The organism is Halomonas halophila, assembly GCF_030406665.1.
GTDB classification, from domain to species: domain Bacteria; phylum Pseudomonadota; class Gammaproteobacteria; order Pseudomonadales; family Halomonadaceae; genus Halomonas; species Halomonas halophila.
Map to the genome: position 1 here is coordinate 451335 of NZ_CP129121.1, position 222313 is coordinate 673647.

217 protein-coding genes, 1 tRNA gene and 1 riboswitch (2 of these 219 only partly in view) are annotated in these 222313 nt (G+C 68.2%); of the genes, 99 read left to right on the top strand and 119 right to left on the bottom strand.

Going from position 1 to position 222313, the window contains the following annotated elements; all coding sequences use genetic code 11:
- The 3 genes from QWG60_RS02025 to QWG60_RS02035 form a co-directional block, all read right to left on the bottom strand.
- Positions 1 to 17, bottom strand: partial view of a DNA polymerase III subunit chi gene (locus tag QWG60_RS02025; RefSeq protein WP_016855202.1) — the beginning only. It extends 427 nt beyond the left edge of the window; 17 of the gene's 444 nt are visible here — the first part of the coding sequence; its start codon is at positions 15 to 17; its stop codon lies off the left edge, out of view.
- Positions 18 to 93: 76 nt separating this feature from the next.
- Positions 94 to 1173, bottom strand: a complete 1080-nt coding sequence (locus QWG60_RS02030; protein WP_146908711.1) for a branched-chain amino acid aminotransferase — start codon at positions 1171 to 1173, stop codon at positions 94 to 96.
- A gap of 171 nt (positions 1174 to 1344) precedes the next feature.
- A complete protein-coding gene (locus tag QWG60_RS02035; protein WP_046079557.1) occupies positions 1345 to 2868 on the bottom strand; it encodes a leucyl aminopeptidase in 1524 nt (507 codons plus the stop codon).
- A 184-nt stretch (positions 2869 to 3052) separates the two neighbouring features.
- On the opposite strand from QWG60_RS02035, the gene lptF reads away from it, so the two are divergent.
- The 5 genes from lptF (at position 3053) to bfr (QWG60_RS02060) (ending at position 6623) form a co-directional block, all read left to right on the top strand.
- On the top strand, positions 3053 to 4135 hold the full coding sequence (gene lptF / locus QWG60_RS02040; protein WP_081945783.1) for an LPS export ABC transporter permease LptF: 1083 nt from the start codon (positions 3053 to 3055) through the stop codon (positions 4133 to 4135).
- Positions 4132 to 5196, top strand: coding sequence for an LPS export ABC transporter permease LptG (gene lptG / locus QWG60_RS02045; RefSeq protein WP_046079556.1), 1065 nt, complete (start codon positions 4132 to 4134; stop codon positions 5194 to 5196). Before lptF ends, lptG begins: the two co-directional genes overlap by 4 nt.
- 12 nt (positions 5197 to 5208) lie before the next feature.
- The gene (locus QWG60_RS02050) at positions 5209 to 5685 is read left to right on the top strand and encodes an RDD family protein (protein ID WP_146908704.1); all 477 of its coding nucleotides are present in this window, start codon (positions 5209 to 5211) and stop codon (positions 5683 to 5685) included.
- A gap of 102 nt (positions 5686 to 5787) precedes the next feature.
- The gene (locus QWG60_RS02055; RefSeq protein WP_035593980.1) at positions 5788 to 5994 is read left to right on the top strand and encodes a (2Fe-2S)-binding protein; all 207 of its coding nucleotides are present in this window, start codon (positions 5788 to 5790) and stop codon (positions 5992 to 5994) included.
- A 152-nt stretch (positions 5995 to 6146) separates the two neighbouring features.
- Entirely contained in the window at positions 6147 to 6623 is a 477-nt protein-coding gene (gene bfr, locus QWG60_RS02060; protein WP_046079555.1) for a bacterioferritin, read from the top strand.
- Positions 6624 to 6807: 184 nt separating this feature from the next.
- Here bfr (QWG60_RS02060) and QWG60_RS02065 read toward each other — a convergent pair whose 3' ends face one another.
- From QWG60_RS02065 to QWG60_RS02075, 3 genes are read right to left on the bottom strand one after another with little or no spacing between them, the layout of a single operon-like run.
- Positions 6808 to 7035, bottom strand: a complete 228-nt coding sequence (locus QWG60_RS02065; RefSeq protein WP_146908702.1) for a DUF1653 domain-containing protein — start codon at positions 7033 to 7035, stop codon at positions 6808 to 6810.
- A gap of 17 nt (positions 7036 to 7052) precedes the next feature.
- Complete coding sequence (gene tcdA, locus QWG60_RS02070; RefSeq protein ID WP_046079553.1) at positions 7053 to 7877, bottom strand: tRNA cyclic N6-threonylcarbamoyladenosine(37) synthase TcdA; 825 nt, start codon at positions 7875 to 7877, stop codon at positions 7053 to 7055.
- Positions 7874 to 8638 (bottom strand): pseudouridine synthase, encoded by a 765-nt coding sequence (locus tag QWG60_RS02075; protein WP_046079552.1) that lies wholly within the window; start codon positions 8636 to 8638, stop codon positions 7874 to 7876. Before QWG60_RS02075 ends, tcdA begins: the two co-directional genes overlap by 4 nt.
- 131 nt (positions 8639 to 8769) lie before the next feature.
- On the opposite strand from QWG60_RS02075, the gene QWG60_RS02080 reads away from it, so the two are divergent.
- On the top strand, positions 8770 to 9504 hold the full coding sequence (locus QWG60_RS02080; RefSeq protein WP_146908699.1) for an SIR2 family NAD-dependent protein deacylase: 735 nt from the start codon (positions 8770 to 8772) through the stop codon (positions 9502 to 9504).
- Positions 9505 to 9586: 82 nt separating this feature from the next.
- Positions 9587 to 10345, top strand: a complete 759-nt coding sequence (locus tag QWG60_RS02085; RefSeq protein WP_107181385.1) for a tRNA-uridine aminocarboxypropyltransferase — start codon at positions 9587 to 9589, stop codon at positions 10343 to 10345.
- 3 nt (positions 10346 to 10348) lie between these two features.
- Here the strand turns inward: QWG60_RS02085 and QWG60_RS02090 are convergent, their stop codons facing one another.
- Positions 10349 to 10819 (bottom strand): MarR family winged helix-turn-helix transcriptional regulator, encoded by a 471-nt coding sequence (locus QWG60_RS02090; protein WP_035593967.1) that lies wholly within the window; start codon positions 10817 to 10819, stop codon positions 10349 to 10351.
- Between the two features lie 185 nt (positions 10820 to 11004).
- On the opposite strand from QWG60_RS02090, the gene QWG60_RS02095 reads away from it, so the two are divergent.
- Positions 11005 to 11952: a bile acid:sodium symporter family protein gene (locus tag QWG60_RS02095; protein WP_146908697.1), complete on the top strand. Its 948-nt coding sequence runs from the start codon at positions 11005 to 11007 to the stop codon at positions 11950 to 11952.
- Between the two features lie 105 nt (positions 11953 to 12057).
- Here QWG60_RS02095 and QWG60_RS02100 read toward each other — a convergent pair whose 3' ends face one another.
- From QWG60_RS02100 to def, 7 genes are all read right to left on the bottom strand, one after another.
- A complete protein-coding gene (locus tag QWG60_RS02100; protein ID WP_046079548.1) occupies positions 12058 to 13296 on the bottom strand; it encodes a TraB/GumN family protein in 1239 nt (412 codons plus the stop codon).
- Positions 13297 to 13467: 171 nt separating this feature from the next.
- A complete protein-coding gene (locus QWG60_RS02105; protein WP_186810066.1) occupies positions 13468 to 14946 on the bottom strand; it encodes a TrkH family potassium uptake protein in 1479 nt (492 codons plus the stop codon).
- 111 nt (positions 14947 to 15057) lie between these two features.
- Positions 15058 to 16431 carry a Trk system potassium transporter TrkA gene (gene trkA / locus QWG60_RS02110; protein WP_035593961.1) on the bottom strand — a complete coding sequence of 458 codons (1374 nt, stop codon included), beginning with the start codon at positions 16429 to 16431 and terminating at the stop codon, positions 15058 to 15060.
- Positions 16432 to 16538: 107 nt separating this feature from the next.
- Entirely contained in the window at positions 16539 to 16742 is a 204-nt protein-coding gene (locus QWG60_RS02115) for a dodecin (RefSeq protein ID WP_035593959.1), read from the bottom strand.
- Positions 16743 to 16816: 74 nt separating this feature from the next.
- The gene (rsmB, locus tag QWG60_RS02120; RefSeq protein WP_146908695.1) at positions 16817 to 18157 is read right to left on the bottom strand and encodes a 16S rRNA (cytosine(967)-C(5))-methyltransferase RsmB; all 1341 of its coding nucleotides are present in this window, start codon (positions 18155 to 18157) and stop codon (positions 16817 to 16819) included.
- Complete coding sequence (fmt, locus tag QWG60_RS02125; protein WP_107181382.1) at positions 18154 to 19146, bottom strand: methionyl-tRNA formyltransferase; 993 nt, start codon at positions 19144 to 19146, stop codon at positions 18154 to 18156. Before fmt ends, rsmB begins: the two co-directional genes overlap by 4 nt.
- A gap of 117 nt (positions 19147 to 19263) precedes the next feature.
- Entirely contained in the window at positions 19264 to 19776 is a 513-nt protein-coding gene (gene def / locus QWG60_RS02130) for a peptide deformylase (protein ID WP_046079543.1), read from the bottom strand.
- 164 nt (positions 19777 to 19940) lie between these two features.
- Between def and QWG60_RS02135 the strand changes: the two genes are divergently transcribed.
- The 5 genes from QWG60_RS02135 to aroE are packed head-to-tail and all read left to right on the top strand — an operon-like array spanning position 19941 to position 24541.
- Positions 19941 to 21029, top strand: coding sequence for a LysM peptidoglycan-binding domain-containing protein (locus QWG60_RS02135; protein ID WP_146908693.1), 1089 nt, complete (start codon positions 19941 to 19943; stop codon positions 21027 to 21029).
- 9 nt (positions 21030 to 21038) lie between these two features.
- Positions 21039 to 22157: a DNA-processing protein DprA gene (gene dprA, locus QWG60_RS02140; RefSeq protein ID WP_146908690.1), complete on the top strand. Its 1119-nt coding sequence runs from the start codon at positions 21039 to 21041 to the stop codon at positions 22155 to 22157.
- A gap of 37 nt (positions 22158 to 22194) precedes the next feature.
- Entirely contained in the window at positions 22195 to 22764 is a 570-nt protein-coding gene (locus tag QWG60_RS02145; protein ID WP_046079541.1) for an L-threonylcarbamoyladenylate synthase, read from the top strand.
- 32 nt (positions 22765 to 22796) lie between these two features.
- Entirely contained in the window at positions 22797 to 23732 is a 936-nt protein-coding gene (hemF, locus tag QWG60_RS02150; protein ID WP_046079540.1) for an oxygen-dependent coproporphyrinogen oxidase, read from the top strand.
- Positions 23729 to 24541, top strand: coding sequence for a shikimate dehydrogenase (gene aroE / locus QWG60_RS02155; RefSeq protein WP_146908687.1), 813 nt, complete (start codon positions 23729 to 23731; stop codon positions 24539 to 24541). The genes hemF and aroE overlap by 4 nt, the downstream gene beginning before the upstream one ends.
- Before the next feature lie 142 nt (positions 24542 to 24683).
- Here the strand turns inward: aroE and QWG60_RS02160 are convergent, their stop codons facing one another.
- Positions 24684 to 25475 carry a M48 family metallopeptidase gene (locus QWG60_RS02160; RefSeq protein ID WP_046079538.1) on the bottom strand — a complete coding sequence of 264 codons (792 nt, stop codon included), beginning with the start codon at positions 25473 to 25475 and terminating at the stop codon, positions 24684 to 24686.
- A 118-nt stretch (positions 25476 to 25593) separates the two neighbouring features.
- Between QWG60_RS02160 and QWG60_RS02165 the strand changes: the two genes are divergently transcribed.
- On the top strand, positions 25594 to 26478 hold the full coding sequence (locus tag QWG60_RS02165) for an ATP-binding protein (RefSeq protein ID WP_107181378.1): 885 nt from the start codon (positions 25594 to 25596) through the stop codon (positions 26476 to 26478).
- Here the strand turns inward: QWG60_RS02165 and QWG60_RS02170 are convergent.
- From QWG60_RS02170 to trmJ, 15 genes are all read right to left on the bottom strand, one after another.
- A complete protein-coding gene (locus tag QWG60_RS02170; RefSeq protein WP_146908685.1) occupies positions 26466 to 27098 on the bottom strand; it encodes a hypothetical protein in 633 nt (210 codons plus the stop codon). The two genes, QWG60_RS02165 and QWG60_RS02170, sit on opposite strands and share 13 nt — an antisense overlap.
- 152 nt (positions 27099 to 27250) lie before the next feature.
- Positions 27251 to 28654, bottom strand: coding sequence for a ribosome biogenesis GTPase Der (gene der, locus QWG60_RS02175; RefSeq protein ID WP_146908683.1), 1404 nt, complete (start codon positions 28652 to 28654; stop codon positions 27251 to 27253).
- Positions 28651 to 29799, bottom strand: a complete 1149-nt coding sequence (bamB, locus tag QWG60_RS02180) for an outer membrane protein assembly factor BamB (protein ID WP_046079534.1) — start codon at positions 29797 to 29799, stop codon at positions 28651 to 28653. The genes der and bamB overlap by 4 nt, the downstream gene beginning before the upstream one ends.
- Positions 29796 to 30452: a YfgM family protein gene (locus QWG60_RS02185; RefSeq protein ID WP_035593932.1), complete on the bottom strand. Its 657-nt coding sequence runs from the start codon at positions 30450 to 30452 to the stop codon at positions 29796 to 29798. Before QWG60_RS02185 ends, bamB begins: the two co-directional genes overlap by 4 nt.
- Positions 30453 to 30480: 28 nt before the next feature.
- Positions 30481 to 31770, bottom strand: a complete 1290-nt coding sequence (gene hisS, locus QWG60_RS02190) for a histidine--tRNA ligase (protein ID WP_082090913.1) — start codon at positions 31768 to 31770, stop codon at positions 30481 to 30483.
- A 23-nt stretch (positions 31771 to 31793) separates the two neighbouring features.
- Positions 31794 to 32909 carry a flavodoxin-dependent (E)-4-hydroxy-3-methylbut-2-enyl-diphosphate synthase gene (gene ispG / locus QWG60_RS02195; RefSeq protein WP_046079533.1) on the bottom strand — a complete coding sequence of 372 codons (1116 nt, stop codon included), beginning with the start codon at positions 32907 to 32909 and terminating at the stop codon, positions 31794 to 31796.
- 8 nt (positions 32910 to 32917) lie between these two features.
- On the bottom strand, positions 32918 to 33922 hold the full coding sequence (locus QWG60_RS02200; protein WP_146908680.1) for a RodZ domain-containing protein: 1005 nt from the start codon (positions 33920 to 33922) through the stop codon (positions 32918 to 32920).
- A gap of 27 nt (positions 33923 to 33949) precedes the next feature.
- Positions 33950 to 34669 (bottom strand): type IV pilus biogenesis/stability protein PilW, encoded by a 720-nt coding sequence (gene pilW, locus QWG60_RS02205; RefSeq protein ID WP_035593924.1) that lies wholly within the window; start codon positions 34667 to 34669, stop codon positions 33950 to 33952.
- Positions 34670 to 34771: 102 nt separating this feature from the next.
- Complete coding sequence (rlmN, locus tag QWG60_RS02210) at positions 34772 to 35899, bottom strand: 23S rRNA (adenine(2503)-C(2))-methyltransferase RlmN (protein WP_035593922.1); 1128 nt, start codon at positions 35897 to 35899, stop codon at positions 34772 to 34774.
- Between the two features lie 125 nt (positions 35900 to 36024).
- Complete coding sequence (gene ndk, locus QWG60_RS02215) at positions 36025 to 36450, bottom strand: nucleoside-diphosphate kinase (RefSeq protein WP_107181374.1); 426 nt, start codon at positions 36448 to 36450, stop codon at positions 36025 to 36027.
- A 167-nt stretch (positions 36451 to 36617) separates the two neighbouring features.
- Positions 36618 to 36944: a HesB/IscA family protein gene (locus tag QWG60_RS02220; protein WP_035593918.1), complete on the bottom strand. Its 327-nt coding sequence runs from the start codon at positions 36942 to 36944 to the stop codon at positions 36618 to 36620.
- 25 nt (positions 36945 to 36969) lie between these two features.
- Positions 36970 to 38118 (bottom strand): aminotransferase class V-fold PLP-dependent enzyme, encoded by a 1149-nt coding sequence (locus tag QWG60_RS02225; RefSeq protein WP_046079529.1) that lies wholly within the window; start codon positions 38116 to 38118, stop codon positions 36970 to 36972.
- A 21-nt stretch (positions 38119 to 38139) separates the two neighbouring features.
- Positions 38140 to 38610 (bottom strand): Rrf2 family transcriptional regulator, encoded by a 471-nt coding sequence (locus tag QWG60_RS02230; RefSeq protein WP_035593913.1) that lies wholly within the window; start codon positions 38608 to 38610, stop codon positions 38140 to 38142.
- A 106-nt stretch (positions 38611 to 38716) separates the two neighbouring features.
- Positions 38717 to 39610 carry a serine O-acetyltransferase gene (gene cysE, locus QWG60_RS02235; RefSeq protein ID WP_146908678.1) on the bottom strand — a complete coding sequence of 298 codons (894 nt, stop codon included), beginning with the start codon at positions 39608 to 39610 and terminating at the stop codon, positions 38717 to 38719.
- Positions 39611 to 39739: 129 nt separating this feature from the next.
- The gene (trmJ, locus tag QWG60_RS02240; protein WP_046079527.1) at positions 39740 to 40531 is read right to left on the bottom strand and encodes a tRNA (cytosine(32)/uridine(32)-2'-O)-methyltransferase TrmJ; all 792 of its coding nucleotides are present in this window, start codon (positions 40529 to 40531) and stop codon (positions 39740 to 39742) included.
- Between the two features lie 145 nt (positions 40532 to 40676).
- On the opposite strand from trmJ, the gene QWG60_RS02245 reads away from it, so the two are divergent.
- Entirely contained in the window at positions 40677 to 41471 is a 795-nt protein-coding gene (locus QWG60_RS02245; RefSeq protein ID WP_035593909.1) for an inositol monophosphatase family protein, read from the top strand.
- 235 nt (positions 41472 to 41706) lie between these two features.
- Positions 41707 to 42060 (top strand): hypothetical protein, encoded by a 354-nt coding sequence (locus QWG60_RS02250; protein ID WP_035593907.1) that lies wholly within the window; start codon positions 41707 to 41709, stop codon positions 42058 to 42060.
- Between the two features lie 112 nt (positions 42061 to 42172).
- Here QWG60_RS02250 and QWG60_RS02255 read toward each other — a convergent pair whose 3' ends face one another.
- Positions 42173 to 43066, bottom strand: a complete 894-nt coding sequence (locus tag QWG60_RS02255; RefSeq protein WP_107181372.1) for a LysR family transcriptional regulator — start codon at positions 43064 to 43066, stop codon at positions 42173 to 42175.
- Positions 43067 to 43184: 118 nt separating this feature from the next.
- Here QWG60_RS02255 and trpB point away from each other — a divergent pair, with 118 nt between their 5' ends.
- Both trpB and trpA read left to right on the top strand, forming a co-directional pair.
- Positions 43185 to 44420 carry a tryptophan synthase subunit beta gene (trpB, locus tag QWG60_RS02260; protein ID WP_046079523.1) on the top strand — a complete coding sequence of 412 codons (1236 nt, stop codon included), beginning with the start codon at positions 43185 to 43187 and terminating at the stop codon, positions 44418 to 44420.
- Between the two features lie 11 nt (positions 44421 to 44431).
- Positions 44432 to 45268 carry a tryptophan synthase subunit alpha gene (gene trpA / locus QWG60_RS02265; protein WP_046079522.1) on the top strand — a complete coding sequence of 279 codons (837 nt, stop codon included), beginning with the start codon at positions 44432 to 44434 and terminating at the stop codon, positions 45266 to 45268.
- 100 nt (positions 45269 to 45368) lie between these two features.
- Here the strand turns inward: trpA and QWG60_RS02270 are convergent, their stop codons facing one another.
- The 6 genes from QWG60_RS02270 to queA all read right to left on the bottom strand — a co-directional run bounded on the left by QWG60_RS02270 (position 45369) and on the right by queA (position 52618).
- Entirely contained in the window at positions 45369 to 46775 is a 1407-nt protein-coding gene (locus tag QWG60_RS02270; RefSeq protein ID WP_146908676.1) for an MFS transporter, read from the bottom strand.
- Between the two features lie 266 nt (positions 46776 to 47041).
- The gene (gene secF, locus QWG60_RS02275; protein ID WP_046079520.1) at positions 47042 to 47965 is read right to left on the bottom strand and encodes a protein translocase subunit SecF; all 924 of its coding nucleotides are present in this window, start codon (positions 47963 to 47965) and stop codon (positions 47042 to 47044) included.
- Between the two features lie 9 nt (positions 47966 to 47974).
- On the bottom strand, positions 47975 to 49822 hold the full coding sequence (secD, locus tag QWG60_RS02280) for a protein translocase subunit SecD (protein WP_046079519.1): 1848 nt from the start codon (positions 49820 to 49822) through the stop codon (positions 47975 to 47977).
- A 145-nt stretch (positions 49823 to 49967) separates the two neighbouring features.
- A complete protein-coding gene (gene yajC, locus QWG60_RS02285) occupies positions 49968 to 50306 on the bottom strand; it encodes a preprotein translocase subunit YajC (protein ID WP_035593895.1) in 339 nt (112 codons plus the stop codon).
- Between the two features lie 81 nt (positions 50307 to 50387).
- On the bottom strand, positions 50388 to 51506 hold the full coding sequence (gene tgt / locus QWG60_RS02290) for a tRNA guanosine(34) transglycosylase Tgt (RefSeq protein WP_220084863.1): 1119 nt from the start codon (positions 51504 to 51506) through the stop codon (positions 50388 to 50390).
- Positions 51507 to 51580: 74 nt separating this feature from the next.
- Positions 51581 to 52618, bottom strand: coding sequence for a tRNA preQ1(34) S-adenosylmethionine ribosyltransferase-isomerase QueA (gene queA / locus QWG60_RS02295; RefSeq protein WP_046079517.1), 1038 nt, complete (start codon positions 52616 to 52618; stop codon positions 51581 to 51583).
- Positions 52619 to 52759: 141 nt separating this feature from the next.
- On the opposite strand from queA, the gene QWG60_RS02300 reads away from it, so the two are divergent.
- Positions 52760 to 52846, top strand: a tRNA-Leu gene (locus tag QWG60_RS02300).
- An 881-nt stretch (positions 52847 to 53727) separates the two neighbouring features.
- Here QWG60_RS02300 and QWG60_RS02305 read toward each other — a convergent pair.
- Both QWG60_RS02305 and QWG60_RS02310 read right to left on the bottom strand, forming a co-directional pair.
- Positions 53728 to 54540: a DUF1206 domain-containing protein gene (locus QWG60_RS02305; RefSeq protein ID WP_046079516.1), complete on the bottom strand. Its 813-nt coding sequence runs from the start codon at positions 54538 to 54540 to the stop codon at positions 53728 to 53730.
- A gap of 22 nt (positions 54541 to 54562) precedes the next feature.
- Positions 54563 to 55177, bottom strand: a complete 615-nt coding sequence (locus tag QWG60_RS02310; protein WP_046079515.1) for an exopolysaccharide biosynthesis protein — start codon at positions 55175 to 55177, stop codon at positions 54563 to 54565.
- Between the two features lie 173 nt (positions 55178 to 55350).
- Here QWG60_RS02310 and QWG60_RS02315 point away from each other — a divergent pair, with 173 nt between their 5' ends.
- Positions 55351 to 55968, top strand: a complete 618-nt coding sequence (locus QWG60_RS02315) for a LysE family translocator (protein ID WP_146908674.1) — start codon at positions 55351 to 55353, stop codon at positions 55966 to 55968.
- A 24-nt stretch (positions 55969 to 55992) separates the two neighbouring features.
- Here the strand turns inward: QWG60_RS02315 and QWG60_RS02320 are convergent, their stop codons facing one another.
- Positions 55993 to 57645, bottom strand: coding sequence for an acyl-CoA dehydrogenase family protein (locus tag QWG60_RS02320; protein WP_146908672.1), 1653 nt, complete (start codon positions 57643 to 57645; stop codon positions 55993 to 55995).
- 132 nt (positions 57646 to 57777) lie between these two features.
- Between QWG60_RS02320 and QWG60_RS02325 the strand changes: the two genes are divergently transcribed.
- A complete protein-coding gene (locus QWG60_RS02325; RefSeq protein ID WP_046079513.1) occupies positions 57778 to 58326 on the top strand; it encodes an NUDIX hydrolase in 549 nt (182 codons plus the stop codon).
- A 118-nt stretch (positions 58327 to 58444) separates the two neighbouring features.
- A complete protein-coding gene (locus QWG60_RS02330) occupies positions 58445 to 58930 on the top strand; it encodes a glutathione peroxidase (protein ID WP_035593856.1) in 486 nt (161 codons plus the stop codon).
- 4 nt (positions 58931 to 58934) lie between these two features.
- Here the strand turns inward: QWG60_RS02330 and QWG60_RS02335 are convergent, their stop codons facing one another.
- A complete protein-coding gene (locus QWG60_RS02335) occupies positions 58935 to 59327 on the bottom strand; it encodes a DUF7079 family protein (RefSeq protein WP_146908670.1) in 393 nt (130 codons plus the stop codon).
- A 168-nt stretch (positions 59328 to 59495) separates the two neighbouring features.
- Here QWG60_RS02335 and fabV point away from each other — a divergent pair, with 168 nt between their 5' ends.
- The 3 genes from fabV to QWG60_RS02350 all read left to right on the top strand — a co-directional run bounded on the left by fabV (position 59496) and on the right by QWG60_RS02350 (position 62064).
- Positions 59496 to 60707: an enoyl-ACP reductase FabV gene (gene fabV / locus QWG60_RS02340; RefSeq protein ID WP_107181344.1), complete on the top strand. Its 1212-nt coding sequence runs from the start codon at positions 59496 to 59498 to the stop codon at positions 60705 to 60707.
- A gap of 54 nt (positions 60708 to 60761) precedes the next feature.
- Positions 60762 to 60971 (top strand): hypothetical protein, encoded by a 210-nt coding sequence (locus QWG60_RS02345; RefSeq protein ID WP_146908668.1) that lies wholly within the window; start codon positions 60762 to 60764, stop codon positions 60969 to 60971.
- Between the two features lie 115 nt (positions 60972 to 61086).
- Entirely contained in the window at positions 61087 to 62064 is a 978-nt protein-coding gene (locus QWG60_RS02350) for a GlxA family transcriptional regulator (RefSeq protein ID WP_186810065.1), read from the top strand.
- A 14-nt stretch (positions 62065 to 62078) separates the two neighbouring features.
- Here the strand turns inward: QWG60_RS02350 and QWG60_RS02355 are convergent, their stop codons facing one another.
- Positions 62079 to 62699: a class I SAM-dependent methyltransferase gene (locus QWG60_RS02355; RefSeq protein ID WP_146908666.1), complete on the bottom strand. Its 621-nt coding sequence runs from the start codon at positions 62697 to 62699 to the stop codon at positions 62079 to 62081.
- Between the two features lie 182 nt (positions 62700 to 62881).
- Here QWG60_RS02355 and QWG60_RS02360 point away from each other — a divergent pair, with 182 nt between their 5' ends.
- Genes QWG60_RS02360 through astB form a run of 7 tightly spaced genes read left to right on the top strand, consistent with a single transcriptional unit; the run spans position 62882 to position 69376 of the window.
- Positions 62882 to 64096 (top strand): aspartate aminotransferase family protein, encoded by a 1215-nt coding sequence (locus QWG60_RS02360; RefSeq protein ID WP_107181341.1) that lies wholly within the window; start codon positions 62882 to 62884, stop codon positions 64094 to 64096.
- Positions 64097 to 64146: 50 nt separating this feature from the next.
- Complete coding sequence (locus QWG60_RS02365) at positions 64147 to 65217, top strand: arginine N-succinyltransferase (RefSeq protein WP_046079507.1); 1071 nt, start codon at positions 64147 to 64149, stop codon at positions 65215 to 65217.
- Positions 65217 to 66263 carry an arginine N-succinyltransferase gene (astA, locus tag QWG60_RS02370; protein WP_035593841.1) on the top strand — a complete coding sequence of 349 codons (1047 nt, stop codon included), beginning with the start codon at positions 65217 to 65219 and terminating at the stop codon, positions 66261 to 66263. The genes QWG60_RS02365 and astA overlap by 1 nt, the downstream gene beginning before the upstream one ends.
- Positions 66263 to 67732 (top strand): succinylglutamate-semialdehyde dehydrogenase, encoded by a 1470-nt coding sequence (gene astD / locus QWG60_RS02375; protein WP_290130916.1) that lies wholly within the window; start codon positions 66263 to 66265, stop codon positions 67730 to 67732. The genes astA and astD overlap by 1 nt, the downstream gene beginning before the upstream one ends.
- 8 nt (positions 67733 to 67740) lie before the next feature.
- Positions 67741 to 67878: a hypothetical protein gene (locus QWG60_RS02380; protein ID WP_161796811.1), complete on the top strand. Its 138-nt coding sequence runs from the start codon at positions 67741 to 67743 to the stop codon at positions 67876 to 67878.
- An 8-nt stretch (positions 67879 to 67886) separates the two neighbouring features.
- On the top strand, positions 67887 to 68024 hold the full coding sequence (locus QWG60_RS02385) for a hypothetical protein (protein ID WP_161796811.1): 138 nt from the start codon (positions 67887 to 67889) through the stop codon (positions 68022 to 68024).
- Between the two features lie 14 nt (positions 68025 to 68038).
- The gene (gene astB, locus QWG60_RS02390; RefSeq protein WP_146907760.1) at positions 68039 to 69376 is read left to right on the top strand and encodes an N-succinylarginine dihydrolase; all 1338 of its coding nucleotides are present in this window, start codon (positions 68039 to 68041) and stop codon (positions 69374 to 69376) included.
- A gap of 87 nt (positions 69377 to 69463) precedes the next feature.
- On the opposite strand, the gene acuI is transcribed toward astB, so the two are convergent.
- Complete coding sequence (gene acuI / locus QWG60_RS02395) at positions 69464 to 70450, bottom strand: acrylyl-CoA reductase (NADPH) (protein ID WP_146907758.1); 987 nt, start codon at positions 70448 to 70450, stop codon at positions 69464 to 69466.
- A gap of 112 nt (positions 70451 to 70562) precedes the next feature.
- Entirely contained in the window at positions 70563 to 71192 is a 630-nt protein-coding gene (gene acuR / locus QWG60_RS02400; protein WP_146907756.1) for an acrylate utilization transcriptional regulator AcuR, read from the bottom strand.
- A 127-nt stretch (positions 71193 to 71319) separates the two neighbouring features.
- Here acuR and QWG60_RS02405 point away from each other — a divergent pair, with 127 nt between their 5' ends.
- The 4 genes from QWG60_RS02405 (at position 71320) to QWG60_RS02420 (ending at position 75345) form a co-directional block, all read left to right on the top strand.
- Positions 71320 to 72240, top strand: coding sequence for a DUF808 domain-containing protein (locus QWG60_RS02405; RefSeq protein ID WP_046079502.1), 921 nt, complete (start codon positions 71320 to 71322; stop codon positions 72238 to 72240).
- Position 72241: 1 nt separating this feature from the next.
- A complete protein-coding gene (gene zapE / locus QWG60_RS02410) occupies positions 72242 to 73378 on the top strand; it encodes a cell division protein ZapE (protein ID WP_146907754.1) in 1137 nt (378 codons plus the stop codon).
- Positions 73379 to 73474: 96 nt separating this feature from the next.
- Positions 73475 to 74218, top strand: coding sequence for a trimeric intracellular cation channel family protein (locus tag QWG60_RS02415; RefSeq protein WP_081945779.1), 744 nt, complete (start codon positions 73475 to 73477; stop codon positions 74216 to 74218).
- Complete coding sequence (locus QWG60_RS02420) at positions 74215 to 75345, top strand: DUF3541 domain-containing protein (RefSeq protein ID WP_146907752.1); 1131 nt, start codon at positions 74215 to 74217, stop codon at positions 75343 to 75345. The genes QWG60_RS02415 and QWG60_RS02420 overlap by 4 nt, the downstream gene beginning before the upstream one ends.
- Here QWG60_RS02420 and QWG60_RS02425 read toward each other — a convergent pair.
- From QWG60_RS02425 to nhaD, 5 genes are all read right to left on the bottom strand, one after another.
- On the bottom strand, positions 75267 to 76085 hold the full coding sequence (locus QWG60_RS02425; protein ID WP_107181334.1) for a PEP-CTERM/exosortase system-associated acyltransferase: 819 nt from the start codon (positions 76083 to 76085) through the stop codon (positions 75267 to 75269). The genes QWG60_RS02420 and QWG60_RS02425 overlap by 79 nt on opposite strands.
- Before the next feature lie 41 nt (positions 76086 to 76126).
- Positions 76127 to 78952 carry a bifunctional diguanylate cyclase/phosphodiesterase gene (locus QWG60_RS02430; protein WP_146907750.1) on the bottom strand — a complete coding sequence of 942 codons (2826 nt, stop codon included), beginning with the start codon at positions 78950 to 78952 and terminating at the stop codon, positions 76127 to 76129.
- A 44-nt stretch (positions 78953 to 78996) separates the two neighbouring features.
- The gene (locus QWG60_RS02435; protein WP_146907748.1) at positions 78997 to 80157 is read right to left on the bottom strand and encodes a TonB-dependent receptor; all 1161 of its coding nucleotides are present in this window, start codon (positions 80155 to 80157) and stop codon (positions 78997 to 78999) included.
- A 28-nt stretch (positions 80158 to 80185) separates the two neighbouring features.
- On the bottom strand, positions 80186 to 80617 hold the full coding sequence (locus QWG60_RS02440) for a hypothetical protein (RefSeq protein WP_046079496.1): 432 nt from the start codon (positions 80615 to 80617) through the stop codon (positions 80186 to 80188).
- A gap of 350 nt (positions 80618 to 80967) precedes the next feature.
- Entirely contained in the window at positions 80968 to 82443 is a 1476-nt protein-coding gene (gene nhaD, locus QWG60_RS02445) for a sodium:proton antiporter NhaD (protein WP_046080425.1), read from the bottom strand.
- A gap of 247 nt (positions 82444 to 82690) precedes the next feature.
- Between nhaD and QWG60_RS02450 the strand changes: the two genes are divergently transcribed.
- Positions 82691 to 83404 carry a DUF3581 domain-containing protein gene (locus QWG60_RS02450; RefSeq protein ID WP_146907746.1) on the top strand — a complete coding sequence of 238 codons (714 nt, stop codon included), beginning with the start codon at positions 82691 to 82693 and terminating at the stop codon, positions 83402 to 83404.
- Between the two features lie 96 nt (positions 83405 to 83500).
- Here the strand turns inward: QWG60_RS02450 and chrA are convergent, their stop codons facing one another.
- Positions 83501 to 84688: a chromate efflux transporter gene (chrA, locus tag QWG60_RS02455; protein ID WP_146907744.1), complete on the bottom strand. Its 1188-nt coding sequence runs from the start codon at positions 84686 to 84688 to the stop codon at positions 83501 to 83503.
- A 116-nt stretch (positions 84689 to 84804) separates the two neighbouring features.
- Here chrA and QWG60_RS02460 point away from each other — a divergent pair, with 116 nt between their 5' ends.
- Together QWG60_RS02460 and QWG60_RS02465 are read left to right on the top strand one after the other, a co-directional pair.
- The gene (locus QWG60_RS02460; RefSeq protein ID WP_146907742.1) at positions 84805 to 85773 is read left to right on the top strand and encodes a magnesium transporter CorA family protein; all 969 of its coding nucleotides are present in this window, start codon (positions 84805 to 84807) and stop codon (positions 85771 to 85773) included.
- Positions 85774 to 85873: 100 nt separating this feature from the next.
- Positions 85874 to 87109 carry a DUF3422 domain-containing protein gene (locus QWG60_RS02465; RefSeq protein WP_107181327.1) on the top strand — a complete coding sequence of 412 codons (1236 nt, stop codon included), beginning with the start codon at positions 85874 to 85876 and terminating at the stop codon, positions 87107 to 87109.
- A 51-nt stretch (positions 87110 to 87160) separates the two neighbouring features.
- Here QWG60_RS02465 and QWG60_RS02470 read toward each other — a convergent pair whose 3' ends face one another.
- The 5 genes from QWG60_RS02470 to QWG60_RS02490 all read right to left on the bottom strand — a co-directional run bounded on the left by QWG60_RS02470 (position 87161) and on the right by QWG60_RS02490 (position 91134).
- Positions 87161 to 87850 (bottom strand): hypothetical protein, encoded by a 690-nt coding sequence (locus QWG60_RS02470; protein WP_181454272.1) that lies wholly within the window; start codon positions 87848 to 87850, stop codon positions 87161 to 87163.
- Positions 87851 to 87925: 75 nt separating this feature from the next.
- Positions 87926 to 88783, bottom strand: coding sequence for a DUF6999 family protein (locus QWG60_RS02475; protein WP_146907739.1), 858 nt, complete (start codon positions 88781 to 88783; stop codon positions 87926 to 87928).
- Positions 88770 to 89459: a hypothetical protein gene (locus tag QWG60_RS02480; protein ID WP_035593817.1), complete on the bottom strand. Its 690-nt coding sequence runs from the start codon at positions 89457 to 89459 to the stop codon at positions 88770 to 88772. The genes QWG60_RS02475 and QWG60_RS02480 overlap by 14 nt, the downstream gene beginning before the upstream one ends.
- On the bottom strand, positions 89456 to 90571 hold the full coding sequence (locus QWG60_RS02485; protein WP_146907737.1) for a beta-ketoacyl-ACP synthase III: 1116 nt from the start codon (positions 90569 to 90571) through the stop codon (positions 89456 to 89458). Before QWG60_RS02485 ends, QWG60_RS02480 begins: the two co-directional genes overlap by 4 nt.
- Positions 90568 to 91134 carry a diguanylate cyclase gene (locus tag QWG60_RS02490; protein WP_146907735.1) on the bottom strand — a complete coding sequence of 189 codons (567 nt, stop codon included), beginning with the start codon at positions 91132 to 91134 and terminating at the stop codon, positions 90568 to 90570. The genes QWG60_RS02485 and QWG60_RS02490 overlap by 4 nt, the downstream gene beginning before the upstream one ends.
- A 341-nt stretch (positions 91135 to 91475) precedes the next feature.
- Here QWG60_RS02490 and QWG60_RS02495 point away from each other — a divergent pair, with 341 nt between their 5' ends.
- Positions 91476 to 91925, top strand: coding sequence for a hypothetical protein (locus QWG60_RS02495; RefSeq protein ID WP_035593811.1), 450 nt, complete (start codon positions 91476 to 91478; stop codon positions 91923 to 91925).
- Between the two features lie 11 nt (positions 91926 to 91936).
- Here QWG60_RS02495 and arfB read toward each other — a convergent pair whose 3' ends face one another.
- Complete coding sequence (gene arfB / locus QWG60_RS02500; RefSeq protein ID WP_046079486.1) at positions 91937 to 92350, bottom strand: alternative ribosome rescue aminoacyl-tRNA hydrolase ArfB; 414 nt, start codon at positions 92348 to 92350, stop codon at positions 91937 to 91939.
- A gap of 91 nt (positions 92351 to 92441) precedes the next feature.
- Positions 92442 to 92657, bottom strand: a complete 216-nt coding sequence (locus tag QWG60_RS02505; protein ID WP_035593808.1) for a DUF3820 family protein — start codon at positions 92655 to 92657, stop codon at positions 92442 to 92444.
- Positions 92658 to 92813: 156 nt separating this feature from the next.
- On the opposite strand from QWG60_RS02505, the gene QWG60_RS02510 reads away from it, so the two are divergent.
- Positions 92814 to 93446 (top strand): SDR family oxidoreductase, encoded by a 633-nt coding sequence (locus QWG60_RS02510; RefSeq protein WP_106488268.1) that lies wholly within the window; start codon positions 92814 to 92816, stop codon positions 93444 to 93446.
- Between the two features lie 6 nt (positions 93447 to 93452).
- On the opposite strand, the gene QWG60_RS02515 is transcribed toward QWG60_RS02510, so the two are convergent.
- Positions 93453 to 94334, bottom strand: coding sequence for a GGDEF domain-containing protein (locus QWG60_RS02515; protein ID WP_246124626.1), 882 nt, complete (start codon positions 94332 to 94334; stop codon positions 93453 to 93455).
- A 4-nt stretch (positions 94335 to 94338) separates the two neighbouring features.
- Positions 94339 to 95127, bottom strand: coding sequence for an EAL domain-containing protein (locus tag QWG60_RS02520; protein ID WP_107181318.1), 789 nt, complete (start codon positions 95125 to 95127; stop codon positions 94339 to 94341).
- A gap of 181 nt (positions 95128 to 95308) precedes the next feature.
- Here QWG60_RS02520 and QWG60_RS02525 point away from each other — a divergent pair, with 181 nt between their 5' ends.
- Complete coding sequence (locus QWG60_RS02525; protein WP_146907731.1) at positions 95309 to 95671, top strand: hypothetical protein; 363 nt, start codon at positions 95309 to 95311, stop codon at positions 95669 to 95671.
- A gap of 89 nt (positions 95672 to 95760) precedes the next feature.
- Here the strand turns inward: QWG60_RS02525 and QWG60_RS02530 are convergent, their stop codons facing one another.
- Positions 95761 to 97209 (bottom strand): DHA2 family efflux MFS transporter permease subunit, encoded by a 1449-nt coding sequence (locus QWG60_RS02530; protein WP_046079480.1) that lies wholly within the window; start codon positions 97207 to 97209, stop codon positions 95761 to 95763.
- A 430-nt stretch (positions 97210 to 97639) separates the two neighbouring features.
- Between QWG60_RS02530 and QWG60_RS02535 the strand changes: the two genes are divergently transcribed.
- Positions 97640 to 98182 carry a YgjV family protein gene (locus QWG60_RS02535; RefSeq protein WP_046079479.1) on the top strand — a complete coding sequence of 181 codons (543 nt, stop codon included), beginning with the start codon at positions 97640 to 97642 and terminating at the stop codon, positions 98180 to 98182.
- Positions 98183 to 98237: 55 nt separating this feature from the next.
- Here the strand turns inward: QWG60_RS02535 and bfr (QWG60_RS02540) are convergent, their stop codons facing one another.
- The 3 genes from bfr (QWG60_RS02540) to QWG60_RS02550 form a co-directional block, all read right to left on the bottom strand.
- Positions 98238 to 98705 carry a bacterioferritin gene (bfr, locus tag QWG60_RS02540; protein ID WP_035593797.1) on the bottom strand — a complete coding sequence of 156 codons (468 nt, stop codon included), beginning with the start codon at positions 98703 to 98705 and terminating at the stop codon, positions 98238 to 98240.
- A 280-nt stretch (positions 98706 to 98985) separates the two neighbouring features.
- Positions 98986 to 100188 (bottom strand): nicotinate phosphoribosyltransferase, encoded by a 1203-nt coding sequence (gene pncB / locus QWG60_RS02545; protein ID WP_146907729.1) that lies wholly within the window; start codon positions 100186 to 100188, stop codon positions 98986 to 98988.
- A gap of 137 nt (positions 100189 to 100325) precedes the next feature.
- Positions 100326 to 101090: a DUF1499 domain-containing protein gene (locus tag QWG60_RS02550; protein ID WP_146907727.1), complete on the bottom strand. Its 765-nt coding sequence runs from the start codon at positions 101088 to 101090 to the stop codon at positions 100326 to 100328.
- 230 nt (positions 101091 to 101320) lie between these two features.
- On the opposite strand from QWG60_RS02550, the gene nfsA reads away from it, so the two are divergent.
- Together nfsA and QWG60_RS02560 are read left to right on the top strand one after the other, a co-directional pair.
- Positions 101321 to 102052, top strand: a complete 732-nt coding sequence (gene nfsA / locus QWG60_RS02555) for an oxygen-insensitive NADPH nitroreductase (protein ID WP_146907725.1) — start codon at positions 101321 to 101323, stop codon at positions 102050 to 102052.
- A 199-nt stretch (positions 102053 to 102251) separates the two neighbouring features.
- A complete protein-coding gene (locus QWG60_RS02560; protein ID WP_146907723.1) occupies positions 102252 to 102878 on the top strand; it encodes a hypothetical protein in 627 nt (208 codons plus the stop codon).
- Between the two features lie 8 nt (positions 102879 to 102886).
- On the opposite strand, the gene mapR is transcribed toward QWG60_RS02560, so the two are convergent.
- Positions 102887 to 104296, bottom strand: a complete 1410-nt coding sequence (mapR, locus tag QWG60_RS02565; RefSeq protein ID WP_146907772.1) for a GntR family transcriptional regulator MpaR — start codon at positions 104294 to 104296, stop codon at positions 102887 to 102889.
- 535 nt (positions 104297 to 104831) lie between these two features.
- On the opposite strand from mapR, the gene QWG60_RS02570 reads away from it, so the two are divergent.
- The 7 genes from QWG60_RS02570 (at position 104832) to QWG60_RS02600 (ending at position 110293) form a co-directional block, all read left to right on the top strand.
- On the top strand, positions 104832 to 105272 hold the full coding sequence (locus QWG60_RS02570; protein ID WP_246124625.1) for a DUF2170 family protein: 441 nt from the start codon (positions 104832 to 104834) through the stop codon (positions 105270 to 105272).
- A gap of 18 nt (positions 105273 to 105290) precedes the next feature.
- Positions 105291 to 105992, top strand: a complete 702-nt coding sequence (locus tag QWG60_RS02575; protein WP_146907721.1) for a PspA/IM30 family protein — start codon at positions 105291 to 105293, stop codon at positions 105990 to 105992.
- 76 nt (positions 105993 to 106068) lie between these two features.
- On the top strand, positions 106069 to 107136 hold the full coding sequence (locus QWG60_RS02580) for an ion channel (protein WP_146907720.1): 1068 nt from the start codon (positions 106069 to 106071) through the stop codon (positions 107134 to 107136).
- A gap of 21 nt (positions 107137 to 107157) precedes the next feature.
- Complete coding sequence (locus QWG60_RS02585) at positions 107158 to 107898, top strand: DUF2491 family protein (RefSeq protein WP_146907718.1); 741 nt, start codon at positions 107158 to 107160, stop codon at positions 107896 to 107898.
- Between the two features lie 56 nt (positions 107899 to 107954).
- Positions 107955 to 108365, top strand: a complete 411-nt coding sequence (locus QWG60_RS02590; protein ID WP_106488279.1) for a DUF350 domain-containing protein — start codon at positions 107955 to 107957, stop codon at positions 108363 to 108365.
- 33 nt (positions 108366 to 108398) lie between these two features.
- On the top strand, positions 108399 to 109019 hold the full coding sequence (locus QWG60_RS02595; protein WP_146907716.1) for a DUF1190 domain-containing protein: 621 nt from the start codon (positions 108399 to 108401) through the stop codon (positions 109017 to 109019).
- A 107-nt stretch (positions 109020 to 109126) separates the two neighbouring features.
- Positions 109127 to 110293: a glutathionylspermidine synthase family protein gene (locus QWG60_RS02600; RefSeq protein ID WP_146907714.1), complete on the top strand. Its 1167-nt coding sequence runs from the start codon at positions 109127 to 109129 to the stop codon at positions 110291 to 110293.
- A gap of 99 nt (positions 110294 to 110392) precedes the next feature.
- Here QWG60_RS02600 and QWG60_RS02605 read toward each other — a convergent pair whose 3' ends face one another.
- Positions 110393 to 110680, bottom strand: a complete 288-nt coding sequence (locus QWG60_RS02605) for a sll1863 family stress response protein (RefSeq protein ID WP_107181313.1) — start codon at positions 110678 to 110680, stop codon at positions 110393 to 110395.
- 188 nt (positions 110681 to 110868) lie between these two features.
- Between QWG60_RS02605 and QWG60_RS02610 the strand changes: the two genes are divergently transcribed.
- Both QWG60_RS02610 and QWG60_RS02615 read left to right on the top strand, forming a co-directional pair.
- A complete protein-coding gene (locus QWG60_RS02610) occupies positions 110869 to 112227 on the top strand; it encodes an MFS transporter (protein ID WP_146907712.1) in 1359 nt (452 codons plus the stop codon).
- Positions 112228 to 112382: 155 nt separating this feature from the next.
- Positions 112383 to 112922 carry a GNAT family N-acetyltransferase gene (locus QWG60_RS02615; RefSeq protein ID WP_246124624.1) on the top strand — a complete coding sequence of 180 codons (540 nt, stop codon included), beginning with the start codon at positions 112383 to 112385 and terminating at the stop codon, positions 112920 to 112922.
- 49 nt (positions 112923 to 112971) lie between these two features.
- Here the strand turns inward: QWG60_RS02615 and QWG60_RS02620 are convergent, their stop codons facing one another.
- Entirely contained in the window at positions 112972 to 113508 is a 537-nt protein-coding gene (locus QWG60_RS02620) for a MarR family winged helix-turn-helix transcriptional regulator (protein WP_246124623.1), read from the bottom strand.
- A 38-nt stretch (positions 113509 to 113546) separates the two neighbouring features.
- Between QWG60_RS02620 and QWG60_RS02625 the strand changes: the two genes are divergently transcribed.
- Positions 113547 to 114734 carry an MFS transporter gene (locus tag QWG60_RS02625; RefSeq protein WP_246124622.1) on the top strand — a complete coding sequence of 396 codons (1188 nt, stop codon included), beginning with the start codon at positions 113547 to 113549 and terminating at the stop codon, positions 114732 to 114734.
- A 126-nt stretch (positions 114735 to 114860) separates the two neighbouring features.
- On the opposite strand, the gene QWG60_RS02630 is transcribed toward QWG60_RS02625, so the two are convergent.
- Positions 114861 to 115856 carry an ion transporter gene (locus QWG60_RS02630; RefSeq protein WP_146907710.1) on the bottom strand — a complete coding sequence of 332 codons (996 nt, stop codon included), beginning with the start codon at positions 115854 to 115856 and terminating at the stop codon, positions 114861 to 114863.
- Positions 115857 to 115982: 126 nt separating this feature from the next.
- Entirely contained in the window at positions 115983 to 117071 is a 1089-nt protein-coding gene (locus QWG60_RS02635; protein WP_146907708.1) for an NAD(P)H-dependent flavin oxidoreductase, read from the bottom strand.
- 92 nt (positions 117072 to 117163) lie between these two features.
- Here QWG60_RS02635 and QWG60_RS02640 point away from each other — a divergent pair, with 92 nt between their 5' ends.
- The 4 genes from QWG60_RS02640 (at position 117164) to QWG60_RS02655 (ending at position 120373) form a co-directional block, all read left to right on the top strand.
- Positions 117164 to 118051: a LysR family transcriptional regulator gene (locus QWG60_RS02640; RefSeq protein WP_146907706.1), complete on the top strand. Its 888-nt coding sequence runs from the start codon at positions 117164 to 117166 to the stop codon at positions 118049 to 118051.
- Positions 118052 to 118148: 97 nt separating this feature from the next.
- Positions 118149 to 119369 carry an AAA family ATPase gene (locus QWG60_RS02645; RefSeq protein WP_146907704.1) on the top strand — a complete coding sequence of 407 codons (1221 nt, stop codon included), beginning with the start codon at positions 118149 to 118151 and terminating at the stop codon, positions 119367 to 119369.
- Positions 119366 to 119863, top strand: coding sequence for a hypothetical protein (locus tag QWG60_RS02650; protein ID WP_186810040.1), 498 nt, complete (start codon positions 119366 to 119368; stop codon positions 119861 to 119863). Before QWG60_RS02645 ends, QWG60_RS02650 begins: the two co-directional genes overlap by 4 nt.
- 66 nt (positions 119864 to 119929) lie before the next feature.
- Complete coding sequence (locus tag QWG60_RS02655; RefSeq protein WP_146907702.1) at positions 119930 to 120373, top strand: GNAT family N-acetyltransferase; 444 nt, start codon at positions 119930 to 119932, stop codon at positions 120371 to 120373.
- 32 nt (positions 120374 to 120405) lie between these two features.
- On the opposite strand, the gene QWG60_RS02660 is transcribed toward QWG60_RS02655, so the two are convergent.
- Positions 120406 to 121062, bottom strand: a complete 657-nt coding sequence (locus QWG60_RS02660) for a 5'-methylthioadenosine/S-adenosylhomocysteine nucleosidase (RefSeq protein ID WP_146907700.1) — start codon at positions 121060 to 121062, stop codon at positions 120406 to 120408.
- 205 nt (positions 121063 to 121267) lie between these two features.
- Here QWG60_RS02660 and QWG60_RS02665 point away from each other — a divergent pair, with 205 nt between their 5' ends.
- The 5 genes from QWG60_RS02665 (at position 121268) to QWG60_RS02685 (ending at position 125063) form a co-directional block, all read left to right on the top strand.
- A complete protein-coding gene (locus QWG60_RS02665) occupies positions 121268 to 121612 on the top strand; it encodes a DUF427 domain-containing protein (RefSeq protein WP_146907698.1) in 345 nt (114 codons plus the stop codon).
- Positions 121613 to 121886: 274 nt separating this feature from the next.
- Entirely contained in the window at positions 121887 to 122186 is a 300-nt protein-coding gene (locus QWG60_RS02670; protein WP_146907696.1) for a hypothetical protein, read from the top strand.
- Positions 122187 to 122290: 104 nt separating this feature from the next.
- A complete protein-coding gene (locus tag QWG60_RS02675) occupies positions 122291 to 122755 on the top strand; it encodes a hypothetical protein (protein WP_146907694.1) in 465 nt (154 codons plus the stop codon).
- 82 nt (positions 122756 to 122837) lie between these two features.
- Entirely contained in the window at positions 122838 to 124664 is a 1827-nt protein-coding gene (locus tag QWG60_RS02680) for an AAA family ATPase (RefSeq protein ID WP_146907692.1), read from the top strand.
- 60 nt (positions 124665 to 124724) lie between these two features.
- Positions 124725 to 125063, top strand: coding sequence for a hypothetical protein (locus QWG60_RS02685; RefSeq protein ID WP_146907690.1), 339 nt, complete (start codon positions 124725 to 124727; stop codon positions 125061 to 125063).
- A gap of 162 nt (positions 125064 to 125225) precedes the next feature.
- Here QWG60_RS02685 and recD read toward each other — a convergent pair whose 3' ends face one another.
- The 3 genes from recD to recC are packed head-to-tail and all read right to left on the bottom strand — an operon-like array spanning position 125226 to position 134898.
- Complete coding sequence (gene recD, locus QWG60_RS02690; RefSeq protein WP_146907687.1) at positions 125226 to 127451, bottom strand: exodeoxyribonuclease V subunit alpha; 2226 nt, start codon at positions 127449 to 127451, stop codon at positions 125226 to 125228.
- Positions 127448 to 131269, bottom strand: coding sequence for an exodeoxyribonuclease V subunit beta (recB, locus tag QWG60_RS02695; protein WP_146907685.1), 3822 nt, complete (start codon positions 131267 to 131269; stop codon positions 127448 to 127450). The genes recD and recB overlap by 4 nt, the downstream gene beginning before the upstream one ends.
- The gene (gene recC, locus QWG60_RS02700; RefSeq protein WP_146907683.1) at positions 131266 to 134898 is read right to left on the bottom strand and encodes an exodeoxyribonuclease V subunit gamma; all 3633 of its coding nucleotides are present in this window, start codon (positions 134896 to 134898) and stop codon (positions 131266 to 131268) included. Before recC ends, recB begins: the two co-directional genes overlap by 4 nt.
- Before the next feature lie 168 nt (positions 134899 to 135066).
- Here recC and QWG60_RS02705 point away from each other — a divergent pair, with 168 nt between their 5' ends.
- Positions 135067 to 135390, top strand: coding sequence for a hypothetical protein (locus QWG60_RS02705; protein WP_146907681.1), 324 nt, complete (start codon positions 135067 to 135069; stop codon positions 135388 to 135390).
- 25 nt (positions 135391 to 135415) lie between these two features.
- Here the strand turns inward: QWG60_RS02705 and QWG60_RS02710 are convergent, their stop codons facing one another.
- Positions 135416 to 136150: a FadR/GntR family transcriptional regulator gene (locus tag QWG60_RS02710; protein ID WP_146907680.1), complete on the bottom strand. Its 735-nt coding sequence runs from the start codon at positions 136148 to 136150 to the stop codon at positions 135416 to 135418.
- A 280-nt stretch (positions 136151 to 136430) separates the two neighbouring features.
- Here QWG60_RS02710 and QWG60_RS02715 point away from each other — a divergent pair, with 280 nt between their 5' ends.
- A complete protein-coding gene (locus QWG60_RS02715; protein WP_146907678.1) occupies positions 136431 to 137777 on the top strand; it encodes an APC family permease in 1347 nt (448 codons plus the stop codon).
- Position 137778: 1 nt separating this feature from the next.
- The gene (locus tag QWG60_RS02720; protein WP_146907676.1) at positions 137779 to 138717 is read left to right on the top strand and encodes an acetamidase/formamidase family protein; all 939 of its coding nucleotides are present in this window, start codon (positions 137779 to 137781) and stop codon (positions 138715 to 138717) included.
- A gap of 153 nt (positions 138718 to 138870) precedes the next feature.
- On the opposite strand, the gene QWG60_RS02725 is transcribed toward QWG60_RS02720, so the two are convergent.
- Together QWG60_RS02725 and QWG60_RS02730 are read right to left on the bottom strand one after the other, a co-directional pair.
- Complete coding sequence (locus QWG60_RS02725; RefSeq protein ID WP_146907673.1) at positions 138871 to 139260, bottom strand: carboxymuconolactone decarboxylase family protein; 390 nt, start codon at positions 139258 to 139260, stop codon at positions 138871 to 138873.
- Positions 139257 to 140240, bottom strand: coding sequence for an aldo/keto reductase (locus tag QWG60_RS02730; protein WP_146907672.1), 984 nt, complete (start codon positions 140238 to 140240; stop codon positions 139257 to 139259). The genes QWG60_RS02725 and QWG60_RS02730 overlap by 4 nt, the downstream gene beginning before the upstream one ends.
- A 68-nt stretch (positions 140241 to 140308) precedes the next feature.
- On the opposite strand from QWG60_RS02730, the gene QWG60_RS02735 reads away from it, so the two are divergent.
- A complete protein-coding gene (locus tag QWG60_RS02735; RefSeq protein WP_146907670.1) occupies positions 140309 to 141229 on the top strand; it encodes a LysR family transcriptional regulator in 921 nt (306 codons plus the stop codon).
- A gap of 28 nt (positions 141230 to 141257) precedes the next feature.
- Here QWG60_RS02735 and QWG60_RS02740 read toward each other — a convergent pair whose 3' ends face one another.
- The 10 genes from QWG60_RS02740 to QWG60_RS02785 all read right to left on the bottom strand — a co-directional run bounded on the left by QWG60_RS02740 (position 141258) and on the right by QWG60_RS02785 (position 151625).
- Complete coding sequence (locus QWG60_RS02740) at positions 141258 to 141908, bottom strand: LysE family translocator (RefSeq protein WP_146907668.1); 651 nt, start codon at positions 141906 to 141908, stop codon at positions 141258 to 141260.
- Positions 141909 to 142006: 98 nt separating this feature from the next.
- Positions 142007 to 142807 (bottom strand): AraC family transcriptional regulator, encoded by an 801-nt coding sequence (locus QWG60_RS02745; protein WP_146907666.1) that lies wholly within the window; start codon positions 142805 to 142807, stop codon positions 142007 to 142009.
- A 150-nt stretch (positions 142808 to 142957) separates the two neighbouring features.
- Entirely contained in the window at positions 142958 to 144481 is a 1524-nt protein-coding gene (locus QWG60_RS02750) for a malonate--CoA ligase (RefSeq protein ID WP_146907664.1), read from the bottom strand.
- Positions 144478 to 145845, bottom strand: a complete 1368-nt coding sequence (locus QWG60_RS02755) for a malonyl-CoA decarboxylase (protein WP_146907662.1) — start codon at positions 145843 to 145845, stop codon at positions 144478 to 144480. The genes QWG60_RS02750 and QWG60_RS02755 overlap by 4 nt, the downstream gene beginning before the upstream one ends.
- Before the next feature lie 13 nt (positions 145846 to 145858).
- A complete protein-coding gene (locus tag QWG60_RS02760) occupies positions 145859 to 147193 on the bottom strand; it encodes a TRAP transporter large permease (RefSeq protein WP_146907660.1) in 1335 nt (444 codons plus the stop codon).
- A 1-nt stretch (position 147194) separates the two neighbouring features.
- On the bottom strand, positions 147195 to 147719 hold the full coding sequence (locus tag QWG60_RS02765; protein WP_146907658.1) for a TRAP transporter small permease subunit: 525 nt from the start codon (positions 147717 to 147719) through the stop codon (positions 147195 to 147197).
- 61 nt (positions 147720 to 147780) lie between these two features.
- Positions 147781 to 148782 (bottom strand): TRAP transporter substrate-binding protein, encoded by a 1002-nt coding sequence (locus QWG60_RS02770; RefSeq protein WP_146907656.1) that lies wholly within the window; start codon positions 148780 to 148782, stop codon positions 147781 to 147783.
- 389 nt (positions 148783 to 149171) lie between these two features.
- Positions 149172 to 149663, bottom strand: coding sequence for a methylated-DNA--[protein]-cysteine S-methyltransferase (locus tag QWG60_RS02775; protein WP_146907653.1), 492 nt, complete (start codon positions 149661 to 149663; stop codon positions 149172 to 149174).
- A gap of 34 nt (positions 149664 to 149697) precedes the next feature.
- A complete protein-coding gene (locus tag QWG60_RS02780) occupies positions 149698 to 151077 on the bottom strand; it encodes an AlkA N-terminal domain-containing protein (protein ID WP_146907652.1) in 1380 nt (459 codons plus the stop codon).
- Between the two features lie 83 nt (positions 151078 to 151160).
- Positions 151161 to 151625, bottom strand: a complete 465-nt coding sequence (locus QWG60_RS02785; protein ID WP_106488304.1) for an Lrp/AsnC family transcriptional regulator — start codon at positions 151623 to 151625, stop codon at positions 151161 to 151163.
- A gap of 134 nt (positions 151626 to 151759) precedes the next feature.
- Between QWG60_RS02785 and kynU the strand changes: the two genes are divergently transcribed.
- From kynU to QWG60_RS02810, 5 genes are all read left to right on the top strand, one after another.
- The gene (kynU, locus tag QWG60_RS02790; RefSeq protein ID WP_046079446.1) at positions 151760 to 152992 is read left to right on the top strand and encodes a kynureninase; all 1233 of its coding nucleotides are present in this window, start codon (positions 151760 to 151762) and stop codon (positions 152990 to 152992) included.
- On the top strand, positions 152992 to 153822 hold the full coding sequence (locus QWG60_RS02795; RefSeq protein WP_146907650.1) for an alpha/beta hydrolase: 831 nt from the start codon (positions 152992 to 152994) through the stop codon (positions 153820 to 153822). Before kynU ends, QWG60_RS02795 begins: the two co-directional genes overlap by 1 nt.
- A 20-nt stretch (positions 153823 to 153842) precedes the next feature.
- Entirely contained in the window at positions 153843 to 154703 is an 861-nt protein-coding gene (kynA, locus tag QWG60_RS02800; protein ID WP_046080418.1) for a tryptophan 2,3-dioxygenase, read from the top strand.
- Positions 154704 to 154856: 153 nt separating this feature from the next.
- On the top strand, positions 154857 to 156164 hold the full coding sequence (locus QWG60_RS02805; protein WP_146907647.1) for a DUF2252 domain-containing protein: 1308 nt from the start codon (positions 154857 to 154859) through the stop codon (positions 156162 to 156164).
- A gap of 213 nt (positions 156165 to 156377) precedes the next feature.
- On the top strand, positions 156378 to 157853 hold the full coding sequence (locus tag QWG60_RS02810; RefSeq protein WP_146907645.1) for a protein adenylyltransferase SelO: 1476 nt from the start codon (positions 156378 to 156380) through the stop codon (positions 157851 to 157853).
- 62 nt (positions 157854 to 157915) lie between these two features.
- Here the strand turns inward: QWG60_RS02810 and QWG60_RS02815 are convergent, their stop codons facing one another.
- The 4 genes from QWG60_RS02815 to katG all read right to left on the bottom strand — a co-directional run bounded on the left by QWG60_RS02815 (position 157916) and on the right by katG (position 163171).
- On the bottom strand, positions 157916 to 158455 hold the full coding sequence (locus QWG60_RS02815; protein WP_146907643.1) for a GNAT family N-acetyltransferase: 540 nt from the start codon (positions 158453 to 158455) through the stop codon (positions 157916 to 157918).
- A gap of 45 nt (positions 158456 to 158500) precedes the next feature.
- Positions 158501 to 159550: a homocysteine S-methyltransferase family protein gene (locus QWG60_RS02820; protein WP_046079441.1), complete on the bottom strand. Its 1050-nt coding sequence runs from the start codon at positions 159548 to 159550 to the stop codon at positions 158501 to 158503.
- 311 nt (positions 159551 to 159861) lie between these two features.
- Positions 159862 to 160785, bottom strand: a complete 924-nt coding sequence (locus QWG60_RS02825; RefSeq protein ID WP_146907641.1) for an AEC family transporter — start codon at positions 160783 to 160785, stop codon at positions 159862 to 159864.
- A 202-nt stretch (positions 160786 to 160987) separates the two neighbouring features.
- Entirely contained in the window at positions 160988 to 163171 is a 2184-nt protein-coding gene (katG, locus tag QWG60_RS02830; protein ID WP_107181276.1) for a catalase/peroxidase HPI, read from the bottom strand.
- Positions 163172 to 163612: 441 nt separating this feature from the next.
- Here katG and QWG60_RS02835 point away from each other — a divergent pair, with 441 nt between their 5' ends.
- From QWG60_RS02835 to QWG60_RS02845, 3 genes are all read left to right on the top strand, one after another.
- A complete protein-coding gene (locus tag QWG60_RS02835; RefSeq protein WP_046079439.1) occupies positions 163613 to 165112 on the top strand; it encodes a CoA-acylating methylmalonate-semialdehyde dehydrogenase in 1500 nt (499 codons plus the stop codon).
- A gap of 391 nt (positions 165113 to 165503) precedes the next feature.
- Positions 165504 to 165854, top strand: coding sequence for a YbaY family lipoprotein (locus QWG60_RS02840; protein WP_181454271.1), 351 nt, complete (start codon positions 165504 to 165506; stop codon positions 165852 to 165854).
- A gap of 208 nt (positions 165855 to 166062) precedes the next feature.
- The gene (locus QWG60_RS02845; protein ID WP_246124620.1) at positions 166063 to 166812 is read left to right on the top strand and encodes a hypothetical protein; all 750 of its coding nucleotides are present in this window, start codon (positions 166063 to 166065) and stop codon (positions 166810 to 166812) included.
- A 125-nt stretch (positions 166813 to 166937) separates the two neighbouring features.
- Here the strand turns inward: QWG60_RS02845 and QWG60_RS02850 are convergent, their stop codons facing one another.
- Complete coding sequence (locus QWG60_RS02850; RefSeq protein WP_146907637.1) at positions 166938 to 167615, bottom strand: hypothetical protein; 678 nt, start codon at positions 167613 to 167615, stop codon at positions 166938 to 166940.
- Between the two features lie 112 nt (positions 167616 to 167727).
- Positions 167728 to 167840, top strand: a riboswitch (TPP riboswitch).
- Between QWG60_RS02850 and QWG60_RS02855 the strand changes: the two genes are divergently transcribed.
- Both QWG60_RS02855 and ilvD read left to right on the top strand, forming a co-directional pair.
- Entirely contained in the window at positions 167830 to 169218 is a 1389-nt protein-coding gene (locus QWG60_RS02855; RefSeq protein ID WP_107181274.1) for an SLC5/6 family protein, read from the top strand. Its footprint overlaps the riboswitch before it by 11 nt.
- Before the next feature lie 69 nt (positions 169219 to 169287).
- Positions 169288 to 170976 carry a dihydroxy-acid dehydratase gene (gene ilvD, locus QWG60_RS02860; protein ID WP_046079435.1) on the top strand — a complete coding sequence of 563 codons (1689 nt, stop codon included), beginning with the start codon at positions 169288 to 169290 and terminating at the stop codon, positions 170974 to 170976.
- 75 nt (positions 170977 to 171051) lie between these two features.
- On the opposite strand, the gene QWG60_RS02865 is transcribed toward ilvD, so the two are convergent.
- Both QWG60_RS02865 and QWG60_RS02870 read right to left on the bottom strand, forming a co-directional pair.
- Positions 171052 to 171723: a hypothetical protein gene (locus tag QWG60_RS02865; protein WP_046079434.1), complete on the bottom strand. Its 672-nt coding sequence runs from the start codon at positions 171721 to 171723 to the stop codon at positions 171052 to 171054.
- Between the two features lie 92 nt (positions 171724 to 171815).
- Positions 171816 to 172181 (bottom strand): XRE family transcriptional regulator, encoded by a 366-nt coding sequence (locus tag QWG60_RS02870; protein WP_311241434.1) that lies wholly within the window; start codon positions 172179 to 172181, stop codon positions 171816 to 171818.
- Between the two features lie 212 nt (positions 172182 to 172393).
- On the opposite strand from QWG60_RS02870, the gene glaH reads away from it, so the two are divergent.
- From glaH to QWG60_RS02895, 5 genes are all read left to right on the top strand, one after another.
- On the top strand, positions 172394 to 173365 hold the full coding sequence (gene glaH, locus QWG60_RS02875; protein ID WP_107181273.1) for a glutarate dioxygenase GlaH: 972 nt from the start codon (positions 172394 to 172396) through the stop codon (positions 173363 to 173365).
- Between the two features lie 101 nt (positions 173366 to 173466).
- Positions 173467 to 174663 (top strand): L-2-hydroxyglutarate oxidase, encoded by a 1197-nt coding sequence (gene lhgO / locus QWG60_RS02880; RefSeq protein WP_146907635.1) that lies wholly within the window; start codon positions 173467 to 173469, stop codon positions 174661 to 174663.
- A gap of 192 nt (positions 174664 to 174855) precedes the next feature.
- Positions 174856 to 175818: a TAXI family TRAP transporter solute-binding subunit gene (locus tag QWG60_RS02885; protein ID WP_046079431.1), complete on the top strand. Its 963-nt coding sequence runs from the start codon at positions 174856 to 174858 to the stop codon at positions 175816 to 175818.
- Between the two features lie 23 nt (positions 175819 to 175841).
- On the top strand, positions 175842 to 176462 hold the full coding sequence (locus tag QWG60_RS02890) for a DUF1850 domain-containing protein (protein WP_181454270.1): 621 nt from the start codon (positions 175842 to 175844) through the stop codon (positions 176460 to 176462).
- Positions 176463 to 176529: 67 nt separating this feature from the next.
- Positions 176530 to 178536 (top strand): TRAP transporter permease, encoded by a 2007-nt coding sequence (locus QWG60_RS02895; protein ID WP_107181272.1) that lies wholly within the window; start codon positions 176530 to 176532, stop codon positions 178534 to 178536.
- A gap of 89 nt (positions 178537 to 178625) precedes the next feature.
- On the opposite strand, the gene QWG60_RS02900 is transcribed toward QWG60_RS02895, so the two are convergent.
- A complete protein-coding gene (locus tag QWG60_RS02900; RefSeq protein WP_107181271.1) occupies positions 178626 to 179420 on the bottom strand; it encodes a YbaY family lipoprotein in 795 nt (264 codons plus the stop codon).
- Positions 179421 to 179723: 303 nt separating this feature from the next.
- Between QWG60_RS02900 and purE the strand changes: the two genes are divergently transcribed.
- Both purE and QWG60_RS02910 read left to right on the top strand, forming a co-directional pair.
- The gene (purE, locus tag QWG60_RS02905; protein ID WP_035593715.1) at positions 179724 to 180233 is read left to right on the top strand and encodes a 5-(carboxyamino)imidazole ribonucleotide mutase; all 510 of its coding nucleotides are present in this window, start codon (positions 179724 to 179726) and stop codon (positions 180231 to 180233) included.
- A 27-nt stretch (positions 180234 to 180260) separates the two neighbouring features.
- The gene (locus QWG60_RS02910) at positions 180261 to 181373 is read left to right on the top strand and encodes a 5-(carboxyamino)imidazole ribonucleotide synthase (RefSeq protein WP_146907633.1); all 1113 of its coding nucleotides are present in this window, start codon (positions 180261 to 180263) and stop codon (positions 181371 to 181373) included.
- Positions 181374 to 181441: 68 nt separating this feature from the next.
- Here QWG60_RS02910 and QWG60_RS02915 read toward each other — a convergent pair whose 3' ends face one another.
- On the bottom strand, positions 181442 to 182479 hold the full coding sequence (locus QWG60_RS02915) for a YeiH family protein (RefSeq protein WP_246124619.1): 1038 nt from the start codon (positions 182477 to 182479) through the stop codon (positions 181442 to 181444).
- Between the two features lie 73 nt (positions 182480 to 182552).
- On the opposite strand from QWG60_RS02915, the gene QWG60_RS02920 reads away from it, so the two are divergent.
- Together QWG60_RS02920 and QWG60_RS02925 are read left to right on the top strand one after the other, a co-directional pair.
- On the top strand, positions 182553 to 183452 hold the full coding sequence (locus QWG60_RS02920; RefSeq protein WP_046079428.1) for a LysR substrate-binding domain-containing protein: 900 nt from the start codon (positions 182553 to 182555) through the stop codon (positions 183450 to 183452).
- 165 nt (positions 183453 to 183617) lie between these two features.
- Positions 183618 to 184817, top strand: a complete 1200-nt coding sequence (locus tag QWG60_RS02925; RefSeq protein WP_046079427.1) for a cation:proton antiporter — start codon at positions 183618 to 183620, stop codon at positions 184815 to 184817.
- Positions 184818 to 184840: 23 nt separating this feature from the next.
- On the opposite strand, the gene QWG60_RS02930 is transcribed toward QWG60_RS02925, so the two are convergent.
- Positions 184841 to 185626, bottom strand: a complete 786-nt coding sequence (locus QWG60_RS02930) for a TraX family protein (protein WP_046079426.1) — start codon at positions 185624 to 185626, stop codon at positions 184841 to 184843.
- A 207-nt stretch (positions 185627 to 185833) separates the two neighbouring features.
- On the opposite strand from QWG60_RS02930, the gene cadR reads away from it, so the two are divergent.
- A complete protein-coding gene (gene cadR / locus QWG60_RS02935; RefSeq protein ID WP_146907631.1) occupies positions 185834 to 186292 on the top strand; it encodes a Cd(II)/Pb(II)-responsive transcriptional regulator in 459 nt (152 codons plus the stop codon).
- Positions 186293 to 186441: 149 nt separating this feature from the next.
- Here cadR and QWG60_RS02940 read toward each other — a convergent pair whose 3' ends face one another.
- The 8 genes from QWG60_RS02940 to QWG60_RS02975 form a co-directional block, all read right to left on the bottom strand.
- Positions 186442 to 187209, bottom strand: a complete 768-nt coding sequence (locus QWG60_RS02940; protein WP_046079420.1) for a transporter substrate-binding domain-containing protein — start codon at positions 187207 to 187209, stop codon at positions 186442 to 186444.
- A gap of 141 nt (positions 187210 to 187350) precedes the next feature.
- A complete protein-coding gene (locus QWG60_RS02945) occupies positions 187351 to 188082 on the bottom strand; it encodes an ABC transporter permease (RefSeq protein ID WP_107181269.1) in 732 nt (243 codons plus the stop codon).
- On the bottom strand, positions 188082 to 188786 hold the full coding sequence (locus tag QWG60_RS02950; protein WP_146907629.1) for an ABC transporter permease: 705 nt from the start codon (positions 188784 to 188786) through the stop codon (positions 188082 to 188084). The genes QWG60_RS02945 and QWG60_RS02950 overlap by 1 nt, the downstream gene beginning before the upstream one ends.
- Positions 188787 to 188810: 24 nt before the next feature.
- On the bottom strand, positions 188811 to 189581 hold the full coding sequence (locus tag QWG60_RS02955; RefSeq protein ID WP_107181267.1) for an ABC transporter ATP-binding protein: 771 nt from the start codon (positions 189579 to 189581) through the stop codon (positions 188811 to 188813).
- A gap of 219 nt (positions 189582 to 189800) precedes the next feature.
- Positions 189801 to 190793, bottom strand: coding sequence for a succinylglutamate desuccinylase (locus QWG60_RS02960; RefSeq protein ID WP_046079418.1), 993 nt, complete (start codon positions 190791 to 190793; stop codon positions 189801 to 189803).
- A gap of 267 nt (positions 190794 to 191060) precedes the next feature.
- Complete coding sequence (locus tag QWG60_RS02965; protein ID WP_046079417.1) at positions 191061 to 192080, bottom strand: SMP-30/gluconolactonase/LRE family protein; 1020 nt, start codon at positions 192078 to 192080, stop codon at positions 191061 to 191063.
- A 116-nt stretch (positions 192081 to 192196) separates the two neighbouring features.
- The gene (locus QWG60_RS02970; protein ID WP_046079416.1) at positions 192197 to 192793 is read right to left on the bottom strand and encodes a lipocalin family protein; all 597 of its coding nucleotides are present in this window, start codon (positions 192791 to 192793) and stop codon (positions 192197 to 192199) included.
- A gap of 112 nt (positions 192794 to 192905) precedes the next feature.
- Positions 192906 to 193985 (bottom strand): tartrate dehydrogenase, encoded by a 1080-nt coding sequence (locus QWG60_RS02975; RefSeq protein WP_107181265.1) that lies wholly within the window; start codon positions 193983 to 193985, stop codon positions 192906 to 192908.
- A gap of 105 nt (positions 193986 to 194090) precedes the next feature.
- Between QWG60_RS02975 and QWG60_RS02980 the strand changes: the two genes are divergently transcribed.
- Positions 194091 to 195041 (top strand): LysR family transcriptional regulator, encoded by a 951-nt coding sequence (locus tag QWG60_RS02980; RefSeq protein WP_146907627.1) that lies wholly within the window; start codon positions 194091 to 194093, stop codon positions 195039 to 195041.
- Entirely contained in the window at positions 195038 to 196363 is a 1326-nt protein-coding gene (locus tag QWG60_RS02985) for a glycosyltransferase (protein ID WP_107181264.1), read from the top strand. Before QWG60_RS02980 ends, QWG60_RS02985 begins: the two co-directional genes overlap by 4 nt.
- Before the next feature lie 64 nt (positions 196364 to 196427).
- Here the strand turns inward: QWG60_RS02985 and QWG60_RS02990 are convergent, their stop codons facing one another.
- Together QWG60_RS02990 and QWG60_RS02995 are read right to left on the bottom strand one after the other, a co-directional pair.
- Positions 196428 to 197105 (bottom strand): TVP38/TMEM64 family protein, encoded by a 678-nt coding sequence (locus QWG60_RS02990; RefSeq protein ID WP_035593688.1) that lies wholly within the window; start codon positions 197103 to 197105, stop codon positions 196428 to 196430.
- Between the two features lie 116 nt (positions 197106 to 197221).
- The gene (locus QWG60_RS02995) at positions 197222 to 198391 is read right to left on the bottom strand and encodes a TauD/TfdA family dioxygenase (RefSeq protein WP_146907625.1); all 1170 of its coding nucleotides are present in this window, start codon (positions 198389 to 198391) and stop codon (positions 197222 to 197224) included.
- A 107-nt stretch (positions 198392 to 198498) separates the two neighbouring features.
- Here QWG60_RS02995 and QWG60_RS03000 point away from each other — a divergent pair, with 107 nt between their 5' ends.
- From QWG60_RS03000 to QWG60_RS03010, 3 genes are all read left to right on the top strand, one after another.
- A complete protein-coding gene (locus tag QWG60_RS03000; RefSeq protein WP_146907623.1) occupies positions 198499 to 199368 on the top strand; it encodes a LysR substrate-binding domain-containing protein in 870 nt (289 codons plus the stop codon).
- Positions 199369 to 199500: 132 nt separating this feature from the next.
- A complete protein-coding gene (locus tag QWG60_RS03005; protein WP_146907621.1) occupies positions 199501 to 200163 on the top strand; it encodes a response regulator in 663 nt (220 codons plus the stop codon).
- The gene (locus QWG60_RS03010; protein WP_146907619.1) at positions 200160 to 201656 is read left to right on the top strand and encodes an ATP-binding protein; all 1497 of its coding nucleotides are present in this window, start codon (positions 200160 to 200162) and stop codon (positions 201654 to 201656) included. The genes QWG60_RS03005 and QWG60_RS03010 overlap by 4 nt, the downstream gene beginning before the upstream one ends.
- Here the strand turns inward: QWG60_RS03010 and QWG60_RS03015 are convergent.
- The 6 genes from QWG60_RS03015 to betC all read right to left on the bottom strand — a co-directional run bounded on the left by QWG60_RS03015 (position 201608) and on the right by betC (position 208969).
- Complete coding sequence (locus QWG60_RS03015; RefSeq protein WP_146907617.1) at positions 201608 to 202414, bottom strand: M90 family metallopeptidase; 807 nt, start codon at positions 202412 to 202414, stop codon at positions 201608 to 201610. The genes QWG60_RS03010 and QWG60_RS03015 overlap by 49 nt on opposite strands.
- A gap of 4 nt (positions 202415 to 202418) precedes the next feature.
- Positions 202419 to 204008: a bifunctional GNAT family N-acetyltransferase/carbon-nitrogen hydrolase family protein gene (locus QWG60_RS03020; RefSeq protein ID WP_035593681.1), complete on the bottom strand. Its 1590-nt coding sequence runs from the start codon at positions 204006 to 204008 to the stop codon at positions 202419 to 202421.
- Between the two features lie 170 nt (positions 204009 to 204178).
- Positions 204179 to 204445, bottom strand: coding sequence for a DksA/TraR family C4-type zinc finger protein (locus QWG60_RS03025; RefSeq protein ID WP_146907615.1), 267 nt, complete (start codon positions 204443 to 204445; stop codon positions 204179 to 204181).
- Between the two features lie 95 nt (positions 204446 to 204540).
- Positions 204541 to 205446, bottom strand: coding sequence for a DMT family transporter (locus tag QWG60_RS03030; RefSeq protein ID WP_146907613.1), 906 nt, complete (start codon positions 205444 to 205446; stop codon positions 204541 to 204543).
- Positions 205447 to 205605: 159 nt separating this feature from the next.
- Positions 205606 to 207243, bottom strand: coding sequence for a BCCT family transporter (locus QWG60_RS03035; RefSeq protein WP_146907611.1), 1638 nt, complete (start codon positions 207241 to 207243; stop codon positions 205606 to 205608).
- Between the two features lie 193 nt (positions 207244 to 207436).
- Positions 207437 to 208969: a choline-sulfatase gene (gene betC / locus QWG60_RS03040; protein ID WP_046079407.1), complete on the bottom strand. Its 1533-nt coding sequence runs from the start codon at positions 208967 to 208969 to the stop codon at positions 207437 to 207439.
- A gap of 145 nt (positions 208970 to 209114) precedes the next feature.
- Here betC and QWG60_RS03045 point away from each other — a divergent pair, with 145 nt between their 5' ends.
- Entirely contained in the window at positions 209115 to 209999 is an 885-nt protein-coding gene (locus tag QWG60_RS03045; protein WP_246124618.1) for a choline sulfate utilization transcriptional regulator, read from the top strand.
- A 79-nt stretch (positions 210000 to 210078) separates the two neighbouring features.
- On the opposite strand, the gene QWG60_RS03050 is transcribed toward QWG60_RS03045, so the two are convergent.
- The 6 genes from QWG60_RS03050 to QWG60_RS03075 all read right to left on the bottom strand — a co-directional run bounded on the left by QWG60_RS03050 (position 210079) and on the right by QWG60_RS03075 (position 217036).
- Positions 210079 to 210387, bottom strand: a complete 309-nt coding sequence (locus QWG60_RS03050) for a hypothetical protein (RefSeq protein ID WP_146907607.1) — start codon at positions 210385 to 210387, stop codon at positions 210079 to 210081.
- A gap of 166 nt (positions 210388 to 210553) precedes the next feature.
- Entirely contained in the window at positions 210554 to 210955 is a 402-nt protein-coding gene (locus QWG60_RS03055; protein WP_046079404.1) for a heme-binding protein, read from the bottom strand.
- 168 nt (positions 210956 to 211123) lie between these two features.
- Positions 211124 to 212353 carry a glycolate oxidase subunit GlcF gene (gene glcF, locus QWG60_RS03060; RefSeq protein WP_146907605.1) on the bottom strand — a complete coding sequence of 410 codons (1230 nt, stop codon included), beginning with the start codon at positions 212351 to 212353 and terminating at the stop codon, positions 211124 to 211126.
- A gap of 1 nt (position 212354) precedes the next feature.
- On the bottom strand, positions 212355 to 213455 hold the full coding sequence (gene glcE, locus QWG60_RS03065; protein ID WP_146907603.1) for a glycolate oxidase subunit GlcE: 1101 nt from the start codon (positions 213453 to 213455) through the stop codon (positions 212355 to 212357).
- Between the two features lie 9 nt (positions 213456 to 213464).
- Positions 213465 to 214964, bottom strand: a complete 1500-nt coding sequence (gene glcD / locus QWG60_RS03070; RefSeq protein ID WP_046079401.1) for a glycolate oxidase subunit GlcD — start codon at positions 214962 to 214964, stop codon at positions 213465 to 213467.
- A 371-nt stretch (positions 214965 to 215335) separates the two neighbouring features.
- Positions 215336 to 217036 carry an L-lactate permease gene (locus QWG60_RS03075; RefSeq protein WP_046079400.1) on the bottom strand — a complete coding sequence of 567 codons (1701 nt, stop codon included), beginning with the start codon at positions 217034 to 217036 and terminating at the stop codon, positions 215336 to 215338.
- Between the two features lie 318 nt (positions 217037 to 217354).
- On the opposite strand from QWG60_RS03075, the gene QWG60_RS03080 reads away from it, so the two are divergent.
- Together QWG60_RS03080 and QWG60_RS03085 are read left to right on the top strand one after the other, a co-directional pair.
- Positions 217355 to 218062, top strand: a complete 708-nt coding sequence (locus tag QWG60_RS03080; protein WP_146907601.1) for a glutathione S-transferase N-terminal domain-containing protein — start codon at positions 217355 to 217357, stop codon at positions 218060 to 218062.
- Positions 218063 to 218211: 149 nt separating this feature from the next.
- Positions 218212 to 218562: a phasin family protein gene (locus QWG60_RS03085; RefSeq protein ID WP_046079398.1), complete on the top strand. Its 351-nt coding sequence runs from the start codon at positions 218212 to 218214 to the stop codon at positions 218560 to 218562.
- Between the two features lie 118 nt (positions 218563 to 218680).
- On the opposite strand, the gene QWG60_RS03090 is transcribed toward QWG60_RS03085, so the two are convergent.
- The gene (locus QWG60_RS03090) at positions 218681 to 219304 is read right to left on the bottom strand and encodes a phosphoribosyltransferase (protein ID WP_146907597.1); all 624 of its coding nucleotides are present in this window, start codon (positions 219302 to 219304) and stop codon (positions 218681 to 218683) included.
- Between the two features lie 203 nt (positions 219305 to 219507).
- Here QWG60_RS03090 and QWG60_RS03095 point away from each other — a divergent pair, with 203 nt between their 5' ends.
- Positions 219508 to 220935, top strand: coding sequence for a uracil-xanthine permease family protein (locus tag QWG60_RS03095; protein ID WP_107181252.1), 1428 nt, complete (start codon positions 219508 to 219510; stop codon positions 220933 to 220935).
- Positions 220936 to 221023: 88 nt separating this feature from the next.
- Here QWG60_RS03095 and uraD read toward each other — a convergent pair whose 3' ends face one another.
- Complete coding sequence (gene uraD, locus QWG60_RS03100) at positions 221024 to 221548, bottom strand: 2-oxo-4-hydroxy-4-carboxy-5-ureidoimidazoline decarboxylase (protein WP_146907595.1); 525 nt, start codon at positions 221546 to 221548, stop codon at positions 221024 to 221026.
- A 224-nt stretch (positions 221549 to 221772) separates the two neighbouring features.
- Here uraD and uraH point away from each other — a divergent pair, with 224 nt between their 5' ends.
- Together uraH and QWG60_RS03110 are read left to right on the top strand one after the other, a co-directional pair.
- Positions 221773 to 222126, top strand: a complete 354-nt coding sequence (gene uraH / locus QWG60_RS03105; protein ID WP_046079394.1) for a hydroxyisourate hydrolase — start codon at positions 221773 to 221775, stop codon at positions 222124 to 222126.
- Between the two features lie 64 nt (positions 222127 to 222190).
- Positions 222191 to 222313: the beginning of a urate hydroxylase PuuD gene (locus tag QWG60_RS03110; RefSeq protein WP_146907593.1), read on the top strand. The gene runs 1140 nt beyond the window's last position; the window shows 123 of its 1263 coding nt (coding positions 1–123); the start codon lies at positions 222191 to 222193; its stop codon lies off the right edge, out of view.

Below are 222313 nucleotides of genomic sequence, written 5' to 3' on the forward strand. Positions count from 1 at the left end.
AAATCGATGCGGGTCATGAGACTCCGTCTAAAACGGACTGCGCTCGGCCTTGCCCCCGGGAAAACCCGTCTCTCCGGGGGCAGGAAAAGCCGTTTACACCAGGCGGGTCAGCCAGCCGTACTTGTCCTCGCTGCGGCCGTACTGCAGGTCCAGCAGGCGGGTGCGCAGGCGCTTGGCGATCTCGTTGTCGCCCTCGGCGGCCAGGCGGATGGTGTCGTCCTCGGTCACCAGCTCGCCCACCGGGGTGATCACCGCGGCGGTGCCGCAGGCGAAGACCTCGACGATCTCGCCGCTGGCCGCGCCCTCGCGCCACTCGTCGATGCTGATCGGGCGCTCTTCCGGGGTCAGGCCCTCGTCGCGCGCCAGGGTCAGCACCGAGTCGCGGGTCACGCCCTCGAGGATGGTGTCGGTCAGGCGCGGGGTGACGATGCGGCCGTCGCGGTAGACGAAGAACAGGTTCATGCCGCCCAGTTCCTCGATCCACTTGTTCTCGGCGGCGTCGAGGAAGGCGACCTGGCTGCACTCGTGGTCGGCGGCTTCCTTCTGGGCGGCCAGGGAGGCGGCGTAGTTGCCGCCGCACTTGGCGAAGCCGGTGCCGCCGGGGGCGGCGCGCTTGTAGTGCGAGGACAGCCAGATCGAGACCGGCTTGATACCGCCCTTGAAGTAGGCCGCGGCCGGCGAGGCGATGACGTAGTAGTCGACCTCGTGGGACGGGCGCACGCCGAGGAAGCTCTCGCTGGCGATCATGAACGGGCGCAGGTAGAGGCTCGACTCGTCGGCCTCGCTGGCCGGGGTCGGCACCCAGGCGCTGTCCTGGGCCAGCAGGGCCTTGAGCGAGTCGATGAAGTTCTCGTCGGAGAGCTCCGGCAGGGCCAGGCGACGCGCGCTGCGACGGAAGCGCTCGGCGTTCTTCTCGGGGCGGAAGGTCCACACCGAGCCGTCGGCGTGGCGGTAGGCCTTCACGCCCTCGAAGATTTCCTGGCCGTAGTGCAGCACCGCGGCGGCCGGGTCCAGGGTCAGCGGACCGTAGGGGCGTACCTCATGGCCGTGCCAGCCGGCGTCGACGGTCCAGCGGACGTGGGCCATGTGATCGGTGAAGTAGCGCCCGAAGCCGGGGTCGCTCAGGATCTCCTCACGGATCGGGGTCGCCGTGGCATCGGCGGTGGGCAGCATGGAAAAACGTTCGGTGGACACGGCTTGGTCTCCGCTTCTATCGGGGCGCGGCCGGCGCCCCGGCAGGCTGAACAGGGTGATCGGGCGAGAGGCCGCCCGGTCAACGAATGTCGACATTCACATGAAAAAGTCGCCACGCCCAAAAGGCAAGCCCGGGCGTGGCGGCGGCGCTCAGGCCTCGCCGTCGGCCTCGACCTGGCCTTCGGCCTCGCGGTCCAGCAGGTACTGGGTCAGCAGGCTGACCGGGCGGCCGGTGGCGCCCTTCTGCGCGCCGGAGTTCCAGGCGGTGCCGGCGATGTCCAGGTGCGCCCAGGGGAACTTGTCGGCGAAGCGCGAGAGGAAGCAGCCGGCGGTGATGGTGCCTGCCGGGCGGCCGCCGATGTTGGCCAGGTCGGCGAAGTTGGAGTCCAGCTGCTCCTGGTACTCGTCCCACAGCGGCAGGTGCCAGGCGCGGTCCCAGGCGGTCTCGCCGGCATCGAGCAGGTCCAGCGCCAGGTCGTCGTCGTTGGCCATCAGTCCGGTGGCGTGGTGGCCCAGGGCGATGATGGCGGCGCCGGTGAGGGTGGCGATGTCGACCACGCTGGCCGGCTCGAAGCGCTCGGCGTAGGTCAGGGCGTCGCACAGCACCAGGCGACCCTCGGCGTCGGTGTTGAGCACTTCCACCGACAGGCCCCGAAGGGTCTTGATGATGTCGCCGGGCTTGGTGGCGCGGCCGCTGGGCATGTTCTCGGCGCTGGCGACGATCGCCACCAGATTGATCTTCGGCCGCACGGCGAGCACCGAGGTGACGGCGCCGAACACGCTGGCGGCGCCGCACATGTCGAACTTCATCTCGTCCATGCCCGCGCCGGGCTTCAGCGAGATGCCGCCGGAGTCGAAGGTGATGCCCTTGCCGACCAGCACGTGGGGGGCCTCGTCGGGGTCCTCGGCGCCTTGGTACTTCATCACGATCAGGCGCGAAGGCTCGTCGCTGCCGTGGCCGACGGAGAGCAGCGAGTGGGCGCCCAGCGTCTCGAGGGCCTCCTCGTCGAGGATCTCGGCGCTCAGCGCGCCGTCGGAGCCGGCGGCCAGCTGCTCGGCGCGGTCGGCCAGATAGCGCGGCGTGCAGACGTTGCCGGGCAGGTTGCCCAGGGTGCGGGCGGCGTTGATGCCCTGGCCGATGCCGTCGCCGACCCGGGCGCCTTCGCGGGCCGCCTCGGCGTCGTCGCCTTCGCTGACCAGCAGGGTCACGCGCTCGAGCTTCGGCGCCGGGCCGGGCTCGGACTTGAATTCGGTGAAGCGATAGACCGCGCGATGGGCGGCCTCGGCGACCGTGCGCGCCTTCCAGTCGCTGTCGCGGTCGGGGACCGGCACGTCGGTGAAGGCCACTGCGGCGTCGTCGGCGGGCAGCGTCGCCAGGGCGGTGAAGGCCGCGTCCACGGCCTTGCGGAAGGCGCCTTCCTGGCACTTGTCACGGGGCCCCAGGCCGACCAGCAGCAGGCGGTCGGCGTTCAGACCGGGGGCGAAGGGGACCATCTGCACGTTGCCCAGCCTGGCGTCGAAGTCTTCGCGCTCGATCAGCTGGCCGATCAGCCGCTCGCTGGCATCGTCGAGCTTGGCGGCGGCGGGCAACAGGTCGCCATCCTTGAACACCGGTACCACGAGGCAGGCCGTCTCGACCTTGGCGGGATTGGCCGTCTGAACTGGGAATTCCATGGTGTCTCCACAAGACAAGCGGTGGGGGATTCTGGATAATGCCGGCACATGGCCGAGTCGTCCCAGTGTACCCCAGGAGCCTGCCGGACTTCACACCGATCTGTGGCGCCCGACACTCCCCCGGGCCTGCGTCTCATTGCATGGAAGAGGGCCGGGCCGGACGGACCCGGACCGGGAGACAACCTTGATCATATTCCGCTATCTGACCCGCGAGATCCTGCAGACCATGGCCGCCGTGGCCGGGGTGCTGTTGCTGGTGATCATGGGCAGCCGCTTCATCCGCTACTTCGCCGACGCCGCGGACGGCGAGATTCCCCTGCATATCCTCGGTTCCCTGATGCTGTTTCACATGCCGGGGTTCCTCGAGCTGATCCTGCCGCTGGCCTTCTTCCTGGGCATCCTGCTCGCCTACGGACAGCTCTATCTGAACAGCGAGATCACCGTGCTGGTGGCCTGCGGGACCAGTCCCAACAAGCTGCTGCAGGTGAGCCTGCTGCCCGCCACCGTGGTGGCGGTGATGGTGGGCCTGTGCAGCCTGTGGCTGAGCCCCGCCGGGGCCCTGAAGAAGGAAGTGGTGATCGAACAGCAGCGCAGCCAGCTGGATTTCTCGGTGCTGAACCCGGGACGCTTCCAGGACTTCGGCGATGGCCGCACTGCCTATACCGAGGCGCTGACCGACGACCAGCAGGAGATGCGCGAGGTCTTCATCAGCGAGCGCCAGCGCCGCTCCGACGGCACGCCCGGCACCGTGGTGACCCGGGCGTCTTCCGGCTATCAGACCGTCGACGAGGAGACTGGCAGTCGCTTTCTGGTGCTGACCGACGGCGAGCGCTACAGCGTCGAGCCGGGCCGGGCCCAGGCCGAGCGGCTCGAGTTCGGTACCTACGCGGTGCGGCTGTCGCAAGATGAGAAAAGCCTCGACCTCGACAATCCCGAGCTTGCCACCACGCCGGCGCTGTTCGCCGCCGAGTCGCCCCCCGCCGCGGCGCAGCTGCAGTGGCGCCTGGGACTGCCGCTGATGGTCTTCGTCCTGACCCTGATGGCGATGCCGCTGTCGCGGGTCAATCCTCGCCAGGGCCGCTTCGCCAAGCTGCTGCCGGCGATCTTCCTGTACGTGGCCTACCTCAGCCTGCTGCTGGCGTCGCTGGACGCCATCGGCCGCGGCAGCTGGCCGGCGGGCATCGGCATGTGGCCGATCCATGGTGGCTTCCTGGCCATCGGCCTGGCGATGACGCTGCAGGCACAACGCAAGGGGATGAGTGGATGATCGCCGACCGTCTCGACCGTTACATCGCCCGTCAGATCCTCGGCGCGATCCTGGTGGTGCAGGTGGTGCTGCTGGGGCTCGACCTGGTGATCACCTACATCAACGACCTGGGCGACGTGGAGGGCGACTACGGCGCCCTGCAGGTGCTCTTCTACCTGATGTTCCGGCTGCCCTGGCGCTTCTATCAGTACGCCCCGGTGGGGGTGCTGATCGGCGCCCTGATCGGGCTCGGCAGCATGGCTTCGAGCAACGAGCTGACCGTGATGCGCGCCGCCGGCCGCTCGCTGGTGCGCATCCTGTGGGGCGTGATGAAGCCGATCATCCTGGTGATCGCGGTGGTGCTGTTCGTCGCCGAGTTCGTCAGCCCCAGGACCGAGCAGTTCGCCAGCGCCTGGCGTCTCGAGCAGATGCAGGGCGAGGGCGCCGTGCTGACCGAGAGCGGTGGCTGGCAGCGCGAGGGCGACGACTTCTATCGCTTCGGGGCGATCCGCGCCGACGACGTGGTGCTGGACCTGACCCGCTATCGCTTCGAGGGCCAGGAACTGCGCGAGGCGCTCAGTGCCCGCCGCGCGGTATGGCAGGGCGACGCCTGGGTGCTGGAGGACGTCACCGAGACCCGCTTCGTCGACGGCCGTACCGAGACCTCCCGCCAGTCGACGCGGGCCTGGGAGACCGAGCTGACGCCGCAGCGCCTCGACCGGCTGCTGCGCGAGGTGGACAGTCAGGCGCCCAGCGAGCTGTGGGCCTATGCGCGCTTCCTCGAGTCCCAGGGGCAGAGTGCCACCCAGCCGCTGATCTATTTTTGGCAGAAGATGCTGATGCCGCTGACCATGGCCTCGCTGGTGCTGGTGGCGGCGTCGTTCGTGTTCGGCCCGCTGCGCACCGTGGCCGCCGGCACCCGGGTGTTCTACGGCGTGGTCACCGGGCTGGTGTTCAAGTACCTGCAGGACCTGCTGGGTCCGGCTTCCACGCTGTTCGGCTTCTCGCCGGCCTGGGCCGTGCTGGTGCCGACGCTGCTCTGTGCCGGCCTCGGCCTCTACCTGCTGCGCCGCACCGGCTGACCGGGAGCTCTCATGTCGCGCCGCTTCGACCGTCTCGACGACGTCTGGCCCGCCGGCCTCGGCCGGCGGCTGGGCGCCATGCTCTACGATGCCCTGCTGGTGCTGGCGCTGTGGATCGTCATCGGCGCCGTCCATGTTGCGGTCAGCCGCCTGCTGCTGGGTATTCCTCCCGAGCGGGTCGGCCTCGGCGCCGGCCAGGTGTGGTCGCTGCGTGTCCTGCTGGCGATCGCCGCCTGTCTCTTCTTTACCTACTTCTGGACCCGCGGCGGCATGACGCTGGGCATGCAGGCCTGGCGGCTGCGGGTGCAGACCCTCGACGGCCATGCCATCGATCGCCGTCAGAGCCTGGTGCGCTGCCTGGTCGGCGCGCTCGGCTGGCTGCCGCTGGGCCTCGGCCACCTCTGGGTGCTGTTCGACGGCGAACGGCGCAGCTGGGCGGATCTGGCGTCCGGCACTCGTCTGGTGGTGCTCCCGGGAAAGCGTCGCTGACGTCATCGGGGGCGACCCGGACGAGAATCATCGCCGTCTATGCTTGCGATAGTCCATGCGAATCATTTACATTCGATCTCATGGTCGAGATGAGGTGATGTCATGTACGTGTGTCTGTGCAAGGGTGTGAGCGACAAGGCGATCCGCCGCAGCGTGGAAGAGGGCGCGCGCAGCTGGCGCGAGGTCCAGCGCGAGACGGGTTGCGGCACCCAGTGCGGCAAGTGCGCCTGCATGGGCAAGGCCATCACCCGCGAGACGATCCAGGAAGAGATGGCCCTGGCCAGCGAAGGGCTCGCCTACGCCGTTTGATGGCAATCGCTATCGTTTCCTTTGGCGTTTTCAACGCTTTGATTTGTTTGAGTTTTTTAGGATATCGCCTAGACTGTCCGGCATGGATGGCGGCGCGATGACGCGCGTGCCAAGCTGAAGGACGACCCCGACGACAGCAATGAGGTGGTGTCATGAAAGGCGACAAGAAGGTCCTCGAATACCTCAATACCGCGCTCGGCAATGAGCTGGTGGCGATCAACCAGTACTACCTGCATGCCAAGATGTATCAGGATTGGGGACTGGCCGCACTCGGCAAGTTCGAGTACGAAGAGTCGATCGACGAGATGAAGCACGCCGACAAGCTGATCGAGCGGATCCTGTTCCTCGAGGGCGTGCCCAACCTGCAGGACTACGGCAAGCTGCTGATCGGCGAGGACACCAGGGAGATGCTCGAGTGCGACCTCAAGCTCGAGCACCAGGGCCGCGACGACTACATCGAGGCGATCGCCTACTGCGAGTCGGTGCAGGACTATGTCACCCGCGACCTGCTGCGCGACATCCTCGCCGACGAGGAAGAGCACATCGACAAGCTCGAGACCGAGCTCTCGCTGATCGACAAGGTCGGCATCGAGAACTACCTGCAGAAGCAGATGCACGAAGCGGAATAACAAGCCGCTTGATGGGGCGGGGGCGAATATGAGCGAGGGTTATCCGCCAGGGATGGCGGATGAAGCGCCCAGGGATGGGTTCATAGCGCCTCGCGAAGATTTGCCGCCGGCCATGACATATCAAGCGATGAAAGAAGGCGCCCTATGGGGCGCCTTCTTGCGTTCGGCGTTAGCCTGTCCAGGCTCAGGAAAAGGCCTTTTCCAGCGCGAAGCGGGACGTCACTTCCCCGTCCACCTCGACCGTCTCCATGAACATGCCCAGCGGGCGCACCCACAGGCCGTATTCGCCGTAGAGCGCGCGGTAGGTCACCAGCGCCTCCTCGGTCTCACTGTGATGGGCGACGCCGATCACCTCGTAGCGCGGGCCCTTGTAGTGGCGGTAGATGCCGGGCACGGGATGCGAAACGTCCATGAGTCTCTCCAGGGAATTCAGCGGGAAGAGGCGGCGTCGCGGGCCAGTCGCGCCAGGGTGCGCGAGGCGGCCACGAAGCCGAAGCTGCCGGTGACGAAGGTCGCCGCGCCGAAGCCCGAGGCGCAGTCGAGGCGGGTGGCCTCGCCGGCGGCGGGCTTGGCGTGGCAGACCTCGCCGTCGGCGCCGGGGTAGACGAGCTGCTCGTCGGAGTAGACGCACTCCACCGAGAAGCGTCGCTTGGGGTTGCGCGAGAAGCCGTGGTCGCGCCGCAGCCGCGAGCGCACCTTGGCCAGCAGTGGGTCGTGCTCGGTGCGGGTCAGGTCGGCCACCCGGATGCGCGTCGGGTCGGTCTGGCCGCCCGCCGCGCCGGTCACGGTGATCGGCAGCTTGCGGCGCTTGCACCAGGCGATCAGCGCCGCCTTGGCCACCACGCTGTCGATAGCGTCGATCACGTGGTCCAGGTCCTCGGGCAGCCGCTCGGCGAGGTTGGTCGGGGTCACGAAGGCGGTGTCCGCCACCACCTCGATGCCGGGCTGGATGGCCCGGCAGCGCTCGGCCAGCACCTCGACCTTGGGCCGGCCGACGGTGCCGTCCAAGGCGTGCAGCTGGCGGTTGACGTTGGACACGCAGACGTCGTCGAGGTCGATCAGCGTCAGCTTGCCGATGCCGGAGCGGGCCAGGGCCTCCACGGCCCAGCTGCCCACGCCGCCGACGCCGATCACCGCCACGTGGGCGTGGCGGAAGCGCTCCAGGGCGCGGGCGCCGTAGAGGCGGCGGATGCCGCCGAAGCGCAGCGCGTGGTCGTCGGTCTCGAGGGCGGCGGGGCTCGGAAAATCGTTCATGGCAGTTCACATGGCTCGGCGGAAGGGGCGCGGCGGTTGGCGGGCAGGTGGCCCGCCCAGCCGAAGCGCCGGAACAGCGCGGTCATGGGCGCATCCAGGGCGCAGCCCAGGTCCAGGCGCCGGCCCTCCACCGGGTGGTCGAAGCTCAGGCCCACGGCGGCCAGCAGCAGCCGCGGGCAGTCGAGTCGGTCGGCGAAGAAGCGGTTGTGCACGCCCTTGCCGTGCTTGGCGTCGCCGATGATCGGATAGCCGCGCTGGGACAGATGGCGACGGATCTGGTGGCGCCGCCCGGTCAGCGGGCGCGCCTCCATCAGCGAGTAGCGGCTGGTGGGGTAGCGGTCGACCCGCACCGGAAGTTCCACGCTGTCCAGGCGCCGCACCTCGGTGACGGCCTCCATGGCCGGCATCTCGGCCTTGGGGCGGCGGCCGTCCTCCTCGCGCAGGGCATACGCCAGGCGCTCGGCGTCCGGCCCGGTGCCGCGCACCACGGCCAGGTAGCGCTTGGCCACGCGGTGCTGCTCGAAGGCCTCGCCCAGGCGGCGGGCGACCTCGGACGACAGCGCGAACACCATCAGCCCCGAGGTGGGGCGGTCCAGGCGGTGTACCGGATAGACCCGCTGGCCCAGCTGGTCGCGCAGGGTCTGCAGCAGGAAATGGCGCTCGCCCCGGGCCAGGGCGCTGCGATGCACCAGCAGCCCGGAGGGCTTGTGCACGGCGACCAGATGCTCGTCGTGATGGAGGATGGGCAGCGGTTCGTTCATCGGGCGACTCGGGGGATGCGGCGAGGGCGCCCATTGTCGCCGCGCGACGGGCGGATGTCATCCGTCGCCCTCTGCTCCGGCGAGGCGGAATATGGCAAGCTGGGGTGAGTTCCCCGATCCGCGAGACGACCATGAGCGACGACGCCCGCCCCCACCTGGTAGTACTGACCGGCGCCGGCATCAGTGCCGAGAGCGGCATCCAGACCTTCCGCGCCGCCGACGGCCTGTGGGCCGACGAGCCCGTCGAGGCGGTCGCCACGCCGCAGGGCTGGGCCCGCGACCCCGAGCGGGTGCTGCGCTTCTACGACGCGCGCCGCGACCAGGTGCGCGGGGCCAGGCCCAACGCTGCTCACCGGGCCCTGGCCGAACTCGAGGCGGACGGCTTCCGGGTCAGCGTGGTGACCCAGAACATCGACGACCTGCACGAGCGGGCCGGCTCGCGCAGCGTGCTGCACCTGCACGGCGAGATCCTGATGGCGCGCTCCAGCGTCGACGCGAAGCTGCGCTATCCGCTGTCCCGGGGCGGCATTCGCCTCGGCGACCTCTGCGACAAGGGCGCCCAGCTGCGCCCCGACGTGGTGTGGTTCGGCGAGGCCGTGCCGGCCTATCCCGAGGCCTGCGACATCGTTGCCGAGGCCGACCTGCTGCTGGTGGTAGGCACCTCGCTGGCCGTGATGCCGGCCGCCATGCTGCTCGACCAGGCACCGTTCGGCGCGCCCTGCGCGCTGGTCGACCCCGAGGCCCAGGCCCTGGCGCCGGCCGGGGTGGCGAAGATCGCCCGGCCCGCCGGCGAGGGCGTGCCGGCGCTGGTGCGCCACTGGCGCGAGACGAGAGCGCTTTCGATGCCGGAGGGGCGGCTCGACTGAGGCGTCGCGCGGCCGGAGGCGGCGGCGGGGCGTGCTAGAATGTGGCTCCCTTATCGCCCTCTCACCTCCGGCTAGACGACTCATGCAGGACGACACCCCGACCCCCGACCACGGCGACGTGGACCCCGCCACCGGACACCCGCGGCCGCCGCGGCGCGAGTTCAAGGCCCGCGGCAGCTTCGTACGCCGCTGCGAGACCTGCAACCTGCCGGCGTTGAACTGCCTGTGCCCCTACAAGGTGACGGCGGACAGCCGCGCCCGGGTGTGGCTGATCACCCATCCGCTGGAGCACTACAAGCCCACCAACACCGGACGGCTGATCCGCGACGTCCTGCCCACCACCGAGGTCTTCACCTGGTATCGCACCGAGCCGGACGAACGGCTGCTGGCGATGCTCGAGGACGAGCGCTATGCGCCCTTCGTGATCTTCCCCGACGACCAGGCGGATTACGCCCACCGGGTGGTCGGCATGGAAACGGTGGCGGCGCGCCAGGACGATGGGCGGATTCCGGTGTTCGTCATCCTCGATGGCACCTGGCGCCAGGCGCGGCGTATCTTCCGCAAGAGCCCCTATCTGGCCGAGCTGCCGGTGCTGCCGCTCGCCACCGAGCGGCTGACCCGTTACCGACTGCGCAAGCCGGCCTCGGCTGCCCACCTGTGCACCGCCGAGGTGGCCGCGGAGCTGATGCGCCAGGCCGGCGACACCGAGGCCGCGGAGCGGCTCGACGACTACTTCGACGTGTTCAATGACAGCTATGCCGCCAGCCGGCGCCACGGCAAGATCGAGACGCCGACGCCGGCCATGCAGCGGCTACGGGCGGCCCGGGAAGGCGAGACGTAGCGATCAGGCGGGAGCGGGGGGCTCTTCCAGGGCGCCGGGTTCCTTCTGCAGGCGCCGGTCGATCAGATCGAGCGCCTCGAGCAGCGCCTCGAGCTGGGCATCACTCAGGTCGCTGAGCAGGTCGCGCTCGACGCCGAGCAGTTCCTCCTGGAGGGCGTCCACGGCGTCGCGCCCCGCCGGGGTCAGGAAGACGCGCTTGGTGCGGCGATCCTGCTCGTCGTTGACGCGCTGGACCTGGCCCTTGGCCTCCAGGCGGTCCAGGTGGCGTACCAGGCTGGAGCCTTCCATGCCGACGCGCTTGGCCAGTGCCTTCTGGCTGAGGCCGTCGCCGCCAGCACCGAGATGGACCAGTGGCGCCCAGCTGGTATCGGTGTGGCCGACCAGCGCCATGTGATGATCGAGGGCACGCCGCCAGCGGCGCGAGACGGTGGAGAGCCGGATACCGAAGCGCTCTCGGGCATTGGATGAAGTCATGGCATCAATGTTTTGTTGCTAATTATTGATCTCGAACGTATCACGGCGGCCCGGTGATCGGCCACGTTTTTCCGCCTCGAGGGGCATTGCCCGGCTTACGCCGACCGACGACCATAGGGGCGCGGGCGGCCGCGCCCGAGATCATTCATAAAAAAGCTCCCACCTTTCCATCGCAAGGACACGTCATGCATTTCTTCGAGCGCTTCAATCGTCTCTTCCCCGTCTGGGCGGTGCTGCTGGCCGTGGTGGCCGCCTTCCAGCCGCAGCTCTTCACCGGCCTGGCCGGCAGCATCAAGACGCTGCTGGTGGTCATCATGTTCGCCATGGGCCTGACGCTGTCCAAGGCCGACTTCGCCCGTGTGGTGAAGTCGCCGGCGCCGATCGCCGTGGGCGTGGCGCTGCAGTTTCTGATCATGCCGCTGGCGGCGCTGGCGATCTCGCGCCTGCTGGGACTCTCCGACGCCCTGACCATCGGCATGGTGCTGGTCGGCGCCACCGCCGGTGGCACCTCCTCCAACGTCATGACCTGGCTGGCCGGCGGCCGGGTGGCGCTGTCGGTGTCGATGACCATGGTTTCGACCCTGCTCTCGGTGGTGGCCACGCCGCTGTTGACCCTGCTGCTGGTCGGCGAGAGCGTCGACGTGCCGGTGGCGGGCATGCTGACCAGCATCGCCCAGCTGGTGGTGGCACCGATCCTGATCGGGGTGATCGTCAATCACTGGCTGGGCGAGCGCATCGCCCAGGTCGAGCCGGCGCTGGCGAGCCTGGCGATGCTGGCCATCGTGGTGATCATCGCCATCGTGGTGGCGCTCAACGCCGGGCGGCTGGCGACCCTGGGGCCGGTCGTGGCGCTGGCGGTGATCGCCCATAACGCCATCGGCCTGGCCGGCGGCTACGGCCTGGCCCGGGCGCTGCGCTTCGACGAGCGCACCGCGCGCACCATCGCCTTCGAGGTGGGGCTGCAGAACTCCGGGCTTGCCGTGGCCCTGGCCAACCAGTTCTTCAGCGCCACCGCGGCGCTGCCGGGTGCGTTGTTCTCGGTGTGGCACAACGTTTCCGGCTCGCTGCTGGCCGGCGCCTGGAAGCGTCGCCCGGCCGAGAGCGAGGCGGCGTCGGCGCTTCAGTCTCGCTGAGCCGCGCCTCGCCGACCGCACCTCGCCGGCCGCGGCGATCGGGCAGGAAAAGGGCCCCGGACAGCGATGTCCGGGGCCCTTGTCGTTGCCGGCGTGGCAGCGGCGTCAGCCGCCGAACAGGGCGCCGGCGATGCGGAAGCCGGCGATCCAGGTCCCGGCGGCGGAACCCAGGGTCGCGGTCAGGAACACCAGCAGGGTGCGCGAGACCCGGTTGCGCCACCAGCCCTTCACCTCGGTGACGTCGTGGCGCAGGGTGGCGAAGTCGCGCACCTTGGGCTTGCGCATGGCCAGCTCGACCCCGGCGGCCACGAAGCCGGCACCGATGGTGGGATTGAGCGAGGTCAGCGGGGCGGCGAACACGGTGGCGATCACCGTCAGCGGGTGGGCCAGCGCCACCAGGGTGGCGGCGCCCGAGAGCACGCCGTTGATCAGGAACCACTCGGCCACCAGCTGCCAGCCGAGCTCGGTGTTGCGCGAGAAGCCGATGGCGAAGCCGGTCAGCACCAGGGCGGTGATCAGCCAGGGCAGCGCCTTCCACACCTTAGTGGGCGGCGGCGTGGCCTCCAGTGTCTCGCGCTCCGGCGTCGGCGCCTCGGGCAGCGGCTGCTCCAGGTGCTCGGCCATGCCCTTGAGGTGGCCGGCACCGATCACCACCAGCACGTGGCGGTAGCGCCCCGGCGGACACTGTTCGGCCAGGCGCAGCACCATGTAGCGGTCGCGCTCGCTGATCAGCGGCGTGTAGAGGGTCTCGGACTCGCTGGCGAACTCGCTGAAAGTGGACTCCAGCACGTCGCCTTCCTTGAGCCGTTCGATGTCGGCCGCGGAGACGTCCTGACGCGACAGCACGCCGCCGAGCAGCCCCGAGAACAGCGAGAAACGCTGCCACCAGGGCACGTTGTGATAGATGCGCTTCAGGGTCACGCCGACGTCGCGGTCGATCAGCAGCAGCGGGAGGTTACGGGCCTGGCTGGCCTCCAGGGCGGCGCGCATCTCGGCGCCGGGCTCGATGCCGGATTGCTCGGCGACGCGCTGCTGGAAGGCGCCCAGCGCCAGACTGGCGGCCACCATCCCGGCCTTGCCCTGGCGGAAGATCTGGAACAGGTCCTGCTCGCCCAGGGCATCGGGATTGGCCAGGTTCTGGTGACGCGAGTCGCACAGCTCGATGGCCACCGCGTCGAACTCGCCGGAGTCGATCAGCTCGCGCACCTCGGTGGCGCTCTCGGCGGAGACGTGGGCGGTGCCCAGCAGGGTGTAGCGGGTCTCGCCCACCTTGAGGGTGCGGCGCGGGCCGCCGCCGGCGGCCTGCTCGCGATCGACGGTCGCGGTGTCCTGGGAGTCGGTCATGGACGCTCGGGTCTGAAGGATGAAGGCTCGATTATCCACGAAGCCCGCCGGCGGGCCAAACCCGCCGCGGGCGCTTGCACCGGCTTTGCGACTTGTCGCTGTACCGCGTCCGATGGAAGGTCGGGGGGAAGCGCTGATGGATGTCGAGCGCCGCCATGAATCCGCGTTTCCCTACTTGCGCCAGAACATCGGCGTGAACAGCACCAGCACCGTGAGGATCTCCAGCCGGCCCATCAGCATGCCGACGCACAACAGCCACTTGGCGGCGTCGGGCAGGGGGCCGAAGTTGCCCGCCGGGCCGATGATCTCGCCGAGGCCGGGGCCGACGTTGGCGACCGCGGTGACCGCGCCGGACAGGGCGGTGACCAGGTCCAGGCCCAGCAGCGACAGCCCCAGCGCCAGCCCGGCGATGGTCAGGAAGAAGAAGAACGAGAAGGCGATGACGCCGCGGGTCACGTCGTCGGTCAGCGGGTGGCCGTTGTAGCGGGCCGAGAAGACGCCGTTGGCGTGCACCAGGAAGCGAAGCTGGTTGCGCAGCAGGATGGACGCGACCTGGAAGCGGAACACCTTCATGCCGCCGCTGGTGGAACCGCTGCAGCCGCCGATGAAGCTCAGGTAGAAGAAGGCCACCGCCGCCAGGCTGCCCCAGGCGGTGTAGTCGTCGCCGGCATAGCCGGTGGTGGTGACCACCGAGACGACGTTGAAGGTCACCTGGGTGAGGGCCTCGAAGGCGTCACGGCCCTGCCAGATGCGCCAGGCGGTGAGCAGCAGGATGACCAGCGCCAGCAGGCCCAGCAGGCCGCGTACCTGCTGGTCCTGCCACAGTGCCATGCGGGCGCCGCGCAGCACCCGGATGTAGATCACGAAGGGCAGGGCGCCACCGAGCATGAACAGGCTGCCCATCCACATCAGGTGGGGCCGGTCGGCGTAGGCGCCGAAGGAGGCATCCGAGTTGGCGAAGCCCCCGGTGGCCACGGAGGTCATGGCGTGGACGATGGCGTCCAGTGGCAGCATGCCGCCGAGCCAGTAGCTTGCCACCGCGGCCAGGGTCATGCCGCAGTAGATCACCAGGGTGGCCTTGGCGATGCCACCGGTGCGGGGCATCACCTTGTCGGACCAGTCCGACGACTCGGTATGGAACAGCCGCATGCCGCCGACCTTGAGGAACGGCAGGATGGCGATGCCCATCACGATGATGCCGACCCCGCCCAGCCACTGCATCAGGCCTCGCCACAGTTTGAGGCCGTCGGAGAGGTCGTCGATGTCGCTCAGCACGGTGGAGCCGGTGGTGGTGATCCCCGAGACCGACTCGAACACCGCGTTGGAGAACGACAGCTGGGTGGCGCCCAGCACCAGCGGCAGGCTGGCGAAGCCGCTGATCGACACCCAGCTCAGCGAGGTCAGCACGAACATCTGCCAGGGCTTGAAGCTGACCTCCACGCGCAGGGTCGAGAGCAGCACCGTGGCCGAGGCGCCGAGCATGATCAGGATCGACAGGCCGAACGCCGTGGCGTCCACGTCGCCCTCCAGCAGCAGCACCAGCCAGGGCACCAGCATGAAGGCCGCCAGCACCAGCCACAGCAGGGCCAGCACCTTGAACACCGGTGCCCAGTGGCGGGTGCGCTGGATGGCCGCCCGCTTCACCAGCAGGCTCACGGGCGCGTCTCCGCGGCGTGGACCCGCGGGCGGCGAACGGCGTCATCGAACGGTGGCAGGTGTGTCATGCGGATTCCCTCGCGTGAAGGCCGGCGGCGCTCGGCATCAGAAGAAGGTCAGGCCGACCTGGAACAGCCGCTCCACGTCGCGGATGCGGCGCTTGTCGATGACGAACAGAATGATGTGATCCCCGGACTGGATGACCACGTCGTCGTGGGCGATCAGCACGTCCTTGCCGCGCACCACGGCACCGATGGTGGTGCCCCGGGGGAGGTCGATCTCGCCAATGGCACGGCCGACCACCTTGGACGACTGCTGGTCGCCGTGGGCGATGGCCTCGATGGCCTCGGCGGCGCCGCGGCGCAGCGAGTGCACGTTGACGATGTCGCCGCGACGCACGTGGGTCAGCAGGCTGCCGATGGTGGCCTGCTGCGGCGAGATGGCAATGTCGATCTCGCCGCCCTGGACCAGGTCGACGTAGGCGGCGTTGTTGATCAGGGTGAGGACCTTCTTGGCGCCCATGCGCTTGGCCAGCATCGACGACATGATGTTGACCTCGTCGTCGTTGGTCAGCGCGCAGAAGATATCGCAGTCCTCGATGTTCTCTTCCTCCAGCAGGCGCTTGCTGGTGGCGCTGCCGTGGAGCACCACGGTGCGGTCGAGGCGCTCGGAGAGCTGGGTGCAGCGCTCGAGGCTGTGCTCGACGATCTTCACCTGGTGGCTGTGCTCGAGGTGCTCGGCGAGGCGCTCGCCGATGTTGCCGCCGCCGGCGATGATCACCCGGCGGAAGTCGCGCTCGAGGCGACGCAGCTCGCTCATCACCGCGCGGATGTCGCGGCGGTCGGCGATGAAGAACACCTCGTCGTCGGCCTCGATGACGGTGTCGCCGCGGGGGATGATCGGCCGGTTGCGGCGATAGATGGCCGCCACCCGGGTGTCCACGCTGGGCATGTGGCGGCGCAGGAAGCCGAGCTCCTGGCCGACCAGCGGGCCGCCGTAGAAGGCCTTCACCGCCACCAGCTGGACCTGGCCCCCGGCGAATTCCAGCACCTGCAGGGCGCCAGGGTGCTCGATCAACCGGCGGATATGGTCGGTGACCACCTGCTCGGGGCTGATCAGCACGTCGATGGGCACCGCCTCGTGGGCGAACAGGCCCTTGCGGGTCAGGTAGGCGGTGGCGCGGACGCGGGCGATCTTGGTCGGCGTGCGGAACAGCGTGTAGGCGACCTGACAGGCGATCATGTTCACCTCGTCGGAGTTGGTCACCGCGATCAGCATGTCGGCGTCTTCGCAGCCCGCCTGGCGCAGCACCATCGGATAGGAGCCGGCGCCGGTCACGGTGCGGATATCGAGCCGGGTATGAAGCTCGCGGAGCTTCTTGGCATCGGTGTCCACCACCGTGATCTCGTTCTCTTCGTGCGCCAGGTGTTCGGCCAGGGTTCCGCCGACCTGGCCGGCGCCGAGGATGATGATCTTCATCGCGTGTCACAGTCCGCAGCAAGACGGACGGCGCCGCGCGAGCGCCGTCTCTGGATGGGCGGCAAGCCTAAACCAGCCGTGGGTGGATGAACAGGGCGGAATCGCGCTCAGTCCAGGGTGAAGCCGACCTTGATCGTGACCTGCCAGTGGGCCACCCGGCCGTGCTCGATGTGGCCGCGGGTGTCGATGACCTCGAACCAGCGCATGCCGTGCAGGCTCTCCGAGGCCTTGGTCAGCGCGCCCTGGATGGCGTCCTCGATGCTGGTCTCGGAGCTGCCGGTCAGCTCGATGTGCTTGTAGGTGTGGTTCATGGTGTCGTCCTCTGGCAGCGGGGAAATGGCACGGATGCCGGCGCGGGAGGCCCGTGCCGGCATCCTCGGGCCGCTCAGTCGGCCCGCTTCCTCAGTCTGGCATAGAAGAAGCCGTCATGGCTGTCGGCGCTTGGCAGCAGCTGGCGGCCGGCCCCGGCGGGACGGCCCCAGGCCACGCCTTCCGGCGTGGTGACCTCGGCGTCCGGGGTGCGCGCCAGGAAGGCGGCGACCTGGTCGGCGTTCTCCTCCGGCAGCACCGAGCAGGTGGCGTAGAGCAGGGTGCCGCCCGGGGCCAGCAGCGGCCACAGGTTGTCGAGCAGCCGGGCCTGCAGTTCGGCCAGCTTGGCGATGTCCGAGGGGCGGCGCAGGCGCTTGATGTCCGGGTGGCGGCGGATCACGCCGCTGCCGGAACAGGGCGCGTCGAGCAGGATGGCGTCGAAGGGCGTGCCGTCCCACCAGTCGCGCCGGGTGGCGTCGCCGTGGGCCAGGTCGGCCTCCAGGCCGAGCCGCGACAGGGTGTCTTCCACCCGTGCCAGGCGGGTGTCGTCGCTGTCGATGGCCTGCAGGTCGACGTCGAACAGCTCGAGCAGATGGGCGGTCTTGCCGCCCGGCGCGCAGCAGGCGTCCAGCACCCGGGCGCCGGGGCGCGGGGCGAGCGTCGGGCCGAGCAGCTCGGCGGCCAGCTGGGCCGCCTCGTCCTGCACGCTGACCAGCCCTTCCTGGAAGCCGGGCAGCTGGCCGACGTCGCAGGGCTCGTCGAGGGTCAGGCCCTCGGGGGAGTGCAGGCACAGGCGGGCGCCGATGTCCGGGGTATCGAGCCGCGCGAGGTAGCTCTCGCGGTCGCCGTGGCGGCGATTGACGCGCAGCGTCATCGGGCCCGGCAGGTTGTTGGCCTCGCAGATCGCCCGCCAGTCGTCCGGCCAGGCCTGGCGGAAGGCCTTGAGCCACCACTTGGGATGCAGCAGCGCCACCGCCGGATCGCGATCGACCTCGGCCTGGAGCGGGCCGGCCTCGCGCTGCAGGCGGCGCAGGCAGCCGTTGAGCACCCGGGTGGCCCAGGGCTTGTTGATCAGCCGCGCGGCGCCGGCGGTCTCGCCCACCGCGGCGTGAGGCGGGATGCGCATGTAGAGCAGCTGGTAGATGCCCACCAGCAGCAGCGCCTGAACGTCGGCGTCGCGGGGCTTGAACGGCTTGTCCAGCAGCTTGCCGGCGAGTGCCTCGAGGCGGCACAGGGTGCGGCAGCTGCCGAAGCACAGCTCCTTGAACAGGCTGCGGTCCCGGGAGACGACCTGATGGTCGTCGAGATTGCTGAGCGAGCCGCGGCCGGAGATCACCGGCACCAGGGCACGGGCGGCGGCGGCGCGCACCGCCTGGCCGGTGTCGGGCGAGCGGGAGGAATGGCGCGGCTGGTTCATGCGGTGGTCTCCTGGTTCGGCCGGCCCAGGCGACTGCCGGGCGCGAATCGATCCGCGCGAGCCTTGAGCAGCTCGCGCACGTCGAGGGGCTTGCCGCCGGGCAGCTGGGCCCGGGTGACGCGAAGGACCTGATCGCCGCGCTCGCCGCAGGCGATGCGCAGGGCGTCGTCCGCTTGGGGCAGCAGGGTGCCGGGCGCGGCGCTTTCGCCGCCGGGTGTGGCTTGAGCGTCGGCCTCGGCCATCAGCAGGCGCAGGCGATCGTCGCCCATCGCGCACCAGGCCACCGGCCAGGGATTGAAGGCGTGGATGCGCGCGGCCAGGGCCTCGGCGTTCTCGCGGAAGTCCAGCTCGGCCTCGGCCTTGGACAGCTTGGCGGCATAGGTGACGCCGTCCTCGGGCTGGGGCGTGGCCGCGAGGCCGTCGCCGGCCAGCGCGTCCAGCGTCTCGACCATGGCCCGGCCGCCCTGGGCGGCCAGGGCATCGTGCAGGGCGCCGCCGGTGGTGGCGGCGGTGATCGGGGTGCGGGCGATACGCAGCATGGCGCCGGTGTCGAGCCCTTCGTCCATCTGCATGATGGTCACGCCGCTCTCGGCGTCGCCGGCCTCGATGGCGCGCTGGATGGGCGCTGCCCCGCGCCAGCGCGGCAGCAGCGAGGCGTGGACGTTGATGCAGCCGAGGCGCGGCGTGTCGAGCACCGCCTTGGGCAGGATCAGGCCGTAGGCCACCACCACCATGATGTCGGCTTCGAGGGCGGCCAGTTCCGCCTGGGCCTCGGGCGTCTTCAGCGACGCCGGCTGGTAGACTGGCAGCTCATGTGCCAGGGCCAGCGCCTTGACCGGGCTCGGGGTGAGCTTGCGGCCGCGGCCGGCGGGGCGGTCGGGCTGGGTGTAGACGGCGACGACGCGATGGGAGCTCGCCAGCAACGCCGCCAGGCTCTCGGCGGCGAAGTCGGGCGTGCCGGCGAAGATGACGCGCAGGGGTCGGGACATGGGTTCGGGGCCTTGCCGGAATGAATGCCGCCCATGATAACGGAGCCGGGCCCAAACGACGAAGGCCGGCGCCCATCCGGGCACCGGCCTTCATGTCGCGAAGGGCGTCGAGGCGGCTCAGGCCGGCTGGGTCAGCCGGTGGCGCTTCTGCATCTTCTTCATCACCCGGTCGCGCTTGAGCGGCGAGAGATAGTCGACGAACAGCACGCCCTCGAGGTGGTCGTACTCGTGCTGGATGCAGTGGGCCAGCAGGCCGTCGGCCTCGAGCTCGTAGGGCTGGCCGTCGCGATCCAGCGCCTCGAGCCGGACCTTCAGCGCCCGCGGCACCTCGGCGTAGTACTCGGGCACCGACAGGCAGCCCTCCTGCATCGGCTCGCGCTCCTCGCCGATCGGGGTGTACTCGGGGTTGATCAGCACCAGCGGCGTGCTCTGGTCCTCGCTGACGTCGATCACGATGACCCGGCGATGCACGTCCACCTGGGTGGCCGCCAGGCCGATGCCGGGTGCGGCGTACATGGTCTCGAGCATGTCGTCGACCAGCTGGCGCACCTCGTCGTCGACCGTCTCGACCGGGGCCGCCTTGGTGCGGAGCCGCTCGTCGGGGAATTCGAGAATGGGGAGTTTGGCCATGGCGTTGGTGTCACCGTTGTGCTGTCATTCGGGAAATACGACTATTCTAGAAGCCTGCGGCGAGCCGGGAAACCGCGCCTCGCGCATCGTATCGATAGCATCAGACTATACCACGATGGCGAGGTTCCCGGTGCCGCCGCGATCATCGGCCGGGGAGCAAGGGAATGAAGCAGATCGGACGCAGCGGGCTCGTGAGGCGCTGGCTGGGGACGCTGGCGCTGGGGGCGATGGCGGCCGGTGTCGTCCAGGCGCAGGGGCTGTCCTGGAATGACGGGCTGCGGGGCGACGCGCCGGATCGCTATACCGTGGTGCGGGGCGATACCCTGTGGGACATCTCCGGGCGCTTCCTGCAGCACCCCTGGCAGTGGCCCGAGGTGTGGCAGGTCAATCCCCAGATCGAGAACCCGCACCTGATCTACCCCGGCGACATCGTCACCCTCTATGACTGCGGCGGCCGGGCCTGCCTGGGGCTGGAGCGCGGCCGGGGCGTGGTGCGCCTGTCGCCCGAGGTGCGCACCGTGCCGCGGCGCGAGGCCATCGACCCGATTCCGCTGGAATCCGTGCGCCTGTTCACCCGTGATCACCGGGTCATCACCGACCCCGAGACGCTCGCCGAGCTGGCCTACGTGGTGGGCGGCGACGATCGGCGGCTGATCAGCGGTGCCGGCGATCGCTTCTATGCCCGCGGCGAGGTGCCGGCCGGCGGTCGCGTCGGCATCTATCGCCCCGGAAAGCGCTATCTCGACGAGGCTACCGGCGAGGTACTGGGCCTCAAGCTCGAGAGTGTGGGCGAGGCCCGCCAGCTGCGCCAGGAAGACGACATCGCGGTGCTCGAGGCCACCAGGACCCGCCAGGAGATCCGCAACGACGACATCATCCTGCCGCTGGAAGACCGTGGTCTGGTCACCGAGTTCCAGCCGCGGGCGCCGGAGCGCCGGGTCGACGGCCGCATCCTGTCGGTGCCCGGCGGCGTGCGCTTCATCGGGCGGCTGCAGATGGTCGCCCTGGACCGCGGTACCCGCGACGGCCTGGCGCCCGGCCATGTGCTGACGGTGGAGCAGCGCGGTGAGCTGGTCAACGACCCGCGCACCGGCGAGATGCTGCGCCTGCCCGGCGAAGACGCCGGCCTGGTGATGGTCGTGCGGCCCTACGAGAAGATGAGCTACGGCCTGGTGATGCAGGCCTCGCGCACCCTGGCGGTGGGCGATCGCCTGCATACCCCGGGCGCAGGCCTGGACACCGCGCAGCGCTAGGCCGCGATCATGCCGACGGCCAGGGAGTGGTGGCTGCTGTCGCGCCTGCCCGGGCTCGGACCCGCGGGGCTGGCCGAACTCGCCGCCCGGGCCCCGGCCTGGCCCGAGGGCTGGCTGGCGGTGATGCCGCGCGAGGCGGCGACCGCCCTGCGGCTGTGGCTCGACCATCCCGCCAGGAGCCCGCTGACGGCCTCGCTCGATGCCGACGAGGCCTGGCTCGCCGAGGCGCCCGATCGCGTGCTGCTGCATCCCGATCATCCCGCCTGGCCGGCGCCGCTGGCCCAGATCGCCGATCCGCCGCCGGTGCTGTGGGCCTGGGGCGATCTCGGCGCGCTGGCGCCGCCGCGGCTGGCCATGGTCGGCACTCGCAAGCCGACTCGTGAGGGACTCGCCAACGCCGGCGGCTTCGCCCGGGCGTTGGCCGAGCGCGGCTGGGGCGTGGTCAGCGGCATGGCGCTGGGCATCGACGCCGCCGCCCAGCAGGCGGCGCTGGATGCCGGTGGACGCAGCGTGGCGGTGCTGGGCGGTGGGGCGGACGTCATCTACCCGGCCCGCCATCGCGCCCTGCACGAGCGGCTGCGCGAGCCGGGCGGCCTGCTGCTGTCCGAACATCCGCCCGGCACCAAGCCTCATCCCGCCTTCTTCCCGCGCCGCAATCGCATCGTCACCGGGCTGTCTCGCGGCGTGCTGGTGGTGGAAGCCGCCGAGCGCAGCGGCTCGCTGGTCAGCGCCCGGCTGGCCGGCGAGCAGGGCCGCGAGCTGTTCGCCGTGCCGGGCTCGATCCACAATCCCCAGGCGCGCGGCTGCCTGGGGCTGCTGCGCGACGGCGCGGTGCTGGTGCGCGACGTCGACGACATCCTCGCCGAGCTGCCCGCCTGGGCCGCGCCGGTGGAGGCAACGCCCGCGTGTCCCGAGGCGGACGCTGCGCCGGCGGCCTCCACGGGCAACGACGACCCGCTGCTGGCCTGGCTCAGCGACACCCCGACCCCGGTCGATGCCCTGGTGAACCTCACCGGGCTGTCGGTGGCCGACTGCCAGCGCCGGTTGCTGGCCCTCGAGCTGGAGGGGCGCGCCGGCCCCGCCGCCGGCGGCTGGGTGCGCCTGCCGGCCCCCGGGGGAGCGTGGTAGAATCCCGGCCCATGTCGGACATCGCCGGAATCCCCACATGACCCTGGATCCTTCCCTCGCCGACGCCGTGGCCGCCCTGCGCGCCGGCGGCGTGATCGCCTATCCCACCGAGGCCGTCTGGGGCCTTGGCTGCGACCCTGACGACGCCACCGCCCTGACCCGGCTGCTCGCGCTCAAGCGCCGAGACCCGGCCAAGGGCGTGATCCTGGTGGCCGCCGACCTCGAGCAGCTGGCGCCCTGGCTGGAAGGGCTCGACGACGCCCGCCGGCAGGCCCTGGCCGAGCCCCGCGACACGCCGACCACCTGGCTGGTGCCGGACAACGGCCGGTCGCTGCCGCTGGTGCGTGGCGAGCACGACCGGGTGGCGCTGCGGGTCAGCGACCACCCGCTGGTCGCCGCCCTGTGCCGCGCCTTCGGCGGCCCCATCGTCTCGACCTCGGCCAACCGCGCCGGCGAGCCCTCGGCGATGAGCGCCGACGAGATCCGTGCGATCTTCGGTGACGGGCAAGATGACGAGCTCGATGCCGTGCTCGACGGCCCACTGGGCGGCCACGACCGCCCCAGCACCATCCGCGACCTGGTCACCGGCCGCGTGCTGCGCGACTGACTCCCCGCTTCACTGCCGATCAAGGAGGCCCCGTGGCCTACGCCCATCTCGACCCCGTGAAGACCTATCTGCTCGACCTCCAGGACCGGCTGTGCGAGGCGCTGGCCGCCGAGGACGGCCAGGCGACCTTCCGCGAGGACGCCTGGGAGCGCGCCGAGGGCGGCGGCGGCCGCTCGCGGGTGATCGAAGACGGCGCCGTGTTCGAGAAGGGCGGCGTCAACTTTTCCCACGTGCATGGCGCGACCCTGCCGCCCTCGGCCACCGCCGCCCGGCCCGAGCTCGCCGGCCGCGGCTTTCACGCGGTGGGCGTGTCCTGGGTGCTGCATCCGACCAATCCCCACGTGCCCACCAGCCACGGCAACGTGCGCTTCCTGATCGCCGAGAAGGAGGGCGAGGACCCGGTATGGTGGTTCGGCGGCGGCTACGACCTGACGCCCTTCTACCCGGTGCTCGAGGACGTGCGCCACTGGCACCGGGTGGCCCGCGACGCCTGCGCGCCCTTCGGCGACGACGTCTACCCGCGCTTCAAGGCCTGGTGCGACGACTACTTCTACTTGAAGCATCGCGACGAGACCCGCGGCGTCGGCGGGCTGTTCTTCGACGACCTCAACGAGGGCGGCTTCGACGACTGCTTCGCCTTCCAGCGCGCGGTCGGCGACAGTTTCCTCGACGCCTACCTGCCGATCGTGCGGCGCCGCCGCGAGACCGCCTATGGCGAGCGCGAGCGCGACTTCCAGCTCTATCGCCGCGGCCGCTACGTGGAGTTCAACCTGGTGTGGGACCGTGGGACCCTGTTCGGCCTGCAGAGCGGCGGGCGCACTGAATCGATCCTGATGTCGATGCCGCCGCTGGCGCGCTGGGAATATGCCTGGACGCCGGAAGCCGGCAGCCCCGAAGCGGACCTCTACGACAACTACCTGGCGCCCCGGGACTGGCTGGGCGAGCAGGACAAGGAGAACCCGGCATGACGGATCGCTACTGTGTCTTTGGCCACCCGATCGGCCACTCGAAGTCTCCGGCCATCCACGCCGCCTTCGCCGAGCAGACCGGCGAGACGCTCGAATACACCGCCATCGAGGCGCCGCTGGACGACTTCGCCGGCGCCTGGCGGGCCTTCGTCGAGGCGGGCGGGCGCGGCGCCAACGTCACCGTGCCGTTCAAGGAAACGGCCTACCGGCTGTGTGATGCGCTCACTCCCCGGGCCGAGCGCGCCGGGTCGGTGAACACCCTGATCCTCGAGGCCGACGGCCACACCCGGGGCGACACCACCGACGGCGCCGGCCTGGTCGGCGACCTCAAGCGCCGCGGTGTGACGCTTTCCGGGGCGCGGATTCTGGTGCTCGGCGCCGGCGGCGCGGTGCGCGGCGTGCTGGAACCGCTGCTGGCGGAAGCCCCGGCGAGCCTGCATATCGCCAACCGCACCGGCGGCAAGGCCGACGGCCTGGCCGCGGACTTCGCGGACCTGGGCCGGGTGAGCGGCGGTGGCTTCGAATCGGTGGAAGGCCCCTTCGATCTGGTGGTCAACGGCACCAGCGCCAGCCTCGGCGGCGATCTGCCGCCGCTGCCGAACGATCTGTTCGCCCCCAGCGCCACCGCCTATGACATGATGTACGGCGCCGAGCCCACGGTCTTCCTGCGCTGGGCCGCCGAGCGAGACGCGGCCACCATTGACGGCCTGGGCATGCTGGTGGGCCAGGCGGCCGAGTCCTTCTATCTATGGCGCGGCGTACGCCCGGACGTGGAACCGGTGCTGGAGGCGCTGCGCCGGGCGCTGTAACGCCACCAGGCCGCGAACAAGAACGCCCCGAGCCATCGTCCGGCTCGGGGCGTTTTTATATGTGGCTCGATAAGGGCGTTTTACACGCTCGGGGCTGTCTATCCGCTCAGGGCTTTCTACCGGCTCAGGGCTGTCTATCCGCTCAAGGCTGTCCGCAGTTCGGCGCCCGCCCGGCCTGCCGATAGCGCTGCAGCGCCTCGTTCATGTCGGACTCGAGGCCCGAGATGCGGCTGCCGTGGCTGGGGTGGGTGGACATCCACTCCGGGGGCTGGCCACCGCCGGCGTTGGCCATGTTCTGCCACAGCGCGACGCTGGCCCGCGGGTCGAAGCCGGCGTCGGCCATCAGCCGCAGGCCGATGGTGTCGGCCTCGCTCTCGTGGCGGCGCGAGAAGGGCAGCAGGATGCCGTACTGGGCGCCCATGCCCAGCGCCGCCATCACCTGTTGGCCGCCGGCGCCTTCCAGGCCGGCGGCCGAGGACAGCACCGAGAGGCCGAGGTTGGTGGCGCTCTGGGTCGAGGCGCGCTCGTTGGCGTGCTGGGCCAGCACGTGGCCGATCTCGTGGCCGATGACCGCGGCGAGCTGGTCCTGGTTCTCGGTGATCTCGAGCAACCCGGTGTTCACTCCCACGTAGCCGCCGGGCAGCGCGAAGGCGTTGGCCGAGTCGTCCTCGAAGACCCGCACCTGCCAGTTCTCCTGCTGCAGTTCGGCGGGCAGGGTGGCGACGATCTCGCGGGTCACGCACTGGGCGAGCCGATCCGGCGCGCCGCCGACGATGGGGCGTTCCTGCTGATACTGGGAGAACGCCTGGGCCCCCATCTGGTCGAGCTGGTCGTCGGACATCAGGGTCAGCTGCGAGCGTCCGGTGGGCGAGGTGGTGCAGGCGGCCAGGGCGACGCTGAGCGCGCCCACGGCGAGACAGTGAATCCAGCGCATCGGAGTCCTCCTGAGGCCGGCCGTGGCAGAGCCACTGGACGGCGAATAAGCGTTCGCCACAAGATACCCCCCACACCTGCAAGATCAACCACGAAACCTGCAAGCATGGAGGAAGTTCATGGACGAGGAATTGTCGCAGCGCCTGCTGTCGCTGCTGGCCCGGGTCGAGCCCTGGCTGCCGCCGGCCGCCGAGGCGGTCGACTGGACGCGTGACGTGGCCGCGCTGTGGGAGCGCCATGCCCTGGGCGGGCGGCTGGTGCCGGTGCCGCCGCGCGACGCCCTGGCCCTCGACGACCTGCTCGGCATCGAGCGCCAGAAGCGCCAGCTGGTCGACAATACCCGCGCCTTCCTGCGCGGTCATCCCGCCAACCACGCGCTGCTGTGGGGCGCTCGGGGCAGCGGCAAGTCGTCGCTGGTACGGGCGCTGCTCAACGGGCTGGGAGGCGAAGGGCTGCGCCTGGTGCAGGTCGACCGCCACGACCTGGGCGCGCTGCCGGCGCTGGTGGCCCAGCTGCGTCACCTGCCGCACCGCTTCGTGGTCTACTGCGACGATCTCTCCTTCGAGCAGAACGACGATGCCTACAAGGCGCTGAAGAGCGTGCTCGACGGCACCCTGACCGGCCCGCCCGAGAACGTGCTGCTCTACGCCACCTCCAACCGCCGCCACCTGCTGCCGGAGTCGATGGCCGACAACGATGCCACCCGCCTGGTCGGCGAGGAGCTCCACCACGGCGATGCGGTCGAGGAGAAGATCTCGCTGTCCGACCGCTTCGGGCTGTGGCTGGCCTTCCACCCGTTCTCCCAGAGCGCCTACCTCGAGGCCTGCGAGCACTGGACCCGGCGCCTCGGCGACGCGGACGACTGGGGCGACGAGGCGCGGGCCGAGGCGGTGCGCTACGCCACCCTGCGCGGCGGACGCAGCGGCCGGGTGGCCTGGCAGTTCGCCTGCCAGTGGATCGGTCGCCAGCGTCTCTACGACCAGGGTTCCGATCACCAAGGCTGATCGCCGATCGGGCTCAGCGTGCCGTCCTCGCCCACGGCCAGGCGAATGGTCGGCGTCAGCAGCCCCGACGGCAGCGTCATGCCCAGGCCGCTGAGATCGCCCGGGGTGATCGCCAGCTCGCTGCCCTGGGGCAGGTCGCCGGTGCGGGCCATCTGCCGGGCCAGGTCGACCAGCGGCGAGAGCTGGCTGCGATCGGCCTGGCGCAGGTCGAAGGCCAGCGGCAGGCGCAGGTCTGCGTCGTCGCCCGGGGTCAGCGTCACGTCCTGCTCATAGCGGCCGTTGACCGCCTCGAGCCCGGGCACGTCCAGGTGCCAGTCGAAGCCGTCCATCTGCACCGCGGGCAGCCCGGCGGGCAGGCCGAGGCCCAGCGCCATGGTGGCCTGCACCGGCAGGCTGCCGGCGCCGAGGCCGGAGGCGATCAGCGAGCTGAGATCGGTGGTGTCGAGGCCGGCATCCAGGGCGTAGGGCCCGATGCGGATGTTCTCGACGCCGAGGGACGTCACGGCCAGGCGGAAGGCGAACAGGCCGGTCTGGGGCAGTGCCAGGCAGCCGCCGAGCAGCAGGGCCAGGCAGCCGGGAATCAGGACGCGCGCGCGGCGGCGCAGGGAACGAAGGAACATGGCGACTCTCGCTGACGGGAGGGGTGCCGGCGGCGACCGCCTCGGGGTGACAGACGCAGACCGCCGGCCCGAGGGCCGGCGGTCTGCGCTATCGGCGCGAGTACTATCGGCGAGATTCGCCCGCGCGTCGAGAGTCGACGGATGGCGACACGTCAGCGACGACCGCGGCGCGATTCCTTGGTGCGGTCGAGCTCGCGCTTCTTGGCCTTCTCGCGGTCGCTGGCGCCGGCCATGTGATCGTAGGGGTTCTTGCTCGAGCGGAACTCGAAGCGCATCGGCGTGCCGCGCACCTTGAGCACCTTGCGGAAGGTGTTGGTCAGGTAGCGCTTGTAGGCCTCGGACAGCGACTCGGTCTGGTTGCCGTGCACGACGATGATCGGCGGGTTGCTGCCGCCCTGGTGGGCCATGCGCAGCTTGATGCGGCGGCCGTGGATCATCGGCGCCGGATGCTGCTCCACGGCGTCGTGCAGGATGTTGGTCAGGCGGTTGGTCGACCAGTGGCTGTTGGCCGAGGCGAAGGCGCGTTCGATGGACGGGTAGAGATCGCCCACCGCGGTGCCGTGCAGCGCCGAGATGAAGTGCAGGTCGGCGTAGTCGGCGAAGCCCAGGCGGCGCTTGATCTGGGCACGCATCTTGTCCTTGGCCTCGCTCTCCAGGCCGTCCCACTTGTTGACCGCCAGCACCAGGGCGCGGCCGCTGGTCAGCACGTAGTCGAGCAGGTGCAGGTCCTGTTCCACCAGCCCCGAGCGGGCGTCGAGCACCATGATGGCGACATGGCATTCCTTGATCGCCTCGAGGGTCTTGATGATCGAGAACTTCTCGGCGGTCTGGCTGACGTTCTTGCGTCGGCGCACGCCGGCGGTGTCGACCAGCACGTAGGGCTCGCCGCGCCGCTCGAAGGGGATCTCGATGGCGTCGCGGGTGGTCCCCGCCTCGTCGAAGACCACCACCCGCTCCTCGCCGAGCAGGCGGTTGACCAGCGTCGACTTGCCCACGTTGGGGCGGCCGATGAAGCCGATGCGGATGCCCTTGGTGCCGGTGTCGAGCGGGATGTCGGCGTCGCGCTCGGGGAAGGGCGTGAGCACCTCGTCGATCAGCGCGGTGACGTTGCGGCCGTGGGCGGCGGCGATCGGATGCGGATCGCCGAGGCCGAGCTGCCAGAAGTCCGCCATGGCGGAGTGCTCTTCCAGGCCGTCGGTCTTGTTGACTACCAGCCAGGTCTTCTTCTGGTTGATGCGCAGGTGGTTGGCGATGGCTTCATCGGCCACGTTCAGGCCGCTGCGGCCGTCGACCAGGAACAGCACGATGTCGGCCTCGTCGATGGCCTGCAGCGACTGCTCGGCCATGGCCGCGTCGATGCCTTCCTCGTCGCCGCTGATGCCGCCGGTGTCGATCACCGTGTAGGCCTTGCCGCCGAGCGCGCCGTTGCCGTACTTGCGATCCCGGGTCAGGCCCGGGAAGTCGGCCACCAGGGCGTCGCGGGTGCGCGTCAGGCGGTTGAAGAGGGTCGACTTGCCCACGTTGGGGCGGCCGACCAGTGCGATCACGGGAGTCATGGTTGCAGTTCCAGGGCCTCGAGGCTGCCGTCGTCGGCCAGGGCGTAGATGCGCTTGCCGTCGGTGAGCGGGGCCACGCTGATGGCGTCGTCGATCTCGGTGCGGCCGACCAGGTCACCCTCGCGGGCGTCGATCAGGTGAAGGTAGCCCTCGAAGTCGCCCACCACCAGGCGGCCGTCGGCGAAGGCGGGGTCGGTCAGCTCGCGGCCCTCGAGGTCATCGAGTTCCCACAGGGTCTCGCCGTTGCCGGCGTTGAAGGCCATCACGTGACTGGCCTCGTCGACCACGAACAGGAAGTCGCCGACCATGACCGGGCTGCGATAGCTGGAGATGTCGCGGGCCCAGAGGATCTCGCCGGTAGTGGCCTGCAGGGCCGCCAGGCGGCCGTTGTAGCTGGTCACGAACAGCCGGCCGTCCTGGGTCAGCAGCGGTTGGCCAGCCAGGTCGACCAGGCGCTCGATCTCGCTGCGGCCCTGGGGCACGGCGATGCGGCGCTGCCACAGCGGCTGGCCGGCGCGGTTGTCGAGGGTGACCAGCCGGCCGTTGGCCTGGCCGGCGAAGGTCACCTGGTCGATGACCCGCGGCGTGCCGGTGCTGCGCAGGGTCAGGGCGGGGCGGTTGCCGCTGTAGACCCAGCGCTCGGCACCGCTGGCGCGGTCCAGGGCGGTCACGCTGCCGTCCACGGCCTGCACCACCAGCAGCTGGCGGTTGGCCTGGGGCGCGGCCAGCACCTCGCTGTTGACGCGGGTGCGCCACAACACCTCGCCGTCGGCCTGGTCCAGGGCCAGCACTTCGCCGTTGCGAGTGCCGAGATAGACCCGGTCGGCCACGGCGGTGAGGCCGCTGGAGGCGGCGGCATCGAGCTCGACGCGCCAGCGCGGCTCGCCGCTGTCGGCGTCGATGGCCTGGACCAGGCCGCTGTGGTCGGCGGCGAACAGCAGGTCGCCGTCCCGGGCCGGGGCCAGCGGATAGCCGCCTTGTCCCAGGCCGTCGCCGACCTGTTCTTCCCACAGGGTCTCGATGCTGGTGGTGCCCGCGGTGTCACGCAGTTCCTTGGGCGGATACTCGGGCTCCACCTGGCCGGCGCAGCCGGTCAGCAGGCCCAGCGCGGCGGTGGCGGCGATGGCGAGTGCAGTCTTGCTCATGAGGTCTCCTCGACGCCCAGATCGTCCAGTTTGAGTTGCACGCCGTAGAGCGGCTGGTCGCCGGCCTCGGAGAGGCTCAGGGCCTCCTGCCAGGCCTGGCGGGCGGCGTCGCGGTCGCCCAGTGCGAGGTGGGCGTCGCCGCGGATGTCGGCGCGCTGGGCGGCCAGCGGCGACGGCAGGTCGCCGTCGAGGGTCGCCAGGGCCGCCTCGGCGTCGTCGCCGGCCAGCTGCAGGCGCGCCAGGCGCAGCCGCGCCACGCCCTGCAGGTAGGGGCGGTCACCGTCGTCGATCAGCGCCGCCAGGGTGCCTTCGGCGGCGTCCAGGTCGCCGGCGTCTACCGCCACGCGGGCGTCCATCAGGCGCGCCAGGTCGGCGTAGAGGCTGTCGCCGTGGTCCTCGACCAGTCGCGTCGTCAGCTCGTCGATGCGCTGGCGGGCGCCGTCATCCAGGCTGTCCTGGCCGCTCAGGGTCAGCACCTGCTGGTAGGTGGCCGAGGCCGCTTCGGCCTGCCCGGTCTGGTAGTCCTGCCAGGCGTTCCAGCCGAAGACCCCGGCGGCGGCGATCGCCGCGCCGGCGATCAGCGAGGTGCCGTTTTCCTTCCACCAGCGCTTGATCGCTTCGACCTGCTCTTCTTCCGTTCTCATCTCCGCCACGGGCGGTCTCCTTGTCTGTCCTAGAGCGTCAGGCGTCGCCTGCCAGCAGGGAGGCGAGGGTATCGGCGAGGGCGTCCTGGTCGAGACGTTGCTGTTCGCGGTCCTCGCGCAGGAACTTGAGCGTCACGGCGTTCTCGGCCAGCTCGTCCTCGCCCAGCAGCAGGGCCAGGCGGGCACCGCTCTTGTCGGCCTTCTTGATGCGGCTCTTGAAGCTGCCGCCGCCGCAGTGCAGCTGCACGCCGAGCTCGGGCCGCGCCTCGCGCAGGCGCTCGCCGAGCAGCAGGGCGGCCGACTCGGTGGCCTCGCTCATCGGCAGCAGGTAGACGTCCAGGTCGCCGCGGGCCTCGTCGGGAACGAGATCCAGGGTGTCGAGCAGCAGGATCAGGCGCTCGATGCCCATGGCGAAGCCGACCGCCGGCACGGCCTTGCCGCCGAGCTGCTCGACGAGGCCGTCGTAGCGGCCGCCGGCACACACCGTGCCCTGGCTGCCCAGCGCGGTGGTGGTCCACTCGAAGACGGTGCGCGAGTAGTAGTCCAGGCCGCGTACCAGCCGCGGGTTGACCACGTAGGCGATGCCGGCGGCGTCGAGCATGGCGGTCAGGCGCTCGAAGTGTTCCTTCGACTCGGCGTCCAGGTGGTCCATGAGCCGCGGCGCGTCGGCCAGCATCGGGGCCATGTCCGGGTTCTTGGAGTCGAGGATGCGCAGCGGGTTGGTCTCGAGCCGGCGGCGGGAGTCCTCGTCGAGCACGTCCAGGTGCTGCTGGAAGTAGCTCACCAGGGTGTCGCGGTAGGCGGCGCGCGCCTCCGGCGAGCCCAGGGAGTTGAGCTCCAGGGTGACGTGCTCGAACAGGCCGAGCTGCTTCCACAGCCGCGCCGAGAGCAGGATCAGCTCGGCGTCGATGTCCGGGCCCTCGAGGCCGAAGGTCTCCACGCCGACCTGGTGGAACTGCCGGTAGCGACCCTTCTGCGGGCGCTCGTGGCGGAACATCGGGCCCTGGTACCACAGCCGCTGGGTCTGGTTGTGCAGCAGGCCGTGTTCCATGGCGGCGCGCACGCAGCTCGCGGTGCCCTCGGGACGCAGCGTCAGGCTGTCGCCGTTGCGGTCCTCGAAGGTGTACATCTCCTTCTCGACGATGTCGGTGACCTCGCCGATGGAGCGCTTGAACAGCGCGGTCTGCTCGACGATGGGGGTGCGGATCTCGTCATAGCCGTAGCGGCTCATGAGGGTGCGCACCTGGCCCTCGAAGTACTGCCACAGCGGGGACTGCTCCGGCAGCAGGTCGTTCATGCCACGAATGGCCTGGATCTTCTTGCTCAATGCTGGCTCCTTGTCGGCACGCCTCAGGCGTCCCGGGCGATGACATCCTGCTCGGCTTGCTCTTTCTCGCGGACCTTGTCGCGGATCATCCGCTCGAGGTCGTCGACCAGGTGGTCGTTGCGCAGCTTGCTGGCGGGCTTGCCGTCGATGTAGACGAGGTTGGCGGGGCTGCCGCCGGTCAGGCCGATGTCGCTTTCCTTGGCCTCGCCCGGGCCGTTGACGACGCAGCCGATGACCGAGACGTCGAGCGGCGTGAGCACGTCGTCGAGGCGCTCCTCGAGTTCGTTCATGGTGCCGATGACGTCGAAGTTCTGGCGCGAGCAGCTCGGGCAGGCGACGAAGTTGATGCCCTTGGCCCGCAGGCGCAGGCTCTTGAGCATGTCGAAACCGACCTTGATCTCCTCGACCGGATCGGCCGCCAGCGACACGCGGATGGTGTCGCCGATGCCGTCCATCAACAGCATGCCGAGCCCGATGGAGGACTTGACGGTGCCCGAACGCAGCCCGCCGGCCTCGGTGATGCCGAGGTGCAGCGGCTGCTCGATGCGGCCGGCGAGGTCGCGATAGGCGGCCACGGCCATGAACACGTCGGAGGCCTTGACGCTGACCTTGAAGTCGGGGAAGTCGAGGCGCTCGAGGTGGTCGATGTGACGCATCGCGGACTCGACCAGCGCGGCCGGGGTCGGCTCGCCGTACTTCTTCTGCAGGTCCTTCTCCAGCGAACCGGCGTTGACGCCGATGCGGATCGGGATGCCGTTGTCGCGGGCGGCGCTGACCACGGCCTGGACGCGGTCCTCGCGGCCGATGTTGCCGGGGTTGATGCGCAGGCAGTCGACGCCGAGCTCGGCGACGCGCAGGGCGATGCGGTAGTCGAAGTGGATGTCCGCGACCAGCGGCACCTCGACCTCGCGCTTGATGCGGCCGAAGGCCTCGGCGGCGTCCATGGTCGGCACCGAGACGCGCACGATGTCGGCGCCTGCCGCCTCCAGCTGGCGGATCTGCGCCACGGTGGCCGCCACGTCGAGCGTGTCGGTGTTGGTCATGCTCTGGACGGAGATGGGGGCGCCGCCGCCGACCGGCACCTTGCCGACATGGATGCGGCGTGACTGGCGACGGGTGATGGGCGATGTAGCGTGCATGGTCGGACTCATTCTCCCAGAGTGAAACGGGCGACGTTGTTGGCGCCGGTGCGCGTGGTCAGGTCCACGGGCTCGCCGCGCCAGCTCAGCTCGACGCCGGTGGCGTTGCCCACGGTCAGGCGGAAGGGTGGCTCGCCCTCGACGGTGGCCGTGGTGCCGGGCTGCTGGAGGCCGACGAAGACGCGTGCGTCGGTGGCGTCGAAGATCTCGGTCCAGGACTGCTCGTTGAAGGTCAGCTCCAGTACCCGGGGATCGGCAGCCGGCTCGGCGGCGGTCTCTGTGTCGGTGTCGCTGCCGTCGTCGGCCTCGTCGGCGGCGACGCTGTCGTCGCCCGCGGCGTCGGTATCCGCATCGGCGATGGTCGTCTCGTCGCCGTCGGCGGTCGCGTCCTCGGTCGGCTCGCCCGTGCTGTCGGCGGCGTCGGTGTCGGCGTCAGGCTCGGCCGCGGCTTCCTCAGCGCGGGTGGCGGCGACTTCCTGGGTCCAGTCGCCGGTGCGCTCGTCGCTCGGGGCCTCGCCGCCCTCGGTGATGGTGGTGCCGTCAAGGCTGTCCACCGCCACCGGGGCGTTGTCGCCGGGAGTGGGCGGCTCGCTGCCGCCGCGGCTCTGCCACCACATCAGGGTCAGGCCGACCATGCCGGCGATGACCAGCAGGGTAGCCAGGCGGAACAGCCAGGCGCCGAGCTTCGAGGGCGGCTTGTTGACCACGTGGACCGGGGTCACCTTGCTTTCCTGCTCCTCGCCGCCGCTGTGGGCCCGGTAGGCGGCCAGCACCGGCGCCGGGTCGATGCCCAGCAGATTGGCGTAGCTGCGCAGGTAGCCGCGACGGTAGGTGGCGATCGGCACCTCTTCGTAGTCGTCGCGTTCCAGGCCGTCGATCACCGCCGGCCGCAGATTCAGGGCCTCGGCGACCTCGTCGCGGGACAGCGCCTGGGCTTCGCGCTGGCGGCGCAGCAGCTCGCCGGGCGAGGCCTGGGGGGCGGCGTCGGGCTCCGAATAAGGGTTGTCGCTCATGCGTGCATCCTTCATGAAAAAACGGCGTCAGGGCGCCTCGACGGCGGCCGTGGAGCGTTCGCCCCGGGCGCGTGACAGCTCCTCGGACAGCTGCCGCGCCGCGGGCGTGGGGCCGGCCAGGCGCCGGTAGCGCTGCAGCTGCTGCTCGGCGACCGCGTAGCGCCCCTGGTCGACTTCGAGCTGGGCCAGGCGCAGGTAGCTGTCCGCGCGACGCGGGTCGATGCTCTGGGCACGCTGCAGGCTGTGGCGCGCGGCCTCGATGTCGCCGAGGCGCCGCTGACACTGGCCCAGGTTGGTGAACAGCTGGGCGCGATTGGCATATTGGGTATCGGCGGCGGCCTGCTCGAGCTGATGACAGGCCTCGCGGATGCGCCCCTGATCATACAGGAAGGCGGCATAGTTGTTGCGTGCCCGGGTCAGGTCGGGGGCGGCGTCGATGGCCTGCTGGAAGGTCTCGTCGGCGAGCGCGTCCTCGCCCTGGCGTTGATAGACGATGGCCATGGCCTGCAGCGCCTCGGGGGCGTCGTCGTCGATCTCCAGGGCGCGGTCCAGGGCCGAGAGAGCGCGAGGCAGGTTGTTGCGCTCCAGGTAGGCGGTGCCGAGCCGGGTATAGGCGGCCACGGGGTCGCCGGTGTCCGCTGCGGGCGGCGCCACGTCGGACCGGGTGGCGCAGCCGGTCAGCCAGAGAACGCTCGCCAGGACGACGGTGACGGATAACAGTCGGGAACCGTGCGGGCGGCGTGTCATGGCATCCTCGCTGGGCGGCGGCATGGGGCCGCGCGACCGTGGGTAAAAAAGGCCCGACCATCAAAGCGTCGTGCCCGGTTGAAGTCAAGGCGCCCCCGGGGCTCAGTCGGCGTCGATCTGGATCGACTGGATGTAGCGCGCGTGGCGCTTGGTGCGATCCTTGACCCGGCCCACCAGCTGGCCACAGGCGGCATCGATGTCATCGCCGCGGGTGGAGCGGACCGGCGCGGTGTAGCCCAGGTCGGCCAGCCACTGCTGGAAGCGCATGGTCTGGTTGCGCGACGGCTTCTCGTAGCCCGAGTGCGGGAAGGGATTGAACGGGATCAGGTTGATCTTGCACGGCAGCTCCTTGAGCAGCTCGGCGAGCTCGCGCGCGTGTTCCTGCTGATCGTTGACGTCCTTGATCAGGGTGTACTCGATGGTGACCACGCGGGTGTCGTCGCACTTGCCCAGGTAGCGCTGGCAGGCGTCGAGCAGGGTGCGGATGTCGTACTTGCGGTTGAGCGGTACCAGCTCGTTGCGCAGCTCGTCGTTGGCGGCGTGCAGCGAGATGGCCAGGCTCACGTCGAGCTCGTCGCCGAGGCGGTCGAGCATCGGCACCACGCCCGAGGTGGAGAGCGTGACGCGGCGCTTGGAAAGGCTGTAGCCGTTGTCGTCGAGCATCAGCTTCATGGCCGGCACGACGTTGTCGTAATTCAGTAGCGGTTCGCCCATGCCCATCATCACCACGTTGGTGACCGGGCGATTGGCGGTGTCCTTGCGCGGGCCGAAGCTGTTGCTGGCGACCCACACCTGGCCGATGATCTCGGCGGCGGTGAGGTTGCGCTGGAAGCCCTGCTTGCCGGTGGAGCAGAAGCTGCAGTCCAGCGAGCAGCCGACCTGGGACGAGACGCAGAGGGTGCGGCGCTTGCCGTTCTCGGCGGGGATCAGCACCGTTTCCACGTAGCTGCCGTCCTCCACTTCCAGTACCCACTTGCGGGTGCCGTCGCTGGAGGTGCCCTCGTAGACCACGCTGGGGCCGCGGATCTCGGCGACTTCCTCGAGACGCGTGCGCAGCGCCTTGGACAGGTTGGTCATGGACGCGAAGTCGTCGCAGCCCTCGTGGTGAATCCACTTCATCACCTGGGCGGCGCGGAACTTCTTCTCGCCGATGGACAGGAAGAAGGCTTCCATCTCCTCGCGCGTCATGCCGAGCAGATTGGAGCGTTGGGGTGCGGTGGTGTCGGTCATGGGCGGTCAGCGGCGTCGGTGGGGCTGGGTGCGGGGGCGAGATCGCCCCCGCGCGGCAGTGAGGCTGCCGGTCCGAGAGGAAACCGCGGACTCGGGGTGCGGGCGCGCCCCGAATCGGCGTTTCCTTAGCGGGCGCAGATCTCGCTGTCCTCGAAGAAGTAGGCGATTTCGCGGGCCGCGGATTCCGGAGAGTCGGAACCGTGGACGGCGTTGGCGTCGATGGACTCGGCGAAGTCGGCGCGGATGGTGCCGGCTTCGGCTTCCTTCGGGTTGGTGGCGCCCATCAGGTCGCGGTTGGCGGCGATGGCGTTCTCGCCTTCCAGCACCTGCACGACGACCGGACCGGAGGTCATGAAGCCGACCAGAGCGCCGAAGAACGGACGCTCGCTGTGCTCGGCGTAGAAGCCTTCGGCCTGCTCCTGGGACAGCTGCAGCATCTTGGCGGCAACGATCTTCAGACCGGCTTTCTCGAAGCGGCTCTCGATCTCGCCGATGGCGTTCTTGGCGACGGCGTCGGGCTTGATGATGGACAGGGTGCGTTCGGTAGCCATGGGTGCGTTCTCCAGTCTGGGAAGTCACGAGCGTTGACGGCCTCGCGCCACCCCGGGAGGGCCGGGGTGGCGCGAGGCCGGAGTAAAGAGGCGTCTCGGCGCCGGGCGCCGAATTGGGCGCAGAGTATACCGTCCCCGAGCGGCGATGGACAATCGGCGCGGCGGGCTCAGACGCTGAAGCTTTCGCCGCAGCCGCACTCGTCCTTGACGTTGGGGTTGTTGAAGCGGAAGTAGCGGTTGAGCCCTTCCGAGACGTAGTCCACTTCGCTGCCGTCGAGCACTTCCAGCGCGTCCGGGGCCACGTAGACCTTCACGCCGTGCTCCTCGACGATGACGTCGTCGTTGGCTGCCTCGTCGGCGAAGTCGAGCACGTAGCTGTAGCCGGAGCAGCCGCTGGGCTTGACCGAGACCCGCAGGCCCAGGCCGTGGCCGCGTTCGTCGAGCACCCGACGGATCTGGTCGGCGGCGGCGGTGGTGATCGAAAGTGTCGCCATGGTGGTTCTCCTGCGGCGTCGGAGGCTAGCGGCGAAGCCCGGTGAGGGCGTGGCGCAGGGCCTCCAGGGTGCGGTCGATGTCGGCCTCGGTGGTGAAGCGGCCGAAGCTGAAGCGTAGCGAGGCGAGCGCCAGGCGGCGTGGCACGCCGATGTCTTTCAATACATAGGATGGCTCGACGCTGGCGGAGTTGCAGGCCGAGCCGGTGGACAGCGCAATATCGCGCAGCGCCATCAGCAGCGATTCGCCGTCGACGCCCTCGAAGGCCAGGTTGAGGATGTTGGGCACCGAGTGCGCGGTCGCGGTGTTGCGATGCACGCCCTCGAGGCCCTCGAGCCCGGCCAGGAAGCGGTCGCGCAGGGCGGTGATGCGGGCCTGGTCGTCCTCGTGTTCGCGGCCGACGATGACGAAGGCCTCGCCCATGCCGGCGATCTGATGGGTCGGCAGGGTGCCCGAGCGCATGCCGCGCTCGTGGCCGCCGCCGTGGATCAGCGCCTCGAGGCGCAGGTCCGGGTCGCGTTTCACGTAGAGTGCACCGACGCCCTTGGGGCCGTAGGCCTTGTGCCCGGACAGCGACATCAGGTCGATGCCCTGAGCGGCCACATCGAGGGCGATGCGGCCGGTGGCCTGGGCGGCATCGGTGTGGAAGACGGCGCCGCCCGCGTGGGCGACCTCGGCCAGCGCGGCGATGTCGTTGATGGTGCCGAGCTCGTTGTTCACCGCCATCAGCGACACCAGCACGGTGTCCTCGCGCATGGCGGCGCGTAGCGCCTCGGGGGTGACGCGTCCGTCGGACTCGGGCGCGAGCCAGGTCACCTCGACGCCTTCCCGCTCGAGGGCGCGAGCGGTGTCCACCACGGCCTTGTGCTCGATGGTCGAGGTCACCAGGTGGTTGCCGCGCGCGCGGTTGGCGCGCATGTAGCCGGTCAGCGCCAGGTTGTCGGCCTCGGTGGCGCCGCTGGTCCAGACGATCTCGCGCGGGTCGGCGCCGATCAGGTCGGCGACCTGGCGGCGCGCGCTCTCCACTGCCTGCTCGGCCTGCCAGCCGGGCATGTGGCTGCGCGAGGCCGGGTTGGCGAAGGTGCCTTCCAGGGTCAGATAGCGGCTCATCACCTCGGCGACGCGTGGGTCGACGGGCGTGGTGGCGGCGTAATCGAGGTAGACGGATGCGCTCATGGAATCGGACCGGTAAGGGGTTCAGGGCGAGACGGTGGGGATCTGGTCGTCGTCGAGGCGGCGCCGCTGGCGTTCGGCGATGCGCTGGAATTCCTCGCGACCGGCCAGCTGGCCCAGGGTCACGCCCTCGAGGTAGCCGTGAATCTGGTCGGACAGCTCGTTCCACAGATGGTGGGTCAGGCAGGTGTCTCCCTGCTGACAGTCCGACAGGCCGCCGCAGCGGGTGGCGTCGACCGACTCGTTGACCGCGTCGATCACCCGGGCCACCGAGATGGCGTCCGGCGCCAGCGCCAGCAGGTAGCCGCCACCCGGACCGCGCACGCTGTCCACCAGCCTGGCGCGCCGCAGGCGGGCGAACAGCTGCTCGAGGTAGGACAGCGAGATTTCCTGGCGACGCGAGATGTCGGCGAGGCTGGTGGGGCCTTCGTCGGCATGCATGGCCAGGTCGAGCATGGCGGTGACGGCGTAGCGTCCCTTGGTGGTCAGGCGCATGGGGGCATTACCTCGGTGCCGGCGCGGGCGTCGGCCAGCGGCGAGGCGGGCCGATTCCGGCGGCGTCGGATCGGGCCAATATTATGAGGAAGCCCGAGTATCACGGTCAACCATTCTGGCGGCGGCGCGCGGCGGTGTCGCCGCCTTCGGACTCGGTGTGGTCCTGGGCATCCGCGGTCTTGTCGCCCTGGGGCTCGTCCTGAGGGCCGCAGCAGCTGTCCACGTCGGCGAGGACGTTGGCGAAGTCCTCGTCGCGCAGCTCGGGCAGATTGCTGTCGCGAAAGCCGGCGTCGATGCTGCGCAGGGTGGTGCACATGCGCTCGAGGCGCTCGTCGACGGCGTGCATGTGGTCGAGCATGGCCTGCATCGAGCGAGCCACCGGGTCGGGCATGTCCTGGCTGACGCCATAGGCGTCGAAGCCGAACTTGCGGCGCATGGCCTCGCGGCGTTCCGGGTCGACCTCCAGCGGGGTGACGGTGTCGGGCTCGTCGCGCTTGACCACCTTGCCGGGGATGCCGACCACGGTGGCGCCGGCCGGCACCTCCTTGGTGATCACGGCGTTGGAGCCGACCTTGGCCCCGGCGCCGACGGTGAACGGGCCGAGGATCTTGGCCCCGGCGCCGACGATGACGCCGTCCTCCAGGGTCGGATGGCGCTTGCCCTTGTTCCAGCTGGTGCCGCCCAGGGTCACGCCCTGGTAGAGGGTGACGTCGTCGCCGACCTCGGCGGTCTCGCCGATCACCACGCCCATGCCGTGGTCGATGAAGAAGCGCCGGCCGATGGTCGCCCCGGGGTGGATCTCGATGCCGGTGAACCAGCGCGCCAGGCTCGACAGGGTGCGGGCCAGCCACTTGAGGTTCTTCTGCCACAGCCAGTGGCTGAGCCGATGGACGAGCAGGGCGTGCAGTCCGGGATAGTTGGTGAGCACTTCCAGGAAGTTGCGCGCCGCCGGGTCACGGTCGAATACGCTGTTGATGTCTTCGCGCAGACGTTGAAACATGCGGCGGGTCCTTGGTTGAAGAGCCAGGCGTTGCGGGGCAAGCGGCCGAACGGGAGCGGGGAATGTCTTCATAGTGGGGGTGCGGCGGGCCGGCTTCAAGCCGTGGCCCGCCGCACCCCCGGCATCGGCTCAGTCGCTGCCGGGCTCGCCGGAGGCCCGCTCGCCGGTGGACGGCTGCTCCGGCCGGGCCAGCTTCTCTGTGTTCGAGAGGATGCCGCGCAGGATGTTGAGTTCCATGCGCTCCGGGCGCGCGCGCAGCGTGAAACGACGTAGCCGCGCCATCAGCTGGCGGGGCTGGGCCGGATCGTGGAAGCCGATCGCGATCAGGGTGCGCTCGAGGTGCGTGAAGTAGTGCTCCAGCTCCTCGTGGCTGGCCAGCGGCTGGGCATCGTCTTTCTCCGCGGACGCCGCCGGCGTCTCGCCGTGTTCCATCCACGCCAGCCGGCACTCGTAGGCCAGTACCTGCACCGCGGCGGCCAGGTTCAGCGAGCTGAAGTCCGGGTTGGTGGGGATGTGCACGTGGGCATGGCAGCGCTGCAGCTCGGCGTTGGTCAGGCCGCTGTCCTCGCGGCCGAAGACCAGCGCCACACGGCCGCCCGGGGCGGCCAGTTCCTCGGGCAGTCGCTCGCCGAGCGCGCGGGGCGTGATCATCGGCCAGGGCAGGGTACGCGAGCGGGCGCTGGCGCCGACCACCAGGGTGCAGTCGGCGACCGCTTCCTCCAGGGTCTCCACGGTGCGGGCGGCGTGGACCAGCGCGTCGGCGCCGGAGGCCCGCGAGACGGTATCGGCGGTGAGCGGTTCGCAGCGCGGCGCCACCAGGGCCAGGTCCGCCAGGCCCATGTTGTGCATGGCGCGGGCGGTGCCGCCGATGTTGCCGGGATGGCTGGTGCCGATCAGGACGATGCGGATGCGCTCGAGCATGGGGAGGGCCTGTCTGGTGTCGCGTCGATGGTGAAGGGGCGAGAGTCTAGCATGCCGCGGCTTTGCGTGGCGCGGCTCCCGTGCTTCTGCTAGGATGCGCGCCGATCTCCGTTCTTTAACACCACCGACTCCCCAAGGCCCGATCATGCATCCGATGGTCCAGTACGCCCTGCGTGCCGCACGCAGCGCCGGCGAACAGTTTCTGCGTATCCGTGAGCGTATCGAGAACGCCCACGAAGAACACAATCTCGACAAGCTGCTCGAGGACACCGCCCGCAACGCCGAGGCGCTGATCACCCGCCAGCTGTCCCGTGGCTACCCCCAGCACGGCGTCGTCGGCCGCTACACGCCGCACCGCGCCGGCGAAGGCGAGGGCGCCGACGTGCTGTGGCGCATCGAACCCTTCCACGGCTACTCCAACCTGGCCGTCGCCGCGCCGAGCTTCGCACTGTCGCTGGTATGCCTGGTCAAGGGCCGCCCGGAGCATGCGGTGGTGATCTGCCCCTTCAGCGATGACGAGTACCTGGCCAGCCGCGGCCGCGGTGCCCAGCTCAACGGCAAGCGCCTGCGCGTCTCCAAGGCCACCGCGATCCCCGGCTCCCGCATCGCCATGAGCCTGCCGGAAAGCTGGGTGCGTGAGCGCCAGCTGCCGTCCTACCTGACCGTCACCCAGCAGCTGGCGCCCCAGGTGGACCTGATGCGCGCCTCCGGCTGCGGCCTGCTGGACCTCGCCGATCTGGCCGCCGGCCGCGTCGACGCCGCCTTCGTGATGGGCATCGACGAGCAGGACCTGCTGGTCGGCTCGCTGCTGCTCAAGGAAACCGGCGCCCTGCAGGGCACGCCGGACGGCCAGCCCTCGGTGACCACCGATGGCCAGCTGATGGCCGCCGGACCGCGGATGTTCAAGGCCCTGCTGAAGCAGCTCAAGCCGCACTTCTGAGCCTTGGCGCCTGACGACGTCGGCGGATGACGAGACGCCCCCGCGGCCCAGCCGCGGGGGCGTCTGCGTTTCAGGGGAGCAGCGACAGAAGTATGACGTTCTCGAGACTGTTCTGGGCGCGCCACTGGGTGTAGCGTGGGGAGGTCGGCGGCATTTTTTCGCCCCGGCTCCATGCACCCCGGCCACCCTCTCTTCACCGGCCGGGCCATGCCCCTCATTCGCGAGAGGAGTGATGATGGAACCGCTCAGCTATTACTACTACAACGTGCTGGAAAGCCTGGAGAAACCGTGCGACGTGCCGGCCCTGCATCTCCAGGAAGGCTACGACCTGCTGTACCGCTACGGCGGCCGGGTCGAGATGGACCTGATCCGCCGTGCCGAGGCGGCCAGCGCGAATGGCGAGCCCTACCACTGGCACGAGTCGCTGGACGACGAGCAGCGCGACAAGCTGCGTCGCGCCCTGGATGACGAGAACCCGGCCAAGATCCTCAAGGTGATGCAGCGCAACGGCTACGCCGGCGTGCTCTATCATCATGCCCGCGAAGTCTTCGCTCCCGATACGGACGACGAGGCGCAGGGCGTCGCCTAGGCACGACCCGAGGCGAGCCCGCCGCCCACTCGGCGGCACGCGGCACGAGAAGCCCCCGGCGACCCCGGGGGCTTTTTGCTGTGTGGGAGAGGCGAGAGGCTGGCGCGAGGCGTCAGCCGCTGGAGCGGGCCAGCTCCTGCTTGAGCCACTCGACCAGTCGATCGATGTCCCGCCGCGGGGCGCCCGCCGGCAGCCACAGCCCGAGCCGGGCCGGGGTCTCGATGAAGCCCCAGGGCGCGACAAGCCGGCCCGTGCGCAGGTCTTCCTCCACCAGGTAGGACGGCGCGATGGCCACGCCCAGGCCTACCAGCGCCGCCTCGAGCATGTAGTGCAGGTGCTCGAACGACTGGTCGTGGCGCATCGTCGCGGGGTCCAGCCCTAGGGCCGCGAACCACTGCGACCAGGCCTGGGGGCGCGACTGGGTATGCAGCATCGGCAGCGTGGTCAGCGCGGCAGGGGCGGTAGCCGGGCTGGCGTCCTCGAGCAGTTCCGGTGCCAGCACCGGCCCCATGCGCTCCGGGGCCAGCTCGACGACCCGCACCCCGTCGGGCCAGGGCGGCTCGGCGAAGCGCAGCACGGCGTCGACGTCGGTACCGAGCCGGCCGGCGACTTCGTCGTCGGCGGTCAGGTGCAGGTTCAGCTCCGGGCACTGGGCCTTCAGCCGATCCAGTCGAGGGATGAACCAGCGGGCCAGGAAGCTGCCGGGGCAGCCGAGCACCAGCGGCGCCTCCGAGGCGCGTCGGCGCAGCTGGGTGCAGGCCTGGCCGAGGCGCTCGAAGGCCTGTGAGGTCGAGGCACGCAACAGCTCGCCCTCCTGGGTCAGCGCCAGGCCGCGGCCCTGGCGCCGGAACAGCGTCACCCCGAGCTGTTCCTCGAGCTGCCTGAGCTGGCGGCTGACCGCGCCATGGGTGACGTGAAGCGCCTCGGCGGCGCGCGTGACGCTCAGCGTGCGGGCCGTCTCGTCGAAGGCGCGCAGGGCATTCAGCGAGGGCAGTCGATCACTCAAGACGGGCTCCAGTCATGTCAGCTTTTCTCACAGATTAGCGAGCAATGATCGCTTATCACAGGGTGCGGCGCGATTTATCGTGGTGGCCATTCCCCACTGATCATCAGGAGTCGTCACCATGGGTCTGCCGCACCCCACCGCCGAGATCGCCCCCGATGCCGATGGCTTCTTCGGCCGCTTCGGTGGTCGCTTCGTCGCCGAAACCCTGATGCCGCTGATCCTCGAGCTGCAGGAAGCCTATGAGTCGGCCAAGCAGGACCCGGACTTCCACGCCGAGCTCGACGCGCTGCGCCGCGACTACATCGGCCGCGAGAGCCCGCTGTATCTTGCCGAGCGGCTGACCGAGGCGCTCGGCGGCGCGCGGATCTATCTCAAGCGCGAAGACCTGATGCATACCGGCGCGCACAAGATCAACAACTGCATCGGCCAGGTGCTGCTGGCCCGGCGCATGGGCAAGAAGCGCATCATCGCCGAGACCGGCGCCGGCATGCACGGCGTGGCCACCGCCACCGTGGCGGCCCGCTTCGGCATGGAATGCATCATCTACATGGGCAGCACCGACATCGACCGCCAGCAGCCCAACGTGCAGCGCATGAAGCTGCTGGGCGCCAGGGTGATCCCGGTGACCAGCGGCACCGGCACCCTGAAGGACGCGATGAACGACGCCCTGCGCGACTGGGTGACCAACGTCGCGGACACCTTCTACATCATCGGCACCGTGGCCGGCCCGCACCCGTATCCGGCCATGGTGCGTGACTTCCAGTCGGTGATCGGCCAGGAGGTGCGCGAGCAGCTGGCCGAGAAGGAGGGGCGGCTGCCCGACTCGCTGGTGGCCTGCATCGGCGGCGGCTCCAACGCCATGGGCCTGTTCCACCCCTTCCTTGAGGACGAGAGCGTGCGCCTGATCGGCGTGGAAGCCGCCGGCGAAGGCCTGGACACCGGCAAGCACGCCGCCAGCCTGCAGGGCGGCAGCCCTGGCGTGCTGCACGGCAACCGCACCTTCCTGCTGCAGTCCGCCGAGGGCCAGATCACCGACGCGCACTCCATCTCGGCGGGGCTGGACTATCCGGGCATCGGCCCCGAGCACGCCTGGCTGCACGAGGTCGGCCGCGCCGAGTACGTCGCCGTGACCGACGACGAGGCGCTCGACGCCTTCAAGACCCTGTGCCGCCTGGAAGGCATCATCCCGGCGCTGGAGTCGTCCCACGCCATCGCCCACGCGATCAAGCTGGCGCCGACGCTGCCCGAGGATCACGTCATGGTGCTGAACCTGAGCGGGCGCGGCGACAAGGACATGACCACCGTCACCGAACGCCTGGCCGACGAGCTGGCCGCCGACGCACCGGCACAATGAGGAGAGAGACGATGACCCAACGCCACGACCGCATCGCGCGCCGCTTCGACGAGCTCAAGGCCGCCGACCGCGCCGGCCTCGTCACCTTCATCAGCGCTGGCGATCCCGACTACGACACCAGCCTCGAGACCCTGCTGGCGCTGCCCGAGGCCGGCGCCGACGTGATCGAGCTGGGCATGCCGTTCACCGACCCGATGGCGGACGGCCCCTCTATCCAGGCCTCCACCCTGCGCGCCCTGGAAGGCGGGCAGACCATGGCCAGGACCCTGGACATGGTGCGTGTCCTGCGCGAGCGCGACGACGCCACCCCGGTGGTGCTGATGGGCTACTACAACCCCATCTACTGCATGGGCGTCGAGGCCTTTCTCGCCGAGGCCGCCGAGGCCGGCGTCGACGGGCTGATCGTGGTCGACCTGCCGCCGGAGCACGACGCCGAGCTGTGTCTGCCGGCCCAGGCCCACGGCCTCGACTTCATCCGCCTGGCGACCCCGACCACCGACGCCAGGCGCCTGCCGCTGGTGCTCGAGAACACCTCGGGCTTCCTCTACTACGTCTCCAGCACCGGCGTGACCGGCGCCGCCGCGCCATCCGCCGAGCGCGTGGCGCAGGAGGTCGAGGCCATCCGCGTGCACTCCGACCTGCCGATCGGCGTCGGCTTCGGCATCCGCACTCCCGAGCAGGCCGAGCGCATCGCCCGCTTCGCCGACGCGGTGGTGGTCGGCTCGGCGCTGACCGACACCGTGGCCGCGGCCGAGAGCCCCACCGAGGCCTCGCGCGGCGTGCTCGAGCTGACCCGCTCGCTGGCCGGCGCGGTGCGCCGCGCCCGGGAGCCGGTGACCCAGGACTGAGCCGACGCCTCGCGAGAGGCCCGTCCAGCCACGACGACGCCACCCCTCGGGGTGGCGTCTCGCGTTTCAGGGAGCCGTGTGGCACGGAAGTGCGTCGGCATCAGGTGTAGGCCGAGGCCTCGCCGGAGGCGGGATCGGCGGCCGGGGACGGCGTGCCGTCATCGGGTCGGCGCTGCTGGAGGGCGGCGCGTACCTCGTCCATGTCATCGTCGTTCAGGCCGAACAGGTAGGTGGCCCAGAACATCAGCAGGCAGACGATGGCGGGGATCAGGGTCAGCAGCAGGCTGATGACCAGCAGCGCCGAGTCGCTCTGCTGGTCGACATTGGCCTGATAGCCGCCCCACGACAGCAGGAGCCCGATCATCCCGCCCGAGACCGCCAGCCCCATCTTGAGGAAGAACAGGTTGCCGGCGAAGGAGACCCCGGTGTTGCGCTGTCCGGTCTTCCACTCGCCGTAGTCCTCGGCGTCGGCCATCAGCGCCCAGGAGATGGGGGCGCCGACGCCGTGCATGAAGCTGACCAGCACGAAGATCAGGCTCGCCACGATGGCCCACTGGCCGGGCACCAGGAACAGCAGGCAGGAGGCCGCGATCAGGGCCAGGGTGCTGGCCTGGAACACCTTGCGCTTGCTGATGCGCCGGCTCAGCCGAGGCGATAGCGCGGTCCCGGCGATGCTGGCGAGCGCGCCGCTGGTGATGAACGCCGAAATGCCCAGGGTGCCGAAGCCCAGCACGTAGGTGGCGAAGTAGATCGCCGCCCCCTGCCGCAGGAAGAACTGCAGCGCCTGCAGGAAGGTCACGCCGAGCACGATCCGCCACTTCAGGTTCATGGCCAGGGCCTTGAGCTTGGCGGCCAGCCGGTCGTGTTGCGTTGGCGTCGGGTGCACGCGTTCCCTCACGGTCAGGAAGCAGAACAGGAACATCCCGAGCCCGATCGCCGACATGATGGTCATGCTGTACTGGAAGCCCTTGGCCTCGTCATCGCCGCCGATCCATTCGACCAGCGGCATCAGGCCGCTGTTGAGGATCAGGTAGGCCACGCCGACCAGGATGAAGCGCCAGGACTGGAACGACACGCGCTCGCGGTGATCGTCGGTGATCACGCCCCCCAGCGCGCAGTAGGGGATGTTCACCGCGGTATAGAGCAGCGACATGATGAAGTAGGTGGCGAAGGCGTAGGCGATCTTGGCCGTGCCGGACCACTCGGGAGTGGTGAACATCAGCACGCAGGCCACGGCCAGCGGCACCGGCACGAACAGCAGGTAGGGCCGGAAACGCCCCCAGCGGCTGCGGGTGCGGTCGGCGAGCGCGCCCATCAGGGGATCGGTGATGGCATCCACGAAGCGCATCGAGAGGAAGATCGTGCCGACCACGGCGGGGGAGATGCCGTAGACGTCGGTATAGAAGTACGAGAGATACATGACCACGGCGGCGAAGGTCATGTTGTTGCCGGCATCGCCCATGCCGAAGCCGATTTTCTCGACGATGCCGAGTCTGCGTTGTGTCATCGCGCGCTCCTCGCTCGTTATTATTTAGCAGGCAAAGCCTAGGGAGCGTCCTGGGATAGCGTCTAATATATGGATTCCGGCTATTTGATATTCAAACAGTTATCGGAAGCGTTAAGAAGATGATTCGGCACGCCTTTGCGGGAAAGTCCTCCGCCTCGGGGACGCCTAAAGTCGACGTCGCCAGGCGGACGAGGGAAGTGTTGCCGCTCTGAACGACGACACCCCGCCGAAGCGGGGTGTCGTGAACGGATGGTGAGGCAATGCCGTCAGGGCAGCTCCTCGGCCTCCGGATCTTCCTTCCTGGCCGGGATCAGATCCTCGCGACTGAGCTTCAGCGGCAGCAGCAGGGCCGCGGCCACGTAGATCGACGAGAAGGTACCCACGGCGATGCCGATGATCAGCGCGACGGCGAAGTAGTGAATCATGTCGCCGCCCAGGATCAGCAGCGCCAGCAGCACCAGCAGGGTGGTGCCGGAGGTGGCCAGGGTTCGCGACAGGGTCTGGTTGATCGCCTCGTTGAAGATCGCCGGCATGTCGTCGATGCGCGACTTGCGGATGTTCTCGCGGATGCGGTCGTAGACCACGATGGTGTCGTTGAGCGAGTAGCCGATCACCGCCAGCACCGCGGCCAGCACCGTGAGGTCGAACTCGAAGCCGAACAGGGCGAAGGCGCCGATCACGATCACCACGTCGTGGACGAGGGCCAGCAGGGCGCCGAGGGCGAACTTGTACTGGAAGCGGAAGGCGACGTAGAGCATCACGATGCCGAGCGCCACCAGCATGCCCATGCCGCTCTGGTCGCGGAGCTGGTCGCCGACCTGGGCGCCGACGAATTCGGCGCGCACCAGGTCGACGCTGGCGCCGCCCTGGTTCAGCAGGTCGACCACCTGGTCGCCGACGCCGGCATCGAAGGCCTGCTGCAGGCGGATCAGCACCTCGGTGGAGGCGCCGAAGGTCTGCACCGCCACGTCCTGGAAGCCGGCGGCTTCCAGGGCCTCACGCACGCTGGCCAGCGCCGGCGCGGTGGCGTAGCGGACCTCGACCAGGGTGCCGCCGGTGAAGTCCAGGCCCAGGTTGAGCCCGTTGACCAGCAGGGCGACGATCGACACCAGCAGCATCATCCCGGAGGCGATGAAGGCCAGCCGGCGTTTGCCCATGAAGTCGAGCTGTCGATTGATGAACGATTGCATGGCCTTCTCCTAAATCCAGAGCTTCTTCACGGGCTTGCGGCCGTAGCACAGGTTGACCATGGCGCGGGTCACCATCAGCGAGGTGAACAGCGAGGTCAGGATGCCCAGCGACAGCGTCACGGCGAAGCCCTTGACCGGGCCGGTGCCGATCGAGAACAGGATCAACGCCACCAGCAGGGTGGTGATGTTGGCATCGACGATCGAGGTGAAGGCGCGCTCGTAGCCGGCGTGGATGGCCTGCTGGGCCGAGAGCCCGCCGCGCATCTCCTCGCGTATGCGCTCGAAGATCAGCACGTTGGCATCCACCGCCATGCCCAGCGTCAGCACGATACCGGCGATGCCGGGCAGCGTGAGCGTGGCCCCGAGCAGCGACATGGCCGCCACCAGCATCACCAGGTTGAAGGCCAGCGCGACGTTGGCGATCACCCCGAACACCTTGTAGCGGATCAGCATGAAGGCCACGACCAGCAGCAGGCCGATCTGCACCGAGAGGATGCCGCGTTCGATGTTCTTCTGGCCGAGGCTCGGCCCGATGGTGCGCTCCTGGGCGAAGTAGATCGGCGCGGCCAGCGAGCCGGAACGCAGCAGCAGCGCCAGGTCGGCCGCCTCGGTGGGCGAGTCCAGCCCGGTGATGCGGAAGCTGTTGCCCAGCGCGCTCTGGATGGTGGCCAGGCTGATGATGCTGCGCTCGGTGTAGGGCGAACGTACGACGGTTTCCTCGCCGTCCTCCATCACCGTGCGCTCGCGGGTCTTGTGCTCGATGAACAGCACCGCCATGTTGCGTCCGATGTTGGTGCGGGTGGCGCGGTTCATCAGGGTGCCGCCGGTGCCGTCCAGGTTGATGTTGACCTGGGGCCGACCGTTCTCGTCGAAGCTGCGGTTGGCGTTCGAGACGCTGTCGCCGGTGATGATGACGTCGCGCATCAGGGTGGCGGTGCGTTCCGCGTTGCGGAAGGCATAGGTCTCGGTCTCGGCCTCCGGGGTGTCCGGCCGCGCCTCGAGGCGGAACTCCAGGTTGGCGGTGGCGCCGACGATGCGCTTGGCCGCGGCGGTGTCCTGCACGCCGGGCAGCTCGACGACGATGCGCGCCGGCCCCTGGCGCTGGACCAGCGGTTCGGCCACGCCGAGCTCGTTGACGCGGTTGCGCAGCGTGGTCAGGTTCTGGTTGACCGCGTAGTCCTGGATCTCCTGCACGGCGGTGTCGGTCAGTGTCATCGCCAGGCCGGCGCCGCGGTCGCGCTCGAGGTCACTGTACTCGAACTCGGGGAAGTCGCGGCTGATCAGGCGGCGGGCCTCGTCGCGATCTTCCTCGTTCATGAAGTCCATGTGGATCGAGCGTTCCTCGACCTCGGTATTGCGATAGCGGATCCGCTCGTCGCGCAGGGTCTCGCGCATGGCGCTGGCGTTGACCTCTAGGCGCTGGGTCAGGGCCGCCTTCATGTCGACCTCGAGCAGGAAGTGCACGCCGCCGCGCAGGTCCAGGCCCAGGGTCATGGGGGAGGCAGCCAGCGATTCCAGCCAGCCCGGAGTGGATTCGGCCAGGTTCAGCGCCACCACGTAGTCGTCGCCCAGGCGCTCGCTGAGCATGTCGCGGGCCTGGATCTGGTCGTCGGCGTTGTCGAGACGGATCAGCACGCTGCCGGCGTCGCGTTCGACGGACTGGATGCCGAGGCCGGCGTCGGTGAGGGAGCTCTCGAGCTGCTCGAGGCGGCGTTGGTCGAGGTTGAAGTCGCCCCCGTCGCTGCTGATCTGTACCGCCGGGTCCTCGGGGAAGAGGTTGGGGAGAGAGTAGATCAGGCCGACGGAGAGCACGAGGAGTATCAGCAGATACTTCCACAGGGGATAACGATTAAGCATGGGGGCCCTGCCCTCAGGTTGCTGATGATGGGACGGACGCTGCGCCATCACGAGCACCGGGCGGAGCCGGTCGGCCGGGCCCCGCCTCGGTGGTCGCAGGGCAGCCCGCACGGCCGGGTAGGCGTGCGGGCGCGGGGGCATCCGATCAGATGGACTTGAGCGTGCCCTTGGGCAGAACGGAAGCCACGGCGTTCTTCTGGACGCTGACCTCGGTGCCTTCGGCGATTTCCATGGACAGGAACTCGCTGTCTTCGCTGACCTTGGTGATGCGGCCCATCATGCCGCCGCCGATGACGATCTCGTCACCCTTGGACAGGCCGGCGATCAGCTGCTTGTGCTGCTTGGCCCGCTTGGCCTGCGGACGCCACAGCAGGAAGTAGAAGATCAGCACGAAGCCGACCAGCATCACGATCTGGGCGATGCCACCGCCCGGAGCGGCGCCAGCGTCCTGGGCCATGGCCGGGGAAATGAGGAAGTCCAGCATGTACGACGATCTCCTGAGTCGCGGGGAAACAAGACGCCTTCCAGCGGCGCTCGACGGCCGGCCACGGGGGCCGGCCGTCGATCAATTCGGAGCGGGGGGAACCGGCAGACCGCGCTGCGCGTAGAACCCTTCCACGAAGTTCGCCAATGTACCCGCTTCGATAGCACCGCGCAAACCAGCCATCAGGCGCTGGTAATGGCGCAGATTGTGGATGGTATTGAGCATCGAGCCGAGCATCTCGCCGCAGCGGTCGAGGTGATGCAGGTAGGCGCGGGAGAAGTTGCGGCAGGTGTAGCAGTCGCATTCCTCGTCCAGCGGACGGGTGTCGTGGCGGTGCTTGGCATTGCGGATCTTGACCGTGCCTTCCCCGGTGAACAGGTGGCCGTTGCGCGCGTTGCGGGTCGGCATCACGCAGTCGAACATGTCGACGCCGCGGCGCACGCCTTCCACCAGGTCCTCCGGCTTGCCCACGCCCATCAGGTAGCGCGGCTTGTCGGCCGGCATCCATTCGGGCAGGTAGTCGAGCACCTTGATCATCTCTTCCTTGGGCTCGCCGACCGACAGGCCGCCGATGGCGTAGCCGTCGAAGCCGATCTTCTCGAGGCCCTCGAGCGAGGCCTCGCGCAGCTCGGGATACATGCCGCCCTGGATGATGCCGAACAGCGCCGAGGGCGAGTCGCCGTGGGCGTCGCGGGAGCGCTGGGCCCAGCGCAGCGACATCTCCATCGACTTCCTGGCCTCGTCCTCGGTGGCCGGGTAGGGCGTGCACTCGTCGAAGATCATCACGATGTCCGAGCCCAGTGAGCGCTGCACGGCCATCGATTCCTCGGGGCCCATGAACACCTTGGAACCGTCCACCGGCGAGCGGAAGTGCACCCCCTGCTCGGTGATCTTGCGCATCTCGCCGAGCGAGAACACCTGGAAGCCGCCGGAGTCGGTGAGGATCGGCTTGTCCCACTGGGCGAAGTCGTGCAGGTCGCCGTGCTCCTCGATGACCTCGGTGCCCGGGCGCAGCCACAGGTGGAAGGTGTTGCCGAGGATGATCTCGGCGCCGATCTCCTTGACCGACTCGGGCGTCATGCCCTTGACGGTGCCGTAGGTGCCCACCGGCATGAAGGCCGGCGTTTCCACGGTGCCTCGCGGGAAGCTGAGGCGGCCGCGGCGCGCCCGGCCATCACTGGCCAGGTGCTCGAAGTTCATGAAGCATTCGTCTCGCATGGGGTCTCTCGAAATTCGTCGAAGCGGTCGGCCGGTGCATGGCCGAGCGGCTCGGATCAGCGGGCGCGCGTCAGCAGCATCGCATCGCCGTAGCTGAAGAAGGCGTACTCTTCGCGCACCGCCTCGCGGTAGGCGGCCATCACCGTCTCATAGCCGGCGAAGGAGGACACCAGCATCAGCAGGGTCGACTCCGGCAGGTGGAAGTTGGTGATCAGGGCGTCGACCACCCGCCAGTCGTAGCCGGGATAGATGAAGATGTCGGTCTCGCCGCTGTAGGGCGCGATCTCGCCGTCGTCGCTCTTCAGGCAGGCCGATTCCAGGCAGCGCACGCTGGTGGTGCCCACCGCGATGACGCGGTTGCCCCGGGCGCGGGCGGCGCGCACCTGCTCGCAGACCGCCTCGGAGACCTCGATCCACTCGCTGTGCATCTCGTGGTCGCGGATGTCGTCGGCGCGCACCGGCTGGAAGGTGCCGGCGCCCACGTGCAGGGTGACGAAGGCGCTTTCCACGCCCTTCTCGGCCAGGGCCTCGAGCAGCGGCTCGTCGAAGTGCAGCCCCGCGGTGGGGGCGGCCACCGCGCCCTCGCGGCGGGCGTAGACGGTCTGGTAGCGCTCGCGGTCGGAGAGCTCGTCCTCGCGGGTGATGTAGGGCGGCAGCGGCATGTGGCCGTGCTGCTCCAGCAGCTCCACCAGCGGCGTCTCGCCGAGGAATCGCAGCTCGAACAGCGCATCGCGGCGGCCCTCGACCACGGCGCGGATGCCGCCCTCGAACGCGATCTCGGTGCCGGGCTTGGGCGACTTGCTCGAGCGCAGGTGGGCCAGGCCGCGATGGGCGTCCAGCGGGCGCTCCAGCAGCATCTCGACGCGCCCGCCGCTGGCCTTGTGGCCGTGCAGTCGGGCCGGGATCACCCGGGTGTCGTTGAACACCAGCAAGTCGCCCGGGTCGAGGGTCTCGAGCAGGTCGGGGAAGCGGCGGTGCGCGAGCGAGCCGCTCTCGCCGTCGACGCACAGCAGCCGGCAGTCGCTGCGTTGCTCGGAGGGATAGCGGGCGATCAGCGCCTCGGGGAGCTCATAGTGGAAATCGGCGCGCTGCATGGGGTGAAACGTCCGGATGGTGGGATGAGAAGGGCGGCTCGGCCGAGCCATTGGCAAGCCGCCTAGGATACCCTGTCGCCGCCGCGAAGTCAGGGGTCGCGATTGACCTCCCGTCCGGCCCACGTATAATGCAGCGCCGTTGCCGGTGTGGCGGAATTGGTAGACGCAGCGGATTCAAAATCCGCCGGGTGCAAGCCCTTGTCGGTTCGAGTCCGACCGCCGGTACCATGAAATCAAGCACTTACCTCCCTCCTTGTGCTTGTTCTGAATTAAATCCCCTTCAAGTGTCAACAAGGTGTCCACGCCGGTCATCGTCTCGTCGTGCCCGTTGTCCTGTACGCCCTTACTGCCCCGCGTCCTGGCTCTTGTGTCCGTCGAAAGCTCAAGCAGCGTTCATTTATTAGTTTTCATTGATTCACTACGCCTCCCGTGGCGTATGCATATTGGAAGGGTGTCGGCATCCCTCAGCCCGACACATCCCCGTATCCTTCGCGGCCTTCTCCGGCCGCGTTTTTTATGCCCGGAGGCCTGGCTCGGGAGGATGGCGTTACGCCTAAAGATAAAAAATATTCGCATTTGCATTGACGGACGAGCGAGGAACGCTTACGTTGAGGACGTGGCGTTGATGAACCGCCACGGCTGACGGCCGCTAGGGTCAGCGGTTGTCGGCTTCTCCTCATTGCTAGTCACGGTCTCTCGCCGCCTCCTCAGGGCGGCTTTTTTTGGTCCTGCATTTCTTCCCGTTTAGCAGGTATTTCATCGAGCGAAAACGCCGCGATTGTCATTGAATCGATTCATCGGAAAAGACACTTCATTGACCTGAATCAGTTGTTTTCTTGTCGTTGAAACGATGCGGGTGGTCCTTGTCTACGTTATTGTTTTTCCGAAAGATTGCTCTCGTATACGAGAGCTTTTTAAGCGCTGATAAGGCCTGTTTTATCAGGGCTTACTGAAGCAATGTGCGGAGGTCGGCGAGGGATAATCGAGGCGTGTCTTGCTTGCTGCATGACACATTCCCTGTTTTGGCAGCGGCCTCTTGTTGGGCCGCTGTTTTTTTATCGGTCGACAACGGCTCGTGGCGGTGGGTGATTGCCGCGCCGGTTGGAGCATCAGTCGAGGCTGGTATCGCGAATGGCGGCGTTGATCAGGCAGTAGAGGCCGTAGCTCGCCAGTCCCAGGGCGACCGCACCGAGCAGCCAGGGGCCGAAGGGCTGGGCGGCCAGCACGTTGAGTGCGCCGCCGAGGCCTTGAGCCTCGCTCGGGTCGGTGCGCCAGGCCGCGAGGCACAGGAACAGGCCGATCATCTGGAACACCAGGCCGCGGGCGCAGAGCCCCCAGCGGGTGACGATGTCGGCCAGCCGCCGCTGCAGCGGCCCCAGGTCCTGGCGGTACCAGTTCTTGAGATAGGTCTGCCGCATGGCTCGCCACAGCTGCCGCAGGCCGATGGCGATGAATACCAGGCCGACGGCGAAGATCACGTAGAGCCCGCCCTGATGGCTCATCACCTGGGCGGTGTGGTCGCTGGCCGTGCCGTTGTTCGTAGCCTCGGCGGCGTCGCGCAGCAGGTCGAGGCAGTAGACGCTGAGGCTGGCGTGGATGAGCCCGCTGATCAGAAAGCCCAGTCGGGTGACCAGCCCCTTGAGGCCGTGCCCGACGTCCTCGGTGTCCAGCAGGGCCTGGAACAGACGCCAGGCGGCATAGGCGGCGAGTCCGCCTCCGAGCCCGGTGATCATCAGGTCGCCGAACGGTTGGCGGGCCAGGCCGAACAGGGCCTCCTTGGTGCCGACATTGTCGCCACCCAGGTCGATCGCCGCCAGGAAGGCAAGGCCGCCCACCAGCAGATAGACGATGCCCTTGGCGGTGTAGCCGGCACCAGCGGCCAGGGCGACGGCCCGCGTCAGTCGTGAATCGGGTCTTGGCATCGCGGGCTCCAGGGTCGCGGTGTCAGGCGAGGCCGATGATCACCAGGGCCAGGGTCGTGCCGGTCAGCAGATAGGCCGCCAGTACCATCAGGCCGTCTTCGGCGAGCAGCGCCAGTCCGAAGAGCGTCAACGCCAGGCCGCCGCCGTTGGCGGAGAAGGGCACCAGCTCCATCGGCGGCATGGCCAGCCCGATCAGCAGGCAGGTCAGGGCTACCGGCAGATGGGCCGGAGCGCGAGTGAGCCAGACCAGCCGCGCCTGCAGGATGCGATCGACCCAGCGGGCGGGGCGTAACAGTCCGTCGGTGACGCGCACGAAGCGTGCCCGGGAGACCCGCCGCTCGAGCAGGAAGCGTGGCAGCCAGAAGTGCTTGCGGCCCATCAGCAGCTGGGCCGCCACCAGCACCACCAGGCTGGCCATCAGGGTGGGCACCCCGGGGATGTCGCCGATCAGCGGGGCCAGGGTGATGAGCCCCGCGATCAGCAGGAAGGGCGCGAAGCTGCGCCGGCCCGCCGTGTCGAGGATCGCCTCCAGGCTCACGTCGTCTCGTTGCCGCCCGGCCTGCTGTACCTGGGTGATCAGCGTGGTCAGGCTGTTGGGCCTGTTCTGGGGCGGAGCTTGCTGGGCGTCGTCGCTCATGCGGTCCTTGGCGTCCGGGTCGAGGAGGGGCCGCCCGGCCGGGCAACCCACGACACGATATCGTATGATGTCCGGCCCGTCCTTACCCGCCTCGCCGGGGGAGCAGGGCGAGGCCAGGGAGGCCCTGCTGGGCGGAGGCGTCGCCGCCCCATCATCGACTCAAGGAGACCGTCATGCCGTTTTCGTTATGGATATCGCTGGCCGCGATCTGTGCCATGGGCGCGATGTCGCCGGGGCCGAGCCTGGCCATGGTGCTGCGTCATACCCTGGGCGGTGGGCGCGTGCCGGGCATCGCGGCGGCGATCTCGCACGCGCTGGGGGTGGGGCTCTACGCGCTGCTCACCGTGTGGGGGCTTGGCGAGCTGATCGTGCGCTTCCCGACGCTGTTCCAGGCGGTCACCTGGGGCGGGGCGGCCTACCTCGCCTGGCTGGGCATCAAGGCGCTGCGCGCCGGCCGCGGTGGGGCGGTCAACGCCCAGGCGGTCGCCACCACCCGAGGCCAGGCCGCCCGCGACGGCATGCTGGTGGCGCTGGCCAATCCCAAGCTGATCCTCTTCTTCGTGGCCCTGCTCAGCCAGTACGTGACCCCGGACATGAGCCTGGCGGCCCGGGCGATCATCGTGCTCACGGCGGTGATCATCGACGGCGGCTGGTACGTGCTGGTGGCCGTCGGTCTCTCCCATTCGCGGGTGCTGCCCTGGCTGCAGGCCCGGGCGCACTGGATCAATCGCATCACCGGGCTGCTGCTGCTGGCCCTGGCGCTGCGGGTGGTGTCCGGGCCGATCCTCTAGCCCGCTCGATTTCGCTCGCCGGCCTCAGTTCGGCAGGCGGGCGAGAATCTCGTCCAGCGGCGCATCGGGGGGCAGCACCCCGTAGGCGCCGCCTGCATGCTCGCCCAGCCGGCTACGGCAGAAGCCGTGGCTCACTGCCGGCGGGGCATGGCGCAGCAGCAGTGCGGCCTGAAGGCACTGGGCGAGGCGCTGGGTCAGCCAGCGGGCGCGTGGCTCGAGCGTCTCGGACGGCTCGTTCATTAGACCCTCCAGTCCGGCCTGGGCGCGGTCGAGCTCGGCGGACTCGCCCTTCACCGCATCCCACTCATCGCGCAGCGCGGCCAGCGCCTCGGGATGACGGCCGAGCACGCGCAGCACGTCCAGGCAGATCACGTTGCCGGAGCCCTCCCAGATCGAGTTGACCGGCGCCTCGCGGTAGAGCCGCGCCAGCGGCGTTTCCTCCACGTAGCCGATGCCGCCGAGGCACTCCATGGCCTCGGCCAGAAAGCCCGGCGCGCGCTTGTTGTGCCAGTACTTGGCCAGCGCCGGCAGCAGCCGGGCCAGGGCGCGCTCGTGGTCGTCGCCTCGCGCGGCGCCGTCGAAGGCTCGGGCGGTGCGCAGCGTCAGCGCCACGCCGGCTTCCACCTCCAGGCTCATGTCGGCGATCAGCGTTCGCATCAGGGGCTGTTCCGCCAGCCGCCGCCCGAAGGCCTGGCGATGGCGCACGAAGCGCCAGGCCTCGACGAGCCCCTGGCGCATCATCGCCACCGGCGCGGTGGCGGCATCCAGCCGGGTCTGCTGCACCATCGACAGGATGGTCGCCACGCCGCGATCGGGCTCGCCCAGAGGCCGGGCCCAGGCGTCGCGGTACTCGATCTCCGCCGAGGCGTTGGCACGGTTGCCGCACTTGTCCTTGAGGCGCTGCAGCTCGATGGGATTGCGCGTACCGTCCGGGGCGAAACGTGGCACCAGGAAGCAGCCCAGGCCGTCGCCGGTCTGGGCCAGGGTCAGGAAGGCGTCGGACATGGGCGCGCTGCAGAACCACTTGTGGCCGGTCAGCCGCCAGCCGTCGCCGGTGGATTGTGCCCGGGTGGTATTGGCGCGCACGTCGCTGCCGCCCTGTTTCTCGGTCATCGCCATGCCGAAGGTCAGTGCGCTTTTCTGCTCGGCGGGCAGCGGGCGGGGATCGTAGTCCCAGGCCAGCAGCTTCGGCGACCACTCTGTCATGGCCTCGGACGAGGCGCGCAGCGCCGGCAGGGCGGCGTGGGTCATGGTCACCGGGCAGCAGAAGCCCGGCTCGGCCTGGGTCAGCTGATAGAGGGCGGCGACGTGGGCCTGGTGCCCGCCGCGGCCCTCCTCCTGCCAGGCCACGGCGTGCCAGCCGTGGTCCAGCGCCAGGTGCATCAGTTCGTGATAGGCGGGATGATAGATGACCTCGTCCAGGCGCCGGCCGTGTCGGTCGAACAGCCTGAGTTCGGGCGGGTGGTGATTCGCCGCCTCGGCCAGTGTCTGCACTCTCCGGCTGCCGACCTCGCGGCCCAGCGAGGCCAGTCGTCGGGCGACCCAGTCCGGTGCCTCCCGCGCAAGCGCCTCCTGGAGCGGAATGTCGTCGACGAGGGCGTCGCGGTCCTCGGGCGGGGGCGGCCGGTTGGCCACCGTGTGGGTGGCCAGCCGGTCGCGGGGCGCGTGATCGTGCATGGCGGACCTCCGGCCAGCGGTCTCTCCTGAGCATGGCGGCTGCCGGCGGGCCGGTCAAAGCCGGCGAGGCGATGACGCGTGACGCTCGGGGCCTGACTGAGTAGGCTGAAGGCATTTCATCGGAGAGCCACGATGACCGACGACGCCCTGGCGCCCGCGCCGCTGCCTGCCCCCCGTATCGCCGATGAGAGCATCCAGCTGGTGGACGCCCACAACCGGCCCTGCGGCAGTGCTTCCCGGGCCACCATGCGCCGCTATCGCTACTGGCATCGCGCCACCTACATCGTGGTGCGCAACGCCGCCGGCGAGCTGTGCGTGCAGCGTCGCACCCTGACCAAGGAGGTGTTCCCGGGCGGTCTCGACCTGGCCGCCGGCGGCGTGGTCGGGGCCGGGGAATCGGTACACCAGGCCGCGCGGCGCGAGCTGGCCGAGGAGCTGGGCATCATCGGCGAGCCGCTGCGTCACGTGCTGGAGTTCGTGTATGACGCCGATGGCCACCACATCTTCGGCAGCGCCTATCTGGTCGACTACGACGGGCCGCTCACGCTGCAGGCCGAGGAGGTCGCCGATGCCTTCTGGTGTTCGCCCGAAGAGGCGATGGCGCTGGATGGCGTGACGCCGGATACCCGCCAGGCGGTGGAGACCCTGTGGCAGCGCGGGCGGCTGGAGGGGCGCGCGTGAATCGGCCGCTCGCACGCTATCCGGCATCGCTCTGACGTCGTGCTGGCACGGTCGCGCCGGGACTGGCGTCCCGCCATGCGGCGTGGCATCGTGGGGGATCAGACTGCGAGCACGCGCCATGAGCATCCATGATCACGATTGCCACACTTCCCATGGCGAGCCCTTCAACCTGCGCGCCCTGCGCGGCCAGGTACTGCTGATCGTCAACGTGGCGAGCAAATGCGGCTTCACCCCCCAGCTGCGCGATCTCGAGCGGCTCTATCGCCGCTACCGCGATCGCGGCTTCACCGTGCTGGCCTTTCCCTGCAACCAGTTCGCCCACCAGTCGCCGGAATCGGCCCAGGCCTTCTGCGCCTTCGGCGAACGGGAATACGGCGTGACCTTCCCGCTGATGGAGAAGGTCAAGGTCAACGGTGGTGGCACCCATCCGCTGTTCGTCGAGCTCAAGCGAGCGGCGCCGGGGGTGCTGGGCACGGGAATGATCAAGTGGAACTTCACCAAGTTCCTGGTGGGGCGCGACGGCCGAGTGATCCGGCGCTTCTCGCCGCGCGACGGCGAGGCGACATTAATCGAGGCGCTGGAGCAGGCGCTCGACGAATCCTGAGTCGTCAGGAGGGCACGTCCCGGCCACGGGCGATCATCAGCCGCTCCATCAGCTCGTTGAAGCGATGGCGAGCCATCATGGTGGTCAGCCCCGAGAACAGCGCCCAGGTCCGGCGTCGCCAGCCGGTCAGCCGCAGGTTGTGGGCCACCAGGCGCTTCATCAGCCGGTAGTCGTCGAACTCGCGCCATTCGCCGGCCACCGACATCTGCTGGCGGGTCAGCACCGGGGCCAGCTCCAGGCGGAACACCCATTCCAGCTCGCTATCGCTCAGGCCGTGGCGCTCGATCTCCTCGATCATGCGCGTGTAGTCGGTCTCCCGCGGTTCCCGCTCCAGCCACAGTGGCGCCAGCGCCAACCAGAGGTCGCCGCGCGTGTCGACGAGGGTCTGTGCGTCCATGGGATCTCCTGAGGGTGGGGGGGATGGCGAGCATCCTGCCCCAGCCGGCGGCCGCGCTCAAGGGCGGACAGCGCCGGGCGAGGCCGCTAGAATGTCGCCACGTACGAATTTCCTTTCACCGGGGCGGCGCTTGTCCGGCGCCCCGCTGCGAACGCCAAGAGGTCTAACGTGATCATCAAGCCCAAGGTCCGCGGTTTCATCTGCACCACCACTCACCCCGTCGGCTGCGAGCAGAACGTGCTCGAGCAGATCGAGGCGACCCGCGCCCGCAACCTGGACAAGAGCGCCGGGCCGAAGAAGGTGCTGGTGATCGGCGCCTCCAGCGGCTACGGCCTCTCCGCGCGCATCACCGCGGCCTTCGGCTACGGCGCCGATACCCTGGGCGTGTTCTTCGAGAAGCCGGGCACCGAGAAGAAGCCGGGCACCGCCGGCTGGTACAACGCCGCGGCCTTCGACAAGTTCGCCAAGCAGGAAGGGCTGTACAGCAAGTCCATCAACGGCGACGCCTTCTCCCACGAGGCCCGCGAGCAGGCCATCGAGCTGATCAAGCAGGACATGGGCCAGGTCGACCTGGTGGTCTACTCGCTGGCCTCGCCGGTGCGCAAGCTGCCGGACAGCGGTGAGATGAAGCGCTCCAGCCTCAAGCCGATCGGCGAGACCTATCGCGCCACTGCCATCGACACCAACAAGGACGCCATCATCGAGGCCGAGGTGGAGCCGGCGACCCAGCAGGAGATCGACGACACCACCGCGGTGATGGGCGGCGAGGACTGGGAACTGTGGATCGACGCCCTGGACAAGGCCGGCGTGCTGGCCGAAGGCGCCAAGTCGGTGGCCTTCAGCTACATCGGCACCGAGATCACCTGGCCGATCTACTGGCACGGCGCCCTGGGCAAGGCCAAGGAAGACCTCGATCGCGCCGCCGGCGAGATCGACAAGCGCCTGGCCGAGCGGGGCGGCAGCGCCAACGTGGCGGTGCTGAAGTCCGTGGTCACCCAGGCCAGCGCGGCCATCCCGGTGATGCCGCTCTACATCGCCATGGTCTACAAGGTGATGAAGGAGCAGGGCCTGCACGAGGGCACCATCGACCAGCTCAACCGCCTGTTCGGCGAGCGCCTCTATTCATCGCAAGGGCAGGGCGGCAGCGCCGAGACCGACGAGGCTGGCCGCCTGCGCCTCGACGACTGGGAGCTGCGCGACGACGTCCAGCAGGCCTGCAAGGACCTGTGGCCGCAGGTGACCACCGACAACCTGTTCGACATCACCGACTATGCTGGCTACAAGCACGAGTTCCTGAAGCTGTTCGGCTTCGAGCGCGACGACGTCGACTACGACGCCGACGTGGCGACCGAGCGGGACTTCGATGTCGTGAACCTGTAACGGGGCCCGGCGCGCCGGCGTCCCGTTTCCCGACTCACGCGCCAGGAGGTGCCCATGGACACACGGGACAGCAAGACGCCGGACGAGGAGCTGGAACACCTGCACGAGGTCAGCCAGCCCGAGGACTACGACCATCCGGAACCGGACGTGGAGCAGCCCGAGGCCCGCGAGCCTGACAGCGGTATGGCCTGGCTGCTGCCCGCGCTGATCGTGGTGGTGGCGGTGGTCGTCGTCGGCCTGCTGGTGATCGGCCTGACCGACTGAGTTGCGTCATGCGACGACGCCGGGCACGCGCCCGGCGTCGTCGTATTCGCGCGGCTGTTACGCTCGGCGCCTTCGGCCTAGAATGGGGCTCTGTTCCGCCCGCGAGAGAGCCCCCATGCCCGACGCTTCACCCCTTGCATCCGCCGTGCCGCTGTCCCGGCACGTGGGCGTGGTGGTGCTGCCGGGCTTCTCGCTGCTCGCCCAGGCCTGCGCCACCGAGCCGCTGGTGGTGGCCAATCGCCTGGCGGAGCGCAGCCTCTACCGGCTCTCCACCTATGCGATCGACGCGCGTCCGGTGCCCAGCGCCGCCGGCCAGGCGCTGGTGCCCGAGGCCTCGGCCGGCGAGCCGGATCAGGCCCTCGACATGCTGCTGGTCTGTGCCCCCGGACCGCTCTCAGGCAGCGTGCCCGAGGCGCTGCTCGGATGGCTGCGCCGGCTGGCCGCCGCCCGGGTGGTGCTGGGCGGCATCGGCGGCGGCACCGAGGTGCTGGCCCGGGCCGGGGTGCTCGAGGGCTACCGGGCGACCCTGCCCTGGACGCGCTTCGAGGCCTTCGCCCGCGACTACCCGCGGGTGCGCCTCTCCCAGCAGCTGTTCGAGATCGACCGCGACCGCTTGACCTGCGGCGGCGGCACCGCGGCCATGGACATGATGATGACGCTGATCGGCAGTCAGCACGGTGCCGAGCTGGCCGAACGCATCTCCGAGCACTTCGTGCTCGAGCGCATCCGCATGGGCGACGAGCCGCAGCAGGTGCCGCTGCGCACTCGGCTGGGCAACGCCCCGCAGAGTCTGATCGACGCGGTGGCGCTGATGGAGTCCAACATCGAGGAGCCGCTGACCACCCACGAGCTGGCCGAGCACCTGGGCATCTCGCGGCGCCAGCTCGAGCGGCTGTTCAAGAAGCACCTGCAGGCGGTGCCCAGCCGCTACTACCTCAACCTGCGCCTCCAGCAGGCCCGCAGGCAGCTGCGCGAGAGCGACCGCCCGGCCGGCGAGATCGCCCTGCAGACCGGCTTTTCCTCGGCGGCGCACTTCTCCACCGCCTATCGCAACCACTTCGGCATCACGCCCCGGGAAGAGCGTCTGGGCTGAGGGTTTCGGTGTCGTCAGGCGTGCTTTTGCGCCAGCAGGGCGCGGAACAAGGAGCCCATCATCACCGGGCGGTCGGCCTCTATGACGAAGCCGGCGTCTTCCAGCAGCGGCCGCGCCTGGCGGGTGATGTCGGTGGCGATGGCCGAGGTGACGAGGTTCAACGCGCGTCGGCCGAGCCCGGCCGGACGCGCGTCGGCCTGGAACTTGTCCATCACGCACAGCTGGCCGTTGTCGGCCAGCACCCGGTGTGCCTCGGCGAGGCCGCGGGCCGGGTCGGGCATCACCGCCAGGATCAGGTGCATCACCACCACGTCGAAGTGGCCGTCGGGATAGTCGAGGGCCTCGGCGTCCATCACGTCGGCCTGGACGTCGCGATGCAGCGCCCCGGCGCGCCGTTCGAGGCGCCGGATCATGGCCGGGCTGAGATCGGTGGCGTGCAGCTCGATGTCCCGTGGCAGCCAGGGCAGGTCGAGCCCGGTGCCGGCACCCACCAGCAGCACGCGCATGCCGGGGCGCCAGTGCACCTGTCCGAGCGCGGCCTGCCGGGCGCGGCGAAAGGCGCGCTCGGCCACGGCATCGTAGATCGGGGCATAGGCGTCGTAGCGCAGCCGGTTCCAGGCGGTGGTATTGAACATCCAGAAGCCTCCTCGGTCTGGCGTCACCTTAGCCGATCGCACCGTGAGGCGCCTCGACGGGCGCCTGCTTTTTTCACAAGTCGTCGTCCCATTGCTGAAAGACCCTCGGCAGGGGGCTCCCTATACTCGAATGATCCCCGATTCATCCTGAACGAGTTCGGCTCGAGACAACGGAGAACGTCATGACCCACACCCCGACCCGCAGCGATTTCGACCAGTACATGGTGCCCAACTACTCACCGCAGAAGACCATCCCGGTGCGCGGCGAGGGCAGCCGCCTGTGGGATCAGGAAGGCCGTGAGTACATCGACTTCGCCGGCGGCATCGCGGTGAACGCCCTGGGCCACTGCCATCCGGTGCTGGTGAACGCGCTCAAGGCGCAGGCCGACAAGCTGTGGCACCTCTCTAACGTCTATACCAACGAGCCGGCACTTGAGCTGGCGCGTACCCTGGTCGAGCGCACCTTCGCCGACAAGGTCTTCCTGTGCTCCTCCGGGGGCGAGGCCAACGAGGCCGCGCTGAAGCTGGCGCGCCGCTGGGCCTACAACACCCATGGCGAGCACAAGGACAAGATCATCTCCTTCCGCCAGTCGTTCCACGGCCGCACCTTCTTCACTGTCAGCGTCGGCGGCCAGCCCAAGTACGCCCAGGGGTTCGGGCCGGTGCCGGGCGGCATCATTCATGCCGAGTTCAATGACCTCGAGGCGGTGCGCGAGCTGATGGGCGACGACACCTGCGCGGTGATGGTCGAGCCGATGCAGGGCGAGGGCGGCATCCTGCCCGCCGCCCCCGAGTTCCTGCAGGGCCTGCGTGCGCTGTGCGACGAGCACGACGCCCTGCTGATCTTCGACGAGGTGCAGACCGGCGTGGGCCGTTCCGGCACGCTGTTCGCCTACATGCAGTACGGCGTGACCCCGGACATCCTGAGCAGTGCCAAGTCGCTGGGCGGTGGCTTCCCGGTGGGCGCCATGCTGACCACCGACCGTATCGCGCCGGCCATGGCCATCGGTACTCACGGCTCCACCTACGGCGGCAATGCCCTGGCCTCCGCCGTGGCCCTGGCTGCCGTGGAGCACATCGACACCCCCGAGGTGCTGGAGGGCGTCAAGCGTCGCCACGACCTGTTCCGCGAGCATCTCGAGACCATCAACCGCAAGCACGGCGTGTTCAAGGACATTCGCGGCATGGGCCTGCTGATCGGCGCCGAGATGACCGATGCCTACGAGGGCCGCGCCAAGGACATCCTGCCGCTGGCCATCGACGAGGGCCTGATGGCGCTGGTCGCCGGCCCCAACGTGCTGCGCATGGCGCCGTCGCTGGTGATCCCCGAGGCCGACATCGCCGAGGGCATGGCGCGCCTGGAGCGGGCCATCGCCCGGCTGGTGGCATCCGAGTGAGCCGCGGCCACGCCATGGACGCATCGGAATCATCCGCGGGAGGCCAAGCCATGCTGGTCGTACGTCCCACCCGGCCGGCGGACCTGCCGGCCCTGGAGCGGCTGGCGGGCAACGCCTCGCCGCGCCTGACCAACCTGCCGGCCCATCGAGACCGCCTCGAGGAGCGCATCATGCGCTCCCAGCGGGCCTTCGAGGCCGAGGTGGAGTTTCCCGGCGACGAGCACTACACCTTCGTGCTCGAGGACCTGGAGCGCGGCGAGGTGGTGGGCACCGCCACCGTGCGTGCCCAGGCCGGCGCCCGGGAGGCCTACTACACCTATCGCCAGGAAACCCTGATTCACGCCTCGCAGCAGCTCGACGTGCGCCGCGAGGTGCAGACCCTGTCGCTGTCCCACGAGGTCTCCGAGGCGAGCCTGCTGTGTGCCTACTCGCTGGACCCGCGCTACCGCGGCACCAGTGCCGAGAGCCTGCTGCGCCGGGCGCGGCTGATGTTCATCGCCCAGTACCCGGAGCGCTTCGCCGAGATCCTGGCGATGGCCTTTCCCGGCTTCCTGGACGACGACCAGCAGTCGCCGTTCTGGAACAGCGTGGGGCGTCACTTCTTCCAGCGCGACTACCAGGAGATCAACTACGTGGCCGGGGTCCGCTCGAAGAGCTTCATCGCCGAGGTGATGCCCCAGTTCCCGCTCTACCTGGCGCTGCTCACGCCCCAGGCGCGGGCCGCTATCGGCCGTGAGCACCCGGACCACGAGGCGGCACTCGACGAGATGCTGGCCGAGGGCTTCCTGCGTTCGCGCCACGTCGACATCTTCGATGCCGGCCCGGTGATCAAGGCCGAGCGCGAGCGGCTCGAGAGCTTCCGCCGCGCCGCCTGGCACCCGGTCCGTATCCGCCCGGCCCACTCGCTGCCGGACGCCGAGCCGGCGATGGTCGCCAACCAGCGTCTCGACGACTTCCGCTGCGTGGTGGCGCGCTATGCGCTGTCGCCCACCGGCCAGCTGATGCTGTCGCCGGAGCACGCCGAACGGCTCGGCGTGGAGGAGGGCCGCGCCGTGCTGGCCGCGCCGCTCGGCCTGCCGGGCGACGCCGACGACCCGGGCTACGACGAGGGAGAGCTGTGATGCGCATTCGACCGATCGCCCCGTCCGACCTGGACGAGCTGCAGGCGGTGGCCCGGGAGACCGGGGTGGGCTTCACCTCGCTGCCCGACAACCGCGACTTCCTGGCCGCCAAGATCGACACCGCGGTCAGCGCCTTTGCCCAGCAGACGCCGGTGGACCAGCGCCTCTACTTCTTCGTGCTCGAGGACGAGGCCAGTGGCAAGCTGGCCGGCTGCTGCGCCATCGAGGGCCAGGTGGGCCGCGAGGTGCCTTTCTATCACTACCGGCTGGGCACCCTGGCGCACTCCTCGGTGCAGCTCGACCTGCACCGCACCATCGACACCCTGTTCCTGAGCTCGGACCACACCGGCGACGCCGAAGTGGCCTCGCTGTTCCTGCGCCCCGAGTATCGCGGCGGCGACCGCCGGCACGAGCGCAACGGCGCGCTGCTGTCGATGGTGCGCTGGCTGTTCATGGCCCAGTTCCGCGACAGCTTCCCCGACAAGGTGCTGGCCGAGATGCGCGGCAGGTTCGACGCCGAGGGCAGGAGCCCGTTCTGGGAGTGCCTGGGCAGCAACTTCTTCCCCATGGACTTCAACGAGGCCGACCGGCTCACGGGGCTGGGGCAGAAGAGCTTTATCGGCGAGCTGATGCCCAAGTTCCCGATCTACACCCCCTTCCTCTCCGAGGAGGCCCGGGCCTGCATCGGCGAGGTCCACGAGCACACCCGCCCGGCGCTGGCGATGCTCAAGAAGGAGGGCCTGCGCTGGGAAGGGTTTATCGACATCTTCGATGGTGGCCCCACCGTGGAGGCCTACATCGACGACGTGCGCGGCGTGCGCCTGTCGCGGACCTGCCGCGTGGAGATCAAGGCCGACGAACTCGAGCAGGCCGAACGGCCGCGCTGGCTGGCCGCGACCACCTCCATGGCCGGCTTCCGCGCGGCCTGGCTGGGCCGCGGACCCGACGACGACGGCGTGGTGACGCTGAGCGAGGCCGAGGCGGCACGCCTCGAGGTCGCCGCCGGCGACACCCTGCGTATTCTGGATAGCGACGAGGAGGCGTGATGAAGGCGATGCAACGGCTGCTGATCGGCGGCGAGTGGCAGGACGGCGAGGCCGAGGGCTTCGCCAAGCAGGACCCGGTCTCGGGCGAGACGCTGTGGCAGGGCCACGCCGCCTCCGAGGCTCAGGTGGGCGCCGCCGTCGAGGCCGCCCGCGCCGCCTTCCCGGCCTGGGCGCGGCAGACGTTCGAGGCGCGCCAGGCGCTGGTCGAGCGCTTCCGCGAGGTGCTCGAGAGCCACCGCGAGGACCTGGCCACGGCGATCGCCGGCGAGACCGGCAAGCCGCTGTGGGAGGCCCGCACCGAGGTCGGCGCGATGATCGGCAAGGTGGCGATCTCGATCCGCGCCTACCAGGAGCGCACCGGCGAGCGCGAGCGCGACCTGGGCGAGGCCCGGGCGGTGCTGCGCCATCGGCCCCACGGCGTGATGGCGGTGTTCGGCCCCTACAACTTCCCCGGCCACCTGCCCAACGGCCACATGGTGCCGGCGCTGCTGGCCGGCAATACCGTGGTCTTCAAGCCCAGCGAGCAGACCCCGCTGACCGCCGACCTGACGCTGCAGTGCTGGCGCGAGGCCGGCCTGCCCGAGGGCGTGATCAACCTGGTGCAGGGCGCGGCCCCGGTGGGCCAGGCGCTGTCCTCCCACACCGGCATCGACGGCCTGCTGTTCACCGGCAGCGCCAAGGTCGGCGGCCTGCTGCACCAGCAGTTCGCCGGCCAGATGGACAAGATCCTGGCCCTCGAGCTCGGCGGCAACAACCCACTGGTGATCAAGGACGTGCCCGACCAGGACGCCGCCGTGCTGACCATCCTGCAGTCGGCCTTCCTGTCCGGCGGCCAGCGCTGCACCTGCGCGCGCCGGCTGATCGTGCCGGAAGGGCAGGTGGGCGATCACCTGCTGGACGCCCTGAGTGACGCCATCTCGCGGCTCCACGTGGCCGGCCAGTTCAGCGAGCCGGCGCCGTTCTATGGCGGCCTGGTCAGCGTGGCCGCCGCCGACGGCCTGCTGGCGGCCCAGGACGACCTCGAGGCCCGCGGCGGCAGCGTGCTCGCGCGCATGCAGCGCCTGGAGGAGAACACCAGCCTGCTCACGCCGGCGCTGATCGACGTCACCGGCCTGGAGGTGCCCGACGAGGAGCACTTCGGACCGCTGCTCAAGGTCCATCGCTACCGCGACTGGGACGAGGCGATGGCATTGGCCAACGACACCCGCTACGGCCTCTCCGCCGGGCTGATCGGCGGCGAGCGCGAGGACTGGGACGACTTCCTGCTGCGCATCCGCGCCGGCATCGTCAACTGGAACCGCCAGACCACCGGCGCCTCCGGCGACGCGCCCTTCGGCGGCGTGGGCGACAGCGGCAATCATCGCCCCAGTGCCTACTACGCGGCCGACTACTGCGCCTACCCCGTGGCTTCCATGGAAAGCGAGGCGCTGAGTCTGCCCGACAAGCTGCCGCCGGGGGTGACGCTGTGAGCCAGGACATGATGCCCAACCCGACCAAGGCACTCCGAGTGCCTGCTTATATAAGCCCAGCGGACTACTGCGCCTACCCCGTGGCTTCCATGGAAAGCGAGGCGCTGAGTCTGCCCGACAAGCTGCCGCCGGGGGTGACGCTGTGAGCCAGGACATGATGCCCAACCCGACCAAGGCACTCCGAGTGCCTGCTTATATAAGCCCAGCGGACTACTGCGCCTACCCCGTGGCCTCCATGGAGAGCGAGGCGCTGAGCCTGCCCGACAAACTGCCGCCGGGGGTGACGCTGTGAGCCGGGAACCCGACATGAGCGTGCGCGAGGTCAACTTCGACGGCCTGGTGGGCCCGACCCACAACTACTCGGGCCTGGCCCACGGCAACGTGGCCTCGATGAGCCACGAGGGGCTGGTGGCCAATCCCCGCGAGGCCGCGCTGCAGGGCCTCGAGAAGATGAAGTCGCTGATGGACGCCGGCTACGCCCAGGGCGTGCTGCCGCCCCAGCAGCGCCCGGACCTGGGGGCGCTGCGGGATCTCGGCTTCGCCGGCAGCGATGCCCAGGTGCTGGCCCGGGCCGCCGACGAGGCGCCCCAGGTGCTGCGCGCGGTGTGCTCGGCCTCCAGCATGTGGACCGCCAATGCCGCCACGGTGACGCCGAGCGTCGATGCGCCGGACGGCCGGGCGCATTTCACGCCGGCCAACCTGCAATCGAGCTTCCACCGCTACCTGGAGCCGGCCACCACCGGCCGGGTGCTGGCGTCGATCTTCGCCGACGAGGCTCGCTTCGCCCACCATCCGGTGCTGCCGGCCACCCCGGCCTTCTCCGACGAGGGCGCGGCCAACCATACCCGGCTGGCCGGCGACCACGGTGAGCCGGGCGTGCATCTGTACGTCTACGGCCGCCAGGCGTTCGGTGGCGACGGCATCGCGCCGCGGCGCTATCCGGCCCGCCAGACCCTCGAGGCCAGCCAGGCGGTGGCCCGTCAGCACGGCCTAAGTGATGCGCAGACGGTGTTCGCCCAGCAGCATCCCGAGGCCATCGACGCCGGCGTCTTCCACAACGACGTCATCGCCGTGGGCAACGGTCCGGTGCTGCTCTATCACGAGTATGCCTTCCGCGACGAGCAGGGCACCCTGGACACGCTGCGTGAGCGCATGGCCTCGCCGCTGATCCCGGTGCGGGTGCCGGTGGAGGCGGTGAGCCTGGACGACGCCGTGGCCTCGTACCTGTTCAACTCCCAGCTGCTCAGCAACCCGGACGGCACCATGACCCTGGTGGTGCCCGGCGAGTGCCAGGAGCGCGAGGCGGTGTGGCGCTGCCTGCAGGATCACCTGCTGGCGGGCCACAACCCGATCTCCGAGGTGGTGGTGAAGGACGTCAAGCAGTCGATGCGCAACGGCGGCGGCCCCGCCTGCCTGCGGCTGCGGGTGGCGCTCTCCGAGGCCGAGCGCGCCGCGCTCTCCGGCCGGGTGCTGCTCGACGACGCCCTGCACGGCGAGCTCGTCGCCTGGGTCGAGCGTCACTACCGCGATCGCCTGGCCCCGGCCGATCTGGCCGACCCGGCGCTCGCCAGCGAGACCCTCGCCGCCCTGGATGAGCTCACCGGCATCCTCAGACTCGGCAGCGTCTATCCCTTCCAGCGCTGATTCCCTCGACGCTGACGCGTTCCCGTCAACGAGTCGCCCCCGGCTCCGCCGTTCGGCGGAGCCGGGGGCGTCGTGCGCGTTCCCGCGTTAGCGGTTGACGTCGACCACCAGCCGGCCGTGCACCTTGCCGGCCAGCAGCTCGCTCGCCGCGTCGATCGCTTCCAAGAGAGCGATCTCCCGCGTCATCCCCTTGAGCATGTTGCGGTCGATCTCCTCGGCCAGTCGACGCCAGGCCTCGTCGCGCTCCGCCTGGGGGCGGGTGACGCTGTTGATGCCGAGCAGGGTCACGCCGCGCAGGATGAAGGGCGCCACGGTGGCCGGGAAGTCCATGCCCTGGGCCAAGCCGCAGGCCGCCACCCAGCCGTCTTCTTGGGTCTGGGCGCAGGCATTGGCCAGAGTGTGGCTGCCCACGGAGTCGATGACCGCGGCCCAGCGCGCCTTGCCGAGCGGCTTGCCGGGGCCCGACAGCTCGTCGCGGTGCAGGATCTCCGCGGCGCCGAGGGCCTTCAGATAGTCTGCCTCCTCGGTGCGGCCGGTGGCGGCGATCACGCGATAGCCGCGCTTGGCCAGTAGCATCACGGCGACGCTGCCCACGCCGCCGCTGGCACCGGTGACGAGCACGTCGCCGTGGGCCGGCGTGAGGCCCTGACGCTCGAGGGCGATCAGGCTCAGCATGGCCGTGTAGCCTGCGGTGCCGATCGACATCGCCTGGCGGGGGCTCAGGTCGTCGGGCAGGCGCGTCAGCCACTCGGACCGCACCCGGGCCTGCTGTGCCAGGCCGCCCCAATGGCCCTCGCCGATCCCCCAGCCGTTGACCAGCACCCGGTCGCCCGGTTGCCAGTCGCCATGGTCGCTTTCTTCCACCACGCCGGCCAGGTCGATGCCCGGTACCAGCGGAAAGCGTCGGATCACCGGCCCCTGGCCGGTGATGCCGAGGGCATCCTTGTAGTTGAGCGTGCTCCACTCGACCCGCACCCGGACATCGCCCTCGGGGAGGTCGCTTGGCTCGAGCCGGGTGAGGGCCGCGGTGCTCCGCTGATCTTCGGTCTGGTTCACCAGGATGGCTTGGAACATGGGATTCTCCTTTTTAGACCGGTTGTCTATTAATGGGCCTGATAAAGCCAGATGCGAACCAAGCGTCGCCTGTGCGACGGCTCAGGCCCGCCGTGCCGGCGGGGATGGAACCTTATCTCGGCAGTCGGGCCAGGTACTCCTCGCCGAAGAGCGTCAGCGGGGTGTCGTCCTGGACGATGCGCGCGCGCTGGACGGCGCCTTCCCAGCCGATCCAGAACAGCCCAGCCAGGCGCTCGCAGTCGGCTTCCGGCGCGAGGTCGCCGCGCTCGACGGCGAGCCTCAGGCAGCGTGCCAGGCGTCGCTCCCAGTCTTCCAGGATCGCCGTCAGGCGCTGGCGGTAACGGGCGGGAAGAATGGTGACTTCCTGGCACAGGTTGCCCACCAGGCAGCCGCGCCGAAAGCCGTGACGCGCCATGCCTTGCCTGGCGTCGTCCATGAAGTGGCCGATCCGATCGAGCGGCGGCACCTCGGGATCGAGCAGCCAGCGGTCGAGCTTGGCGGCGAAGTAGGCGGCGTAGCGATCCATCACCGCCTCGCCGAAGGCGTCCTTGCTGTCGAAGTAGTGATAGAAGGAGCCCTTGGGCACGCCGACTCGTTCCAGCACGCCCTGGATGCCGGTGGAGACGAAGCCCTGTTCGGTCAGGATCTCCACGCCGCAACGGATCAGGGCGTCTCGGGTGTCGGGGTTGTCGCGCGGGGTCCTGGGCGGACGGCCGCGGCGTTTGGTCGTCGTGGTGTTCATGCACACAATTTAGACCGGTTGTCTATAAAAAGGCAAGTCGAAAAAATCCGCCAGGTCGCCGGTCGTCCCGCGTTCACACGGCGTATGCTAATGCAACGTCTCCATTCCCTGTGCCAGGAGGGCCGTCGTGGCCGCAAGCAGCCTGCTGACCCTGATCGATGATATCGCCACTCTGCTCGATGACGTTTCGCTGATGACCAAGGTGGCGGCCAAGAAGACCGCCGGGATGCTCAGCGACGACCTGGCCCTGAACGCCCAGCAGGTCACCGGCGTGCGCGCCGACCGGGAGCTGCCGGTGGTGTGGGCGGTGGCCAAGGGCTCGCTGCGCAACAAGGCGATCCTGATTCCCGCGGCGCTGGCGATCAGCGCCTTCGTGCCGGTGCTGGTCACGGTGCTGCTGATGCTGGGCGGCACCTACCTGTGCTTCGAGGGCGCCGAGAAGCTGGCGCACAAGTTCCTGCACGGGAAGGACGACGAGACCGAGCACGCCGAGCGCGTGAAGGCCCTGGCCGACGAGGGCGTCGACATGCGCGAGTTCGAGCGCAAGCGCATCAAGGGCGCGATCCGCACCGACTTCATCCTCTCCGCCGAGATCATCGTCATCACCCTGGGCACGGTAACCGGCGTCGCCCTCGGCCAGCAGGTGCTGGTGCTGATCGGCATCGGGCTTTTGATGACCGTGGGCGTCTACGGCCTGGTGGCCGGCATCGTCAAGCTGGACGACCTGGGGCTCTACCTCAGCCGTCGCGAGGGTGCCCTGGCGGGGTTGGGGCGTGGCCTGGTCGCCGCCGCACCGAAGCTGATGAAGCTGCTATCGGTGGTCGGCACCGCGGCCATGTTCCTGGTCGGTGGCGGGATCCTCGCCCACGGCGTGCCCGTGCTGCATCACCTGGCCCGGGACGTGGCCGAGGTCGAACTGGCCGTGCCGGGGCTCGAGGCCGTGATCCACGGCCTGGGACCGATGCTGCTCAATCTCGGTATCGGGCTCGCCGTCGGCGCCGCGGTATTGGGCGCGGTGACGCTGTTCCAGAAGCTGCGGAGAGGCTGAGATGGCCGCGACGAACCGGTCCGGCCCGAGTGGCCCAGAGGCGGCCTATCGCGAGGCCCAGGAACGGCATGGCTTCGTCGATGATGTCGCCCAGCGGCGGGCCGTCGAGGCGCTGGAGAAGACTCACCGGGCCCTGGCGCGCGGCGATAAGGCGGTGGAGGGCGTCTATCTATGGGGCGCCGTGGGGCGCGGCAAGACCTGGCTGATGGACCGCTTCCATGCCGGGCTCGGGGTGGCGTCCCGGCGATGGCATTTTCACCACTTCATGCGCTGGGTGCATCGACGCCAGTTCCAGCTCTCCGGTACGCCCGATCCGCTGCGCCGCCTGGCCGCGGAGCTGGCCGACGAGGTGCGGGTGCTGTGCCTCGACGAGTTGTTCGTCAACGACATCGCCGATGCCATGCTGCTGGGGCGCCTGTTCGACGCCCTGTTCGAACGGGGGCTGGTGCTGGTGGTGACCTCCAACCAGGCGCCGGAGTCGCTCTATGCCGACGGCTTCAATCGCGAGCGCTTCCTGCCGGCGATCGCGGCGATCACCCGGCACCTGGAGGTGGTGCACCTGGACGGTGACCAGGATCATCGTCTCCATCCCGGGGCGGAGCAGCGCCGCTACTGGGTGCGCGAGCGAGAGCGGCCAGCACCCCTGGCGACGGTATTTGACACCCTGAATGCGGGGCAGAGCCATGACGCCAGCCCCGTCGAGCTGGGCCACCGGGCTATCCCGGTGGAGGCGAAAAGCGAGACGGTACTGTGGTGCCGCTTCGAGGCCCTGTGCGAGTCGCCGCTGTCGGCGCTGGATTTCATCGATCTGTGTGATCGCTTCCATCATGTGCTGATCGGCGAGGTGCCGCGCCTCGATGGGGGGCCGGCGATGAGCGGCATCGCCCGGGGCACCGAGGATGCCAGCCAGCGTGTGGAGGCCGGCGATCGCGAGCTGCCGGCGTTGACCCATCAGGACGATGGCGTGCGGCGTTTCATCGCTCTGGTCGACGAGTGCTATGACCGTGGCGTGCCGCTCTATATCGAGGCAGAGGTCCCCCTGGAGGCGCTCTATCGGCAGGGGCACCTGGCCTTTCCCTTTCGCCGGACTCTGAGCCGGCTGAGCGAGATGCAGCTGGCGCGCTTCGGCCATGGTTGACGCTCCTGGCCAGGAGGGGCACCGCCTGGCCCATTGCCCACGGCCACGCCGTGCCGGCTGCTATGCTGGTGACGAGCACGAACAGGGAGGCGTGACGTGACGGGATGGGTCTACTGGCTGGACATGGCGGGGGTGATCGTCTTCGCGCTTTCCGGGGTGATCCTTGCCTGCCGCTCGCGCATGGACCCCTTCGGCATGCTGGTGCTGGCCGCGATGACGGGTATCGGCGGTGGAACCCTGCGTGATCTGGTGCTCGGCGTGCGGCCGGTGTTCTGGGTCGGCGACCCCGCCTACCTGTGGGTGATCCTGGCCACGGTGGGACTCTCGATTCTCGGCTTCCACTATATCCATCGCCTGTCGCGGGTCTTCCTGCCGGTGGCCGATGCCTTCGGCCTGGCGCTGTTCACCGTGATCGGCACTCACAAGGCCCTCACCCTGGACGCGCCCGGCGTGGTGGCGGTGCTGATGGGGCTGCTGACCGGCGTGGCCGGCGGGATGATGCGCGACGTGCTAGCGCGCCGCGTGCCCATGGTGCTGCGCCAGGAGATCTACGCCACCGCTGCCATTGCCGGTGGGGTGGTGCTGGTGGGCCTGGACGCGCTGGGAACGCCCTTCGTGTTCAACGTGGCGGCGTCGCTGGCCACCACCCTGGGATTGCGGCTGTCGGCCATCCACTGGCGCCTGGCTCTGCCGGTCTTCGCCTGGGTGACGGTGGCTCCGCCCCCGGCGCCGAGCGAGGCGGATGGCGAGACATCGCCGCCAGCACCGCCGCGCCGGCCCAAGGCGCGGGTCAAGCTGATTCCCCCGAAGCGCTCGCGTCGGCGCAGGAGGTCCTCATGAAGCGGCACGCCCCATGGCGCTGGCTGGTCGGCGGGGCGCTGGCGCTCCTGCTGGCCGGCTGTGCCCTCGAGCCCGCCCCGCGGCCGAGCGACGAGGCGGTGGCCGCCGAGATTCGCGCTACCTACCAACGGGCCCTGCCGGCGCTATCGGTCGGCAGTCAGCGTCACTATGCCCAGCGGATGTATCGCATCACCGGCGAGGCGCGCTGGCTGCCCCTCAATCGCGACTACGGAGAGCGGCTGGTGGCGTCGCTGCGGGAGGAGATCGCCCGGCTGGACGAGCCCGGCTACGCGGCCCGGCGCGGCCGCGAGGGCGTCGAGGGTTACCCCGAGCGCACCGCCAAGCAGCGCCGTCGCAAGCGCATGCTCGCCGACTGGGGCGAGATCCATTACGCCAAGGGGCTGGCCTTCGACCTGACCCAGGCGCTCTACCACGGGCTGCTCAACGACCGAGACCTGCCCGGCCATCGGCGCGCGCTGGACTATCTGGCGGGCGTGGATTTCCGGGCCTTCGTGACTGACCCGGCCGTGCTCGACGTCTACGCCGCCCAGGTCGCCAATCTGGTCCACTACCTGGACGATCTGGGCGTGGCGGACCTGCGCGGCGAGGCGATCGCCGCCTTCCGCGCACGTTTCCCTCCCTCGCGGGACGCGACGCTGAGCCAGGCGCTGTATCGCAACAAGATCTACGGCATGACCCACTTCGTGATCGCCGCCAGCGACTATTACCAGAAGCCGGTATCGGCGGACGATTTCGCCTGGGTGCTCGATGCGTTCTCCGCCGGGCTGGCACGGATACTGACAGACACCAAGGAGGACATCTACACCGAGGTGGGCATCAGCTTCCTGCTGGCCGAGCGCGGGGAGGCGCCGGCCGTGGTGCGCCTGCGCGAGGCGCTGGTGGCGGCATACGATCCGGTGGCCGGGATGGTGCCCTCGGAGTCGGGTGGCACCGACCTCGACCGGGGCGAGCATCGCAACGTGCTGGCGATCATGCTGCTGGACTGGCCCGAGCGGCTGTATCCAGGGCCGTGCCTGTCGGCATCGGTTCAGGAAGGCGCGTCGACCGTCTGCCGGGGCCGGGCGCCCTCCAGCTGCGAGGCCAGCGTGCGCTTGATGTCGCGATAGAGCGGCAGCAGGTCGCGATTCATCTCGTACTCGACCTGCCGCTGGTCGATGTAGAAGGCGCCGCGCTTTCCGTGGAAATCGATGATGCGACCGACTGGAGTGAACAGGAAACCCGACATGGAGAGCAGTCGCGGCAGTCGTGGCTCCATCATGGCAAAGGCATGAGGGCGACCTGAGAGTCCTAGCAGAACATAGGTGGCCAGGAAGAGTCCGATCACGATCAGTGGGAAGGTCTCGCGCTGTTCGGGCGTGAAGGCATGTCGCGCATGCAGCAGGCCCTCTATTTCCTCCGTGGTCGAGCGTCGACGGAACAGTGGCGAGATCGCCAGTCGCGAGACCTCGCACACCGTCTCCTGGGCGAAGCGTTGCGGATGCAGCCTGGGATGCTCGAGGCTTTCGCCGGCGTAGTCCTCCAGGGGCAGACGCTGGACCCCGTCATTCCGACTGTCCTCCGGCAGCACCAGACGCATGCAGCCGGCCGAGAGGCCGGTGTCCCGATGCTCGATCAGGCATAGGATGGCGTGCTCGTCGTGGGCATCGAACTCCAGATGATGCAGCGGGTCCGCCGGCGCCTCGTAGCCCAGCTCCTCGCAGTAGACATCGTGCCGCAGCCGGAAGATGCGACGCCGCGTCTCCTCGTCATCGGCCAGTCGGAAGGTGAAGGCCTCGCGGAAGCGGTCGAAGAGGTGAGCGGGGACCCGTGAGCGGCGTGGTGTCTCCTTCGCGGTAGTCGAGGACATGGCTGTGCATCCCTGTGTCGTCATGTGGGGGTGGGCCTGGATCAGGCATCGTCGTCGAGAAGGGGGGCCAGCGGTCGTGGCCGTCCAAGGTGGAAGCCCTGGCCGTAGGTGATGCCGTAGGCCTTGAGCAGCGGCAGCACCTGTTCGTTGTCGACGAACTCGGCGATGGCCTGCTTGCCGAAGCCGGCGGCCAGGTCGGCGATGGCCCGGACGATCACACGACTGTCGGAACTGTCGGTCAGGTGGCGGATGAAGGAGCCGTCGATCTTGATGTAGTCCACCGGCAGCTGCCCCAGGTAGTGGAAGCTGCTGAATCCCACCCCGAAATCGTCGAGAGCGGTGCGGCAGCCCAGGTCGCGCATCGCCTGCAGCACGCCCCGAGCCGTGGAGAAGTCAGTGACCGCCGCGGTTTCCGTCACTTCGAGGATCAGCTGGTGCGGATCGGCGCCGCTGTCGGCCAGCTCCTCGGCGAGAAACTGCTCGAGCCCCCTGTCGTGCAGCGACTGACCGGAGAGATTCACCGCCAGGCTGATGCCTCGCGCCTGGAGCCGCCTCAATGCCTGGAGGCTGTGGCGTAGTACCCAGCGGTCCAGCTGCACGATCATGCCGTTGCGTTCGGCAACCGGGATGAAGTGGCCTGGCGAGACCAGGCTGCCGTCCTCCTCGCGCATCCGGACCAGCACCTCGTAGTGCTTCACGTCGCGATCCTCGAGGCGCATGATGGGCTGCACCATCAGCACGAAATCGTCTTCCTGCAGGGCCTTGCGCAGCCGCTCGACCCAGTAGACCCGCTCCTTCAGCTCGCTCTTGGCATTCTCCAGCGTGGAGAGCAGGTGCCAGCGCTGGTGGTGGTGTTCCTTGGCCTTGTACATGGCCACGTCGGCGCTGGCCAGCAGGTCGGCGGGCGTGTCGCCGTGAGCGGGGTACTGGACGATGCCGATGCTGGCGATGGCGCGGTGGAGTCGTCCACTGGCCCGGAACTGGATGGCCTCGAGCAGCTGGTTGCACTGCTGCGCCGTGCCGATCGCCCGGTCGGCATCGGCGCCTTCGAGCAGCAGGGCGAATTCGTCGCCGCCCAGCCGAGCCAGGCTGCCGCGTCGTCCCACATGGAACTGCAGCACGTCGGCGACTTCCCGCAGCAGCCGGTCGCCGGCGTGATGGCCGCTCAGCTCGTTGACCTCCTTGAACTGGTCCAGGTCGAGCAGCAGCAGGGCCCCTTGGCCGCCGCGAGCCAGCGCCGCCTGCACGAGCTCCTGGAAGTGACGCCTGTTGTGAAGCTCGGTCAGCGGGTCGCGTTCGGCCAGCCAGGTCAGGCGGCCCTCGGCGGCCTTGCGCTCGGTGATGTCGAGCCCCACCGAGAGGCGTGCCATGCCGGCGTCGCCGCCGCCGGTCAGCGGCGCGTGATACCAGACGATGGTGTGGACCCGGCCATCCACGGTGAGCAGGGGGCGCTCTTCTTCCTCGGCGCCGGCGGCATCGGCGATCGGTGAATGACCGGGCAGCGGGAAGATGTCATCGAAGCGGCGACCGATCAGCGTCGTCTCGTCGACCTCGAGGATCGACAGCGCATAGGCGTTGACCAGGCTGATACGCCCCGCGCTGTCCTGGGCGATGATGAACACCCGGGCGGTGTCGAGCAGGCCGCTGACGAAGTCGCGCTCCCGAGCCAGTTCGTCGACGCGCTCGGCGAGCTGCTCGCCCCGGGCCTGCACCTCGCCTTCGAGCCGTTCGAGCTGCCGGGAGAGCTCGACCGTGGTGCCCTCGAGCACGTCGATCTCGTCGGGCCAGCGTTTCGAGGTGGCGGGGATGGCCTGGCGGGCCTCGTCGAAGCCACCACGGGCCAGGGCCGGCAGTACACCGGCGACGCGCCGCAGACGCGCCATGGGGCCGAGCAGGATGGCCAGCAGCAGCAGCTCGGCGGCGAGCCAGCCGGCCACGCCAGCGCCCAGCAGGACCCGGGTGTCGTGGTTGATGGCGAGCACCTGGTCGGTGATATCCGAGATCAGCAGGAGGTAGCCGGCACCGTCAGTGGATCGAATCCGGGTCACGGGAATGGCCGACAGTTCCTTCAGGCGCTGCGCGTGGGGCAGCTGTAACGGGCCGTCGGCAAGCGTGTCCAGCGAGACCCGCTCGGCGGCCCGTCGCAGCAGTGACAGGCCCGGCTGCTCCTCGGTCAGGGCCAGCAGCTGGCCTTGCCACGCGGACAGCCGACGAGCCGGCACGGCGTCGTTGCTTGAGCGGGAAGAGGCGGCCAGCAGCGCGACCTCGCTGTCCGAGACCGACTTGACCTGGAGAATCACGTCGGCGAGCGTGCGCGACAGGATGACCAGGCCCACGCTGCGCCCGTCGATCAGTACCGGCACGGCGGCATACTGGCGGCAGCCGACGTCGCAGCGCAGGGTCGTCAGCGGTGTCTCCGTACGGATCACCTGTGAGATCCAGTCCTGGATCGGTCCGCTGTGCTCCGGCGCGCTGCCCCAGTGCGCCATCGCCTCGCCCCGGGTGTCGAAGATCCGGATCTCGTCGATGCCCGCGTCCAGCTGCAGGCTCGGCCATTGGGCCGCCAGCGAGGCACGCACGGCGGCGTGATCGTCGGCTTCCAGGGCCTCGCCCAATCCCGAGGAGGCCGCGGCCAGGCCGGCCAGCTGGCGCAGCCCTTCTTCCGAGCGCTGCAGGATCAGGCGCACCTCGCGGTGATGGAGCGCATGCTGCTGCAGGCGGCTTTCCTGGAACTGGCGCGTCAGGGTGGTATGGCTCAGCCAGCTGAACAATGAGACCAGCACCAGCAGCAGCAGGCTGCTGAGTGCGATCACACGCCAGGTCAGGCTCAGGGGGCGGCGCTGGCGAAACAGCGGGGGCAGGGTCATGTCGCCGGTTCCTTGGCTGTCATGAAGGAGCGGTCCGCACAGGGCTAGAAGCGAAACGCGATCTGGAACAGCAGCATGTCCCAGTAGCGGTCCGTGTCCGACGGGTCGGGGTTGTCCTGGGCAGGCAGCCAGCCGGTGCCATCGATGTAGTGATATTCGCCGGCCAGCATGATCCGCGGCGTGGGCGTCCATTGCAGGCCGAAGGTCCAGTCCCGGGCGAACTGCGAGTGGTCCGGGCCGGCGCCGCTGGCGGCGTAATCGTCGCCGGAGGGATCATCCCGGTTGGCCACGAGACGGTCGTAGCGTACCAGCCACTGCCAGTCGTCGAGGAAGCGCCGCTGGTATTGCAGGTACCAGCTCTCGCCGGTGGTATCGAAGTTGAAGCGCGGGTCGTTGAAGCCTTCCAGACCGGAGTTGCGCAGCGCGTACTCGGCGGTGAGGCTCCAGAGCTCGGCGTTGTACTGCAGTGACAGCACCCAGGGCCGGAAGTAGAAGTCGCCATCGCTGAGGCCGCTCTGGTGCGAGTCGAAGCGAGCCCCGACATCGGCATGGCTCAGGGCGGTGATGATGCGACCGCCGTCATGCTCGTAGCGCAGCTGGGCGATAGCGGAGGTGTCCGGGTCAAGATCGCCAGGAATGCGGTCCAGTCGAAGGGTCTCGAGCAGGTCGTCGCCGGCCTGGACGCGGCCGACGCCAGCTTGAAAGCTCAAGGTGCCCTGAGGCAAACGTTCCTCGTAGTAGCTCAGCACGCCGTCCGCGGAAAGTGCCAGCGAGCGGGTGCGATCGAAGTAGATCGACTGCGGCAGCAGGATGCCGGGGCGGGTGAAGGCCACGTCTCTGGTCTGATTGTAGAAACCGAAGGGGTTCTTGAAGCGCCCCAGCTGCACGCCGATATTGCGCTGCTGATTCGACTGAAGCTGATAGTCGATCAGGCCGTAGTCCAGCTTCGGCTCGGCATCGCCGCGCTCGCCGCCGGCTCGACGGCTGAGCACCTGGGCGGCGAGCAGGACATCCTCGTGGGGGCGCAGCGACACGTTGGCGCCGATCTCGGTGAATTCCAGGCTGCCGCCATGATCGCTGCTGGGGCCGAAGAAGTCGTTGTCGTCGGTGATGACCAGGGCCTGGCTCAGGAAGCCGTGCAGCTGCAGGGTGTCCAGCACCTTGCCTGGTTCGGCCTGCGCCGGGACGGCAACGGCCAGCAGCATCGCGCCGACAGCCCCGAAAAGGCGTGTCCTATTCCATGGTGATGACTTGGACGCGGTCATCCAGCTTCTCCCTTTCCAGATAGCCCAGGGCGCCTGGGGTGTCGGCAATTCGTTCGAGCATCTCCGCCTGGGTGCTCACTCGCTCGGGGGCCTGCCCCGTGCCGGAAAACACCGCACGATCCCAGGCCAGCTGTAGCTGGTGGGGATAGACCGAAAGCCGCTGCTTGACGAAGCGGGCATGCACGGGGTGGCGGTTGGGCAGCACGAAGATGCGGGCGGCCTGTCCGTTCGGCCAGGTACGCTGTCGCATGGCGAAGAGCGCTCGGGTGATATCGCGGGTCAGCGATTGCGTGGTGACGTCCGGATGGGCGACCAGCAGCACCGTCTGTGCCTCGTCATCGTCTCCCTGGTCCGCCGCGACCCATGGCGCGACGCTCAGCAGCGCGAGGCCAATGGCCATTACCACACGCCGGAGCATTCGGGCCCTCCCGGCCATGACACGAGCTTGGGGGTAACGCCACTGGGCGGGCGGCATGGCAGTTGGAGGCTTCGGGTGGCGCGGATAGGGCTCCATCCGGGAGCCGGCAATGAAGGCGAACAGGATGGGGACGATGGCGCTATCTCCCTGTCGACTCGTCGGGGGTTATCGTTATGCATCTCTCGGAGCGCCTCTGCCGAGGTGGACGGTGCGGGGCCCGCTGAGCGTTTCGGCACAGCTTACCTTTATCAGTGCATGACGAAAAGATAATGCAAATTGGCCCCTTCTGCTTGTGGTCATGAGGCTCGGCGGCACTGCCGCCGAGCCCGCTCTCAGCCGTAGACGCCGAAGCTGCCGGCATTGATCCACAGATGAGTGACGACGCTGGCGGCATATCCCAGGGCGATCACCGGTGACCAGCGCAGGTGGCCCATGAAGGTATAGTTGCCCCGCGCCTGGCCCATCAGCGCGACGCCGGCCGCCGAGCCCACCGACAGCAGGCTGCCGCCGACCCCGGCGGTGAGCGTGATCAGCAGCCAGTGGCCGTGGGACATCTCCGGCTCCATGGTCAGCACCGCGAACATCACCGGGATGTTGTCGACCACCGCCGAGATGACGCCGAGGACGATGTTGGCGCCGGTGGCGTTCCAGCCGGTGTAGAGAGCGTCGGAGAGCAGCGCCAGGTAGCCCATGAAGCCCAGCCCGCCCACGCACATCACCACGCCGTAGAAGAACAGCAGGGTATCCCACTCGGCCCGGGCCACCCGCTTGTAGACATCGAAGGGCACCACGCTGCCCAGCTGCTCGAGCATCTTCCAGTCGCCGCGCTGGGTGTAGAGGGTGCGCTTGCGCTCCAGCGAGCGAGGCAGCGTCTGGCGCAGGTAGTAGCCGAAGAACTGCAGGTAGCCGAGCCCGGTCATCATGCCCAGCACCGGGGGCAGATGCAGCAGCGTATGACAGGCCACGGCGGTGCTCACGGTGAGCAGGAACAGCACGATGATGCGCCGCGCCCCGCGCTTGAGGACGACATCCTCCTCGAGGCTGGCCGGCACGCGGTTCTTGATGAAGAAGCTCATCACCGCGGCGGGAATCAGGAAGTTCACCAGCGACGGCACCAGCAGGGCGAAGAACTCCTGGAAGTGCACGATGCCGGCCTGCCAGACCATCAGGGTGGTGATGTCGCCGAAGGGACTGAAGGCGCCGCCGGCATTGGCCGCCACCACGATGTTGATGCAGGCCAGGTTGATGAAGGGCTTGTCGCCCTCGGCGACCTTGGTGACCACCGCGCACATCAGCAGCGCCGTGGTCAGGTTGTCCGCCACCGGCGAGATCACGAACGACAGCACGCCGGTCATCCAGAACAGGGTCCGGTAGCTGAAGCCCTTGCGCACCATCCAGGCGCGCAGGGCATCGAAGACGCCGCGCTCGTCCATGGCGTTGATGTAGGTCATCGCCACCAGCAGGAACAGCATCAGCTCGGTGAACTCGAGCAGGGTGATGCGGAAGGCATGTTCCGACTCGCTCGACATCCCGGACTGCACATAGACCCAACCGATCAGCCCCCAGATCAGGCCCGCCGCCACCAGCACCGGCTTGGACTTGCGCATGTGGAGCTTTTCCTCGGCCATGACCAGCGCATAGGCCAGCACGAAGATCATCACCGCCAGGCCGCCGACGAACGACTGCGTCAGGTCCAGCGAGCCGGTCGCGGCGGCGGCGGGCGAGGCGAGCAGCGACAGCATGGCAAGGGCCAGCCAGCGGGCGGCGGGCAAGCGAGAGCGAGGCGGTGAACGATGGAGTGTCTGCATGGCGACGATCATCCCGTGGTGAAGTGTGTGGAGCATCCGGAAAAAGGGGGTTCACCCAACAGCCTACTGAGACGTGGCGCCGACGGGATTGCCCCTTTGGTAGGGGATAGCGGAGCGGATCAACGCTAAGGTCGCAGTCGGATGTCGGGATTCGGCGCCCGAAGCGGGAAAAATTGTGGCATCATCTGCTCCCTCCGGTGATGACCGGAATCGCATCGCCAACGACTTCAGGGCAGGCTCTCGACGCATGTTTCTCGATGATTACCACTCGCGCACGGACTCGCGGCTCTGCATCACCGCCGAGCAGGCGAGCCGTTTCGCCAAGCGCGTCGCCGGTGACTTCAACCCCATTCATAACCCGGATGCGCGGCGCTTCTGCGTGCCCGGCGACCTGCTCTTCGCCCTGGTCCTGGCTCGTTACGGCCTCTCCCAGCACATGACCTTCCGCTTCCTGAGCATGGTCGGCGCCGAGGTGCCGCTGGCCTTCGACGAGGACGACGACGGCCGGATCCGGGTGCGCGACGACAGCGGCAAGTGCTATCTCGAGGTGGAGCGAAGCGGTGACATCACCCGCGACGAAGCCGTGGTCGAGGCCTTCACGCGCTGCTACGTGGCTTTCTCCGGCAAGAACTTCCCGCACTACCTGAAACCGCTGATGGAAGACCGCGGCGTGATGTTCAATCCCAAGCGTCCGCTGGTGATCTACGACAGCATGGGCTTCTCGCTGGAGCGCCTGGACGGCATCGAGCCGGGGCTGGAACTGGCGGATGCGTCGCTGGACGTGGTCGGCAAGCGCGGTGATGCGCTGCTCGAGTTCCGCATCATGGCCGACGGCGAGGAAGTCGGCACCGGCTCCAAGAAGCTGGTGGTCAGCGGGCTTTGCGACTACGACGCCTGCACCATGGACGCCGTGGTCGAGGAGTTCTATCGCCTCAAGGCGGCCCACGACGCCGAGGCCTGAGCCCCTCACCTCACCGGGTTCGCCCCACCGTGCTCGACAGGACCGCCCTCCGGGGCGGTCCTTTGCGTCTGGGTCCACATGTCTGGCCTCGGGCGGTCAGGGCGACGACGGCAGCCCCAGCAGCATGCCGCCCAGGCCGCATAGCAGCACCACCCACCAGGCCGGGCGCTGCCACACCGTCAGCAGCAGAAAGCCCACCAGGGCCAGCGCGAACTCCGCCGGCCCCAGGATCGCGCTGGTCCACACCGGCTGGTACAGCGTCGCCGCCAGCAGGCCGACCACCGCGGCGTTGGCGCCGCGCATCACCGCCTGCAGTCCCGGACGGGTGCGCAGGGCGTTCCAGAACGGTATCGTCCCTGCGAGCAGCAGCATCCCCGGCAGGAAGATCGCCCCCAGCGCCAGCAGCGCGCCGGGCACCCCGTTCGTGGCCATGCCCAGATAGGCCGAGAAGGTGAACAGCGGCCCCGGCACCGCCTGGGCCGCGCCGTAGCCGCTGAGGAAGGCGTCCGGCGATACCCAGCCCGGCTGCACCACCTCGGCCTCAAGCAGCGGCAGCACCACATGGCCGCCGCCGAACACCAGCGCGCCCGAACGGTAGAAGGCGTCCACCAGGGCGATGCCCTGACCGATGCCGGCCTGGGCCAGCAGCGGCAGCCCGATCAACAGGCCGGCGAAGGCCAGCAGGCAGGCGGCGCCCGTGCGCTTGCCAAGGCCGATGTTCAGCACCGCCGGTCGTACCTGGCCGGCCTCGCGGAAGATCAGCCCGCCGGCCAGGGCGCCGAGCACGATGGCCAGCAGCTGGCCCATCGGGCCGTTCACCGCCAGCACCAGCAGCGTCGCGGCCACGGCGATGGTGGCACGGCGCCGGTCGGGGCACAGGCGGCCCGCCATGCCCCAGACGGCATGGGCGACGATGGCTACCGCCACCACCTTCAGGCCGTGCAGCAGGCCGTTGCCGAGCGGGCCGGACAGGCTTCCCGCGCCCAGCGCGAAGGCCATCAGCAGCAGCGCCGAGGGCAGGGTGAAAGCTGCCCAGGCGGTCAGGGCGCCTAGCGGGCCGCCGCGCAGCAGGCCCAGGGCGAAGCCGACCTGGCTGCTGGCCGGGCCCGGCAGGAACTGGCACAGCGCCACCAGGTCGGCGTAGGCGTGCTCGTCGAGCCAGCGGCGGCGCACCACGAACTCCTGGCGGAAATAGCCGAGGTGGGCGACGGGGCCGCCGAAGGCGGTCAGGCCCAGCAGCAGGAAGGTGCGGAAGACGTCGGCGACGCGAGAGGGTGGGGACATGATGGCTCCGGACAGGATGTGGCAAGGCGAGCTGATGGATGGCCGCGTGCGGGGTGGGCAAACGCCGGCCCATGCCGCAAGATGCCGACATTGTCCCGTCAAAGGATGACCGAGCGATGATACGCACACTGCTGGTGGTGCCGGGCGAGGCCGAACTCCGCGGCGGCGAGGAGCTGATCGCACGCTGGCGAGAACGTCCCGACAGCCATCTGTGGATCGACCTGCAGGGCGAGTCCCTGGCGGACGAGCGGGCCTTCCTGGAAGGCTTCGGTTTCCACCCGCTGGCCATCGACGACGTGCACCGCGAGCGCCATCCGCCGAAGATCGAGGAGTTCGAGGACCATACCCTGATCCTCTATCGCGGCATTTCCTCCTTCGACGCCGAGCTTCGCTACGAGCCCCAGCGGATCGCCTTCCTGCTCGGCGAACGCCTGCTGATCAGTTTGCATCCCGGGTTGGCGCTGAGCATCGACCGGCTGATGAGTCAGGATGCCGGCGCCCTGCTGGCGCGGTCGCCGGCGTTCGTGGCGCTGCGCGTCATGTATGCCTCCGCCGGTTACTATCTGGACGGCCTGCTGGCCTTCGAGACCGAGCTGAGCGACCTCGAGGACGCCCTGGTCGAGAACGGCAACGACGAGCTGATGCGACGGCTGATCGGCTATCGCTCGCGGCTGGTGAAGATGCGCCGCCTCTACAACTACCACCTGGGCATCACCCAGGAGATCACCGCCTACGATTACGCCCACCTGCCGCGCGGCAACGAGGAGACCCTGCATGCCATCAACGACGTGCACGAGCGCTTCGAGCGGCTGCACAGCCTGACCCAGATGTACTACGACATCTGCGGTGACCTGATCGACGGCCACCTGTCGCTGTCCTCGCACCGGCTCAACGAGACCATGCGGGTGCTGACGGTGATCACCGCGATCTTCGTGCCGCTGACCTTCATCGCCGGCATCTACGGCATGAACTTCAGCCACATGCCGGAGCTTGACTACCGTTACGGCTACTTCATCGTGATGGGCGCGATGCTGACGATCGGCGTCGGGCTGCTGTGGTGGTTCCGGCGCGTCAAATGGCTATGAGCGCAGCCGGTGGGGCATAGTGCCGCAGCGCGAGCGGCTTCCCCGCGGCCGCCCGGGCCCGTAGTCTCGAGGGTTCCCCCTTTCTGACGCGGTTCCGACCATGCATTCCCAGCGCGAACAACTCCATAACGAGCTGCATGCCCGGCCCTCGATCTACTTCGCCGGGCCGGCACACCTTCACCACTATGCCTTTCTCGACACCGACGGCGTCTGCGACGGTATCGTCCGGCGCCTGTGCGAGCTGAGCGACACCCAGCCCGCCGCCGATGCCGTCCAGGGCATCCTGACCCTCGACGGCGACCGAGTGCTCAAGTGGGAGCGCCATACCGAGTTCTTCACCCTCACCCTGATGGTGCCGATCGGCGACGACGCACCGCTGTGGCCGGCCCCGCCGCCGCGGCTGGCCGAGATCGCCGAGGCCCATCACGAGGCGCTGATCAGCGCCACCCTGATTCGCGTGGAGAACGAGGCTGACTGGGCCGGTGACACCGCTCACTATGGCTTCGTCGATCCCTCCGGCTCGCGGGTTGCCGGGGGCGATGCCACGGTGTGGAGCGACTTCCGCCTCGACGAGGTCGGCGTCAATCGCATGCTGCTCGTCAATCGCGCCCTCAACGATTTCCGCCTCGGCCGCATCGGCCGTCGGCTGCTCGAGATCGAGACCTATCGCATGATGGCGTCGCTGGCGCTGCCTCTGGCCAAGTCCCTCGGCGGTGAACTGGCGGGCTTCGAGGCAGAGCTCGGTGAGCTCTCCGACCGCAACGCCGAGGGGTTGCCCGAGGGGCCGCGTCCGCTGCTGGCGGCGATCGCCTCGCTGTCGGCCCGGCTCGAACGCAGCGGCGCGCGCAGTCGTCATCGCTTCGCCGCCACCGAGGCCTATGCCGGCATCGTCTTCGACCGGGTCGAGCGGCTGCGCGAGAGCCGTGTGGGCGACTGTCAGCGGCTGGGCGTCTTCCTGATGCGCCGCTTCCAGCCCACGGTACGCTACTGTGCCGCGGTGGATCGTCGCCAGGAGCGGCTGGCCGAGAACGTGGCACGCCTCAACGACCTGCTGCGGACCCGTGCCCAGGTGGAGATCGAGGAGCAGAACGTCGAGATCCTCAAGAGCCTCGACGCGCGCTCCAGCAGTCAGCTGAAGATCCAGAAGGCCGTCGAGGGCCTGTCGATCATCGTCATCAGCTACTACCTGTTCAGCCTGATCAAGCTGGCGCTGGGCAGCCTCGAGGCACTGGGCATGCCGATCGCCCCATGGCGGGCGGTGGCGGTGTTCGGGCCGCTGGCGATCCTGCTGCTGGTGGTGCTGGGGTGGCGGATATGGCGGGTCAAGAACCACTGAGGCCGCCAGCGGGACGGTCGGGCGCCGGCGGCTGCTGGCGCCCGGCGGGCATCACTTCAGATAGATCTGGCCCTGCTCGTAGAGCGAGCGGCAGTCATTGGCGTCGTGGTAGCGATCCTCGTCCAGGTTGATCGAGTGCACGCCCGGGCCGCCGAAGCGGGGGTCGTCGCATTCGCCGTCGTTGGCCCACTGGCTGGTGTTGTCGCCCCACTCGATGCCGTGGGACGACCCGCCGGAACCGGTGGAGACGTTGCCGCCGCCCCAGGCGGGAGACGCTTCGGAAATGTAGAGCTCGGCCTCGGGCAGGTTGCCCGACTGGTAGGTGCCGACCCAGATGTTGTAGTTGCCCGAGGGCGGGTTGTTCCACACGATGCCCGGGTTGGTGCCGGCCGCGGTGGAAAAGTCGTCGTTGCAGTGCCAGTTGCCCGCGGCATCGAAGACCACCAGAGTGGTGTCCGCCTGGGATTCGGCGTAGATGCTCAGCTGGTACTGGCCGGCCTGGTAGTTGAGGTCCAGGTCGGGATCGCCGCTGACGTAGCCGCTGCAGTTGGGCCCCGCCTCGCTCGCGGATCGGCTGCCGCCGGCGGTGAGCGAGGTCACGTGGGGGTCGGGCTGGAAGCCCGAGTTGAGATTGACGGTCCCGTAGGTGGGCGTGGCCTGCCAGTCCAGGGCCTGGGCAGCGGCGCTGAAGCACAGCAGCGGAAGAGCCACGAGCGCAGCCTTGCGATGAATCGACGACATGAGTCTGTTCCCTTGCGATGTTTTGAGTCTTGGTGCGTGGCGCACCTCTCAATACTACTTAGCCCCCCGTGAAAGTCACGACGTCTCCTCCTTCTGGCCCAGGCCCTCATCCCCCTGGCGGAGCGCCTCCAGCCGCGCGTAGAGGTGTTCGGTGAAGAAACCGTGCATCAGGAAGCGCTGGCTGAGGTTCCAGGGACCCACCAGGTAGTGCGGGTACTTGTTGTAGGCCAGCTCGGCGAGGCTCGGGTCGTCGATCATGCGGCCGATGCGCAGCGCGATCGACTGGTCGAGGTTGAAGCCGTTGATGGCGTCGCGGTACTCCTCGCGGGTCAGCAGCAGGCAGAACAGGCACATGAACAGCACGTGGGCGCTCTCGAAGTCGAGTACCTGGGTGCGGCGACGTTCGAGCGTGAATTCGGCCATGTCCAGCGGCCGCCAGTGGTCCCAGCGCAGCGCGCCGGGCGGGCGTGGCGCGGTGTCCTGGCCGCGCTCGCCGAGCTCGGCGAAGGCCCGGAACAACTCCTGGTCGTGATCGACGAAGCTCGCCGTGAGCATGTCCTCGATGCGCCGGGGATACAGCGTCAGCGGCTCGACATCGCCGGCGGCGCCGTTGTCGATCAGGAAGTTGATCACGTTCGACTCGGTGGCGTAGTGGCGCAGGATCAGCCGGTTGGCCTCGGGGCTGACCACGTGCCGGCAGAACCAGCAGATCAGCCGCTGCAGCAGGCCGTGGGCGCGGAACTGCGGCAGCGGCAGTCGCTTGAGAAACCAGGTCAGATGCAGCAGCGCGCCCAGCACCAGCTGCAGCAGCGGGCGCAGCGACCAGCGTGTGGGGCGTTCCATGTCGTCGAGCCAGAGCCGCAGCGCCTCGCGCTCGATCGGCAGGGTGTCGTCGGCCTCCAGGGCGCGCAGGAAGGGGCTACGTCGGCTCATGGTCGATCTCCTCGAGCTGCAGGGCATAGAGCCGCGCCACCACCCGGGCGGTGCGCAGGATCGCACGGCGCTCCGCCTCGCCGCGGCAGACCCGGTCGAGCATCGCGTAGAGCTTGTCCAGGTGGGCATCGTCGTTGGCGCCGTGATAGCGCATGAAGCGCGTGGCGCCGCCGTCGCCGCCGAGGGCCGCGTCGATGCGCCGGGCCCAGTCGTCGGCCATCTTGTGGCCGAGCCCCTCGATGATCCACATGGCGCCGATCAGGTCGACCGGGTTGGGCTGGCTGGCGCGGTGCATCATGAAGGCGTGCAGCGCTTCGCTGCCGGCGTTGCGCTCGGCGTGGACGATCGTCTGTCGCTCGCCGCCGGCCGCCACGTAGTCGGCCTCCAGCATCTCGTAGTCGCGGTGTTCCTCCCGGGCGTGCTCGATCACCATCGAGCGCACGTCGGCGAAGTCGCGCTCGAAGCTGGAGGCGCCGCGGGTGATCCAGCGCGCGCCCTCGATCACCTGCTGGCGCAGGTGGCACAGCAGCCGGCGGTAGTCCTCGTCGGTGAAGCGGTCGCGCTCCAGGCGCTGGAGGATCGGCACCCGGCTCAGCTGGCGCTCGAAGTCGAACCAGACGCGCATCAGGCCCTGCAGGCAGGCCTGGCCCTCGGAGGTGGTGACCTTGTCGCTCATGAGGTGGCCTCCCTGACCAAGGTGAGGTGCATGTAGACGTTGTTGAAGCGCCCGCTCTCGGGCACGAAGCACAGCAGGGTCTCGCCCTCGGCGAGCTCGCGGGTGCGGCGGAACTCGTCGAGCATGATGAACAGCGAGGCGCAGCCGGTGTTACCGCGGGTGTAGAGGTTGGTGTACCACTTCTCCTCGGGAATGGCGGCGCCGGCCTGGGTCAGCATGTCGTAGATCTGGCCGCGGAAGTGATGCGACGAGTAGTGGCACAGCAGGTGGTCGACCTCGTCGACCTTCACCCGGCCCTCGTCGATCAGCCGCAGCAGGCCGTCGACGCCGAGCTTCACCAGGTGGTCGAGCAGCCGCACGTCCTGGCGGATCAGCAGCGCGCCGTCGGCCTCGGCCTCGGCGTAGGTGGGGTAGTCCTGCCAGCTCGGGTGGCGCCCCTGGCCGTTCGGTCGGCCCACGCTCATGCACACCGGGAAGGCGTCGGCGTGGGACACGCCGCGAATCCAGTCGATGCGAAAGCTGAGGCCGCGCGGGCGATCCTCCAGCAGCAGGGCGCCGGCGCCGTCGGAGAGCATCCAGCGCAGGAACTCGGCGTTGAAGTCCGGCGTGGCGCCGGCGGCCTCGAAGCGGCTGGCCTTGAACAGCCGCGAGGCCAGCTCGCTGGCAACCACCAGCGCATTGCCGTGCTCGCCGGCGCGGATCGCCGTCCAGGCCGCCTTCAGCGCCATCATGCTGCTCGAGCAGATGCCATGGCTGGTGTGCAGCTCCAGGCTCGGCAGGCCCAGCTCGGCCTGCACCATGCTGCCGAAGCCCGGCAGCACCAGGTCGCCCTGGCTGGTGGCCACGCTGAGCATGTCGAGGCGGGCATCGGGCAGGTAGCCCTGATCCAGGCAGTCGCGGCCGGCCAGGGCGGCCATCTCGCCGTTGCTGACGGTGGTGCGATGCTCGGCGTCGATGGCGTAGTGGCGTGTCTGGATGCCGTTGGATTGCAGGATGCGCCGCTTGAGCCGGCTGGGCCTGCCGTGGACTCGGCCCAGCACCTCCTCGATGCGCGCGTTGTCGACCGGTTCTCCGGGCAGATGGTGGCCGGTGCTGGTGATGTAGACGCTCATGCCGGCCTCCGGCGCTTCAGGGCGAACACCAGGCAGCGCAGGTTCTCCTCCGCATAGGGGAAGATCGCCAGTACCGCCATGAAGGCCAGATAGCCGGGCAGGTAGCCGTCACCGCCGTGGGGCGTTTCCAGCGGCACCAGCGACAGCTGGCCGGCCCAGTTCAGGGTCAGCAGGTCCGCCACCACCGGGCCGTTGATCACCGCGATCAGCGCCAGCATGTAGAGCGGCAGGCTGGCCAGGTAGTTGTGGGCGTGCATCTCCCAGATGCTGATGTGGCGGCGCGGGGCGGCGTAGTGGACGTCCCAGTGGGCGACCAGCTCGTGCAGTATCCAGGCCGCCAGGCAGATCAGCAGCACCAGCACGTTGACCTCAAAGAGCAGGCAAAGAAGGATCGGAATGCCGACCTGGAGGCCCATCAGCGAATGGACCAGCGACTCCTTGAGCCCCGAGGTGGCCTCGATGCGGGTGGCCCGATGGCAGCACCAGTCGACGAAGCCGGCGATGCCCCATAGCGGCAGGAAGACGAAGAGCAGGACCTGGATCAGCAGCGCATCGGTGGTCATGGCGTGACCTCGCGGCGATGGCGGAACACGGTGGGTGACACAATGAGGATCTCCTTTCCATGGAGGGGTATCAGTGTTATGAAACACTGTTCGAAAACAAGTCTAGCCGATCGCCGCTCAAATGCAAACGATCGTTTGAATCGGCCGTGGCGAGGGCCGTCGCCATCACGTCAGTGAGCGTGGCGGAACGGCGGAGCGTTTGGGTTTCGCGGCGCGAAGCGGTGCAGAGAATATAAGTCATGGCGCATGGAAAAGCTCGCCGCCGGCAGGCGTCGGGGTGGGGCACTATGCTGAGGGAGCCATTGTGCTTGCCCCGAATACTGCATAGGGAGGTTCACGCCATGTCCACGACATCCATCGCCGCCCGGCTCGGTCTGAGCCTGTCGCTGACGCTGCCGCTGATCGCCGGCACGGCGCTCGCCAGTGAGGGGCAGGACCTGGTCTTCCAGGGCGACGCCAGCTTCCAGGGGCCCCACGGCGGCCAGGCGATTCAGGCGGCGCTGGTCGACACGGCCCTCGACGAGACCATCGCGGTGGAGACCGGCAAGGTCTCTGCCGAGGATGCCCCGAGCTTCGCCTTCACCTTTCCCGGCGCGCTGGAAGCGGACGGCCGGTACGCCGTGCACTACTGGATCGATGCCAACTTCGGCGGCGGCACCGCCGGCAACTGCGACCCCATGCAGCACGATCACCAGTGGAGCGTGGCCATCGAGCCCGGCGACGGGCCGGTGACGCATACCGAGCGTCACGATCCCTCGACGCAGAGTGCCGTCTGCGACACCTTCCGCTGAGCCCGCCGTGCCTAGAGCTTCACCTTGCCGCGCAGCGCCTTGGTCTGGCCCTTCTTGACCTTCTTGTCGACCCGGCGGCGCTGGGAGCCCTTGGTCGGCTTGGTCGGCTTGCGCGCCTTGCGCTGCTGGATCGCCTGGCGGATCAGCTCGCGCAGCCGGTTCAGCGCGTCTTCCTTGTTGAGCTCCAGGGTACGGTGCTCCTGGGCCTTGATCACGATCACCCCGTCCTTGCTGATGCGCTGGTCGGAGAGCGCCAGCAGGCGTTCCTTGTAGAACTCCGGCAGGCTCGAGGCGGGGATGTCGAAACGCAGATGCACCGCCGAGGCGACCTTGTTGACGTTCTGCCCGCCCGCGCCCTGGGCGCGGATCTGGTGAATCTCGATCTCGTGGTCGGGCACTTCCACGGTATTGGAGATACGCAGCATGCTGTCCTCGCGGTGGGTGAATGAATAGGGTGAATGAGCAGGGTGAATCAAGAGGGGGATGAACAGGGGTATCGGTGGGTGGAGCGGCCGTTCAGCCGCGCCGGCGCAGCGGTTCGAGCAGCTCGCTGAGGCCGTTGTGGTCGATCTCGTGCATCAGCTGCAGCAGCTGGCCGATCTGGCCCGCCGGGAAGCCCTCGCGGGCGAACCAGGCGAGATAGGGGCCGGGAAGATCGGCGATCAGGGTGCCTTCGTACTTGCCGAAGGGCATGCGCTGGGTGACCAGGCGTTGCAGATCCTCGGGTTGCAAGGCGCCGCTCCTCTAGGGTGAATGAAAACGAGGCCGCAGGGTACGCCACCGGGAGCCAGGCGGCCAGTGGGCGGTGGATTTCCCGCTCCGCCCTTGAATCCCGGCGGGCCGGCCCGCATGCCTGTCTGACATCCATGGCACATGAGGGACCTTCCCATGACCACCCTGGTGATCGGCGCCAACGGCCAGATCGGCCGCCTGTTCTGCGAGCTGGCCCAGCAGGCCGGCGAGCCCGTTCGGGCGATGGTTCGCAATGACGACCAGCGCGCCTGGTTCGAGGCGCGGGGCATCGAGACCGTGATCGGCGACCTGGAGGGCGAGCTGCGTCATGCCTTCGAGGGCTGCGACCAGGTGGTGTTCACCGCCGGCTCCGGGCCGCACACCGGCCCCGACAAGACGCTGCTGATCGACCTCAACGGTGCCATGCGCGCGGTGGATATGGCCGCCGAGCGGGGTCTCGAGCGCTTCGTGATGGTCAGCGCCCTGCGCGTCGACGACCCGCTGGCCGGACCGGAGAAGCTGCGCCCCTATCTCGCCGCCAAGCGTGCCGCCGATGCCTATCTCAAGGCCGCCGAGGTGCCCTGGGCGATTCTCAAGCCGGGCCGCCTCACCGACGAGGCGGCCACCCGGCGCGTCGCCGCCTCGCTGGAGGAAAACGGCGGCCACAACGACGTCTCCCGGGCCAACGTGGCCCATGCGCTGCTGCATCTGGTGCAGGGCAAGGCGGAGAACGACCGCGAGTATCCGCTGCTGGACGGCGAGCGTGAGATCGACGCGGTGCTGGCCTGAGGCCTCTCAGCCCACCAGGGTCCGGTTGCGGCCGTCCCGTTTGGCCCGATAGAGGGCGCGATCGGCCCGCTCCAGCAGCAGATGGCTGGCCTCGTTCGCCTCGAGCGAGGCCAGGCCGGCCGAGATCGTCAGGGGGATCCGCTCCTCGCCCAACGGCGTCGCCGCGAGCCGCTCGCGCAGCCGGTCGATGGCGCAGCGGGCTTCGGTCTGGCGGGCACCGGGCAGGATCACCAGGAATTCCTCGCCGCCCAGGCGTGCCAGCACGTCGTAGCCGCGCAGCGCCTCCTCCATGCGCTCGGTGGCGCCTTGCAGCACCCTGTCGCCCACCGCATGGCCGTGGCGGTCGTTGACCAGCTTGAAGTGATCGAGATCGCAGATCGCCACGCACAGCGACGTGCCATGGCGCCGGGCACGCGAGATCTCCTCCTCCAGTCGGGCCAGGCCGGCGCGACGGTTGAGCAGCCCCGTGAGCTCGTCATGACGGGCCAGGAACTCGAGGCGCTGTTCCATGGCCTTGCGCTCGGTGATGTCGGTGATGAAGGTGATGCGCCTGGGGCGGCCGTCGTCGCCTTCCTGGCGCAACGATTCGACGATGATGCTGCGTCGTTCGCCGTCGCGGCGAACCACCTCCCACTCCTGTCGATCGTCGTGTTCGGCCTCGCCCTGCATGAAGTCGCGATGCCGCGCGAGCATCGCCGCCTGGCTGGCTTCCGGCATGATCAGGGTGAAGGGCCGGCCCAGCAGTTCCTCCTCCGCATAGCCGTAGAATGCGCAGTAGGCCGGATTGACCATCTCGTAGGTGCCGTCCTCGCTGGTGATGCAGATGCCGATGGGTGCGTCACGCACCAGTCGCGGCACGCCGTCGGAGCGGGTCAGGGTCAGCGGCATGGGCTCATCCTCGGTCCAGCGGGCGGGGAAACAGCGCATCGATGCGCCGGGCCGGTGACTCGGCCAGGGCGTCGAGGGCCGGCCGGGCGAAGTAGTAGCCCTGCTGCAGCGGAATGCCGGCCTCGAACAGCCAGCGCGCTTCCTCGGCGGTCTCCACGCCCTCGGCGATCAGCGTCACGCCGAGCGGGCCGGCCATGGCGGCCAGCGCCTTGACCATCGCCTGGCGGCGCGGGTCCCGGTGGCAGCCCTGAATCAGCTGGCGATCGATCTTGAGCTTGTCCGGATACAGCTCGGTCAGCACGTCCAGGTTGGCGTGGCCGGTGCCGAAGTCGTCCAGCGCCACCCGGAAGCCCGCCTGGCGGTAGGCCTTGATGATCGCCGCCAGATGGTCGCGGTCCACCACGCGCTCGGTCTCGACGATCTCGAAGATCAGCCGCTCCAGCGGCCAGCCCACGCGACGCGAGACTTCCAGCGTGGCGCTCAGGCAGGCCGCGGGCTCGTAGACCGCGTTGGGCAGGAAGTTGATCGAGAGCGGCACGCTCATGCCGAGCCGGCTGGCCTGCTCGATGGCCTTGACCCGGCAGGCCTGGTCGAAGCGATACATCAGCCGGTCGTCGACCTGGCGCAGTACCGAATGGGCAGACTCTCCGTCAGGGCCTCGCACCAGCGCCTCGTAGGCGTGGATCTCGCGGCGGCCGACGTCGATGATCGGCTGGAAGGCCATGGCGAAGTCGAAGGGTAGCTCGATCTCGCAGCGGTTGCAGTGATTGGCGACCCTGGCGCAGTGTCCCATGGTGGTTCCTTTTTCGATGCGCTCGCGACTGCGGAGCAGTCAAGGGAGAGGCGATGGCGTGCATTTTATTTTACTTATTTTTAATCATGTATCGCTATTGTACAAGTTTAATCCCGTCCTCGACGCGCCACGCCTCGAGCGGCATCATCCACGCGCCCCTGATACATGAGGAACGACCCCCATGAGCGATGCTGAAGCCCCACTGTCGGCCCGCGTGCGCCGGCTGCTGGAGGCGGCCCCCGATGACAGGCTGCCGTTGACCTACCAGCGGCTCGCCGAGGCCCTGGCGCTCACGCCGCCGCGTACCATTCGCCGCGTGGCGCTGGCCCTGGAACAGCTGATGCGGGAAGACGCCGCCGCCGGCCGTCCCTTCATCGCCGCGCTGGTGGTCAGCCGACAGGGCGAGGGCCTGCCGCGCACGGGCTTCTTCGAACTGGCCGTCGAGCTGGGACGCTTGCCGGAGGATCCGGCGCTCCAGGCCGAGGCCTGGCGGGAGGAGTTCCGGCTAGCCGTCGACGACCACAACCACAACGACCAGGCCTGACAACGACGACGCCCGCCGGAGAGGCGGGCGTCGGGGCTCGGGCGAGCGGAAGCGCGTATGGAGGGCGCTGTGGAGAGTGCCGTGGAGCGTCAGTCGTGGCGCCAGTGGCTGACCAGCAGCGTCGGCACGATGATGATCATAAGGCTGATCACCAGCCACCAGAAGCCGTCCTGATAGGCGAGGATCGAGGCCCAGCCGTCGGGTGACACCGCATCGCTCGGCGCGCCGCTCGAGGCGATCTGCCGGCCGTGCACGCCGGTCTGGTGCTCGAGCAGGATCACCAGCCCGGCGGTGCCCAGGGCACCGCCCAGCTGCATCACGAAGTTGAGCATGCCCGAGCCGTAGCCGGTCAGCCGCGCCGGCAGCGCGGCGATGGCGTTGGCCAGCGTCGGCGGCGGGAAGGCCGCCATGCCGATCGCCATGATGCCCATGATGCCGGCCAGCGCGGCGAAGCTGGTGCCGGCGTCCATCTGCGCCATTCGCCACACCGCGTACGCCGTGCTGGCCAGGCCCGGCAGGGTCAGCCACAGCGGCGGGTGGCGGTCGCTGAGCCAGCCGACCAGCGGCACCAGCACGCCGAGCACCGCCGTGGAGGGCAGGTAGATCATGCCGGTGGTGACCGGACTGAAGTGCAGCACCGACTGCACGAACTGCGGCAGCAGGTACATCACGCTGTAGAAGGTGCCACCGAACAGCAGCATCGCCAGGGTGCCGACCACGAACAGCCGGTAGCGGAAGATCGACAGATCCATCAGCGGCTGCGCGCAGCGCCGCTGCCAGGCCACGAAGGCCGCGCCGGCGAGCAGCGAGAACAGTGCCAGCCCGACGATGCGCGGGTCGCTCCAGCCCCAGCGCTGGCCGCTGGAGAGCGCCGTCAGCAGGGCGAACACGGCGGCCAGCAGCAGCCCGGCGCCGGCCCAGTCGAACGGCGGCAGCGGCCCGCGGCCTTCCCTGGGCGGGAGGAAAAACCCGCCCATCACCACCGCCGCCGCGCAGATCGGCAGCGGCACGAAGAACACGTAGTGCCACGACAGGTGCTCCACCAGCCAGCCGCCGATCACCGTCGCCAGAGTCAGCGGCAGTCCCAGGCACATGCCGTACATGGCCACCGCCATGCCACGCCCCTCGGCGGGATAGACGTCGAACAGCACCTGCATCGCCAGCGGCCGGATCAGGCCGGTCATGGCGCCCTGGATCACCCGGGCGGCGACCAGCATCGCCATGCCATTGCCCAGTCCGCCGAGGATCGAGGCGGCGATGAAGGTCAGCAGCAGGCCCGCATAGGTGGCGCGCTGGCCGACGGCGTGCACCAGCCAGGGGGCCACCAGCAGCGACACCGTGGTGGAGGCCAGGAAGCCCGTGGAGAGCCACTGGGCCTCGGCGTCGCTCAGGCCGAGATCGTCGCTGATGAAGGGAATCGCCACGTTGACGATGGTGATCGACATGCCCAGCGCCACCAGGCCCAGCATCACGGTGAGCGTGACCCACAGCCGATAGCGGGGGCCGTAGCGCAAGTGGAGTCGGTCCCTCTGGGTCATGGCAGTCGCCTCGCGTCGGAGGTGGACGGGGAGCACGGGGTCGGGCGATGCAGGGGCGGCCGGCGCTGGGTCGAGCAATGAGAGGTGACATCCGGCACGGGAAGACTCCTTCATGCGGTCGGGGGAGAGGGCGGTGTCGACGGTGCATGGCGGGCGGTGGCCCGGCATGACGCGCGAAAAGAGAGCCGGCCTCCTGGTGGAGGCCGGCCCGAAATCGAAGGAAACAGCCAACCATGCGCCGGTGCTGGCCAGATCATAGTTCGCTACCTAATTATTCTACCGCGTCGGAGCCGGCTTGGCTAGAGAGGGGGAAGCGTCTGGCGCCGGGGTGACCGCATGTCGGCACAGCAACGGAAGTGAGCGCTGACCCATGGCGCGGCATGCTAGCCTGACGCGATGCCTGAGGACAGCGCGATGAAGGGAGGCACGCATGGAAGAGATCGGCCTGAGCGGGCTGGTGACGAGGGAGTGGCTGGGGCAGGGCGTCAGCCTGGTGGCATTGGCGCTGTGCGTGGCCGGCTTCGCCAGCCGGCGCGACGATCGGCTGTTCGTGCTGCTGCTGTTCGCCAACGTGGCCTTCGCCGCCCAGTTCGCGCTGTTCCAGAGCTGGGTGGCGGCGGGCATCTCGGCGCTGATCGTGCTGCGCATCGTCCTGGTGCGCCGCTACCCGGGCAACGCCGCGGTGATGGCCGGGGTCCTCGTCGCCACCCTGGCGGTCGCCCTGCTGACCTGGAGCGGCCCGCGCGACGTGCCGGCACTGCTAGCCGGCCTGCTGGGCACCTGGGGCATGTTCATGCTGCGCGGCATCGCCATGCGCGCGGTGCTGGCCGTGGCGGCCTTCTGCTGGGTGATCAGCAACCTGCTGGCCGGTTCCATCGGCGGCACCCTCGCCGAGACGCTGATCCTCCTGACCAATGTGATCACCATCTGGCGCCTGCGCCGCGCCGCGCGGCGCTATGGTCTGAGCCCCTGAGCCCAGTTGACTGAGCTGAAGAGGCTGAGCGCCGAGCCGGGCCGGCCCGAGCGGTTTACATCTGGGCGACCAGATAGTTCTCGCGGCCGACCAGCTTGATCAGGCGCAGCTGCTGTTCCAGCCAGTGGGCGTGATCTTCCTCGGTGTCGGAAAGCAGCGGCAGCAGGATGGCGCGGGTGTTGAAGTCGCGCTCGCGTTCGCAAAGGGCGATGGCGGCCTTCAGGGCGTCGCCCACCTCGTACTCGAGCTGCAGATCGTAGCCGAGCATCTCTTCCACGTCCTTGCCGATGCGCACCTCGGTGCGGGTGTGGATGTCCGGCTTGCCCTCGAGCATCAGGATGCGCTCGATCAGCTTCTGGGCGTGGCCCTTCTCGTCGTAGAACTCGTGGTCGATGCGCTCATGGAGCTTGGTCAGCCCCATGTCGGCATACATCTCGGCGTGCACGAAGTACTGGTCCATGGCGGCGAGCTCGGCGGCGAGCAGGCCGTTCAGGGCGTCGATGATCTCTTGGTTGCCTTGCATGAGCGTTCTTCCTTGTCGAGGTGACGTATCAGGTGCGCATCCTAGTTCGGAGCGCGAGGTTGGTCAATTTTTCCTGATATATCAATGGTTTGAGATTGTCTTCGCGTGCGATTCGCATTCGGTCCAGGTTTCGCGTCCAGGGGGGGCAGCAATAGTTTGAAAGTCGTCGAGCGAAGGCTAGACAAGGCAAAAATCAGCGAGAAAGCGGAGTTTACGAGCTGTAAATGAGCATTTTGAGCTGATTTTTAACGCCGTATAGCCGAGCGCAGACACTTTCGGATCAGTGCGAAACGCCGAAGACGCTTTTCAGGTAGCGCACATAGGCCTCGTCCCGGGACAGCATCTTGCCCGGGGCATCGGAGATCTTGGCCACCGGCTGGCCGTTGCAGGCCACCAGCTTGATCACCATGTTCATTGGCTTCACGTCCGGCAGGTCGCAGGTAAGGCTGGTGCCGATGCCGAAACTGGTGCGGATGCGCCCGTCCAGCGCGGTCTTGATGCCCATCGCCGAGTCGAAGGTCAGGGCGTCGCTGAAGATCAGCGTCTTGCCGCGCGGGTCGATGCCGAGCGTCTCATAGTGGCGGATGCACTTCTCGGCGAACACCATGGGATCGCCGCTGTCATGCCGCAGGCCGTCGAACAGCTTGGCGAAGTACAGATCGAAGTCGGCCAGGAAGGCGTCGAGGTTGATGGTGTCGGTCAGCGCCACGCCCAGATGGCCGCGATATTCCTGTACCCAGGCCTCCAGCGCGGCGCGCTGGCTGTCCACCAGCCGGCTGCCGAGCTGCTGATGGGCCATCACCCACTCGTGGGCCATGGTGCCCATCGGCGCCAGGCCGTGGCGCCGGGCGATATCGACGTTGCTGGTGCCGACGAACTGGCCGGGAAACTCCTTGGTCAGCACCTCGACGATGGCCTCCTGCACCGGCTGGGAGAGCCGCCGCCGGGTGCCGAAGTCGGCCAGCCGGAAGTCGGCCAGCTGGGCCGGCGTATAGTCACGGCGCAGCCGGTCCATCTTCGCGCGCAGCTGTGACACGGCCTGATCGACGCTGGCCCCGGGGTTCCGGGTGTGATTGCGCACTTCGCTGATGATGGCGAGGATCACGATCTCGAACAGGATGCTGTGCGTCCAGGGCCCGTCGATGACGATGCACAGCTCGCTGCCCTCCATGTGCAGGTCCACATACTGCGGACGGAAGCGGTACAGCTCCAGGAAGCGAACGAAGTCCGGCGACATGTAGGCGAAGCCGCTCAGGTAGTCCGATTCCGCCTCGCTCAGCGACAGCGAGGCCAGGCCGTCGATCTGGGCGCGGATCTCGTCGAGATAGGGGCGCAGGTCCTCGGCGTCGCGGCAGCGGAATTCCCAGGTCACGCTGGCATTGGGGTAGTTGTGGTGAACCCCTTGCATCATGGTGAGCTTGTACCAGTCGGTATCCAGCAGCGAGGTGATGATCTGACCCGGGGCGCGGTACGTGGCCGCCATGAAGGATGCTCCCTGTGAATGATGGTGGACCGCTGCAGCGGCCCGCGAGACCGGCGTCTCGCGGGGGCATGATGGTAGCGTGTTCACGATTCGGTGACGAATCGGCCTCCTTCCCTGTTCCTGCCCCGTCGCCGGCCTCAGGCGGACAGGCGTGCCGTCAGGTCCTCGAGGAAGGTCTGGATGCGCGCGGCATTGGTGCCCAGATCGCTCCGGCCGAGGCGCGAGGCCGAGCGCATGTCCACCGTGGTGCCCGCTGGCGTCGGCGTCAGGCGGATCACGATATCGTCCTCGAAGCCGAACCAGCGGGTGGTCGCCACCGCCTCGAGCCGGCGTTCGGAGACGGCCGCGATCGTCCAGCCGCGTGCCCGGGCCAGAGCCTCGGCGGCATCGCGCACCTCCGGCAGGGGGCGGGCGATCTCCAGCGGCCCCAGGGCCGGGTAGCCGGAACGCTGGGCCTCGGCGAAGGCGCGGGGGTAGTCGAGCGCGTTGGGCGCTTCCCGGCGCGCCTCGGCCAGCGCCTCGAAGGCCGGCGGATCGGCGAGATCGGTGGTGATGTCATGAATCGGCGGCATGCGGCGGGCCAGCTCGCGCAGCTGAAGCGGCTGGGCCACCATCGCCACCACCGCACCGATCACCAGCAGGCTCGCCAGGGCCGGCTTGCCGCGCCGACACAGGCCGGCGATCAGGAAGGCCAGGGCGGCGACGCCCGCCGCGCCCACGGCCAGCAGGGCGCCGCGATGCAGCAGCGAGAACGACTGCCCGAGCGTCAGCCATTCCATCCGGTAGGCCGGCCCTGCGCCGCCCATCAGCGCCGCCGCGAGGACGAGCAGCAGCGTGGCCAGCCAGGCCAGGGCGACCGGCCAGCGGCCGCCACGAGGTCGGGGCTTGAAGGTCAACGACATGGCGTGGCTTCCTCCCTTGGTGGTGTCCGAATGTCGATGGCGGCGATGGTCCCCTAATATAGTGCCCGAAGCCGCTCGTGCCGATGCCCGCCCTCTGTCGCCCCCGATAGCTCGACGATATGGCGCCCATGATGGCATGCCGTAAGCATGTTAAGTATCTTGTTGGGGTCTTGGCAGGGACGGCGATTCGTCCGACCCTGCCTGTTCGAACGTGAATCCCGCGAGGTCCCATGAATCCGACCATCGAACTGCTGAAGTCCCACCGCTCGGTACGCAAGTTCACCGACCAGAAGATCCCGCACGAGCTGCTGCGGGAGCTGGTCAGCGCCGGCCAGGCCGCCGCGTCCTCCAACCATGTGCAGGCCTACAGCGTCATCCACGTGACCACCCCGGCCAAGCGCGAACAGATCGCCGAGCTGGCCGGTGGCCAGGGCTATATCGCCAGCGCCTCCGACTTCCTGGTGTTCTGCGCCGACATGAAGCGGCCCACCGAGGCTTCCGATCGCACCGGTGCCAACGTCGTGCGCGGCATGACCGAGCAGCTGCTGGTGGCCAGCGTCGACACCGCGCTGATGGCGCAGAACGTGGCCGTGGCCGCCGAGTCCGAGGGCCTCGGCATCTGCTACATCGGCGGCATCCGCAACAACCCGCAGGCCGTCAGCGAGCTGCTCGAGCTGCCGGACCACGTCTACCCGGTGTTCGGCATGTGCATCGGCCACCCGGCCCACGATCCGGACGTGAAGCCGCGCCTGCCGGTGGAGGCGATCCTCAAGGAAGACCGCTACACCGACGATCGCGAGCAGGTCGACGCCTACGACGACGAGATGCAGCGCTACTACGGTGAGCGCACCGGCGGTACCAAGGACACCAACTGGTCGAAGAGCCTAGGCCCGCTGTTCGACACCAAGCTGCGTCCTCATATGCGCGACTTCCTGGTCAAGCGCGGCTTCGAGATGAAGTAAGCGCTGCCCGAAGACACAAAAGGCCGCGGCGATTGCCGCGGCCTTTTTCATCTGCCCCTGCCCAGGCGCCAGCGTCTCGAACTGATCCCCTTTTTTCGCGACCTTCTGCCCCTGTTATGGTCCCGGCCGTTCTGTCATCTTGACCGCCCACGACAGGGGCCGCGGGACGCGGGCCGGTTTCCAGGGTTTGAGGGGTGTCATGATGATCTACGTCGCGTTCTTCCTGATCTTCGTCGGTGTGACGTTCGCGCTGCATCAGGTGTACAGCGTGCACTATGCGATCAACTTCGAGGACGAGGAGGAGCGCCCGGAGCGGGTCAACCGGGCGCTGACGACGCTGGCCGACGAGGCCGAGGGCTGCCGCGACGGTGAGCCCTCGAAAGGGTTCAAGCAGGAGGTCGCCCGCATCTTCGGCGGCGACGTCGCCCCGCGCCTGGTGCTGGCGGCGGTGGCGCCGGGCCGGCAGAAGGCCTTCGCCGAGCCGCTGCTGCGCCGCCGCGGGCACATCGATACCCGCGGCGAGCTGACCGTCGCTCACCTGCCGGGCTGGAAGAGCCGCCCGCCGCGGCACTATCGGCGTGGGCCGATGCTGGTATTGGTCATGGCCTGCAGCCTGATGGCGCTGTTCTGGGGCGGTATGAGCATCTTCGCGACGGCTTACCCGGTGGCCGTGCCGGCCCTGGCCTGGATCAACGACCTGGCCGTGCTGACCGGGCTGGTCTATGCCTCGGCGCTGCTGGCCTTCGCCGCGTCCAGGCTCGACCTCTACCTGCACGACCTCCAGCAGATAGGCCGGCTGGAACGGCGCCTGAACGGAGCGGAGTGAACATCGCTTCAGAAAGTGTCGATCAGCTCGCCCAGCGTCGCCATGGCCGCCTCGCTGCGCGGCGTCCAGGGATGGCCGTAGCTCAGGCGCAGGCAGTGGCGAAAGCCCTGGGTGGCGGAGAAGATCGGCCCCGGCGCCAGGCTGATGCCATGCTCCCGGGCCAGATGGAACAGGCGCAGCGAGTCCACTCGCTCGGGCAGTTCGAACCACAGGAAGTAGCCGCCGGCCGGGCGCGTGGCCCGGGTCTCGGCCGGAAAGTGTTGCGCCGCTGCGGTCAGCATCCGGCCCTGCTGGGTCTCCAGTGCATGGCGTAGCCGGCGCAGGTGGCGGTCATAGCCGCCGTACTGGAGATAGTCGGCGATGGCCGCCTGGGCCGGCACCGAGGGCGAGATGGTGGTCATCAGCTTGAGCCGTGAGATCGCCTCCGCGAAGCGCCCGGCCGCCACCCAGCCGACCCGATACCCCGGCGCCAGGCTCTTCGAGAACGAGCCGCAGTGGATGACCAGGCCCTCGTCGTCGAACTGCTTCACCGGCTTCGGCGGCGTGGTGCCGAAGTGCAGCTCCGCGTAGGCGTCGTCCTCGATCAGCGGCACCCGGTGGCGCTTGATCAGCGCGTAGAGGGCGCGCTTCCTGTCGTCGTCGAGGCTCGCACCGAGCGGGTTCTGCAGATGGCTCATGAACCAGCAGGCCTTGATCGGCAGCCGCGCGAGGCTGTCCGCCAGCACGTCCAGGTCGACGCCCTCGCGCGGGTGCACGGGAATCTCCACCGCCCTGAGCTTCAGGCGCTCGAGGATCTGCAGGCTGGCATAGAAGGCCGGCGACTCGATGGCGACCAGGTCCCCGGGCTCGGTCACGCACTGTAGCCCCAGGTTCAGCGCCTCCATGGCGCCGCTGGTGATCACCAGCTCCTCGGGCGGCAGCGGCATCCCCTTCAGCGTGTAGCGCAGCACGATCTGGCGGCGCAGGTCGGCGTCGCCCGCCGTCATGTCCCTGAGCACCTCATTGTCGTTCATCTCGCGCAGGCCCCTGGCCATGCTGCGGGCCAGCCGGGCGAGCGGGAACAGCTCGGGGCTGGGGAAGGCCGAGCCGAACGGCACGGTGTCGGGGTCCTGGAGCGAGTCGAGCACCGAGAACACCAGCTCGCTGACGGCCACGTCGGCGCTTTCCTGCCGGCTCGGTGTCATGCGCGGCTCGTGCAGCACGCGCCGGGCCTGCTCGCGCACGTAATAGCCGGAGCGCGACCTGGCCACGATCAGTCCGCGATCCTCCAGCAGGTAGTAGGCCTGGAAGACGGTGGAGTGGCTGATACCGTACTGGCGGCTGGCCTGGCGCACCGAGGGCACCCGCTCGCCCGGGGCCAGCACGCCCTCGCGGATCAGCTCGGCGATCTGGTCGGCGAATGTCTCGTAGCGTTTCATCGGCGGCTCGCGGTTCCCGGCCCCGTCATCGAAGTGGTGGAAGTAGGGCATTCCATCACGGCCGGCGTGGTGGGGGAAGACTCGACACCTGGGCGATTTGTCCCAGGGCTCTGTGCGTCTGCTGCTTAGGAGGAAAACGCGGTACCAGCGGACGAGAAATGCTGGATGCTTGTTGAGAAGTGTGCCTGTGTAGCGTTATGGCATACCTGATGATTTACCGTGACAGAGACTCTCGATATGCTTCCTTTCCGGTGTTTGCCTGGGAAAAGTAGTGTGCCGATTCGACAGGGCGTTATGATTCGGCATCTTGGCTTTCCGTCATCGAGGCATCGCCAGAAAAAGTTTGAGTCTCGGCGCGTCGAGGCTGACTGACGCCGTGGCAAGGAATGCCGCCAATCGGAATGCGGCGTCCGTTCCTGTTGCGGAACTTGCCAATGAAGGCGTTATCCAAGCGGGCGGCTTAACGGTTGGCCAATCGGTAACGATGAGCTGGGCGTCATGGCACAAGGACGCCGATGATAAAAGGAGATTAGATTTGGTAACCAGCTACTCATCAGCCAATGTTCTGTTCGAGGATATCCTCGCGCAGCAGGCGACAGAAGATAGCGAGGCCGCGTGGCCGAAGGGCGACATCGAGCTGGTGCCCGATTCGCAGACGATCCTGTGGACGCTGGAAGACTACGGCGACCTGGTGGTGACGCTGACGTACAGTGACGATCAATGGGTCGTGCTGGCCGATATCGCCCCCGTCGCCGCGGTGAAGGACACCGCCACCCTGAATCGCCTCCTGCTGGAGCAGGGCGTGGCGATTCCGCTGGTTTCCGCCGGCGTCATGACGCTCAACGGCGAAGCCCACTATGTGGTCTTCGGGCAGCTCTACGGCGGCTCCCGGCCGGAGGCGATCAGCGCCGAGGTGCATGCCTGTGCCTCCGCCGCCATCGATATCGCCGATCTCGTCCAGGACTACATCGCTTAAACGAAGGGAATCATCGTCATGTTGCGTAAAATCTTCACGGCTTTCCGCGGCGCCGCCAGTGAAACCGGCGAGGCCATCATCGATCATCAGGCCATCCGTATCCTGGAGCAGGAAATGCGCGATGCGGAGAAAGAACTGAACGATGCCAAGACCCAGCTGGCCTCGATCATGGCGGATCGCTCACTGGCGCAGAAGAAGGTCGACAGTCTCGTCGACAGCATCAGCGAGTACGAGGCCAGCGCCATCGCGGCACTGGAAAAGGGTGACGAGGCACTCGCCCAGGAAGTGGCCGGGCGCATCGCTTCGCTCGAGGAAGAAAAGGCCTCCGAAGAGGCGGTGGTCGCCCAGTACGACGGCAGCATCGAGACGCTGCAATCGACGATCCGCAAGTCGCAGAACAACCAGCGTCAGATCAAGCAGCAGATCAGCGTGGTGAAGGCCACCGAGTCGGCCCAGAAGGCCCAGGCCGCCGTGGCCGAGAAGCACTCCGGGCAGAACGCTTCCATGAGCAACGCCATGGATTCGCTGGACCGCATCAAGAAGAAGCAGGAGCATCGGGCCGCCCAGATGGAGGCCGCTTCCCAGATGGAGAAGGAGGCCAGCGGCGCGGATCTCGACGAGCGTCTCAAGGACGCGGGGATCGGCTCCAGCAACCGCCAGGCCAGTGATGTGATGTCACGCCTCAAGGCGCGTGCTCAGAGCGCGGATAGCGACAGCTGAACAGCCTGTCATAGCGAAAACCCTCTCGGACAAGATGCGCCTGCTTCAGTGATGGAGCAGGCGCAGAGGCTATGCCATGCCTGTCATTGTACGTCTCTTGAAAACGCTGAAAGCGTCGATGTTCCGGGTGAGCTGGAGCTTCCTGCTCTTCGTCACCCTGATGCATCTCCTGCTCTCATGGATCGCCATGGCCGCCGCAGGGGAAGCGGTCGCGTCCGCCCCGGTGACGTGGCTGTACTTCTATGTCACGACGGCCTCCACCGTCGGCTACGGCGATTTTTCTCCCGTCACGGCGAGCGGCCAACTCGTGGCCGCGCTTTGGTTGATTCCGGGAGGGATCGCTATCTTTGCCGCGCTGATCGGCAAGGCGACCATGACCATCAGTACCTATTGGAGGCACCTCGTGGAAGGACGAAGCGACTACCGTGCGCTGAACGGTCATACCCTGGTGATTGGCTGGCACGGCGAAACGACCCGCAACATCATCAACATCCTGCGCGCCGACAGCGAGCTGCCCGACGATATCGTGCTGTGCGTCTGCCAGGACCTCAGCAACCCGATGCCCGGCGATATCAAGTTCGTCCGCGGCGAGAGCTTCGCCAATGCTGAGCTGCTGCAGCGCGCCGGAGTCGCCGGTGCCAGCCGTATCATCATCTACGACGATAGCGACGAACGGGTCGCCACCATCGCGCTCTCGGTCTATCCCCTCAAGTCGGAGCGCTGCCATATCGTCGCGCACTGCGGGGATCCGGACACCGCGGCCATGCTGCGCCGAACCCTGCCCGGGATCGAGTGCACCGAAGCGCTCGCCATCGAAATGCTGGTGCGTTCCTCGACGGATGCCGGCATCAGCCGGGTGGTCAACGAGCTGCTCTCGGTGACGCACGGTGCCACCCAGTATCAGGCCTGCCTGCCGGCGACCCAGGACATGACCTACGGCGAGCTGTTTGCCCGGGCCAAGCGCCAGCGCGATGTCACCCTGCTCGGCATCAGCGACAGCAACGAAGAAGACGGCAACCTGCTCAACCCGCCGGGAGACGTCGTGCTGCATGAGGGTGACGTGATCTTCTACATGGGCAACAAGCGACTTTCCGAGCATGAGCTGATGACGCTGCTGGCGCCGTCGGCCGCCGTCACTCGGTAACGCCTGCGAGGAATCTTCAGCATGTTCGACAAGATGAAAGCCCTGCTGCGCGGTGCGACTTCCGACCAGAAGGAACAGCAAGCCTTTGATGATCAGCAGGCCAGGCTCGCTCGCGGCCTGCCGACCCACATGTCGCCGGAAGACTTCGCCGGCATGCGTCTCGACGGGCGCGTGACCTTCGATCTGCTGGCACTGGAGCCCTACAGCGACCTGCTTTTCGACAGCAGCATGGGTGGGCAGGACCTGCATATCGCTGCCGTGGGAAGGGTCGACCTGGGGCAGGGCGAAAGCCTGGTGCGCTTCTACCTGGAGAACGACACCTGGGTGCAGGCCTCGGTCGAAGCGGGAAAGGTGATCGAATACAAGCTGTTCGACTTCTACCAGGTGCAGCATCTGGCCGATACCGAGTTCGATCGCCTCATCAACGAACACGGCGTATCCAATGGCGGAGTGTCACTGGGGAAAGCCGTGCTTCCGCTTGAAAGTGAAAGTGGGCAGACGGCAAGCTATGGCCGGGTTTGGGGGCAGGAAGGCGTGCCCTGGTCGCCACCGGTGCTGCTCGAAGAGGAAGTCACCACGCTGGAAAGCGTCATCAACCGTCGGGTCATTCACCACTGCATGCTCTATGAGCGTCAACTCGAAGGCGAGGGACGCTACGAATATGTGCTGCTGAGTGGTGAAGCCGACGAGGAAGATCGCAGCTATCAGCTGGTGACCAACCTCGGTATCGACCTGAACCCGAATAATATTACGGCGGTATAACGCTCAGGCGCTGTATTCGCCAACCGCAATGGACCACTTCATACAAGGAATCGTATATGAACTATCTCGCCGGGCTCCCCGCCTTTCTCTGCTATCTCATCACTGGCGTCGTGATGCTGGTGCTGTTCATGTTCTGCTACAGCAAGGTGACCCCGCACAAGGAATGGAAGCTGATCCAGGCGGGCAATACCGCGGCGTCGGCGGCGTATGGCGGTGCCATTCTCGGTTTCACCATCCCGCTCTATAGCGCCATGTCGCACTCGATCAGCCTGGTCGATTTCATCCTGTGGGGCATCGTGGCCTTCGTCGTCCAGATCGTGACCTTCTTCGTGACCAAGGGCGTGCTGAAGCTTCAGGGGCAGAGCCTGTCCACCCACATCAGCGAGGCGCATGTGGCCTACGGCGTGCTCAGCGGCAGCATCGCCGTCGCGGTCGGCCTGCTCAACGCCGCCTCCATGACCTGGTAAGCGACCGTGAAAAAAGGAGCGAAAGGAAACGTTATGGACAACGCCAACAAGCACCTTCCGCGGCGCAAGCGCAGCATGCGCATCACCCTGGCGCTGATGGGCGCCGGCGCGGCCACGGCCCTGTCGGGCTGTGGTGACAGTACGCCTCCCGAGACGCTGAGCAACGTGGAGTTCGATGATACCGAAACCTATCGCAGCGTCGAGGAGTGCGTGGAGGGGGGGATCTATACCCAGCAGGCCTGTCAGTCGGCCTACGAGGAGGCGCAGTGGGACCTGCCGCGTTATCACTCGGAAGGTATGTGTGAAGTATTTCACGGGGACGATGGCTGCCAGCCCGCCCCGCAGACCCATAGCGGCAGCAGTAGCTCATTCGTACCGGTCATGATGGGGTATATGGTCGGCAACATGACCGCTTCGTCCAGCCGCGGCCATATGGTCAACCGCCCATATCAGGAGCCCATCTACACTCGCGCTGATGGGAATCAGGGAGATTGGTCGGCGGCATCGTCGCGGGCGTCCTCCCGAATGCGGAATACAAAGGTATCGATGCGTAATTCGGTCCAGAGCCAGAATCGAGCCTCCCGGTCCTATCGCTCGACCTCCCGCAGCGGCTTCGGTTCTCGCTCCTCGGCGCGGGGCGGCTTCGGCTCCTGACGCGACAGCGACGGCGTTGCACCCAGCAAGCCCCGGTGATTCCCCGGGGCTTGTTCGTCGATGCCCTGCTTGCTTCCCCCTTCTGACTTCCTCCTAGAGACAAGCCCATGTTGAAAATCCCCGTGCAAGAGCGCAAAGCCTGGAAAGACCTGGCCAAGGACCTGGGGTTTCATTTCCATACCATCGACGGTGAGGCCTACTGGCGAGAGGAGGCCTATTACCAGTTCACCCTGCGACAGATCGAGGAGGATATCGAGGCGCCCACCGAAGAGCTGCACGAGATGTGCATGGAAGCGGTAGAGCGCGTCTGCCGCTCCGATGCGCTACTCGACAAGCTGTGCATTCCCGAATTCATGTGGGAAAGCGTGCGGTCCTCCTGGTGGAGCGGTCAGCCCCAGCTGTATGGGCGCATGGATCTGGCCTACGACGGCCAGGGCAAGGCCAAGCTGCTCGAGCTCAACTACGATACGCCGACCTCGATCTACGAGGCGGGCTTCTTCCAGTGGGTGTGGCTCGAACAGGCGATGGAACAGGGGCTGATCCCCTGGCATGCCGACCAGTTCAACTCGATCCAGGAAAAGCTGATCGGCGCCTTCGCTCATATCGGCCAGCGCCTGGTGACGCCGGAGATGCACTTCTCCAGCATCAAGGATCACGTGGAAGACCGCGCCACCGTCGAGTATCTGCAGGACTGCGCGATCCAGGCCGGCGTGGACGCCCCCTTCGTCTACATCGAGGACATCGGCCTGCGCGAAGGCGAGCGGCATTTCCTCGATCATGAGGACAAGCCGATCCAGGCCATCTTCAAGCTCTATCCCTGGGAGGAAATGGCCGACGACGAGTTCGGCAGCCAGGTGCCGGAGAGAGACACCCACTGGTTCGAGCCGCCCTGGAAGACCATCCTCAGCAACAAGGGCATCCTGCCGCTGCTGTGGGAATGGAACGAGGGGCATCCCAACCTGTTGCCGGCCTACTTCGATGACGATCCCCGCCAGCCGCTGAGCAGCGGCTGGGTGCGCAAGCCGTTCTTCTCGCGGGAGGGCAGCAACATCGAGCTGGTCACGCCCGGCGGCGAGCGCGAGTCGGTGGCCGGCCCCTACACCGATAGCCCGCACATTCTTCAGGCCTACCATCCCATGCCGAGATTCGGCGAGGAGCACGCGCTGATCGGAAGCTGGGTGGTGGGAGATCGCGCCTGCGGCATCGGCATCCGCGAGGACAAGGGGCGCATCACCAAGGACACCAGCTGCTTCGTACCGCACATCATCCTGTGATCGGCTAGGGTAAAAGCCCAGAGGCCTTGGTCGATCGTCATGGGTGGCCCCGGCCAGGAAGGGCCGGGGCGAGGGGCTAGCGCGGGGAAGCGTGGGCGATCACTTGAAGCGTGAGCGGGCCTTCTCGAGGGAATCGCTCAGCGAGCCCCAGGCACGTTCCGCGCCGGCCTTGATGTCGTCCCAGGCGTCGTCGCTGGCGTCGCGCAGCTCGTCGAGCTTCTGACGCATCTCGTCACGCTTGGCCTCGAGCTCGTCGACTTCCTTCTCGTGCTCGATGCGCTGGTCGGCCTCGGCGCCCTTGGCGCGGGCCTTCAGCTTGTCCACCTCGGCCTGCATCTCGTCCAGCTTGGCGCGCAGCTTCTGTTCGTAGGCATTCCGGTCGCTCATGGGAAGACTCCTTTCCGTCGGCGAGTGAATGACACCTTGGTCGTGCCCGTCGCGGGGCAACACGGTGTGGTCGTTATAGGGTGGCATATCGCCCGGGGTAGCTGGCAAGGTCGCGCATATCGGCATATACCAGTCGGTATCGATGACCATCCACGGATTATCAGCCCGGCGAGCCTGGCGGAGGTGTCATGAAGTCTCTTTCGAGTACGGGATTCGCGATTCTCGGGGCGGCGCTGGTCGCGATCAGCTACGGGCTGGCGCGTTTCGCCTTCGGCCTGTTCGTGCCGCAGATCCGCGACGCGCTGGAGCTCACGCCCTACGCCATCGGCATCATCGGCGCGCTGCCGCTGATCAGCTTCCTGCTGTCCACGGTGGTCGCGCCCTTCATCACCGACCATCTCGGCGCCCGCAACACGGCGGTGCTGTCCGGCCTGTTCGGCGTCGGGGGCCTGGGGCTGATCAGCCAGGCCTCCGACGCGCTGATGCTGGGCTCGGGCGTGTTCGCCTGCGGCATCTGCACCGGCCTGATGATGCCGGCGCTCACGGCCGCCATGCAGGCGATGGTGAGGCGCTCGCTGCACGGGCGCGTCAGCTCGGTGATGAACGCCGGCACCAGCATCGGCGTGATCGTCGCCGTACCCACGGTGCTGTTCATGGTCGGCGCCTGGCGGCTGGCCTATCTCTCGTTCGCGATCTGCACCGCCGTCGGCGTGATCGCCGCCTGGTGGTTCCTGCCCTCGGTGTCGCGGATCGTGCCCTCGAACGCCGCGCCGCCGCCGCCGCTGCCCGAACTGCCCTGGTCGCGCCTCGTGCGGCTGTCGCTGTTCGCCTTCGTGATGGGCTTCGTCTCGTCCGCCTACTGGATCTTCGCGCCCGACCTGGTCGTCACCCTCGGCGGCCTGTCGCCGGCCTCCACCGGCTGGCTGTGGCTGGCGGTGGGCATCGCCGGCCTCGGCGGCGCCGTGGTGGCCGACCTGGCCGACCGCAACAACCCGCCGATCACCCACGCGCTGATGCTGATGATGTTGGCCGCCAGCCTGGCGCTGCTCGCGGCCAGCCCCGCCCAGACGCCGCTGGCGGCGTTCTCCGCGCTGGTCTTCGGCCTGGCCTACATGAGCCTGACCGGGCTCTACCTGATGACCGGCATCCGCCTGCTGCCGGGCCGGCTGTCGGTCGGGCCGGTGCTGCCCTTCATGGCGGTGTCGGTGGGGCAGGCCACCGGCTCGCCGGTGGTCGGCGGGCTGGTCGACGCCTTCGGTTATGCGACGGCGTTCTCCATGTTCGCCGCGCTCGGCATCCTGGTGTCCATCCTCTCGCCGTTCTATCCCGGCCATATCGAGCATGGCGACGAAGAGGAAGAACAGGCCGCCGAGGAAGACACCGGCCTGCAGGCGGCCTACGACCACCAGCTCCAGAACGAGGAAGGCGAGCCGCTGGAGGATCCGGAGGAACTGGAAGAGCAGGAGGCGCTGGCCGAGGCGTCCGCCGACGCCTCTTCCGAAGAAGACGAGGCGGATAAGTCCAGAAACAGCTCCCGGTCATCGTGACGGGGAGCGCTGCGGCGACAGGCCATGCCACCTGGCTGCTAGGCTGAGGTCCAGATAACGATAAGACATCGCCAGCTTGCGGGGCGCCATCGGGGTAGTCGAGGTATCGGCCCCTGATGGCGCTTTTCTTCCATCGGAGACGCGAGAGGATTCAGATGAGCCAAGCATCCGTGATGGACATCAGGCTGGCAGCCGAGAGGGACCTGCCGAGGATCGTCGAGATCTACAATGCCGCGGTGCCGAGCCGACGCTCGACAGCGGATACCGAGACGGTGACCCCGGAATCCCGACGTGAGTGGTTCCACCGGCACGAGCCGCAGCGGCGCCCGCTGCTGGTCGGCGAGGACCAGGGCGACATCGTCGCCTGGATGAGCTTCGAGGACTTCTACGGCCGGCCGGCGTATGCCCACACGGCCGAGCTGAGCATCTATATCGCGCCGGAATACCAGGGCAGGCTGCTCGGGAAGCGGCTGCTGCAGCGAGCGGAAGCGCTGGCTCCAAGTCTGGATATCCACACCCTCGTCGGTTACCTGTTCGCCCACAACACGCCGAGCCTGCGCCTGCTGCGTGCCAGTGGCTACCAGGAGTGGGGCCGACTGCTGGATGTCGCCCGCATGGACGGTCGCGACTATAGCCTGTGCATCATGGGCAAGCGGCTCGAAGGCGCCCCGGCTCCGCTGGAGGCGCCAGACTGATTCAGTATTTCTTAATGTTTCACCACCGTCGCTTGTGCCGGTGTGGCACTCACTTTTCCTGCTGTGACATGGACTCGATGAGGCTGGCGAGTAGCCTGTCTAACGCTTCGCGCTGTCCGCTATCCAGCGATTCGAGCAGCTTCTCCTGACCCGCTAGATGTTCCGGCAGAATGGCGTCGATCTGTTCGAGCCCCTTGTCGGTCAGCTCGACGATGACGGCTCTCCGATCCTCGCTGCTGCGTCGGCGACGGACCAGTTCCGCTTTCTCCAGCCTGTCGAGTCGATTGGTCATGCCCCCTGAGGACACCATCATGGAGCGGTACAGCTCGGTAGGGGAAAGCGCATAGGGTGCACCCGAGCGCCGAAGCGTCGCCAGCACGTCGAACTCGCCGCGTCGCAGACCATACGACTTGTTGAGATGCTCAACATGGAGCCTGTTGAGCATCTCGGTCGCCTCTATCAGGCGGCCGAACAGCGACATCACCGAGGCATCCAATTCAGGACACTCGCGCTGCCATTGCTGATAGGCCAGATCGGCACGGTTGGAGGGGATGTCTATTTGTCTTGACATAAAGATTCTTTCCATCGAGCATCTTGGTGTGAATTCAATTGTTGAGGTTGCCCGTGCCACAAGTCAATGCAAGGCGTTACATGATGTTCGCGGCCACTATCGTTCTGGTGGGGATGAATCTTCGTCCCATCATGGCGTCGATAGGCCCTATCCTCGAAATGATTCAGGCCGATACCGGAGTGAACGACACCTCCGCTGGCCTGCTGACCACGCTGCCGGTCTTCGCCATGGGGCTGTTTGCGCTGTTAGGTGGCCTGCTGCAGCGCACACTGGGCGTCGAGCGCACGGTACTTTATGGGCTGATAGCGCTGGGTGCCGCGACGTTCGCCAGGCTCTATTTCCATGAGGTATCAGGGCTTATCGTGACCGCCCTGCTGGGGGGGATCGGCATCGCCGTGATTCAGGCCGTGCTACCCGGCATGATCAAGCGGGATCACGGTGACAAGGCCGGACAGCTGATGGCCCTTTACACGGTGGGCATCATGGCTGGCGCTATGTTGTCCTCGTCGCTCGTGGCGCCACTATCGTCGATGGGTGACTGGCCGCTGTCATTGGCTATCTGGGGCGTGCTGGCGATCATGGCTTTGATTGGCTGGCAAAAAGTGACGGTTGATAGCTCAGCGTCCGGTGGAGCAGTCGGTCCAGGACTGCCAGTATCGTCAGGGCGGGCTTGGTATCTGATGCTCTTTTTCGGTATCGGCACATCGGCCTACACGCTCGTTCTGGCCTGGCTGCCGCCGTTCTATGTAGACCTCGGCTGGTCCAGCACCGCAAGTGGCCTGATTCTGGCTGGCTTGACCTTGGCGCAAGTCATTGCCGCGGTGGGCCTGTCGTCTGTGGTGGATCGTTTCTCCGACCGGCGCCCCGTCTTGTACGCCATCCTCGCTCTCATTGCTCTGGGACTGGTCTGCCTTCTGCTGGCGCCGGCCACGCTGGCGGTTCCTGCGCTGCTGCTGTTGGGGTTCGGCATCGGCGGCTTGTTTCCCATGTCGCTCATCATCGTGGTCGATCATCTGCAGAAGGCGAATCAGGCGGGGGCGCTGATGGGCTTCGTACAGGGAGGTGGATACATTATTGCAAGCCTCATGCCGTTCGTGGCCGGCCTGCTGAGAGGCGTATTCGATGATCTGGCGGTGGCCTGGGTCATCATGCTGATCGGCATTCTCGCTCAGCTGGCGATGGTGCCCATGTTGTCGCCGAAAGATTCGCTTTCAAGCGATAACTGGAGCCTCCAGCGCTGAGAAGTCGATAAGTCTGGGGCTTCTCGCCATGTGACGCATGGATACGTTCTGCTATTGCGCCGCGCCCAGAGTTGGGCGCGGCAGTCTGTGTCTACGTGGAGTATCCAATCTCCTTACTCGCCCTAGTTATTGATACTTGTGCTGCCAGCCCTTTACCGCGATCTGTTCCTTGAGCAGATCCAGCATGTCCACCAGCACCTGCTCGGTGATCTGTTCGGTCTCGGGGTCGGTGCGCAGCCAGGCATCGAAGCCGCTCTCGGCCAGGTGTTCCACCAGGCTGGAGAACTCCGACGACTTCAGCCCCGCCAGCGCCTCGTCGACCAGGTGGCAGGCCAGGTCGGAGAGCGAGGCCTCGAGCCCGCGGGTCAGCGGGCCGCCCATCGGCAGGCGCGACAGCCGCTTGAGCTCCGGGCTCTCCGCCAGGGTGCGGCCGACCAGCCCGCGCACGTAGCGCAGGGTGTCGTCGCGGTTGCGGTCGTAAGCGTCGCCGGCCATGGCCTCCAGCCGCTGGCTGATCTCGCGAATCAGCGCCTGCTTGCGCGGCTGCACCACGCGCTCGATCACCGGGGCCGAGAGCCCGTCGCCGGCGCGGATCTCCTGCTGCACGTTGTCGAGCATGCGGATGGCGATGCGGTCGGTCAGTTCCTCCAGCAGGATGTCGTAGTACTTGGCGAATACGCTGTAGATATACCAGCGGCGTACGTCGATCAGCCCCATGCGCTGCAGGCGGTGCAGCAGCGAGATCACGCGCAGCACACGCAGCAGCCGGAAGCCGCCCAGCGGGATGCAGCCGAGCACGTCGTACCAGTGCACGAAGGGGTAGAAGAACCAGCGGTGGTAGTGGCGCTCGGCGATGGCCACCGCCCAGCCCAGCAGCACGTCGAACAGGAAGACGGCCACGAACGCCAGGTCGATGGTCAGGAAGTTGGCGTGGATGTGCTGCTCGTAGGCGCCGTACAGCCCGGGCGCCACGGCCTCGAAGGCGGCGTTCAGCGGCGGCAGCAGGAACAGGCTGTCGAACAGCAGCAGCCCCAGGTTGGCGATCACCAGCGTGATGATGAACAGGTCCCACACCAGGTGGGCCCGTTCCAGGGCGGGCGAGGTCGTGCGCGTGGCAGGCATGGCGCCTCCTTGAGCTCGATGCCGAAGGGTCGCCTCTCATCCTAAAGCCTCGGCCAGCCGCCGACACCCCGGGCGTGTTCAGCGACGGCACCGCTGGGCACTCGGGGAACGGCCGTGCCCGTGCCGTCAGGCGTCGCCTTGCCACTCCTGAAGCAGCCGGCTCACCAGCTCGCCGGCGGGGAGTTCGCGCGCCAGCGGCGCCCCTTGTCCGGCCCAGTGCGCCGCGAAGTCATGATCACCGCGCTCGGCCGCCGCCGCGTTGAGCCGCTTGGCCGCGTCGTACGCCAGCGGATAGGCCGGCGGCATGGTCCTGGTCGTCGCCCCGGTCGTGGCATCGGACGAGGCCTCGGCATGGCGCATCAGGCGATTGAGGATGCCGCGCGCCGGGCGCCCGGACAGCGCCGTGGTCATGCGGGTCGTCTCGGCGCGCTCGCTCTTGAGGGCCGCGCGATAGCCCTCGTTGGCCGCCGATTCCGGACACAGCAGGAAGGCCGTCCCCAGCTGGGCGGCGCAGGCGCCCAGCGCCAGGGCCGAGCGAATGCCCTGGCCATCCATGATGCCGCCGGCCGCGACGATCGGCAGGTCCATCTCCCTGACCAGCCGGCGGACGAGCACGGAGGTGCTCAGCCGTTCATCGTCCGCCGCCGGATCGAAGCAGCCGCGGTGCCCGCCCGCCTCATCGCCCTGGGCCACGATCGCATCGACGCCCCGCGCCTGGATCCCTCTCGCCTCCTGCAGGCTGGTCGCCGTCGCCAGCGTGTAGATGCCGGCCTCGTGCAACGCGCGTATCCGCGCCTCGGACGGCAAGCCGAAGTGAAAGCTGACCACGGCGGGGCGCGTCTCGAGCAGCATCTCGAAGGCCGCCTCGTCCTCCACGAAGCTGCGGTAGATCTCGTCGAGCCCGGCCGGCGGCTCGCGGTCATATTCCCGGAACAGCGGCGCCAGGTGCGACAGCCAGGTAGCCTCCCGTGCCGGGTCGCGCACCGCGGGGGCATGGCAGAAGACGTTGACGTGGAACGGGCGCGGCGTCAGCGCCCGGGTGCGCTCGATCATCGCCCGGGCCTTATCGACGCCGCTGGCGCCGATCCCCAGCGAGCCCAGGCCGCCGGCATTCGACACGGCCGCCGCCAGTTCCGGCGTGGCCACGCCGGCCATGGGCGCCTGGATGATTGGCTGGATGCCCAGCCGGTCGGTCAGGGGATTCGACGATGTCATGGGCACGGCCTCCACGAGCGCGGGAACGATGGCTTTCTTTTGTTCTCGTATTGAGAATAAAATAGATTAATTGATTTCAAAAGGCGAATAATGTGGATCTGGAAACCCTGAGAATCTTCGAGGCCGTCGCCGCCGAGCTGAGCATGACGCGTGCCGCCGCGCGGCTCGGGCGCGCGCCCTCCAACGTCACCACGCGCATTCAGCAGCTGGAGGCGGAGCTGGACGCGGAGCTGTTCGTTCGCCTCGGCAAGCGCATCACGCTGTCGACGGCGGGGCAGCGCTTCCTGGCCTACGCGCAGCGCCTGCTGGCGCTGGAAGACGAGGCCCGGCAGGCCGTGGGCGGCGACGATGGCGGCAGCCTGCGTATCGGCAGCATGGAGAGCACGGCGGCCAGCCGGCTGCCGGCGCCGCTGGCAGCCTTCAACCGCGCCCATCCGGCGACCCGGCTCGAGGTCAGCACCGGTCCCTCGGGGCCGCTGATGGATGAGGTGCGCGACGGCCGGCTGGACTGCGCCTTCGTGGCCCTGCCCGCCGAGCTCGAGAACGAGCCGGCCCTGGCCGAGATGGGACTGCAGAGCGTGCCGGTCTGGGAGGAATCGCTGCTGCTGCTGTTGCCGCCCGTCGATGCCGAGGCCACCGCGCCGGCGGAACTTATCACCCGTACTCGCCCCCGCACCCTGGCCGCCTTCAAGCCGGGCTGCACCTACCGCGCCATGGCGGAACAGCGGCTCGGCATCGTCGCCGGGAGCGAGTGGCGCATTCAGGAGCTGGGCTCCTACCACGCCATGGTGGCGGCCGTTGCTGCGGGCGCCTGCGTCACCCTGCTGCCGCGCAGCGTGCTGGAACTGTGCCGCGTGCCGGACGACCTGGCCACGCTGGAGATGGGCACCATCAGCACGCGCCTGCTGTGGCGCCGCGGCTACGAGACGCCCGCCTTCCAGGCGTTCGCGGGGGAGTTTTTGGGGGAAACAGATACCTGATCCTGCCATTCGAGTGGCCCACCGGGCGATCAGTCGACCGTCCTTCGCTAACATGCCAGACTTCCATGCCTGACCCTCTCCGGCGGAATGCCTCTGAATGAAGCTCAAGTGCCTGACATTGGAAAACTTTCGTGCCAAGCCATCTCTGTCGATGACATTGGGGCCGCGTCTGACCCTGCTGATGGGCGCGAATGGCAGCGGCAAGACTACGCTGCTGGACGGTATCGCCATCGGGCTCGGTGAAATCCTCACCTATCTGCCGGGTGTGTCGGGCATGACCTTCAAGAAACGGGGCGATATCCATCAGAGGGATAACCACCTGGCTCCCTACACGCGGGTTAGCCTGGAAACTGCCCAGGGGCTGGGCTGGGACCGCCTGCAGCGGCGCGACAACAGCAAGAAGACAGCCGGCGAGATTCCCCCGGGACGAGGTGTGAAGGCGCTCAAGCAGTACCTCGACTCTTCCGTGGTCGAGCCCTGGGCCGCCGGCGAATCCTTCGAACTGCCGGTGTTCGCCTATTACGGCGTCAGCCGCGCGCTGCTGGATCTGCCCCTGAGTCGCAAGGGGTTTCCCAAATCCCACGAACGCTTCGATGCCCTGACCAATGCACTGAACGCCGATACGCGCTTCAAGTCGGCCTTCGTCTGGTTCTACAACAAGGAGAACGAGGAGCATCGCCTTCAGAAGCAGCACAAGAGCTTCGATGTGACACTGCCGGAGCTGGACGCCGTCCGCCGTGCCATCACGCGGTTATTTCCGGACCTCTCCGAGCCGCATATCGAGCTCAACCCGCTGCGTTTCGCGGTGAAGCAGGAAGGCGAGTGGTTGAATATCGCCCAGCTCAGCGATGGCTATCAGACCCTGCTGGGGCTGGTCATCGACCTCAGTTCGCGAATGGCCATGGCCAACCCGCAGCTGGACGATCCTCTGGCGGCCGAAGCGGTGGTGATGATCGACGAAGTCGACCTGCACCTGCATCCCGAGTGGCAGCGGCGAGTGCTGGGAGACTTGCTCGCCACCTTCCCCAATACCCAGTTCATCGTCACCACGCACAGCCCCTTCATCGTCGAGGCGCTCAATAATCACCTCAAGCGCAGTCAGCTCGATGGCTTCGACATTGCCAGCGAGACCATCCGATCGCTGCTGCCGCTTTCCCCGGAAGCGGTGGCCGCCTATCACGTGACGCCGAACGAGGCTCAGTCGCTGATGGATGTCGATCTGGGCCTGCTCGATGACAAGCTGCTCGGCCACTTCAATGCCATCAATCGTCTTTATGACGAGATGCGGGATATCGAGTGGGAGCACCGCGAGGCATGAACCTGGGCGAATATCAGGACTGTGTATGTCGGAAGATGGGCAACACACAGGCGCAGTGCCTCGGGGAGTACACGCTCGGTGAACAGGGCAAGCTGGTTCGCCTGACCCCCAAGGCAGGGGAACGGGGCGTCGCCGTCGTGCTGGATGGCTGCGTGTTGCGTGATAACCAGCCCAAGTGCGATGGCCTCTTCCTCTGGCAGGGCAATCAACGCCAGGCCGCCGTGCTCGTCGAACTCAAGGGAGCCGGCGATATTCCGCATGCCTTCGAACAACTGGCCTATGTGAAGCGTCATCGGGCGGAATATCGGCAGCTGGTGGCTCGCCTGGAAGAGGAAGCCCGCGGGCGGGTAGCGGAAAAAGCCGTGGTGGTAACCAATGGCCTGCTGTCCAAGCCGGAACAGGAACGGCTGGAGAACCACCACGGCATCCGAGTGATGGCGGTCATACACTGTGAAGCCAGCTCGCCGATCCCGGAGATGCGGGACTATCTCTGACCGGCAGGCGACATGGCGTCTTTTATCGGCGCGGTAGCCGTACATGACGCAAGCAGGGAGTGTTCGATGAACGTCGAGAGTGTCGAAAAGGAAGACTATCGTGAGCTGCTGGATGTCTGGGAGGCATCGGTCAGGGAGACGCACGATTTCCTGCGGGAAGACGACCTGCTGGAGCTGAAGCCGCTCATTTACGAGCAGTATTTCGGCGCCGTCGATCTCACGTGCGTCAAAGGCAGGAGCGGTGACATCCTGGGCTTCTGCGGTGTGCTCGACGGCAAGATCGAGATGCTGTTCATCGCGCCGCAGGCCCGCGGCGCCGGCATCGGCTCGTTGTTGCTGGATGACGCGGTGGCCGCCCAGGACGCCACCCGTGTAGACGTCAACGAACAGAACCCGCAGGCGCTGGGCTTCTACCGGCACAAGGGGTTTACCGTCACCGACCGCTCACCGCTCGACGGCTTGGGCAAGCCCTATCCGCTGCTGCACATGGCGCTGGTGAACACGCCATAACGCGCCGCGCCCATGGCCTCGGCGGTGGCGCCTCAGCCCGTCAACAAGCCCTCGCCGATCGCCTCGCCCAGCCGGTCCACGGCGGCGGCCAGCCTCTCGTCGATGACGTGGAGATACGCCGTCCAGTCGTCGACGTGGTTGAGCTCTGCCTTGCCGTCCGAGATGCCGCGCAGCACCACCAGCGGCACGTCGAAGCGGGTGCAGGCGCGCAGGCAGGCGTAGCTCTCCATGTCCACCATGTCGGCGGCGATGGCGGCATAGGCCGCGCCCGAGACGATGTTGGCGCCGGTGGAGAGCGATGCCTCGCGAATCCCGGGAATGCGCAGCGGCAGGGGCAGGATGTCCGGCAGGTCGAGGAAGGGCGTGACGCCCTTCTGGAAGCCGAGCGGCGAGGCGTCCATGTCGCGGTAGGCCACCGAGGTCGCCTGATAGACCTCGGTCTGCTCGAGCTCCCGGCTGCCCGCCGAGCCCAGCGACACCACCAGGTCCGGCCGTTGCCCGCGCGCCGCAAGCTCCGCCAGCGCCGCGGTGAGCTCCACCGCCGCCTCCACCGGCCCCACGCCGGTCATGAAGGGCACGAAGCGCTCCCGCAGATGCGGGCCGTATTCGGCGTCCGCCGCCATCACGAACAGCACGCAGCTGCCGCCCATCGTCGTCAGCGGCGCCGGTGCGCGTGGTGTCTGGTTCATCCCGAAGTCTCCCGCAGTTGATAAACGCCACCATCATGGCGGGCAGGCGCGTTGGCGCCAAGCGGGCAAGGGCTTGTGGGAGGCGAGCGGGCCGGTCCCGGAAGACCGATCTAGATCAAAAGCCGAAGTGAAATTGTCACCAAGCGGTGACAATCTGACCCCCTCGTTCTAGGCTGAGGTATCAGCCAACCAGCAAGGGACTGCCATGGCCGATCACACCACCGAATCTCACATCATCCTGCACACGCATTCACAGAGGGTGCGCATCCTTGCTGGCGACACGCTGATCGCCGATACCCGCAACGCCATCGAACTGCGCGAGAAAGGCTATCCACACCGTCACTACATCCCGAAAGAGGATGTGGATATGGTGAAGCTTTCGATTTCCTCCACCGTCACCCACTGCCCGTTCAAGGGCGATAGCACTTATTACTCCCTGCCCGATATCGTCGATGTGGCCTGGAGCTATGAGCGGCCGGTCGACGACATGCAGGCGATTGCCGGGCGGTTGGCTTTTGATGCGGGCAAGGTGGCGGAGATTGTGGAATGACACGCCAAGAGTGCCCCACGATGCTTTTCGTAGGAGCGCAGCTTGCTGCGCGAGGGGGCGCTGGCCTCTGGCTTGAGCCCGATGCCCAGGAAATAAAGCCGGCACGTTTCTCGGTGCTATGTTGCCAAGCTATACTTAATATCTTTGTTTTTCATAAGGTTACATGCAATCTGTTACGCTCGTTTATTGACCTGAACGTGCCGGCGCTTTCAAGTCAACAAAAGAGTCGGCTATCTAATACCTGTTAGATTTATTCATGAATAAGGAGGCAAGCATGCCAAGGGCGCAGTACAAAGAGGAACTTCTGGATGAATTTGAGGCCCGGTCTGATGAGTGGACCTTCTCAGATTTAGAACGCAGACTTGGCGAGGTCCGGAAAGGTACTAGCTATCATGATGCGAAGGGCATCATTAATGATGCTCATAGTGCAGGTAAGTGGCCGAATACCGTGAAGCGATATTTGCTGACGAACTATAGAGCCCATGGGAACGTCAGCTCTGAATTTAGCAATACTTTCCGTCAGATTTGCTCATCTATGACTGACAGCGAAAAGGAAGAGTGGGGGGTAGCGTGAAACCTAACCAGTCGGTCAATCGGACGCCAAAAACTTACCGCTCTTGGTTCCCTCCGCTGGCGCTCCGGTACCGGTTACCTCAGCGTTAAATGAAAAAGCAATCCATGAGTAAGCCGCACCAGAGAGTTGGCTCAGTCTCAAATGCGCACGTGGGCAGAGATTTCGAAAATGTCGCCCTCAAGGTGTTTGCGAGATTCGGGCTGGACCTAGAAAAGAACTTTAAGGTTTCTGTCGGCCTGAATGGCATCTCCAAACTGCATGCTTTCGATTTGGGTTCCGAAGAACAAAAAATCCTCGTTGAGTGTAAGTCGCATAAATGGACGGCCCCAAATGATAACGTTCCAAGTGCTAAGCTCACTGTCTGGAATGAAGCGATGTATTATTTTCTCGTCGCTCCACCAGGGTTCCGAAAAATTCTTTTCGTCCTTAGAGATATGAGCGAAAGGCGGCAAGAAACACTGGCCGAATACTACATTCGAAATTATCGTCACTTGATACCAGGGGACGTTGAGATCTGGGAATTCGATGAGAGCAATGGGGAAGTGATCGAACGATCGTTTAACCAGTAAATTAAGCCGACCGGTTTGCGCTTGCGCTCCAACCGGTGACTTATTTTGTCGTTAGCCACTCAATCATATTTAAGGAGGTTTTATGCGACTCAAGGAAATGAAGATAAAAAACTTCAGAGGCTATAAAGAGGAAACCTCCATATCATTTGAGGATGGGTTGACGGGTATCACTGGAAGAAATGACGCAGGAAAATCCACTATTCTTGAGGCACTCGAGATTTTCTTTAATAACAAGTCTGTAAAAATAGATGGTGATGATAAAAATGTAGGTTCCGGTGAATCTGAGATAAAAATATCATGTGTTTTTGATGAGTTATCTGGAGACGTCGTTGTTGATGAGAATTATCCCACAAGCTTTAAAAATGAGTACCTGCTAAATAGTAATGGTGATATCGAAATATCGAAGGTGTACAAGGTGCAGAAAACAGTCTCGGCACCTGCCATTTTAATTCGCTGCATGCACCCTTCTATCGAAAGCGCTAATGATCTACACAGCTTAAAACTAGCCGAATTAAAGGCTCGAGGTAAAGCGTTAGGTATCGATGGAGAGGTAGAGGATAAGCGAGTTGCAAGTTTATGGCGTTCTGCCATCTGGAAAAAATTTGATGACTTACAACTGACGGACTTCGACTTGGATGTCAGTGCGCTGGAAAAAGAATCAAAAAATATATATAAGAAAATTGAGGCGGAAATGCCTGCTTTTGCCTTATTCAAGGCTGACAGAGAGAGTAACGATTCTGATCCTGAGGCAAAAAACCCAATTCAGATTGCGGTAGATCAAGCCAAAAAGTCACTTCAAAAAGAAATAGATGAGCTCCAAGAAAAAATCGAACAGTCTGTTTTGGAGGTCGCAGAGCGTACGAAAGAAAAATTACGAGAAATGGATCCGGCGCTGGCGTCGGAATTATACCCAAGATTTAAGGATAAGCCAAAGTGGACTTTTAATTTCACGTTAGATGGCGAGGGTGGAGTTCCGATAAATAAACGTGGTAGCGGTGTTAGAAGACTTGTTTTGCTCAACTTTTTTAGAGCTGAAGCGGAAAAGGTTAGGGTGGAAAAGAGCTCTCCTAAGGTTATATACGCTATTGAAGAGCCTGAAACATCACAGCACCCAAGCTATCAAATCATGCTAATTGAAGCGCTAATCGCTTTGTCATGCAGACCTGAATGTCAAATTTTATTAACAACGCATGTCCCAGCGTTGGCTGGACTCCTGCCTATAGAGTCTATTCGCTTTATCGAAAAAGATGAAAATAACACTCCTGAAATAACTTACGGGTCAGATGAGGTGCTTGAAAAGGTAGCAATCAGTCTAGGGGTGCTTCCTGAAAGTGAAATTGCATCATCACGGGGGGTTCTCCTGGTAGAAGGTCATAGCGACGTGACATTTGTTAACCATTCCGCCGAGCAATTAAAGGTTAACGGTGATATTGAAAACACCTTGTCTGAACTGGGCATAGCTTGCATTCCTATAGGTGGCTGTGGAAATCTAAAGCACTGGGTATCCAAGAAGCTTATTGATCAACTGGGTTTGGAGTGGGGAATACTAATGGATTCTGATCTAGGGGATCCAATTCAAAACCCAAGGAATGTGGAGAAGATCTCTGAACTGAAGTTAGAAGGAAAAATTGCTTTCCTTACCAGGAAAAGAGAGCCTGAAAACTATTTAGACCCTGCGATTTTTCAAGCTTCTCATGATGTCAACATAGAGTACACAGATACCTGTGATGCGAAAAAGAAAATCGCAACAGCATTAACCGTTAGGAAAGATGATGTATTGGAAAGGTTCTGGCCAAGGATGACAGCTGAACAAATTAAAGAAAGATCAAAATATTGTGATGACGATGGTGTAGATAGATATGAAATCGAGGAAATTATTCAAACTGTCTCACAGCTGGCAAATGGCTAACAAGTTGCTGTGCTCCTAATTTACCGGTGAGCAAGGCGTTAGATTTCAGGGGGTGAAGCCATGAGTGCTCTCAAAGTTTATCTTTTCAAGGATAGCTTTCGCCCGATCATTGAGCTTATGGGCGAAAATGGTCTTTCTTGGTCAATGAAAGAGCAACGCTCAGGCGTAACCATGGCTTCGTCTGGCGTTGTTGAGGTCGTACTGAACGCCAGTATGTGGGTCTCCATGGCCAGCGTTGTAATCGCATTCATTAGGGCAAAGCACGGACGCAAAGTAATAATTACTATGAAGGATAAGCGGGTGATCCATGCTGAAGGCCTAACGTCCAAAGAGCTAGAATGCATTCTACAAAAAGCTGATTCGATAACCGCGCTGGACGCCGGAAAATCTAACCGGTAGTTGCAGTTCGTTTCGGGTCTGACTGCCCTCCACCGGACGCCCTTTTCTTGGCTTCGCTGCAAAAAGGTCGCCGCTGAACAAAAGCGTTATACATCAGGAAAATCTCAATGGCGGCTCTTGGCCGAAAGCGGCACTTTCTCATCACTTGGACAAGAGAGCTAATCACCCCCCCAACCCACTCACCCGCATCACCCGTCTCTGCGCCGCGTCCATCAGCTGGCCGCGGCCGGTTTCCACCAGCGTCAGCCAGTGGCGGGCGCGGGTGATGCCGGTGTAGACCAGCTCCCGCGTCAGGATGGGGTTCGGCGCGTCGGGCAGCACCAGGGCGGCGTGGGTGAACTCCGAGCCCTGGGACTTGTGCACCGTCATCGCGAACACCGTCTCCACCGATTGCAGGCGCGAGGGCAGCACCCACTTGATGCGGTCGGTGCCGTCGCCGGCGGGGAAGGCCACCCGCAGCAGGCGGCGGCTGTTATCTCCTGACGTTGTGCCCGGGCGCGGCATATCCAGGGTGATGCCGATATCGCCGTTCATCAGCCCCAGGCCGTAGTCGTTCTTCGTCACCAGCACCGGGCGGCCGGGATACCAGCGCTGGCGGCCGTCCTGGCTGTCGATCAGCTTTTCCCGCTCCAGCGCCTGGCGCACTCTCTCGTTCAGGCCTTCCACGCCCCAGGGGCCGCGGCGCAGCGCGCACAGCAGCTGGAAGTCGCCGTGGGCCGCCAGCACCGCGCGGGCCCAGTCATCGAAGGCTTGCTGATCCGCGTCGTCCGCCGGCCGGCGCCCGGCCATCACGCTCAGGAAGTGGCGATAGCCCACCGGGGGCGGCAGCGCCTCGTCGCGATCCATGCGGCCCTGGCCGGCCTTGGGAAAGCGTTCCGGGCAGCCGATCACGGCCAGGCGGGCCAGGCCGCGCTCGTCGTCGGCGCGCAGTTTCTGGTGCGAGAGGTCCGCGAAGTTCTTGGTCAGTGCGTTCGTGATCGCACTGCGCTTGGCGGCGGGCTCGGCCTCCAGATTGATCGCCGCCGCCAGTTGGCCGATGCCGCTGTCGGCGGTGAAGCGGTGGCTGACGCGCAGCATGGCGATGGCCTGGTCGAGGGGCTGGCCGTCGGCGTCCCGCGTCTCCGCGGGCAGCGGCTGGCCGGTGGCCTGGGCCAGCCAGTCGGCGGTGGCCGAGGTGTAGTGGCCGCCCTCGGCCCGGGCGCACAGGTCGCCGAGCACCGAGCCGGCCTCCACCGAGGCGAGCTGGTCCTTGTCGCCGAGCAGCACCAGCCGCGCCCGGGGCGGCAGCGCCTCGAGCATCGCGGCCATCATGCCCACGTCCACCATCGAGGCCTCGTCCACCACCAGCACGTCCAGCGGTAGCGGGTTGTGGCGGTCGTGGCGGAAGCGGCGGGTGTCGGGCCGCGAGCCCAATAACCTGTGCAGCGTGCTGACGTCCTTCGGAATCACCTCGCGCAGCCGCTCGGGATCGTCGGCCAGGCCGTCGAGGTCGAGTCGGGCCACCTGGCCGGCGATGGACTCGTTGAGCCGCGCCGCGGCCTTGCCGGTGGGCGCGGCCAGGCGGATGCGCAGGGGCGGCGCACCGTCCTCTTCGCTTTCCTGGTCGTCGTGATTGCCCATGGCCAGCGCCTGGAGCAGGGCGAGCAGGCGCACCACGGTGGTGGTCTTGCCGGTGCCGGGGCCGCCGGTGATCACCGCGAAGCGCGAGCGGCCGGCCAGGGCGCAGGCGGCCTTCTGCCAGTCGATGGCTGGCGGCGCATCGCCCCGCTCGGGAAAAAGCGCGTCGAGGATCGGGCGCAGGCGAGCGGCGTCCGGCGCCTCGTCGTTATCCGTTCCACCGAGCCGGGCGAAGATCCGGCTGTGGATATCCTGCTCGTGCTGCCAGTAGCGGCGCAGGTAGAGCCGCGGGCGTGCGGCGCTTCCGGCGAGCACCAGCGGGGTGCTGCCGGGGCCGTCGGCGACGAGCTCGGGCTGATCGAGGGCGGCGCGCCAGGCGTCGAGGTCCAGCGCGGCCATCACCCGGCTGGGCAGCGGCGGCGGGTCGTCCAGGCTGTCGCCCTCCGGCGGCAGCGAAAGCGCCAGGTCCGGGGTGGCCAGCGTCTGGGCCAGGTCCAGGCACACGTGGCCGCGGCCGAGCTGGTGGCTGGCCAGCGCCGCCGCCAGCAACAGCAGGGGTGAGGCCTCACTTATCCCGTTCGCCGCGTTCTCTCTGCTCGCCTCGCGATGCAGGAAGGCGGCGAAGGCACGGTCCAGCGAGCGCAGCCAGCCGCGGTCCACCCAACGGTCGAGCAGGGCGAACAGCGCCGCGTGATCGCTCAGCGCATGTTCGGGAGCGGCGGCGGGCTCCGTTGCGTGGCCGGCAGCGTGATTCGGGATATCCGGGGTCATGCGACGGCCTCCTCGGCGGCGCGGAACAGGGCATCGAGCGCGAGGATCAGCTCGCTCGGCGGGCGTTCGGCGTGCACGCCGCGGGAGGGCGCGCGGGTGCCGCGCAGGAAGACGTAGAGCGCCCCGCCCAGGTGGCGCTCGATGTCGTAGTCCGGCAGCCGGGCCTCGAGCAGTCGGTGCAGGGCCAGCAGGTAGAGGCAGTACTGCACGTCGTAGCGCTTCTCGAGCACGGCCTCCGCCATCGCCGCCTCGGTGTAGGCGGCGTCGTCTGCGCCCAGGTGGTTGGACTTCCAGTCGAGCACGTAGAAGCGGCCTTCGTGCTCCACCACCAGATCGATGAAGCCCTTGAGCATGCCGTTGAGGGTGTCGGGCTCGAGCGCCGGCCTCGGCCGCCCGCCGAGTGTGTGAGCGCTTACGAGGGCGTCCATCTTGCGGGTGTTGACCTTGTGGGCGGCGAACCAGAATTCCAGCTCGATCCGGTAGTCGGACGCGCGATTCAGGGCATCGAGGCGCAGCGGTGCGGCTTCGCCGTCGCCCGGCACCGGCACCGGCAGCGGCGTGGTCAGCAGCTCCGGCAGCCACTGTTCGAGGGCGGCGATCTGGCCCTCCCAGCCGCGGCGGTTGGCGCGCCGGGCCAGGGTGTCGGCGCGCAGCTCGGCGTCCTCGGCCACCTTGGCGAAGCCTTCCTCGCCGGCCCATTCCAGCAGGCCGTGCAGGAAGGTGCCCGCCGAGGGCCCGCGGGGGAAGCGGTGAAGCGAGCCTTCGCTCACCGTGGCCGCGGCGGCATCGAAGGGCTCGTGGATCACCTCCATGGCCGTGGCCTCGTCGGCGGTGGTGGGCTCGGGCGACGGCCCGGCCTCGGTCGTCGATTCAGCTTCTTCGTCCGGCGTGGCACCGGTGCGCAGCGCCGAGTAGCTGGCGATCCACCAGTGCTCGCGGATTGCCCGGGTGGGCGCGCGGGCCTCGCCCAGCGGCGCGTCGTCGCTGGCGAGCTCGACCGGCGTGGCATCGGCCTCGGGGGCGTCCTGCACCGCGACCTGTTTGTGGCGATCGCTGCTGTTCTCGTCGGCCAGCGCCTCGAGCGCCGGGCGCAGGTTGTCGGGCGAGAGCGCCTCGCCCCCCTTGAGCAGGTGGCCGACGGCGCTGCGCTCCATGGCCTCCAGCGGCGCCAGGCCGAGCCAGGTGGCGTGGCGGGCGCGGGTCAGGGCGACGTAGAGCTTGCGCAGATCCTCGCCCAGGCGCTCATGGTCGGCGCGGGCCAGGATGGCCTCGTCGGCGGAGAGCGTCAGGCGCAGATGGCCGTCGTCGTCGTGCCAGCGCAGCGGCAGGTCGCCCTGCTTCACCGGGCGGAAGGCGGCGATGAAGGGCAGGAACACCAGCGGGTACTCCAGGCCCTTGGACTTGTGGATGGTGACCACCTGCACCAGGTCGGCGTCGCTCTCCAGGCGCAGGCGGTGGGTGTCGGACTGCGCCTGGGGATGGGCGCGGGACTCGGCGAGAAAGCGCAGCAGGGCGTGCTCGCCGTCGATCTCGGCGCTGGCCTCCTGCAGCAGCTCGCCGAGGTGCAGCAGGTCGGTGAGCCGCCGCTCGCCCTCGGGCACCGCCAGCAGCCGGCCGGGCACGGCGAAGTCGGCCAGCAGCCGGTGCAGCATGGGCAGCACGCCGCGGCGCTGCCACTGGCGGTGGTAGTCGCGGAACTGCATCACCCGCGCCTCCCAGGCCAGCTCGTCCTGCTGGGGGCCGCCGTTCAGGGCGTCGAGCTCGGCAAGCGAGAGCCCCAGGCTCGGCGTGGCGAGTGCGGCGCGCAGGCTGCGCTCGTCGTCCGGCGCGGCGCAGGCGGCGAGCCACCCCTCCAGCTCGGCGGCGGCCTCGGTCTCGAACACGCCCTCCTTGTCGGAGAGGTAGACGCTGCGGATGCCGCGGGCCAGCAGGGCGCCGCGAATGGCGCGGGCCTCGCTGGCGTTGTTGACCAGCACGGCGAGGTCCGACGGCGCCAGCGGCCGGAAGTCTCCCTCTTTCTGGAAACCGGTCTGCCCGGCCTGGCCCTCGCGCAGCAGGCTCGCCATCTCGGTGGCGCAGCGCGCGGCCAGCTCGGCCAGGTAGGCGCCCTTGGGCAGGGTGTCGTCGGTGGCCAGGTGCCAGAGCGTCAGCGCCGGCTGGGTGGCGCCGTGCCGGGTGAGTGAGTCCTTCCTGCCGTTGGCGTCTACCGGAGCGAAGGGCACTGGGTTGTCTTCGCCGCGGCGGAACAGGAAGGCCCCGGATTCGCTCTGCTCGGCGTGGGCGAACACCCGGTTCACGGCCTCGACCATGGGCGTGGCGGAGCGGAAGTTGGTGCCCAGCGTGACGTGGCGGCCGGCGGTGTCGCGCCGGGCCTGGAGGTAGGTATGGATATCGGCGCCGCGGAAGGCGTAGATCGCCTGCTTGGGATCGCCGATCAGCATTACTGCGCTGTCATCACGATTGTCTTCCAGCGCATAGACCCGGTCGAACAGCCGGTACTGCACCGGGTCGGTGTCCTGGAACTCGTCGACCAGCGCCACCGGGAACTGCTCGCGGATGCGCGCAGCCAGCGTCTCGCCGGCCTCGCCCGCGAAGGCGGCGTCCAGCCGGTGCAGCAGGTCGTCGGGGCCGAGCTCGGCGCGGCGGCGCTGCACGGTCTCGCGGCGCGCGGCCATCCAGTGCACGGCGTGGGCGAGCAGGTCGGCGAACGGGTCGGGCAGCTCGGCGAGCTTCTCCGGCAGCTCGGCCAGGGCCTCCAGCGCCGGCAGATTCGGCACGGGATCTTCCTTCCAGATCTCGGCGATGCCCTCGGGCGTCAGGCGCTTCCAGGCGGCGGGGGTGAGGTCGGGGCTCGCCAGCTCGGCGTCATGGGCCCAGTCACGCAGGGCGGCGAGCCAGTTGGCGCGGCTCCTGGCGTTGAGCTTCTGGCCGTTGAACGCCTTGCGCTTGGCGGCGGCCTCGAGCAGTTCTTCCAGCTCGTCGAGCCAGGCCGGCCAGGGCGCCTTGAGCTCGGCCAGCGCCGCGGCGCGCTGCTCGCGGTAGTTCGCGAGCGCATCAAACGGCGGCGGGGCCACGGGCAGGGCGGCGGCGTGGGTGCGCAGCCGGGCGGCGGTGTCGTTCAGGGCGTCCGGCGTGGTCCAGTAGCGGGCGACGATGGCCAGCGCCTCGGGGTCGAGGTCGTAGTAGAAGCTGCGCCAGTAGTCCCGGGCGATCTCCAGGTCCATCTCCGACTGGTCCAGCGCCATTTCCAGGGCGAACAGGCTGCCGCTGTCGAAGGCGTGCTCGCGCAGCATGCGGTGGCACCAGGCGTGGATGGTGGAAACCGCGGCCTCGTCCATCCACTCGGCGGCCAGCCGCAGCCGGCGGGCGCAGGTCGGCCAGCTCTCGCGCGGATAGCTGTCGCGCAGGATGATTAAGGGATCATTGGGGTCAGACCCCTCAGCGGACTTTGGGGTCTGACCCCAAGGTTCGCTGAAGAGGTCGCCGGTCAGCGGGGCGTCGTCGGGAGCTGCCCCTTCATCGGTCTGGAAGGCGTCGGCGGCTTCCACCAGCCGGGCGCGGATGCGGTCGCGCAGCTCCTGGGTGGCGGCGTTGGTGAAGGTGACCACCAGGATCTCCGGCGGCGTCAGTGGCCGCGGGAAGCTGGCCGCGTCCGCTTCATCGCGGGGGCCGAGTACCAGGCGCAGGTAGAGCAGGGCGATGGTGAAGGTCTTGCCGGTGCCGGCGCTGGCCTCGATCAGCCGGCTGCCGGTGAGCGGCAGGGCCACGGGATCGAGCCGAGGCGTCTCGGCCGCTTGCCTGTCTTCCGTCATCGTCATGCCTTGCCTCCCTGGCCCTTGTCGCCTTTCCTGTCGCTTTTCTTGTCGCCGCCCTTGGCCTTCACCGCGTCGTGAAGGGGCGCGTAGAGCGCCGCGGTCAGCTCGGTGAAGTGCCGGCCGGCGGCCTCATGGCGCACCAGGCCTTCGAGGTCGCGCCACTGGCGGGCCAGGTACGGGTCGCGGCCAAGCTCGCCATGGTCGCCGTTGAAGCCGGTGCCATGGAAGGCGGTGACGGCGGCCTTCCAGGCCTTGAGATCGGCCTCCTCCGCTTTCGCCTCGTCGCCGAAGACGCGGGCGAGGGCGCCGGGATCGCCGCCCTTCTCGTGCCAGGCGAAGGCGGTGTCGCGGGCCAGCGGCAAGGGTGCGGTCATGCCGGCGCGCCAGGAGCGGGCGATGGCCTCCAGGTGCTTGCGTGCGTCCGCCGCCTCCAGCGGGGCCAGGGTGCCGCCGCCGGCGCGGGAGAGCAGCACCGTGGTCATGGGGCCGATGGCGAGCTGGCCGGCCAGGTGGGCGACCCAGGGGGCCAGCCAGTGCTTCCAGTTATATTTTCCCTTGTTGACCAGGCTGCTGGTCATCAGCACCAGCCGGCAGCGCTCGCCGGCGGCGTTCTCGCGCAGGCCGTCCAGCCAGTCCTCCACTCGTAGCGGATCAGTCGACAGCGGATCGGTATCGGTGGCGAGCTCCAGCGACACGGCGGCCGGCGTCTCCCAGGCGTGGGGCCAGGCCTCGAGCTGGTCGGCGTAGTCGCCGAGCAGGCCGTCCAGCGGCTCGACCAGGTGCTCGCGCATCAGCTCGGCGAAGCCGCCCATGGCGAGGCGCCCCTCGCGCTCCAGGCGCTCCAGGGTGTCGTGCACGGCGGGCATCGGCGGCTCGGCGGCATCGACGGCGCGGCGTCCGGCCTCGATCAGCGCCTGCTGGAGCTGCCAGTGGTCCAGGCCGTCCAGGGCAAAGGGCTCGTGGTCGGGGCTCTCCAGCGCCTCGCGCTCGAGGTAGACGCCGAGGCGGGTGGTGAAGAAGGCCTTCACCGGGTCCTTGAGGAAGCCGCTGAGGCGCGGCAGCGTCAGCGCCGTGTCGAGCTCCATGGGCGGCAGCTCGGCGTCGACGGCGGCCTCCGGCGTCGGCCGGCCGGCGTGCACCGCCCGCCACTCGCGGGCATAGGTAAACAGCCGCTCGTCTTCCGAGAAGTAGGTTCGGCTAAAGGGTTGTAGCGGGTGCTCGGTGGTCAGGGCGTCGACCAGGGCCTGGCCGGCGTCGTCGTCCTCTTCCGCACCTGCCAGCGTCCAGCCGGCGGCCAGATGATCGCGCAGCTGGCCGAGCAGCACCGAGGGCGGGCGCGGCTCGTTGTCGTGGATGCTGCGGCCGACCCAGCTGATCATCAGGCTGTCGCGGGCCGAGAGCAGCGCCTCGAGGAACAGGTAGCGGTCGTCCTCGCGGCGCGAGCGGTCGCCGGGGCGGTAGTCGTGGCCCATCAGGTCGATGTCCAGCGGGCGCTGTACCCGCGGGTAGTCGCCGTCGTTCATGCCCAGCAGGCAGACGTGGCGGAACGGGATGGCACGCATCGGCATCAGGGTGGCGACGTTCACCGCGCTGGCCAGGAAGCGCTGGGAGAGGTTGGCCTCGTCGAGCTGGCCGAGCCAGTGTTCGCGCACCACCGAGAGCGGCAGCGCCTCGGTCAGGCCGGCGTCCTCGGTAGTCTCCTGCCAGTCCTCGAGCAGCTCTCCCAGCCGGTTGAGGGTGGCGAGGTCGGCCTCGTCCTCGGCGGCGAAGCACTCGCCCAGCAGCCCGCGCAGGCGGCGGCACCAGGTGGGCACGTCGGCGGGCTCGGAGAGCGCGCGCCACTGGGCCTCGAGGGCGTCGAGTAGGTCCATCAGCGGGCCGGCCAGGGTGGCTTCCAGGCCGCCGATGTCGCCATAGGGCTCGATGTCATGCCAGGGGCCGTCGGCGGTGTCGCCCACCGCGTAGCCCAGCAGCAGCCGGCGCAGGCCGAAGGCCCAGGTGTTGGCGGTGAGCCCGCCCGGCAGGTCGAGCCGGGCGCGCTGCTCGGCGTCGAGCCCCCAGCGGATGCCGGCGCCCTCGATCCAGCGCCGCAGCACCGGCAGGGCGTCGGCGTCCAGCCCGAAGCGGGCGCGCAGGGCGGGCACCTCCAGCAGGTCCAGCAGGTCGCTGACCGTCAGCCGCGCCTCCGGCAGGTGCAGCAGCGCCTCGAGCGCCACCAGCAGCGGCTGGCGGTGGCGGCTGGTCTGGTCGGAGAGCGTGAAGGGAATGTGGCGCGGGTCGTCCGGCGGCAGCCGGCCGAACACCGCCTGCACGGCGGCGGCGTAGGTGTCGATGTCCGGCACCATCACCAGCACGTCCCGCGGGCGCAGCGTGGGGTCGGCGTCGAAGGCGGCCAGCAGCTGGTCGTGGAGGATCTCGACCTCGCGCAAGGCGCTGTGGGCGACGTGGAAGCGCAGGCTGCGATCAAGACCCGGGTCCACGGCAGGCCAGGTCTCGCGGGTCTCCTGGGGCGGGCGCAGCTCGAGCACGTCGTCCTGCAATTGTTGCAATAGTCCCGGCGCCTCGTCGTCGGCAGGCGAATCGAACAGGTCGATGCGCATCGCCTCGGCGTCGAACAGCATGCGGTAGGTGTCCTGGTCGTCGAACTCGTCGAGCAGGCGCAGGTAGTCGCGGCCCTGCTTGCCCCAGGCGGCCAGCAGCGGCTGGGCGTGGAGGTGCAACTGGGTGTCGTCGAGCGCCAGCGGCATGCCCGGGCGGTGGCGCTGGCGTCGGCGGGCGGCCCGCAGCAGGTCCTTGTGCTCGATGATGTCCGCCCAGTAGTGGCGGCAGGGGTTGTGCACGCACAGCAGCACCTGGGTGACCTTGGAGACGGCGGCCAGGGCCTCCAGCGTCTGGCGGGGCAGCGAGGAGATGCCGAACACCACCACCCGGCGCGGCAGGTCTTTCGGTCGCTTATCGGGGGTGAGCTCGCGGCAGGCCTCGAGGAAGCGGGTATGCACCCAGGCGCGGCTGGTGGCCAGGCCTTCGTCTCCGATGTCGTCGCGCAGCCGCCGCCACAGCGCCGGCTGCCAGCATTGGTCTTCGGCCAATGGCCGGGCCTGGCCGCGGGCGTCGATCAGCTCGTCGCGGCCCTCGGCCCAAGCGGAAAGCCAGTCGGCGCGATAGACCTGGTACTGGTCGAACAGGTCGGCCAGGCGCTCGGCCAGCTGGTGGCGCTTGCGGCGGTCCTCGTCGTCGGCCAAAAAGCGCGCCAGGGGCGCGAAGGTGGCGTCATCCAGGAGCTCCGGCAGCAGGCGCATCAGCCGCCAGATCAGGCGCGGCTTGTCGAGCGGCGAGGCTGGCGGCACCGCTTCCGCACCCAGCACCGCGCGGTAGGCCTGCCACAGATAGCGCGCCGGCAGGGTGACGTCCATCGCCGCGGCGATGCCGGCGCCGGCGGGCGGATCGGCCGCCAGCGCCAGCTTCAGCCACTGGCTGATGCCGTTGCTCTGCACCAGGATCACCTCGTCCTCGAGCGGCCCCAGCGGGTGGTGGCGCAGCCACTCCACCGCCAGATCGCGCAGCGCCTCCAGGCGGTTGCCGTGGATCACCATAAAGCCGGGCGTCAGTTCGGTCTTGGCGGTGGCGAGCATGGCGAATCCTTCGCGGCGATGAAACGGGCCTCAATGGTGCCGCAAAACGCCGGGGGCATGAAGCGGGCCGAGGGCCGGATGAACCTCCGCGGCGGGCACGAGTCGAGAAGGCGTGCCAGCCTTGCCTGGCAAGCCCCGAATACTCACCTGGCCGGGAGGCAACTTTTTATGAGCTCATCGACGCCGCTGACCACGCCGGACGGCCGCTATATCGTGGTTCGCGGCCGCCTGTGGCGATGCACGAATCCCGAGCTGCCCGAGTCGCAGCGTCAGGAGTGGGTGCAGCAACTGATGCGGGCCCGTCGAGGCGTGGCCCAGGCGAAACGTGCCGACGACCCGCAGGCCGAGCGCGAGGCTCGCGATCGGGTCGATGAGGCCAAGCGGGCGCTGGGCGAACGCGGGCCGGTGTGGTGGCGGGACGGCGCGCCGGACTACACCCAGTACAAGGTGCAGAACACGCCCTACGCGGACTGGTATGCCGCGCTACTGTGACTGTACTGATTCTACAAAGCAGAGCTCACAAAGGCCGCCCGTCCAGGGAGTGCTCCATGATGGCGAGAGTCAGCGTGAAGTGGTGCTGGGCGGCGCGAAAGGCGTCGTCTTCACGACGATCGAGAATCGCCTTTACCAGCTCCTGATGCTCCTTCCTCGCTCGTGGCAGCGATTCCTCGGGGTAGGGCTCGGAGCCAAAACCTAGTGTCGCGCGGGCGGTCAACTGGCGAGATTGCTCGGCCAGATGGTCGTTGCCAGCCATTTCCATGATGCAGTCATGGAGCTGTTCGTCGATCTCCCTGGCTATCGAGGCATCGCTGGTCTCGCAGAACTGCTTCAGCAGTTCGCTCAGCCGTCTGGCCTGTGCCGCATCGTGCCTTTCGGCGGCAGTTTTCGCGACCAGCCCCTCCACCAGGCAGCGATAGTCGAAAAAGTCCTCGAGCTGCGGCAGCTCCTTCTCCAGGGTGCGTTGTGCCGTGTGAGGTGATACTTCATCGACTCGCTTGCAGGTCACGAAGGTGCCGCCGTCACGGCCGCGGCGAGATTCGATGAGTCCCAGCTCACTGACGATCTTCAAGGCGCCTCGCACGGTGACGCGGCTGACCTGCTGGCGCTCGGCCAGATCGCGTTCCGATGGCAGGCGATCTCCAGGGGAATAGGCGCCGATAGCGATGGCCGTCACGATCCTGTCGGCCAGCTCCTGGGTAGCGGAGCGGGCATTACCGGCCTTCGGCAAGCCCGCTCGAGGCGGCATTGACATAGCGTCCTCTTCAAAAGGTATTGATATGATACCTTTGAGTGTGATTTTCTGAAAGCGAGGCGTTCGAGAGCGAGTGCTCCACGTCCTTGCTCGTGTGGTCTCTTGGCTGGCCCCGAGTATACATGGCGGCAATGCCTCGACCTCGGTCGGCCGGGCCGGATACGAAGGAAACGGTCACCGCCTGCCAGGCGCTATCTGACAACACGGCGCCATACCGCTCTCGACTGCCTCGGGCGGGAAGACCCGCTGCCCCACGAACTACAACAACAGGAGGTCACCGATGAGTGACAATACCCTGGAGAGCCTGGGCTATACCCAGGAGCTCTCACGAACGCTGAAACTGAGAGACCTGGTGATCTATGGCCTGATCTTCATCGTGCCGATCGCGCCCTTCGGCATCTTCGGCCATGTGATGAGTGCCAGCAGTGGCATGATTGTCACCGCCTACGTTATTGGCCTGATCGGCATGCTGTTCACGGCCATTTGCTACTCGCAGATGGCCAAGGAATTCCCGGTCGCCGGCTCGGTGTACTCCTATGTATCGCGTGGGGCGGGTGGTTTCTCCGGCTTCGTGGCGGGCTGGATCATGCTGCTGGACTACATTCTGATCCCCGCGCTTCTCTACGTCGTGGGGGCGCTGGCGATACACGATATCTTCCCGTCTCTGTCCCCGATCCTGCTGGTGATCGCCTTCGTCGTTTTCAATACCTATATCAATATTCGCGGGATCAGCTTCTCTGCCGCGTTCAATCGCTGGATGCTGGTGGCCGAACTGCTGGTGCTGGCGATCTTTCTGGTGGTGGGCGTCGTGGCGATCAGCAATAACGTCAATGGCGCCGTGTTCTCGATGGCACCGGTATACGATGCTGATGATTTTTCCCTGGGCTTGATCATCTCCGCCGTGCCGATCGCGGTGCTCAGCTTTCTCGGCTTCGATGGCATCTCCACTCTCGCCGAAGAGGCCAAGGGGGGCGGCAAGGCGGTCAGCAAGGCGATCTTCCTGGTGTTGCTGATCATCGGTGGCCTGTTCATTGCCCAGACCTGGATCGCCGCACTGATCCAGCCCGACCCGGGAGCGTTCGATAATCTCGATACGGCCTTCTACGAGACGGCTCGCATCGCCGGCGGTGGCTGGCTGGCAGTACTGACGGCGGCCACGACGGCTATCGCCTGGGGGATCGCCGACTCCCTGGTGGCCCAGATCGCCACCGCTCGCATCCTTTACAGCATGGGACGCGACAGACTCCTGCCGGAACCGCTGTCACGCATCCATCCACGCTTCAAGACGCCTTATGTCAGCGCCCTGCTGGTTGGCGTGGTCTCCATCGTGGTCGGTATCGCCTTCATGCAGCACCTGGCGCTGCTGACATCGATCGTCACCATCGGTGCCCTGACCGCCTTCATCATGCTGAACGTGACGACGCTCTATTACTTCGTGTTCAAGAAGAAAGCCGCCAATGTCTTTCTGCATGTTCTGTGTCCGCTGCTTGGCCTGGCCGTGGTCGGCTACATCTGGAGCGGTTTCGAGCCCCACACCATCCTGATCGGCCTCGCCTGGGCCATTATCGGTATCGGCGTATACGCCTTGGCACAGCGCGGTGGACGTGCCGTGAATATGGAGATCTGACATGGCGATCAAGACGATCCATGACCTGCACCACTGCTTCGATCATCATCTGCCACCTGCTGATACGATCAGCTCCGGCGATACCAGGCGCTTCGATATCCTGGATGCCAGTGGTGGCTTGATTACTCGAGACAGCCAGGCGGAAGAGCTGACTCGCTTGCCGGCGAGTGCCTTGAACCCGGTATGCGGGCCTCTGTATATGGAAGATGCGGAGCCCGGCGATGTCATTGAAGTGGAACTGGTCGATTTCGAGCCGGGCCAATGGGGCTGGACGGGCCTGATCCCGGGATTCGGCCTGCTGGCCGACGACTTCACCTCACCCTGGCTCAAGATATCCGAGTACGACAGCGAGTCCGTGTACTTCGATGAGGATATCGCGATTCCCTTTCGCCCCTTCGCAGGCACCATCGGGCTCGCGCCGGCCGAACCGGGGCAGCACTCGATCGTGCCGCCACGTCACTGTGGCGGCAACCTGGATATCCGCGATCTGGTTCGAGGTTCCAGCCTCTATCTGCCGGTTCAGGTGAAGGGAGGCCTTCTGAGCATCGGCGATACGCATGCCTGCCAGGGGGATGGTGAGGTCTGCGGCACTGCCGTGGAAACGCGCATGGCGGCCACGGCGACGCTGCGTCTTCACAAGAAGGGAAACATTCCCTCGCCGATGTTCGATGTGCCTGCCGGCGCCTCCGCCGAGCAGGACATGGGATTCCTGGTGACCACGGGGGTCGGGTCAGACCTGATGCAGGGGGCTCGGGATGCGGTGCGTTTCATGATCGACCGTCTGCACAAGCAGGCAGGCATGGAAGAGCAGCTGGCCTACGCGCTGTGCAGCGTCGCCGGACGATTGCGCATCAGTGAGATCGTCGATCAGCCGAACTGGGTCGTGTCCTTCTACATGCCCAGATCGATTTTCCGATCGAAAAGCTTGAGGGCGATATAATAGTGTCTTCTGCTATTGAGCCGGCCGGGCACTTGCCCGGCCGGTTCTTTTTATAACGTGCTTGCAACATGGAACGAATAGCACTGATCCGCCGACAGCCCCTGCCTCCTTGCCGTGGGAGCCTTTACGTTCATTCCGGCGTGAACTGTCGCTTCAAACCGCCTCCTGTGCCCGAAAGGCTGCCTTGGCCGCGCTCATGGCGTTCATGGCCGCGGGAATGCCGGCATAGACCGCCACCTGCAGGACGATCTCGACCACTTCCTCTCGGGTCACCCCGGTGTTGAGCGCCGCGCGCAGGTGGAATTCCAGCTGCCCCTGGGCCGTGCCCATGGCGCCGAGCATCGCCACCGTCAGCATCTCGCGGGTGCGAATGTCGAGGCCGTCGCGGGCGACGACGTCGGCGAAGGCGAAGCCGAGCAGGATCTCGACGGCGTCGGCATCGAAGTCGTCCAGGTTGCGCGCGACCTTGGCCGGTGCCTCGGGCTCCAGGCGGGCCAGCAAGGCAAGGGCCTCGTCGCGGCGGGTCGTCGGCGCATCGCTCATGCGTTCACCCCCTTCATGCCCTCGGCGGTGTAGCGCTCGCCGCTGACCGGCAGGCGGGCGGTGGCGGCCTCGAGCCGACGGCATTCGTCCGGCGTCAGCGAGAGACTGGCCGCCGCGACGTTTTCCTCGAGATAGCGCGGCCGCTTGGTGCCCGGAATCGGCACGATGTCGTCACCCTGGGCGAGCAGCCAGGCCAGCGACAGCTGGGCCGGGGTGCAGCCCTTCTCGGCGGCGAGTTCGGCGATGGCCTCGGCGATCCGCCGGTTGGCGGCCATCGCCTCCGGCGCGAAGCGGGGCAGGCCGGGGCGGAAATCGCCTTCCTCGAAGTCGGAGGCGTCCCGGTAGCGCCCGGTGAGGAAGCCGCGGCCCAGCGGCGAGTAGGGCACGAAGCCGATGCCGAGCTCGCGGCAGGTCGGCAGCACCGCGGCTTCGACGTCGCGGGTCCACAGCGAGTATTCGGTCTGCACGGCGCTGATCGGGTGCACGGCGTGGGCCCGGCGCAGGGTCTCGGCGCCGACCTCGCACAGGCCGATGCGGGCGATCTTGCCTTCCTCGACCAGGCGCGACAGCCCCTCCATGGTGTCCTCGATCGGCCGCGCCGGGTCGATGCGGTGCACGTAGTAGAGATCGATGCGCTCGACGCCGAGCCGGCGCAGCGAGCCCTCGCAGGCCTCGCGGGCGTAGACCGCGCTATTGTCCAGGCTGCGCCGGTACTCGCCGGGGCGGCGCACGATGCCGAACTTGGTGGCGACCTTGACCTCGGGCCGCTGGCGGGCGAGGAAGTTGCCGAGCAGGGTCTCGTTGTGGTGAGAGCCGTACATGTCGGCGGTGTCGAAGAAGTCCACGCCGAGCTCGACCGCCCTGGCCAATACGCGCCGGGATTCGTCATCATGGCGCGGACCGTAGAATTCGCTCATGCCCATGCAGCCGAGGCCGATGGCCGATACCGTCAGGTCCTGTCCGAGAGTGCGTCGTTGCATGCTGGGGCCTCCTGTGGCGATGCGGAACGTGTCGGAAGGCAGCGTCACACACACCGGGAACGCGCAACATGAACGACTCCGCAAAGCGGATTGCCAGTAATGAAAAGCCGGCCTCGCGCCGGGTCAACTGGAACGACGCCCAGGCCTTCCTGGCCGTGGCGCGCCACGGCACCCTGAGCGGGGCGGCCGGTGCGCTGGGCGTGGGCATCGCCACCCTGGGGCGGCGCATCGAGCGGCTGGAGGGCGCGATGCGGATTCCGCTGTTCGTGCGCCAGCCGTCGGGCTATTCGCTGACCGCGGAGGGCCAGGCGCTGGTGCCCCGGGCCGAGGCGCTGGAGGCCGCCGCCCACGCCTTCTCCACCGGCATCGAGGAGGACGAGGCGCTGAGCGGCCGGGTGCGGCTGGCCACCGCCGAGAACCTGGCGACCCGGCTGATCCTGCCGGCGCTGCCGGCGTTCCGCGAGCGCCATCCGGGCATCGCCATCGATCTGGTCACCGACATCGCCACCGCCAGCCTGTCGCGCCGGGACGCCGACCTGGCGATCCGCATGGTCAAGCCCGAGCGGGGCAACGTCTCGCTGCGTCGGCTCGCCACCCTGGGCTACGGGCTCTATGCCGGTCTCGACTATCTGGCCAGGCGCCCGGCCGGTGCCAAGGGCGGTCATGATGATGCCTATATCACCTGGGGCGAGCGCCACGCTCATCTGCCGGCCGCGCGCTGGGTAACCGAGCGGCTCGACGGCCGCGAGCCGGCGCTGACCACCACCTCGCTGGACGCCCAGCTGGTGGCGGCCGAGGCGGGCCTCGGGCTGGCGGTGCTGCCGCACCTGCTGGCGCGGGGCCGCGACCTTACCTGCCTCGAGGCCGACATCGGCGTCGAGCAGGACATCTACCTGGTGATCCAGACCGACCTGTCGCGGGCGCCGAGGGTGCGCGCGCTGGCCGACTTCCTGAGCGAGCTGATCGTCGCGAACCGCGAGGCGCTGTAGGCGCCCTAGGGCCGAGTCGCTGGGCCGGTCACGCGAACGCCAGCAGCCCGGGATCGAGCCGGGTCGCGACGATGCCGAGCCCCAGCAGGATGAGCAGGGCGCCGGCCAGTCGCTCGATGTGTCGCAGGCCGTGACCGAAGCGCCGGATCAGCCTCGGGTGGCCCGCCAGATGGCCGACCAGCAGGTCCCAGCCGAGCACGGCAGCGATCATCCAGGCCGCGTAGAGGCCCTGCAGGCCGGCGGGCGTGTCCCGGGCATGCAGCACCGCGAACAGGCTGGCGTAGAACAGCGCGTTCTTGGGATTCAGCAGCCCCGAGGCCAGCCCGGCGAGCAGGGCGCCGGCCGCTGCGCTGGAGGGCGCCGCGGTCTCGCCGAGGGTGGCGGCGTCGAGCCGTGTCTCGCCCGCCTGACGGATGAACTGAAGGCCCATGAACAGCAGGAAGGCAGCGCCGGCCCACTGGACGGCGATGAAGGCGTCGGCTTCGGCATCGAGGGCCATCAGCCCGCCCATGGCCAGCAGGATGAACAGCGCGTTGGCCAGGCCGATGCCGAGGCTGACCAGCGCCGCCGGGCCGCGCCCCCGGGCCATGGCGTAGCGCAGGATCAGGAAGAAGTCCGGGCCGGGGCTGAGCAGGGCGAGGAAGTGAGCGCCGGCGACCAGCAGGAATTGTTGCAGCATGACGTTGGTCCTCTCCGGATGGCGGGGAGGCCAGTCTGCGTCGTGCCGGCGCGGCGGTATTGAAGGAAAGTGCGCTGACGAATGTAAGGCCGGCGGCCTCAGGCGCCGCGATAGCGCCCCGGCGTGATCGCCACGCGGGCCTTGAAGGCGCGCTGGAAGTGGCCCTGGTCGGCGAACCCCAGCTCCTGGGCGAGATCGGCCAGCCCGGCGCCCTGGCGCAGGCGGCGGCGGGCCTGCTGGATGCGGCGGTCGAGCAGCCAGGCGTGGGGCGTCAGGCCGGTGTCGCGGCGGAACAGCCGGATCACCTGATAGCGGCTCAGGCCGTGGTCCCGGGCCAGCGCCTCGAGCGACGGCGGCCGCTCGAAGCGTTCGAGCAGGTGCCGCTGGAGATTGGCCAGGGCGGATGAGTCCGGTCGACGAACGGCCAGGGGCTCGCCGCGACACCACAGGCGTTGGGCGAGGAATTCGATCAGCCCGGCCTCCTTGTCGGCCGCCGGGGCCGGGGAGAACAGCAGCGCATTGATCCGGCAGAAGGCCCGATAAGGGGCGGGGTCGCGGGCGATGAAGACCGTCGATGGCAGGGCCCGATCGATGTCGCGTCCGGCTGCGGCCTCAGCCAGCATGTCTCTGGCCCAGGCCGGGTCCAGATGCAGCATCTGATAGCTCCAGCGGCCTTCCGGCAGCGGATTGCAGTCATGCACGACGCCCGCCGGCACGCTGACCAGGCAGCCCGGCGTCAGGCGCTCGCGGCGGCGCTGGCAATGGAAGCGGCTCTGGCCGCGGTCGACCACGCCGATCGACAGGGTGGGATGGCTGTGGGGCCGGTAGCAGGCGCGGCTGTCGCTGGCCCGCCGGCTCTCGACGAAGGGCAGCGCCGGGTCGTGCCAGAACTGGGTCATGGTCGGGCTTCCTGAGCGTGGCGGCCGAGTCGTCGGCAGGGTAGCACGGACCCGCGATCGCGGCGGGACCTCATCCGCCCCAACGACGACGGCACCGCCATGGCGGTGCCGTCGTGTTCGTGGTGGCGGTGTGTCGACAGCCTCGACAGCCTAGCGATAGGTGGCGTCGAAGCGCTGGCGCAGCTCGTTCTTCTGCACCTTGCCCATGGTGTTGCGCGGCAGGGCGTCGATGAAGAACACCCGCTTGGGCTGTTTGTACTTGGCCAGCCGGCCCTGCAGGTGGGCGATCACCTGGGCCTCGTCGAGCTTGGCGCCGGGCTGGCACACCACCGTCGCGGTGACGCCCTCGCCGAAGTCCGGGTGGGGCAGGCCGATCACGGCGGATTCCAGCACCTCGTCCATCTCGTCGATGACCTGCTCCACCTCCTTGGGATAGACGTTGTAGCCGCCGGAGATCACCAGGTCCTTGTCACGGCCGACGATCTGCACGTAGCCGCGTTCGTCGCGGGTGACCAGGTCGCCGGTGATGAAGAAGCCATCCTCGAGCAGCTCCTCCTTGGTCTTCTCCGGCTTGCGCCAGTAGCCGATGAAGACGTTGGGGCCGCGCACCTGGAGCAGGCCGATCTCGCCGTCGGGGACCTCCTTGCCGCTGTCGCGGTCGACGATGCGGATCTCCACCCCGGGCAGCGGCATGCCCACGGTGCCGGCGCGGCGGTCGCCGTCGTAGGGGTTGGAGAGGTTCATGTTGGTCTCGGTCATGCCGTAGCGCTCGAGGATGGCGTGGCCGGTCTTCTCGGCGAACAGCTCGTGGGTCTCGGCGGTCAGCGGCGCCGAGCCGGAGACGAACAGGCGCATGTTGGCGGTGACCTCGGGGGTGAGGCGATCGTCGGCCACCAGCCGGGTGTAGAAGGTCGGCACGCCCATCATCACCGTGCCGCGGGGCAGCTCCTCGAAGATCACGTCGGCGTCGAACCTGGGCAGGAACAGCAGGCTGGAGCCGGCCATCAGGGTGACGTTGCAGGCCACGAACAGGCCGTGGGTGTGGAAGATCGGCAGCGCATGGATCAGCCGGTCCTCGGGGGTGAAGCGCCAGGCCTCGACCAGCGCCGCGGCGTTGGAGCCGAGGTTGCGGTGGGTGAGCATCGCGCCCTTGGAGCGGCCAGTGGTGCCGGAGGTGTAGAGGATCGCCGCCAGGTCGTCGTCCGTGCGCGGCACGGCGTCGTCGAAGGCGGTGGCGGCCGCGGCGCGCTCCATCAGCGAGCCGTCGGCGGCGGTGCCGAGAGTCTCGACCGCCGGGCAGCCGGTCTCGGCGGCCAGTGCGCGGGCTTCCTCGAGCACCGCCGGGCGGCACACGAACAGCGCCGGTTCGGCGTCGCTCAGGAAGTAGCGGATCTCGTCGCCAGTGTAGCCGGTGTTGAGCGGCAGGTAGACGGCGCCGGCGCGCAGCGTGGCCAAGTAGAGCAGGATCGCCTCGGGGCTCTTGTCGACCTGCACCGCGACCCGGTCGCCGGGCGAGACGCCGAGCGCGACCAGGGCGCCGGCCAGCCTGGCGCTCTCGGCCAGGGCGTCGGCGTGGGAGTAGCGGCGGCCGTCGCGGGTGGTGATGAAGTCGGCGTCGCCACGGGCCTGCATGCGGGCGGCGAAGGTCTTGAACAGGTTGTTGTTATCGGTCATCTGGCGGTGTCTCCCTTGCCTTGCGCCTTGCGGGCCTTGCGCACGAGGTCCTTGACCTCGCCGGAACGGGCCACGGTGGCGTTGGCGGTGTAGTTCTCGTGATTGCGCTCGATGTCGTTGAGCACGTAGAGGTAGTTGACCATCAGCCCGGCGGCCTGCTCGAGGCCCTTGGCCGAGGTATCGCCGAGCCAGTTGATGCGATGCAGCTCGGCGCCGTTGCCCAGGTGGAAGCGGGCCACCGGGTTGAGCGGCAGGCCCTTGGGATTCTTCTCCTCGGCCAGATAGCGCGCGGCCAGCGGGCGTACGATGGCCTTGAGCGCCTCGGCGCGCTCGGTGTCCTGATGCCAGCCGGGCGCCTCGAGCTCGGCCAGCGCCTCGCGGGTGGCCTCCGGCAGGGTGGTGTCGCCCTGGCGCTCGGCCAGCCACCGGGCGAAGCCCGGCACCGGCGAGAGCGTGACGAAGTGCTTGAGCTGCGGCAGCTCCTGCTTGAGCTCCTGCACCACCTGCTTGATCAGGAAGTTGCCGAACGAGATGCCGCGCAGCCCCGTCTGGCAGTTGCTGATGCCGAAGAAGGCGGCGCTGTCGGCGTCCTCGGGCTCCTCCACGTGGCCCGGGGCAGTCGGGTCGCCGGCCAGGATCGGCTGGATGCGGTCCGGCAGCCCCTTGCACAGCGCCACTTCCACGAAGATCAGCGGCTCGTCGCCGGTGGCCGGGTGGAAGAAGGCGAAGCAGCGGCGGTCGCGGGCGTCGAGCCGGCGGCGCAGGTCGTTCCAGTCCTGGATCTCGTGCACCGCCTCGTAGCGGATGATCTTCTCCAGGATCGAGGCCGGGGTGTTCCAGTCGATGCGCTTGAGCATCAGGAAGCCGCGGTTGAACCAGGAGCCGAACAGGTGGGCGAAGTCGGCGTCGATGGCCGCGAGCTCCGGATGCTCTCGGCGCAGGGCCAGCAGCTGCTCGCGCATGCGCACCAGCTGATAGGTGCCCTCGGGGGCCAGGTTGAGGCGCCGGAACAGCTCCTGGCGCTTCGGCTCGCAGGCCTCGAACAGCGCCTTCAGCGAGGCGTTGTCGCGGCTCTCGCGATAGGCGGCGTAGGTGGCGTCGATGCGCTCGGGGTCGGCGGCGAACTCCTCGGCCAGGCGCATGAAGAAGTGCCTTCGCTGGTCGGCGTCGAGCCGCGCGTACATGGCCAGGGCGCGGCTGGCCAGGGCGATGCTCGAGGCCTCGCCGTCGCTCTCGAGCAGGCCGCGGCAGGCGTCGATCAGCTCGTCGGGGGTGGGGGCGGCGTCGCCCTCCGAGCGCTTCCAGCGCAGGGCATCACGCTGGGTGATGTTGTTGAGCAGTTCCTGAAGGAAGGTCATGTTCATGGCGGCGTCTCCTTCAGCCCATGATCAGGTCGGGGAGCCACAGGGCGATGTCCGGGAACAGGCACAGCAGCACGATCGCCAGCACCATGCACAGGGCGTAGGGCAGGCTGCCGGTCAGGATGCTGCGCAGCGAGATGTCCGGCGCGATGCCCTTGATGATGAACAGGTTGAGGCCCACCGGTGGGGTGATCAGGCCGATCTCCAGGTTGATGGTCAGCACCACCGCGAACCAGTAGGGATCGAAGTCGGCGGCCAGGATGATCGGCAGCAGGATCGGCGCGGTCATCACGATCACCGCCACCGGCGGCAGGAAGAAGCCGGCCACCAGCAGGAAGACGTTGATGACGCCCATCAGCACCCAGCGATTGACCTCCAGATCGGCGATGGCGCCGGCCACGGTCTGGGTGATGAACAGCGACGACAGGGCGTAGGCGAAGACCTCGGCGCAGGCGATGACCAGCATGATCATCACGCTCTCGCGCAGCGAGTCGCGCATGATCAGCTTGATCGGCCCGGCCTGCCACATGCGGTAGATCAGGATCGCCAGCGCCAGGCACAGGAAGGCGCCGACGCCGGCCGCCTCGGAGGGCGTGGCCACGCCGCCGTAGAGCGCGAACAGGATGCCCGCCACCACGGCGAGGAAGGGCAGCACCCGCACCACCGCCTTGAGGTTGGAGTCGACGTTGGCCTTGACCGTCTCCTTGAGCCGGCCGGCGGCCTCGGCCGCGGGGTTCTGATAGCCCCCGGCCAGCTTGCAGGCGATGATCGTCCACACCATGAACAGCCCGGCGAGCATGAAGCCCGGCACCACGCCGGCGATGAACAGGCGGCCGATGGAGGTCTCGCTGGCGATGCCGTAGATGATCATGGTCACCGAGGGCGGAATCAGGATGCCCAGGGTGCCGCCGGCGGCGATGCAGCCGGCGGCCACGCCGTCCGGATAGCCGCGGGTGCGCATCTCGGGGATGCCCATCTTGCCGATCGCCGCGCAGGTGGCCGGCGACGAGCCGGAGAGGGCGGCGAAGATCGAGCAGGCGCCGATGTTGGAGACGGCCAGCCCGGCCGGCAGGCGGCCCATCCACAGGTCCAGCGAGCGGTAGAGATCGCGGCCGGTGGGCGAGGAGGCCACGGCGGCGCCCATCAGGATGAACATCGGGATGGCCACGAAGCCGAACTCGGCGATGCGCTCGAAGAAGGTCTCGCCGAAGTAGGTCAGCTCCGGCATGCCGCGGTCGTAGAGCAGCGCCATCAGCGAGACGCCGCCCAGGGCGAAGGCGATGGGGGTGCCGATGGCCATCAGTACGATGAGGCCGACGGCGACGATGATGCCCAGCGTGATCGGATCCATGTCAGTTCTCCTCGCCGCGCAGCAGTTCCGCGACGTACTGCAGCGTCAGCAGGGTGGCGCCGAGGGCCACCGGCAGCAGGGCCGGCCACAGCGGCGGGTTCCATACCGTGCCGGTGGTCCACTGGCCGTGCCAGGCCTCGGCGACGTAGACCCAGCTGCCGTAGGCCAGCGCGGCGCAGAAGGCCAGGCCGACCAGTGAGCCGAGCAGTAGCATGAGCTTGCGGCCGATGCCGCCGACCAGGTCGGGCAGCAGGGTGATGGCGACGTGGCCGCCGGTCATCAGCACGTAGGCGCTGCCCATCAGCATGGCGCCGGTGACCGAGAAGATGGTGAATTCGGTCTGCCAGCTGGTGCTCATGCCCAGCGCATAGCGCACGAAGACCATGTGGCAGATGGCGGCGACGCCGGCGATGAACAGCGCGCAGGCGACGTAGGCGGCGCCGCGGGAGACGCCATCCATCAGGCGGATGTAGCCGCCGACCAGCGGCAGGCGTCGGGCGAGGGGTGAGGTGTTGGCCATGGCCATGTCGTCCTCCCTGAGTCGGAGACACCGGCCCGAAGGCCGGTGTCGTGGGGCAAAAACCCGGTTACTCGACGGCCAGGGCGGCGTCGATCAGGGCCTGTCCGTTGGGGACGTTCTCGGCGAAGTTCTTGTAGGAGGTCTGCTTGGCGATCTCCAGCCAGGCGTCGTAGTCCTCCTGGCTCATGGTCACCACTTCGACGCCGTTCTCCTCGTAGACGTCGACCATCTCCTGGTCGAGGCCGGCGGCCTCCTCGGCGAAGAAGTCCTCGGCGGCCTGGCCGGCGGCCATCAGCGCCTGCTGCTGCTCCTCGCTGAGCCCCTGCCAGCTGCGCTCGGAAATCAGGATAGGCTCGTACATGAACCACAGGGCGTGCTCGCCCGGGGCGGTCATGCAGCTCACCTGCTCGTAGATGCGGTAGGAGACGAAGGACATCGAGGAGGTGTTGGCGGCGTCCAGCACCCCGGTCTGCAGGGCGGTGTAGATCTCGGACGACGGCATGGAGGAGATCGAGGCGCCGGCGCCGGCCAGCATCTGCTCGAAGGCCGGGCCGGCGGCGCGGAAGGTCTGGCCCTCGACGGTGTCCGGCGAGGTGATGCACTGCTGGCTGGAGGCGAAGCCGCCGGCCAGCCAGGCATCGGCCAGCACCCGGGCGCCGCCTTCCTGGATGACGTTCTTGATCATGCCCATGAACTCGGAGTCGTTGAGGCGGCGGGCGTGCTCGTGGTTGCGTACCACGCCGGGCATCAGGGTGGCGGAGAATTCCGGGTGGCGGCCGCTGGCGTAGTCGAGCGGCAGGGCGGTGATGTCCAGGCGTCCGCGGGACAGCGCGGCCCACTGCTCGCGGGCCTTGAACAGCGACTGGCCGGGATAGACCTCGATCTCCAGGCCCACGTTGGCCTCGGCGACCTTGTCGGCCATCAGCTGGACCATCTCGTCGCGCACGTCACCCTGGCCACCGGGGAACTGGTGCGAGGCGCGCAGCACGGTGTCGGCCGAGGCGGCGGTGCCGGCGAGAGAGGCGGCGAGGGCGGTGCCCGCGACGATGGGGAGCATTGAGCGTTTCATGGCGTCTCCAGATGGGTGTTGTTGTTATGGGCCGTTTGTTGAGAGCAACGTTTCTTGGCACAACTTCTCTTTGGAGCAGCAGCGAGAGAGCGGCTGTTGTACGAAGCTTTATTGTTTGAAGTGTCTATCAGCGGTGCTGATATATATTTCAATAGGCGAAGTGAAATACTACTGTCAAACCGGGCGGCTTAGACAAAGGCATCAGCTGCGATGCAGCAAAAGCGCCGAAAGGCGCTCGTGGCGGGCGATAGGGCGTGATGAAAGAAAATCGGGGGAAATCGTCGCGACATTCGCGCAAGGCGGGGCATCGCGACGGGAGAACGATCCGGGCGCTCGGCATCGGCTCAGTTCAGAGATACGCGATTCAGAGGCACTCGATTCAGAGGCACTCAGTTTAGAGAGAAAGGAATCTCGCCGGCCTCGTGCGCCAGCAGCCACTGCTTGCGGCCGATGCCGCCGGCGTAGCCGGTGAGCCGGCCGTCGCTGCCGATCACCCGGTGGCAGGGCACCACGATGGCCAGCGGGTTGCGGCCGTTGGCCGCGCCCACCGCGCGCTGACCGCCCTTGCAGCCGAGCTGCTCGGCGATCTCGGCATAGCAGCGGGTCTCGCCGAAGGGAATGGTGGCCAGCGCCTGCCATACGCGGCGCTGGAAGTCGGTGCCCTCCGGCGCCAGCGGCAGGTCGAAGGCCCGGCGGAGGCCGTTGAAGTATTCGGCCAGCTGGGCGCGGGCCTGCTCGGTGTGGGCGTTGGGCCGGGCCGGTGCGTCCTCTTCCATGACGAAGGCGATCTCGGTCAGTCCGGCGTCGGAGGCGCTCAGGCGAATCAGGCCGAGGGCCTCGGTCTCCGGCGGGTGGAAGTAGTCCAGGGCGTCGTCGCTCATCGGCTTGTCTCCTTGTTGCTCAGGGGCATGAACCTCAGGGGGTGGAAGACCAGAGCTGCAGGGTCAGGTAGCTGCGCCAGGGCGCCCCTCGGGCCGGGTCTTCGCCTTCCAGGCGGGGCAGGGCGCGGCGCACGCCGGCGTCGCCGTCCAGCCAGATGTCGGGGGCGCCGATACCGCGCAGCGCCGCGTAGTTCGCCGTCCAGGGCCCGATGCCTTTCAGCGCCGTCCAGGTCAGCGGATCGTCGTCGGCTTCGCCTTCAGCGTACCAGCTCGCGAAGCGCCTGAGCGTCGCCTTGCGGGCGCCGGGCATGCGCAGTTCGTCGAGTTCGCTGTCGGCGATGGCCTCGGGCACGGGGAAGTGATGGCCGTGCTCGGTCGGCTCGCCCCGCGCTTCCACCAGTCGCGTGACCAGGCCGCGGGCGGCGTCGGTGGAGACCTGCTGGCCGAGGATGGCGCGGACGCCGGCCTCGAAGGGCGACCAGATGCCGGGCAGCCGCAGCCCCTCGACCAGTGCAAGGCCGGGGAAGGCGCCGGCCAGATGGGTCTCGATGGTGGTGGTGTCGGCGTCCAGATCCAGCACCCGGCGGATGCGCCGCACCACCGGCGACAGTGCGCGCAGGTCGTCGAGCAGGAGGCGGACCCGGAAGGCATGGCGCTGCGACACGTGTTCGGCGGTGAACGAGCCGCGCGCGCCGCCCCAGCGGATATGCCGGCCGTAATATGCCTCGCCGACCCACTCCAGGCCGGCAATGGCACGGCCGGCGTGGAAGTCGCGCAGCGCCGGCCAGGCGTAGGGCGGGCGATAGGCCAGCCATAGCGTCAGCGGCTCGCCGTTCTGGCCGCCGTTGGCGCTATCGGCGGCGCTTCGGCGCAGTTCCCGCGGCGCCAGGCCGATGCGGGTCACGAAGGCATCGTTGAAGCGGCGCAGGCTGCGAAAGCCGCTGGCGTAGGCGATGTCGGTGATCGGCAGCGTGGTCTGGTGCAGCAGCTGCTTGGCGAACAGGCACTGGCGATGCTGGGCGTAGGCCTTGGGCGAGACGCCGAGCCCGTCGTGGAACAGCCGCCTCAGGTGGCGCTCGCCGACGCCGAGCCGCTGGCACAGATCGCCCAGCGAGCCGTCGCCCAGGGCGCCGTCGTCGATCAGCCGCAGCGCTCGCTCGAGCGTGGTGCGGGTGCCGCGCCAGGCGGGGGAGTCGGGGGCGCTGTCGGGCCGGCAGCGCAGGCAGGGCCGGAAGCCGGCCTCGGCGGCGGCCAGGGGCGTGTCGAAGTAGCGCACCCGGGTGTCTTTCGACGGGATGGCCGGGCAGATCGGTCGGCAGTAGATGCCGGTGCTGGTCACACCGACCACGAAGCGGCCGTCGAAGCGCGCATCCCGGGCCAGGCGCGCCTGGCGGCACTGAGCGGCATCCAGCATGGCGGCGTTCCTCGGTCTCGGTTCCTGATCGCAGTGTAACGCGCCAGCGCGGCGAGACTCGCCGGAAACGGACGTGGAGGCCGTCAGCCGAGCTTCAGCGGCCCGTTGCTCTTGAGGGTGTCCATGGCCACCTGAGTGGCGACGTTCTGGATGCCCTCGAGCGGGCTTATTGCCTCGGCGAGGAAGGCCGACAGTGCCCCCAGGCTTTCCACCACCACCTTGAGGACGAAATCATGGTCGCCGGTGATGGTGTGGCATTCGATGACCTCGTCGCGGGCCAGCAGCGCCGCCACGGCATCCAGCGGGCGGTCCATGCGCGACTTGTCCATGGAGATGGAGATGAAGGCCGTTACCGCCAGGCCCAGCGCCCGGGGATCGAGCCGTAGTGCATAGCCCTGGATGATGCCGTCGCGTTCGAGCCGCGCCAGGCGCCGCGAGCACTGACTGGGCGAGAGGCTGACGGCCTCCGAGAGGGCGCCGAGGGTCAGGCGGGCGTCGCGCTGGAGGGCATGGAGCAGGGCCAGGTCGAAGCGATCGAGTGTTGTCATTTATCTTTATGTGGCCTTTTTATGCAAGATTCTTGCGTTAAAGATGGCCAGGAGCCCATGAGAATGCAAACGGGCGTCGTCCGTCCTCGCCTAGAATGATCGCAGGCCTTTCCCCTGACCTGCGGAGACCCGACATGAGCGTCAGCCTGGACCGCGTTCGCGAGCTGGACCGCCACGATCCCCTGGCGGGCTTCAAGCGCCGCTTCGCCCTCCCCGAGGGCACCCTCTACCTCGACGGCAACTCTCTCGGTGCCCAGCCGACGGCCGCCAGGGAAGCCGTCGCCGCGACCCTGGATCAGTGGCGCGACGAGCTGATCGGCGGCTGGAACCAGGGCTGGTTCGATGCCCCGGAGCGCCTCGGCAACCGGCTGGCGCCGGTGATCGGTGCCCGCGATGGCGAAGTGGTGGTCACCGACAACATCACCCTCAACCTGTTCAAGCTGCTGGGCTATATCCTCGAGCGGCGTGGCGATGGAGACGGTGGCGCGGTGCTCAGCGAGGGCGGCAACTTTCCCACCGACGGCTACATCGCCCAGGGCTTCTGCCGGCTCGGCGGCGTCGAGCATCGTGTACTGCCCGAGGGCGCCGAGCTCGCCGACCACCTGGACGGCGTGGCCGTGGTGGTGCTCAGCCAGGTCAACTACCGCACTGGCCGGCTGCGCGACATGGCCGCGACCACGCGCCGGGTGCATGAGGCCGGGGCCGAGGTGATCTGGGACCTGGCCCACTCGGCCGGCGCGTTGCCGGTGGACCTCGCCGGCAGCGGCGCCCGTTACGCGGTGGGCTGCACCTACAAGTACCTCAACGGCGGCCCCGGCGCGCCGGGCTTCCTCTATGTGCATCGGGACCACCAGGACGGCGGCTGGCAGCCGCTCTCGGGCTGGCACGGCCATGCCGCGCCCTTCGCCTTCGACGCCGACTATGCCCCGGCCGGTGACATCACCCGCTTTCGTACCGGCACCCACTCCGCGCTGGCCTACAGCGCCCTGGAGGCCTCACTTTCGATGTGGGGCGATGTCGACATGGCGGCGCTGCGGGAGAAGAGCCTGGCGCTGAGCGCGCTGTTCCGCGACTGCCTGGCCGATCTGTTCGAGGCGCATGGCATCGAGGACATCACCCCGCCGGCGGCCGAGCGCGGCAGCCAGGTGTCGCTGGTGGATGCCGACAACGGCTACGCCATCGTCCAGGCGCTGATCAGTCGCGGGGTGATCGGCGACTACCGTGAGCCGGGCCTGATGCGCTTCGGCTTCACGCCGCTCTACCTGAGCTTCGAGGACGTCTGGCGGGCGGCGATGCACTTCCGCGAGGTGGTCGAGAGCGGCGAGTATCGTGAGCCGCGCTTCCACGTTCGCGGGGCGGTGACCTGATGGCGGGTCACGACGGGCAATGGGCGCTGGATCGTGCCTATTCGCCGAGCCTCTGTGCGCGAAGCTTCGAGGCCAGCCTGGCTCGCCAGGCTCGGCGTGGCGAGCGGCTCAGGGAACGTCATCCGCCGCGACGCCTGAGCTATGGGCCGGGCGCTCAGGAGGGTATCAATCTCTTCCTGCCGACGACGGGCAAGCCGCGCGGGTTGATGGTGTTCCTGCATGGCGGCTACTGGCAGGAGCTGGACGCCTCGGCGACGGATTTCATGGCCGGCGACTGGTTCGAGGCCGGCTGGGCCTTCGCGTCCGTGGACTATCCGCTGGCGCCGCGGACATCCCTCGAGGCCATCGTCGAAGCCTGCCGGCGGGCGGTCGCGGTCCTTCAACGAGAGCTGGGGGAGCTGAACGCCGAAGCGCCCCTTCACCTGGGGGGGCACAGCGCCGGGGCGCACCTGGCATTGGCGAGTTGCCTGGGCGAGCAGGGGCTGGCGGGCATCGACTCGCTGTGGTTGATCAGCGGTATCTATGACCTGCGCCCCCTGGTGGAGACCTACATCAATGCCCCGCTGGGGCTGGACCCTGGGCGTGCCGAGGAGCTTAGTCCCTTGTGCCAGCCACTGGCGGGACTGCCACCGCTTCAGCTGGTGCTCGGGGAATTCGACCCGCCGGCGTTCCATCGCCAGAGCGAACGGCTCGATGAACGGGTGCGGGCGGCAGGAGGGCGCTGTCGGCTGACCGAGCTCAAGGACTGTGACCACTTCGATATTCTCGAGCGGCTCGGCAGCACGCCAGATCGTTCGGGCAAGGATGCATCAGCCAACGAATCAACATGAAGGTAGGCAAGGGGGCCGCCATGAAGCACTCAAATGACAACAAGACCGGCCGGAATGCCGTGAACCTGACGAGCGAAAAGAGCGTTCACTGGGATCAGGACATGAGCTACGGACAGTACCTGGGGCTCGAGACCCTGCTGTCCTGCCAGAATCCTGTCTCTGACGAGCACGATGAAATGCTCTTCGTGATCATCCATCAGGTATCCGAGCTATGGCTGAAGCAGTGCCTCCATGAGGCGCATGCGGCGGCTCGGCATATTGCGGCGGATCGACTCCGCCCGGCCTTCAAGATGCTCACCCGGGTCTCGCGCATCCAGGAGCAGATGATCCAGGCCTGGGAAGTCCTGGTCACCATGACGCCGACCGACTACGTCAGCTTCCGCGACAGCCTGGGGCAGAGCTCCGGATTTCAATCGTACCAATACCGCGAGCTGGAGTTCCTGCTGGGCAACAAGCACCCGGGCATGGTCAAGGTCCATCGCTCGCACCCCGAGCACTATCAGCGGCTAGTGAGCGTGTTGCAGGCCCCCAGCCTGTACGACATCAGCCTGCAGCTGCTGGCTCGGCGAGGTTTCAGCGTGCCGGCATCGGTGCTGGATCGCGACTGGTCGGAGCCGTATGAAGCCTGTGCGGAGGTCGAGGCCGTCTGGGCCGATATCTACGCCGATACCGACCGGCACTGGGACCTGTATGAGCTGGCGGAAAAGCTGGTGGATACCGAGTACAACTTCCACAAGTGGCGCTTCAGCCACATGAAGACCGTCGAACGCATCATCGGCCACAAGAGCGGGACCGGCGGCACCTCGGGAGTGTCGTATCTGCAGAAGGCATTGGACCTGAAGTTCTTTCCCGAGCTCTGGTCGGTCAGAACCTCGCTGTAGCCGGCGGGGCCAGGATGATGGGACGATGATCGCGGTTGCCTCATGCCCGATGGTGTTCATCGGGCCGATGCGTCAGGCTTACCCGGTGGTTCGGAGCCTGCTTGACTGTAAAGGATGCCGTTTCGGTTGCCCTCGATCACACGGAGTTTTCCCATGACGCCACCGCTGACCCGTCACAATCGCCCCCGCCAGGTGCTCGACGCCATCGCCGCCGCCAATGCTTCGCTTGACGACGACGACCGCGAGGCCAAGTACGCCAAGCTGGCCGAGTCGCCGTATCGCTTCTTCCGCGGCACCAACCACCTGTACTGGAGCGACGTCTGGCACGACTGGCGCTTCGCCCTCTACGGCGGCCTGCCGGAGACCCAGACCTGGCTGCAGGGCGACGCTCACGTCTACAACTTCGGCGCCTACGGCCATCATGACGATGCCGTGCGCTACGGCATGGACGACTTCGACGATGCCATGGTCGGCGACTACCAGTACGACCTGTGGCGGCTGGCGATCAGCCTGGTGCTGGACGCCCGTGAGAACGCCGGGCTCTCGCGGAAGGGCATCGACAAGTCGCTCGAGACGCTCATCGAGGCCTACCTGGACGAGCTCGACGATCACGCCGAGGGCGAGGTGCCGGGGGCGGTGACCCTGGAGACCGCCAAGGGGCCGCTGGAGCCCTTCCTGGAGAAGGTGGCGCGCAAGGAGAGCCGGACCAAGATGCTCGACAAGTGGACGGTGCTTGGCGACGACGGCCGTCGTCTCGCCGTCGACGAGCGCCCGGAGAAGCTGGCCCGCCTGCCGGCCCACCTGGGCAGCCAGCTGCGCAAGGCCGTGGAGGAGGAGTATCGCGGGACGCTGCGCGGCGCCCGCGCCGAAGCCGAGGAGGATCACTTCCGGGTCAAGGACATGGCGCGGCGCCTAGATGCCGGCACCGGTTCGCTGGGGCTCGACCGCTACTACGTGCTGATCGAGGGCGGGCGCGACCATGTCCACGACGACGTCATCCTCGACGTGAAGCAGCAGACCGCGCCCGAGGGCTGGCGGCTGATGAACGCCGCCGAGAAGCGCGACTGGCGCCGCGCCTTCGCCCACGAGGGTGCCCGCCATGCCGCCGCCTTCACCGCCATCGCCGAGCACCCGGACATCTACCTGGGCTGGCTGCATCTGGGCGACACGGTGTTCTCGGTGCGCGAGCGCTCGCCGTTCAAGGAGGACTTCCCGACCCACAAGCTCGACGGCGACAAGCCCTATCGCAAGCTGGCCAAGCAGTGGGGCCGGATCCTGGCCCGTGAGCACCTGCGCGGCGGCCAGGCGCTGAACCCCGACGATCCCGGCGCCTTCGCCCGGGCGGTGACCGGCCGGGTCGAGGGCGGCCAGGAGCATTTCGTGGACATGATCTCGACGCTGGCCTTCAGCTACGCCGACTGCGTGGCCCGGGATCACGCCACTTTCGTCGATTCTCTGTAAACGGGAACCGATGTGTTCGCCGTCGACGGGTCTGCGAGGGGCGCTATGAACCCCTCCCTGGGCGCTACCGACGCCTTCCCTGGCGTAGGACCCCCTCTTCGACCCGTCCCCGGCGTGTTCCACGTTCAGCGCCGTTCTGAATCGCGCCGATACGCCTTGGGTGCAGGCCCCCGGTCGCTGTAGGCTGGGGGCAATTCGCATTCAGGAGGCGCCATGTTTCCCCCCTTCACGCTGCGCTATGCGCGCTTCCCCGACCGGCTGCGGGCGCCCGCCCGGCCGGCGCCCGTCGAGCGCCCCGAGTTGGTGGCCTTCAACCGGCCGCTGGCCGAGTCGCTGGGCTTCGATCTGGACGCCTTCGACCCCGAGCGGGCTGCCGAGCTGTTTTCCGGCAACGTCCTGCCCGAGGGTGCCGAGCCCGTGGCCCTGGCCTACGCCGGCCACCAGTTCGGCAACTTCGTGCCCCAGCTCGGCGATGGCCGGGCGGTGCTGCTGGGCGAGGTGACCGACCGCGCCGGCCGGGTGCGCGATCTCCAGCTCAAGGGCAGCGGCCGCACGCCGTTCTCCCGCGGCGGCGACGGCCGCGCGCCGCTAGGCCCGGTGCTGCGCGAGTACCTGGTCAGCGAGGCCATGCATGCCCTGGGCGTGCCGACCACCCGGGCGCTGGCCGCGGTGACCACCGGCGAGACGGTCTATCGACGCGTGCCGGAGCCCGGCGCGGTGCTGACCCGCGTCGCCGCCAGCCACCTGCGCGTGGGCACCTTCCAGTACGTCGCCGCCCGTGACGACCAGGAGGCCGTGCGGCTGCTGGCCGACGAGGCGATCGAGCGCCACTACCCGCATCTCGCCGAGCGCGATGAGGGCGAGCGCTATCTGGGCCTGCTCGAGGCGACGGTGGAGCGCCAGGCCGAGCTGGTGGCGCGGTGGATGGGGCTTGGCTTCATCCACGGGGTGATGAACACCGACAACGCGGCGATCTCCGGCGAGACCATCGACTACGGCCCCTGCGCCTTCATGGACGCCTATGACCCGCGCACCGTGTTCAGCTCCATCGACGAGCGCGGCCGCTACGCCTTCGTCAACCAGCCGCCGATCGCCCAGTGGAACCTGGCGCGCTTCGCCGAGACCCTGCTGGCGCTGATCGACGAGGACCGCGAGCGGGCCATCGAGCGCGCCACCGAGGTGCTGAAGACCTTCGAGGAGCGCTTCGAGGCCAGCCGGCTGCGGGTGATGCGCGCCAAGCTGGGCCTCGAGACGGTGGAGGAGGGCGACGCCGCCCTGATTGCGGACTGGCTGGCGTCGATGCAGGCCGCGCGCGCCGACTTCACCCTGAGCTTCCGCCGCCTGGCCGACGCTCTGGAAGGCCCCGAGGGCGAGGCGCGCCTGGCCGAGCTGTTCGGCGATCGCGAGGCGCTCGACGCCTGGCTGTCACGCTGGCGCGAGCGGCTGTCCCGCGAGGAGGCCGATACCGCCGAGCTGGCGCGGCGCCTGCGCGGCGTGAATCCGGCGGTGATTCCGCGCAACCATCGCGTGGCGGAGGCCATCGCGGCGGCCGAGAACGACGACTTCGCCCCCTTCGAGGCGCTGCTGGCGGCGATCACCCGGCCCTTCGAGGCGCCGAACGGCGAGGTCGACTATACCCGTCCGCCGCGGGACGACGAGAAGGTGCTGCGGACCTTCTGTGGCACCTGACGCGAGCGCATCGTCACCGCGACAGGGGCCGTCGGCATGTCACGCCTCGCCCGGCGCGTCTGTCACCAGAAGGTCGCGTCGTTGAATGCCTCGACACAGTGGGCTCTGCCCTTCAGCGGCGTCATCTCGGCCTCGGTGAGCGGTTGTGCGAGCCAGCCCTCGGGGTATTGCAGCGCGAACGGCGCCGGGATGAAGGTCGTGGTGACCGGCGCAAAGCCGACACGCGAGTAGTAGTTCGGGTCACCATAGGTCACGGCGATGTCGATGCCTGCCTCACGCAGCGCTTGCAGGGCATGGGTCAGCAGCTGCCGTCCGACCCCCTGGCCTTGCCACTCGGTCGCCACCGCCACCGGGCCGAGCACCAGCACGCTCCGGTCATCCTGGTCGTAGGTCAGCCTCGAGAAGATCGCCGCGCCGATGACCGCACCATCGAACTCGGCGGTGAAGACATGCCGATCCGGCGCGGGTGTGCGAGACAGCAGGTTACCCACCAGATCGCCGATCAGCGTGCCTTCCGACGCTCCCTCGGCGGCGGTGAAGGTCGCCGTGAACAGTTCGACGAGCGCCTGATCGCGCCCCTGGGCGCCTTGCGAGAATTTCATGCGGGCTCCTTGGCTGCCGTACGCAGGTTCAGGGTAACGGCCCCTTCAGGCCTTTTCCCCCAGGGCGGCGATATGGTCCGGCAGGCGATCATGGGAGCCGTACATGAAGTGGTTCTCCATGCGCTCCGCAAACTGGGCGGCTTCCGGCTCACGTCCCACCGCCATGGCGACCTCGCGCACGTGCATCGGCGATGCGCCACAGCAGACGCCGAGGTAGTTGACCCCCTGGGCATGAACGTCGCGAGCAAAGGCGCCGAGTTCGTAGCGGTTGCAGAACAGCGGGTCCAGGGCGGTCGGGAAGGGGCGTCCATGGGGCGCCGGGCAGCCGCACCCCTGATGGTCGGAGAGGTTGAAGAAGGTCGGTTCCTGCTCGGTGGTGCGATAGGTCACCGGCAGCGCTGCCACATGGCAGGCAACGGCATCGCGAATCTGCTGGATCCAGGGCAGCATGGTATCCGGCCCTCTGAAGCAGTTCAGACCGACCACGCTGGCGCCCTTCTGCTCCAGGGCGACGCAGGTTTCCACGATGCCGGGGCCATCGATCATGCGATTCTCGGCCATCGGCGCCAGGGTGACCACGGCCGGCAGCCCCTTGGCCTTGATCGCCTCCAGGGCCGCTTCGGCTTCTCCGGCATAGTAGAAGGTTTCCGCGATGATGAAGTCGGCGCCTTCCTCGACGGCCCATTGCACCATCTCGTCGAACATGTCGCGTACGCTCTGCTGGGAGACCGGATCTTCCGGGTCCCAGACGTTGCTGTTGGAAATGTTGCCGGCCATCAGGTTACCGGCCTTTTCATCGGCCACCTTGCGGGCAATCTTCAACGCGGCCCGATTCAGCGGCTCCAACAAGTCTTCCTTGCCAATGACCTTCATCTTTTCGCGGTGGCCGTTATAGGTGAAGGCCTGAACGATGTCTGATCCGGCATGCTGGAAATCCCGGTGCAGCGCTTCCAGCGCGTCCGGGCGCAGCAACGCCACTTCGGGAACGAACTCACCGGCGGAGAGATAACCGCGCCGTTCAAGCTCGAACAGGAAACCCTCGGCACAGATGAGGGGGCCCCGGTCGAGTCGTTGGGTGATCAGGTCTTGTGCCATGGATGCATGCCTCCGCGGTGGTAGGTGTCTTGAATCAATGCATTCTGGCAGTCGTTCAGCCCTCGTCACCAATGAAGGTTTTCCGGCTTGAAGATGATTGAAATTCATCCAAGGTGACATTTCTAACAATGAAATGAATATTCGCCGGGGTCTTTGACGTTCAAGGGGAAGGCATCGGCTGGCCGTTATCTCCGGAAGCGAAGCCATCGCACAACGCGCTTATCGCCAGGGGCGGACAACGCCAGGACAGGGGCAGCCTCCCGTTACCGGGAGCTATCGAAAACACGCACCACGTCGCCTCGAGCCTGCCTCTAGAGCCAGTAGAGGCACAGCGACAGCGTTACCACCGAGCCCAGCGTCGAGAGCAGCACGGTGCGCGAGACGACCGCCGCCTCGCGGCCGTAGAACTCCGCCAGCATGTAGGGCCCGGTGCCGGTGGGCAGCGCACTCATCAGCAGCGCCGACTTGGCCCACAGCGGCGGCAGCGCGAAGACGTGGAACGCCAGCACCCAGGTGATCAGCGGATGCACCAGCAGCTTGAGGCCGACCAGCCCCCAGGCGCCTTCGGCGGAACCGCTCTGCTTCTGGGCCAGGAACAGGCCCAGCGAGACCAGTGCGCAGGGCGTGGTGGCATCGCCCAGCAGGCGCAGGAAGTCGTCGAAGGGGCCGTCCAGGGGCACGCCGCCCAGCGCCCACAGCGCGCCCACCAACGGCGAGACCACCAGCGGGTTCCTGGCCAGGGCCTTGAACACCTTGGCGAGTGCCTGGACGAAGGACGGCTCGTCCTGCAGGCCGACCTCGATGCACACCACGGCGATGGCGAACAGCACGCAGACCACGATCAGGGTGGCGATCAGCGCCGGTGCCAGCCCGGCTTCGCCCAGCACCAGCAGGCTCAGGGGAATGCCCACGTAGCCGGTGTTGGCGTAGGCGGCGCCGAGGCCGTCGATGCTGGCGTCGACCAGCCGGCGCCGGCCGCGCAGGCGATAGCCCACGGTGACCGCGAACAGCAGCAGCGTCGGCAGGGTCACGGCGGCGATGAAGCCCGGATGCCAGATATCCTCCCAGCGGGCGGTGGCCGTGGTGCGGAACAGCAGCGCCGGCAGGCACAGCCAGACCACGAAGCGGTTGAGCTCGGCGGCGGCGGTCTCGCCCAGCCGGCCGGTGCGGCGGCACAGGTAGCCCGCCAGGATCAGGCCGAAGATGGGCAGAACGACACCGAGAACGGACGACATGGGGGCTCCTGGGCGGCGGCACGATGGAGAGGCTAGCCTAGGCGGATACGGCGATGCCGTCTAATCGATGAGAAGACGGTCGATACGCCCGGATAGCGGCCGAGCAAGACAGCGGGCGCCCACGACGAAGCGCGCCGGCCACGAGGGCCGGCGCGATGTCGTCGGGGACCGCCGCGGGGTGCGGCGGCCGTCGGGTGGGTGATCAGCCCAGTTCGAGATCGAAGCGGTCGGCGTTCATGACCTTGGTCCAGGCGGCCACGAAGTCCTTCACGAACTTGGCCTCGTTGTCGTCCTGGGCGTAGACCTCCGCGTAGGAGCGCAGGACGGAATTGGAGCCGAACACCAGGTCGATGCGGGTGGCGGTCCACTTCACCCGATCGGTCTTGCGGTCGCGGATCTCGTAGAGGCCCTTGCCGGCGGGCTTCCAGTGGTTGGCCATGTCGGTCAGGTTGACGAAGAAGTCGTTGCTCAGCTGACCCTCGCGGTCGGTGAACACGCCGTGCTTGCTGCCGCCGTGGTTGGTGCCCAGCATGCGCATGCCGCCCATCAGCACGGTCATTTCGGGGGCGGTGAGGCCCATCAGCTGAGCGCGGTCGAGCAGCAGCTCCTCGGGCTTGACCACATAGTCCTGCTTCAGCCAGTTACGGAAGCCGTCGGCCACCGGCTCCAGCGGTTCGAAGGAGTCGGCGTCGGTCATCTCGGCGCTGGCATCGCCGCGGCCCGGCGAGAACGGCACCAGGATGTCGTGGCCGGCCGCACGGGCCGCTCGCTCGATGCCGACGCTGCCGCCCAGCACGATGAGGTCGGCCAGGCTGGCGCCGGTCTCGGCGGCGATGCCCTCGTAGACCTTCAACACCTTGTTCAGGCGCTCGGGCTCGTTCCCCGGCCAGTCCTTCTGTGGCGCCAGGCGGATGTGCGCGCCGTTGGCGCCGCCGCGCATGTCGGAGCCGCGGTAGGTGCGGGCGCTGTCCCAGGCGGTGGCGACCATCTCGCCGATGGACAGGTCGCTTTCGGCGATCTTCTGCTTGGCGGCCTCGACCGAATAGTTGATGTTGCCGGCCGGTACCGGGTCCTGCCAGATCAGGTCCTCGTCCGGCACTTCCGGGCCGATGTAGCGGGTCTTCGGGCCCATGTCGCGGTGGGTCAGCTTGAACCAGGCGCGGGCGAAGCAGTCCTTGAAGTATTCCGGATCCTTCATGAACTTCTCGCAGATGGCCCGGTAGGTCGGATCCATCTTCATCGCCATGTCGGCGTCGGTCATCATCGGGTTGTGGCGGACGGACGGGTCGGTGGGATCGACCGGCTTGTCCTCCTCCTTGATGTCGACGGGCTCCCACTGGTTGGCGCCGGCGGGGCTCTTGGTGACCTCCCACTCATGCCCGAACAGCATGTCGAAGTAGCCCATGTCGAACTGGGTGGGGTTCTTGGTCCAGGCGCCCTCGAGGCCGGAGGTGACGGCGTTGGTGGCCTTGCCCTGCTGGTTCGGGTTGAGCCAGCCGAAACCCTGGGCCTCCACGTCCGCGGCTTCCGGCTCCGGCCCCAGGGCGTCGGCATCGCCGTTGCCGTGGGTCTTGCCGACGGTGTGGCCGCCGGCGGTCAGCGCCGCGGTTTCCTCGTCGTTCATGGCCATGCGGGAGAAGGTCTCGCGAACCTGTTCGGCGGTCTTCAGCGGGTCGGGCTGGCCATTGACCCCCTCGGGGTTCACGTAGATCAGGCCCATCTGCACCGCGGCCAGCGGGTTCTCCATGGTGTCGGGCTTGTCGACGTCGCCGTAGCGCTCATCGGAGGGGGCCAGCCATTCCTTCTCGGCGCCCCAGTAGACGTCCTTCTCGGGATGCCAGATGTCCTCGCGACCGAAGGAGAAGCCGAAGGTCTTGAAGCCCATGGACTCGTAGGCGACGTTGCCGGCGAGGATGAACAGGTCGGCCCAGCTGACCTTGTTGCCGTACTTCTTCTTGAGCGGCCACAGCAGGCGCCGTGCCTTGTCGAGGTTGCCGTTGTCCGGCCAGCTGTTGAGCGGGGCGAAGCGCTGGTTGCCGGTGCCGCCGCCGCCTCGGCCGTCGGCGATGCGGTAGGAGCCGGCGGCGTGCCAGGCCATGCGGATCATCAGGCCGCCGTAGTGGCCCCAGTCGGCCGGCCACCACGCCTGACTGTCGGTCATCAGGGCGTGCATGTCCTTCTTCAGCGCCTCGAAGTCGAGCTTGCGGACTTCCTGGCGATAGTCGAAGTCGTCGCCCATCGGGTCGGTCTTGCGGTCGTGCTGGTGGAGGATGTCGAGGTTGAGGGCATTGGGCCACCAGTCCATGACCGAGGTGCCGGTTTCGGTCATGCCGCCGTGCATGACCGGGCACTTGCCCGCGCCGCCTTGCTGTGTTGCGTCACCCATCTCGTACTCCTTCATCGCGTGGTCGTGTGCTCCAGTATCGATAGAGGTCACGTCGCCGCCCTTGTTGCCGAATGCCGGGAATCCGGTACATCCAAGCGGGCCTCTAGCCTCTTTCACATAGCTTAGTGATGACTGGGGCGACTGCCATTTTTCTTTCCTGAACAAGTTGATAGCAAACCTTTATCGTCCTTTGACGATACGAGGCCGGCCCCGTTCGGCGTGGCCGGCCGTCGTCCATTGGTCGCCCCCTGGTTGCCTGGCGATTCGCGGCCTCCCTACACTCGATGGCTCGGTAATCATGAGCCCCGCATGAGCGTTTCGCTGTTCTCGATCCGGCCCCGTCGATGCATTAACGGGGCCGAACATCGGATAACAATCACAAACCGCGAACCCGGGGGAGGGCAGGGAGCCTCTCCCCGGGGCCGCCAAAGGAGCCGCTAGATGTCCGTCAGAGAGATCCCGCTGTATATCGATGGCCAGGCCGTCACCTCGCAGAGCCAGGAATGGCGCGACGTACTCAATCCGGCCACCCAGGAGGTGGTCGCCCGGGTGCCGTTCTGCACCCTGGAGGAGGTCGATCGCGCCGTGGCCAGCGCCAGGGCAGCCTTCCAGGAATGGCGTCGCACGCCGCTGGCCAAGCGTCAGCGCATCATGCTGAAGCTGCAGGCGCTGATCCGCGAGCACACCGAGGAGCTGGCCGCGCTGATCACCGAGGAGCACGGCAAGACCCTGCCGGACGCCGCCGGCGAGGTGGGTCGTGGCCTCGAGGTGGTGGAGCACGCCTGCTCGATCACCTCGCTGCAGCTCGGCGAGCTGGCCGAGAACGCCGCCACCGAGGTCGACGTCTACACCCTCAATCAGCCGCTGGGCGTGGGCGCCGGGATCACCGCCTTCAACTTCCCGATCATGCTGCCGTGCTTCATGTTCCCGCTGGCCATCGCCACCGGAAACACCTTCGTGCTCAAGCCCTCCGAGCAGGATCCGAGCTCGACCATGCGGCTGGTCGAGCTGGCCCACGAGGCCGGCGTGCCGGCCGGCGTGCTCAACGTGGTCCACGGCGGCCCGGACGTGGCCAATCGCCTCTGCGATCATCCGGACATCAAGGCGGTGTCGTTCATCGGCTCGACCCACGTCGGCACCCAGCTCTATCGCCGCGCCGCCGAGGCCGGCAAGCGCGCCCAGGCGATGATGGGGGCCAAGAACCACTGTGTGGTGATGCCCGACGCCAACCGCAGCCAGGCCATCAACAACCTGCTGGGCTCGGCCTTCGGCGCCGCCGGCCAGCGCTGCATGGCCAACTCGGTGGTGGTGCTGGTGGGCGAGGCTCGCGACTGGCTGGACGAGCTGGTCGAGGGCGCCCGCCACATGAAGGTCGGCCCCGGCACCCAGCGTGACGCCGACCTCGGCCCGCTGGTGTCGCCGGCCGCCAAGGCGCGGGTGGAGGACCTGATCGCCGCCGGCGAGCAGGAGGGCGCCCGGCTGCTGGTCGACGGTCGTGGCCGTGAGGTCGAGGGCTATCCGGAGGGCAACTTCGTCGGCCCGACCCTGTTCGCCGACGTGACCGCCGAGATGACCATCTACCGCGAGGAGATCTTCGGCCCGGTGCTGTGCGTGGTGAGCGCCGAGACGCTCGACGAGGCGATCGAGTTCATCAACGCCAATCCCAACGGCAACGGCACCTCGATCTTCACCAACTCCGGCTGGGTGGCTCGCCGCTTCGAGACCGAGATCGACGTCGGCCAGGTGGGCATCAACGTGCCGATTCCGGTGCCGGTGGCCTACTTCAGCTTCACCGGCTCGCGGGCCTCCAAGCTCGGCGACCTGGGACCCAACGGCAAGCAGGCGATCGGCTTCTGGACCCAGACCAAGACCGTCACCGCCCGCTGGTTCGAGCCGGAAAACGTCTCCGGCGGCATCAACAGCACCATCTCGCTGAGCTGATCCCATCCCGCTCGGCGATCATCGACGGCCCCGCCTCGGGAGAGGCGGGGCCGTCGTGGTTGGGGCGGCTTGCCCGGTAGACGGTACGGCGTTCGGCGCCCGGGGGATTCCATGACCCGGGTCATGTCAGGCCTCCCGCTTGCTCTGGCGGTACGTGGAAACCTTGCTAACTTGATGGAGTGTCGACGGGAATGAACCCGCCTTGGCGCCACGGGCCTATCCGGGGTGACGCGGCCAGCGGTGACGAGTCTTCTCTCCGCCCTGGTACATGAAGGAGTCATCAATGAGATCGAAAAACGGAATCGCGGCAGTGACCGGTCCCTGGATGATTGGCACTCTCGTCCTGTTGCTGGCGGCATGCAGTCAGCCACAGAGGGCGGGGGAGTCGTCGATGCAGCAGCCGGACAACTCCCTGATGCGGGTCATCAGCGGCGAGGTGTGGTATCGCGAGCGCATGGCGCTGCCCCCGGGAGCCGAGGTCATCGTGACGCTCGAGGATCAGTCGCGCGCGGATGCGCCCGCCACCGTGCTCACCGATTACACCTACACCGTCGAGGGCGCCCAGCCCCCTTATCCGTTCCGGCTGGTCTATGATCCTCAGGCCATCGACGAGCGCATGACTTACGGACTGCGGGCACGGATCGTTCACGACGGTGAGCTACTGTTCACCAGTACGGAGCACGTTGATCCCTTCGCCGGCGAGGCGGCCGACCCCGTGCGCATCAGGGTCTCGCGGCAGTAAGCGTTGCTGGGGCCGAGGGAGATTTCCCCCCTCGCGAGTTTCCTTCGGCTTTGGCTCTGCAGGTGCGCCAGCGAGCCATCCGTGGGGCATCACGGGTGCCACGTCTGCGGACATGAAACGTGCCTGCCTGCTGTGGGCATGCCTATCCGGGCATGGGGAAAGAAAACCGGAGACCAGGGAGCCACGGATGCTTGCACGAAATGCACTGATGATCGCCACCTTCTTTGCCATGTTTTACCCGGGGATAGCCAGCGCTCAGCAAGATGGCCTGGGCTCGGAAGCCAATGATCCGACGGCCTCCGTCATGGCCTTCCAGCTGCAGGACTTCTACACGTACCGGTACCACAACCTCGACGACGAGGACGGAAACCGCATGCAGTTCCGCGCCGCCATTCCGTTCTCGCTGGGCGACTCCAGCAACATCTTCCGGCTCACCGCGCCTTACGTGACCGACTCGCCGAATGACTCGAGCGGCTGGTCCGACATGACACTCTTCGACCTGGTGACCTTCGACCGGTCATGGGGGCGATTCGGCGTGGGTGCGGTAGCGCTGTTGCCGACCGGGGAAGACGGCCTGAGCGCCGAGAAATGGGGCCTCGGTCCCGCCGTGGGCTTCGTGGCCAGCCAACCCTGGGGGATATGGGGGCTGTTCAACCAGAACGTGTTCACGGTGGCGGGAGACGACGACTACCGCGACGTGAATATCTCGATCGTGCAGCCGATCGTGAACTACAGCCTCGGGAATGGTTGGTCGGCGGGGGCCTCCGACATGTCGATCACCTATGACTGGGAGCAGCATGATTGGGTGAGCCTGCCCCTGGGCGTTGCGCTCAACAAGCTGGTGAGGATTCAGGAGTATCCGGTGCAGTTCACGGCCAGCTATGAGCACAACTTCTACGACGAGGGGGTGAGCGCCTCGGACACCCTCAACCTCACCGCGAAGCTGCTGTTGCCTTGAACGGCAGCGGTGAGTAGGGGGCCGCTGGTCGCCTCCGAAGCGCTAAAGATCAATGACGTCTCAGGCGATCCTGGCCCCTTCCATGGAAGCTTCTGCCTCCTCCTGAGGCCCCGCTCCGGTATCGCCTAGGGGCGGATATGGGCCATCTCCAGCAGCTCGCTCAGCGGTTCCAGCTGGCCCACGTGCAGCACCAGCACGCACTCGCCGGGTTCGTCGGCGGCGGGGCGAACGATGGCGAATTCGCCTTCCTCCAGATGGAATTCGTGGATCTCGCGGCTGCCCTCGGGCGTATTGCAGCGGATCGAGCGGTAGGCCTCGTCCTCGCCGTAGGTCAGGCGGTGATAGACCTTGAAGAAGGTATACAGCGACAGGCCGCGGGGAAACGCCGGCCAGCGGGCCGGGTTGTCTCGAGTCTCTGAGTCGACCTCGAGGCCGTCGGCCTCGGCGCCGGCGATGGCACTGGCCAGCGGCTCGGCGAGCAGGCTGTCGGCCTCGCCCGGCAGCGGGGCGAGACGGTCCAGCGCCTGCTGGTAGCGCTCGGCGATCGCACGCAGGTCGGCCGTCTTGCCCAGCGCATGGTCGCCATGTCGCAGGTCTTCGGGGGCGCAGCCGCCGTTCTCCCAGCCGTGGATCACCCTGAGCGTCAGTCGCCCTTCGCGCATCGGCGCCTCCAGCAGCGCCTGGAGGGCGATGCGCAGGTGCAGCTGGCGCTCGGGGACGCCGTTGTCGAAGGCGGCGTAGGGCTCGGCGAAGATCTGGTGCAGGCAACCGGGGGCGTGTTCCTTGGCTTCGGTAAACGGCATGGCGGGGTCCGGGCTGGTTGTTCGAATGGCGGGAAGGATGTGTCATGCTGGCGTGGCAATCCGGATATCGGCCATTTTGGCCCTGTCTTGAGGATCGCCACTACAATCCATTCACTGTCGCCAGGGGAGTCTCGCCGGCATCGGCGGGGCTGAGAGAGCGTGCGTCGCTGACCCTGGAACCTGATCCGGTTCACACCGGCGGAGGAAGTGCGACATGCCTTATCTGACGTCAGCCGTGCTTGGCGCGGCGCTTTTGTGTTTCACCGTTCTGGGCCTGCGTGCCCGCCGGGCCGACGGCCCGCTCGACGACTACGTTACCGCCCGCAACTCCCAGTCGGCCCCGACCCTGGGGCTCTCCTTCCTGGCCTCCGGCATGGGGGCCTGGATCCTCTTCGCGCCGCCCGAGATCGGCGCCTTCGTCGGCCCGCTGGGTCTGGCCGGCTATGCCATCGGCTCGGCGCTGCCGTTCATCGTGCTCGGCGCCTTCGGCCCGGCCATCCGCCGTCGCCTGCCGGAGGGGCGCAGCATCGGCGAGTACGCCGAGGCCTGTTTCGGCGCCGGCATCCGCCGCTGGGTGGCGCTGGTCTCGGTGCTGTACATGGGCTGCTTCCTGGCCGCCGAGCTGACCGCCATCGGCGCCATCACCGGGCTGCTGTCGGACGTCCCGGTGGCGCTGGTGGTGGTCGGCGTGGCGGTGGCGACCCTGCTCTACACCGCGCTGGGCGGGCTGCGTGCGAGCCTGGCCACCGACCGCTGGCAGGCCTGGCTGCTGCTGGCCCTGCTGGGGGTGGTGGGCGGCGTGGCGCTGGCCCGGTTGCCCGAGCTGCCGGCCGAGGCCGCGCTGCCGTCGATCCCCGCCGCGGATGCCCTGTCCGTGGCGCTGACGCTGGTGATCGCGGTGACCGCGGCCAACCTCTTCCATCAGGGCTACTGGCAGCGGGTGTGGGCGGCCCGGGACGACCGGGCGCTGGGGCGCGGCGCCTGGCTGGGCGGCGGCATCACCGTGCTGGTGGTGGCGGTGGTCGGCGGCCTCGGCATGCTGGCCGCCATGGCGGGCGTGTCGCTGGGCGAGCCGCCGATCCCGTTCTTCGCGCTGCTCGCCGAGGCGCCGGGCTGGCTGGCGCTGCCGGCGCTGGTGCTGGCGGTGACCCTGGTGGCCTCCAGCGTCGATACCCTGCAGAACGGCATCGCCTCGCTGGTGGTGGCCGGCAGCGGCCGTCGCGGCCTGTCGCTCAGGGCGGCGCGGTGGGTCACCGTGGCGCTGATGGTGCCGGTGGTGGCGATCGCCCTGCAGGGGCTCTCGGTGCTGCGACTGTTCCTGATCGCCGATCTGCTGTGCGCGGCCATCGTGGTGCCGGTGCTGCTGGGGCTGTGGGCGCGGATGAGCGCCATGGCGGCGCTGGCCGGCGGTCTCGCCGGGCTGGCGGGCGCGGTGCTGCCGGGGTGGGTCGCCTCGGGCAGTGCCCTCGATGGCCTGCTGGCGGCGAGCTTTCCCGGCGGGGTGCCGACCCTGCCGCCCTTCCTCGGTGCGCTTCTGGCCTCCAGCGCGGTGGCGCTGCTGGTGGCCTGGTGGCGCCCGGCCGCGGTGCGGCGTACGGCCTGAACGGTTGCCAGGCCGGCGGATGACGGCCACCCTCTGAAGGTCATCCCGACCTGACGGAGGAGCCGCGCCATGAGTGACACGCCACAGGATCCCCGCCGCCGCCATTCCGCCCCGGTGGTGGACGGCGTCGGCAAGTCGGCCAGCCGCGCCATGCTGCGCGCGGTGGGCTTCAACGACGCCGACTTCACCAGGCCCCAGGTGGGCATTGCGTCCACCTGGAGCCGCGTCACGCCCTGCAACAGCCACATCGGCGAGCTCGCCGAGCAGGCCAGCGCTGGTGCCGATGCGGCCGGCGGCAAGGGCGTGATCTTCAACACCATCACCATCTCCGACGGCATCGCCAACGGCACCGAGGGCATGAAGTATTCACTGGTGTCGCGGGAGGTGATCGCCGATTCCATCGAGACGGTGGCCGGCTGCGAGGGCTTCGATGGCCTGGTGGCCATCGGCGGCTGCGACAAGAACATGCCCGGCTGCCTGATCGGCCTGGCGCGGCTCGACCGGCCCAGCGTCTTCGTCTACGGCGGCACCATCCTGCCCGGCGAGGGGCACACCGACATCGTCTCGGTGTTCGAGGCCATGGGCGCCCACAGCCGCGGCGATCTCGACCTCATCGACGTCAAGCGGATCGAGGAGACGGCGATTCCCGGGCCCGGTGCCTGCGGCGGCATGTACACCGCCAACACCATGGCCTCGGCCATCGAGGCGCTGGGCATGAGCCTGCCCGGCAGCTCGGCGCAGAACGCCGTGTCCCAGACCAAGCGCGACGACAGCCGGGCGGCGGGGGAGGCGGTGCTGACCCTGCTCGAGCGCGACATCACGCCCTCGGACATCATGACCCGCGAGGCCTTCGAGAACGCCATCACCGTGGTGATCGCCCTGGGCGGCTCCACCAATGCGGTGCTGCACCTGATCGCCATGGCCGACGCCATCGGCGTGTCGCTTTCCCTCGACGACTTCACGGCGATCGGCAAGCGGGTGCCGGTGCTCGCCGACCTGCGGCCCAGCGGCCAGTACATGATGAGCGAGCTGGTCGAGATCGGCGGCATCCAGCCGCTGATGAAGACCCTGCTCGACGCCGGGCTGCTGCATGGCGACTGCCTGACCGTGACCGGCGCCACCCTGGCCGAGAACCTGGCCGAGGTCGTGCCTTACCCCGAGGGGCAGGCGATCATCGCGCCCCTCGAGGCGCCGCTGAAGGCCCAGAGCCACCTGCGCGTGCTGCACGGCAACCTGGCCCCGGAGGGCGCGGTGGCCAAGATCACCGGCAAGGAGGGCACGCGCTTCTCCGGCCGGGCCCGGGTGTTCGGCTCCGAGGAGGAGGCCCAGGCGCGCATCAACGACGGCAGCGTGGTGGCCGGCGACGTGGTGGTGATCCGCTACGAGGGGCCCCGCGGCGGGCCCGGCATGCGCGAGATGCTGACCCCGACCTCGGCGATCATGGGGCGCGGACTCGGCAGCGAGGTGGCGCTGATCACCGACGGCCGCTTCTCCGGCGGCAGTCACGGCTTCGTGGTCGGCCACGTGACGCCGGAGGCCTTCGACGGCGGCCCCCTGGCGCTGCTCGAGGATGGCGACACCATCACCATCGATGCCGAGGCCGACACCCTCGATGTCGCGCTCACCGTCGAGGAACTCGAACGACGCCATGCCGCCTGGCAGCGGCCGGCGCCGCGCTACACCCGCGGGGTACTGGCCAAGTACGCGCGGATGGTCAGCTCCGCCTCGACCGGGGCGGTGACCGACCGCCCCGACTAGCTCGCCCCGGCAGGGCCCCGAGACGCGACGGCGCCGTTCGTGCTTTCGGGCAGGGCGTGCCCTGCGGCCGTCGGCTTACTGGGAGAGCGCCTGGTTCATCATGTCTTCCATGCTCATGGCGTCCTCGGGCAGCTCGAAGGCGCTTGCCGCTGGGGCCTCGTCGGACAGCGAGGCGATGCGGAAGCGGTCGCCGAAGCGCAGCATGCCGAGCCCCTCTTCCTCCAGCGCCGAGGCGATCGGGTCGGATTCGCCGGTCATGGTGCGTTGATAGGCGTGGAAGGCACGCATCAGCTCACGTACCTGATCGTCGTCGCTCAGCACCAGGGTGTCGTCATGGGCGTTGCCGGCCTTGTCGGTCCACGTCAGCGCATAGACCTCGCCCTCCAGGCCGGCGATGATCTCGCGTTCGCCGGTGGCCTCGAGCCGTTCGACCGAGTCGGCCTGCTGGCTGGTCACGCCGGCCATGGCCTGATCGCCGCCCATGCTCTCGGCCATCTGCTTGAGGCGGGCCATGTCCATGACCAGGGTCTGGCCCTGCATCCGGGTGACCATGTAGCCGTTGCCGTCCTTGAGCAGCATGAAGCCCGCCTGGGCCTGCCGGGGGAAGTCCATGCGCAGGTCATCGCCCGCCCAGCGGACTTCCATGGTGGCGGTGCCCTGGTCGGAGCGGCTCTCGAGGGTGGCCTGGCCATCGGCCAGGGCGGGCAGCGAGGCGGCCAGCAGCAGGCCGGTCACGAGGTGGCGCATCGGGATTCTCCCTGATCTCTCGAATCCATGAGGTGGAAGGGCCGGCGAGACCGGCCCGGGCCCAGTGCGCGGGCGAGCGGGTCGCCTGACGGCTAGGGCGGCGTGAGTTCGTGGTCGATGGTGCTGCGCAGTGCCTGTAGCTCGTCGAGGGTGAGCTGCTCCAGGCGTCCGGCGAGAAGGTCGCTGATCTTCTGCATCGGCAGGCCCGCGCGACGGGCGATCTCGCGGTTGCCGAGATCCGATACGGCGATCAGCCGAGTGATGATGCGCATGAGGCGCGTACGTTGTTCCAGGTCCCTGACGTCGAGGTCAGGGCATCGTCGCGGAGGGTCGAGGATTTCCGCGTTGGATGGGCTTGCCGTGCTCATGATGCTCCACAGGACAGAATCGACCGCTACAGCATGAAGCCTTTTGACGCGTTTCGCCAGTGGTCGAAAGGCGGATGGCGCAAGATTCATTGCCCGCTGAATCGGCCGATGGCGGGGATGGCAAGGCCAGGGGCGGACAGGGCAAAGCGCGGTCTCCGATGCGGTTGAATCCCCGGTGTTTTTGGTCTGTGGTCGGAATGTCCGGGCGCGGGGAAGATGCAGGGACGACGGGAATTTGTTGATTTTTTATAAAAATGTCGATATTTTTGATTCATCGACCCTCGACGCCCTGGAGCCTCCCGATGACCGCGCTGACCCGGATCCCCGAACTCGCCATGCCGCTGCCCGCCGACCTGCAGGGCTTCACCCTGACGCCGTCGGCCCAGTCGCCGCGCCTGCTGCAGATGACCTTCTCCCGCGAGGTGGTCACGGCCTTCGTCGAGGCCGTGGCCGAGTGGCCGGTGCAGGCACTGGAGTACAAGTCGATGCTGCGCTTCCGGGTGGCGAAGCTCCTCGACGACCTGTGTGGCAACACCCTGCAGCCGGTGCTGATCAATACCCTGGTGGACCGCGCGACCGGCGGACTGCAGGTGGTGCCCGAGGGCCTGGACGACGTGGCCCAGGCCGAGGAGATGGTCAAGTTCGCCACCGCCGTGGCGCACCTGATGGGGCGCTCCAACTTCGATGCCATGAGCGGCCAGTTCTATGCCCGCTTCGTGGTCAGGAACGTCGACGAGTCCGACAGCTACCTGCGCCAGCCGCATCGGGTGATGGAGCTGCACAACGACGGCACCTTCGTCGAGCAGGACACCGACTACGTGCTGATGATGAAGATCGACGAGCGGCACATGCAGGGCGGCGACTCGCTGCTGCTGCACCTGGACGACTGGGAGGACCTGGAGCGCTTCTATCGCCATCCGCTGGCGCACCGCGGGATGCGCTGGGCGGCGCCGCCCAGCAAGAACGTCGCCAAGGACGTCTTCCATCCGGTGTTCGACGTGGACCGCGAGGGGCGGCCGATCATGTCCTACATCGACCAGTTCGTGCAGCCGAAGGACTTCGAGGAGGGCAACTGGCTGTGCGATCTCTCCGAATCGCTGGAGGGCAGCGCGGCGACCCTGTCGGTGCCCAACCCGGTGGGTAGCTTCCTGCTGATCAACAACCACTTCTGGCTGCACGGCCGGGACCGCTTCACGCCGCACCCGGAGCTGCGCCGCGAGCTGATGCGCCAGCGTGGCTATTTCACCCATGCCGCGACGCGTCCCCAGCGTTGAAGCGGGCGGCGACGTCGAATCGCGCCCTGAGAGTATAAAGGGGCATGACCGGGCCACGCCGTCTCCGCGGCGTGGCCCTCGCTCATCGCAACGAGGACGGCATGTACGATTTCATCATCATCGGCGGAGGCATTCTCGGCATGTCCACCGCCATGCAGCTCAAGCAGGCCTATCCGGATCGCCGGATGCTGGTGCTGGAGAAGGAGCATGAGCCGGCCTGCCACCAGACCGGGCACAACAGCGGCGTGATCCACGCCGGGGTCTACTACACCCCGGGCAGCCTCAAGGCGCGCTTCTGCCTGGAGGGCAACCGCGCCACCAAGGCCTTCTGCGACGAACACGGCATTCCTTACGCCAGCTGCGGCAAGCTGCTGGTGGCCACCAATGACCTGGAGATGCAGCGCATGCAGGCGCTGTGGGAGCGCACCGAGGCCAACGGCCTGGAGCGGGAGTGGCTGTCGGGGGGCGAGCTTAAGGAGCGTGAGCCCAACATCACCGGCGTCGGCGGCATCTTCGTGCCGTCCAGCGGCATCGTCGATTATCGGGCCGTGACCCGTGCGATGGCGGCCGAATTCGAGCGGATGGGCGGTGACATCCGCGTTGGCGCCGAGGTCACCGGGCTCCAGGAACGACGCCAGGAAGTGGTGGTGACGACCGCTGCCGGCGAGTTCAGCGGGCGCTATCTCGTGACCTGCTCGGGGCTGATGGCCGATCGCGTGGTGCGCATGCTGGGCCAGGACCCGGGGTTCACCATCTGCCCCTTCCGCGGCGAATACTACCGGCTGCCCGAACGTCACAATGCCATCGTCAATCACCTGATCTATCCGATTCCGGACCCGTCGATGCCGTTTCTCGGCGTGCACCTGACGCGCATGATCGACGGTTCGGTCACCGTGGGGCCCAACGCCGTGCTGGCCTTCAAGCGCGAGGGGTATCGCAAGCGCGACGTCTCGCCGGTCGATCTGGCGCGGATGTTCACCGATCCCGGCATCCTGCGGGTGCTGGGGCGCAACCTGCGCCCGGGGCTCAAGGAGATGAAGAACTCGTTGCACAAGCGTGGCTACCTGGAGCTGGTGCGCAAGTACTGCCCGAGCCTGACCCTCGATGACCTGGAGCCCTATCCGGCCGGGGTACGTGCCCAGGCGGTGTCGCGGGACGGCAAGCTGGTCGACGACTTCCTGTTCGTCAACACGCCACGCACGGTGAACGTGGGCAACGCCCCGTCGCCGGCGGCCACCTCGGCGCTGCCGATCGGTGCGCATATCGTCGGCAAGGTGAAGGAGCTGGTCGGCGAGTGAAGGCGGCGTTGAAAGGTGGACCCTGGCCTGCGCGCAGGAAGCGCTAAAGTAGTCGCCGTATCGACGTTGGTGGTGTGGCCCCGCCGCGCGGGGACTGCTAGCGTTTTTCCAGGCGCGCCGGCCAGTTATCGACCGAGCCGGCATCGCTCGAACAAGCACAACAATTCCCTCGAATCGTCTGTAGGAGGCTTCATGAGCGCACTCAAGACGGCCCTCGCCGCCACTCTGCTGGTGGCGGCCCCCGCGGCCCTGGCCCAGCAGCAGCTGTCCATCGCCACCGGCGGCACCGGCGGCACCTACTATCCCTACGGCGGCGGCCTCGCCGAGCTGATCAACGAGCACGTCGAGGGCTTCGACGCCGTGGCCGAGGTCACCGGCGCCTCGGTGGAGAACATGGGGCTGGTCTGGCGCGGCGACTCCGACCTGGCGCTGGCGCTGGCCGACACCGTCTATCAGGCCTACAACGGCACCGGCGACTTCGAGGGCCGTCAGCTCGAGAACATCCGCGCCCTGGCGTCGATCTACCCCAATGCCGTGCAGATCGTGACCATGGCCGATTCCGGCATCGAGTCGCTCTCCGACCTGGAAGGCAAGGTCGTCTCGGTGGGCGCGCCGGGCAGCGGCACCGAGATCAACGCCAGCACCCTGCTGGAGGCCAACGGCATCACCTACGACGACATCGACGCTCGCCGCCTCAACTTCAACGAGACCGCCGACGCCATCCGCGACGGCGACATCGACGCCGGCTTCTGGAGCGTGGGCCCGCCCACCAGCTCGATCATGAACCTGGCCACCACCCGCGACATCCGCCTGATCGGCCTCTCCGACGAGGAGATCGCCAACGCCCAGGCCGAGGAACCGGTATTCGCCGCCTATGAGCTCAAGTCCGGCCTCTACGAGGGCATGGAAGAGGCGGTGCAGACCATCGGCATCCCCAACGTGCTGGCGGTGAGCAGCGAGATGGACGAGGAGCTGGCCTATCGGATCACCCAGACGCTGTTCGAGCACACCGATCAGCTGATCGCCATCCATCCGGCGGCCAACGACACCACCGTCGACTTCAGCGTCGAGTCCACGCCGATCGCCTTCCATCCCGGCGCGCTGCGTTACTACGAGGAAGTGGGCGCCGAGATCGCCGACCGTCAGCGTCCCTGAGGGGCGCCGCGATGAGGTGTTCGATGACCCCGGGGCGAGCCGTCAGGCTCGCCCCGTCGTCGTGGCGAGTGTGGGTCAACGCCCTGCTGGCGGCGCTGCTGCTCGGCGGGCTGGCGCCGCCGGCGCTGGCCGACTGCCCCAGCCATGAGCTGACGGTCCGCGACGCCGAGCACCGGCCGCTGGTACGCCTGCCGATGCCGGAAGGCGAGGGCTGGTGCCTGGCCTGGAACCATTCGGTGGAGGGTTTCACCGTCCACGACTGCTATCGCAACGTCGCCGGACACATGGTGCTCCAGCGCAGCCACCTGCCGGACTTCGCCGCCGGCCTCGACCACATTCCCGGCCGCGGCCGCCAGGTCTCCGACGGTCGCGGCGGCTACTGGATCGAGGCCATCGACGAGCCGGTGCCCGGCGATGCCTACCGGCTTCGGGTCGGGTCGCCGCGCGTCGATCATCGCCTGGTCGGTCGCCCCGGAGGCGCGCCGCTGGCGACCCTGCTGGACGCCGCCCGGGACTGCGACGCCGGCGGAGGGTATCCCGATGCGGCCGAGTCGCCGGTGGTCGTGAGCCTGAGCGAGCTCGCCGCCAACGAGCGGGTGACGCTGGCCCTGGAGGCCGCGATGCCCGACGACGAGGGCGCCTGATAATGAACGACCTGCACCGTCGAGCAACTTCTGGCTTTCATCCAACTTCAAGAAGAGAGACACGCCCATGAGCGAAGCGGGTGCTTCCCCCATCGTCCCCGGCAGCCAGGCGCCGCACTCGCGCCCGGTGCTGTGGCTGATCAGCCTGGTGGCCGTGGCGCTGTCGCTGTTCCAGCTCTACTCCGCCGGCATCGAGCCGCTGGGGCTCTTCTACCAGCGCAGCATCCACCTGGCGCTGATCATGATGCTGGCGTTCCTGATGTTTCCGGTGTTCGGCGCCCGGCACGGAAGGGGGCCCCTGGGCGGGGCGATCGACCTGGCGTTTTTCGCTGGGGCGGTGATCACCGGCGGCTACATGGCGCTGTATCTCGACGAGATCATCAATCGCGCCGGTTTCTGGAGCCAGACCGACATCACGGTCGGCATCATCGCCACCGTCACCGTGCTGGAAGCCAGCCGCCGGGCGGTGGGGTTCGGCATGACGGTGATCGGCGTGCTGGCGATCCTCTACGCCTTCTCCGGCCCCCGCGGCGAGCTGCCCTGGCTCGGCGAATGGCTGCCCGGCATCCTCGAGCACCGCGGCTACGGGCTGGATCGCCTGGTCGGCCAGCTCTACCTGGGGCAGGAGGGCATCTTCGGGCTGCCCATGGGCGTGGCGGCGACCTATATCTTCATCTTCGTGCTGTTCGGCGCCTTCCTCGAGATCACCGGCGCCGGCAAGTTCTTCATCGACCTGGCCTACGCCGCCACCGGTCGCCAGCGCGGCGGGCCGGCCAAGGCGGCGGTCATCGCCTCGGCCGGCATGGGCTCGATCTCCGGCAGCGCCATCGCCAACGTGGTGACCACCGGTGCCTTCACCATCCCGCTGATGAAGCGCCTGGGCTACAAGCCCCACCAGGCCGGCGGCATCGAGGCGGCGGCTTCCACCGGCGGCCAGATCATGCCGCCGCTGATGGGCGCCGGCGCCTTTTTGATCGCCGAGTACACGCGGATGCCCTACCTGGAGGTGGTCAAGGTCAGCATCCTCCCGGCCATCATGTACTTCGGCACCGTCTATCTGTTCGTGCACATCATCGCCCTGAAGCAGGGCATGCAGGGCATGGCCAAAAGCGAGTTGCCGCAGCTGCGCGACGTGATGGGCGCCGGCTGGCACTTCCTGCTGCCGCTCGCGGTGCTGGTGTGGCTGCTGGTGATGAACATGTCGCCGATGCGGGTGGGCTACTACGCCATCCTCACCATGCTGGCGGTGGCGGCGCTGCGCTTCGCGGTGTGGTTCTTGTTCGTCGCGCCCAGGCGCGGCGAGCCGGTCACCGGGGCGGCGCTGGTCCAGGCGCTGAAGCTCGGTGCGCTCAAGGTGATCGAGGGGCTGGAGCTCGGTGCGCGCAATGCCGTGGCGGTGTCCATGGCCTGCGCCGTGGCGGGCATCATCGTCGGGGTGGTGGGCCTCACCGGGCTGGGGCTCAAGTTCTCGGCCATGATGATGGCGTTCTCCGACGGCAACCTGCTGCTGGCGCTGGTGATGGTGCTGCTGGCCAGCCTGGTGCTGGGCATGGGGCTGCCGGTGACCGCCAGCTACATCGTGCTGATCGTGCTGGTGGGCCCGGCGCTGACCTCGGAGTTCGGCGTGCCGCTGCTGATCGCCCACCTGGTGGTGTTCTGGTATTCGCAGGATTCCAACGTCACCCCGCCGATCGCGCTGGCGGGCTTCGCCGGGGCGGCGATCGCCGGGGCCAGGCCGATGGACACCGGCTTCCAGGCCTGGAAGTTCGCCAAGGGGCTCTACCTGATCCCGCTGTTCATGGTCTTCAATCCGGAGATCATCATGGGCGGCCCGCTGCCGCTGCTGGCCTGGACGACGCTGACCGCCTTCCTGGCGCTGGGCGCCTTCGCCGCCGCCCTGGAGGGCTACCTGTTCACGCGCATGTCGACACCGGTGCGGCTGGTGCTGCTGCCGGCCATCGTCGGGGTCTTCTACCCGAGCCTGATCGCCGAGGCCGCCGGCGCGGCGGTGATGGTGCTGGCGCTGGCCGGGAACTGGATCGCCAGCCGACGGGAGACCGCCGTGGCCGGTTGAGGGCTTTCCCGGCGGCCGGACACTTGGCCGGACGACAGACGGCCCCGCCCGGGCGATCCGGGCGGGGCCGTGTCATGGAGCGCGATGGCTTATTGAGTCGACTGGGTGTCGTCCTCCATCATTTCCTCCACCTCTTCGTGCGCCTCCTCGGCGGCCTCTTCGGTCGCGGCGGCGGCGTCCTCGGCGGTTTCCTCGGTCGCCTCGGCGGCATCACCGGCGGCGTCCTGGGTCGCGTCGACCGCATCGCCGGCGGCGTCCTGAGTCGCATCGGCGGCATCGCCGGCGGCATCCATGGCATCACCGGTGGTGTCGGCCACGGCATCGCCGGCCTGGTCCACGGCGTTCTCGGTGTCTTCCAGCGCCTGGCCGGCGATGGAACCCTGGCTGGCCACCGGCTCCAGGCTCACGGTGATCGGTGCCTGCTCGGCGTCCGGGCCGACCTCGACCTGATGGCGTTGGGTGGTGGTCCACAGCAGATTGCCCTCGTCGTCGCGGATCTCGGCGCGCACGGCGTGGGCGTGGCCCGGATCGACCTGATCGGTCGTGTAGTCGAGACCGAACTCGACCGGGTCGTTGCCGGTCACGTCGACGGTGGTCTCGCTGATGGTGGTGGCCGGCGCGTCGGCGCGGGCCACGTCGAGCAGGCTGACGGTGACCTGGGCATCGTCCGGCAGCGGCGTATCGGTGGCGACGAACTCCAGCACGCCCTCGAGGGTCCTGCTGGCCTGCTGCTCGTCGTTCTGGGACGCCTGTTCGCTGCCGGTCGTCTGTTCGGTCTGGGTGGCGGTATCGGCCGCGTTCTGTTCGCTGTCGTCGGCCTGGTCGCAGCCGGCCAGCGCCAGGGTGCCGGTCAGGGCTGCCGCAATGAAAAGTTGACGCTTCATGGTCGGTCTCCTTCAACACGTGTGCCGTGTGGGGGTGTGTGGTCGCGTCCCTGTCGACCGCTTCGATCATCACCCTATCAAGCTAATCTGCAGGAAGCTTGAAACCCGCTGTCGCCTGGTGGCGACATTGGGGCCGCAGGGAGGGATCGAATCGGGACGACCTGCCGCGATCGCCCCCTTTCCCGGCGCTGTGGGAGAGGTAGGCGCGTCGCGGCTCTGTTAGAATAGCGGGTTCCCGATTTTCATCATCCGCCCGCGGCGTGCGCTGCGAGGTGGCGTCATTCCCGTTTTCAGGAGCCCAGGATGACAGCATCGAACGAGACGCCGCGGGTCGGCGTGATCATGGGGTCGAAGTCCGACTGGCCGGTCATGGAACATGCGGTGACCATGCTCGAGCGCCTCGGCGTGCCCTACGAGACACGCGTCGTCTCGGCCCACCGCACCCCGGACCTGCTGTTCGACTACGCCAAGTCCGCTGCCGAACGCGGCCTGCAGGTGATCATCGCCGGCGCTGGCGGCGCGGCCCATCTGCCCGGCATGGTGGCCTCCCAGACCGCGTTGCCGGTGCTCGGCGTGCCGGTGGAGTCCAAGGCCCTCAAGGGGCTGGATTCGCTGCTGTCGATCGTGCAGATGCCCGGCGGCATCGCCGTGGGTACCCTGGCCATCGGCAAGGCCGGCGCCACCAACGCCGGCCTGATGGCGTCCCAGATCGTCGGCCTGCAGGATGCCGAGGTGCGCGAGGCCGTGGAGGCCTTCCGCGCCGAGCAGACCCAGACGGTGCTGGACAATCCCGACCCGCGCCCCCTTCCCTGACCGCGAGCGACGAGCGAGGCAACCACGATGAACATCGGCGTACTCGGAGCCGGCCAGCTCGGCCGGATGCTGGCCCTGGCGGGCTATCCGCTGGCCAACCGCTTCACCTTCCTCGACACCACCGGCCACCCCAGCGCGGGCATCGGTGACGTCATGATCGACACTGACCAGAAGCACCTCGAGAGCTTCCTCGAGAAGGTCGATCTGGTCACCTACGAGTTCGAGCACCTGCCGGTGGCGCTGGTCCAGGCGATCGAGGAGCGCAAGCCGGTCTACCCCGGCAGCGAGGCGATCCGCGTCTGCCAGCACCGCGCCGAGGAGAAGGCGCTGTTTGATCGCCTGGCCATCCCGACCCCGGCCTATCGCCTGGTGGACAGCGCCGAGGCGCTGGAGGCCGCGGCGCGCGAGCTGGGCACGCCGGTGGTCGCCAAGTCCGTCACCGAGGGCTACGACGGCAAGGGCCAGGCGGTGATCAAGGACCCGGCCGATGCGGCCGAGGCCTGGCGTTCGATCAACCACCCGCGGCTGATCGTCGAGGCCTTCGTCGACTTCGTGCGCGAGGTGTCGATCATCGCCGTGCGCGGTCGCGACGGCGAGGTGGCCTTCTACCCGATGGCCGAGAACGTCCACGTCGACGGCATCCTGCGCTACTCCGTGGCGCCGATGCCGGACCTGGACGACGCCGTCCAGCAGACCGCCGACGGCTACATCCGTGCGCTGCTCGACGAGCTCGACTACGTCGGCGTGCTGACCCTGGAGCTGTTCCAGACCCGCGACGGCGGCCTGCTGGCCAACGAGATGGCACCCCGGGTGCACAACTCCGGCCACTGGACCCAGGACGGCGCGGTGACCAGCCAGTTCGAGAACCACCTGCGCGCCATCCAGGGCCTGCCGCTGGGCAGCACCGCCGCCCGCGCGCCGACCTGCATGGTCAACGTCATCGGCCGCGAGGGCGAGGCGGCGAAGCTGCTCGAGATCGACGACGCCCACCTGCACCGTTATGACAAGGGCGAGCGCCCCGGCCGCAAGCTGGCCCACGTCAATCTGGTGGCGCCGACCTTTGATGCGCTGCTGGAGAAGGTCCGCGCCTGTGCGGACCTGCTGCCCGACGCCCCGGCGCCGAGCTTCAGCTTCGAGTGAGGCCTCGCCTCATCGGCTGAAAGGAAAAGGCCGCGCCCCTCGGGCGCGGCCTTTTACGTTATCCGGTGTCATCCCATGATCAGCACACTGGCCAGCCCACCGCCGCCCACCAACAGCGCGAACAGGATCAGCGCCAGCAGGAAGGGCTTCGGCCCCAGGGCGCGCAGCCGGGAAAGGCGCGTCTCGAACCCCAGCGCCGCCATGGCCATGGTCAGTGCCAGCTGGCCGAGCTGCACCAGGGCCGCGTGCAGCGGGGCGGGCAGGGCGACCAGGCTGTTGAACGCCACCATGGCCAGGAAGCCGAAGGCGAACCAGGGGATCACCAGGCCGCCGCGATCGCCGTCTTCGGCGTCGCCGTCCTGGCGCTGTTGCCACCACTGGCCGACGATCAGCAGGAAGGGCACCAGCAGCATCACCCGCACCAGCTTGACGATCACCGCGTTGGCCAGCGCCTCCGGACCCACCGCCTCGCCGGCGGCCACCACCTGGGCGACCTCGTGGACGGTGGCGCCGATGTAGATGCCGAACAGGCCCTGCGGCAGGTCCAGCAGCGAATAGAGCAGCGGGTAGACCAGCATCGCCAGCGAGCCGAACAGCACCACCGTGGCCACGGCCATCGAGGTAGCGGCCGGGCGCGCACGGATGGTCGACTCGGTGGCCAGTACCGCGGCGGCGCCGCAGATCGCGCTGCCGGCGCTGGTCAGCAGCGCGGTGTCGCGGTCGAGCCCCAGCAGTCGGATGCCGATCCCGTAGCCGCCGGCCAGCACGCCGGCGATCACCAGCGTGTCCAGCACCAGCACCTTCGGCCCCAGGCCGGCCACCTGCTGCAGCGTCAGCGAGAGGCCGAACAGCACGATGCCGCCACGCAGCAGACGGCGGGTGGCGAAGGCGAGCCCGGGGCCGGTCTGGCTCAAGTGGCGGGCGAGGGGCAGATTGCCGGCCACGATGCCCAGCAGCAGCGCCGGCACCAGCGGGCTTACGCCGGCCTCGGCGAGCATCGGCAGCCGCGAGAGCGCGGTGCCGCCGAGAGTCAGCAGGGCGCAGAGGGCGAGGCCCGGCCACAGGGCTTCGCGCATCGGGGCGGTGGGGAAGGAGACGTTGTTCATGGCGCCCATGCTATGCCCTAATAGCGCTAATGGTTATCAGCTGATAACGAAACTGCTTTTCGGAAAAACCGATATGTCGCCCCAGGTCAGCTTCCGCCAGCTCCAGGTCTTCGCCAGCGTCGCGCGTCTCGGCACGGTCAGCGCCGCCGCCGAGGCGCTGTCGCTCTCCCCGTCGTCGACCAGCCAGGCGCTGGCCGACCTGGAGCGTCAGCTCGGCGTGGCGCTGTTCGAGCGCCCCGGGCGGCGGCTGGTGCTCAACGAACTGGGGCGCGGCCTGCTGCCCCGGGCCGAGGCGCTGCTCGACGACATGGCGGGCTTCGTCGCCGCGGCCCGTGAGCCAGAAGGCGAGCTGCGCGGCACGCTGGACGTCTCGGCCAGCGCCACCGTGGGCACCTACCTGCTGCCCGGCCTGGTGGGGCGTTTCAGCGAGGCGCATCCTCGCGCCGATCTACGCCTGCGGCTGCGCAACACCCACGAGGTCGTGGGCGATGTGCTGCGCCTGGAGGCTGACCTGGGGCTGATCGAGGGCGAGTGCCGCGAGCCGGCGCTGGTCAGCGAGCCCTGGTGCGAGGATCGTCTGGTGGTAGTGGCCGCGCCCGGCCACCCGCTGGCGAGTCGCGGCGACCTCGAGGACGGCGATCTTGCCGAGGCACCCTGGATCCTGCGCGAGCCGGGCTCCGGCACCCGCGAGGTGTTCGAGCAGGCCATGCGCGATCTGGGCCTGACGCCCCGGGTGCGCATATCGCTGGGTCAGCACGAGGCGATCAAGCAGGCGGTGCTGGCGGGGCTCGGGCTCGGCTGCCTGTCGGCGCTGAGCGTGGCCGGCGAGCGCGAGCGCGGCGAGCTGGTGGCGCTCGACAGCCGGCTGGTGCTGTGCCGCACCTTCTCGCTGGTGTGGCATCCCGAACGCTACCGCAGTCCGCTGTGGCAGGCCTTCAAGGTGTTCCTCGTCGAGTCCCGGGGCGATGGCTGAAGCCGAGAACCGCTTTCTTGATCTGACCCCGCAGCGCCATCGCGAGGCTGGCATACACTGAAGGCCGGGCGAGGGCAGCGGCCCGGTGTGCCTTCCAGCGGGCCAGCGGCACGCGAACAGGGACGGAGAAGGACAGGACGCGATGCCAGGACGAAGGAGAGGGACATGCTCCCGGTCGTGAACGATCTGCCGCCCGCGGCGGCGGCGCTGATCGTGCTGGGCGGGCTGCTGGCCTCCAGCATCTTTGCCGATGCCGTGGCGAGCCGCACCCGGCTACCGCGCATCTCGCTGCTGGTGCTGGTCGGGCTGAGCGTGGCGATCGTTCAGCAGCTGGTGCTGGGGCTGCCTGCCGGTCGCCTCCTCGACGGTCTCGGCGAGCCGCTGGTCCAGGTGGCCCTGGTCATGGTGGCCTTCCTGCTGGGAGGCGAGCTGACCCTGGCGCGCCTGCGAACCACCGGCCCGCTGATCCTGATCGTCTCGCTGTCGGTGGTCGGGGTCGGCGCCCTGGCGGTGGGACTGGGGCTATGGGCGCTGGGATTCCCGTTGGCGGTGGCCGTCTCGCTGGCGGCGATCTCGGTGGCCACCGATCCCGCCGCCGTCCAGGAGAGCATTCATGCCAGCGGCGACACTCGGCTGCGGGCCCGCCTGCTGCTGGGCATCGTGGCCATCGACGATGCCTGGGGCATCCTGGTCTTCGGGCTGGCCATGTCGGTGCTGGGCTGGGGCCTTCAGGGGGCGGCCGGTGGCGAGCACCTGCTGCTGGAGGCGGTCTGGGAGCTGGGCGGGGCGCTGCTGCTGGGTGCCGTCATCGGTCTGCCCGCGGCCTGGCTGACCGGGCGCCTGGCGCCGGGACAGCCGACCCAGGTCGAGGCCATCGCCCTGATCCTGCTGCTCGCCGGCCTGTCGACCTGGCTCGGCGTTTCCTCTCTGCTGGCGGCCATGGTCACCGGCATGCTGATCGCCAACCTGTCTCGCCACCATACCCGCTCGTTCAGCGAGATCGAGCACATCGAATGGCCCTTCCTGGTGTTCTTCTTCGTGCTGTCCGGCGCCAGCGTCGATCTCTTGCACCTTCACGAGGCCCAGGGCCTGATCCTGGCCTATCTGGCGCTGCGGCTGGCGGGGCGCCTGCTCGGCGGGATGTTGGGCGTGCGGCTGGCCCGGGTCCGCCAGGCCGACCTGCCCCGGGACATCGGCCTGGCCCTCACGCCCCAGGCCGGGGTGGCCATGGGCATGGCGCTGCTCGCGGCGGAGCGCTTTCCCGAGCATGGCACGCTGCTGCTCTCGACGGTGGTGGCCTCGACCCTGGTGTTCGAGACCGTCGGGCCCATGCTGGTACGACGGGTACTGCGAGAAGCAAGCTAGGCCGGTGGCGGGGCGAAAGGGCGTCAGACGAGCGCCAGCCATAGCGCGATGGCCGCGAAGTGCGCGGGATACCAGGCCAGCCAAAGGCGGCGCGGCATGGTGAAGGGCACCCGCGGCGAGAGCCGGTGGGCGCCGGCGGCCAGCAGCAGCGCCACCAGGCAGGTGGCGACGGTGAAGGCCTTGGCCATCGGGGAGCTGTTCATCAGTCCGGCGGTGACCAGCACCGGCAGCGCCGACATCAGCCCCAACAGGCGCGCGTCCGGCGTCGCCGCGGGCGCGTGCAGGCGCTGCATCGCCAGCATGTAGAGCGGGATCATCAGCAGGCCCAGATGCCCATACTCGACGACCGGGCCCGCCAGCGCCCACACCGCCAGGGCGGCGATCGCCTCGGCGGTCATCTGCCAGGCGGCGAGACCGCGCGCCCGCCGTGCCGGCAGGTTCAGCAGCCAGGCGCCGCCGATCAGGCCCAGCGACAGCGTGAAGCAGATATTGAGGATCAGGCCGTCGATATCCCGGGGCATCAGCGCATAGGGCAGCTGGGCGACGAGGCCGATCACCAGCACGCGGCGGGCGTAGCGCAGCGGATCGCGGGTGTTGAACAGCCCGTGCCAGGCGACCATGGCGGCGAACAGCGGGAAGGCGATGCGCCCCAGTGAGGAGTCGATCCAGTCCAGTCCCCAGGCCTCGGGCACCGCGTAGCGCGACAGATGGTCGAGGGTCATGGTGATCAGCGCCAGCCACTGGCCCCAGCCCGTCCAGGCCGAGGAAGGGCGAGCGACGCCGGCATCGGCGTTGGCGGCGAGGGACATCGCGATCTCCTTGTCATGGGTGACCCTTCCGATGACACGGCGTGTGGCGAGCGGGTTCGGCACGTGGCGCTGCCTTGTCGATTTCCTGCACAAGGTGTCGCCGACCGGCATCGAGGCAAACGCCGGCCACGCCGGCTTGTCTCACGTATTGCCTATAGTCACTATAGGGAGCATTTCTGCCGACAACGTCCATATCGGAGCCTGCTCATGAAGATCGGCGAACTGGCGCGGCGCACCGACTGCCGCGTCGTCACCATCCGCTACTACGAGCGCGAGGGGCTGCTGCCCGAGCCCGCTCGCAGCGAGGCCAACTACCGCCTCTACGGCGAGGCCCACGTCGAGCGACTGGCCTTCATCCGCCGCTGCCGGGCGCTGGACATGACCCACGACGAGATCCGCGCGCTGCTGGAGTGTCATGATCACCCAGACCAGCCTTGCCGTGACGCCGATGCACTGATCGATGCCCACCTCGATCATGTGGCCGCCCGCATTGCCCAGCTGCAGGCCCTGGAGCGCTCGCTCAGGACGTTGCGGAGCCGCTGCCAAGGGCAACGCCTGGCCGCCGAGTGCGGCATTCTCGACGCCCTGGCGCACCCGCCGGAAGACGCCGGAACCAACGCACCGGCCGACGACGACCATGTGCCGGGGGTGCATCCGCGGCTGTGAATGGGGTCGGCGCGGCAGCACGTTCCCCTGAAACGCCAGCGGCCCCGACTCTGTCGGGGCCGCTGGCGTTTCTTGGCCTGGCGCCCGGTGTGTCCCGGCGCCGGCTCTCTGGATGCCTGACTCGCTGAAGTACTTACTCGCTGAAGTGCTTACTCGCTGAAGTACTTGGCCTCGATCTCGTCGTAGGTGCCGTTGGCCTTGAGCGTGGAGAGCGCTTCGTTGAAGGCCTCGGCCAGCTCGCCGTCACGCTGGCGGAAGGCGATGCCGAAGCCTTCGCCGAAGTATTCCACCGGCTCGCTGATCTTCTCGCCGACGGTCTTGTAGTCGCCGGCCTCGCTGTCGATCAGGGTGGACTTGCCGATCGGGAAGTCGAGGAAGGCGATGTCCAGGCGGCCGGCATCCATGTCCAGCACCATGTCGTCGGCGGTGGCGTAGCGGTTCACGTCGGCCACGTCGCCGTACATGTCGGTGACGTAGTTGTCCTGCAGGGTACCGCGCTGCACGCCGATGGACTTGCCGTCCAGGGACTCGGCGTCCGGCGTGACGATCTCGCTGTCGGCCGGGGCGAACCAGGCGGAGGGCGGGGTGATGTAGGGGTCGGAGAACAGCACCTGTTCGCGACGCTGCTCGTTGATGGTCATCGAGGACATGATGGCGTCGTACTTGCGCGCCTGCAGCCCGGGGATGATGCCATCCCAGCCCTGGACGACCCATTCGCACTGGATGCCGATCTCGGCGCACAGGGCATTGCCCAGGTCGATGTCGAAGCCGGTCAGCTCGCCGTCCGGGGTGCGGTATTCCATCGGCTCGTAGGGCACGTCGACGCCGATGCGGATGTCGCGGACGTCGGCACTGGCGGTGCCGGCGATCATGGCGGCGCTCAGCACGCCGAGGCTCAGGATCTTCTGAAACTTCATGGAGGGACTCCCCTTGTTGTTGATGGTCACACCTTGTGGGCGGCGACTCTGGGATGATGACCCGCCCACCTTAGCGGAAGGCCGGGCGGGTCGAAAGCGCAGGAACGAACGTTGGTTCCCAACGTTCGTTTGACGCTTGCCTCAGCCGCCCGCCGGCTTGAGGTGGGCGAGCAGCCGATTCTCCAGGCGGCGGAAGACATAGATGATCGTGAAGGTCAGGCACAGGTAGATCGCCGCCACGAACAGGAAGGCATCGAAGGGCGCGTAGAAGCGAGCATAGACGAAGCGGGCCGCGCCGGTGAGGTCCATCAGCGTCACCACGCTGGCGATGGCGCTGGCGTGGAGCATGAAGATCACCTCGTTGCCGTAGGCCGGCAGCGCGCGCCGGAAGGCGCTGGGCAGCACGATGCGCCGCATCATCAGCGCCCAGGACATGCCGTAGGCCCGGGCCGCCTCGATCTCGCCCCTGGGCGTGGACTTGATCGCGCCGCGGAAGATCTCGGTGGTGTAGGCCCCGGTGTTCAGGGTGAAGGCGATCAGCGCCGGCACGAAGGGCTTCTCGAGGATCACCCACAGCCAGGTCTCCTGGATGCCCTCGACGAACACCACGCCGTAGTAGATCAGGTAGAGCTGCACCAGCAGCGGCGTGCCGCGGAACACATAGCAGTAGAAGAAGATCGGCAGCCGCACCCAGGCGTGCTTCGAGCCGCGGCCGATGGCCAGCGGCACCGCCAGCACCAGGCCGATGATCAGCGACAGGAAGACCAGCTGGACCGTGGTGACCAGGCCGTCGCCATAGTAGGAGAGCGTCTGCAGGGTGAAGATGCTGTTGTCGGCCAGCTGCGTCTCGAGCCAGTTCATCAGGGCGTCCATCAGTTCGCCTCCCCGTAGCCGATGTCATAGCGCTTCTGCAGGCGAGCGAAGCCCCATTCGGAGACGCTGGCGATCAGCAGGTAGATGACGGCGACGATGATCATGAAGGTGAAAGGCTCGCGGGTCGCCTTGGAGGCCTCGGAGGCCACGCGGACCATGTCGGAAAGCCCGATCACCGACACCAGGGCGGTGGTCTTGAGCAGCACCATCCAGTTGTTGGACAGGCCGGGCAGGGCGTGGCGCATCATCTGCGGGAAGCGGATGCGGCGGAACACCAGCCAGGGGCGCATGCCGTAGGCGCGGCCGGCCTCGATCTGGCCGCTGTCCACGGCCATGAAGGCGCCACGGAAGGTCTCGCCCATGTAGGCGCCGAAGATCAGGCCGATGGTGACCACGCCGGCGACGAACTCGTTGACGTTGATGAAGATGTCGACGTCGAACTGGTAGTAGAGCCAGTCGGTGACCATGTTGATGCCGATCTGGCCGCCGAAGAACAGCAGCATCATCAGCACCAGGTCCGGCACGCCTCGGATGACGGTGGTATAGAGGGTGCCGAGCTGGCGCAGGCCCCAGTGGCGGGACATCTTGGCGCTGGCGGTGGCGAGCCCCAGCACGATGGCCAGGAGCAGCGACAGCACCGCCAGCTCGATGGTGATCAGGGCGCCTTCGAACAGGCGCGGGCCGTAGCCGTGCAGATCGATCATGGGTGATCTCCTCGTGCGGGCGCCTTAGTGCTTGGGTGCCAGGAACTGCTTGAGACGCTCGGAGCGCGGATTGCCCAGCACCTGCTCGGGCGGCCCGGCTTCCTCGACCTGGCCCTGGTGCAGGTAGACGACCTGGGTCGAGACGTCGCGGGCGAAGGCCATCTCGTGGGTGACCACGATCATGGTGCGGCCTTCCTCGGCCAGGTCGCGCATGACCTTGAGCACATCGCCGACCAGCTCCGGGTCGAGCGCCGAGGTCGGCTCGTCGAACAGCATCACCTCCGGGTCCATGGCCAGCGCCCGGGCGATGGCGCCGCGCTGCTGCTGGCCGCCGGAGAGCTGGGCCGGGTAGTAGTCGGCGCGCTCGCCCAGGCCGACCCGCTTGAGCAGCTCGCGGGCGTGCTTGATGGCGTCCTGCTTCGACTTGCCGAGCACGTGCACCGGGGCCTCGATGACGTTCTCCAGCAGCGTCATGTGGGCCCACAGGTTGAAGCTCTGGAAGACCATGGAGAGCCGGGCGCGCATGGCCACGACCTGCTTCCAGTCCGCCGGCTCGCGGCCGTGCTTGGTCTCCTTGAAGCGGATCGGCTCGCCGTGGACGATCAGCTCGCCCTCGTCGGGCTGCTCGAGCAGGTTCATGCAGCGCAGGAAGGTGCTCTTGCCGGAGCCGGAGGCTCCGATCAGGGTGATGACGTCGCCCTTGTGGGCCTGCAGGGAGAGCCCCTTGAGGACGTCGTTGTCGCCGAAGCGCTTCTTGATGTTGCGCACTTCCAGCGGAATCGGGGTGTCGGCCATGGAAAAGGCTCCAGTTCGAAGGGATCACCTGGGCGCTGCCGGAAATCGCACCGGCGACGCGACTTCGGGCAGGGCCCCAGAGACCGTTCGAGACGGTCCGGCGTGAAAAAGGGGGCGATTCTACCAGTCTCGACCGTGAACGGCAGGCCTTCTTGCCTCTCCGTTCGTTCAACCTTGGTCCGATAGTCAGCTGGCATCCTGCCAGCCCGGTAGTGCCGCTCAGTCGGTCTCGTCCGGCGGCGCGACCGCGCTGACCAGCAGGGCGGCGCGGGCGCCGATCTCGACGGCGGCGTTGGGGAACACCACCCGCAGCGGCGTCTCGCCGACAGTGAAGGCGCCGTCGACCGCATCCTCGGCCAGCCGGGTGCCGGGGGCGAACTCGGTGAAGTTGGGCGTATCGTCGGCGAAGCACAGCCGGAAGTCCTCGGCATGGCGCTTGAGCTCGTGTTCGACGCGGAAGAAGGCCATGTCGGCCGTCGGGCGTTCCGCCGGGGGGCGGTTCTCGACCAGCGCCGCGAGCAGCGTACCCATGGGCGCCAGGGGCGCCAGGTCGTTCTCGCCGAAGGGCAGGGCGCGGCCGAGCTCCAGGGTGAAGGCCGCCGCGCCGTGGTAGTGCTTCGAATAGTGGGAGAAGGTCCAGCTGTGGGTGTGCTGGTGGAGCACCGCCTGGATGTCGGCACCGGCCAGCCAGCGCCACTGCTCGTCGGGCGTGGCGGCCTCGGCGAAGGGTTCCACGGCGAAGCGCGGATACTGGCTGTCGCGGATCGCGGTGTGCAGGTCGTGGTGGATCCGGCGGCGCCCGCTGTGGTGCGTGAAGAAGGCGTCGACCGCGGTCATCAGCTCGCGGGCGCGGTCCGCTTCATGGCCCTCGGCGTCGAGGCCGCGGCGGAACAGCCGGTTGAGATTGGTCTCGACGAAGCGCGTGCCGGCCCGGATGGCCTCGAGGTTGCCCAGGATCACCAGCGTCGGGGCGCCGAGCGTCAGTCGGCCGGCCTCCAGCCGCGCCAGCAGGTCGCCGAGCAGCTCGATAGGGGCGGTCTCGTTGCCGTGGATGCCCGCCGAGATGACCAGCGCCGGGGCCGTGGGCGACGGCGCCGCGGGCAGGAGCTCGAGCAGGCCGGGGCCGAGGATGCGGTAGCGGCCGCCGGGCAGCGTGCCCCCGTTGGCGGCGGGGGCGCCGTCCAGGGTGGTGGAGAGCCACTCAGCCAGCATGTCGACCTCGCGGAATCGGCGGATGGGCGGCGGCCTGTCGGGCCGATGGCACCGTGATGCGGGGCATGGGGCAGAATCCTTGTTATATCGTTGTGAAGACGGAGTCTGGCCTTACCTTCCGGTGCCACGACGGCCGCCGCAAGGCCGGCTGTCGATTTGATGAAAAAGCCCGGTGCCTGAGTGAAAAGCCGGCGCCCGGCCATCGGGGCCGGGCGCCGGATGAACGGTGCGCCGCGAGCGCGCGTCGAGAAGCCTGTCGTGGCGGGGTCAGGCGCCGCGGGCACCGGTGTAGAGGGTGTAGACGGAGCGGCTGGCGGTCATCATCAGCCGGTTGCGGTCCTCGCCGGCGAAGCAGACGTTGGCGCAGACCTCGGGCAGCAGGATGCGGCCGAGGCGTTCGCCCTCGGCGGTGAAGATGCTGACGCCGTCCTTGCCCTCGCCGCCGGAGGTGCCGACCCAGAGGTTGCCGTCCTCGTCCACGGCCATGCCGTCGTAGCCTTCGCCCTGGCCTTCCACCAGGCGCTTGCCGTCCGATACGCCCTTGCCGTCCTCCGCGAGCGTGAAGCGGAAGATGGCGGCGGGCTGGTCGGGGTAGTGCGAGGGCGCGGTGTCGGTGACGTAGAGCGTGCGCCGGTCCGGGCTCAGGCCGATGCCGTTGGGCTTGTAGGGCGCGGTGGTCAGGCGCAGAGGCTCGTCCAGGGTGTCATCGACGTAGTAGACCGCCGGCTCGATCTCCAGCTCGCGCTTGTGGCCCTCATAGTCCACGTGGGCGCCATAGCCGGGATCGGTGAAGATGACGCCGCCGCCGGGCAGGGTGACCAGGTCGTTGGGGGCGTTGAGGCGCTTGCCCTGCCAGCCGTCGGCCAGCACGGTCATGCCGCCGTCCCATTCATAGCGTACCACCCGGGCCGGGGAGTGCTCGCAGGCGATCAGCCGGCCGCGGTCGTCGAAGGCGTTGCCGTTGGAGTGGCCGACCTCGTGGCGCAGCACGCTGACCGTGTCGCTGGCCTCGTCCCAGCGCATCTGGCGAGCGCGGGGAATATCGCTGAACACCGCGTAGCGGCCCACGGCGTTCCAGGCCGGCCCCTCGAGCCACAGCCCGCCGCTCCAGATCCGCTCCAGCGGCGAGTTGAACAGCATGTAGCGCTCGAAGCGCTCGTCGAGCACCTGCCAGCAGTCGTTAGGATAGCGCGCGGGTGGCTCGGCGCGGGCGAACAGCGAGGGCGAGCCCGCCGCGGCGGTCAGGGCGGCGGTCCCGGCCAGGAACTGACGGCGTCCTATCGTCATATGTCACCTCATGTGAAGCACGTTTGTTGTTCGGAGTGCGTCCATGAGGATGGCCTGAAGCCTATGTATGTGTAACTACGACGAACGTATGTTGTACATTTTTGCGGGGCGCACGATCAGCTCTCGCGGCGCCACGGTGCGCAGGCGGTCTCGCCCTGTTCCACCTCGATCAGCTCGTCCACCGGGAAGTCCAGCGCCTCGGCGCGCTCGACCAGGGCGCGGTAGGTGTCCGGGGCCAGCTCTGGGGTGCGCGAGAGAATCCACAGGTAGTCGCGGTCGGGGCCGGCGACCAGCGCCCAGTCGTAGTCGTCGGCCAGCGCCAGCACGTTGTAGCCGGCATAGAAGGGGCCGAAGAAGCTGACCTTGAGCCGACCCTGGCCGGGTTCGCCGATCGGATAGGCCTTGCCCTCGGCGACGTCGACCTCGCCGGCGTCCAGGTCGACGCCGCGGTTGATCACCCGGATGCCGCCGTCGTCGCGGCGGGCGTAGTCGGCGGTGACGCAGTCCAGGCCCTCCTCGAAGGAGTGATCGAAGCGGGCGATCTCGTACCAGCGGCCCAGATAGCGCTCGGCGTCGAAGCCGTCGACCGGCTGGGTGCCCTGGGGGATGCCGGTGCAGGCGGCGAGCCCGAGCGGCAGCAGGGCGGCGCCGAGCAGCGCCCGGCCGCGGTCGGGCAGTGAATAGCGCGGGAAACGTCGGGTGGCGGTGGGCATCCTGGCCTCCTTGGGGGTGTCCGATTCCCTGCCAGCATAGGGCCGGCGCGGCGGCGTGTCAGCCGTCGCGCCGGCCTGTTCAGCCCTGATTCAGCCCCGGTTCTGGCCCGATTCAGGCGTCGGCGGCGATGCGCTCGGCGATGGCGCGGCCCAGGCCCTCGGTGGTGCCGTGGCCCTTGAGATCCGGCGTCAGGGTCCCGGCGTCGCCCGCGGCGAGCACCGCCTCGATGGCGGCAAGGATGGCCGCGCCGGCCTCCGGTTGGCCCAGGTGCTCGAGCATCATGGCGCCGGACCAGATCTGGCCGATGGGGTTGGCGATGCCGCGTCCGGCAATGTCCGGGGCGCTGCCGTGGACCGGCTCGAACAGGCTCGGGAAGGTGCCCTCGGGGTTGATATTGGCCGAGGGGGCGACGCCGATGGTGCCGGTGCAGGCCGGGCCCAGGTCGGAGAGGATGTCGCCGAACAGGTTGCTGGCCACCACCACGTCGAACCAGTCCGGGTGCAGCACGAAGTTGGCGGTGAGGATGTCGATGTGGAACTGGTCGACCTCGACCTCCGGGTAACGCTCGCCCATGGCGGCCACGCGTGTGTCCCACCAGGGCATGGTGATGGCGATGCCGTTGGACTTGGTGGCCGAGGTCAGCTTCTTCCGTGGGCGGGTCTGGGCCAGGTCGAAGGCGTACTTCAGCACCCGGTCGACGCCGGTGCGGGTCATCACCGTCTCCTGGATCACCACCTCGCGCTCGGTGCCCTCGAACATGGTGCCGCCGACGCTGGAGTACTCGCCCTCGGTGTTCTCGCGCACCACGTAGAAGTCGATGTCGCCCGGTTTGCGACCGGCCAGCGGACTCTCGATGCCCGGCAGCAGGCGGCAGGGGCGCAGGTTGACGTACTGGTCGAACTCGCGGCGGAACTTGAGCAGCGAGCCCCACAGCGAGACGTGGTCCGGCACCGTCTCGGGCCAGCCGATGGCGCCGTAGTAGAGGGCGTCGAAGCCGACCAGGGTCGAGTGCCAGTCGTCGGGCAGCATCTGGCCGTGCTCGAGGTAGTAGTCGCAGCTGGCGAAGTCGAAGGCCTCGAAGGTCAGGTCGAGGTCGAAGCGGCGGGCGGCGGCCTCGAGGGCGCGCAGGCCCTCCGGCATGACTTCCTTGCCGATGCCGTCACCGGCGAGCACGGCGATACGCTGGGTCATGGGAACTCCTGTCGGGGAATGAGCGTTCACCCAGTCTAGCGGCGGACAGGGCGGAGATAATCGGGGTAATATTCAAGCCATTATTGAGTTCAGGTGGAGAATGCGGTGACGCCCCTCGACGATCTGGCCTTCTTCCAATGCCTCGCCCGGGCCGGCAGCCTGACCGCCACCGCCCGCGAGCTCGGGCTGTCGCTGTCGGCGGTGAGCAAGCGCCTGCAGCGGCTCGAGGCGCGCCTGGGCGTGTCGCTGGCGGCGCGCACCACCCGGCGCCTGACGCTGACCGCCGAGGGCGAGCGCTATCTGGCCCGCGGTGGGGCCATCCTCGACGATCTGACCGAGCTCGAGGAGACTCTCGGCGATCATCGCGCCGAGCTCTCCGGGCCGCTGCGCATCAACGCCACCTTCGGCTTCGGGCGCCGCCACGTGGCGCCGCTGCTGTCGGCCTTCCGCGCCCGGCATCCGCGCCTCGAGGCGAGTCTGGAGCTGACCAATTTTCCGCTCGGCCTGGCCGACCAGGGCATCGACATCGGCATCCGGGTCGGCGAGCCGCCGGACTCGCGGCTGGTGGCCCGGCGCATCCTGGCCAGCCGGCGCGTGCTGTGTGCGGCGCCGCGCTACGTGGCGACGATGCCGCCGCTCAACGAGCCGGCCGACCTGGTACGCCACTCCTGCCTGGTGCTGCGAGAGATCGCCAGCGACTACGCGGTGTGGCGATTCGAGCGCCGCGACGCGCCGAACGAGGAGCGTGCGGTGAAGGTCACCGGCCCCATGGCCAGCAACGACGGCGAGGTGATCCGCGGCCTGGCCCGGGACGGCCATGGCATCGCCCTGCGCTCCTGGTGGGACGTGCACGAGGATCTGGCGGCGGGGCGACTGGTGGAACTGCTGCCCGACTGGCAGGGCGTGCGCGCCGACTTTCATGCCGTGTATGATCGGCGCCGCCACGTCCCGCTGCGGATTCGCGCCTTCATCGCCTATCTTGAGCAGGAGATGCCGGGACGCGTCCCGGCTCGGGAGGGGCTTTTGGAAACCCGGCAAGGAGTGTCGCCACCGTGAATGTGTTGATGTTCACCAACACCTATCTGCCCATCGTCGGCGGCGTCAGCGAGTCCGTGCAGCGGCTCAAGCGCCAGCTCCAGGCCACCGGCCACAAGGTGCTGGTGGTGGCCCCGCGCCTGGAGGGACAGCCGGACTTCGAGGCCGACGTGGTACGGGTGGCGGCGGTCCAGCACTTCAACGGCAGCGACTTCTCCCTGCCGGTGCCGATTCCCGGTCAGCTGTATGACGCCATCGAGGCCTTCGAGCCGGATCTGGTGCACACCCATCACCCCTTCCTGCTCGGCGACACCGCCGCCCGGGCCGCCGAGACCTACGGCCTGCCGCTGGTGTTCACCCACCACACCCTCTACGAGCACTACACCCACTACGTGCCGGGCGACTCGCCGCGCATGCAGCGCTTCGCCGTGGCGCTGGCGACCCAGTACACCTGGCTGTGCGACGCCGTGATCGCGCCCAGCGAGAGCATCCGCGACCTGCTGCTGGCGCGCGACGGCAATCCCGAGATCCGCGTGGTGCCGAGCGGCGTGGACACGGCGCGTTTCACAGACGGCAATGGAGCCGGCTGCCGGGAAGCGCAGGGCATTCCCGAGGGCGCCTACGTGATCGGCCATCTGGGACGGCTGGCCCACGAGAAGAATCTCACGTTCCTGGCCGAGGCCGTGTGCCGGGCGCTGGGCGCCCGGCCGGAGGCCCACTTCCTGGTGGTCGGGGACGGCGATGCGGCCGAGGGTATGGCCATGGTCGCCGAGGAATGGGGCGTGGACGAGCGCGTCCACTTCACCGGCCGCCTGCAGGGCCAGGCGCTGATCGACGCCTATCACGCCATGGACGTCTTCGCTTTCGCCTCCCACAGCGAGACCCAGGGCATGGTGGTGGCCGAGGCCATGGCCGCGGGCCTGCCGGTGGTGGCGGTCGAGGCGCCGGGCGTGGTGGAGGTGGTGGCGGACGAAGAGAACGGGCGGCTGCTGGCCGAGGACGACGCCGAGGCCATGGCGGCGGCCCTCGACGAGCTCGGTGACCCGGCGCGGCGCCTGCCGCTGCATCACGGTGCCCTGGCCACCGCCGCGGACTACGACGAGCGCCTGTGCGCCGAGCGCTGCCTGGCCGTCTACCGGCGGGCGATCGCCAGCGGCGGGCCCTTCACCCACGCCGACGACGGCGGCTGGGATCGCGTGCGCGGCCGGCTGGGCGCGGAATGGCAGATGCTGCGCTATCGCGGGCGGATCCTGCGCCACCTGGTGCAGGAGGAGTGGGAGCAGGAACGGCCCTCCTGGTGGCCCGGCAACCGCTCCGACGAGCCCGAACTGCCCTCGAAATGAGCTGCCCTCCAAGTGAATTGCCTTCCAGACTGGCGGCCTCGACTCGGGCCGCCCGGCCCAGGCCTCAGCGCCGCCGGCGGCGTTCGGCCCAGCGCTTGAGCCCGTAGAGCAGCGCCACGCCCAGCACCAGCCCGCCGAGGGCCATGACCACGTCCTTGCGGCTGTCGGCGGCGGCCAGCTCGCCGAGCTGGCTGCCGAGCAGCGTCACGCCGGCGAGCCCCGGCAGGATGCCCAGGGTCGAGCCGATCATGTAGTCGCGAAAGCGCAGGTGGAAGGCCCCGGCCATCATGTTGGTCAGGGTGAAGGGCGCCAGCGGCAGCAGGTTCACCAGCGTCATGGTGCGGATGCCGCGCCCCGAGAGGTAGCGCGACAGGCCCTTGAGGCGCTGGCCGCCGTGGCGCAGCAGGGCGTCGCGACCGAGCTTGCGGCCCACCCACCAGGTCAGCACCGAGGCGGCGAGGGTGCCGGCCAGCGCGTAGCCGAAGCCCCACCAGGGGCCGAACAGCAGCCCGGTCAGCGCCACCAGCAGGCTCAGCGGGAACATCACCAGCGAGGCGCCGGCGTAGACCGCCATCACCACCAGCACCGCCCAGGGCGCGTCGCGCCAGGCCACCGAGCCCTTGGCCAGCGCCATCAGGCTGTCGACGGTGAGCAGGTCCTGCATGGCCAGCCACTGCCACAGCAGGCCCAGGACGACGAGAAGGGTGAGGGTCAGGGCGACGACGCCGAGGGATCGGGACATGGGGCAGGGGTTCCTGGTCAGCTCAGGCCACAGCATACGGCAGTGACGCCATGGCCCAAAGCCTCGTGCCGCCCCGCCGCGGCTCGTGAGCGTCGGCGGGGCGGCGCATCGACGCCTCAGCCCTGGCGCGCCAGCACCCGCAGGCGGGACTCGCACAGGTCGAGGTCCAGGTAGGTGCCCTGGAGATGGCGACGGCCGCTCTCCGGATTGAAGGCGAGGCGCCCGTGCAGCACCCGGCGGTTGTCGAAGGCGACCATCTGGCCCGGGGCCAGGGCGAATTCGAGCCGGTTGTCCGGGTCCTGGGTCAGCTGCCAGAAGGCGCGGTAGGCGTCGTACCAGGCGTCGATCTGCTCCAGCGGCAGGCGCAGGGTGTCGCGGATCCAGTTGTTGAGGCGCACCTCGGTGACGTTCCCGGCCGTATCGAGCGACAGCAGCGGGGCGGTCAGCACGATGTCGTGCTCCTCGTCCTGGAAGCGGAAGTCGATCGGCGTCTCGGCGAGGCGGCGAAACGCCTCGGGATCCTGGCGGCGCAGCTTCTCGGCTGCGGCGAAGCCGTCGACGAAGGTCGACTCGCCGCCCTCGGCGTCGTTCTCCAGGCAGTAGAGCAGCTGGATGTCCGGCGGATGGCGCCAGTTCGGCAGGTCGGTGTGCAGCGCCAGGCCGATGGCGGTGTAGGCGGCGTTGTTGGGGTTGGGCTTGGAACGCACGTCGAAGCGGGCGCCGAAGTTGGTGGCGCGCAGCGGGCCGATGCGACCGGCCAGGCGGCTGACCTCCTCGTCGGCCAGCGGGCCGTCCTCGAGCAGCACCAGGCCGTCGCGCAGCAGGGCGGTCAGCCAGGCGCGCTCGCCCTCGGTGCCGGCCACGAAGTCGGCGTGGGCGACGCGCACGGGGCGGAAGTCCTCGCGCCAGGGCCGGCGGGTCGGCACGGCATCCGGGCGTGTCTGGCCGGGGCGGCGCTGTTGCAGCCAGCCGGCGTCGAAGCGGCTGACGTGGCCGTCGGCCCAGGTCAGCGTCAGGTTGCCGTCCTCGAGGCGCACCTCGGGCGTGTCCGGCACCTCGAGGCCCATGTAGAGGCGCTCGCGGGTCATCGGATGGCGGCACTCGGCGCAGGCGCAGTGGTCGCGCAGCCAGGTCAGCGGGAAGGCGGCGCGTTCGCCGTCTTCCCAGGACAGGGTCAGGCGGGCGCCGGCGGCACTGGCCTCGACCAGGCCGGGGCCGCCGGCGTGGTCGTCGAGTTCGGCCATGGGCACGCTGGGGCGCGCCTCGGCGGTCGGCGTATCGGTCATGATCGGCTCCTTCATCGTTAATGCGCTAATGGTGACGGCTGGGCGGAGGCGCGACAAACGATTAATCTGGCGCCTATGACCCCAAAAAATTTATGTCAGACTTTTCCATGAAGCCCCTTCCTCCCCTGCTGTGGCTGCAGGCCTTCGAGGCCGCCGCCCGCACACTGAGCTTCACCGCCGCCGGCCACGAGCTCGGTGTCACCCAGGCCGCGATCAGCCAGCGCATTCGCCTGCTCGAGGATCGCCTGGGCCAGCGACTGTTCGTGCGTCATCCGCGCAGCCTGAGCCTGACCCCGGCGGGCCAGGCCTGGCTGCCGAGCCTGCAGGACGCCTTCACGCGGCTGGCCGAGGGCACCCGGGAGGTGTTCGGCGAGCCCGGCGAGTCGCCGGTGACCCTGCGCACCACGCCGGTGGTGCAGCAGAACTGGCTGGCCCCGCGGGTGGCGGCCTTCCGCGAGGCGCATTCCGAGATCGCGCTGCGCCTGGTCAGCGCCATCTGGCCGGACGACTTCGGCCCCGAGGGCGCCGATCTGGAGATCCGCTACGGCCGCGGCGACTGGCCGGGTGTGGAGGCGCTGTCGCTGGGTCAGGCGGTGATGGTGCCGGTATGCGCGCCGGCGCTGGCCGAGCGTTTCGCCACGCCGGCGGACCTGGCCGGCCATACCCTGCTGCATGCGGTGGGCTTCGCGGTGGGCTGGCCGGCCTGGCTGGAGGCGGTGGGCGCCGCGGGGCTGGAATCGCGCTGTGCCGCGCTGTCCTGCGACAACCAGATGATGACCCTGGCGCTGGCGGCCCGCGGCGCGGGCATCGCGCTGACCCATCGGCGGCTGATCGAGGAGCGCGACGACCTGGCGGTGGCCCTCGAGCTCCCGGTGGAGAGCGATGAGGGCTTCTGGCTGGTGCGCCCGGCCCGACGCCAGCCGCGCCCGGAGGCCGAGCGACTGTGGGGCTGGCTGGCGCAGGGGCTGGACGATTAAGCACCGTATTGCCGACTGACTCGGCAGGCCGAGAGGTACGCTAGTCTTGAACGGGGAGCTTAAGCAAGGCTTAAGACATCGCCCGGACAATGGCCGTACGAGTCGCGACCGGGACAGGCAAAGGAGAGGCGCATGCGCGTGCTGCTGGTGGAGGACGACCCGCTGCTGGGCGATGGCATCAAGACCGCGCTGCAGCGCGAGGGCTATGCCGTCGACTGGCTGGACAACGGCCGCGAGGCGATGGCGGCGGCCCGCTACGACGATTTCTCGGTGGTGGTGCTCGACCTGGGCCTGCCCGACGTCGACGGCATGAAGGTGCTCAAGGCGGTGCGTGGCCGCGGCTCGCTGCCGGTGCTGATCCTCACCGCCCGTGACGACATCGACTCGCGCCTGGCCGGGCTCGACGGCGGCGCCGACGACTACGTGCTCAAGCCCTTCGACCTCGCCGAGCTGCTGGCCCGCCTGCGGGTGGTGATGCGACGCGCCGAGGGCCGGGCCTCGCAGTTCCTCGACGTGGGCGAGCTGCGCATCGATGAGGCCCGCCATCGGGTGGTCTGGCAGGGCGAGGAGATGCCCCTGACGCGCCGCGAGTACGCGCTGCTGCTGGAGCTGGCGCGCCACGCCGACCGGGTGATGACCCGGCCGCGGCTGGAGAACCTGCTCTACGGCTGGGAGGAGGAAGTGGCCTCCAACGCCGTGGAAGTGCATGTTCATCATCTGCGCAAGAAGTTCCACAAGGGCCTGATCACCACCATCCGGGGCGTCGGCTATCGGCTGAACGCCGGTGATGCATGAGGTCGATTCGCCGCTACCTGAGCCGCACCCTGGCGCTGGTCCTCGCCGGGGTGACGCTGCTGGTCGTCACCGCCGCCTACCTGATCACCGCCCACGAGACCGAGGAGATCCTCGACGCCCAGCTCAGCCTGCAGAACCGGGTGGTGGCCAGCCTGATCGGTCCGGATGCCTCCGAGGCGACCTATCGTCGGATCGCCGAGCGCATGAGCCATCCGAAGCGCCTCGCGAGCTTCCATCCGGATGGCGAGGCGCCGCTCGAGGCCGCCGGCCGGGGGGCGGCGCTCTATCATCACGAGGAACGCGAGCTGTCGCTGGGCTTCTGGCACCGCGACGGCCGCCCGTACCTGACGGGCGCGCCCTGGAGCGGGGCCGGGCCCTTCCCGCCGCCCGAGGAGCAGGGTTACGCCTGGGCCGAGTACGACGGCGGCCGCTGGCGGGTGTTCTCGATGTTCGACGAGGACAGCGGGCTGTGGATCCGCTCCGGGGTCAGCATCGAGTTCATGCACGAGCTCGAGCGCAAGGTGGCGCTCGGCAACCTGGTGCCGATGCTGCTGGCACTGCCGCTGCTGCTGGTCGCCACGGGCTGGATCGTGCGCCGGGGGCTGATCCCGATCGGCACCCTGTCGCGGGAAGTGGCCGGCCGCGACGACCGCGACCTGGCCTTCATCGACGTCGGCGTGCCCCGCGAGCTGTCGGGGCTGCGCGAGGCCCTCAACGACTTCATCGCTCGCTTGCGCGAGACCCTCGAGCGCGAACGGCGCTTCACCGCCGATGCCGCCCATGAGCTGCGCACGCCCCTGGCCGGGCTGAAGATCCACCTCGACAACGCCCGGGCCGGCGAGCGGGACTCGCTGGACAAGGCCTGTCGCGGCGTGGAACGGCTGCAGCGGGTGGTCGAGCAGCTGCTGGTGCTGGCGCGGCTGGACCGCCGCGAGGCCCGCGAGACCCGCGACATCGATCTCTATCCGCTGGTGCTCGAGCTGGTCGCCGAGCTGTGGCCCTGGGCCCAGGCCCGGCATCAGGAGATGACCCTGCACGGCGTTCAGGCGCTGTGGGTGCGTGCCGATCCGGTGGAGGCGGGCATCCTGATCCGCAACCTGCTGGACAACGCCCTGCGCTACACGCCGGAGCACGGCGAGGTGGCGATCACGCTCTCCGAGACCGCCGACAGCGCCGTGCTGGCGGTGCGCGACAGCGGCCCGGGCATTCCCGAGGAGGCGCTGGCCACCATCACCGAACGCTTCCGGCGCGCCGCGGACCAGCGCACCACCGGCAGCGGCCTGGGGCTCGCGATCGTGCAGCAGCTGGCCGAGCGCCAGCAGGCCGGACTGACGCTGCGCAACTGCCATCCGCACGGCCTCGAGGCCGCGCTGCGCTGGCCGGCCCGGCCGCCGGCGCTTGCCCGCCCGGGGGCGGCGAGAACGGACGCGGCAGAGCGTAGAGGTCAGTCGGAGGACGGCGAGTGCCAGGACAGCGGATCGAGGCGGAAGTAGCGGCCGAGCAGGCCGTAGAGCTCGGGATAGGCGGCGTCCAGCGCCGCGGGGGCGGCGAAGAAGGTCTCGCAGCTCACCGCGAAGCACTCGCCCGGGTGGCTGGCGGCGTAGTCGTCGATGGGCGTGGCCTCGCCGCGGGCGAGATGCGCCTGGAGGTCGTCCCACACGGTGGTGAACACGCGATGCCAGTCCTGCGCGGCCATGTCGGCAGGCAGCGGCGGGAAGCCGTCGGCGTCCAGCGAGTTGGCCATGTCGAGCTTGTGGGCCAGCTCGTGGATCACCACGTTGAAGCCGTCGAGCCGGCCGCTTTCCATCAGGTCCGGGTAGGCGACCACCACCGGCCCCTGGTGGGAGGTCTCGCCGGCGCGCTCGTCGTCGTATTCGTGCATCACCCCGAATTCGTCCATCTCCTCCACCCGGCGATGAAAGGCGTCGGGCACGATCAGGATCTCGTGCAGGCCGGCGAAGGCCTCGCGGTGGGTGGCGTCGTCCCAGCCCAGGGTCAGCAGGCAGCCCTGGGCGGCGATGGCCAGCCGCGCCGGCACGTCGAAGTCGATCACCGGGTCGAGCTCGGGATGGCGGCTCAGCCGCTTGGCATGGGCGAAGCGCCAGGCGCGATGGCCGAGGCGCTCGGCGGCGGCGTCGGGCAGGGCGGCGAGCAGCGGCAGCCGTGCCCGGGCCTCTTGCCACTCGGCCTCGGGGAAGGGGTGGCGGGCCTCGAAGCGGGCCGCCCGCCAGCGCCTCAGGCGCTCCAGCACGGCCTCAGCTCTCGTCCACGTCGCGGCCCGCGGATGGCCGGCCCCCGGACTTCCACGACCAGTCGCGCAGGCGCAGGTCGAACAGGTCCTGGCGGCGATCCTTGAGGTTGGTCACCGAGCCCTCGTTGCGCACCACGGTGAGCCGGGTCAGGTCCAGGTCCGAGAACATGATCATCTCGGTGTTGGGCGTGGTCTCGGCCAGCACGGCGTCGTGGGGGAAGGAGAAGTCCGAGGGCGAGAACACCGAGGACTGGGCGTACTGGATGTCGAGGTTCTCGATCGAGGGCACGTTGCCGACGCTGCCGCACAGCACCACGTAGCATTCGTTCTCGATGGCCCGGGCCTGGGCGCAGTGGCGCACCCGCAGGTAACCGTTCTTGGTGTCGGTCCAGAAGGGCACGAACAGGATGTCCATGTCCTGTTCGGCCAGCAGCCGCGAGAGCTCGGGGAATTCGACGTCGTAGCAGATCTGGATACCGACCCGACCGGCGTCGGTCTCGAACACCTGCAGTTCGTCGCCGCCCTCGATCACCCAGTCGCGGCGCTCCTGGGGGGTGATGTGCAGCTTGGCCTGGCGCTCGACGGAGCCGTCGCGGTGGCAGAGGTAGGCGACGTTGTAGAGCCGGTCCTCCTCGCCGAACTCGATCATCGAGCCGGCCACGATGTTGATGTTGTAGGCCACGGCCATGCGCGACAGCTCGGTCTTGAAGCGCTCGGTGAAGCCGGCCAGGAAGCGGATGGCGGCGATCTGGTCCTGCTGGGCGGCGCGGTCCTGCAGGCCCATCAGCGGGGCGTTGAACAGCTCCGGGAAGACCGCGAAGTCGCTCTGGTAGTCGGCCAGGGCGTCGACGAAGTACTCGACCTGCTGCAGCACCGCCTCCACCGAGTCGAACTCGCGCATCTGCCACTGCACGGCGCCGACCCGCACCTGGGTGCGGCGGCTCTCGAGCACCCGCTCGGCGGGTTCGAACAGGATGTTGTTCCACTCGAGCAGAGTCGCGTAGCCCTGGGACTTCTCGTCCTCGGGCAGGTACTTGCGCAGCAGGCGCTTGACCTGGAAGTCGTTGGCCAGCTGGAACGACAGGATGGGGTCGTGGATCTCCTTGCGCGCCACCTTGTCGATGTACTCCGCCGGCGAGAGCTCGTCGGCGTACTGGTGGTACTGGGGGATGCGGCCGCCGGCGAGGATCGCCCGCATGTTCATCGAGCGACACAGGTCCTTGCGCGCCTCGTAGAGCCGCCGGCCCAGGCGATAGCCGCGATAGTCCGGATGGATCAGCACGTCGAGGCCGTACATGGCGTCGCCCTCGGCGTCGTTGAGGATGATCTCGCGCTGGCCGATCAGGTCGTCGTACTGGTGAGGGTTGGAGAACTCGTCGTAGTCGACCTGCACGGTCAGGGCCACGCCGACCAGCCGGCCGTCGTCCTCGATGGCGATCTGGCCGTCCGGGAATTCCTCGATCAGCTTGTCGATGGTGTGCTCGGGCCAGGCGCCGCCGATGTCGTGATAGACGGCGTCCATCAGCGTCTTGAGCTGCGGGTAGTCGTCCTGCGTCAGGTTGCGCAGATTGAGATGCAGATCATCGAGGGACATGCCGCGGACTCTCCGGTCGGGGAACGAAAGCCGCAGTTTAGCAGCCTCTTGCCCTCGGGCCGACAGGCGTAGTGGGGATCAGGCGCCGCCGGTAAGAGTGGGCGATACCGCGCTTCAGCGCTCCCGGCATGGCCCGAGACGTCGTGGCGCGCAGACACTTTCCTGCACGGTCAGCGCAGCTGGCTGTCCTTGCTGCCTCGGCGATTGAAGCCGCCGCCCGGGTCCTGGCGCCTGTCGCGCTCGGCCTGGCAGGCGAGGCACAGCCGCACGCCAGGCACCGCCTGGCGCCGTGCCTCGGGGATCGGGTCGCCGCATTCGTCGCATTCATGGGCGCTCTCGCCGCGGGGGATCGCGCGCCGGGCGCGCTCCAGCTCGTCCTGCACGCTGTCGTCGATCTGCTGCTGGACGTCGCCGTCCTTCGACCAGCCTCCGGCCATCTCCGCCGTCCTCCGTGGTTGTTGTGATGTTGTGATGTTGTGATTTCATCCTAGGGCCTGTGCGGGCCGCGTCCAGCGTGTCCGGCCGGGATCGACTAGCCCGTTCGCCGGGCCGCCTCGCGGCTGACCAGCGGCCGGGTCAGGGTCTGGGCCATCACCACGCCGGCCAGTATCAGGGCGCCGCCCAGGAAGTGGAAGCTGGAGACGGTCTCGCCCAGTGCGAGCATGGCGATGATGGCGCTGAACAGCGGCATCAGGTTGATGAAGATGCTCGAACGGTTGGCGCCGATGCGGCGGATGGCGTGCATCCACAGGTAGGTGGTGACGATGGAGGCGGGGATCCCGGCGTAGACGATCAGGCCGAGGTTGTCGGCGCTGACCGGCGTCATCGGTCCCGCCAGGTAGGGTGGCAGCAGCAGGAGCACGGCGAAGACCACCTGGGCGTAGAGCAGCACCCAGGGTGGCAGGTCGATCGTCCAGCGTTTGAGCATCACGCCGTAGAGCGCATAGCAGGTCGCGGCCACCACCATCAGGGCGTCGCCCGTGGCGACCTCGAGGTCGAGCAGCGACAGCGGGTCGCCCTGGCCCAGCAGCACGCTGACGCCGACCAGCGCCAGCACCCCGCCGGCCACGCCGCCGAGGCTGGGCGGTTCGCGCAGGATCAGCGCACTGAGCAGCACCGTGATCAGCGGCACCATGGCGGCCAGGATGCCCATGTTGGTGGCCGAGGTGGTCTCGGCGGCCACGTAGGCCAGGCCCTGCCACAGCCCCATGCCCAGCAGGCCCAGCGTCGCCAGTTTCGGCCATTCGCGGCGGATGATGGCGCGATGGCGCCAGGCGGCGGAGGCGACGAAGGGCGTCATCACCGCCAGCGCCAGCAGCCAGCGCAGGAAGGCGATGCTGCTGGGGGCGATGGCGCCGACGGTCAGCTGGTTGATGGTCATGTTGCCCGACCAGATCAGCACGGCGCCGAGCGGCAGCAGGAAGACGAACGGTGACATGGCATCCTCGCGTCGATGAAAGGGCGGTCGTGAGCGGCCTGAAGATGAGCCTTCGATAATAAGGCCGTCGACGGCAGGGGACCAGACGCGAGCCGCCCCCTGGGTCGGCCACCGCGATGCGGCATGGGCCCAGGGGGCGGCGTCAGTGAGTGCGCGGCCTCAGCGCAGGGCGCGCAGCTCGCCGTTCAGCGCCTTGATGATGGTGTAGCACATCAGAATCATCACCACCGAGAAGGGGATCGCGGTGGCCGTGACGCCGGCCTGGAGCGCCGAGAGCCCGCCGCCGATCAGCAGCACGATGGCGATCAGGCCTTCCACCGTGGCCCAGAACATGCGCTGGGGGCGCGGCGCGTCGATCTTGCCGCCGGCCGTGATGGTGTCGATCACCAGCGAACCGGAGTCCGACGAGGTGACGAAGAAGATCAGCGCCAGGATGATGCCCAGGGTCGACATCAGGCCCGACAGCGGCAGTTCGTTGAGCATGCCGAACAGCGACAGCTCGGGGCTGTAGTTGTCGATCACGTATTCCTTGATCAGGCTACCGGCCGGATTGGCATAGAGCTGGTCGAGGGCGGTGGCGCCGAACACTCCCATCCAGATGAAGATGAACAGGCTCGGGATCAGCAGCACGCAGATCACGAATTCGCGCACCGTGCGGCCCCGGGAGACGCGGGCGATGAACATGCCGACGAAGGGCGCCCAGCTGACCCACCAGGCCCAGTAGAAGATGGTCCAGGACTGGCGATAGGCGTCGTCCTCGCGGCCGAAGGGCGCCGACAGCGGGATGAACTCCGTCACGTAGGTCTCGAGGCCGCTCCAGAAGCCGGTGAGCGCGGCCAGGGTCGGGCCGGCGAACAGCACGAAGAAGAAGAACAGCACGGCCATGCCCATGTTGATCTCGGAGAGCCGCTTCACGCCGCCGTCCAGGCCGCGCCACACCGAGACCAGCGCCACCGCGGTGACGGCCACGATCACGATCACCTGGGTGGTGATGCTGACGTCCAGGCCGAAGACGAAGTTCATGCCGGCGTTGGCCTGCTGGGCGCCGAGGCCCAGCGAGGTGGCCAGGCCGAACAGGGTCGAGAACACCGCCAGGATGTCGATGGCATGGCCCCACCAGCCCCAGACACGGTCGCCCAGCAGCGGGAAGAAGGCCGAGCGGATGGAGAAGGGCAGGCCCTTGTTGTAGGTGAAGATGGACAGCGCCAGTGCCATGACCACGTAGACGGCCCAGCCGTGGATGCCCCAGTGCAGATAGGTGCCGGCCAGGCCCATGGCGGTGGCGTCGGCGACGGCCTCCGGGTTCAGCCCCCCGTCGGCGCCGAAGGGCGAGGGCGTGCCCAGTGGCGAGGAGACGTTGGCGTGGTAGACCGGTTCCAGCACGCCGAAGAACAGCAGGCCGATGCCGATGCCGGCGGCGAACAGCATCGCGAACCAGGAGAGATAGCCGTACTCCGGCGTGGCGTCGGGCCCGCCCAGGCGGACCTTGCCGTAGGGCAGCACGACCAGTGCCAGGCAGAACAGGATGAAGCCATCCACCACGATCATGAAGTAGCTGTCGAGGGTGCCGGTGGAGAAGCTGACGATGGACTGGAAGAGGCTGCCGGCCCGTTCGGGGAACAGCAGGGTGAGGACGATGAAGGCGATCGAGGCCAGCGCCGAGATGGCGAAGACCCGGTTATGGATATCGAAACCGATGGGGCCCAGGCTGCCCTCGATGTTGTCCTGGCCGACGGTGTAGTCCGTCTGCATGTCGCTCGACACCGCGGCGGGTGTCGGCTCGCTTGGATGATTCATGAAAGACTGCTCCTGCATGGGGGAGGCGAAATGGCCGACGGAGTCTCTCATACGTCGGCCGGACCGTATGTTCGGTAGCGGCCCGGCCGCGTATCAAAGCCGACTTCGGCACGGCCTCCTGCGGGGAAGTGAAGCGGGCCCGGCGCCTGGCCGGATCGGGCGCTGCCGCCGGAAGCCCGGCGGCAGCGCAGGGTCAGGCCTGCTCGGCGTCGACTCTCGGAAAGCGCGAGCGTGCCTCGAGATCGTCCAGGTCGATGGTGTTGCGCATGTACTGGACGCTGGCGTCGAAGTGCGGCTGATGATCCCAGGGCGTGACCCTGCCCTTCATGTTAGCCCGGGCCACCAGCTTGCGACGGCGCTGGCTGTCGAGCACCTGCTGGTGCAGCCGCTCGATGTCCCAGCGGCCGGCCACCTCGTCGCGGAACTGCCGGCACACTTCCCGGTGGGCGGGATCCTCGGCCAGATTGGTCAGCTCCAGCGGGTCGGCCTCGAGGTCGAACAGCTGGTCCGGATCCGGGGTGGAGTGGACGAACTTGTAGCGGCCGCGTCGGATCATCAGCAGCGGCGCGATGGCGCCCTCGCCGCAGTACTCGCCGATCACCTCGTCGTGGCCGCCCTGGCCGGTGAGGTGGGGAATCAGGCTGCGGCCGTCGACGGGCACGGCGTATTCCGGCGCCTGGCCGTCGTTGCCCCATTCGGCGAAGGTCGGCAGCAGATCCATGGTGGAGACGGACTGCTTGACCCGGCCGGCGGCGTAGCGGCCCGGCGCGTGGACGATCATCGGCACCCGGGCGGAGCCCTCGAACCAGCTCATCTTGTACCACAGGCCGCGCTCGCCGAGCATGTCGCCGTGGTCGCCGGAGAACACGATGATGGTGTCCTCGGCGAGTCCGCTCTCCTCGAGGGCCTTCAGCACCTTGCCCAGCTGGTCGTCGACGTAGCTGATGGCGCCGTAGTAGGCCCGGCGCGCGTTGCGGATCTGCTCGTCGGTGACGGTGTCCTCGTCGCACTGGTAGACGTGGCGCAGGCGCTTGGAGTGCGGATCCATCAGCTCGCGGCAGTAGGGCACCCGCGGCATGTCGATCTCGTCGTGCGCGTAGCGGTCCCAGTATTCCTGCGGAATGGTGTAGGGATCGTGCGGGTGGGTCAGCGAGACCGTCAGGCAGAAGGGACGGTCCTGGTCGCTGCGTGCGTAGTCATAGAGGAAGCGCTGGGCGCGGAAGGTCACCTCGTCGTCGAAGTCGAGCTGGTTGGAGCGCACGCAGGGCCCGGCCTGGGTGACCGAGGACATGTTGTGGTAGTAGCTGGGGCGCGACTCGACGTCCTCCCAGTCGACGTACCAGCCGAAGTCGGCCGGATAGATGTCGGAGGTCAGGCGCTCCTCGAAGCCGTGCAGCTGGTCCGGGCCGCAGAAGTGCATCTTGCCGGTCAGCGCCGTCAGGTAGCCGGCGTCGCGCAGGTAGTGGGCGTAGGTCGGGGTGTCGGCGGCCAGCTCGGCGGCGTTGTCGAAGCCGCCGATGCGCGAGGGCAGCTGGCCGGCCATCAGGGTGAAGCGCGACGGCGCGCACAGCGGGCTGTTGCAGTAGGCCGAGTCGAACACCACGCCTTCTTCCGCCAGGCGCGACAGGTTCGGCGTCTTGACCACCCTGTGGCCGTAGAACGGCAGCGACGGCGCCGCCATCTGGTCCGCCATCAGAAACAGGATATGGGGTTGCTTGCGCGCCATGGGAGCTCCTCTTGTTCATTGTGGCCACGCGCATCGTCGTGGTCGCCGCGTCGGTGTGTGTCGAGGCGACAGTCTCCCTGCTAATCTCAAACCCTGTAAACTCGCTGATTTTTTATGTCTGGAATTAGATTAACTAATGTCTTTGATGGATAAACGGGTATCGCCCAACGGCCTGCGGGTGTTCGAGGCGGCGGCTCGCCACCTGAGCTTCACCGCCGCCGCCCGGGAGCTGCGCTCCACCCAGTCGGCGGTCAGCCAGCAGGTCCGTGCCCTGGAGGAGCAACTCGGCCTTAAGCTGTTCGATCGCGTGCACCGCGGCGTACGCCTCACCGAGCCGGGCCAGGCGCTGTTCGAGGCCGTGCAGGAAGGCTTCGCGACCATCGAGAACACCATCGACCGGCTACAGCGGCGCCATCGCAACCCCCGCCTGAACATCCTCACCGACTTCTCGCTGGCCTCCTACTGGCTGCTGCCGCGGCTGCCCGACTTCCGCCGCCGGCATCCCGACATCGACGTGCGCATCCAGACCAACCAGGGCGTGTTCGACTGGCAGGGCCAGGAGGTCGACATCGCCATCGTGTTCGGCGACCGCCGCGGCCTGGAAGGCGCGACGCGGCTGCTGGACGAGGAGGTGTTTCCGGTCTGCAGCCCCGGTTTCCTTGGCCAGCACGGCCCGATCGACGGGCTGGCGCGCCTCGGCGAGGTGCCGCTGCTGACGCTGAGCGCCGACCAGGGGCAGCAGTGGCTGGACTGGCCCGGCTACTTCGTGCGCCTGGGCGGCCGGGCGCAGCCGGCGCCATCGGAGCTGATCTTCAACAACTATCCGCTGCTGGTGCAGGCGGCGATCGCCGGGCAGGGGGTCGCGCTGGGCTGGCGGGGGCTGGTCGACGACCTGATCGAGCGCGGCATGCTGACGGTGCTGGACGGCCTCTCGCTGAGCACCTCCAACGGCTACGGGATGATCGACGTCCACCCCGAGGATCGGCGCGACGCCAAACGGGCTTTCATGGCCTGGATACTGGCCGGCTGAGCGTCCTCGACACGAAAAAGCCCCGGCCTGGGCCTGGGCTGGGGCTTGCGTTGCCGTTGACTGTCTGAGGGCCTGTCCCTCAGTCCTCGGGGTCGTTGGCGGAATCCACACCGCTTGCGGGGGCCACCTCGTCGTCGACGCTGCCCTCGGCGTGGGTGGCGGCATCTTCGGCGGGATCGTTGGCGCTGTCCGTACCGCCTTCCTCGACGATCGGATCGTCGCCCATCTCACCGTCATGACCTTCCATGGTGCCCTGCTCGACCTCGTTGGCACTGTCGACGCCCTGGTTGGGGGCCAGTTCGTCTTCCTCGTGATGTGACGCCAGGGCGGCGCCGGACAGCATCATCAGAGCGCTGAGGGTGACGGCAGCGGTCGCAATACGTTTCATGGTGCACCTCTCATCCATTTGGGTGTGATAGGCATCCGTGCATTTCGTCGAATGCTATACAAAACCTATGCAAAAATTCCCGGATACGCAAGGGGGATGCCTGAAACGACAGGAGCCCGGCCATGGCCGGGCTCCTGTCGTCGGGACGAGAGAGGTGCTGGAAGCGTCAGGTCAGGCTGGCCACGGCGGCCTTGGCGATCTGCACGTCCTGGTCGGGCTTGACGCCGGAGATGCCGATGCTGCCGGCCACCTGGCCGTCGACGATCACCGGTACGCCGCCGGACAGCAGGGCCTGCAGCGGTGCGGTGGCGAAGGCGGTGCGGCCGTTGTTGATCATCTCCTCGAACACCTGGGTCTCCTTGCGGCCGATGGCGGCGTTGCGCGCCTTCTCGGTGGCGACGCCGGCGCTGAAGGGCGCGGCGCCGTCCAGCCGGCGCAGGCCGAGCAGGTGACCGCCATCGTCGGCCACGGCGATGGTCACGGACCAGCCGTTGGCCTCGGCTTCCTTCTGTGCCGCATCGAGCAGGACGTTGACGTCGTCCAGGGTCAGTACAGCTTTGGTCTGCATCTGGTTAGCTCCTTCTTGGGATGTCTGGGGGTATCAGTCTGTCATTGAAAAGCGCCGTGGACGATCATGCCAGCGCCTCGTCCACGATCTCGATCCAGTGCCTGACCGGAGTGCGGCCGGCGCCGTTCAGGTGCGTCTGGCAGCTGAAGGAATGAGCGCGCGTCACGATCATGCCAGCGCCTCGTCCACGATCTCGATCCAGTGTCTGACCGGGGTCCGGCCGGCGCCGTTCAGGTGCGTCTGGCACCCGATGTTGGCCGTCACGATCACTTCCGGATCGCCGGCCTCCAGGGCGTCGAGCTTGTTGTCGCGCAGTTCGGTGGCGAGCTCGGGCTGGGTCACCGAGTAGGTGCCGGCCGAGCCGCAGCACAGGTGGGCGTCCTGCACCGGGGTCAGCGAGAAACCGAGCTTGGCCAGCACGGCATCGACGCTGCCACCGAGCTTCTGGGCGTGTTGCAGGGTGCAGGGGCAGTGGAAGGCCAGGCGCTTGTGCTCGCGCAGCGTCAGCGGTTCGAGGTCCTCGTCGCGCAGGATCTCCACCAGGTCCTTGGCCAGGGCGCTGATGCGCGCGGCTTTCTCCGAGTACTCGGGGTCGTCGGCCAGCACCTCGCCGTATTCCTTGACCATGGCGCCGCAGCCGCTGGCGGTCTGCACGATGGCCTCGCAGCCGGCCTCGATGTGAGGCCACCAGGCGTCGATGTTGGCGCGCATCCGCGCGCGGCCGGCGTCCTGGGCATTGAGGTGATAGTCGATGGCGCCGCAGCAGCCGGCCTCCGGGGCCGGCGTCAGGCCGATGCCGAGGCGGTCGAGCACCCGGGCGGTGGCGGCGTTGGTGTTGGGCGAGAGCCCCGGCTGCACGCAGCCCTCGAGGATCAGCATCTGGCGCTCGTGACGGGCACCCTCGGGGCGGCTGCCGGCGTCCACCGGCGCCGGCGGCATCTTGTCGCGCAGGGCGCCGGGCACCAGCGGGCGGAAGGTCTGGCCGAGCTTGAGCAACGCCTGGAAGCGGGCCGGCTCGACCAGCGCCTTGCGCAGGCCGAAGCGAAGCGCGCGCTCGGCGGCGGGCCGCGGCGCCCGGCGCTCGATCTCGGCGCGGCCGATGTCGAGCAGCTTGTGGTATTCCACCCCGGACGGGCAGGTGGTCTCGCAGTTGCGGCAGGTCAGGCAGCGGTCCAGGTGCAGCCGGGTCTCCTCGGTGACGACGTCGTCTTCGGGATTCTCCAGCATCTGCTTCATCAGGTAGATGCGCCCACGGGGGCCGTCGCGCTCGTCGCCCAGCAGCTGGTAGGTGGGGCAGGTGGCGTTGCAGAAGCCGCAGTGCACGCAGGTGCGCAGCACCCGGTCGGCCTCGCGGATGTGCGGCTGTTCGAGATCCTGTTCGGTGAAGTGCGTCTGCATGTCAGAGCTCCGCGTAGAGTCGGCCCGGATTGAAGATGCCCTTCGGGTCCAGCTCGGCCTTGAGCCGGCGGTGGTACTTGAACATCACCTCGGGCAGCGGGGTGAAGGGCTCGGCGGCGCCGGGCGTGAGGCAGGTGGCGTGTCCGCCGGCGGCGGCGCAGGCATCACGCAGGGCCTCGGCGGGCAGGTCGCTTCTCAGCCAGCGCTGGGCGCCGGCCCAGTCGTGGAGCATGGCCTGCTCGTCGAGGCCGTCGGCCTCGAGGCGGGCGCGCTGGGGCAGCGAGATGCGCCACAGCGGGCGGTCGTCATCGCCGCCGAAGAACGGCAGGCGCTGCTCGCGCAGGTCGTCCCAGAAGCCGGGATCGAGGTCCTCGCCGCCGAGGCGCGCGCGGGTGGTGGCCACCGAGCCGGGGCCGCCCTCGAGGCGCAGGTGCAGGGCGCCGTCCTGCCAGGCGGCGGCGGTCAGCGGCAGTGGATGACGGCCCCATTCGGCGAGGCGCTCGCGGGCCTCGTCCAGCGGCATCTCCAGCCGCAGGCCGTGGCAGGCCGAGGGGCGCGGCAGCACCTTGAGCGTGACCTCGGTGAGCAGCCCCAGGCCGCCCTGGGCGCCGACCATCAGCCGCGACAGGTCGTAGCCGGCGACGTTCTTCATCACCTCGCCACCGAAGCGCTGTTCGTCGCCGGTGTGGGTGATCACCCGGGCGCCGAGCACGAAGTCGCGCACGGCACCGGCCCAGGGGCGACGCGGGCCGGAGAGTCCGGCGGCGACCGTACCGCCGACGGTGGCGGCGTCGCCGAAGTGCGGCGGCTCGAAGGGCAGCATCTGGTCGTTCTCGGCCAGCGCCGCTTCCAGTTCGGCCAGCGGGGTGCCGGCGCGCACCGAGACGATCAGCTCCACCGGGTCATAGCCGGTGATGCCGCGATGCTCGCGGGTGGCGAGCGTCTCGACCTCCCCGGTGCGGCCCCGAACCTGTCGACCATAGAAGGCCTTGGTGTCACCGCCGACGATGCGCAGCGCCGTGCCCGCGGCGTTGGCCTGGCGGACGCGCTCGCCCAGCTCGGTGCTGATGTCCCGGTCCTGCGGGGATGTGGATGTGGCCATGATCATTCCTCAAAAACGGGGCAGCTCGGGGTGCGGCAGCTCGCCGCCGTGCACGTGCATGGCGCCGAACTCGGCGCAGCGCGCCAGGGTCGGGATGTTCTTGCCCGGGTTGAGCAGGCCCTCGGGGTCGAAGGCCGCCTTCACCGCGTGGAAGGTGGTCAGCTCGTCGCTGCCGAACTGGGCGCACATTTGGTTGATCTTCTCGCGGCCCACGCCGTGCTCGCCGGTGATCGAGCCGCCGGCCTCCACGCACAGCTCGAGGATCTTGCCGCCCAGTGCCTCGGCCTGCTCGAGCTCGCCCTCGCGGTTGGCATCGAACAGGATCAGCGGATGCATGTTGCCGTCGCCGGCGTGGAAGACGTTGGCGACCTTCAGGCCGTAGGCCTCGGACAGGTCGGCGATGCCCTGCAGCACGCGGGGCAGCTCGCGGCGGGGGATGGTGCCGTCCATGCAGTAGTAGTCCGGCGACATGCGGCCCACCGCGGGGAAGGCGTTCTTGCGCCCGGCCCAGAAGCGGGCGCGCTCGGCCTCGTCGCGGGCCTGCTGGATGTCGATGGCGCCGGCCCTCTCGAGCACCTCGCGGACCCGGTCGGCGTCGTCGTCGACGTCGGCTTCCACGCCGTCCAGCTCGCACAGCAGGATGGCCTCGGCCTCGACCGGGTAGCCGGCGTGGATGAAGTCCTCGGCGGCGCGGATCGCCAGGTTGTCCATCATCTCGAGCCCGCCGGGGATGATGCCGGCGGCGATGATGTCGCCCACGGCGCGACCGGCCTTGCCCACGTCGTCGAAGCTGGCCATTAGCACCTTGGTGGTCTCGGGCTTGGGCAGCAGCTTGACGGTGATCTCGGTGACCACGCCGAGCATGCCCTCCGAGCCGTTGAACAGCGCCAGCAGGTCGAAGCCCGGGGCGTCCAGCGCCTCGCTGCCGAGGGTCATGCGCTCGCCCTCGATGGTGAGGATCTCGACCTTCATCACGTTGTGCACGGTCAGGCCGTACTTGAGGCAGTGCACGCCGCCGGCGTTCTCCGCCACGTTGCCGCCGATGGAGCAGGCGATCTGCGAGGAGGGGTCCGGCGCGTAGTAGAGGCCAAAGGGCGCGGCGGCCTCGGAGATGGCCAGGTTGCGCACGCCGGGCTGGACGCGGGCGATGCGGGCATCGGGGTCGATCTCGAGGATCTTGCTGAAGCGCGACATCACCAGCAGCACGCCCTGCTCCAGCGGCAGGGCGCCGCCGGAGAGGCCGGTGCCGGCGCCGCGGGTGACCACCGGCACGCCCAGTGCCCGGCAGCCCTTGAGCAGCGCCTCGACCTGGTCGAGGGTCTCCGGCAGAGCGACCAGCATGGGCATGACGCGATAGGCGGCCAGGCCGTCGCATTCGAAGGGGTGCAGGTCCTCCTCGCGATGGAGCAGCGTCAGGCCGGGGGCGGCCTGCTGCAGGCTGGCGAGCACCTCCGCCTTGTCACGGCGGGGCAGCTCGCCGTCGAGTCGTGCGTCGTAGTGGATGTTCATGACGGCTCCGGCTGGTGAGGCGGCGATGGCATGACCGCGATCAGAACACGCCTCTTGCGTTTGCAGAAATATTTTCCAGTTGTTTCCCTGTCCACGCTCGTTTGCCGCGAGAGCGAATCGTCGCCGCGTTGTCAGGGAAGGTCCGATAAGGAAACGATACGACCCGCAGGGCGCCGATGGCTATTCTGGATCAATGGTAAGACCAATTGCATGCCGCGCTTCTTGCGTCGAAGGGCGATGATCTCCATGGACAATCAAGGGGTTAGGCATCGGAGCGCCGAGGATGACCGAACCATCGCCCGGCGCTCGTTAGACTAATGAACGAGTCGTCCCGAGCCCGCCCGCGGCCTTGGCCGTGGGCGGGCGCCGGCTCAGCCGAGGGCCAGCAGCGGGTCGCCGATGCCGAAGACCTGAATGGCCACCAGGCCTATCAGCCCCGCCGCCAGCACGTAGTAGAGCGTCGGCAGGATCGTCTTGCGGATGGTGATCCCCTCGCGGCCGAGCAGGCCCACGGTGGCCGAGGCCGCGACCACGTTGTGGATGGCGATCATGTTGCCCGCGGCGGCGCCGACGGCCTGCAGGGCCACCATCAGGGCCGTGGAGACGCCGAGCTGCTGGGCCACGTTGAACTGGAAGTCCGACAGCATCAGGTTGGACACGGTGTTGGAGCCGGCGATGAAGGCGCCGAGGGCACCCACGGCGGGCGCGAACAGCGGGTAAATGTCACCGACGCCGTCGGCCACCAGGCTTGCCATGGCCACCGGCATCGACACCAGGTCGGCGGTATTGACGCCGGAGTTGATCAGGATACGCACCATGGGGATGGTGAAGACCAGCACGAAGCCGGCACCGGCCAGGGTGCGGGTGGATTCGCCGAAGGCGGCACGCAGCTCGCCGAGGCGCATGCGATGCAGCAGCGCGGTGAGCAGCACCACCGCCACCAGGATGCCGCCGGGCAGGTAGAGCGGCTGGATGCTGCCGGAGATGCCGGCCTCGCCGAGGATGTTGCTCCAGCTCAGGCTCACCGAGGTCAGCACCTGTTTCAGAGGGTCGATGGTGCGCGAGGCGACCAGCAGCACGGCCAGCAGCACGTAGGGCAGCCAGCCCATGGCGGTGGAGATGGGCGTCTTGCCGACCACCTCGTCGGTCTTGATGACCAGCTTGCCGATCCAGTGGTCCGGCCAGGAGGTCGATGCCGGGAAGTCCCAGCTTTCCCTGGGGATCAGGAAGCCGCGGCGGGCGGCCGGCACGACGATGGCCAGGCCGACCATGGCGCCGATCATCGACGGGAACTCCGGCCCCAGCAGCACGCCGGCCAGTGCATAGGGCACCACGAAGCACACGCCGGCGAACAGCGCGAACGGCGCGATGGCCAGGCCTTCCTTCCAGGAGCGGTTGGCGCCGAAGAAGCGCACCATCACGGTAACCATCAGCAGCGGCATGAACACGCCGACCAGGGCGTGGACGACCGCGACCTCACCGGCCACCAGGTGGAAGTAGTCGAGCCAGCTGCTGCCACCGGCTTCCAGGGCGGCGGTGATCCCGTTCCTGTCGAGACCGCCCGAGACGCCGACCACGATCGGGGTGCCCACGGCGCCGAAGGATACCGGGGTGGACTGGATCATCATGCCGACGACCACGGCGGCCAGCGCCGGGAAGCCGAGCGCCACCATCAGCGGGGCGGCCACCGCGGCCGGGGTGCCGAAGCCCGAGGCGCCCTCGATGAAGCAGCCGAACAGCCAGGCGACGATGATGGCCTGGACGCGGCGGTCCGGACTGATGCCGGAAAAGCCGTTGCGGATGGCGGTGATGCCGCCGGAATGCTTGAGCGTGTTGAGCAGCAGGATGGCGCCGAAGATGATCCACAGGATCGCCACCGTCAGCATCAGGCCCTGCAGGGTCGAGGCCAGCACCCGAGTGGTGGTCATGTCCCAGGCGAACAGGGCGATGACGGCGGTCACGGCGAAGACGATCGGCATGGCGACCCGCGCCGCCATGCGCAGGCCGATCAGCAGGATCCCCGCCAGCAGCAGAGGAGTGAACGCCAGTAGCGCCAGTAGAGAGTCGTGCATGGATGAGGTCCCTCATCGATGATGGTGTTGTTGTGGGTCGCGTGCGGGCGACGATCCGCGGAAACCTTACGGCCGGCCGCGTGGATTGACCATCCAGGGTAAATTGGTATGACCACTATTTCTGGCTCGAAAAGTTTGTCTTACCTTTAAGAAAGGCATGCTGGATCAAAGAGTTAACGCCATTGGAATGAAAGCGAGCGACCTTTTGGCCGGCACGGTGCTTCGACCAATAGACAAGATCGGGCGCGCCGCCCGCGGCGTGCGGGAAAGGCGCCGGCCTGTCACCATCGGGTTTTCACCAAGCGACGAGGAGTCGGCATGACACCTGTGCTCTATGATCTCTGCGGCATCGACGAGCGACTGCGGTTCTCGCCCTACTGCTGGCGCGTTCGCTACGCCCTGGCCCACAAGGGGCTCGGCGTCGAGACGCGGCCCTGGCGGTTCACCGACAAGGAAGCACTGGCCTTCGCCGACACCGACAAGGTGCCGGTGCTGGTCGATGGCGACGAGACGGTGACCGACAGCTACGACATCCTGCGCTACCTGGATCGCGCCTATCCCGAGGCGCCGCTGCTCGGCGAGGGGGAGGCGGAGGCCCGCGCCCGCTTCTTCAAGCACTATGCCGAGCGTGCCCTGGCGCCGGCCATCCTGCGCACCATCGTCATGGACCTGTTCAACGCCATCCACCCCGACGACCGTGCCTACTTCCGCGAAAGCCGCGAGGCGCGCCTGGGCCGCAGCCTCGAGGAGTTCCACTCCCCGGCCAAGGGGCTGTCGCAGCTCGACGCCGCCCTGGCGCCGCTGCGTGGCCGCCTCGAGGAGGCGGATTTCCTCGACGGCGACGCCCCGGGCGGCGCCGACTACCTGGTGTTCGGCTTCTTCATGTGGGCGCACTGCGTGTCCAGCGCCGACCTGATCTCCAATGCCGATCCGGTCTACGCCTGGCGCGAGCGCATGCTCGACCTGCACGACGGGCTGGGTCGCGAGGCGACGCGGGTGACCGATATCGAGGGCGCCTATCGCTAGGGCAGGCCCGGCTGCACGAGGCGATACGCCGAGGGAGGGAGAGCATCAGCGGGATGAAAAACCCCATGTTGCAGCGCACAAAATCGCCTGCTATGTTGCAATGCAACACGGGCCGTCGCCCGCTGTGCGTCCCTAATCGGAGGTGGAGCATGACCCAGGCAGCGAACGCCAAGACCGGTGAGCAGTTCGAATCCCTCTTCGTGACCCCGATGCGCGCCTATGGCGCCCTCAATCTCGAGACCGCCGAGAAACTGATGGCGACCCAGTTCGGCGCCGCCGAATCGGTGTCCGAGGCGACCCTGGCCCAGGCCCGCGGCTGGCTGTCGGTGAGGAGCGCCGAGGACGTCCAGAAGGCCCTGGACGGGCAGCAGCAGGCCATGCAGTCGCTCGGCGACCGGCTCAAGTCCGACGCCGAGACCCTGCTGAGCCTCGGCCAGGACTACGCCCAGAAATGCCAGACCCTGGCCGAGCAGCAGTTCAAGGCACTCGGCGCGAAGTAACCGACCATCCTCGGCGTCCGGCTGGCCTTGGGGCTGCCGGACGCCGACCGAGCAAGGGGGCCCTGCCGGGCCTTTGGGGCCATCGCCATGCGATGGCCCTTTTTTGTGGCCGAGACGATCAGCCGTGTTCGGTGCCGAGCAGGCGCACGACCTCGTCGTCGCCGACCTGTCCGAAATCGGCGAAGAACTGGCCGACGGCGCCGAAGCTGGCCGGGGCCTCCAGGCAGACCACCTCGTCGGCGAGGGCCTCCAGGCGGACCACGGTCTCGGGCGGGGCGGCGCCCAGGGCGGCGATCAGCCGCGCCGGCCGGCGATGCTTCAGGGTCTCCAGCGCCATGGCCATGGTGGCGCCGGTGGCGCTGCCGTCGTCCACCACCACCACCACGCGCCCCGCCGGATCGATGGGCGCACGAACCGGCGTGTAGCGACGTCGGCGTTCGGCCAGCAGCGCCTGCTGGGTCTCGATCTCGCTGGCGATCTGCCGCTCGTCATAGTGGGCGGCCGTCGGCTCGAGCTGTACGCGTTCCTCCTCGCCCACCGCGCCGATGGCGTACTCCGGATTGCCCGGCGCGCCGAGCTTGCGCACCAGCACCACGTCCAGCTCGCCCTCCAGCGCATCGGCGATCAGTCGCCCCATGGGCACGCCCCCGCGGGGAATGGCGAGGATCAGGGGGCGTTGTTCCTTCAAGGGCGCCAGCCGATGGGCCAGCTGTTCGGCGGCATCCCGACGGTCACGAAACATGGCGGACTCCGCTATCGCCTGCATGGCTTCGAGTCTAGTTCAGTCGACGGGCATTCGCGGCCAAGGTCTGGTTGATTGTATACAGTTTTAGTCGCTATGGTGTCTCTTGATACCGATAATTGTGTATCCAAGTGCCGGCATCAACCTGCCGGTGCGACGCTGACGGCTGAACGCACAACAACACCACACCGAAGGCCGAGACCATGCAGAGCAATACCAACAACACCTCGCTATTCGACTTCCACGGCAGGCCGCGCCTGCTCAAGGCGCTGCCGATCTCCCTGCAGCACGTGCTGGCGATGATCGCCGGCGTCATCACCCCACCGATCATCATCGCCGGCGTGGTCGGCGCCACGCCGGCGGAGAAGCTGCAGCTGATCCAGATCGCGGTGCTGGCCTCCGGGGTCTGCACGCTGTTCCATCTCTACGGGGTGTGGAAGTTCGGCGCCCGGCTGCCGGCGATCTTCGGCGTGGGCTTCGCCTACGTGCCGACGCTGATCGCCGTGGGCGGCCAGTTCGGCATCGAGGGCATCCTCGGCGCCCAGCTGATCGGCGGCATCACCATGATGGTGGTGGGCTACTTCATCCAGTACATCCGCCACCTCTTTCCGCCGGTGGTGGCGGGCACCGTGGTGCTGGTGATCGGGCTGTCGCTGTACGACATCGCCATCCGCTACATCGCCGGCAGCGGCAACGTCGACGCGCCGCAGTTCGGCGAGCTGAAGAACTGGGGCGTGGGCGCTCTGACCCTGGTGACGGTGCTGCTGGCCTCCCAGTTCGGCCGCGGGGTGGTCAAGCTGTCGGCGATCATCGTCGGCATCCTGGTCGGCTACCTGGTCGCGCTGCCGCTGGGCATGGTCGACTTCGGCCCGGTGGCCAGTGCCGCCTGGGTCGCCGTGCCGACGCCGATGCCGTTCGAGATGGAGTTCCACTCCGCCGCCATCGTCTCGCTGGTGGTGATCTGCGTGATCAACTCGGTGCAGACCATCGGCGACCTGTCGGCGACCAGCGTGGCCGGCATGAACCGCGAACTGCGGACCCGAGAGCTGACCGGCGGCCTGCTCGGCAACGGCCTGACCACCGCCGTCAGCGCCTTCTTCGGCGCCCTGCCGACCTCCACCTTCAGCCAGAACGTGGGCATCGTGGCCATGACCAAGGTGATCAGCCGCGCCGTGCTGGCCATCGCCGGCGTCTTCATGCTGCTGGCCGGCTTCAGCCCCAAGTTCGGCGCCCTGATGACCACCATTCCCTATCCGGTGCTGGGCGGCGCCACCATCACAGTGTTCGGGATGATCACCATGACCGGCATCCAACTGCTGACCAAGGACGAGATGTCGGCGCGCAACATGACCATCGTCGGACTGGCCCTGGCGCTCAGCCTGGGCATCGCCGCGGTGCCCTCGGCCATCTCCGAGTTCCCGCAGACCCTGCAGAACGTGATCGGCGGGGCGCCGATCGTGGTCGCGGCGATCACCGCCTTCGTGCTCAACCTGGTGCTGCCGCGTACCACCCTGGCCGACGAGGCCCGGGAGCGTGAGGCCATCGCCGAGGCGGATGCCGCCGCCGAACAGGCCGCCCGTGGCGAGCCTCGGGCGGACGGCGGCCGAGTCGCCTCCGGCGCCGGCGACTGACGTTTTCACTCATCCGCGGGCACGTAAAAGGCGCCGCCGGGATTCCGGCGGCGCCTTTCTGGTGAGGCGGTTGGCAGCGGCGGGGCGCTCAGCCGACCCGTGCCTCCAGCCGGAAGGCGGCGATGCGGTTGATTTGCTCGATGGCGGTGCGGCGCTCCTTGTCGAGGCCGTGCTCGAGGCGCGTCTCGAAGGCGGCCAGGATGGCGTGGCGATCGCTGCCCTTGACCGCCATCACGAAGGGAAAGCCGAAGCGCTGCTTGTAGGCGGCGTTCAGGCGCTCGAAGCGAGCCATCTCCTCCGGCGTGCACTGGTCGAGGCCGGCGCCGGCCTGCTCGCGGGTGGAATCATCGGTGAGATCGCCGGCGATGGCGGCCTTGCCGGCCAGGTCCGGGTGGGCGTGGATCACCTCGAGCTGGCGCTCAGGGTCGGCCTCGTTCAGCACCCGGCCCATGGCCGCGGCCAGGCCCTCGGGGCTGTCCTGCTCGGTGCCCAGGCCGCGCTGCCAGGCCAGCTCGGCCACCCAGGGCGAATGCTCGTAGATGTCGCCGAACTGCTCGACGAAGGCGGCGCGGTCCAGCTGGCTGGGGCGCGGGGAAAGCGTCTTGTGGTTCATGCTCGGGTCTCCGTGATGGACGTCGATGTGGTCCGTCTCAGGGTAGCGATAAAAGTGTATACAATAAAGTGTTTGAAATGTACGCTATCCAAGGCTAGAACTGTTGATAGACGTGATGCCCGCGCCATGGGGCGTCATCACAGGATATACGCCGGCCGGATCGGCGCCCGGTTTCGGGCCCCGAAGGACGACGGCGGCACACCACAACACGCGAGGAGACGACGATGGGCTATCTCACCACCCACGTGCTGGATACCTCCCTGGGCCTGCCGGGCGAGGGCATCCGCATCGAGATCTACCGCCTGACGGGCGGCGAGCGCCAGCGGCTCGGCGAGGTCGTGACCAACGACGACGGCCGCTGCGACGCGCCGCTGCTGGAGGGCGAGGTCTTCGTCGCCGGCGAGTACGAGCTGGTCTTCCATGCCGGCGAGTACCTGGACCGCCGCGGCGTGGCCGCGGACGGGCCGCGCTTCCTCGACGTGATCCCGTTGCGCTTCGGCGTCGCCGATGCCTCGCAGCACTATCACGTGCCGCTGCTGCTCTCGCCGTACAGCTACTCCACGTATAGGGGTAGCTAGGAAACCCGCCTCGCCCCCTCTCCGACCTCAACAACAATCGCACCATTCCAACGAGGCCTGACCGATGGAAGCCTACTTTCTGGACTTCGCCAACCTCCTGCTGAGGTGGCTGCACGTGATCGCCGCCGTGGCCTGGATCGGCGAGTCGATCTACTTCGTGATGCTCGACAACAGCCTGCGCCCGCCC

Bases quoted from the DNA above. Each gene is read 5' to 3' on its own strand.
- astA (WP_035593841.1), top strand. From the start codon at position 65,217: ATGCGCATTCGACCGATCGCCCCGTCCGACCTGGACGAGCTGCAGGCG.
- QWG60_RS02170 (WP_146908685.1), bottom strand. From the start codon at position 27,098: ATGTTCCTTCGTTCCCTGCGCCGCCGCGCGCGCGTCCTGATTCCCGGC.
- QWG60_RS03095 (WP_107181252.1), top strand. From the start codon at position 219,508: ATGCAGAGCAATACCAACAACACCTCGCTATTCGACTTCCACGGCAGG.
- QWG60_RS02920 (WP_046079428.1), top strand. From the start codon at position 182,553: ATGTCGCCCCAGGTCAGCTTCCGCCAGCTCCAGGTCTTCGCCAGCGTC.
- acuI (WP_146907758.1), bottom strand. From the start codon at position 70,450: ATGTTCCAAGCCATCCTGGTGAACCAGACCGAAGATCAGCGGAGCACC.
- QWG60_RS03055 (WP_046079404.1), bottom strand. From the start codon at position 210,955: ATGCAGACCAAAGCTGTACTGACCCTGGACGACGTCAACGTCCTGCTC.
- QWG60_RS02810 (WP_146907645.1), top strand. From the start codon at position 156,378: ATGTTTCCCCCCTTCACGCTGCGCTATGCGCGCTTCCCCGACCGGCTG.
- pilW (WP_035593924.1), bottom strand. From the start codon at position 34,669: ATGACACGCCGCCCGCACGGTTCCCGACTGTTATCCGTCACCGTCGTC.
- QWG60_RS02990 (WP_035593688.1), bottom strand. From the start codon at position 197,105: ATGTCCCGATCCCTCGGCGTCGTCGCCCTGACCCTCACCCTTCTCGTC.
- QWG60_RS02365 (WP_046079507.1), top strand. From the start codon at position 64,147: ATGCTGGTCGTACGTCCCACCCGGCCGGCGGACCTGCCGGCCCTGGAG.
- QWG60_RS03025 (WP_146907615.1), bottom strand. From the start codon at position 204,445: ATGGCCGGAGGCTGGTCGAAGGACGGCGACGTCCAGCAGCAGATCGAC.
- QWG60_RS02680 (WP_146907692.1), top strand. From the start codon at position 122,838: ATGCGACTCAAGGAAATGAAGATAAAAAACTTCAGAGGCTATAAAGAG.
- QWG60_RS02710 (WP_146907680.1), bottom strand. From the start codon at position 136,150: ATGTCAATGCCGCCTCGAGCGGGCTTGCCGAAGGCCGGTAATGCCCGC.
- QWG60_RS02530 (WP_046079480.1), bottom strand. From the start codon at position 97,209: ATGACCCAGAGGGACCGACTCCACTTGCGCTACGGCCCCCGCTATCGG.
- QWG60_RS02560 (WP_146907723.1), top strand. From the start codon at position 102,252: ATGATGATCTACGTCGCGTTCTTCCTGATCTTCGTCGGTGTGACGTTC.
- QWG60_RS02470 (WP_181454272.1), bottom strand. From the start codon at position 87,850: ATGTCGTCGATTCATCGCAAGGCTGCGCTCGTGGCTCTTCCGCTGCTG.
- QWG60_RS02385 (WP_161796811.1), top strand. From the start codon at position 67,887: ATGATGCCCAACCCGACCAAGGCACTCCGAGTGCCTGCTTATATAAGC.
- QWG60_RS02490 (WP_146907735.1), bottom strand. From the start codon at position 91,134: ATGACCACCGATGCGCTGCTGATCCAGGTCCTGCTCTTCGTCTTCCTG.
- QWG60_RS02590 (WP_106488279.1), top strand. From the start codon at position 107,955: ATGAACTATCTCGCCGGGCTCCCCGCCTTTCTCTGCTATCTCATCACT.
- QWG60_RS02770 (WP_146907656.1), bottom strand. From the start codon at position 148,782: ATGAAACGCTCAATGCTCCCCATCGTCGCGGGCACCGCCCTCGCCGCC.
- QWG60_RS03035 (WP_146907611.1), bottom strand. From the start codon at position 207,243: ATGAATCATCCAAGCGAGCCGACACCCGCCGCGGTGTCGAGCGACATG.
- glcE (WP_146907603.1), bottom strand. From the start codon at position 213,455: ATGGCCACATCCACATCCCCGCAGGACCGGGACATCAGCACCGAGCTG.
- QWG60_RS02765 (WP_146907658.1), bottom strand. From the start codon at position 147,719: ATGGCCATGGCCAACACCTCACCCCTCGCCCGACGCCTGCCGCTGGTC.
- QWG60_RS02955 (WP_107181267.1), bottom strand. From the start codon at position 189,581: ATGGCCGACACCCCGATTCCGCTGGAAGTGCGCAACATCAAGAAGCGC.
- purE (WP_035593715.1), top strand. From the start codon at position 179,724: ATGACAGCATCGAACGAGACGCCGCGGGTCGGCGTGATCATGGGGTCG.
- QWG60_RS02620 (WP_246124623.1), bottom strand. From the start codon at position 113,508: ATGGAAAGAATCTTTATGTCAAGACAAATAGACATCCCCTCCAACCGT.
- pncB (WP_146907729.1), bottom strand. From the start codon at position 100,188: ATGGCGGCCACGTACCGCGCCCCGGGTCAGATCATCACCTCGCTGCTG.
- QWG60_RS02615 (WP_246124624.1), top strand. From the start codon at position 112,383: ATGAGCCAAGCATCCGTGATGGACATCAGGCTGGCAGCCGAGAGGGAC.
- QWG60_RS02740 (WP_146907668.1), bottom strand. From the start codon at position 141,908: ATGCTGCAACAATTCCTGCTGGTCGCCGGCGCTCACTTCCTCGCCCTG.
- glcF (WP_146907605.1), bottom strand. From the start codon at position 212,353: ATGCAGACGCACTTCACCGAACAGGATCTCGAACAGCCGCACATCCGC.
- QWG60_RS02715 (WP_146907678.1), top strand. From the start codon at position 136,431: ATGAGTGACAATACCCTGGAGAGCCTGGGCTATACCCAGGAGCTCTCA.
- QWG60_RS02730 (WP_146907672.1), bottom strand. From the start codon at position 140,240: ATGCAACGACGCACTCTCGGACAGGACCTGACGGTATCGGCCATCGGC.
- uraD (WP_146907595.1), bottom strand. From the start codon at position 221,548: ATGAACCACAAGACGCTTTCCCCGCGCCCCAGCCAGCTGGACCGCGCC.
- kynA (WP_046080418.1), top strand. From the start codon at position 153,843: ATGAAGCACTCAAATGACAACAAGACCGGCCGGAATGCCGTGAACCTG.
- QWG60_RS02835 (WP_046079439.1), top strand. From the start codon at position 163,613: ATGTCCGTCAGAGAGATCCCGCTGTATATCGATGGCCAGGCCGTCACC.
- QWG60_RS02950 (WP_146907629.1), bottom strand. From the start codon at position 188,786: ATGATCGATCTGCACGGCTACGGCCCGCGCCTGTTCGAAGGCGCCCTG.
- QWG60_RS02915 (WP_246124619.1), bottom strand. From the start codon at position 182,479: ATGAACAACGTCTCCTTCCCCACCGCCCCGATGCGCGAAGCCCTGTGG.
- QWG60_RS02030 (WP_146908711.1), bottom strand. From the start codon at position 1,173: ATGCTGCCCACCGCCGATGCCACGGCGACCCCGATCCGTGAGGAGATC.
- QWG60_RS02465 (WP_107181327.1), top strand. From the start codon at position 85,874: ATGCATTCCCAGCGCGAACAACTCCATAACGAGCTGCATGCCCGGCCC.
- QWG60_RS02350 (WP_186810065.1), top strand. From the start codon at position 61,087: ATGCCCGACGCTTCACCCCTTGCATCCGCCGTGCCGCTGTCCCGGCAC.
- QWG60_RS02345 (WP_146908668.1), top strand. From the start codon at position 60,762: ATGGACACACGGGACAGCAAGACGCCGGACGAGGAGCTGGAACACCTG.
- bfr (WP_046079555.1), top strand. From the start codon at position 6,147: ATGAAAGGCGACAAGAAGGTCCTCGAATACCTCAATACCGCGCTCGGC.
- QWG60_RS02430 (WP_146907750.1), bottom strand. From the start codon at position 78,952: ATGACCCTGCCCCCGCTGTTTCGCCAGCGCCGCCCCCTGAGCCTGACC.
- astD (WP_290130916.1), top strand. From the start codon at position 66,263: ATGAAGGCGATGCAACGGCTGCTGATCGGCGGCGAGTGGCAGGACGGC.
- QWG60_RS02310 (WP_046079515.1), bottom strand. From the start codon at position 55,177: ATGAGCGACGACGCCCAGCAAGCTCCGCCCCAGAACAGGCCCAACAGC.
- QWG60_RS02795 (WP_146907650.1), top strand. From the start codon at position 152,992: ATGGCGGGTCACGACGGGCAATGGGCGCTGGATCGTGCCTATTCGCCG.
- mapR (WP_146907772.1), bottom strand. From the start codon at position 104,296: ATGAAACGCTACGAGACATTCGCCGACCAGATCGCCGAGCTGATCCGC.
- nhaD (WP_046080425.1), bottom strand. From the start codon at position 82,443: ATGCAGACACTCCATCGTTCACCGCCTCGCTCTCGCTTGCCCGCCGCC.
- QWG60_RS02655 (WP_146907702.1), top strand. From the start codon at position 119,930: ATGAACGTCGAGAGTGTCGAAAAGGAAGACTATCGTGAGCTGCTGGAT.
- QWG60_RS02805 (WP_146907647.1), top strand. From the start codon at position 154,857: ATGACGCCACCGCTGACCCGTCACAATCGCCCCCGCCAGGTGCTCGAC.
- cadR (WP_146907631.1), top strand. From the start codon at position 185,834: ATGAAGATCGGCGAACTGGCGCGGCGCACCGACTGCCGCGTCGTCACC.
- QWG60_RS02035 (WP_046079557.1), bottom strand. From the start codon at position 2,868: ATGGAATTCCCAGTTCAGACGGCCAATCCCGCCAAGGTCGAGACGGCC.
- QWG60_RS02755 (WP_146907662.1), bottom strand. From the start codon at position 145,845: ATGAACATGACCTTCCTTCAGGAACTGCTCAACAACATCACCCAGCGT.
- QWG60_RS02605 (WP_107181313.1), bottom strand. From the start codon at position 110,680: ATGAGCGACCGGAATGCCTACGAACAGAAGCTGCGCGCCAAGCTGGAC.
- QWG60_RS02525 (WP_146907731.1), top strand. From the start codon at position 95,309: ATGAGCGATGCTGAAGCCCCACTGTCGGCCCGCGTGCGCCGGCTGCTG.
- QWG60_RS02075 (WP_046079552.1), bottom strand. From the start codon at position 8,638: ATGAACGAACCGCTGCCCATCCTCCATCACGACGAGCATCTGGTCGCC.
- QWG60_RS03030 (WP_146907613.1), bottom strand. From the start codon at position 205,446: ATGTCACCGTTCGTCTTCCTGCTGCCGCTCGGCGCCGTGCTGATCTGG.
- secD (WP_046079519.1), bottom strand. From the start codon at position 49,822: ATGCTTAATCGTTATCCCCTGTGGAAGTATCTGCTGATACTCCTCGTG.
- QWG60_RS02220 (WP_035593918.1), bottom strand. From the start codon at position 36,944: ATGGCGACACTTTCGATCACCACCGCCGCCGCCGACCAGATCCGTCGG.
- QWG60_RS02165 (WP_107181378.1), top strand. From the start codon at position 25,594: ATGGACGAGGAATTGTCGCAGCGCCTGCTGTCGCTGCTGGCCCGGGTC.
- trmJ (WP_046079527.1), bottom strand. From the start codon at position 40,531: ATGCTCGAGCGCATCCGCATCGTCCTGATCGGCACCAGCCATCCCGGC.
- QWG60_RS02725 (WP_146907673.1), bottom strand. From the start codon at position 139,260: ATGAGCGATGCGCCGACGACCCGCCGCGACGAGGCCCTTGCCTTGCTG.
- katG (WP_107181276.1), bottom strand. From the start codon at position 163,171: ATGGGTGACGCAACACAGCAAGGCGGCGCGGGCAAGTGCCCGGTCATG.
- QWG60_RS02900 (WP_107181271.1), bottom strand. From the start codon at position 179,420: ATGAAGCGTCAACTTTTCATTGCGGCAGCCCTGACCGGCACCCTGGCG.
- QWG60_RS02450 (WP_146907746.1), top strand. From the start codon at position 82,691: ATGTTTCTCGATGATTACCACTCGCGCACGGACTCGCGGCTCTGCATC.
- QWG60_RS02850 (WP_146907637.1), bottom strand. From the start codon at position 167,615: ATGCCGTTTACCGAAGCCAAGGAACACGCCCCCGGTTGCCTGCACCAG.
- secF (WP_046079520.1), bottom strand. From the start codon at position 47,965: ATGCAATCGTTCATCAATCGACAGCTCGACTTCATGGGCAAACGCCGG.
- QWG60_RS02815 (WP_146907643.1), bottom strand. From the start codon at position 158,455: ATGAAATTCTCGCAAGGCGCCCAGGGGCGCGATCAGGCGCTCGTCGAA.
- QWG60_RS02160 (WP_046079538.1), bottom strand. From the start codon at position 25,475: ATGCGCTGGATTCACTGTCTCGCCGTGGGCGCGCTCAGCGTCGCCCTG.
- QWG60_RS03085 (WP_046079398.1), top strand. From the start codon at position 218,212: ATGACCCAGGCAGCGAACGCCAAGACCGGTGAGCAGTTCGAATCCCTC.
- QWG60_RS03020 (WP_035593681.1), bottom strand. From the start codon at position 204,008: ATGTCCCTCGATGATCTGCATCTCAATCTGCGCAACCTGACGCAGGAC.
- QWG60_RS02685 (WP_146907690.1), top strand. From the start codon at position 124,725: ATGAGTGCTCTCAAAGTTTATCTTTTCAAGGATAGCTTTCGCCCGATC.
- QWG60_RS02085 (WP_107181385.1), top strand. From the start codon at position 9,587: ATGCAGGACGACACCCCGACCCCCGACCACGGCGACGTGGACCCCGCC.
- QWG60_RS03090 (WP_146907597.1), bottom strand. From the start codon at position 219,304: ATGTTTCGTGACCGTCGGGATGCCGCCGAACAGCTGGCCCATCGGCTG.
- bamB (WP_046079534.1), bottom strand. From the start codon at position 29,799: ATGAGCAAGACTGCACTCGCCATCGCCGCCACCGCCGCGCTGGGCCTG.
- QWG60_RS02780 (WP_146907652.1), bottom strand. From the start codon at position 151,077: ATGCTGGATGCCGCTCAGTGCCGCCAGGCGCGCCTGGCCCGGGATGCG.
- QWG60_RS02315 (WP_146908674.1), top strand. From the start codon at position 55,351: ATGCCGTTTTCGTTATGGATATCGCTGGCCGCGATCTGTGCCATGGGC.
- QWG60_RS02535 (WP_046079479.1), top strand. From the start codon at position 97,640: ATGGAAGAGATCGGCCTGAGCGGGCTGGTGACGAGGGAGTGGCTGGGG.
- QWG60_RS02595 (WP_146907716.1), top strand. From the start codon at position 108,399: ATGGACAACGCCAACAAGCACCTTCCGCGGCGCAAGCGCAGCATGCGC.
- trpB (WP_046079523.1), top strand. From the start codon at position 43,185: ATGGGTCTGCCGCACCCCACCGCCGAGATCGCCCCCGATGCCGATGGC.
- QWG60_RS02855 (WP_107181274.1), top strand. From the start codon at position 167,830: ATGCCTTATCTGACGTCAGCCGTGCTTGGCGCGGCGCTTTTGTGTTTC.
- QWG60_RS02475 (WP_146907739.1), bottom strand. From the start codon at position 88,783: ATGAGCCGACGTAGCCCCTTCCTGCGCGCCCTGGAGGCCGACGACACC.
- zapE (WP_146907754.1), top strand. From the start codon at position 72,242: ATGGCCGCGACGAACCGGTCCGGCCCGAGTGGCCCAGAGGCGGCCTAT.
- QWG60_RS02720 (WP_146907676.1), top strand. From the start codon at position 137,779: ATGGCGATCAAGACGATCCATGACCTGCACCACTGCTTCGATCATCAT.
- QWG60_RS02225 (WP_046079529.1), bottom strand. From the start codon at position 38,118: ATGAGCGCATCCGTCTACCTCGATTACGCCGCCACCACGCCCGTCGAC.
- QWG60_RS03045 (WP_246124618.1), top strand. From the start codon at position 209,115: ATGGATAAACGGGTATCGCCCAACGGCCTGCGGGTGTTCGAGGCGGCG.
- der (WP_146908683.1), bottom strand. From the start codon at position 28,654: ATGACTCCCGTGATCGCACTGGTCGGCCGCCCCAACGTGGGCAAGTCG.
- QWG60_RS02945 (WP_107181269.1), bottom strand. From the start codon at position 188,082: ATGGACGCCCTGATGAACTGGCTCGAGACGCAGCTGGCCGACAACAGC.
- glcD (WP_046079401.1), bottom strand. From the start codon at position 214,964: ATGAACATCCACTACGACGCACGACTCGACGGCGAGCTGCCCCGCCGT.
- QWG60_RS02665 (WP_146907698.1), top strand. From the start codon at position 121,268: ATGGCCGATCACACCACCGAATCTCACATCATCCTGCACACGCATTCA.
- QWG60_RS02750 (WP_146907664.1), bottom strand. From the start codon at position 144,481: ATGACCGATAACAACAACCTGTTCAAGACCTTCGCCGCCCGCATGCAG.
- QWG60_RS02840 (WP_181454271.1), top strand. From the start codon at position 165,504: ATGCAGCAGCCGGACAACTCCCTGATGCGGGTCATCAGCGGCGAGGTG.
- QWG60_RS02580 (WP_146907720.1), top strand. From the start codon at position 106,069: ATGCCTGTCATTGTACGTCTCTTGAAAACGCTGAAAGCGTCGATGTTC.
- QWG60_RS02270 (WP_146908676.1), bottom strand. From the start codon at position 46,775: ATGACACAACGCAGACTCGGCATCGTCGAGAAAATCGGCTTCGGCATG.
- QWG60_RS02425 (WP_107181334.1), bottom strand. From the start codon at position 76,085: ATGTCCTCGACTACCGCGAAGGAGACACCACGCCGCTCACGGGTCCCC.
- ndk (WP_107181374.1), bottom strand. From the start codon at position 36,450: ATGGCTACCGAACGCACCCTGTCCATCATCAAGCCCGACGCCGTCGCC.
- QWG60_RS02675 (WP_146907694.1), top strand. From the start codon at position 122,291: ATGAGTAAGCCGCACCAGAGAGTTGGCTCAGTCTCAAATGCGCACGTG.
- glaH (WP_107181273.1), top strand. From the start codon at position 172,394: ATGACCGCGCTGACCCGGATCCCCGAACTCGCCATGCCGCTGCCCGCC.
- QWG60_RS02890 (WP_181454270.1), top strand. From the start codon at position 175,842: ATGACCCCGGGGCGAGCCGTCAGGCTCGCCCCGTCGTCGTGGCGAGTG.
- recB (WP_146907685.1), bottom strand. From the start codon at position 131,269: ATGACGATGACGGAAGACAGGCAAGCGGCCGAGACGCCTCGGCTCGAT.
- QWG60_RS03000 (WP_146907623.1), top strand. From the start codon at position 198,499: ATGAAGCCCCTTCCTCCCCTGCTGTGGCTGCAGGCCTTCGAGGCCGCC.
- QWG60_RS02420 (WP_146907752.1), top strand. From the start codon at position 74,215: ATGAAGCGGCACGCCCCATGGCGCTGGCTGGTCGGCGGGGCGCTGGCG.
- QWG60_RS02885 (WP_046079431.1), top strand. From the start codon at position 174,856: ATGAGCGCACTCAAGACGGCCCTCGCCGCCACTCTGCTGGTGGCGGCC.
- QWG60_RS02355 (WP_146908666.1), bottom strand. From the start codon at position 62,699: ATGTTCAATACCACCGCCTGGAACCGGCTGCGCTACGACGCCTATGCC.
- QWG60_RS02645 (WP_146907704.1), top strand. From the start codon at position 118,149: ATGAAGCTCAAGTGCCTGACATTGGAAAACTTTCGTGCCAAGCCATCT.
- rlmN (WP_035593922.1), bottom strand. From the start codon at position 35,899: ATGACCGACACCACCGCACCCCAACGCTCCAATCTGCTCGGCATGACG.
- QWG60_RS02090 (WP_035593967.1), bottom strand. From the start codon at position 10,819: ATGACTTCATCCAATGCCCGAGAGCGCTTCGGTATCCGGCTCTCCACC.
- QWG60_RS02460 (WP_146907742.1), top strand. From the start codon at position 84,805: ATGATACGCACACTGCTGGTGGTGCCGGGCGAGGCCGAACTCCGCGGC.
- QWG60_RS03050 (WP_146907607.1), bottom strand. From the start codon at position 210,387: ATGAAACGTATTGCGACCGCTGCCGTCACCCTCAGCGCTCTGATGATG.
- tcdA (WP_046079553.1), bottom strand. From the start codon at position 7,877: ATGAACGATTTTCCGAGCCCCGCCGCCCTCGAGACCGACGACCACGCG.
- QWG60_RS02660 (WP_146907700.1), bottom strand. From the start codon at position 121,062: ATGAACCAGACACCACGCGCACCGGCGCCGCTGACGACGATGGGCGGC.
- QWG60_RS02785 (WP_106488304.1), bottom strand. From the start codon at position 151,625: ATGACAACACTCGATCGCTTCGACCTGGCCCTGCTCCATGCCCTCCAG.
- QWG60_RS02630 (WP_146907710.1), bottom strand. From the start codon at position 115,856: ATGCCTGCCACGCGCACGACCTCGCCCGCCCTGGAACGGGCCCACCTG.
- QWG60_RS02895 (WP_107181272.1), top strand. From the start codon at position 176,530: ATGAGCGAAGCGGGTGCTTCCCCCATCGTCCCCGGCAGCCAGGCGCCG.
- astB (WP_146907760.1), top strand. From the start codon at position 68,039: ATGAGCGTGCGCGAGGTCAACTTCGACGGCCTGGTGGGCCCGACCCAC.
- QWG60_RS02250 (WP_035593907.1), top strand. From the start codon at position 41,707: ATGGAACCGCTCAGCTATTACTACTACAACGTGCTGGAAAGCCTGGAG.
- QWG60_RS02650 (WP_186810040.1), top strand. From the start codon at position 119,366: ATGAACCTGGGCGAATATCAGGACTGTGTATGTCGGAAGATGGGCAAC.
- QWG60_RS02200 (WP_146908680.1), bottom strand. From the start codon at position 33,922: ATGAGCGACAACCCTTATTCGGAGCCCGACGCCGCCCCCCAGGCCTCG.
- arfB (WP_046079486.1), bottom strand. From the start codon at position 92,350: ATGCTGCGTATCTCCAATACCGTGGAAGTGCCCGACCACGAGATCGAG.
- QWG60_RS02910 (WP_146907633.1), top strand. From the start codon at position 180,261: ATGAACATCGGCGTACTCGGAGCCGGCCAGCTCGGCCGGATGCTGGCC.
- QWG60_RS02320 (WP_146908672.1), bottom strand. From the start codon at position 57,645: ATGCACGATCACGCGCCCCGCGACCGGCTGGCCACCCACACGGTGGCC.
- QWG60_RS02100 (WP_046079548.1), bottom strand. From the start codon at position 13,296: ATGACCGACTCCCAGGACACCGCGACCGTCGATCGCGAGCAGGCCGCC.
- QWG60_RS02550 (WP_146907727.1), bottom strand. From the start codon at position 101,090: ATGTCGTTGACCTTCAAGCCCCGACCTCGTGGCGGCCGCTGGCCGGTC.
- nfsA (WP_146907725.1), top strand. From the start codon at position 101,321: ATGAATCCGACCATCGAACTGCTGAAGTCCCACCGCTCGGTACGCAAG.
- QWG60_RS03005 (WP_146907621.1), top strand. From the start codon at position 199,501: ATGCGCGTGCTGCTGGTGGAGGACGACCCGCTGCTGGGCGATGGCATC.
- QWG60_RS02970 (WP_046079416.1), bottom strand. From the start codon at position 192,793: ATGCCCACCGCCACCCGACGTTTCCCGCGCTATTCACTGCCCGACCGC.
- QWG60_RS02975 (WP_107181265.1), bottom strand. From the start codon at position 193,985: ATGACCCAGCGTATCGCCGTGCTCGCCGGTGACGGCATCGGCAAGGAA.
- QWG60_RS02360 (WP_107181341.1), top strand. From the start codon at position 62,882: ATGACCCACACCCCGACCCGCAGCGATTTCGACCAGTACATGGTGCCC.
- QWG60_RS02940 (WP_046079420.1), bottom strand. From the start codon at position 187,209: ATGAAGTTTCAGAAGATCCTGAGCCTCGGCGTGCTGAGCGCCGCCATG.
- kynU (WP_046079446.1), top strand. From the start codon at position 151,760: ATGAGCGTCAGCCTGGACCGCGTTCGCGAGCTGGACCGCCACGATCCC.
- recD (WP_146907687.1), bottom strand. From the start codon at position 127,451: ATGACCCCGGATATCCCGAATCACGCTGCCGGCCACGCAACGGAGCCC.
- cysE (WP_146908678.1), bottom strand. From the start codon at position 39,610: ATGTTTCAACGTCTGCGCGAAGACATCAACAGCGTATTCGACCGTGAC.
- QWG60_RS03010 (WP_146907619.1), top strand. From the start codon at position 200,160: ATGAGGTCGATTCGCCGCTACCTGAGCCGCACCCTGGCGCTGGTCCTC.
- QWG60_RS02520 (WP_107181318.1), bottom strand. From the start codon at position 95,127: ATGGGACACTGCGCCAGGGTCGCCAATCACTGCAACCGCTGCGAGATC.
- QWG60_RS02960 (WP_046079418.1), bottom strand. From the start codon at position 190,793: ATGCTGGCTGAGTGGCTCTCCACCACCCTGGACGGCGCCCCCGCCGCC.
- QWG60_RS02335 (WP_146908670.1), bottom strand. From the start codon at position 59,327: ATGGACGCACAGACCCTCGTCGACACGCGCGGCGACCTCTGGTTGGCG.
- ilvD (WP_046079435.1), top strand. From the start codon at position 169,288: ATGAGTGACACGCCACAGGATCCCCGCCGCCGCCATTCCGCCCCGGTG.
- aroE (WP_146908687.1), top strand. From the start codon at position 23,729: ATGACGGATCGCTACTGTGTCTTTGGCCACCCGATCGGCCACTCGAAG.
- QWG60_RS02820 (WP_046079441.1), bottom strand. From the start codon at position 159,550: ATGGCACAAGACCTGATCACCCAACGACTCGACCGGGGCCCCCTCATC.
- QWG60_RS02575 (WP_146907721.1), top strand. From the start codon at position 105,291: ATGTTGCGTAAAATCTTCACGGCTTTCCGCGGCGCCGCCAGTGAAACC.
- QWG60_RS02145 (WP_046079541.1), top strand. From the start codon at position 22,195: ATGACCCTGGATCCTTCCCTCGCCGACGCCGTGGCCGCCCTGCGCGCC.
- QWG60_RS02735 (WP_146907670.1), top strand. From the start codon at position 140,309: ATGAACGACTCCGCAAAGCGGATTGCCAGTAATGAAAAGCCGGCCTCG.
- QWG60_RS02325 (WP_046079513.1), top strand. From the start codon at position 57,778: ATGACCGACGACGCCCTGGCGCCCGCGCCGCTGCCTGCCCCCCGTATC.
- QWG60_RS02610 (WP_146907712.1), top strand. From the start codon at position 110,869: ATGAAGTCTCTTTCGAGTACGGGATTCGCGATTCTCGGGGCGGCGCTG.
- QWG60_RS02775 (WP_146907653.1), bottom strand. From the start codon at position 149,663: ATGAGCGACGACGCCCTGGACTACTTCCACCCGCCGGAGACCGAGGCC.
- queA (WP_046079517.1), bottom strand. From the start codon at position 52,618: ATGCAGCGCGCCGATTTCCACTATGAGCTCCCCGAGGCGCTGATCGCC.
- ispG (WP_046079533.1), bottom strand. From the start codon at position 32,909: ATGCACGCTACATCGCCCATCACCCGTCGCCAGTCACGCCGCATCCAT.
- QWG60_RS02705 (WP_146907681.1), top strand. From the start codon at position 135,067: ATGAGCTCATCGACGCCGCTGACCACGCCGGACGGCCGCTATATCGTG.
- QWG60_RS02635 (WP_146907708.1), bottom strand. From the start codon at position 117,071: ATGACATCGTCGAATCCCCTGACCGACCGGCTGGGCATCCAGCCAATC.
- QWG60_RS02670 (WP_146907696.1), top strand. From the start codon at position 121,887: ATGCCAAGGGCGCAGTACAAAGAGGAACTTCTGGATGAATTTGAGGCC.
- fmt (WP_107181382.1), bottom strand. From the start codon at position 19,146: ATGTCCCGACCCCTGCGCGTCATCTTCGCCGGCACGCCCGACTTCGCC.
- QWG60_RS02115 (WP_035593959.1), bottom strand. From the start codon at position 16,742: ATGAACCACACCTACAAGCACATCGAGCTGACCGGCAGCTCCGAGACC.
- QWG60_RS02600 (WP_146907714.1), top strand. From the start codon at position 109,127: ATGTTGAAAATCCCCGTGCAAGAGCGCAAAGCCTGGAAAGACCTGGCC.
- recC (WP_146907683.1), bottom strand. From the start codon at position 134,898: ATGCTCGCCACCGCCAAGACCGAACTGACGCCCGGCTTTATGGTGATC.
- QWG60_RS02515 (WP_246124626.1), bottom strand. From the start codon at position 94,334: ATGCCGCTGACCCTGACCCGCTCCGACGGCGTGCCGCGACTGGTGCGT.
- QWG60_RS02245 (WP_035593909.1), top strand. From the start codon at position 40,677: ATGCATCCGATGGTCCAGTACGCCCTGCGTGCCGCACGCAGCGCCGGC.
- def (WP_046079543.1), bottom strand. From the start codon at position 19,776: ATGGCCAAACTCCCCATTCTCGAATTCCCCGACGAGCGGCTCCGCACC.
- QWG60_RS03080 (WP_146907601.1), top strand. From the start codon at position 217,355: ATGACACCTGTGCTCTATGATCTCTGCGGCATCGACGAGCGACTGCGG.
- QWG60_RS02065 (WP_146908702.1), bottom strand. From the start codon at position 7,035: ATGGACGTTTCGCATCCCGTGCCCGGCATCTACCGCCACTACAAGGGC.
- QWG60_RS02925 (WP_046079427.1), top strand. From the start codon at position 183,618: ATGCTCCCGGTCGTGAACGATCTGCCGCCCGCGGCGGCGGCGCTGATC.
- QWG60_RS02995 (WP_146907625.1), bottom strand. From the start codon at position 198,391: ATGACCGATACGCCGACCGCCGAGGCGCGCCCCAGCGTGCCCATGGCC.
- acuR (WP_146907756.1), bottom strand. From the start codon at position 71,192: ATGAACACCACGACGACCAAACGCCGCGGCCGTCCGCCCAGGACCCCG.
- QWG60_RS02760 (WP_146907660.1), bottom strand. From the start codon at position 147,193: ATGGATCCGATCACGCTGGGCATCATCGTCGCCGTCGGCCTCATCGTA.
- QWG60_RS02230 (WP_035593913.1), bottom strand. From the start codon at position 38,610: ATGCGCCTGACCACCAAGGGACGCTACGCCGTCACCGCCATGCTCGAC.
- QWG60_RS02305 (WP_046079516.1), bottom strand. From the start codon at position 54,540: ATGCCAAGACCCGATTCACGACTGACGCGGGCCGTCGCCCTGGCCGCT.
- trkA (WP_035593961.1), bottom strand. From the start codon at position 16,431: ATGAAGATCATCATCCTCGGCGCCGGCCAGGTCGGCGGAACCCTGGCC.
- QWG60_RS02825 (WP_146907641.1), bottom strand. From the start codon at position 160,785: ATGTCGTCCGTTCTCGGTGTCGTTCTGCCCATCTTCGGCCTGATCCTG.
- rsmB (WP_146908695.1), bottom strand. From the start codon at position 18,157: ATGAACCAGCCGCGCCATTCCTCCCGCTCGCCCGACACCGGCCAGGCG.
- QWG60_RS02930 (WP_046079426.1), bottom strand. From the start codon at position 185,626: ATGTCCCTCGCCGCCAACGCCGATGCCGGCGTCGCTCGCCCTTCCTCG.
- QWG60_RS02865 (WP_046079434.1), bottom strand. From the start codon at position 171,723: ATGCGCCACCTCGTGACCGGCCTGCTGCTGGCCGCCTCGCTGCCCGCC.
- betC (WP_046079407.1), bottom strand. From the start codon at position 208,969: ATGGCGCGCAAGCAACCCCATATCCTGTTTCTGATGGCGGACCAGATG.
- QWG60_RS02585 (WP_146907718.1), top strand. From the start codon at position 107,158: ATGTTCGACAAGATGAAAGCCCTGCTGCGCGGTGCGACTTCCGACCAG.
- QWG60_RS02135 (WP_146908693.1), top strand. From the start codon at position 19,941: ATGAAGCAGATCGGACGCAGCGGGCTCGTGAGGCGCTGGCTGGGGACG.
- chrA (WP_146907744.1), bottom strand. From the start codon at position 84,688: ATGTCCCCACCCTCTCGCGTCGCCGACGTCTTCCGCACCTTCCTGCTG.
- QWG60_RS02095 (WP_146908697.1), top strand. From the start codon at position 11,005: ATGCATTTCTTCGAGCGCTTCAATCGTCTCTTCCCCGTCTGGGCGGTG.
- yajC (WP_035593895.1), bottom strand. From the start codon at position 50,306: ATGCTGGACTTCCTCATTTCCCCGGCCATGGCCCAGGACGCTGGCGCC.
- QWG60_RS02050 (WP_146908704.1), top strand. From the start codon at position 5,209: ATGTCGCGCCGCTTCGACCGTCTCGACGACGTCTGGCCCGCCGGCCTC.
- QWG60_RS02330 (WP_035593856.1), top strand. From the start codon at position 58,445: ATGAGCATCCATGATCACGATTGCCACACTTCCCATGGCGAGCCCTTC.
- QWG60_RS02435 (WP_146907748.1), bottom strand. From the start codon at position 80,157: ATGCTGCTGGCCGTTGCCGTCCCGGCGCAGGCCGAACCAGGCAAGGTG.
- uraH (WP_046079394.1), top strand. From the start codon at position 221,773: ATGGGCTATCTCACCACCCACGTGCTGGATACCTCCCTGGGCCTGCCG.
- trpA (WP_046079522.1), top strand. From the start codon at position 44,432: ATGACCCAACGCCACGACCGCATCGCGCGCCGCTTCGACGAGCTCAAG.
- QWG60_RS02485 (WP_146907737.1), bottom strand. From the start codon at position 90,571: ATGAGCGTCTACATCACCAGCACCGGCCACCATCTGCCCGGAGAACCG.
- QWG60_RS02080 (WP_146908699.1), top strand. From the start codon at position 8,770: ATGAGCGACGACGCCCGCCCCCACCTGGTAGTACTGACCGGCGCCGGC.
- QWG60_RS02480 (WP_035593817.1), bottom strand. From the start codon at position 89,459: ATGAGCGACAAGGTCACCACCTCCGAGGGCCAGGCCTGCCTGCAGGGC.
- tgt (WP_220084863.1), bottom strand. From the start codon at position 51,506: ATGAACTTCGAGCACCTGGCCAGTGATGGCCGGGCGCGCCGCGGCCGC.
- QWG60_RS02870 (WP_311241434.1), bottom strand. From the start codon at position 172,181: ATGAATCTTGCGCCATCCGCCTTTCGACCACTGGCGAAACGCGTCAAA.
- QWG60_RS02440 (WP_046079496.1), bottom strand. From the start codon at position 80,617: ATGGCCATTGGCCTCGCGCTGCTGAGCGTCGCGCCATGGGTCGCGGCG.
- bfr (WP_035593797.1), bottom strand. From the start codon at position 98,705: ATGCAAGGCAACCAAGAGATCATCGACGCCCTGAACGGCCTGCTCGCC.
- QWG60_RS02845 (WP_246124620.1), top strand. From the start codon at position 166,063: ATGATCGCCACCTTCTTTGCCATGTTTTACCCGGGGATAGCCAGCGCT.
- QWG60_RS02510 (WP_106488268.1), top strand. From the start codon at position 92,814: ATGACCACCCTGGTGATCGGCGCCAACGGCCAGATCGGCCGCCTGTTC.
- QWG60_RS03075 (WP_046079400.1), bottom strand. From the start codon at position 217,036: ATGCACGACTCTCTACTGGCGCTACTGGCGTTCACTCCTCTGCTGCTG.
- QWG60_RS02495 (WP_035593811.1), top strand. From the start codon at position 91,476: ATGTCCACGACATCCATCGCCGCCCGGCTCGGTCTGAGCCTGTCGCTG.
- QWG60_RS02055 (WP_035593980.1), top strand. From the start codon at position 5,788: ATGTACGTGTGTCTGTGCAAGGGTGTGAGCGACAAGGCGATCCGCCGC.
- lptG (WP_046079556.1), top strand. From the start codon at position 4,132: ATGATCGCCGACCGTCTCGACCGTTACATCGCCCGTCAGATCCTCGGC.
- QWG60_RS02380 (WP_161796811.1), top strand. From the start codon at position 67,741: ATGATGCCCAACCCGACCAAGGCACTCCGAGTGCCTGCTTATATAAGC.
- dprA (WP_146908690.1), top strand. From the start codon at position 21,039: ATGCCGACGGCCAGGGAGTGGTGGCTGCTGTCGCGCCTGCCCGGGCTC.
- QWG60_RS02965 (WP_046079417.1), bottom strand. From the start codon at position 192,080: ATGACGATAGGACGCCGTCAGTTCCTGGCCGGGACCGCCGCCCTGACC.
- QWG60_RS02745 (WP_146907666.1), bottom strand. From the start codon at position 142,807: ATGACCCAGTTCTGGCACGACCCGGCGCTGCCCTTCGTCGAGAGCCGG.
- lhgO (WP_146907635.1), top strand. From the start codon at position 173,467: ATGTACGATTTCATCATCATCGGCGGAGGCATTCTCGGCATGTCCACC.